The organism is Psychrobacillus sp. Z3-81 (genome assembly GCF_056620325.1).
In genome coordinates, this window is sequence record NZ_JBWQPU010000004.1 from 57672 (window position 1) to 288357 (window position 230686).

A 230686-nucleotide genomic window follows, 5' to 3' on the forward strand; every position below is an offset into this window, starting at 1 on the left:
TCTGCTTATAATTACGAAGAGAGTACCTCTTCTTTTATTTCTTTCTTATTTTACTGGTACGACAGAGCCGCCCCATTCATTTAAGATAAACTCTTGAATTTCTTCCGACGTCAACGCTTCCACTAAAGCTTTGATACGCTCATCCTCTTCATCACCAGCATTAACTGCAATCAGGTTCACATATGGTGAATCTGTTTCTTCAATTGCAATGGAATCCTCTAATGGATTTAATCCTGCATCGATTGCATAGTTTGAATTGATTAGAACAGCGTCTCCTTCTTCATTTTCATAAAGCTGAACCATTAAGGCTGATTCGTAGTTCGGATCAAACTCAAGGTTTTTCGGATTATCAACGATGTCGGAGATAGTTGCTGCAGTGCGGTCCACTTCTTCTGCTAGAGTGATTAGCCCAGCGTCCTCAAGCATTGCAAGAATTCGTCCATGGTCTGCAACAGAATTACTCATTAAAATAGTTGCACCTTCTGGAAGCTCTTCGATTGAATCATATTTTTTAGAATAAAGACCGATTGGCTCGATATGAATCCCACCCGCATTGACGAAATCATATCCATGATCTACAATCTGTGATTTTAGATAAGGCTCATGCTGGAAGTAGTTTGCATCTATCTCTCCAGATTCTAAGTCTTTGTTTGGAAGTACATAATCTTGGTATGTTTCAATTTGAAGCTCGATGCCCTGTTCTTCTAGCAATGGTTTAGCTTCCTCTAAGATAATTGCATGCGGTACGTTAGAAGCTCCTACCACTAACTTGTTGCTGTCATCGTCTCCACAAGCTGCTAATCCCACTGTACTTGCTGTTAAGAATAACCCTGCTAATAACTTTTTCATTTGACTATCTCCCTTATCGTTTATCGATTTTTGCAGTTATTGTATCTCCAGCCCACTGGATAATAAATACCAATATTAGAATAAGAATGGTTGCTACGAAGGTTACATCATCTTTACTTCTTTGAAAACCATCTTGGAAAGCAAGCGTTCCGAGTCCGCCCGCTCCGATAATTCCAGCCATAGCAGTGTATCCAACTAACGCCACCGCTGTAACTGTAATCCCAGATACTAAAGCCGGCATGGATTCCGGTAGAAGCACCTTCCAGATAATTGTGGAAGTTTTTGCTCCCATTGCCTTGGCAGCTTCTAGCACGCCTTTATCGATTTCCCTTAATGCAATTAATACTAGTCTCGCATAGAAGGGTGCTGCACCAATCACCAATGCAGGAAATGCTGCATTTGGTCCTCTCATCGTACCGATTAAAAACGTTGTGAACGGGATTAACAGGATTATTAGAATTATAAATGGTATGGATCGGAATATATTTACCACCGCTCCAGTTAGCCAGTTAGCTAGCTTGTTTGCCCATGCTTGATGGGGGCTTGTTAAAAACAAGAGAAGTCCTAAGGCTAATCCTAAGATAGCCGTAAGCAGAGTAGAAACTCCTGTCATATATACTGTTTCCCATGTTGCTTCCCACATTTTAGGCCAATCCACATTCGGAAGTAATGTTTCAAGCATGAGGAATCACCTCCGTATGAATCTTTTGAGCATGGATAAAGTCAATCGCTTGCTTAATAGCCTTTTCTTTTCCTTCTAGGTGAAGGAACAGTGTACCAAAGGCCCCTCCTTGTGTATGAGAGATATTCCCTTGAACAATATTGACCTCTAAATCCATTTGTTTAATTAATCTAGATAGAATTGGTTGCTCCGTTTGTTCTCCTACAAAAACTAGCTTTACCAGCTTACCATTTGGATAGAGCTCCCTTAGATTGCGAATGGTTTGAGTAGGCTGATTGGAATCAGATATCTGTGAAACAAATCGTTTCGTAATAGGTGCCTGTGGCTTTTGGAAAACCTGCAGGACATCTCCTAGCTCTACAATTTTTCCTTTTTCCATAACCGCAACTCGATTACAGATTTTTTGGATAACCTGCATTTCGTGAGTAATTAACACAATAGTAAGCCCGAGCTTTTCATTAATATCTACTAGTAAATCTAAAATAGAGTCTGTTGTTTCTGGGTCAAGCGCAGAAGTAGCTTCGTCACATAGCAATACCTCTGGACCATTGGCAAGAGCCCTCGCTATCCCAACGCGCTGTTTCTGGCCTCCTGAAAGCTGTGAAGGGTAAGAATCTCCTCTTCCCTCTAACCCAACTAATTCTAGAAGCTCCTTGACACGTGCTGCTCGCTTTTCTTTAGATACCCCTGCAATTTCTAGTGGGAATTCAATATTCTCTGCAACCGTTCTAGACCAAAGAAGGTTGAAATGCTGGAAGATCATGCTTACCTTTTGTCTGAAGTGTCTGAGCTTATCCTCACTGATTGCTGTTATTTCTTGATTGTTTACGATAATTTGCCCTTCTGATGGTTTTTCTAGACCATTCAACAAACGAATCATTGTGCTTTTTCCCGCACCACTGTACCCTATTATCCCGAAAATCTCTCCAGATTTAATTTCAAGATTTACATTATCTACTGCCACGATTTCTCCGTTTTTTGTAGCAAACTTTTTCGAGACTCCCTTTAAACTTATCATGTAAACCTGTCCGCCTTTCTATCAAAAAAACCCTTCTGCAAAAGAGCAGAAGGGGTGTAGGTAACAATAAATACCATTCATCCATTCTCTCATTTTTCAAAGCTTCTGCTTTGTGTGATTTGGCACCATTTCATTTTCATGACGGTTGCCGAGGCTTCATCGGGCACTTCCCTCTGCCTCTCTTAATAAGAGTTAGTTTTATTTAATTCACATATAGTATACTGCATATTATCATTATTATTAATCTACGTCAATACTTTTAATAGTTTCTATTAAATAGGGAACAGATTGAAAAGCATAAATTTTTCGAACAACCGCTCCATCTTTCGTGATTAAAAGACAAGGAACGCTTTCAATTTGATAGTCTTTGGCCACTTCTTGGATAAAATTAATGTTAGCCTGGCCTATAGGAACATCCACAAGTTCTTGGACAACCTCCATCATTTTATGGGCCACCTGGCAGGTCCCACACATGGGTGTATATAAATAAAACAAAGTCATGTTTGATTGGTTTTTATTCGCTTCCCATTCCTTGCGTGTCCATTCATTCATAAAGGCATCTTCCTATACTAAGAATTCTTTTTTCACCTTTATATTAACACGTTTCAAAATAGATGCCAAAACCTTCATCGGTGTATTTGCCACTTCTCCATACATTGGGTTTGTATAGAGATGTATAGCCTCGGGATATTCTTTTCTTACGATCGATCTAATTTGTTCTCCAGACTTATCGGCATCCAGAAATGCATAAATCGGAAGTCCATCATAAGGACTAAGAAGCTCCTCTAATTTCACATTGGATATCGTACCGTTTGTACATATAATTTCGGTTGGTTCATCTAGAAGTGTTAAAAGCTGAAGCTTATCTGACCTTCCTTCAACAAGAATAACTTGGTTACTAAAAATAGTAGTCATAGCTGCTTCTCTCCTTACTTCTTCCCTTTACCTTTATTATATGAAAAAAGCACCGATATTAACCGGCGCTTTGATTATTACTCTGCTATTAGTTCATCGTATTTTTCAGGGCTAAGTAAACTTTCAACTTCTTCCAAATCTGCTGGCTCGATTACAATCATCCATGCATTTTCGTAAGGTGATTCGTTTACAAATTCGGGGCTATCCTCTAACTCAGTATTCACCTCAACCACTTTTCCGCTGATAGGTGCATATAGCTCAGAAACCGTTTTTACAGATTCTACGCTTCCGAAAGGATCTCCAGCTTTGATTTCGTCGCCAACCTGTGGAAGCTCAACGAAAACGATATCTCCAAGCTCGGATTGTGCAAAATGAGTAATTCCGATTTTAGCTTTTCCATCCTCTACTTTTACCCATTCATGATCCGCTGAGTACTTTAAATCTTTAGGTGTGCTCATTTATATACCCCTCTCCAAAAATTATACATTCTACTATTATATTCACATACTTTTATAGTAAAAACAAGGTGATTTACTTGTTTTTCCACGTTTTCTCAAACTCGTCTTCCTTGAAACCGAGCGTTACATTTTTCCCGTCATACACAAGCGGACGTTTAATGAGCATGCCATCTGATGCAAGCAATGTAAGCTGTTCATTCTTAGCCATATTCGGAAGCTTGTCCTTCAGCTGAAGCTCTCTATATTTCATTCCACTTGTATTAAAAAATTTCTTTAATTCTATGTTACTTTTATCTACGATTTCTTCTAATAAATCCTTTGAAGGTGGATTGTCGACAATATGGTGATTCTCAAAATCAACATTATTATCTTTTAACCATTTACTCGCTTTGTTGCATGTACTGCACTTTGGGTAACCATAGTATTGTATCTTCATTTGATCTCACCCTTTTTCTTTTTATCATACTCATTCTCTCCTTCTTGAGCAAGCCATATAAAGGTAGAGGGGTAAATTACGGTGAGAATGGCCGGTTTTTAACCTTTTATAATGGTGGATTAGTTTGGCAAGTTTCTGCCATTATTTGCGGTTCGCCTGTGGTTTCTTGCGATGCTGTGTATGTTACTAGCGCAGGCTTATTGGTTACTTGCGGTTATGGGTCTGTTACTTGCGTCAGTGCTTGATTTACTTGGGTTGTCAGGGGGCGCATCACTATAAATTGTGGATGACATATAAGAAAAAGTTGATTGAAGTGTCGGCTGGCGACTCCCAGGGGATAAGCGCGTGCGGAAAATCCAATTGTTTCGGAAGCATCCGAAACAAGATGGAAAACTAAGAACGGCACATCGTGTGCCAACGTTTTCCTGAACAACATCCTGTTGTCCCGAAGCCGCGCCCCCAGGAAAGCGTCCAGCTAGAACGGAAATCAACCGCTTCATGTAAAAAGAAGGTCTCCATTGAGAGACCTTCCCCATAACTAATGATTAAACAACGAATTTTTCTGCTTCGATTAGCTTCACGGAAGCTTGGCGTTTTTTCTCGATTACGTTGTAAGGAGTGTAGCGTGTCAACTTGCGAAGTGCAGAAAGCATCATACGCAGGTTGTCGCCTTCAACAGAAGCGATTAGTGTTTCTTTTGCAGCTTTTTCGATTTCATCAAATGCTTCTTGGCAGAAGATTTCTGTGTAAAGAAGCTTTTGAGAAGCTTTTTCTGCTCCACTGCGGTTGATTGCTTTTTCTGTACGAAGCACTGCTGACTCCATTGCAAATACGTTGTTTGCGATGTTTGCAATGTTTACAAGTACCTCTTGCTCAGCCTCTAGTTTAGCGCCAAAACGTTGTGCAGCCATACCAGCAGCTAATAGTCCGATTTTCTTCGCGTTTGCTACTAATACTTTTTCTTGTGCTAGTGGCTCATCGCTGATTTCTTCCGGCATCATCATCAGAAGCTCTTCTTGAAGACCTTGTGCTTTTTGAAGTAATGGAAGCTCGCCCTTCATTGCTTTCTTCAAGAATGTACCTGGAACGATTAAACGGTTGATCTCGTTAGTACCTTCGAAGATACGGTTAATACGAGAGTCACGGTAAATGCGCTCTACCTCATACTCTTGCATGAAGCCATATCCACCATGTAACTGAACAGCTTCGTCCGCGATATAATCTAGAACCTCAGAGCCTACTACTTTGTTAATAGAGCATTCGATTGCATATTCAGCAATTGCTGCTGCAATTTTGCTTCCGTCTTTTTGCTCTTCTTCACTTAATTGACTCATACGGTCCTCGAAATATCCAACTGTACGGTATATCAAGCTTTCTGTTGCATATAGCTTAGAAGCCATCGTAGCTAATTTTTGCTTTGTTAAATTAAATGAAGAGATTGGCGTCTTAAACTGTTGACGTTGGTTAGAATAAGAGATTGCTAGTTCTAACGCACGCTTAGATCCACCAATTGTTCCTACACCTAATTTATAGCGTCCGATATTTAAGATGTTGAATGCGATGATATGACCGCGTCCAATTTCACCTAATAGGTTTTCTACTGGTACTTCTGCATCTTCAAGGATTAATGTACGAGTAGAAGAGGATTTAATCCCCATTTTCTTTTCTTCTGCACCAACAGATACGCCTGGGAAGTTTCTTTCTACGATAAATGCAGTGAATTTATCTCCATCTACTTTAGCGTATACAACGAATACATCTGCAAAACCTGCGTTTGTGATCCATTGCTTTTCTCCGTTTAGGACGTAGTGAGTACCTGCCTCATTTAATTTCGCAGTTGTTTTCGCACCTAGTGCATCTGAACCTGAACCTGGCTCTGTTAATGCATAAGCAGAGATTTTAGCTCCTGAAGCAGAGTTTGGTAAGTATTTTTTCTTTTGCTCTTCGTTACCGAAAAGGACGATTGGTAGTGTACCGATTCCTACGTGAGCGCCATGTGTAATGGAGAATCCACCAGCTACAGACATTTTTTCTGCAATTAAAGCAGAAGAAATTTTGTCTAAGCCAAGCCCGTCATATGCTTCTGGAATATCTGCTGCAAGAAGACCAAGGTCCCCAGCAGATTTTAATAGACGTACAGAGTGCTCAAATTCATGGTGCTCTAAGTTTTCCACTACAGGAAGCACTTCATTTGCAACGAATTCCTCTGTTGTTTTTGCTATCATCTTTTGTTCTTCTGTAAAATCCTCTGGTGTGAATACACGTTCTGCTTCGATATCTTCTATTAAGAAGCTTCCACCCTTTACTACGTCTTGAACTTGTGTCATTTTCTCTTCCTCCTATTGTATAAAAAGATTTTTGATGATAATTGTCCAGCTCCAGCGCCTTGCCCCTCGAGGGACAACAGGATGTTGGTCAGGAAAACGTTGTCACACGATGTGACGTTCTTAGTTTTCCTTCCATCCTCACCAATCCCCATTTGCTTGTCGGGGCAGACATAGGCGCTTGCGCTTTTCTTCTTAATTAAAGAAGCTCGAACACTCCTGCTGCACCCATTCCGCCGCCGATACACATTGTAACGACACCGAATTGCTTCCCTTGGCGCTTCAATTCACTCATCATTTTTAGCGTTAGAATTGTTCCTGTTGCCCCTAGTGGATGACCTAAAGCGATTGCTCCGCCGTTTACATTCACCTTATCTATATCGATTCCTAAATGACGAACTACTTGGATAGATTGGGAAGCGAATGCTTCGTTTATTTCCCAAATATCGATATCCTCAATCGATAATCCAGCAAGCTTCAATGCCTTTGGTACGGCTACAATCGGTCCGATTCCCATCACATCTGGTGCAACTCCACCAGTAGCAAAGGAACGGAACTTAGCGATTGGCTTTAGGCCTTGCGCTTCTGCTACTTCACGGTCCATAACTAGCACCGCTCCGGCACCGTCAGACGTTTGAGAGGCATTACCTGCTGTTACCGATCCACGGACGTTAAATGCAGGACGTAGCTTCGCTAATGTTTCTAAGGACGTTCCTGGACGTACACCCTCATCCATCTCGAACATCACTTTTTTCGTTTGCTGTTTGTTATTTGCATCTACAAAATGCTTGATTACTTCTACAGGCACGATTTCATCCTTGAATTTGCCAGATGCGATTGCCGCAGCTGCAAGCTCATGGGAGCGAACCGCAAATGCGTCTTGGTCCTCACGGCTTACGTTATACTTATTTGCCACTTGCTCAGCAGTGTGGCCCATTCCCATATAGTATTGAGGAGCTGTTTCTGCTAGCTTCGGATTTGGACGAATGGTATTCCCCATCATAGGTACCATACTCATTGACTCAACCCCGCCTGCAATAATCGCTTCTGCTGCTCCAAGCATGATACGCTCAGAAGCATATGCGATGGATTGTAAGCCAGAGGAGCAGAAACGGTTTACTGTAATTGCTGATGTTGTATCCGGAAGACCAGCTAGCGCGCCGATATTACGAGCTACGTTCATCCCTTGCTCCGCCTCAGGCATTGCACATCCTAAAATCAAGTCATCTATTGGGCCGTCATAACCGCCCGCTCTATTTAATGTTTCCTTTATTACTAACGCTCCAAAATCATCTGGTCGTACAGTTGCCAAGGATCCTTTTTTCGCTTTTCCAACCGGTGTTCTAGCACCTGCTACGATAACTGCCTCACGCATGAGTTCTCCTCCTTCTCCTTCACGCTAGTTGCGTAATGGTTTTCCTTTTACTAACATGTGCTGCATTCTTGCTTGTGATTTTGGATCCGCCACCAGACTTAAGAATGCTTCGCGCTCTAAGTTTAATAAGTATTGCTCATCCACTAGCGTCCCGTATGGTACCTCTCCACCAGCGATCACATATGCAAGCTTCTTCGCAATCTTTAAATCATGCTCACTAATATAGCCTGATAAGAACATGCCTTCCGCTCCTAGCATTAATGCTGCATAGCCAGGCGCCCCTGATACAGGAACCTTCTCACGAATTGGTGCTTTATAGCCGGCTTCAGCTAACGCAAGTGCCGCTTGCTTTGCATCATATAGCTGGTGATCTGGGTTTACACTTATTCCATCCGCAAAGCTTAGGAAGTTATTTTCACGCGCCTCTTCACCAGACGTTGAAACCTTTGCCATTGCAATTGTTTCAAATACTTTGGTTGCTACGTTTAAGTAATCTACTTGAACACCATTTGGTAAGCCTTTCAAGTGCTTCATGTAAAGCTCTTTATTACCGCCTCCACCTGGGATCAAGCCAACTCCTGCTTCCACAAGACCCATGTAAGTTTCAGTCGTTGCTTGAATGTGTGCTGCTGGTAAGCAAACCTCTGCTCCTCCACCTAGCGTCATTCCAAACGGTGCTGCAACTACTGGCTTAGAGGAATATTTAATATTCATCATCGCATTTTGGAAGCTGCGAATAACAAAGTCTAATTCAAAGATATTATCGTCTTGCGCTTCCATCAGAATCATTCCAAGGTTGGCACCAACGCTGAAGTTTTTCCCTTGGTTACCGATGACAAGCCCCTTGAAGTTTTTCTCCACTTCATCAATTGCAAAGTTGATCATTTGAATGATATCTAAGCCGATCGCATTTGATTTCGAATGGAATTCTAGTAGGGCGATTCCATCTCCTAAATCTATTAGGCTAGCACCTGAGTTTGATTTAATTACTCCGTGCTTTTTCTTGTAGCTTTTTAGGTTGATTGCCTTTTCACTAACCGGTACTTCTTTGTAGTCGTTGCCATCAAAGAAGTAAAGCACGCCATCTTCTTCTTTATAGAAGGAAGTAAAGCCTTTTTCTAATAAAGAAAGAACGAATGCCGGGATTTCCTTGCCTTCTTCTTTCATTTTTTCTACAGACGCTTGAACGCCAATAGCATCCCACACTTCAAATGGTCCCTGTTGCCAGCCGAAGCCCCATTTCATCGCATCGTCGATTGACACGATATCGTCTGCAATCTCTCCATGAAGCTGAGCGGAGTAAATTAATGTTGGACTAAGGATGCTCCATAATAGTTCACCAGTGCGGTCCTTTGCATACGTTAACGTTTTCACCTTTGCCGATAGACCTTTTTGCTGCTTCGCCATTTCCATAGAGGCTGTTTTCAGCTTTTTCATTGGCTCGTATTCCATTGTTTCTGGATTTAGCTCTTTAATTTCTTTTCCTTCTTTTAAGAAGAAGCCTTGACCTGACTTAGCACCAAGCCATTTATTTTCAAGCATTTTTTGCATGAATGCTGGAATTTCAAATACCTTTTGCTCTTCACCAGATGTTTGATCGTAGACGTTTTTTGCAACATGTGCAAAAGTATCTAGACCTACTACGTCTAGTGTCCGGAAGGTAGCTGATTTCGGACGACCGATTAATGGACCAGTTACAGAGTCCACCTCACCTACGGAATAGCCTCTTGCTTGCATTTCACGCAATGTCACTAGCAGACCATAAGTACCGATACGGTTAGCAATAAAGTTTGGTGTGTCTTTTGCAATTACGACACCCTTCCCTAAAACTTCCTCACTGAATTTCTTCATGAAATCCACTACTTCTAGAGCAGTAGTAGCTGCAGGAATTACTTCTAGTAGCTTCAAATAACGTGGCGGGTTAAAGAAATGTGTACCTAGGAAATGCTTTCCGAAGTCCTCAGAACGCCCTTCTACCATTGCGTTGATGCTAATACCTGAAGTGTTAGAAGTTACAATCGTACCTTGCTTGCGAACAGCATCTATCTTTTCATATAAGCTCTTTTTAATAGCTAGATTCTCGACTACAACCTCAATAATCCAGTCGACATCTTTTAATTTTTCTAAATCATCCTCAAAGTTACCAGGCGTGATTAACGAAAGATTTTTCTTCGAAGTTAGCGGTGCCGGTTTTTGTTTTAATAGCTTTTGCAGAGCTGACTCAGCAAATCGATTGCGAACGGTTGGATGCTCTAGAGTAAGCCCCTTCGCCTCTTCCTCTTTACTGATTTCCTTTGGAACAATATCTAATAATAATGTCGGAATACCGATGTTTGCTAAATGAGCTGCGATTCCAGATCCCATGACCCCTGATCCAAGTACAGCTGCTTTTTTAATTTGATATGTCACCTACAAAGCCTCCCCTTCATCTTGAATGAACGCTCATTCATTTTGTTTGCAAAAAAAATAGAAGCAATTTCTATATCTATTATTCTAGTTCAATATTTAAATTTTCGCAATAATAAAATGAATATTTGGAGACATTTTTCTTCCTCCCTACTGGGAAACAGTGTACACTGTAAATATCATTTACCGGAGGTATATACTATGAAAAAAATTACAACCGCAGAACAATTTAATGAAATTATTTCTAGTGATCAAGAGGTAATCGTAAAATTTGAGGCTGGATGGTGTCCAGACTGCAGACGTATGGAAATGTTTATCGATCCTATTATCGAAAAATATAACCAGTACGCTTGGTATGAATTAAATAGAGATGAACTGCCTGAAATAGCAGAAAAGTATGAGGTAATGGGAATCCCTAGCCTACTTATTTATCAAAATGGTGAAAAGAAAGCACATTTACATAGTGCAAATGCAAAAAGTCCTGAACAAGTAACAGAATTTCTAGATGCACAGCAATAAAACATGTAACCGCTAACGCCAATGGAAGAGAATGAAAAAACATGAGGTGTAGAAATGTCCCAAGAAAAAGAAGTTCTTGAGCTGAAAGAACAAATTGCTCGGTATGAGAAAATTATCATGACTATGTCCACTCCTATTATTCCTTCTATTGTCCCGAAGACTATACTAATTCCCATTGTAGGATATATGTATAAGGAGCGATTTGACAACATCGAAACCAAAACATTGGCTTATATTGGTGAGCATAAAGAAGTAGAGAATGTTGTTTTTGATTTTACTGGAGTAACATTGGAGCATATTCAAACATTTGACTATAATGATTTAGCTTTATCCATCAATCGTTTAAATAGTTCCCTCAAGTTAATGGGAATCCGACCGATTTATGTTGGTTTTAATCCAAGCTTCATTCGTGAAATTGTCTATGCAAGTCTACATGTAGACATTGAAACCTACAAGGACTTCCGCATCGCTCTAAGCAAGCTGTTAGGGGAGAAAAACACAACGTTACATTCTGTTTAATAGATTGTAAGTTAGATAAGACAAATAAAAGCCCTTTCGATTCTACCAATAGATTCGAAAGGGCTTTATTAGTTTGGCTATAAGTTAAATGAAGGGATAGTTTCCTGAAGTGCTTTCTTAGTTTATGAGACATAGGTTCTCCGCTGCGTCGGACGCTTTTCCGGAGGCCAACAGGATGTTGGTCAGGAAAACGTTGTCACACGATGTGACGTTCTTAGTTTTCCCTCCACAAGGTAAGCCAGCACCCATCACTGACGCGCGTGGCTGTGCTGTCTTACCTACCACCTTGCTCCCACAGGAGTCGCCGACGCTGCTCCGAACCAATAATTTTTCCTACTAAATTTAAACAATAAATTCCTAAAAAAATGTAACCCATGGAGATTCAACGAACTTTCATTTAGAAGCAAATTTACATTGCTATAAACGGTTAAACTTAAAAGTTCGTCAAGCAAATAGGTGATTTTCTTGGTTTAAACCAGCTGTCCAATTGAATAGCCATTTGTGTTTCCAACTCGACTATACCGTACTTGGAAAGCTCCTCTAAAGAGGTGCAGCCCATCCACCAAGCACTTAACTCTTGGATGGCAATGGATAGGTCCACTTTTTCCACGGTTTCTTCTATTTTCTTCGCACTCCAGCTATCGCCATCGAAGGTCATTTCATATATCCCAGCCTGTTCTGGTATAAAAGTGTCCTCCACTTGCATAAGGAACCGTTCTGTTGAAGCAGGCCTTGACAACGTACTCTGTAAAGTATCTAAAAATACAGGAATATTGACGATGCGGTACATTAAGCCAGACCCCACAGTGGCTGCTTCATGATACACACTCGGAATAAGTCGGTTCGAGCCATTAGAAGGATTCGTTAATGTGTAAATAAAGGAAGTATCAAATGTCCGTAGAACGATGCGATCCACCTGATCCTGCTGAGAATGTAACCAAGCAGCTAGCTGCTTATATCCTTCCACATTGCTCCAAACCCATTCATGGACATACATGCGCTGGTGCAAGAAATTGTCATCACTTATTTTCTTTAAAGAGAAGGCTAAAACGCCTACTAACTCTCCCTCTATTTTCACTCCAACATAATTAGCGGCTCCGTTTTTGATATGCTGTCTTTCACTCCATGTTCGCTGTAGCATCCCGTGGTTGTTGCTTGCATACTTGTTATAAAGCTTCACCATTTCTTCTTCGTCCGCCGCATCCAAATATCGAAGGTTTTCTTTTTTCCCATTAGTCACGATAGTATCTGGCTTGATTGAATATTCATATTTAAGAGGCCCATATCCATAGCCCATCTTTCGATAGAAGGTAGGATTAAAAGGATAAAGAGCAACTAGCCCCACCCCTTCTTGTCTTGCCTTCTCATGAAAATCAGAAAGGAGCTTTAAGGCTATCTTCTCTTTTTTATGTAATAAATGAACAGCGACCATACCAATGCCAAGCATCCGCTCTAGCCTGCCGTTCAAATTTATAGTGAAATCGCCTATTCTGTACATCCCCTTGAGCGTCTCTTCTTCATCAAAATAACCATAAAAGCGTATATGATTTTCTGTTTCCTGCTCTCGCTTTAGCCTTTCAGCTAGCTCTTCTCTTTTTGCAGGAGTTTGACTATCCATCCCAGGATACGCTAGAGCTGCTACATGAGCAGCTTGGCTATAATCCTTGTCCTCTAATAGTTTAATCATGTTTTTCTTCCCCTTTGTAACGCCTTAATAGGCTTTCTCCCTCAGATTTAGTAAAATAAAGACAATCCCCTCTAAAGGAGGAAACAACCTTGAAGGTAATACTTCCTGTCAAAGGAATGTCCCAATATGATTCATCCATACAACCAAAGCTGCAGTCTTCTGCTTGTGGACCTGTGACAGCCTATGTGCTGTTAAATTATATAAAACCAGACACTTACTCTTATCAGGTGAATCAACTGTATAAGCTGCTAGGCGGAACTAGAATCGGCCTTTTCACGCATCGATTTATTAGAAAAATGAAAAGGCTACTGGGACCAGCATGGAAAATCTCTAAGTGCAATGTCCATGATGCAATGCAGCAAATAGAAGCAGGTCGACCAGTTGCCTTAAAGTTTGATCGGTATTTTGCCTTCCGACGCAAAGGCATATTTACTTTTTCCTATCATTGGGTTCCTTGCATAGGCTATGAAAAGATAGAAGATGAAATCTTTCTATTCATACATGACAATGGAGGACGAAACCGAGAAAGTAAAATTCGACGGGTAAGCTTCCAGGACAATGCCCCTATCCTTACTTTTGTTAAATTTGTTCCGCCAGTAAATTAGCTTGCAACTGTCTCGCTAAAATCGTATATCCCTGATCATATAAGAAATCCATTTTAGAGGAATCAATCTGGTTTATTAATAAATGCTCCAGCTCTGCATCAATTGGCACGTCTCTTCGAATAGTTGCCAGCTGTTTAGAGAGCTTGAGCATTTCCATATCCGTTTCAATTTTCGTGCGTTGTCCTGCCTTTAATAGATGCAATGATTCTAATACACTTTCCACTGATCCATAGGTTTGAATTAATTGCAGAGCGGTCTTCGGTCCTATTCCCCTTACACCTGTATAGCCATCACTGGAATCTCCCATAAAAGCCTTCACATCTGGGAATAAAAGTGGAGAAATGCCATACTCTTCTATAAATCTAGCTTCATTATACATATCATAAATAGTAAATCCTTTTTTCGTAAAAGCGATCTCTGTAGATGGATGCAATAATTGAAGTAAGTCCTTATCTCCACTTACAATCGTAAATCTAGCATCGTCCTTCCATTTGTGCGTGATCGATGCAATCGTATCATCCGCCTCCATACCGACAACACCGAAGTTTTTCCAGCCTAGATGCTCAGAAAGCTCTTGCGCCATATCAAATTGTGGTACAAGCTCGTCCGCCGGCTTAGGGCGATGTGCTTTATAGCCTTCATATAATTCTGTACGGAAGGTATTCATCCCTTTATCCCAACAGATTGCCATATGGGTAGGCTTCATAATTTCTTGTGCAGCCAATACATGCCGTGCAAAGCCCTGAACAGCATTAGTCGGAATGCCTTTTTCATTTTTAAAGTAGTTTCCGCTCATCGCCGTTGCAAAGAAGGAACGAAATAGCAAAGCCATTCCATCAACTACTAGTACATGTGGTTTATCCTGTTGCATTTTTAACATCCTTTTCTATCTATTTCATACTAGTATAGCATGATATTGACCAGCTAAAGGGAAAGAAAAAAAGGAAAGAGCACATGCTATCTCTTTCCATCTTTCCTCTATCTCACTCAAATTGAAAACCAAATAGCTTTAATTTTTTCTTGTTTTCCTTGTCTTTCGCATTGATAGAAAGATAGATATTCTTTGGCTTGTAGTGGTCTTGGACAAAAGCAAGCACTTTTTCCAAGTCCTCGCCCTCCCAATCGACAACATAGATTGATTGCTCATCTAAAGCCTTCCTTGTTGTCGCATTTACAATGTGAGAGGGATTCACCCAAAAGCACCATTCTGGTTGCTTACTATAAAACCCTTCAAAGCCCTCTGCTATTTTTTGAAGTGTGTATTTCTTGCTAGATGTTAGTGACAAAAACTCTTCTTTCTCTAATCTTTTATAAGTTTTCTGTGCTCGCAGCTTATTATTGGAGAGCCTAGCCAAAAGTAATTTTGGAGAGGAGGTTACTGAAATGCTATCTTTTAAAGGCTCACAGTTTGGAAGTGAGGAAGGAAGCCAAGAAAAAAGCTTCTTGGAAGAAAAACAAATGGTATGTATAGAATTTTGCCCATAGTTACTAACTACGAAAGGTAAATTGCTATCCTCTACCGTTAAGTAGGTTGCTTCCGAAGCAAGAAGCTGGAGACATTCAGACAACAGGACTCTCTCTGGGTTAAAGAGCTTATACTCCTCCTTCCAAAAGCTTCTGTGTCCAACAAACCTTCCGCGACAGCTAAAGCCTAAATAGCAAGCAATCTCCTCCTTCCCATGCGATAAAGTCCAAAGATGAACATGAAGCTCGTCCGAACGCTCCTCGATAACTCTTCTATAAAAAGAAAGTTCCTCACTTGGCAGAAAGGGAATAACCCCGTCTAGGTCTACTTTCTTTATCTCTATCTCGCCTATACTTTCTAAATACACTTTTTCCTTTAAAGGAATATAGGTGAGATAAGGCAATGTAGAGGAGGATATTTCAGGGATATCCAACCTTCTTTCCTCCAATTTACTATTCCGTGCCTGTAAGTAATCTGACAAAGCAGAAACCTGCTCCTTGTCAATAAACCCATCGAGCTGGAAGATACACTTTTTTTCTCTCTTCATTAATTCATCAAAGAAATACATAAACACTCTTGCCATATCCTTTTTACCGATGACAAACCCTTTGTATAACTGAGTAGGATCTTCTAGAAACCGAAAAGTGGTCAAGCTTGCGGACCGTTCAACTTGAAAAGGAAAGAACGCGATTACTCTCTTAAGCTCCTTTACAGCATAAACCACCATGTTTTGAGTCCTGCCAAAGGTATCCCACCAGCTTGAGAAAATAGGATACTCAAAAAAAGGATATCTATTGTCCGCTTCTCGTAAAATAGCATCCCATTCCTCTTTGTACGTACGTAAATGCTTCGTTGATTGGATAACAATTAACTCCACTTCATCCTCCGTCCGTTTGGAAAACTGTCTTAGAAAATTATATTCGGTGAGATGGACAAAACAGAACTTAACCAAAAAATGCACCACTCTTTTTAATAAAGAAGTAGTGCATTTGAGAAAGCTTGTTATTCGTTGTACATGATGCTGTTCTACATCTAAGACAATCGAGTATGTAAGTTTGTGACATTTTTACAAAACAAAGCTATTCATAATAAAAACACCAGCATTACACTGGTGTCCTCTGTTAGCGCATGGTATGTATATTATTCTCCATCACTATCGCTATCATCTGCTCCCTTGCTTCTTGGCAGTATGCCTATTTTTTCTACAACCTTAGGCAAATTCATAGCGATGAACATTAGAAATACAGTAATAATCGCTAGATCATAAGCTCCATAGCCAATGGTTAAACCGACACAAGCCGTTATCCATAGGTTTGCAGCGGTTGTAAGTCCACGCTTCACATTATCCTTATCAAGCCAGATAACACCTGCTCCTAAGAACCCGATTCCGCTGATTACCTGAGCTGCCAAGCGCATTGGATCCATATAAGGTCCTTGGTTTAAAGTAGAAAGACTCATCGCAAGCGTAGATCCCAAGCAGACCAAAATGTGCGTCCGAATACCAGCGGGCTTATGCTTGATAGCCCTCTCCAAGCCTATTAAAAAACCTATAAATGTTCCAACTACCAATCGGATATAGAGGTCATAATGTGAGGTAAACATAGAAGTAATTATATCCATATATACTCGCTCCATTTCCATGATTCTTCTCTAACTATTCGCCGCCGATTTAAAATTTCCTCTTAAAATCGAGAAGGAATTAAAGAGAGTTATATAGAATAGAAATTTATTACAGAAGAGAGGTTGGAATTCGATGATTGAAATTGCCACTGAGGAAGATATCGAATTTATTTTCTCGCATGCTGGTCAATCTGCAAGCGAAGGCGCACAAATGAAAATCACGCAAGAACAGGCTTTAGAGCTTTTAACTCCTATAGTAAACCGAGGAGCCACATATTTATTGACAAAGGAAGAAGGCTCTATTACTGGGTGGATTCTTCTCGCTCAAAATATGGATTACTTTTCAGCAAAGGAATATGGCTTTATCTATGAGATTTTCGTCCTTCCGGAGCACCGAGGCAAAGGACTTTCAAGCAAGCTAATAAATGAAGGGAAGGCTTTTTTGAAGAATAAAGGATTCGATGAGGTGCGCTTAAACGTCTTTTCCACCAATTTTGCCAAAAAGATATATGAAAAAATGGGATTTACAGAGGTCAACTGCATTATGAAATCTAGCTTATAAAATAAAGGTAGAGCACAGCAATTTCACAAGGAAATTGACTGTGCTTTTTTACTTTCCCCTTCCTCTAGGTGCAAGTAACAAGTGAATTCGCAAGTATTCTCCTGAGTACCGCAAGTAAAATCAGCAGAGGCGCAAGTAACCTACCGAGAACTGCAAGTAAATCTTTGATTACCGCACGTATTACCATGTCATTTCCATCTCCAATGGAATTAATAATCCCCGTTATAGGGTGGCCCTACCCCCTTCTCAGCCTCCAGTCTTACATCAAATTCAAGCTTCGGCTCCATGTGGAAAACTTTTCTAATAATTATGATAAAGAAGAATCTTTGTCACACCAATTAGGAGGAGTAATGAACATGTCGAGCTTTACAAGATGGGCCTTCGGAAACAAGGCCGCTATTAGTGTGTTAACCGTACTTATTTTAGTAATGGGGATCATCAGTTATTTTCGACTGCCTATGGAATTTTTACCTTCTGCAGATAATCCCCAAGTAACGATCATTACAATGGGTCATGGAACGGATTCCAAAACAATGGAACTGGAGGCAACTACCCCTATAGAGAAAGCTGTCTCTGGCTTGAACGGAAAATCATCTATTTATTCGCGAACGGGTGATGGCTATTCTTTAGTCGATATCGTATATGAAGCAGGCTATGATATGAAGCAGGCAAAGCAGGAGGTTCAAGAGGCAATTGCAAATCTCTCCTTCCCTTCCAATATTGGAAAGCCTACTGTTTCCCAGCTGCATACCTCGATGATTCCAATTATTAATATCGCCGTAACATTTGAAGACGGCTTGACAGAAGAGAACCTTGCATTTGCTAGCAATGAAATCAAGGCAAAGTACCAAGCAGTTAAGGGCGTTTCGATTGTAGACGTTTATGGAATAACAGAATCCATTATCTCCGTGGATGTAGACGAAGAGAAGCTGGCCGGATATGGAATTCCTATCACCTCCATCATGACCATGTTACAAGGTCAAAATGCCACCATTTCCATTGCAGAGCAGAATATGGAGAATAAATTAAGCAACATCAAAGTAATAGGAGATTTAACGAGCCTTGAAAAACTAAAGGGGCTATCCCTATCACCAAAAGATGCATTAGATATCAGCATCATGAAGGATGCAGAGTCGAATGCCGTGACAATCAGTAAGGAAGTAGAAAAGGTAACAAAGGAGCTAAATGAGCAGTTTCCACATCAAGAGGCTGTCATTTACGTTTCTTCCTCTGACATCGTACAAAATTCTGTTCATACGATGATGAAGGAGCTTCTACTTGGAGCTTTATTTGCAACAATCGTCATACTATTATTTTTACGAAATATCCGCTCCACGCTTATCACGATTATCTCCATCCCACTTTCTCTATGCCTTACCCTATTCCTACTCTGGTGCTCAGGGGTGACCTTGAATATCCTAACCCTAGGTGGAGTGGCAGTAGCAGTAGGACGATTAGTGGATGATAGTATTGTGGTTATTGAGAATATTTTCAGGAAAATGCAAACAGAGAAGTTTTCTATTCAAATGGTAATCGATGCTACGAAGCAAGTAGGAGTAGCGATCACTGCATCTACCTTGGCAACTGTTGCAGTGTTTTTACCAATGAGCTTACTAGAAGGCTCTCTACAATCCTTTTTATTACCATTTGCTCTAACAGTCACTTATTCCTTACTCGCTTCTTTACTCGTAGCTTTAACTGTTGTTCCAGTATTGGGCGGCACGCTGTTAAAGAATTCGAAGCTGCCAGAGCACAAGCCTGCAATTCGTTTTCCGAAAGTAGTTGCTTGGTCCCTTAAACACAAATGGATCGTCTTCAGCATTTCTGGACTCCTCTTTGTCGGTTCCATCGGCGCATACTTCCTCCTTCCAAAAGGAGCGGTCGATTATTCATCTGCCGACTATGTATACGCAACGGTAAGTTTCCCAGCGGAAACGCCGATTCCAGAGGTGAAAGAGAAGGCAATAGAATTAGAGGAATTTATCCGTACACTTGATGAAACGGAATTTGTCTTTATGCAAGTGGGATCAGCTCCTGAATCTGCGCAATATGGATATGTCGGCTCCTCTACGGAAGCCACCTTCAGTATTTTATTGCATGACAAAAAAGATATTGAAGAGGTAATAAAGGCACTAGAAACAAAAAGAAATAACTATGCAAACGCAGATTTCGAAGTGGTTGCCTCCTCTTTCATGATGGGAGGATCTAGCACGAGTATCAGGATCGACATTGTTGGGAATGACAAGGAAGCTTTAGAGGGCGTAGCAACGAGAATCGTACCGATAATAAAACAAATAGACGGGGTAGAAAAGGTCACGAGCAATCAAGACGAAAAGAAAACCGTCTATTCCCTTGTTGTGAATCCTTCTAAGGGGAATACAGAGCAAGTAGCGCAGCAACTTGGTGTCATGCTGAACAAAACACCAATTGGAACGATCAGCTTAGATAATAAAACTAAAGCTGTTTACCTAGAGCCGCTGATTGAAGTAGAAAAATCTGCGGACTTGTCAGGGATAGAAATTATGACAAATGAAGGACCTGCCCCGGTGTCATCCGTTGCTTCCTTACAAAAAGAAGAACGCTCTACCGTACAGCTGCATAAGGATGGAAACACCTATTTACGTGTAACTGCTTCTGTAGACCCTAATAAGCTATCGGAGATTGCAAGCGAGATGAATACAGCTATTTTTGGAAATGAAGAGAAGGACGGGATAGACATCCCAGCTGGTACAGACGTCTTTATTGGAGGTTCCAGCAGTCAGCAGGCTGACGAATTTGCAGACCTTTTCTTGATGATGCTTGTCTCAATCGGAATCGTTTTCCTCATCATGGTGATAACATTTAAATCCATTCGGACACCGATTGCGATTCTGTTTTCTCTTCCTCTAGCAGCTATCGGAGCAATTCTAGGGATTATAATCAGTGGAATCTCCATTGACATAACTGCCCTCCTTGGTGCATTAATGCTGATAGGAATCGTCGTAACGAACGCAATCGTGCTACTAGACCGCGTGAAGCAAAACGAAAAGGTCATGAGCATTCGGGAAGCTATCCTTGAAGCAACCGCGACTAGAATGCGTCCCATCTTCATGACAGCAGTTGCCACCATTTCCGCTATGCTCCCTCTGTTATGGAAGCAAGCAGAAGCAGGCAGCCTTGTATCGCAAAGCCTGGCAGTAGTCGTAATCGGCGGTCTGGCAATGGCGACGCTTCTAACACTAATCGTCGTGCCTTGCATTTATGAATTACTTTATTTTAGAAAGGCGAAGAAACAAAGAATAGCAGCATAATATACAACCTCCTAGTCAGCAACTAGGAGGTTTTCTCATATAGACTTTCGCAAGTAAATCAAACAAAACCGTAAGTATTCTCTTGGCTACCACACGTAACTTCGACCAGTAAGCAAGTAATCTATCCGGCGCCGCAAGTAAATTAGAGGTCACCGCACGTATTTCCTTTTTGAATCTAATTACTAATAGGGAAAAAGAAAAAACAGGTGGAAGTGATCCACCTGTTTCTCTTATCGATTCTTTGCAATTTCCGCTGTCGCTGTAAACAATACATCAGAGGATGAATTCAATGCTGTCTCACATGAATCTTGTACAACTCCAATGATGAAGCCAATTGCCACTACTTGCATTGCGATATCATCTGAGATACCGAACAGGCTACAAGCTAGTGGAATTAATAGTAGAGAACCTCCCGCAACTCCAGAAGCACCTGCTGCAGATACTGCGGATAACACCATGAGGATGACCGCCGTTCCAAAATCCACATCAATCCCAAGCGTATGTACAGTTGCTAATGTCAACACGGAAATAGTGACTGCCGCACCTGCCATGTTAATAGTCGCCCCTAGTGGAATAGATACGGAATAAGTATCCTTGTTTAATCCTAATTTTTCTGCAAGTCGAATATTCACTGGGATGTTAGCAGCAGAGCTTCGTGTGAAGAATGCTGTAATCCCACTTTCCTTCAGACACGTAAACACCAACGGATATGGATTCTTTCTTGTATAAATAAATACAATGATTGGGTTAATAATTAATGCAATGATTAACATGGAACCAACTAGCACTAGTAGTAAGCGTCCATAATCTAGGAGTGTGGAAAGGCCATTTGTTGCAACAGCGTCGAAAATTAAACCTAAAATCCCTAGTGGTGCTAGATTAATAACCCACTGTACTACCTTCGAAATAGCATCCGATATATTCTCTAAAACTACTTTTGTCGTTTCATTTGCATGCTTCAGTGTAATACCAAGCACGACAGCCCAAGCTAAAATTCCTATGTAATTAGCACTCATTAAAGCGTCTACTGGATTCGTTACAATATTAAATACCAACGTTTCTAATACTTCTCCTACTCCACCAGGAGGTGCTAGATCCTGTGCAGCATTTTCTAATGTTAACTTTGTCGGGAAAAGGAAGCTCATAACGACGCCAACTACTCCAGCCAAAAGTGTACCAATCGCATATAGGACAAGAATGGAGAAAACATTGCTTTTTGCTCCTAGTTTTTGTTTGGCAATTGCAGTAATAACCAGGAAGAAAACCAGGATAGGTGCAACCGCCTTTAATGCACTGACAAATAACGAACCGAGAATCGTAACCCCGCTTGCTGCTTCAGGTGCCGTAAGGGCTAAAATCAAACCAATGACAATCCCTACTACTATTCTTGTTACGAGACTTAGCTTGTTCCATTTCGATAATAAATTTCTCATGTTTTCCCCTCCTGTTGTATTCTCTAAGAAGATATTTGTATTTCTATAAAATACATAATAACATATTTGAGAGAGGATTTTTATGATGAATTTATTAAAAATCAAATATTTTTATACGTTTAGATAGCATAAATAAGTAAAGACCTCCAATAAGTGCTAAGGATTGCACGAAAGGAGGTCATTCAATCTATTCCTTAAAATCATGATATTTACATTCACTTACCTCACGCTTTGCTGTAAGTGCAAGTGGGATCATTGTTTCAAATAGCAAATCCTCTTCATCAAAGATTAACTTTTTAAGCTCAATATTAAAATAATCACGCATACGAGACTCCGTCATTACCTCCTGTACCGTTCCGGTTATCGCTTTTTTCTTTTTCGCTATCATCAATACCTGATCTGCCAAGTAAAAAGCGTGATTTGGATAATGTGTGTTGATAATACAAGAAATATCGTGATTTCGAGCTAGTTTTTTTAAAGTTTCCAGAATTACTACTTGCTTTTGGATATCTAAATGAGATTCAGGCTCATCTAAAATAAGTACTTCTGGGTCTGATACCAATGTTCTAGCAATAAGTGCTAGCTGCAACTCGCCACCACTGACTTCATTACAGGATTTTTGGGCTAAATGCAGGATACCTACTTCATTTAACGCTTGATGCGCTCGCTCATAATCCTTCTTACGAGGCTTGGACAAAGAGCTTATATATGGAGCGCGACCCATTACCACTAAATCCTCTATAGAAAATCCAAATACCATTTTGTGCGCCTGTGGCACATAGCCTACTCTTTTCCATAGCTCCTTTTGTGCCACATTAGTCAGAGGGACATCATCTATGAGCGTTTCCCCGGTTTTCCATTCATATAAACCAGTTATACATTTTAAGAGTGTCGTTTTTCCAGCACCATTAGGACCAAGAATAGCCATGATTTGCCCGCGCTCTAACGTAAAATTTATGTTCGATTCATAAATAAAGGACTTCTTCTGCTCCCGCTTTTTTTCATAGAAGAAGTTACCTTCACGTACTTCAATTTTCATGACCAGCTACCTCCCGTTTTGCGCAATAAATAAGCAAAGAATGGCGCACCGATAATAGCAGTTAATATGGACAATGGAATTTCTGCAGCTGTAATGGAACGCGCAAGTGTATCGATTACTAAGAGATAAGATCCCCCGAGTGCAAGCGACAGCGGTAAAACCCTCTCGTTATTGTTGCCGACTAGCATTCTAGCAATATGAGGAATAATAAGTCCTACCCATCAAACGATTCCTGCAATGGATACCGCTGCTGCTGTACAGAGGGTCGCCCCTGCAATCACAATCCATTTAAGGCCAGCAACAGAAATACCCAGTGACTTTGCCTCATCATCAGGCAGTGTTAAAATGATTATCAGTGCAACTTTAAATGAGAATATGTATCATTTAAAGTTATATTGATATAGTTAGTTATTAGTATTATTTATAAAAAGGAGATTTTACATGTCAAAATTAAATATTTTGAAGCTAGACGGGGGACATGCATTTGGCTTAGATGGTCGTGCAATGGCTGCCTCCAATGAACCGATGGGCCATGTTACAAACCTTGATCAATATGAGCTTGGGACAACTGATCTTTCTCCCTACAATGTGTTGGTGATTACAGATTTCATTGACCAGGAGTACCTATATGAGAATAGAGAAATCATACAACAGTTTTTAAATGCCGGGAAAATAGTTGTCGCTTGCACCCATATTTTTCGGAGCTGGCTGCCTAGGGTAAATCCTTTCATGCCAAAGAAAATCACAAAGCATGTAGATTACGAAATGGAAATCAGAAAGGCTGATTCTGTCTTCCGTGGAGTAGATATGCAGGAGCTTGCTTATCGCAAAGGAGTTTCCGGATTTTACGCACGTGGATATCATCCTGTTACAAACCCAGAGGTTGAAGTATGGCTTGCTTTCAAAAGTGGTGAACCAATCACATTTGTAGATAGAACCTCTACAAAAGGAACAATACTAGCACATTCCGCACGTGACCTCCTATCTTACGCGACTGGTCAGAACACAACTCAGCTGATAGCTCCTCAAACACTTGAATGGTTAGAGGAAGAAATTGAGAGATTAGAAGAGAGGCAACAAGCATGAGAAAAATAGCTGTTTTATATAGTGGACATGCTCCACACTACCGTACATTCCATGAACCAAGAATAAATCAGTACATAGAAAAGATCATTTACCTTCCTCGCTTTCAAGAAAGCGAACTAGAAGATATGGACGTATTAATCGTTCCCTCTCAGTTACATGGCAAGCTTCTATTAGAGGCCGCGCCAGCGATTATCCGTTTTGCTGACCGAGGTGGTATTGTAGTTGCATTTGGTCCTCAGCCGTGGGAATGGATTCCGAATCAGCAGTGGGAAAAGCGTCCAACAAACTTCTGGTGGTGGCTAGAGCCAGGCGCAGACAGCGGCCTACGTTTAGTAGCCCCTGAATACCCTTTATTCCGCGATGGCCATTTAAATTTACAAGCCTGTACATGGCACCAGCATGGCGTTTTCCATCTAAAGGATGGCATGCAATCTCTTATCGACATGAAGGATGGCGGGTCCTTGTTGTATGTAGACAAAGTGAGCACGAAAGGTACGTGGATTGTGACTACTTTAGATCCAGACTTCCATTTTGGCTCCTACTTCATGCCAGCAACAGAGCTTTTTTTAATGGGCTTTATTCCATGGTTAGCTGCTGGAGAAATATAATATTCGCTAAACAACCTTTAGTTCTTTGAGAGCTAAAGGTTGTTTTTTCTGAAAAAAAACTTCTATATACAACTCCGTTTTGGTCCCTCTATCTCTACCTCCTTCGACTAATCTATCTATTCATATAATCGAACAAGTAACACCTGAAAATTCCCATCTATAACAGACTCTAGTTTCTTTTAATATTTCTTCAATTTTTACTTTAAAATTCTCTAATATTTGTCAAAATACTTCTTGATTACCATTTTAGAGGCGACTCATTAGAAAGTTACCACCCTTATTTACCAGTTTTCCCTCCACAATTTTGTCATAAATTCAATCTTGTTACGGAAAGTTCAAATCTTCCTGAACAAATTGTGAAGTCCGATTTATTTATTAGTTTTTTAAGACAAATGGGAATAAGATAAAAGCACGAGAGGAATTACTCGATAATTATTATTAGATACTACTTACTATTAATTGAGTAGAAAGGGGTACAATGATGAAAAGAAAATTAAAGTGGTCTCTTTTGTTAATGGTTTTCACTATTGCAACAGTGTTAACCGGTTGTGAGCCGCTGCTTGTTTTAGATCCGAAGGGTCCAATGGCCGAAAGACAGGCAAGTGATATTATGTTCTCCATCTGGCTAATGGGTGGAATCGTAATTGTAGTTTTAGCTATCTTAGCTTTTGTTTTATTTAAATACAGAGCTTCTAAGCAAAGCGAGGATTATGAACCACCTCATATAGAAGGAAATAAATATGTAGAAGCACTTTGTATCGGGATTCCTATCATTATAGTTATTGTTCTATCTGTCGTTTCTGTGAAAAGTAACTATATAGTAGAATCTACACCACAAGGCTATGAGGATCAGGAGCCATTAACTATTTACGCTTCTTCTTCAAACTGGAAGTGGCATTTTAGCTACCCAGAGCAGGGTATTGAAACAGTGAACTACTTATATATTCCTGCTAACCGAGCAATTGAGTTTAAGCTTTATTCACACGGACCAATCACTAGCTTCTGGATTCCACAACTTGGAGGTCAAAAGTATGCGATGGCCGACATGGTTACTACTCTTCACTTAGCTGCTGATGTAGAGGGTGAATTCATGGGAAGAAATGCAAACTTTAGTGGTTCTGGATTTGCTGAAAATGTTTTTGATGTAACTGCTATGTCACAGGCTGACTTTGATGAGTGGGTTGAAGAAGTTCATGAGACAGCACCAGAATTAACAGAAGAAAAGTTTGAAGAACTACTTGAGCCAGGCCATCTTGGACGTTCAACTTATGTGGGGACACACTTAGAATTCTCTCCACCACCAAGTCATGACCACGGATCTGATTCATCAGATTCCGAAGATGAAAATGCAGATGATCACTCTCATCATTAAAATGAAAGTTTACTAGATACCTATAGTACAAGCTATAGATTCTGAAAGGAGTACAATAGAATGGATTTCTTTGAGCGTTTTGCCGTTCCACATCCAAGCTTTTTGATATACGCATCTATGGTAGGAATCGGTCTTACAATGGTTGCGATTGTCATTGGAATCACTTACTTTAAAAAATGGGGCTATTTGTGGCGAGAATGGATCACAACGGTAGACCATAAACGTATCGGTATTATGTACTTGCTTGTAGCGTTACTAATGTTATTCCGCGGTGGCGTGGATGCCATCATGATGCGCTACCAGCTTTCTATGCCTGATAATACGTTTTTAGATTCACAGCATTATAATGAGGTCTTCTCTACTCACGGGGTAGTCATGATCTTGTTTATGGCGATGCCATTTATCACCTTTTTCTTTAACTATGTCGTGCCTCTTCAAATCGGTGCACGTGACGTAGCATTCCCTAGACTAAATGCTCTAAGCTTTTGGCTGTTCTTCATGGGGATGGGACTATTCAATATCTCCTTCATTGTCGGGGGATCACCAGATGCAGGTTGGACTTCTTACTTCCCACTTGCAGGTAACGAATTCAGTCAATCAGTAGGAACAAACTATTACTTGCTTGCGATTCAAATAGCTGGTCTTGGTACCTTAATGACCGGTATTAACTTTATCGTAACAATCTTAAAGATGAGAGCACCAGGTATGACATTAATGAAAATGCCGATGTTCACATGGTCAGCGTTAATTGCCAATATTATTGTTGTCTTTGCATTCCCAGTATTAACTGTACTGCTTGCAATGGGAACATTGGATAGATTGTTTGGGACTAACTTCTTTACTACTGATAACGGTGGTATGGATATGCTTTGGGCAAACCTGTTCTGGGTTTGGGGACATCCAGAGGTTTACATTCTGATTCTTCCTGCCTTCGGTATATTCAGTGAAATCATCCCTACCTTTGCAAGACGTAACCTGTATGGTTATAAATCAATGGTATTCTCGATGGTTATTATTTCCCTACTGTCCTTTGTCGTATGGGCGCATCACTTCTTTACGATGGGTCAAGGACCAATGTCAAACAGTATCTTCTCTATCACGACAATGGCAATTGCCATTCCAACCGGTGTGAAGATCTTTAACTGGCTGTTCACCCTTTGGAAAGGGAAAATTGAATTTACGACACCAATGCTTTACTCCATGATGTTTATCCCACTATTCACATTGGGTGGAGTTACAGGGGTAATGCTTGCGATGTCAGCAGCAGACTATCAATATCATAATACAATGTTCTTAGTTGCCCACTTCCACAATGTAATCATTCCGGGTGTGGTTTACGCGATGCTAGCTGGTTTAACTTACTACTGGCCGAAAATTTTCGGATTTATGTTGAATGAAAAGCTAGGAAAATGGACTGCATGGTTAATGACAATCGGTTTCGTACTAGCGTTTATTCCAATGTATATCACAGGATTAGACGGTCAAGCACGTCGTATGTACACTTACTCTGAAGCTACTGGATTCAGTATGTGGAACATGATTTCCTTTGTAGGTGCAGGAGTTATGGCTGTATCCTTTATATTACTTGTATATAACATTTACTATAGTATCCGTTACTCTCCAAGAGATATCGGAGACGATCCTTGGGATGCACGTTCATTGGAATGGGCTACTCATACACCAGTGCCTGAATACAACTTTGCTACGCTACCACAGGTTTCTTCAACACAAGCATTTTGGGATTCTAAGAAAAATGGACATAAACTTTTCCCTAACAAAGTGGAAAAGATTCATATGCCAAACAACAGTGGCTTGCCATTTATCATGAGCTGTTTCTTCTTCGTCTTCGGATTTGCGATGGTGTTCAGTATCTGGCCGCTGGCGATTGCTTCCCTACTTGGAATTTTAGGATGTCTAGCATATCGTTGCTTTGAGCAAGACCACGGAAGATATATTTCAGTTGAAGAAGTCGAAGAAACGGAAAGAAAACTGCGAGGTGCTAAAAAATGAAGGTAGATAAGTCACTTCCACTTGAATACAGCACAGAAGAAAACAGATTAAAAATCTTAGGCTTTTGGATTTTCATTGGCGCAGAGGTTATGCTATTTGCTACCCTCTTCGCCTCCTACTTCACCTTGGAGAACCGCATAGGTAACGGTCCTGCAGGTGCAGATATTTTCGAGCTAACACCAGTTTTGATTGAAACAATCTTACTTTTAACTAGTAGTTTTACTATTGGTCTAGCAATACATGCCATGCGAATGAACAATAAAAAAGCAACAATGGGTTTCATTATCGCTACCCTTCTTCTCGGAGCTGGATTCCTAAGCGTTGAGATTTATGAATTTGTTCACTACGTACATGTCGGAGCTGGATTAACGGTAAGTGCATTTACAGCAGCACTTTTAACGACACTTGGAACACACGGATTGCACGTAACATTTGGGTTGTTCTGGGGATTATTCATCCTCTTGCAAATTAGAAAACGCGGATTAATACCAGAGACAGCGAATAAGTCCTTTATTTTCTCTCTATATTGGCACTTCCTAGATGTCGTTTGGATTTTCATCTTCAGCTTCATCTACTTGAAAGGAATGATGTAATATGAAAGAATTATTTCCTCTTAAACAAGTAATGGGCTTTGTGTTTTCCCTAGTGTTGACTGCTATAGCATTGCTGGTGTATTTCACTGATATGTCCTTTGCAGTTGGAATGACCATATTGCTAGTTACAGCATTTGTTCAGGCCGGTTTACAGGTAGTAGTATTCATGCATGCTGGTGAGTCAGAAGACAAGGCAGCAATTTACACGAATGTTTACTATGGCCTGCTAATAGCCCTTTTCACGATCTTTGGTACATTACTTGTAATGGTTTGGGATATGTAAGAGGCTGTAAAATATAATAAATTAAACAAGAAGCACTAATGATTCTATCTTTTGATAAGATCATTAGTGCTTTCTTATTTTGCGCGGGTATAGGTTCTCCGCTGCGTCGGACGCTTTCCGGGGGCCAACAGGATGTTGGTCAGGAAAACGTTGTCACAGGATGTGACGTTCTTAGTTTTCCCTCCCCCAGGCAAGCCAGCACCCAACGCTAACACGTGCGGTTGCGCTGTCTTGCCTGACACCTTGCTCCCACTGGAGTCGCCGACGCTGCTCCGAACCTACAGTGCTTACTGCTAAATATAAATGATTTCCAAATGGTTTTGACTTCGCTTCCCTTCTATTATAAAAAAGTAGCGCAAACCATGACCTTGGCTTGTGCTACTCATGGTAGTATTTTTAATGTAATCTATTAAAGGATCCTTTAAGTAAAAGCAGAGAAACCTGTCCAAACTATCTCCAACAAGTCCTAGCAAAATGAAGCCATGATTACTGCAAAATCTCATAGAGCGGCCTTCACTTTATTTTCAAACTCGTGTACATCCATCTTGGTCGCATGCTGAAAGCCCTTTTGAAAATCACCTGTCTTTTCTGTTTCGGTAAGGATTTCATCGAAGATTGTACTACCAAACTCTTCTGCAAGTGATTGGATATAATAAGAGGATTGATAATAAATATCATAAGTGGGATTGGTTCTATATTCATTCCAACCTTCCCTTGTTGATAAGCGTGCCAAAGGGATAATTTCAGTATCTATAGTAGGCTGAGCATGACCATCACTTCCAAAATAATCGGCTATCCCCTCCGAAAACCATTTTGGAATATCTGTGTCGTCAAGCCCTAACTCTGATAATCGCTGAGTTAATACATAATGCGTATACTCATGTATTACATTTTTATTGTAAAGCGAAATGGTTGGTCCTACTTCGTTCAAAATACCTTCTCGGTTTTCCGGTAATATACCCAACATATTTTGTTGTGCTGAATGAAATCCAATGGCATAGGCTAGTCCTGAAAAGCTTTCTATTTGCTCATTAGTAGAAAAAAGCACAACATCAAGCGGTTTACTATAAGACCCTAAAAGCTTCTCATTTATATTCATTCCTTTGGTTAGAGCTTCTTTCGTAGCGGGTATGAGCTCTTTATCAAAATCACTAAAATAAATCGTGACATGCTGAAAATCTTCCTTATTATAGTCTTTTAAGAGTTCTTGCTTTCTTTCCGTTTCAACCTTTTCAGCAACATAGGCAACTGCTAATTTTGGGATCTCTTCAATTTTTATTATAAATAAGACCAACCCCATAATGACAGCCGTCATCACCACTACGATAGCCGTTATGTAGAGTACTTTTTTTGACATGATGCAAATCAGTCCTTTATTTCAAAATAAAAGGTATTTAGAGATTGCTCCCTAAATACCTTTTACGAAAGCTTTAGATGCTCTCATTTCTATATTTTTTGCCGTTTAAAACCATTTCTTCTGACGCTACTAGGATCATCCCAATAATGAATGTGAACGACGCTGCCATTACTAAGCCAATGCCGATTCCCATGACAGTTCCTTGCCCACTAGTCATTATTCCATAGAAGAAAACTGCTACCCCAATCGTTAATAAAACTGCACCAAATAGCTTTGTAGCGTGTAGCATTTTAACGTATGTTTCCATTTCAAACACCCCTCTTGTTTCTTATTATCAAACTCGTTCACAATTTTGTCAATAATTTTTGTCTATTATATGAACGAATTTGAATGAAAACTAAGGCTGTCTTATCAGTCAGTGAAATTTAAACTTAGCTTTTGAAAAAACCTAGCCTCTATACATGGAGATACATGTCTCCAACTATATATACGCATCATGAAGGAAAAGCAGTACATTTAACTTCTACAGGAAACCAAGCGCTTAAGTAATGCAGCTTTGCAAATACTTAATTTAGTGGGTCTTAACATTAATATTCCTTGAATAGCATCTCTTTAAACATAAAAAACCTCATGCTAGCTATTTGCTAACATGAGGTGTGTGGTGATTTATTTCATTACATTGCAGTTAATCCACCATCGATAACGAATTCAGAACCTGTAGAGTAGCTGGATTCATCAGATGCTAAGTATAGAACAAGGTTAGAAACTTCTTCTGATTGTGCTACACGTTTTAATGGAATATGCTTAGCGAATTCTTTGATTGCTTCAACAGCATCTCCTTGGCTAACCATTGGCGTTTCAATAACACCTGGATGTACAGAGTTAACACGAATGCCAAAGTGAGCTAATTGAAGTGCAGCAGCTTTCGTCATACCGCGTACAGCGAACTTTGTATCTGTATAACCAACTGCTCCTCCTACAAGACCGTTCATAGAGGAAATATTTACGATAGAGCCGCTTCCAGCTTTTTGCATAGAAGGAACAACCGCTTTCGTTCCAAGGAATACAGAAACTTGGTTGATCTCCACGATTTTACGATATTCTGCTTCCGTCATTTCCATTAATGTTTTATTCATGCTGATTCCAGCATTGTTTACCAAAATATTCGCTGGACCAAAAGCCTTTTCCGTTTCTTCGATAACTTTTTGCCAGTCAGCTTCTTTTGTCACGTCTTGTTTCACAAATAATACGTTTTCACCTAACTCTTTCGCAAGGGCTTGTCCGCCTTCTTCGTTTAAGTCTGTAAAAACTACCTTTGCTCCCTCACGAACAAATGCTCGGACATGTGATTCACCCATACCGCGTGCTGCACCTGTCACGATTGCTACTTTATTTTCTAAACGTCCCATTGTGATGACCTCCGTTAAACAACTTATTATATATAATCGATTACAACTCTATTATACAGTAAATTTTTCATAAAATAAATAAAATATATAATAATTATATATTTGGAATAGGTAAAATGTTTTATATTTTTTAAAATTCTCTTAAACAAATAGTTTCATTTATTAACAAAAAATACCTATTAAGAAATTAGCGCATCTATCTTTTTGTTTCAATGCTTGGTAACGGAATAATCAAGCATTGGATGGGAAAAATAAAGGGGAACTTTCTTTTCTAAGTTCTTTTCTTGTTACGCTTACCTTCTTCCTCGTGATGATACGGAGAAGAAAAATTATCCTTTGGGAGGAATGCTATAATGACGCAAAACCAACAAAACCTTAGCAATAAACATGCCTATATCCGCTTCATGGTGGGCTCTATTATGACGGCTTATGGCACAATCCAACTGATCCGTGATCCCAAAAGTACAAAGGGACAATTGGCTATTCTTTTCGGAGCAATGAAAGCAGCGGAAGGAGTAACAAATTACTGTCCTAGAAAAGCGATGACTTCCAGTATGATGGATGGTAGCTTTAAGCAAAGCATGATGAACAACAGTATTACGCAGTCTTTATTTGGAGGCTCTGATAGTAACACTCAACAACAGAGTGGAGATAATGCTGCTAGTTCAAACCATGATAGCAGCAATATAATGCAAACCGTAGGAAATATTGCAAAATCAATGTCCGATGAGAATAGCACACAAAAGAATCAATCACAAAGCTCTGGGAAACAAAGCAATCATAATACTAGTGGGCAGAACGCGCAAAATAATAGCACCGGTGAAGAGGTTATCCAAGCAGTAGGTACGATAGCAAAAACTATCTCCCCACAAGCAGGGACTATCATTGACAGCGTGGCTAAGATGGCTGAAACCCAAGCAGACTCTTCAAATGCCCAAAACAGTAATACGGGGAATTCCAATGAACAAAAGAATGCGTCCTCTGGTTCTAATGCTGGATCTAGCGAAAAAAATACAAATAAGCAAACATCATCCCCTAAAAAACAAAAAAATGACCAACAGGCCGACACAGGAACCACTGCCCTTAACGCAGACTCCCAAGATCAAGACACCTCTAAATACTTGCATTGATTTATCCCAGTGTAAGCATGCCCCTGCTTTGACGCAGGGGTATTTTTTGTATTGTTTCTGTCCCTGTGTAAGAAACAAATATGAAATTCACGTTTGTTTAAACTAACACGTATGTTTCTAACCCAGGGAGACCGGTCGCCATTCTCCTAAGAAGCCGTTTTGAATGGCATAGTCATACATATGTACAAGCTTTCTCTCGCTATACGTCTCCATTTGCTCGTAGGCGATCCATGTATTGTTGCGTTTCACTAACTCTTCAAGATATTGCTCGTGTGCCAAGCGGTTGCTTTTACTTGTATTACAAGAAGGGCAAGCAAGGACAAAATTCCACAGGACATCATTTTGTACGTAGCTCCAAGGTACGAAGTGATCCACATGAGACCGTTTCAGTGGCTTGTTGCAATAAAAACAGTGCTCTTCCCCATATTGCTTCAACAACAACTGGAATTCTGCAAGCGACTGTCTAGCAGAGACAAACTCGACCTTCGTCAAAATGTGCTCCATCGCTTCCTTTGTATTGTATTTCTCTAAAAATAGTGCTAGCTGATAATTCGTTACATTCATCAGGATTTTCTTATACTTTTCAAAGAAAACGATATAAGGAGGGGCAAGCTGAAGCCAGCCTTCTCTTTTATGAAAAGAATAAATAGTACCATTAAAGGACTTATAAAAGGAGCCATAGACATTTTTCTTGTAGATAACAGAAACATCTTTAATTAACTGCTCCTGCTGGGTCTCTGGTATTCTCTCAAAATTCCATTCACTCGGTATATTGTGCTTTCGCTGAAAATCTAAAATAACCTGCTCTACCCCACTCCGCTTATCCTTGGAGTTCATCTGCCCCAGCTGGTAGGTAATCGCTAGATTCCAATAGATTTTCGTCACATGTCTCGTCACCTGCAAAAAACTCAGTCGACCACTATCACTGATTTCCGGCAAGCTCTCCAGTAAAGCTTTCATTAACACATGCTTATAGGTAGTCGTATGATGGGCGTGCATCAAAAAATGCTGGGTATACCTCCACATATCACTTTCCGTAAGGTACACTTCCTTCGCTTCAGCTACGTTTAATTCCCAGCTCATCATTATCACTCCTTCGGCTGTCCACATAAAAAAAAGACCATTCAACTTGCTAATTAAACACTTATATCTATTCCTTATTTAACCAGGTAAAGAGTGTCACAGCAAGGCCGTATAAAAAACAAATATACTTTTGTATAAACTTGGCTATTCATTTGGTATATAATAAATTTATCTGATAAATCTATTAATTTAGCGTGAGTAGGGTCCTGCACCTGATGACTTTATTATTAAATAAATAGAAAAAATATATATTTAGGAGGTAGAAATGAGCTTATTAAAAGAATCTAATACACTATTCGGCTTTATCATCTCATTCATACTAAGTGTAATCGCAATTTATCTTGCAGCAATCGACAATAGCTACTGGGTGGCTTTTCTAGTCGTTTCACAAATCTTATTATGGTTAATGGTTTATAGAGCCGACAAATTTTATAAGGGAAGATAAACTAGTTTAGCTTCCTACACTTCTTAGATAGATGGATTAATATTGTTGTTTCACCCCTTTTCTTTTAAAAGGATGGATATTTTTAAACTTAACATACCATACATAAGTCTCTCATTATTTGTTACGTTGGCTCTTTGTTTTATTCCGCTAGAGGGAAGCACTACCAAAAGAGCAACCAATCCCCTGATAGAATACTCCTAAAATCCTTTATACTTAATATTGTTGAATTAAAAACGGAAAGAGTAGCTTTCTCAGGATATTTATATGTGTCATTGCCTACCTGAAAGGTTCTACTCTTTTTGGTGCCATACAAATACAAGAATCGTCCGGTCATAGACTTGGGCGATTTAATAGATTTTGTTGCTCTAAATCAATATTTTATAAAGTTTTCGGGAGGTACTATTATGTATTGCACACATTGTTCTGAGACTATTTCAGAGTTAGCAGAAATCTGTCCAAAATGTGGAGTAAGACAGAATACAGTCAAGAACTATTGCTACAACTGCGGAGAATCTGTAAGTGACGTTCAAGAAATATGTACAGCTTGCGGAGTGAACGTAAAGAAAAGTAAATCTACAAACGGAGAAGGAATGCATCCAGCAATCCCTGCATTATTATCTTTCCTACTTACAGGGCTAGGCCAAATCGTGAATGGCCAAGTAGCAAAAGGAATTTTGTTCTTCGTTCTTTCTATCATCTTCAGTATCATTACTTTAGGATTTTCCGTATATATTACAATGCCAGTAGTCATCATCGATGCCTATTTAATCGCTAAAAAACGAAAAGAAGGCAAAAAAGTAGAGAACTTTGAATTCTTCTAGTTGTGTCTGTCCCTGGGTCACAAACAATCATGAAAATTAAAACAATCACGTTTGTTTAAACAAACGTGATTGTTTTTTACATAGGGACAACCTTTAGGGTAAACTGAACATATCCTAAATTAAATGAGGGGGCTAATTATGAACACTTTTTTTCAAAAAGTTATGCCCAATGTGTTATCGACTGACCAGGTTTTGCGCGATTTTTGGTTAGCTCAATTACAGGAGTATCCGAAGGTTCCAGTTTCCTTAACAAATGAAATAGTCGCTTTTTGCGGTGAGCATGAGGAAGCAAGAAAGACACTATTGTTACATGGTGATGATTTTCCAAAAGATGAAAAGACAATCGAATTATTATTGCAATGGCTTCCTGAATGGCCATTTAATAAAATTCACTTAGTTCGTGGATTTCTTGAAAACACACCTCCCCATATTTTATTGAAGTACGAGGAACAGTTAACCTTTTATATGTCTAAAATCTATATGAATGCGAGAAAACGCTTCTTAGCTTTTGAAGACAAAACAGAAGAGGACTTAGAGCCATTATGGGAGCTCTATGGAGAATTTACCTCTGATTTAAATCGTAACTTTGATAAGGGCGCATTTGGGAGCGCTAAATTCGTGCAGGATATTCTCATTCAGACAGGTGAATATGATGAAAATGAAGCACGCCAAGTTATTCGTGACGAGCTAGAAGAAGAGTCATTTAGTCCAAACGGTATTTTAGCCGTTCGTGCAGCTGGCATCTTTCAACTGCACGACTTGATACCAGAGATGGTACAGTTGCTTCCACGCTATGAGGATGTATTGATAGAAGAAGTTTGCAAAGCACTTATTTCATTGCAATCTGACAAGGTAGTCAGTGCAGTTGCTCCCCTTATAGCAGAAGAAGATACATTTATAGTTGCAATTTCCATTTTAAAAGAAATAAAAACTCCTTTAGCAGAGAAAGCTTTGGTCGAGGCCTATTCTCAAACAAATGATGTGACAAAACAAGAGCTACTCATTGAAGCGTTAGCAACTCATTTTTCTGAGCATACCTTTCTATTGATAGAGCAATATATTGCCAATGGTAAAACTGCTGGAATGTGTGATATGGAAGAAATATTTTATGCGTTTTATAAAGCAATGAATCGTGAACATCCAAAGTTAGAAGCTTGGCGTAATGAAGTTGTCGAACGGAATGTGCAGTTTGAAAAAGATATGAAAACAATCGATATGAAAACCATCATGCGAGATACATATGGGAAAATTGGTCGCAATGATCCTTGCATTTGTGGTAGTGGAAAGAAATACAAAAAATGCTGTGGGAAATAAACATTATAGAAAAAGGTCATCTTCCTATTATTTTAGAAGATGACCTTTTTTATACGATATGCAATTCAGCTCGCTCAATTAGACTGAATTTGAAAGATCCTTACGCAAACCTACTCTTATTTTCAAATATCATTTTTCAATCAATTCTAAAAAATCGCTAGTCAATTTACCATCCTCATCTTTATATACAACTTCTTCACATAAGATACAATAACCAGCCCCATCTTCCATAGGAAAAAAACAAACGGGACAATTCACTTCATTTCCCATATGGCACACTCCAGTTTTAGATAGTCTGAACAATCACGTTCTGTTGATTCCTATAGCATTTCTGTTAGACCGGAGGCATTTGCTTCATCATATCTTTTAATTTTTGTATCTTTGGTAGTTCACTAATGACTAATTCTACTCCTACTAATTTGGCAAGTGGTTGTAGAATATCTATCATTTCTCTTTTCATATAAATCTTCTTTGGACGGATGGGTAGTTCTAGTAACATTGTCCAAAAAACTTGCTGTTGAAAAATTGGGATTTTTGGGAAGGGCATCATTTCATTAACGTAAACCTGGCCATTCATACGATCCATCACGATGTATAAAAGAGGATAGATTGTACGTTCTTCTTTTTCAGAAATTCCAAAAGGCAAATAAAACATATCATATTCCAGCTCTAAGCTACTTTTCTTATTTCTCTTAATCCTCGCTATTTCGATATCATTGACTTCAATTTCTAACTTGTTCTTTTGAAGTGGGACATTAATCAGTCCTTCAAATTTCACCTGTCCATCATCATATACATGGAATGCAGGAAACTCATGGGTAGCAACTTGCGGATATTGCCAACCCTCTTTTCGCATTAGCGTTACCTGAATCATTCCACGTATGATTATTTTCATAATCTCTACGTCTGAATATAACGGTATGATTGGCTCAAGTCCCTGCTCATAGGAACGAAAAGAAATCCATTTTTTTTTGCCTCTGAAGCTTAAACCATTATCCTTTATCAGCTCATAATCTTGTTTTTCTAGTTCAGCACGGTCGAGATAATTTACCGTTAAGGCACTAAGATCAAAGTGAAAATCATCAGGCAGATACCCTCCATCAAGAATAGCAGCAAGTGATCTATACCCATGTTCCTGGTCATATATCATAACGCCATACTCTTCCCCACCAGCACCCATAACAGAAACAAAGTAAGTAGCACCTTTTAAATGAAGGGCAATGATGTCTTCATTCCCAAAATATTGCCACGGCTTTAGCTTCTTTAGTTCATCCGCATACTCAAGCAGGGTCAAATAATCGGGCTCTAATAATTGCTCCATATAGGGCATCTCATCCAGGAAGCGAAGGTTATCATTAATGGACTCTATATCTACCTCTTTGTTACTGTCGTATAAATTCCCAGCTCCAGCAACACATTGATATGGCTTTTCTGTATCTTCCATAACTTTCTCTAACATAACGCTTAGTTCTTCTTTATCGTCCAAGATTACAAGCATTTCGTCTCCTTCTTTTATAAACCACTTTCCAATTAGCTCTTCCTCACTATCCAAAACTTCTTCCTCGTCGTAAAATGCAAATGCTTCTTCAGCAGGCATACCATTTCGGCGTATGATTTGATAGACAGGCTCTACCATTTCTTCTATTTCAAAAGCCGCACTAATGACTAACTCGATATCATATAGTGTTTGATCAGATTTTATTTGGATAACTCGATATATATCTGGATTTTTTTCTACTCTTATTTGTAGCATCGCTTTGCTCCCTTCCATACTTACATAACCCCCGCTCGTAAAGGTGCATTATCTTCCCACATTCTCAATTAATTTTACAAAACTATACGCCATGTGACTACCAAATGATATGATCATAATCTCCATATCTCAGTTCTCCTGGTGAAACACCATGGCGATTTGCTTCTTCATCCACATAAGCTTTAAAGCGCTCGTAATCCGTTGTGTCTCTGATACTCGTTTTGCAAAAACTCTTAGGGTGTCCTTGGGTCACAAACAAACATGAAAATAAAAACAATCACGTTTGTTTAAACAAACGTGATTGTTTCTTACCCAGGGACAGACACAACTTGTCGAAGCTGTAACTCTAGTTCTGCCCACATTCGCTCTTTTGTTTCATTGTCCCAGTTCAATACTTGCGCCATATATTCGGTAACCTCTAGCTTCCACTTTTGTGCAAAGGAGATGTTGAACAAGATGCTTCCTGTTCTTCTTAGTAGATAGTCTACAGGAGTCAGGGCCATCTCGTGCTCGATTGCATAATGGAGTGTTAATTTTATAATTAGTGGCAGGGTAATTTCAGTCTGTATCCGATCTGCCAGTTCCAAAATTTTATCTGTGTTCTTTCCATACATTGTCGCTAAAGCAATAGCTTCTTTATTGGTTAGACCAAGTTCCATTAAATCCTCTGCTTTTTTGGCTGTGTAACTTGCATAGTCTGTCGGGCTATCAAATTCTCCTCCAGAAAGTCTTAATGTTTTGGTGCTGCAGGGACCGGCTGCAATACCTTCATTTTGCAAGTCCTTACATAAGATGTCTGTAATCGTTTCTGCCATTTTTCGATATCCTGTCAGCTTGCCACCTGCAATCGTTAGGAGGCCAGTTTCTGATGTCCATATTTCATCTTTTCTTGATATTTCAGAAGGTCCCTTACCTTCCTCTCTAATTAAAGGCCTTACCCCTGCCCAGCTAGATTCAATATCCTCTACTGTTACATTAGTGTGTGGAAACATAAAATGTATACATTGAATTAAATAATCTTTGTCCTCCTGCTCTATTGTAGGGTTAACTAAATTCCCTTCGAATACGGTATCCGTTGTTCCTACATAGGTTTTACCATCTCTTGGAATGGCAAATACCATTCTTCCATCTGGTGTATCAAAGTATACCGCTTGTCTTAATGGGAACCTTTGTTGATCTATGACAATATGAACTCCCTTTGTATGCAATAAACTTTTGCCTTGGATTTTCTTGTCTAAACCAATTACATTTTCTACCCACGGCCCTGAAGCATTCACTACTTTCTTCCCCAACACATTATAGTGACTACCAGAAAACATATCCTGTACGGTCATTCCACAAACCCGTCCATCATCTGTGTAAAGTAGCTTCTCTGCTTTCACGTAATTCAAGAGATCTGCCCCTTTTTCAGACGCTTTCTTGGCAACTTCTATCGTTAATCTTGCATCATCCGTTCTATATTCGACATAGTAGCCACCGCCTATCAAATCTTCCTGCTTCAATAGAGGCTCTCTCTGTATCGTTTCATCCTTCGTTAACATTTTCCTTCTTTCATGCCTTTTCACGCCTGCTAAAAAATCATATACCTTCAGCCCTAAGGAAGTAGAGTATTTTCCGAAGGTTCCCTTTTTATAAATAGGCAAGAGCATCCACTCTGGATGAGTCACATGTGGGGCGTTTAAATAAACAATTTCCCTCTCTTTCCCAACGTCTGCTACCATTTTAATTTCAAACTGCTTTAAATATCGAAGACCTCCATGAACAAGCTTCGTGGATCTACTGGAGGTGCCCGCTGCAAAATCCTGCATTTCTACTACTAACACCTTCAAGCCTCTCGTTGCACAATCTAATGCTATTCCCGTCCCTGTGATACCCCCTCCAATAACTAGGACATCATAATTCGTTTCTTCAAGATTGGATAAGATGTTGCTTCGCGCTTCATACGAAAAATTCCTCATTTTTTTCTCCTTTCCATAGAAAAAAGACCATTACAAGAAACTCGCAGCTAGGCAAGTATTGTAACGGTCTTCTCATCAATTCTCTGACCAAAATTATTTATTTCAAAAAATGTAAATATGCTATAATAACAACCAAAAGATAGAAGAGGTGCGCGTATGAGTTTAGTTGATATGGTTGAATCACAAATAATAGCTTCTGTTACGAACGAACAAGATTTGCAACAGGCGATTGCCAGCAAATCCAATATTGTCTTTCTACTTACCGGAAACATCATGACTACAGGCGAGCATATACAGAAGATCAAACAGGCAAATAAATACGTCTTTATTCACCTAGATTTCATCGATGGTATTTCAAGCTCGAAAACTGCCTTAACTTTCGTAGCAGACAAATGGAAACCAACCGGGATTATCACTACGAAGAGCAATGTAGTGAAGCTTGCTAAAGAAGTTGGCCTCATGACTATCCAAAGAATATTTTTGCTAGATCGGAATGCTGTCATGAAAGGGATTGAAATGGCTAACTCCTGTCGCCCTGATGCTGTAGAAGTAATGCCTGGTATTATGCCAAAGGTCATTGATCAGCTTTCTACAAGTCTACCATTTCCTATAATAGCTGGAGGTCTGATAGATAATATATCAGAGGTACATCTAGCCTTAGAAAACGGTGCTCTAGCGATATCCGCTGGGATTCCAGAGATGTGGAGTTTTAATCTATAACGAAAGTATGTCCCTTACGCTGTCTAATACATATTCCGGCTTATGTACAGGATTTTCTAGCATATTCGTTGTCGTGATTCCTGTCAGTACTAAAACAGATTGCATGCCAGCATCATTTCCCATTTTTATATCGGTCTCTAATCTGTCCCCAACCATGTAACAATTACTTGCTTCCATCTGCAGTACATTGTTTAATACATAATTCGCCATAAGAGAGGATGGCTTCCCAGTAATAATTTTGACAGACTCACCTGTCGCCCCTTCTAGAGCTCCAATCATGGCCCCACAGTCTGGTATTTCGCCTCCACTGACCGGGCAGGTACGATCAGGGTTTGTAGCAATTATTTCCGCTCCATTTCTCCAAGCTTGATAGGCGTGGTTTAACTTCTCGTAGTTAAACTCCCTGTCCCATCCAATAACGACGTGTGAAGCTTCAGAGGAGGAGTCCGTCAATTTTATTTGATTCTCCCTAAGCTCCTCGAAAAGGGGTTCCTCTCCAATGACATAGACGGAGTCCTCCGGCTTCATGACACTCTTTAAATATAATGCGGTAATATAATTGGAATTAATTACTTCCTCCAGCTTCACTTCTATATCTAGCATCTTTAATTTTTCTACATACTCTTTTCTACTAGCGATCGATTTGTTTGTTAGAAATACAACCCTATCTCCTCTTTCCTTCAAGCCCCTAATCGCTTCCGGTACCCCTGGAATAATCTCCGAATCAATATAGATTGTTCCGTCTAAATCAAATATATATCCGTTCAACGTTTTCACCCCAATAGACTATAACTGTTGTTTTCTTGACAAGAAATTAGCCAATCCTTGTAACACGAGCACAAGTACCACTAGAACGACTGACATAGCGGCAGCGGTGTAATATTCAGCACGTAAGATATTTTGGAAAATAACTAAGCTCATTGGTGCCCATTCTGCAGGTGCAAGTAAGATAGATACGCTGGCCTCTTTAATAACGGTTATAAACACCAAGACAGAGCCAGCCGCTATACCTGGTAGCATCAGTGGTCCAACGATTGTAATAGCTGCAGTTAAAGGAGTTGCCCCAAGATTGATTGCCGCCTCCTCAATATCCTGTTTTATTGCTCTCATTGCTCCCATTGTAGACCTAACCATATATGGCAGTCGTCGAATGGTATAGGCAATGATTAAGAGAACAGCAGTCCCAGTTAACTGTAAAGGTGCTGTATTAAACGTTTGAATCAAAGCGATACCGAATGCGATTCCAGGAACTACTAAAGGCATAGAAGCCATGAAATCCAGCTTCGATGAATTTTGTCTTACGACAAAGTAAGAGACAAATGTTGCTAGAACAACACTTAAAACGAGCGCACCAGCGGCAAGCATAATACTATTTTGTATATTCCCCATAGACGTGGAGAAGATTGTTTTATAGTGATCTAGTGTATATCCGTTCGGAAGTAAATCCTTTCCCCAAGTTGTAGCGACAGATTGTAGAGCTACTGATAACATCGCTAAAAGTGGGATTAGCACCACTAAGAAAGAGTAGCCTGACAAAACTCTTGTTAACAACTTGTTCTCTATTAGTTTTTGTTTTTTAGGCTTACCAGAAACAGATCCATAGTTTCTGCTTTTCGTAAATAAATGCTGAAGCCAGAAAAAGAATGCAGCTACAACCAGCATAACTACGGTTAATATCGCAGCACCGCCCCAGTTAAAGAAGCCTGCCATTTCACGATATGCTTCTACTACCAAGAGGTTTAATTCTTTAGGTGCAAGAACAATCGGAGTTCCAAAGTCAGAGAAGCTTACCGTAAATATTAATAGCGCACTCGAGATAATACCTGGAAGTGCAAGCGGAAACGTGACAAAGATAAAAGTGAACCAGCTCTTTGCCCCTAAATTATGTGAGGCTTCTTCTAAGCTAATATCACTTATTTTAAATGCCGCAACTAACGGCCAAAGTGCATATGGGAAGAAGAAAAATACTTGTACTGTAACAACTCCCGCCATAGAGTAAGGATCGAGAAGCATCCCTTCTCCGCCTAACATGTTATAAATTTCCGTCACCCATCCTGCTCTTCCGAACATAATAATAAATGCATAGGAGGAGATAAAAGTCGGAACGATAAGCGGAATGGTACATAATGCTGAGATGATCTTTTTAAAGGGCATTTTTGTTCTAGCAATCCCGTATGCCATTGGGATACAGAGCGTAATAACAATTACAGTTACTAAAAAGCCCAAGTATAAACTGTTTTTTAAGGCATCTAAATAGCCTGAGTTTGTAAAGATTTTTTTATAGTTGTCTAAGGATACACCCTTCAACTTTTCCATAGTAGAGCTAAAAATAGACGGATCAGTGATTGAACCTAAAATATTGATTGGCTGCCCCGTGAAGCTAACGAGAAACACTGAAAAAAGCGGGAGTATCATGAAAAGGCCAAAAAATACGTAGATAAATATTTTTACTACTGATAATCCGCTGAAGTTCTTGAATGATCTCTTCATATCAATAGCACCCTTTCAAACTCTATCGTCAGTTTCACCTTTTTCCCTTCTTCAAATATATTTGCCCCTGTAGAGTATGTGGTGTCCACAATTAGTTGATATTCTCCAACCTGAACATCATAGCGAACAATCGAACCTAAATAGGTAGACATGAGCACTGTACCCTCTATCACGTTTGTAGTAGAAGCATCTACTATACTATCAACAGGCTCAACTCTCACATGCTCTGGTCGTATAATAATATCAACTTCTTTTTTCGTCGTATGATTCGAGGACTTCAAATGAAAACCATCTCCGCTAACAAGGAGTAAACCATTTTCCTCCCCTACCACGTTACCTTTCAAAATATTCGAGGTTCCAACAAAGTCTGCAATAAAAGGAGTTTGTGGATTACTATATAAGTCTGTCGGGGTACCAATTTGCACGATTTCCCCTTTATCCATTACTGCTATACGATCCGCCATACTCATGGCTTCTTCTTGGTCATGCGTAACAAAAATAGTAGTAATCCCTAAATCCTGTTGGATTGATCTAATCGTATTTCTCATAGAGTGTCGAAGCTTTTGATCAAGATTTGAAAGTGGCTCATCCATCAATAGAACAGCTGGCTCCATCACCAAGGCTCTAGCTAGTGCAACCCTTTGCTGCTGTCCACCAGAAAGCTCGCTAGTTAGACGATCCGCATATTGGTCCAGCTCAACGTATCGAAGTATTTCCATCACTTTCTCTTGAGTGGCTTTTGGTGTTTTGCCTAATCTTTTATTCAGCAAACGTGCGTAAATGCCTAATTGTTTAAATGGATTACTAGAGTTTAACTCTTTGATATTCAGACTGTACGCGACATTTTCAAATACATTCATATGAGGAAATAGTGCATAGCTTTGAAAAACCATGCCACAGTTACGCTTGTTTGCGGGAATGTTTTCTACCTCATTGTCTCCTATGTAAATTTCTCCAGAAGTAGGGTTCTCAAATCCAGCAATACATCTCATCGTGGTTGTTTTTCCACATCCCGAAGGACCAAGAAGAGCGAAAAATTCGCCCTCCTTGATATCAAGGTTAATATCATGTAGCGCAGTAACGTCCCCGAACTTTTTTGTGATGTTACTTAATTTTACTGATCCCATTTATATTCACCCTTATTTATTGAAATTTATCTTTCCATTCGTTTCGAACTCGGTCATAGTTTTCATTCACCCAATCGATATCCAAATCAACTGCAATCTCTTTCACCTTCTCTAAGTTCAATGGTGTCTTAGATTCTACGTTTGGATTAATCGGGATATGATACCAGTCAGCCATGATTTGTTGTGCGTCCTCAGATAGAAGGAAATCTATAAATTTCTTTCCGCCTTCTGCATTTGGACCACCCTCGATTAAGGATACTGGGTTTACAAGAACTGGTGTTTTATCTGGTACGATAAAGTCTACGCTTTCACCCTTAGCCTTTTGTTCATATGCCATAAAGTCAAATCCAACTCCAATATGAGCCTCACCCATTGCTACTGCTTTTGTTGGCGCTGAACCTGAGTCTGGCATAGAGTTAGACTGCTTCACTAATTGCTCGAAGTATTTCCAAGCCTCGTCTTCCCCTTTTCTCATCATCTGGTCCATTACCATTAAAGTTGCTGTCCCAGAAGCTGCTGGATTAGGGAATTGGATTTTCCCTGCCCATTTAGGATCTAGCAGGTCTTCCCATGTTTTTGGCGCTTCTTCCTCAGACACTAATTCCGGATTGTAAGAAAAACCCAAAACGAAGATTTCTACCCCAACATATTTTCCGTCTTCATGCTTCATTTTGATGCCATCTTCTACGATGTCCCAATCTGCTGCAAAATCTGGAATATACTCTGCCAAAATGCCTTTATCCACAGCAGCTTCAAAAGGAAGGATTCCCCCTCCGCCATACCATACATCAGCCTTTGGATTATCCTTTTCAGCTAGCATTTGATTCACCAGGACATTCGTTCCAGCGTAATGTACATCTACTTTTCCGCCGTGCACTTCTTCATATTTAGCTGCTAATTCTTTAGCAAAGTCAGGTGTTTCAGGAGAATAAAGCGTGATTCGGTCTCCTCCACTTCCCCCACCAGATTCGCCACCAGCACAGCCCGCTAGAATACTCCCCGCAAGCATTACACTTGCAACTAACCCTGTCATCTTCTTCACTGTAAATCCCCCTTTGTTTGAGTTAACGGCAAAAAAGAAAGATGAACGCCAAATGTAAGCCTTTTCAAAAAGACTCACATTTAGGCTTTCATCTCATCGTCTCTGCCTATTTATTAACTTATGTTAAATTATACAATAAATTCTGATTATTACAACAGGAAGTTAGGAAATATTTTCTTTCGCTGCACATAAAACAACCAGGAAAATAGAAATTTTCCTGGTTGTTTTATTGTGCGGAATTTTGTCTGTCCCTGGGTCACAAACTAACATGAATTTCACGTTTATTTGAATAAACGTGAATGTTTGGGACCCAGGGAACCATCCTACTTTTCAACAACTTTCCCTATAATGTCTTCCTTAGCGGTAGGACCATCTATTCTACTATCCTTGCTTGTTAGCGGTTTAAGATTATCTCCAATTAGAAAATACTCGTCACTCTTTAATTGAATACCTTCTGCAGGCATATCACCCTCCCACACATCGACGAAATCATATTCACTTTCAAGTGGCTTGCTATCAATATAAATAGCTCCATCACTAATCTGAACGAGCTCGTTAGGTAAGCCGATCACTCTTTTAATATGTTCGCTTTCCTCCATATTAAAAAGCACAAGATCATCACGTTTAATATCATTGTCCCCATAATAGTCTTTATCAACAATCACCTTATCCCCATGTTCTATTGTGGGAGACATGGAGACTCCTTCCATGTAAACAACATGTTTCTCGTCTTTGTTACATCCAGCTAAGATTGCAAGTAAGAATATATACACAAGTGTTTTCTTCATTCAATTCCTTCCTTTGCTCTCACATATCTATATTTTGTTTTAGATTATATTGTAATCAGTTTTTTGGCTGTTGTTTCTCCTTCAACTGTTCAAACAACTTTTCCACAGTACCTACACCAACATTTTCATATTTCGCTAAAATAACCAATTCCTTTGGTAATTGCTCGACGGTATTCATTTGGTCTTCATTTAATTGCCTTAGAAGGTTTGGCATTCCAGTAAATTCATCGGAAGTTAAAGGTATCTTGGATAGCTCTTCCGTCACAACTATATAATCATCTTTAAAAAAGAAGAATAATTCTCCTTGACGTTCGATAATAAGCTTTCTACGTGTTTTCTCTTCTTCGATATACGTTTTTAACTCTTCGAACAAATTTTCATTATTTTTTTCGGTATAACGCTTTACATGATGGTGTAATCCTTCAAGATTGTTGGGTAGCTCACTCATTATCCGGGCTTGTTGTTCTGCTCCAAGTCTAATAAGGAATGTCTCTGATATAGCAAATCTTTGAGGCAGCAAGAAAGCATCCCGCAAAAAATAAGGAATTTCAAGCTTTTGATCCTTATATGTAATTGTACGAATGGTTGTGAAACCTGGTTGGTCAAATTTTATTGGTAAATCTAAAGTGGTTGCTGCTACCTCTGATTCAAGTTTATCTGTATCTACAGAGGTCTTTTGCATAGATGATATAAGTAGAGTTTCTAAAGACTTGAGACGCTCTTCAATTTCTGTGATTTCATATGATTGTTGCACTTTTAGAGTAGGATCCTGATATGGAGGAACATTAAAGTCAACGGGGCCATAAACTTCCACATACCACTTGACTATTTGATAGACAGACTCCCATGACAATAATGCTTCTGAATAACGAAACATTCTTGTATCGTGAGCAGCTTTGTTTCCAGTCTGACGAACAAAATGTAAAGCATCTCTGATTTCAGTCGTCAGGTAACCATTTTGATTCAACAAGTCAATTCTATCTTTCAAGTTCGCCCATTGCTCTTCAGGCAACTTTTCCTCTCGAATTACTTGTTGCAGGATGTTCTCAACAAATATTCTTGCATGAGTGAGCATTGTTCTAGGGCTTGTGAAAATACTATGTTCAAGTTCACGTGCAACAAATGCTAATTCTTTAGAGATTGGTTCAAGAAAATGATAAAAATAAGTTGATTCTTCCATTATAAAATCTCCTGTCTGGTATTTCTTTACTAACTAAATAGTATTCTTCAAAGCTCTTCAATAGATTAACTACGAAACTTCCCAACTTCATTCATAACTGAATAGATTCAGTCTTATATCCCACATCTCTCCATGAATGAGCCTGTGTATGAGAACCAATATTATTACTCCACCAAGCAGAATATTTATAAGCCGAATCAGGGAGATTAAATCCTAATATCATCTCTATATTCTCAAAAGAAAGAGTAATCCTATCCGCCCCATTTGATTTTAAAAAATGTTGTAGTTGCAGATACTTTTCTCAACGCAATTTTTTCAACTCGGCATTCTTTTAATGATTAATTAGATTTTCATACTGTTCTTTAAATATAAGATTTAAACCTTTTCCAGAATTAATTGATTTTTCATAAACACTATCAAATCCATACATATGCTCTAAATCGAAACCAATAGATTTCCCTTGGAATAGCTGAACATCTTTATAACGATTAGTTTTTGCTCCGATTGTGTAATTTGGAGTACTTATTACAACTGCAATTCGATTTTCAATAACTCTCAGCTTTGCAAAAGCTACTGCTATATCATAATCAATATCTTTATCACAGTTATATATAAAAACTTCATGATCTTTTTCAAAACGTGGTTGTTGAAATACAAATTTCCGATCATACAGATTATCTTCTATACAAGCATGAACATGAATAATATCCTTACTCTTTTTTAAACGAATAGAAGATTTCAGTTTCTCTATTTCAGGTAAATTCGAAATCAAGGATCCATTTTCAGAAATAATGACATCTTCGTCCTGATATCCTACTGTAAAGTGTTTATATTGCTTATCACTATAATATGGTTCTGCCTGAGGCATTGTTTGTTCTTGATTCAAATCAAAGATTGAATATGCATTTTGTTTTTTGCCATCTCCCTTTTCATAAATTGACTTTAATAAGTTTCCGTTATTATAAATAATACGATCGGATTTTTGCCCCATTGAATCTCCATACCCCATAGTACACATTACCGGTCCTTGAATTTCTAATGACCTACCTTTTAAAATACTACCCCATTTAGACATCTTAACGTTACCACCAGTTAAATTAATAAGCATATCCATGCCTTCTAGTTCTAGACGTTCCATTAAAAGTGGATAAAACATGTCATGGCAAATACAAATTTGAATTTTCTTTCCTTTTAAGATGAACGGACTGTACACTAGATCAATAAAATCATCCTCATAGTGATCGTCGAAAAACACCCGCGGTGAGGTTGAATGCTTTATATATACAGAGTCCACTGTTTCTCCTTGAGTGTTATTTAGGGCCGCATTCGGATTATAGTAATAGGCTTCTTCTGTACCAAATGATGTTGAAACCCCCATTAAAACTGGTGTATTTAAATCATTAGCTACATCAATAACTTTATTCCAACATTCATCAACATTTTTTGCATATTCATATCCCTCTGGAAAGACAACTAAATCTATAGATAGTTCTGCTTCCTTTAAAAATGATTTTATTTCCTTATAAATAATCTTATAATTATATGAACAATTATCTCCAAATGGTTGTACTAATAAAACCTTCATGTTGACACCCCATTTAATTGGTTAATAGAAATATAGTGTGTGTTTCGTAATCCTAAATAATATTGATATGTGTCAACACTACTTTCCATTGAATCAGTACCCACAATCCACCCAACTTGATGTAAACGTCCCGCATTAATGAGCCCACCAATCGCATGCTTAGATTCGCCTGTCTCTATTTCTATACCAAGTAAAGGGTAATATATCTCTTTTATCCTTTTTTCATTTACATATTGAAGTAGCGGATACAAGTGTTTATCCTCACGTAGATTTTCTCCGATTTGCACCAAAAAATCTAAAAATCCACCTGTAATAAAGAAGCCTGCTGAAATATCTACCTTTGGACAATAATAGTATTGTGAGACCCCTAAAATTTTTTTACGTTCAAGTGAGATTGGATCATAGGTAAAATCATTTAATATTAAGTTTTGCTTCTTATTTTGAAATTGAATTTTAAAAAAGTCCGCAGCATAATCAAGATGAACAGTTAGATTTGTTTCAGAGAGTCTTTTTAGTACTTTTGCAGCAATAGGTAAAGAAATAGTTTCTCCACCTGAGCCTTTGACACGCTTTTGATGTTCAGGTTTAGTTAAAAGATTTGTCTTATTTGAAAGTTGCAACGGCAGCATGGATACGTCTAAAAAAATAATGTTTTTATTCCCAATTAGCTCTTGCATCGTTCTTACAATTTTGACACCTCTACGATATGTATCATTTTCTTTTCCTGCTTCTTGATTAGCTACAATCATAAAATGATACTGACATGGAGAAATAAATAAATTCCCTATATTTCCAACTTGATTTTTAGATGAAGTAGTTGCCCCTTCCACTTCAAAAGTAGCAAAAGGCAGCCATTTATCATCTATTATTTCTACACCCATTATGTTAGCAATATTAAGACTTTCTACATCTAAAAACCAAATGACATCATAACGAGGATTGTATCCATTAGTTCTAGGAAAAGAATATTCTTTTTCGGCTCGTAATCCTATACTTTCCCCCAATTCAATTAAACGGTCTTGAATTGATACAGTAGATAATTTGCTCATTACATTTCCCCCATAGAATGTTCTCTTTAACTCAATTAAAATCTACTCATATCAATTTTCTTTCCTTTTTAGTCTTCATTTGGAGGCTATCTATAAGATTATTTCCATTCCCAGTTAGCAGTTCATTTCTCTTACGACCACCATCAGCGCTCCGAATCCAACTGAATCTATTGTAATCAGATTCTTTTTTAGAGCATTTTGATTCAGCAAAGCTTTATTGTTCCAGCTTTCTATTATCAACTCTCTGCTGGAGTATAAGGCTAAATCATATAAAAATGGTTTCCATCTTGTCGCTTAGAGGTTTGTCAGATTTGGAATAGTTTAATAGATATTAATTTGTAGCTTTTTATAATATTACAAAATCTTACTAGAATAAAATTATATTAATATCCTATATTTTACAACATATCTCCACTCGGTACAAATCGATGTAAAATTTACAAATTATGTTTTTTTAAACAGACCATTTGTTTTTTTATATAAATAAAAAAACAACACTATCTATTAATAGTGCTGCCAAATAAAATAAATTATGTAAGTTCCACTCTCAAAATCATTTACTACTTCGCTTGTTACTGAAAAGAAATCAAAATGCGCTTTTTCTCTTGTCCTGGAATATATTAAAGGAATAGAAGGTATCTCGATCTTCCTGGGTTATATTCGCAAGTGAGAAGACTCTTGGGTATTAATTTTCCCCTAAAATCTATAACATCTTCCTCACATATCCCACAATATCCAGCGGAGTTACCCCATAATTTGATAGCTCTTTTCCAGCTTGCTCTGCTGCAGTCGCATGATAGTAGCTTGCTGCAATTAATGCATCTGTCGTACTTGTACCCTGTGAGAGAAACGAAGCGATTAACCCTGTTAATACATCCCCACTTCCGCCTTTTCCTAGAGCATCATTTCCAAATGGATTGATAAATTGCTGTCCATCAGGTGACGTAATGATAGGTCGATGCCCCTTTAATAAGAGATAAACACCGTACTCTTGCGCAAACTGTTTTGCAGTCTCCAAACGATTCTTCTCGACCTCAGCCACTGTAAGACCTGTTAAATGAGCCATTTCTCCAGGATGCGGTGTCAAAATGACATCCCCTTCATATGTGTGAAGCTCTTCTAACATATCTCGTGCAAAGAATAGCCCATCTGCATCAATAATAAGCGGTTGTCCCGACAGATTAGCAAGCAGTTGACGTAAAAGAGCTGCTCCATCTGTTTGGCGTCCGAGCCCCGGTCCAAAGGCAATTGTTCTATAAGTTGAAAAATCAATCTCACTGGTTGCAAAGGATGGCGATGCAATTGCTCCATTCTCGTCCTGCAACGGCAATAGCAAGCTCTCTGGACACTGAGAAGCTACAATTGGATAAATGGTCTCTGGAACAGCTAATGTGACCAGTCCAGCCCCTGAGTGAAATGCCGCCTTTGCTGTGTACACAGTGGCACCGACATAGCTTTTGCATCCTCCCAAGACGAGCACATGCCCAAACGTCCCCTTATGACCTTGCGCTTTCCGCTTAGGTACCGCTCCTTTTCCTAACTCATGCATTAATCTCGGTAAATCTAACCCTAGAGTCTGTACAAGCGATGCAGGCACCGAAATATCCGCACATACAATCTCCCCAACATACTCAGGGCCTTGCTGCAAATAAAACCCCTTTTTCGGCAGCACAAATGTAATCGTCTTATCTGCAAAAACAGCCACATTCGCTACTTCCCCTGTATTGGCATTCACACCTGAAGGAACATCCACTGCATACACAAATGCTGCCGATTCATTTACCTCTTGAATCAAGGAATAAAACGGCTCACGAACCTCCCCTTGAACACCCGTACCAAGAAGAGCATCGACGATGACATGGGCTTTCTTCAAATCAGTTGCTTCTACCACTGGAAACTGCCGGTTTTTATACACTTCATAATGTAGCTTAGCATCACCTTTCAAGTTCTGTTCCTCAACTGCGAGTAGCAACCTAACATCATAGCCAAAATCAATCAGTCTGCGAGCAATAACAAAGCCATCCCCCCCATTATTACCACCACCTGCAAGTACAATAATATTCGTTGCCCGATCAGGAAAATCCTTCATCACTTCATTCACAACTGCCGCTCCTGCATTCTCCATCAATACGATGCCTGGCAAACCAAGGTTTTCCATCGTATATCGATCCAGCAATTGCATTTCTTTTTGTCCAGCAATATACATTCTATAAACATCTCCTTTTCATGAGATACCCAATGATAAAGAAAAGAGCTCCCTTCTTCCTCTCAGCAGAAAACAAGGAACTCTTATCGTATGTGTCCAAACAGTATTCAAGTTCCCAATAAGTACATCGGCTACTAGATTATGTACTTATTATAACATCATTGTGTGGCTCCCTGGGTGACAAACAAACATGAATTTCACGTTTGTTCAAACTATCATGAATGTTTCTGACCCAGGGACACAAACCAAAACTTTCCTTTCATAAATCTCATTGATAATCATTATCATTTATGATAATATTACTCCGGGTTAATTAATCTTGAATCGCTTTCTGATTAGAAAGGAGAAGAAAGTGCAAAAATATATCTGGTTAAATCCTGTTGTTTTAAAAATGTACAATCAGGAAGAATTGAATTCTACTTTAGTAAGCCTAGGTTTTCAGATTGTTTCTTGTGAAGAAAATCACATAGAAACCGTAAAAAATAAGTACAAAGAGAGTTATGAAGGCTGTAATCGGACTCTCTGTGATAATAGATGCCCTAAAGCTATGGCCTATGTGAAAGAGAAATATCACCATACTAGTTTGGAGTACTCAACCATCGATCCAATTTTAATTCACAGTGCTAAGGAACTGGCAAATAGATATAACGATGATGCAGCAGAATTATATATTATAACTCCTTGCACGGATTTAAGAGATTTAGGTAATAAACTAGCATTGAAAAATACGATATTTCAAACATGGACTGAATTTTGTAGAAATCATCGTATCATACTAAGTGCTAAACCAACTGAATCAAGCCCAATTCCGCCAGGTTTTTTTGACAATGTCCCGCGTGTCATCAGCCTTTCATCTAAGGAGGATATAGACGCTTATTTCCAGGGTGGTCCGAAGCAAGAGAAACAATTAGTGGAAATGTTGTATTGTCAAGATGGTTGCCATAATGGAGATGGGGTTAGAATAACAAATGAATAATACAATAAAGAAATTAATACCAATTGCGATTATCCTGATTGCCTGGTATTTGTTCAGTTATTTCGAAGTTTGGAGTGCCTATCTGCTGCCTAGTCCCATGAAGGTGTGGGATACCTTTCTAGTAATGGTGCAAAGCGGAGAACTGTTTATTCATATCCTTGCAAGTTTGAAAAGAGTATTAGTCGGTTTTTTAATCGCCTTTGTATTCGCCTTTATACTTGGTATTATTGCAGGTTTAAAGCCCTCTCTTTCTCCTTATTACAATCATATTGTGGAGTTCTTCCGGAATGTTCCTCCTCTAAGCTTGATTCCCTTACTCATTTTGTGGATTGGTATCGGAGAAGAATCCAAGATTATCATCATCTTTTTAGCTTCCTTCTTCCCGATGTTCTTGAATATAAAAAAAGGCTTTGGGTCGTGTGATTATAAGCTTCTAGAGGTCGGAAGGGTGTTAGGACTAACCACTAGACAAAGGTTTATGAAAATCATACTCCCAGCTGCTATTCCAGATATTCTGTTGGGCATGAAGATTGGTCTCGGATATAGCTGGAGAGCAATTATTGGTGCAGAAATGATTGCCGCTGCAAGTGGGTTAGGATACTTCATATTAGATGCACAGATGATGTCACGCTCTGACAAGGTGATTGTAGGAATTCTTGTAATCGGCTTACTTGGGGTCATCTGCGATAAATTGTTTACTATCATCAGTAAGAAATTCACTCGTTTAGGAGGAATCACAAATAGCTGGGATTAAAATAAACCAACTGCATAAAAGTTATATGGTGGATGGGAAAAAACATGATGTATTGCAAAATATTGATGTTGATTTCCCGGAGAATAGCATCAGTGTCATCCTAGGAAAAAGTGGATGTGGGAAGACAACGCTTCTACGCATACTTGCTAATCTGGAGCAATCCGATCAAGGAGAAGTACTCATTGATAGGGATGAAAAAATAAGCTTCGTTTTTCAAGAACCGCGTCTGATGCCATGGTTAACCGTATACAAGAACATTACATTCGGGTTGGATAAACAAAAGATTCATGAGGAAGAAATAGAAGAATTAATGGACTTGATAGGTTTGAAAAAGTTTGAAAAGGCCTATCCACACCAATTATCTGGTGGCATGCAACAACGAGTTGCATTAGCAAGAGCCTTAGCCTATGACCCGTCCATCATTTTAATGGATGAACCTTTTGCTGCACTGGATTACTTCACACGTGAAGCCATGCAGAAGGAATTAATAAGAATTTACCAACTAAAAAAGAAAACCATCCTCTTCGTGACACATAGTATCGAAGAAGCAATGGCTATAGGGCAAAATATATATGTATTGAACGAAGGAAGAGTTCATGCTCACTTTCAGTTAGAGGCTTATGACTATCCTAGAGATGTATTCTCCCCTTCTCTTATAGAAATAAAAAGAAAGATCATCCAGAAATTAGCAGAAAAGAGTGAATGATAAATGAAAAAATGGTTATTAGCTTTACTTGTTGTACTTAGTATGTCCGTAATCGCTGCATGTGGACAAGACAGCGCGGATAAGGAGGAGAATACTTCTACAGTAGAAAAAGTACAGACAACTTATGTGCTATCTCCTTTAAATGTACCCTCTATTGTAGAGAAAGAAAAAGGATTGTTAAATGAGGCTTTTGCAGAAGAAGGAATCGAATTCGGATATTCTAATTTAACAACTGGTCCAGAACAGACACAAGCTTTAGCTTCTGGAGATATTCAATTTCTGAACGCAGTTGGTGCCACATCTGTTATTTTATCGGCTTCAAATGGAGCAGATATCAAAATTATGAGTATGTATAGTCGTTCTCCTGAAGCCTTTATGTTATTCACAAATAAAGCAGATATCACTTCACCTAAAGATTTGGTAGGCAAAAAAGTCGCAGGGCCAAAAGGAACTGTTTTACATGAGTTACTGATCAATTATCTAGCAACGGAAGGCTTAACAGAAAAGGACATTGTATTGGTACAACTAGATATTCCTTCTGCCCAAGCTGCGCTAGTAGCAGGAGAAGTAGATTTTGCGTTATCAGCTGGCCCAACTGCCTATAATATGATTCAAGACGGTTACCATGTAGTAACGAACGGCAAAGGCCTAGTTGACGGAACAATTGTAGTCGCAACTAGTGAAGATTTCTATTCCAAGAATCCAGACTTAGTGAAAAAGTTTTTACAAGTACAAAAAGAAACATTGCAATACATGGATCAAAATTATGAGGAAATCATGGAAATCACCGCAAAAGAAACGGATCTCCCTCTAGAGGGTGTAAAAGAAATGTATGAAATGTATGATTTCGATATGGAAATTAAACCTTCAGATATCGAAAGCATGAAAAAAACAGTCGAATTCATGAAAGAAAATAAAATGATTGAAAATGATGTAGACATCCAGTCACTTATTTTAGATATAGAATAATCGAAAACAGACTAGCACTAGTAGCACAAACTAAGTTCAGGGTTTGTGCTACTTTTTTGTGGTCAAGTTTTTTCTATTGGAAGCAATATTTATCTCCCAAACAGTGAAACCATTACGAAAGTTATTCTCTATAGCGAACAAGCTGGTATATAACTTTAAAAAAAAAACTAGTTGACCATTCTTTTAGTCAACTAGGTTTTAAGACGTTTGAATTAAATTAAGCCTTTTCTTTTCAACTCTTCAATCATCTTTACTTCTTCAGGAGTTGGAACTGGCGGATGTTCTTTTTGAACAGGAAATTCGGGTTCGTTTAATCCCCATTCCTTCAATAACATTAATAACTCATCAGAAATTCGAATATCTCTTTCTCGAATTTCCTCTAACCCCCAGTCCTTATGCTGATTGGAAAGATCAAGTACTAACTGTACCTTTGATTTCTTGTAACTGTCTTGCTTCTTTTTAAAGTAGCCATTACTTGCAATGATGTTTAGCTTCTTCTCAAATGGAATCTTATTTCCAATATGTTCCACCAGCTCTTTTACTTCACTCTCCGTATTGTTTGGAAAATAACTTGATTGCCACTTTTGAGGGAGGATATGCTCGATTTCCCATTTCTCAGGGAGTAGTTCTTCTTGACACTGGTAAGCAAGAATCTTCAATATCATACGGACAGTATAACGATGAGCCACTTTAATTTTCTGTTTAAGCTCTTGTTCATCCACTGTTGCAAAATCAAATCTTGGTGTTGAGGATTTAATAATTTCCGAGTTTAAATTCAATATCCCTCTTTTTACAGCATTAATCGTTGGCGTAACAATATACCTTCCTGCAAGAACAGAAAGTAACTTTTTCAGAAACTTGAGGAATAGTTCTTCAAAATCTGGTGAACGATGATATTTAAGATAATAAATCACCACCGGATACTTCCAGAATTCATTTGGAAACGATGTTAATCCATCTAACACTTGTTTAATCTCTATATTTTTCGACCAATTCTCTTCTTCAATTTCAACATGATTATTAACAACAAGCCATAAGTTAAGCACCGTATTCAAGTTTTCCATTACGTCGCTCTTATATAATTGCTCATAATTATTTCTTGAATAGTATTTTCGAATACCTGGTGTTGTAGTAGCTCTATCATTTTCTAATGCTCTCAGATAGAACATATAATAATAAAACAATTTTTGAATACTTTCATTCGCATTTGTAGCTGCCTCATCAAGCTGCTTCCACTGTTCAATGAAAATCGCTTTCCCTTCAGCATCCAAATGATTATAAATCTTTGCTTTAAAAATATCTGCATCAGATAAAGCTAATCCTCTATCATTTAGAGTCGAGAAGATAGTTAACGCTGTATCTTGGGAATCTGCAGTAATCGGAAGTAATATCGCTTTATTCAAGACATTCCGTATGAACCAGAAAAATAGCTCTGGCTCATTAGAAGCGAAAGTTTCAATTAGCTCCGTAAATAATTTGTAGTTTAAGGAATAGTTATCTCTTGCTCCTTCTTCAACAGTCCCAGTAATCAGGATTTTGGCAAAAACATCGTTTCCTCCCTCTCTTATCACTCTGGATTCAATAAGCGTTTTTTCAAAATCAACCTCAGCTGTTAATTCATCCTGTTCCCATAATGCCGTCTCGATTTGTGCCTTAAAATTCTTTACTTCTTTTGTTTCTGTCATTGTATTTAGCTTTGAGTAAAGTGCACGAAGTAATAAAAATAGGGATGTAATCCGTTGCTGACCATCTATTATTTCCTGTTCACCATTATTTTCGTATGAAACAATCGCTCCTAAAAAATAGGTGCTTTCATTATTATTTTTGGTGTACTCGACCAAATCTTCGAATAATGTTTCAATCTGTTCATCCGTCCATGCATAGGGACGTTGGTACTCAGGGATAATGAATTTATGAACTTTCCCTGTCTCTAATAATTGTTTGACACTCTGTTTGTTCACTTCGATTGTTGTAACCAATATGAATGCTCCATTCTGTATGTTGTTATTACACATAATCATTTGCAGATTTACTTAGGATAAATTCTAGTTATACACTAGGTCCTTAAGAGATTACACTCACTATAAACTATAGTCTAATATAGAATATATTAGTTTTAAATAAATAAATGAATCATACCAATAGTTGTAAAATACTTCTTTTATAAAATGATAACTCAATAATAGACTATCCTTATAGTTCTCGTTCCTTTTTATATTGAATGGAGTCATGAAAAATAGAAATTTTCGCTCTTAACAAAAATGCATTTGGCTCAAACTCTTCGATTACTTTTTCAAGCCTTTCATTCCTCGTGTTATTTCAAGATCACTTCACCCTTGGATCCATCGCAGTATAACTCATATGCTGTTGTCCCTACCTTCTTTCTAGGAGATAAATCACAAGATAATTTTTACAAGTTTTTAATTTTTGTGAATTGTATGATAAAATAAAATGAAATTTATTCCAATATAAAGGTATAAAGGATTACTTTTTATTTCCCAAATGTACTGTATTAACTATTAAAGTTTAAAAGGGGTAATGAAGTTGATAACAGAAATGAGAGAACAAACGATATTTGATCATAGTGGGAATAAAATCATGACAGATCGAGAGATTAACATAGTCGCTAGATTAGATGAACCACTAGTAGTGGTTTTAGGGAATGTGTTAAGTGAGGAAAAGTGTGATGAGCTGATTAAGCTGTCCAAAGACAGAATGAAGCGCTCCAAAATTGGAACGGAACGAGTAGAAAACGAACAGAGGACGAGCAGTGGCTCGTTTATTGAAGAAAGCGAAAATGATGTGGTGGCTAGAATCGAACAAAGGATATCTTCTATTATGAATATCCCTATTGAACATGGCGAAGGCCTTCAAATCCTTCAATATACACCAGGTCAAGAATACAAAGCCTATTATGATTACTTTTCTTCTGCTAGTAGAATCATAAGCAATAATCGAATCAGCACGCTCGTAATGTACTTAAATGATGTGGAAGAAGGCGGGGAAACTTACTTCCCTAAACTGAATCTTACGGTATCTCCCAAAAAAGGGATGGCAATTTACTTCGAATACTTCTATAACAATCAAACATTAAATGAACTAACTTTACACGGTGGAGCACCAGTGATAACTGGTGAAAAGTGGGTTGCAACACAATGGATGCGGAAGCAAAAAGTTAGATAAGCAATAATTAGCAGTTAATTCGGGTCCCTATCTAGGCAATAAAACCAAGGATATAAAAAGACATCTTCCTATAATCAGTAAGATGTCTTTTACTTGTTTATAATTGAATCATTTTAAGAAGAAGTGACTTAGAGAATTTTTTAATAAGCATATTAGGTAAAAATTTAGAACTAAATTAATTATATTCTATTATTCATATTAGCTAACATTTCCAACATTTTTTTATCAAATACCTAACTAAACTAATTGTGTATACTTGTCTCAAAGAGGGGCACAAGCTTAGCAATTTGCTTTTACTTACTAATTTATGAAAAATGCTTCTAAATCCTTGTCATCCTTTAAAATTTTCTTTTCATCAACACCGAATTCTCTCGCTAACTCCACAGAAGAGGCTGCAAGCGTATCAACGTTAGCGTTAACATCAAATGCCGCTTCAATTAATGAGTCAAACTGAGCATATTTTTGCGTAATTACACGGACAAGTTCATTATAAGCTTGATCAATCTTTGCAATTAGTGATTCTGAATAATCATTTAGAAAAAGCTTTAGCTCTTCCTCTTTTTTACCTAATTTCCCCTTGGACAGTTCCCAGAGCAGATTCGTAGTTACTAATCCAATGATTGAACCAAGGACAGGTACGGGTATTAATGTTTGGCCAACTGCTCCACCGATTGCAGCGATTCCCGCCTCTATACATAGTATTTGACCTTGTCTAACAAACTCATCCATTTCAATTTGACCGCTTCTTTGATCTGCTATAAGTGAGGTAATGCCCATAGCAGCAGCCGTAACGGCTCCTGCAAATGGTGCGGAGAGGGAAGTTAAATTTGTTAATGCATAGATGCTTGCCGCGGCAAATCCAGATTTACCGCCTGCCTTGGTGGCATCTAATCCAATCTCTTTCCAGTCATCATTATTGAAATCTTCTATTTTCTTCCCTGACTTCACTTTAGAATAAACCCCACTAATTGAGCTTATTGCAGCTCCCACTAAAGCTACTGTCCCTGCTACTTTTAATCCTTCACCAATAGAGGGTCCTTTCTTGGCCTCTATAATTTTCAGCTTTTCTTCTTCCTCATTTTCAATCTTATCTTGTAATTTTTGATTTTCATAAACAATCTCTTCTTGATGCTTTGACACCGTTTCGGGTATTTCCCCTAGCTGTACGTCCTCGTAACTAGAAATCGATGGTTCTACCATTTCTGAAAATGAACGTCCAGATTCTCTTTCGATTTGCTCCACTTTGCTTATTATTGCTCTTACTGATTTGTCATTAAGCGTGTCTGGTATATGACCATTTCGAATTGATTCAATCATTTGATACTGATCTTTTGGTATAGAATAATTCATAGTTTTGTCATGATACTTTTCGAAGTGTTCTATTATATGAGAAAGGGTATTGTTCGTGCCATTTATGAATTTTGATTGATACTTAATTCCATTAAGAATGAAATCTTCTGGAGCTGTTCTGCCTACTCCATTAAATGTAGCAACTTCCGTCTGTCCATTTAAGATAGACCAAGCATTACGTACATTGACATCTAAATGCTCTGCAATTTCACCATGCTTTGTTTGTTCCGAGCCTAGAATATTGTTAGGCGCAGATAAAAACTGGCGCATTTTCATCATATGTCCTAATGCTGCTTCAAAGTTATTATCTTGTAATGCTTGCTGCTGTAGTTTTTCATGAATGATAGAATCAATCTGCTTGGCAACCGTTGTTTTTTTCCACTCATTAAATCCGCCAACTCCTGCCGCAATCACTTGCTTTTTCCAAACATTACCCATATTATTTACCAATCTCTTTCATAAACAGAGCAGATAGACTCTCTGTATTGTTAATGATTGCACGAATTTGGTCACGCTGCTCTTGAGTGAAATCTAAGAATGATTTTATATTCTTTGTGGTACTTACAAATTGTAGGATAGATTGGTGTAATTCTGTTGAAAGCTTTTTAGTAGTTTCATTCAATTTCGAAATCTCTTTTGCCACCGCCTCTAGTTTACGGCATTCTTTTATAATTTCTATGCGTTCTTTGTCAGCTTTAATGGAAGCGTCTTTATTCTTCTTGCTAGCAAATATGCCGCCTCCCAATAAACTTGCTGCTCCAATTCCCCAACCGATTGGACCTGCTAAAGCTAAAAATGCATTTCCTAATGCCATACCACCGCCTCCTGCAGCTAAAGCACCGCCACCTAACCAAGCAAGTGCCGCGTTTGTTGCGGCTGCTCCTGACAAACTAGAAATAGCAACACCTGTTGAGGCCGTACCAAATGTGGTAGCAATCGCCAGCGCAGCAGTTGGTGCAAATGCTGCCGTCGCTACTCCTGCTGTTACACCTGCTGCTGTACCACCACCTACAAGCTTCATCATTGTTTTTTCGTCATAAGTTATTTCGCTTAGTACTTGAAAACTTGCTATATTAACGTTAATTTTCTTAAAATCCTGAGCAAATTCTTTTGGAGTATTCGCTAGTGTATTTACATAGTCTTCAACACTCTTAATAATATCAACGGCTAATGTTCTTGAATTATGTAAATCAATTGCACAATTTTGGGTTCTCTTAGATAACTGCTCATAATACTTTATTTCACTTTCTAATTTTGCAATTGATTCCTTTTTTAATGAACTATTTAACATCTAAATCGCCCCTCATCACATGTTCACTATTTATGATATCCAACTTTTTTAATTAAACAATCCTATCCAATTAAAATACTTTCTTTTGTAATAAAATAGACATCTTCCAGGTTTGTTTAAGTAAGATGTCTATTTTTCATATTCAAGATAACTTGTAGCTTGGGGTGTTTCAAAGAGAAAAAGCCTTTCGTATGCATACTAAGTTCTAAACTTTCTACTTTCCTAAGAAAAACCAATTACTATGTTTGAATAGTAATTGGCTCTAATATTTATAAAGTGATATCTTTCGATTTCGAAAAGTCAATTTCGGATGGGATTTCGTTGGACTCCATTAAGTCTTTAAGCAATAGCAACTTTAGTGATGTGTCTGAACCATAACAACGATTATTTCTATCGCCTTCATATACTTTTACAGGAACATTGTAAATGACATATACCTGTTGGTCGATATCCCAGGTGACATCTTTTAACATTTCATGTTCTTCTGGCACTGATTGACCTCCTCGAACTTTTTGAGGTATTAATACTGTCATTATACTCACTCTTCCATATAAAACCCAATTTAACCCAAGTAGTAAAAATAGGAGCATTTATGTTAAGTTGCTACGTCCTCCTATTTTGCAAAATTTAAACTAGAATATAACCTGTTCCTTATTATTTATTTTTCCATACACCTTTTTCCTCATCATATATAAACCATTTTTTAAATAGACTAATAAAGCTCTTGTACTTATCCGCTAATAAATTTAAAATTTGTTTATTAATAACCATATCTAAAACACCATAATCATATAATTGTTGTGAAGTAGCCATACCATCTAGCTTACTTATTATTTCTTCCGAAACTTCTTTTACATATTTTTCCGCATCGAGTAAACTAACTTCTTTCTCTTCAAATTTTAAATTATCATTTTTTCTAAAAATAACCAATGCGCTGCCTGAAAGAGTTTTATTTGCTGTCCATACAGATTTTAAAGACTTCTGCTTGCTACCTATGTGACATTGAATTACATATTCTAGGCCAGCTTTATTTGCTGCATTAATTATAGACCTCCAATAGACCAATGAAAAATCATGATAAAAGAAACAACAATATTTTTGATTTTTTAAAATTCTCCCCATCTCAAGTATTGATTTTTCCATATCCAAATTAAAATTAGCCATATCTTTATTTCTAGACGGCGCTTTAGATACAACAATTTCTTTTTCTAATTGTTGCTCACTTAAATTATTTAATTTGAGTACTTTATCCCACAAACCCGTATATTCTAAATAAGGTACTTGATCGCTATAAGGTGGGTCAGTAATGATAAGTGATACTGACTCATCTTCAATAATCCTCCTTTTCTGACCTATTATAGAATCATGTATTAGAAATGCCTTATTCGAAGATTCTTTAAAATCATTGAAATCACTTGTTAATCTAGACTTAATGCCCATTTTTTCCGCATACACTAACCCGTTTAATATATCCTCAAACTTTTCTTCTAAGAATATAAATGGATTCCTACTTACAATATTTAATTTAGGTTTCCAATATGGCACTTGAGAAGAGGCTTTATGGTCAGAAAGTTTAAAAAAATGTAAAGCCGAGCTTAAAACAAATTTCACCAATTCTTTTGATTTTGACTCTGACAACTTATTTAGAGAATTTAACAACTCAAATAATGCAATTTTATTTCTTGCGCAAAAATAATCACCGATTGTTGCATTTTCTTGAATTGCAATATGTTTATTTTCTAATAATGGTTGAGAGAAAAATGTATCTAACCCCTTAATTTCAAATACCTTCCATTGGTCATATAATTTTTGATCTATTTCCCTTCCAATTATAAATTTCCCACTCTTTATCTTTGGATCACAGTTACGACAAATATATTTTACCTTTTTAATTTTAAGTGTATCATTAAAATTATCAAAAAATATCCTATCAATAGTTGCATCCAAATTACATTTAGGACATGGAATAATATATAATTCTTTAATCTTATCTAGTACATCTGAAATTAAAACTTTATATGTTTCCTTAAATTTCTCAATATTATAATCCTCAGTTACAGATTTAAAATAATTATGCGCCATTATATTAATATCTACACCGATAAACTTTCTATTAGCTTTTATCGCTTCATAGCCTGTTGTCCCTGAACCCATAAATCCATCATAAACAACATCATTTTCATTAGAAAGAGCTTTTATAATAGCTTCAATAACGTTATAAGGTTTTTTTGCTAAGTAATTATGCATTACAGAAATAGGATTGCTAACTTCGGGTTCCAAATTTGTGATAACTTGGACTAATTTATTGATTTCCGAGTTATTACTAGTTTGCTGAATCCCTTTGAATTTCTTAGAGGGATGTTTACAAACTAGTAATACTTCTTTTACTTCCGTTTTTTCTAATCTCCCTTGATTAGAATGGGTATAATCTTTATAATACACTTCAATATCTTTATAGTGGTACTCACATACTTTAACTAATTCATCTAACTTAACAATAGAATTATCTGAGTAACTAATACATAAGTTTGAATTTAATTTATAGCTTTTAGATACCAATTTATCAAAAGCAGCTAACGCCATACTCTTCTTACCAAAGTCTGAAGTTTTTCTGTTTTTAGGATATCTACCAACTGTTACATCTTTTATAATCGAATTATATGTTAGTTCTTGGTAATCATAATCAATTAAAGTTTCTAATACATGATAATACCTCGAATAATGCTCTTTAAAGTAAGGCGGATCTGCATATATAGTGGTTATAGGCTTATTTATCAATTCATCTAATGCTTGTTCGTAATCAAGCGTAAATACTTCATTTTCTTCGTGAAATTTTGCTTCCAAAATACTTTCTTCAAGAATATTCAACTTCTCTTTGAATGCTTTATAAATAGACACCTTTCTTTTTGCTGTTAAATCTTTATAGTTTTTAATTGTTTTAACCTTTAAAGGTTGTGCAAAATGACTAGTTGCTGATACATAGTTGCTCATGACCGACATCAGAGCTGTTAAATATAAATTTTTCAAATTTAACGAAACATTTATTTTTTTTATCGCATATCTGATTGAATCGATTTCAATACATTGTAGTGTACTAAAATAGCTATTGCTAAAATAAACGGTGAATAGAAGGTTGTGTTGGTTTTTATATTTTTCAACATTATCTATTAATTCTTCTAACCCCTTGAATAATTCATTGTTAGCAACCTTCCCATATCGATAAGGAGTGTTCTCACAAAATAAAGCATATGCTTTATACTCTGATTCATCTTGCATAAGGGCACTCTCTCGCATCAATTGCTCTTTTATTTTTTTATATAAGAAATTAAAATTTTCATCATATAATTTATTGAACTCATTTTCATATCCCTTAACATTGCTGGGTAATCTTTTTAAAAGAGTCTGGTTTATTACACTACTATATTTTTGTATATCATTAGATATTATTTTATGCGAATCTGACAAAGCATATCCAACACTTCCGGTTCCTGCAAATAAATCAACAATAGTATCTCCATCAGGTGTTATGTTTTTAATAAGCGGAATAATCCAATTTAACAATTCCTTTTTGCTTCCTAAATACTGAATAGTATTTATATTCTTAATGCTATCTGAAAAAAAACTCATTTGCATAGCTTTCATCCTTTACCTCTTTTGCGAATGTACGTTCTTCTTTTATTATACCAAAATTAAAAGAAGTAGTCTAAGACTACTTCATAAAACTTATATTATATACTTCTACTTAAGTGAATTATTATTTAAATGCCCCTGGGTATTTCTTTTCCAATAAATTTCTTATAGCTTTACCATCAATTAATTCTACCCCTGTCAATCTTGCCTCTGCTATAGCACTTGGAGTAAAATAAGAAGTTGTAATAACCCAGGCTTTTTGCAACTTTCTTGAATTTTTGAAACTATCTACTCGTTGAATTGGGGTAGCAGATACAGGAGAAGTGTTTTTCCACCTCTTACATTGAATTACATATCTTTCTGAATCTTTCTCTGCTAGAAGGTCTACTCCCCTATCATCAGTCGCCTTAGTTGTTCTGACATTTGAAAAACCAATTTTCATTAGGTACTCTTGCATAAGCTCTTCAAATTCCACCCCAGATAAATTGTTTAAATCTTTTCTCGTACAGTCTTCTGAAAAACTTGAAAAATTAACAGGCGGTTTTCTAATTAGTTTTGAACCACTCTCAATCACATAAGCCCCTAATTCACTTTTAATTTTATTGTCACTACCAGCTGCTTCTAAAATTTTTATTACTTCTTTTTCTCCATTATCTAAATAGAGACTTAATCTTAACAAAAAATCTGGATAAGAAAAACCTGAAGGATTCTCATCTAATAGTTCTTCTACCACTACAGGCGTGTAGTCAAAAATCCTTAATTCAACATCAACTTGTCTTATTAAGTCTCTGAACGGAGGTAATATGTCCTCTTTTATAATGCCTTTGTCTCCTCTTATAATACTATATCTCTTTAAATGACTTAATAATCTACTATTATACTGAACTTTATAAGTAATTCCAACCTCTTTTAATTCTTTATAAAATGCTTCTTGAAATGCTTTTAATTCAAACGAGCCATCTCCCAAATCAATAACGCTATTCATAGACTTAAATATTAATTTATCTATATTATTATCATCAATAAACCAATATCTTTCTTGTTCATCTAATTTTATGAATACTAATAGTATCTCTTTTGAAAATGACCATGTTGCAGATGCTATTTTTCGCTTAGAAGGATCATCTTTCTGCACCAAATCAAATGTTTGTAATGGCTCTAAACCATTTTTTCTTGCAATTAATTTCAAATTATTCAAATCTTCTAACCATTTAGCTCCACCTGAAGGTTGGAAATATAACGCCATATACTTGTGTGTTTTCATTTTTTTATACATAATACCAAAAAACTCATCAATATCCTTCCAATAATTATGTACTTTTTTATTTTTTCTTTCCGGAGAATCTGATATTACAATTTCTTTCTCTAATAGTTCTTTTGTTAAAGGATTGTTAATCCATGGATAATACAATTGAGATCGCTCTAAATAAGGCACTTGATCCTTATAAGGTGGATCAGTTAAAACTAAATCTAATACGTTATCAGGAATACTTAGAATATTTCTGTAATCTCCCTCTAAATAAAAAACACCTTTTTCTTTAGACTCTAAAACATCATTAATATTATTAAACACATTAAACAACTTATAACTTTTATTATTTTCAATATTAAATACACCTTTGTTTCTATATAGAATCTCCATATATCCTTTTTTGAAATCTCTATATTTCTGATTAAATTGGTACCAAATATTTTGTTCTTTATTTTTCAATGGAGGTATGTAATATAAGTCCTGGCTCTGCGTTCTATAATCAGAAGTTTTAGATAAATTTAAATTCGCTAAAAATACCATCATAAAAAAGTTAATATGTCTACCATTTGATAATTTTTTAATTGAATTATAAATAGTTATCAATGCAACTTTTTGTCTATCCGTGAAAAAATAATCATACTTATCTGATTTATTCAGAGTGATATTAATTCTACTATTAATAATTAACTTATGCTTAGGAAATTTATTTATCAAAGATTTATATTTAGACGGTATTAAATTAATTTTACTCAAATCATTTATATCCAGTTTTTTTCTGCTTTTTTTACAATCTTTGTTAGAACATTTATTTATGAAGACCAAGTTTTTATTATCTTTATTTCGTTCGTGTCGAGTTGGATTTATGTACACTTTGCTCTTAAAATCAAAATATACAGCTTTTATAGTATTTTTAGTACCACAATCACAACTTGTTGAATATAAATCTTCCATAACTGACTTTATGTCAGCTTCAATTGCATTCAACACTCTATCAAGTTCTTTAAAATTAAATTCTTGTGTGAAAATATTACGATGCATAAAGTTCATATATGGATCTAACTCAGTTCCAACAAACTTTCGTTTACTATACTGACTTGAAATTAAAAAAGATCCGGACCCCAAAAATGGATCAAAAACCACCTCATTTTCTTTAGATAAGGAATCTATAATCCCCTGCCCTACTTTAAAGCATTTACGACCAGAGAAAGTAAAAATAGATTCTTTATAATGTTGCGGGTTGGAAGTGATACTTAAAAGCGTATTAAATAAATTGTTCATATCATTTCTAACTCTCGAGCTTTCTTCATCACTAAATAACCAGTACATACACTCACTCCAATATACACAAAGTTCATTATTTATATTATTTCATTTCATTCTAAAAAGTTTTAACATTTATATGAATTATCTTTTACATGTCACTTCTACTGAATTAATCAAAAACAACTTCCAATTACTCTTGAAGCGTTTTAGTCTGTAAAACTCAAACTATATTCTATTTTCTTAAACATCTTAATCCCCTTTTAACGAAACAACACATCCTCTTCTATCATCCTAAAATATATTTCTTGTTTAATAGTTCTTCTGCTACAGCTACATTTAATTTAGCATTTCGAATATTAATGGAACAATTATTATTTTAACATAAAATACATTTTATACCACTTGAAAAATATATGTTTTTTAATCGGTAATAAAAAAACACCCTTAAAAGAGTGTAAAGTTTTTCTTAGTGTCATCTAGAAAGAATACATCTGCATTTTCTTCAAATTTATCAACATCTAATTTTAATCCATAAACTTTCTGAAATTCATTTAGAATAAGTTCACCAGATAAATCAATTTCCTGCAATCGAACTTCGTACCGATATACATCGATAGCTGACATACGATAGTATTTCCCTTTTATAAGATATTTTTTTTCAGAGCAATGGAATATAAAATCATTAATATAATTGTGAATATCCTTTATACTGTTAAAGCCATACTTTTCTATTCGATCTAACACATATTTATCATATAATACCTTCTGATTGTTAACTAAATCCATTACTAATCTCCTTAATAAATCGTTATTTATTTAATATGTATCCTATCAGTATAATTCACTTTTATGGAGGTTAACGTTATGAAAGTACTAATAAAGACTTAGTTGATGTATAAACCCGAACCCCATTTACACTCTTAAAAAGAATAAAATGAGGTTCAACATTTATATATCTATTTAATTTAAACAAGTAAATTAAAAAAAACAAGTTTTAACTATTAACTTCCCCATATACCTCGTTCATCATATCTTCCATAATGTATGACTTAAACTCATCGTTCTCTAAAATCTTCATAAAGAAATCCTGGTTGCTGCTCATACGGTCGATAACGAAATCTATGAATGTTTTTTCGAAAGCAAATTTAAAGTTTTCTTTTGTGTTGTTTAATGCTTTTTGACGGATGTCTTCATCATTCAGCATATCCTCTTTCACCTGTTCACGAGCAAGGAAATCTGACTCTGTAAACTGGGTACCGAAGCGTTCATTAAGCTTTTCTAATATACTTGATAGACGAACTTTTTCATCTTCTCCGGGCCCACCTGCACCGTACTTTTGCGGATTGAGCTCTTCGCCACCTTTTACCTCTAACTTAATACTGCCATCAAATACCTTTTGGTTTCGATAGTATTCTAAAGCCACATCGTCTGCTAAGTAAACGCCCTTATCGCCTGCTAATCGTGGAAGTTTACGCAGTAAATACGTTAAGTAAATATACTGTTTATGCAAGTCTAAATCAATAAATGTTACGACTTGTAGTACAAATCCATAAGTACGAGTGAACTTTGTAGCTGCTTGTTTAAAGGCATCTTGCTCCTCGCCAGACAGTTTTTTAAAACGTTCAACACCTTTATCGAGAACCGCATTTAACTCTGTCTGAGCCTTCGTAGATTTCTTCACACCGCCTGTTACTTCAAGCTCATTGACCTTTTGTACTTCCTCTTCCGTAAACACCTGATATGGCTCGATTTCAGTTTGCATATCGTACAGGATATTCGGGTTTGTAATTTCAGATAAGCTTGTTGATTCATAGTACGGCTGGAATGAGTTTTTGATATCCTCTGGGTCGTTGATGAAATCGAGTACGAATGTATCTTCTTTACCAGGACATGTACGGTTTAAGCGAGATAATGTTTGCACCGCTTTAATACCGCTTAATGGCTTGTCTACATACATTGTGTGTAGTAGCGGCTCATCAAAGCCTGTTTGATATTTCTCAGCTACAAGTAACACTTTGTATTCATCTGAATGGAACTTTTCAGGTAGCTCTTTATCTGAGAATTTGTTCATGTCTGGCTCTGTATAGCTGATTTCACCGTCTTTCACCGTACCTGAGAAGGCTACAACCGTTTTTAAATCATCATAGCCCATTTCATTAATGTACTTATCAAAGGCGATTTTATAACGAACTGCGTGTAAACGGCTCGCTGTGACAACCATAGCTTTTGCACGACCACCAATTTTACGTTTTACGAAATTACGATAATGCTCAATAATGATTTCTGTTTTTTGTGCAATGCTATGCGGATGCAGTGATACGTATTGAGCGAGCTTTTTTGTTGCTTGCTTTTGTGATACTTCTGGGTCATCGTCTACTGTTTTGGCAATTTTCCAGAACGTTTTATATGTAGTGTAGTTTTCAAGAACATCTAAAATAAAACCTTCTTCAATCGCTTGGCGCATTGTATACTCATGGAATGCTACCGGTTTGCCGTCCACACCAACTGTACCGAACTTCTCTAACGTCTTCGGCTTCGGTGTAGCTGTAAATGCAAAGAACGAAACATTATCCTGCTTACCACTTTTCATGATTGCTTCTACGATTTTCTCGTCTACATCATCTAAGTTTTCTTCGGCAATACGATCTTCCTCATAAGCTGCCTCTAACGTCTTATCTGATAAAACATTCGTTAATGCAGTAGAAGCTTTACCACCTTGTGACGAGTGCGCTTCGTCAATAATAACTGCATACTTTTTACGCTCTAAGCCCGCTACTTTTTCTAAAATGAACGGGAACTTTTGAAGCGTTGTAATAATGATACGTGTTTCATTATTAATAGCACGTGCTAATTGCTCTGAATCTTTATCAATAGGCTCTACCATACCTGCTTTATGCTCCAGTTGATACACCGCATCTTGTAACTGCTTGTCTAACACTCGTCGGTCGGTAATAACGATAACACTACTAAAAATTGATTCATTGTTCTCGTTATGTAGCTTTGCTAAACGGTGAGCAAGCCATGAAATCGAATTTGTTTTGCCCGATCCAGCTGAATGCTGAATTAAATAGTTATGACCGACTAGCTTTTGTGCTACATCTGCTTCTAATTTACGTACTACATCAAGCTGGTGGAAACGAGGGAAAATAAGCATTTGACGCTCACCAATCGTTTCACCATTTGAATCTTTAATGTCGTCTTTCTTAATAAAGATGAAACGGTATAAAATATCGAGCAAACTATCTGGCACTAAAATCTCGTCCCATAAATAATGCGTACGATAATTGCTACCGTAAGCTAAAGGATTCCCCTTCCCACCATTATTACCTTTGTTAAATGGTAAGAAGTACGTTTTCCCTTTATCCAACTTTGTCGTCATAAATACTTCATCTGGATCAACCGCAAAGTAAACCGCAACACGCTCGTTAAATTTAAACAACTGCTCACGTGGGTCACGGTCAAACTTTAGCTGCTTCATCGCATGCTCTACCGTTTGATTCGTTAATGGATTTTTCAGTTCCATTACAACAAGTGGTAAACCGTTTAAAAACAGCACCATATCTAAGCTATTATTATGCTTGTCGCTGTAATACACTTGGCGAGCAACATTAAATCGATTTTTTGCATACTGCTCATTTAACGTCTTATTCATATCCGTAGGTGGCTTATTATACGCAAGCTGTAACGTCACACCACGATCTTTAATACCTCTACGTAAACATTCAACTAATCCTTGTTTATGCAGTTGGTCTTTAATACGCTTTAACACTTCTTCTTTATAAGAAGGACCATACGATTTTTCTAACGTACGCATACGCTTTTCCTGCGTATCCTCTAAAAATACAAATAACTCCTCAACGTCAATGGCATGTTGCTTGAAAGAAGAACTAGCATCACCTTCTAGCACATGCTTTTTATAACCATTTCCAATTAATGCCGATTCAATATTCGTTTCAAAACCTTTTTCAGATGTATCCACTGCCATGAACAACTCACCTCACTTAATCAAGTTCCATATCACGTACATCAATTTTTCCTGTAACCGCTTCGTAAATAAGAGATTGACGGTATTCTTTTAGTTTTTCGATTTGTTTTTTTTGATTACAAATAATTCCATTGTAGTCTTTTAAGATATTTTCAATATAAATTAGTAGTTCTTGTTGTTCATATTTAGAAGGTAAAACAATTGAAAGATTCTTTAAAGTTTCTGAGTAAATAACTTCAATTGTTGTTGCATTACTCAATAACTCTATTTGTTTCTTTATAAAATTTGTCTCATTAAAAATAATTTGAACCAATTTAAGTTCAATTAAATTAGAGCAAAGTTGCATTCTTATCAAACAAGGATGCAATATACCACATTCGATATTATTTGGAACGATAGCTGCTTTACCAATCGTCCCTCGTGTAGTAATTAATATATCTCGTGAATACACTTCAAATGATTTTAGTTCTTCATATTTTTCCTTCGAAATATAATAGTCACCTTTAACAAAATCATTATCCAATACAGTTCGTTGATTATATATCTTTACATCGTTTCCGTTCATGTCGTTATTAGTTAACTGACTTCCAAAAGGTCCAGTTTTAATAGCACCTTTTTTTGAAACTAATAAATGCTTTATTTTAACTAACTTCCAATGCTCGGGAATCTGACCAATCCAATCAACACCTGAATATTTCATTTTCACCTTTGGATTTAAACCTTTTATAACAGCTTCTGTAATGATTGATTGGCGCTGATTATTTAATAAAAGAATTAGTTTTTCTTTCATATCAATTAAATTATCAATCCTAGCTAATTGAACCTCTAAATAATTAGCTATTTTAATTTGCTCGCTTAATGGTGGATATGGAAGTTCCATATCTGAAAAATCTTTATAAGCAATTGGTTTACCATCTCGTAGACTTTGTGTTGTTGATGCAATAGCATCAATGAAACTTTGGGTATAGAATAAGAACTTATAATATTTAGGAGCTAAATTACTTCTGCAGGAAAATACCGTATACGCCGGACTAACAATTCCTTTATTGGTAGACAATTCAAAACCACTTTGGAAGCTTCTTAAGTGAATAACAAAATCTTCAGGTACAACTAATTTAAAGTTTTCTAAATCTTTAAATGCCATCACTGTTTTATTTTCTAATTTATCCCTCGGTATAACACCTTTACCCTTTGATACAGATAAAAGAGTCTCTTCTGGATAGCCTTTTATAGATTTCTCTTGGAAACCCCATTTAGCTCTCTTTAGTTCCCAATGCAATGGTATTTCGCCTAACCATTCATACCTAGAATCTTTATAATCTAAATATCTATTATTCTTCACACTAACACCTTCTTCAGCTGCTCAGTAATTTCCATTTCTAACGCACGAATCTCGTCCAGAATTTCTGATGAACTGCGTAATGCTGTGTATTTATAGAACTGACGAGTGAATGGTATTTCGTAGCCGATTTTTGTTTTTGTTTCGTCAATCCATGCATCTGGTACGTGTGGTAAAACTTCACGTGCAAAGTAGTCATGGATGCTTTCTTTTAACGGAACGTTTTCTGTATCACGTAAATCTGTATCTGGTTCGATGTCTGTTTTATTTTTCATGCATACATCAGCTGTTTCATCTTTTTCAGAAAGACCAGTTAAAATTGCTTTTAATACTGGTGCACCGATTGTAATACCAGCTTGTTTTAACGTATCCTTTACTAATTTCGTGAAGTCTTCACGATTTTTATATACTTTGTCGCTCTCTAACATGCGTAACACATATAAAATTTGCGTTTGTATCTTTTTACCTTCTTCAATTTCAAAATGACCCTCATCGCCTTTTTTCTTCGAGGTTGCTAAGTTGGCAAATCCTTTTTCACCTACAACACGTGCAAGACGCTCTTCATTTACTTGGAAGTTTAAACGTAATGGACGTTCAACCGTAATTTTTGCGTAACCGAAGTCTTCATTATTAAAAATTTTCACATACTCATTTGGCTGTGCATCACCATATAAACGTACAATTTCGTTAATCTGCTCCTCTGTAATTTCGTTACGTTTATTTCCCATGCCTCTTTTCATTTTTTGAGAGAAACTTACTGCATTAACTAAACGCACCTTTCCTTTATGAAGAGGTGCTTTATTGTTCGTTAAAATCCAAATGTACGTTGCAATACCCGTGTTGTAGAATAGGTCGTTTGGTAATGCCACGATGCCTTCTAATAAGTCCTTTTCTAGCACATACTTACGAATTTCGCTTTCACCAGAACCTGCATCGCCTGTAAATAATGGTGAGCCATTCATAATGATTGCCAAACGTGAGCCTTGTGGATTTTCTGCTGTTACCGGCTTCATTTTTGATAGTAAATGCATTAAGAATAATAGTTGTCCGTCACTTGTACGAGGTGTACCTGGACCGAAACGCCCATTAAAGCCTTGTTTCTCATGCTCTTCTTTAATCGGCTTCTCATATGATTTCCAGTCCACTCCGTATGGAGGATTCGATATTAAGTAGTCAAAGTGTTCACGTTTGAATTGATCATTCGATAACGTATTTCCTAAACGAATATTACGTGCATCCTCACCTTTAATGAGCAAGTCCGCTTTACAGATAGCATAAGATTCAGGGTTAATTTCTTGGCCAAAAAATTCTAAATGCGCTGTTGGGTTTAGACTCAGTAAGTATTCCTGTGCAACAGAACCCATACCACCTGTTCCAGCTGCACAGTCATATAATGTTTGCGTTAAGCCAGGTTTCGTTAAAATGTTCGCTTCGTCATGAAGGAATAATAAATGTGTCATCAAACCAATAACTTCACGTGGTGTGTAATGATCCCCTGCTTCTGCATTTTCATTGAAACGACGGATTAATTCTTCAAACACATATCCCATTTCGACATTGGAAACCGTTTCTGGATGTAAATCAATTTCGCTAAAGCGTTTAATAGTTAAGTATAATAAGTTATTCTGATCCAACTTATCGATCTGGCGGTCGAAGTCAAAGTGTTCCATAATATCACGAGCCACTTTTGAGAAACCATTTATATAATCACGTAAGTTATCAGCAATATTATCTGAATCTGTTAACAACTTGTTGAAATCATATTTACTTATATTATGAAAGTTTTGCTTCGATATACGATTTAAAATAGGCTCACGTGCTTCCTCAGTCATTGAAGCAAACTGCTCTGCCTTCGCTAATACTTCTTCTTTTGTACTTTCTAATACGCAGTCGAAACGGCGTAAAACGGCTAACGGTAAAACAATCTTGCCGTAATCTTCTGGCTTATATGGTCCACGCAAAATCTCTGCAATTGACCAGATGAAACTTACTTTATCTTGAAAATTGTTCATTGATATTCTCCTTAAATGTTTAAATCTATTTAAATAGTTTTTAGTAAAAAAATGCATAGGATAGAGTTTTTAATTTCACTACAGGATTCAATTATAATTGACATTGCAATAGAATAAAAGGTGACATCCTTTGCTAACATCTCTATCTGTAATCTTTAGATTGATTTTCCCAGAGCGAAAAATAAAAAACCCTTGAATAGCAAGGATTTGATATAACAAAATATTCATATATCAGATTTTGGATAGTCTTGGAATGCTGGTATATCAAAGATTGCGGTAGAATATATTATTTTAAAATTGACTGACTATTTCTATATTTCTATCTAACTTCAGTAAGTAGATATAGGTTATTTAATAATCTGAGTCTTTTAAACTGCTTGTTATTAAATTCTGTACTTTTTGTTATAATCATTTTTTAATAACGATTGATTATTTTCATTCCATTTCATATCAACACGCATAACTTTATTATCAGAAAAAATTAACAATTGACATGCTATAATATAATCTATATTGGCTAATAATAAGAAAAATCACTCCAAAACATATAAACAAGTTCAATATTTTTGAAAAGTCGACTGTAATTAATGGCAAAATTAATGTCAGAACAAAAAACGTGTAATCGTTCAATCCTAATTTGGAATATTTAGATATACTATATATCTTATTTAGATTATTTATTTTCTTCTCTGCAGCCTTAAAAATAAGTTTCGGAGAATATTTATATATGAAGAATGCAAGTGTAAATATTTATTAACTTCTTCAAATTTATATCTATAAATACCTATAAAATAGACGGGTGTATATGATATAATCCACATGATTATTTTTGTCCTTTTCCCCCACATCGTATACACCTCCAAATATATTTATTTATGCAATGACAGTGCGAACTCTATTAGTTAAAAAAGATTTCATAATTTTATCTTGGAAAAAGTGTAAAAGTATTGTTGGAGAATGATCTTCATTAAAAACAATTTTTCTTTCTGTAAAGTTAAAATGCTGAATCAAGTCATTTAAATCGCCAATTTCATTTAACAATTCTTCTCTTGCGTCACCAACCAGCCTAGTTAATTCAGTTGATATTTCTTCTAATTCTTGTATACGTTCAAGATAGTAAACTTGTATATTTCCATGAGTTTCAACAGACATATTTGCCAATCCACGTAAATGGAATGTATTAGATGCTCTTTGACAAAAACTTTCTTTTGCCTCGTCATCTATAAAGATATCTAAACTAGAAACGTATTGTAAGTTTTCGGAACTTTTTTGGGTTATATGATCTGTATAATTTAATGCATATTCAAACTCTTTTACTCTTATTATATATATATTTGCCGCATCAAAGAAAAAGGCAAGTGGTCCTCCAATCTCTAGAATTTTTTCTTGAATCTCAATTAGCTCATTAGGGTTAAAAAGTGTTAATTTTCTTTTTCTACTGTTTTTCCTAATACCTTTATAAAAACAAAAATACAAGGTATTACCTTCACTATTTAATTTAACAATTTGAAACTTACAATTTGTGGCTTCGTCTAAACCATCTTCAATTATTGCTTCTATTAATTCTTGTAACCTATTCTTTATAGTGTCGTATGAACTTGATTAGAATAATTGTAATAGCTCACTGTATCATTAATTTGTAATTCGTTATTATATTCAGACAAAATATAGTTTTCATCGATTTTCAACTCTTCCAATTCGCTAAGAATATGATTAGCTAAAAACTCTTCTAAATCATCACTTATAACCATTTCCTTGGAAGAGTATATTTTTTCAGCATTCATATCCTTCATTACAACATTTAAACTTAAATCAATATTATTTATATCAATATGATTTATAAAATGACTTGCTTCATCTATTTTCACCAATCTTATACACCCTTGTTTTAATAAATCAAAATTCATCTGCACTATTAATTCCGATAAGCGCTATGCCATTTTTAATAATTTTTCTCAAAACGTCTTATTATAACCTAATTGGCACTAATATGCCATTTATTTTTATATATGGTATATTCTATTTATACTAAATATTATATAGCAAAAAGATATTAACCGGAAAAGTAGGTGACTTAATTGAATCATGAACAATTCGAGCAATTATTAGCATTAGCAGAAGGAGAAATAATCGATTTTAAGAGTAGTTTTTATCATTCAAATAATTACGGCGACCTTCTAAAAGATGTCCTTAGCTTTGCAAATGGCCATTTAAAAAAGAATAAGTATATTGTATTCGGTGTAAAGGATCGCGAAAATATTAAAGAACTTGTCGGATTAGAAACATGTGTTGATCAATCAATCATTGATCAACTTCTGTTCGAGAATATCGAGCCTCATCTAGAAATCCAACTTCACTCTGTTATATATAACGATAAAAAGTTTCAAATTTTAGAAATCAAACCTAATAACAGACCTTACATATTAAAAAAGAAATATAAGGATAAAATAAATAAAGGTACAATGTGGATTCGAAGAGGAGCTACTAATGATTTTGTCACAAAATCAGATTTAGATAAAATGTATGAGATAGATAACGTTGAAATAAAAATAATGGATGGCCATCTCTTTGCTACCAGACCTAAAACTGGATGCGCTGATTTACGTTGTAAAATCAGCAATTACTTAAACAAGCCGATTACAATTACTTGGGGCTTCTTAGAAATTTATGAAGACGACAAACTCTTAACTTCTCATCGCTTATTTGGAACAAAAGATAATATTATAGGCGCAGATTATCAACTTAAATTAGCTCCTAAAGATGAATTAGTCGCTTACTTTGAATTTGGTTTCACATCTACGCAATGTTTGCCTTTAGGAATCGATCAAGATGGTGTGACTGAGAAAAAACTTACTTTAAGAGTTACATTTATTGATGCAGACGATAATGAATATGTGGCGACTTATGCTGATGGATTCATATTTGTTAAAGGGGATTATTTGTGGAAGGTAAGGTTAAAGAAATAAAAAGGCAAATAAGGAACCATAAATATTTCTATAAAGAATAAAACTTATCGTAGAATGTGTGTTAAATGCCTCTACCGATGAGTGAACAACATATTTTTAAAGATTCTTTATCAAATGTGGTGGTGTCGAAATCCAACCAAAATAGTTACTCTCAAGGAGTGAGTGTGTAAGTATGATTTGTATTTATTATAGCCCTTTTTATAAGACTTCCAATGAAACTCATTGAGTTTAAAAAAGTGTCAAAAACCCTTATTATCAAGGATTTTAACACTTTATAAAATCAGTTGATTTCGTAATATGGAGACGGCGGGATTTGAACCCGCGTCCAGAAACTCTATAACACTTAAGCTTCTACGCGTGTAGCTTACCTATTAGGGTTTCGCGTAACATTATGCCGACACTTAGAACCACAAGGGATTACACGCTTTAAAGCCGCGCTCATTTCAACGATTTTATCCACTAGGGAGTATTACATATTTACGAACTTGGTTCAAAGATCTGTAGTATAATTCACCATATCATAAAGCAGATATAAAGTTTTTAATACAATCTTCTTTTTCTTCGATTATTTCTTCTTACTTGCATTGTACTTTTAGAAACATTAACTTTCACTGGGACTACTTGTTCCTTGGCATCATAAAAACTAATATTCTTCTCAAATAAGTACTTAAAGAATTTATCCTCTAACAAAAAATTCTCCCCGTTTTCTGGTTGAAGCCATCCTTTAAGTATAGATTCATAAACCAGTAGCCAATTACTCTTGTATAGGTTTTCTTTTATCAACATGCTTGTCCATTTAGAAACATCTAAACTAGATATTTTTTTCTTAGAATACAAATCAAGTAACATTAACGAAATAATACAATCATCAATTTTCACCAATTCTTTTACTAACTTTACAGGTACTTTAAAATTAAATGTTTTACATAACCATAATGCCCAACTAATTTCATGTGTATGTCCAGATGGAATATGATAGTAAATAATTTCAAATAGGGTTTCCTTAAGCATGTTTTCATTAATATTATATTTGGCGTTTTTATACCCCAATAAAATTTCAGTAGCTGTAGACAAAATACTCGGTTCAACTACCATTGCATTATATAAAAGTGATTCGTAAATTTCCCATGAACTTGCTTTAACTTGTAAATCTGCAATTTCAGAAATTGCATATTTTAAAACTGATTCATTTGGATACTCTTTTGAAAGTTCAAATGCTCTACTAAAATATGTTAGGATTTCATCATCTGAAAAATCATTAGTTTCCAATTTTTTTTGGAAACTTCTTAACTCAATTGTCCATTTCGGCTCTACTACATAAGGTAATTCAATAATATGTGTTTTTTCTGGGCTTAACTCTAATTCTAAATCCTTAGCTATCTGATGCAATGTAGAGAGCGCTACTTGAGCTTCATTGTATGTTTTAAAGTATAAATAAAAATCATCAACAAAACGAAAGCCCTTAAGTCGAATTTTCTTTTCTTTCAACTCAGTCTGAAGTCTCTTGTCAATCGCTCCTCCAATGATTTCAGAAATCACCAATGATGTATCAGGTCCAATAGGAATACCAATAGTTTGGTTTTCTTGAGTAGCCCTTACAAACTTATCAATATCATTTCCAAATAAAGTTTTAAACAAACTCTTATCATTCAAACTCGCTTTTGACAACTCTTTACTATGTAACGCCCACGGAATAATATGTGTATAAATCGTAGGATAAAATCTAGAAATATCAGCTTTCAGCAAATATCTAGAATCAGTAGAACTTAAAATACTATGTTTAGATATCTCAGATAGGTTTATTTCCCTCGAGAATGTTCTCACTTCTCTTAAATTATTCGTTACTGATAATTTATTCACTTTAGGTTTACTTAACGAAATAGGCGATGATTGAACGAAACCATTAACGCCTTCCCAGTTTTCTACAATTTTTTGTGATAATTTTAATTGATGATATGGGTTAGGTATCCCTAAAGTCCTTCTAACATGTTTTACTTTAGGAATACTATAACTATAATATTTACTCGATTGTTCACCTTTAAAGCTCTTAATATAATTTGATATTTGTTCTGCTTTTTTTCCGAAATCTTTCGTTGTAATAGCTGGTATTATCTCGTATGGTAAATAACCTTTTGAGATTAAATTTTCTAAGGTTAAATTCTCCCCTCCTCCTTCAAGTAAATCTTTAAAATCATCCATAATATTTTCCCCTTTTCACCTATAAGTAATCTAATTCTCCATAAGATTTCTCTAGTTTAAATTACATACAGTACAATTATATCCGTAATGTTTCAAACACTCTTGTCGTGCTTTTGTATTCCTTTCATATTTGTTAACTGAAAACAGTTTTAGTTATTATGCCATTTAATAAGTTTTTTTAGGTCTTCCACACTCAATACATCATCTTTTCTCCTATGTATCATTCGATGACAATTAGCGCATAACGGCACTAAATCCGTTTCTGGGTTAATTTCAGTTGCTTTTTCTAATGTACTTAATGGTTTAATATGATGAACTTCAATAAAGTCTTTTCCACGCTCACCATACACTTTTTCAAAATTAAAGCCACAAGCAAAGCATGTTACACCATGAATTTCAATTGCTTTTTTTCTATTCTTAGGGTCACGTTCGTATGTGTTCACATAGTATGTTTTCTTCGTTCCCTCTACTCTATTACCTTCTTCTACTTCTTGAGCATCAATATCAGATTTAACCTTCTCGTATAATTCTTTTGATTTACCATAAATACTCAAGAGTCGAACAATGTCTTTATAATCTTCTCCCTTAGTCAGAAGAATCTCTATTAATTCTTCTAGTGACTTCCCTTCAAAAATACCTCTATAATCTGCTCTCATACCCAGATAATAGAGAATATTAGCTGAATCACGACCATTTGTATTCCCATCACGCCCAAGAATATTAATATCCATCCATCGATGTGTTTTATTATTTATTAAGTGTTCAAATATAACCTGGCCTTTCAGTTCATCTGGATAGTAGTTGTACTCTCTAACACGACCGTTAGAATCTAAAACTGGTAAATCATATGTATCACCTAAAGTTACATTATTGCTGGAGCTTAACTCTTTCCAAGCAATACTTAAGCTTAATCCTAAGTTATCGTCTAAAAGGTAATTAGTATTTTGTTTCAATTTTAATATAGGAAGTTCCTTCAAAATATCATCTTTAAGCAATACTGTACGCTTTAATAAATTTTCTACTTCTACCTCTAGAACCTTAAGTTCAACAGCCAAATATGTATCTCCACTCACATCCTCATACCAGTATCGAGAAGACCCATCATCGTTTGTATAATCCCGGGGTAGACTTATAACCTCTGTTCTAGCAATAATTCCCCCACTCCCCTTATTTGTACCGTCAGATCGCCAAATAAATACCACATCACCTAATTGAATTCGTTCAGCTAAATGATGTTGGCGAATAGACCACCAAATACTTTCATTCTCTAACAAATAATCATCAACATTGAATCTTTTTGGATTACCTTGAAATATCCATGTACTCATCTAAACCCTCTTCTCAATCGTTGCGTTCTGTAGATAAAAAAGGAGCAGTTAAATTATATGACTGCTCCTTTTAAAGTGAGATTCTAACTTCACACGCATAATTAATTAACCACCCATTATTATACAATGAGTTATATAAAATCTCATTAATGACATCATTAATTCCTAGTGAATATGAATTAGCATCTGCATATGGTATTGCTTCGACAGATGAACCAAAATGCCAACTCATTTAAATCTCCCTTTATATTCTATGAATTCTAAATAACTTAATAATAAGAAACCTTTTAATCTATTATACCGTAACCAGGAAATAAAACTATCTATAGTCAGCTACATTAATGTTAATCTAATCCAACCTTTTAAAAAATAGTTGGATTAGATGTTAAATAAAGAAAGCAATACTGTTTTTTTTACTCCTATATTTGCCTTTGCGAGTAAAGAAATAAATCCATCTATAAAGTAAAGTTTTCTTGCTCTATTCAATTAACCATAACATTTATGGTGTATTATTCCAATAATGTGAATGATATAATTAACAATATAAGAGGGAAGGGAGAAGGTTATGAAAAAAGCAACTTTAAGTCAAACTAAGTCTTTTCGAATAGTAGCTACAGAGACTCCATTCGAGCACGAACAAAAGGAGAAGATTTTTAATACTTTTTTTGCAATATCGGATTATTATAAAAAACATCCTAATCCAGGTGCATGCCATTTAATCTCCAGCATTTTTCATGTTTTATTAAGAGAACAAAAAATTGATAACGAGTTATGTATTGGAGAAGTAAAAGTAGAGACACAGTATTTTGACCACTCATGGGTTGAAATTAAAGGAAAGGTTTTCGATATTGCTATACAACTTACATTAGATAAGGCTATAAATGCTCCAGTATACGGAGGATATGATTTATCTACGTTAGACGTGCCTAATAGAGTTTACGGTACTCAGTCCCCTAGCGGATTTGATACTGATGCCAAACAAGTATTTAATTCTCCGTTCGTTAAATACATGGACGCATATCCGAATTTTCAAGAAGGTGCATGGAAGATTGTTAAGTTAATAGGTAAGGAGCTTCGCCTAAAATTAGAAAGAAATGAACTCAGACAGAAATACGCCGAAACAAGACGTATCTTAAAAAAATAAATTTTACGTCTGTAAAATAAGAACATCATTCCTTTGCTGTTATATGCCTAACATTAAGAAGGATAAAGTTCACTTACCATATGAACTTGTTGCGTATTCAGAATATACAATCTATATCTCTTTTCTTCAAAAGACCAAATTATATAGGTTCTAAGTCTAATGTTGGGGTGAAATAATTTCCGCATGAATTTCATCCCACATGAACACCCATATTTTTATACTTTAAATTTAATAAGATCTTCGCCTTGAAGTGATTGAAACGTCTGAATCCATACGTATTCCGTTTCATCACTTTTGTTTTTTTGTTAATGCCCTCCAAGAAGCCATTAGAATAGCCGAATGTAAAGCTATTCAAGATTTCAGTCTGCCAGTTTTTGAAGGTCTGAACCGCTCGCTTAAATGCAGGGATTCCCGACTCATCCACTAGTTTATAAAATTCAAAGAGTCCTTCTTTGATCTTCGCTAGATTCTTTTCTTTTTTGGAGCAATCAAACCATTCGCAGTATGCCTGTTTTAATTCATATGCAGCTTTTAGGACGGGCGACATTTCTGTATATCACGCTAAGTAGAATCGTTCCTTCTCTTTCAGCTTTACAGGACGTTTATAGAGCACATGACGCATTCGCTTGCACTGACTTCTCGACGAACCGAGTCCAATGCCCAATAAATATAACGACAAAAATGAAAGCGGTCTGCTACAATGACCGTCTTCCTAAAGACTGACGGACAGCTGATTTAAAGCATATGCTCATATCCATCACAACGACTTTCACTTCACTACCATAGCGTCTTAAATAATCTTTAATCGTTTCTTTGCGACTGTTTGGCAAGATATCGATCGGTTCTCTGGTTTCGGCATCCGCAATAATTAGTTGGTATTTTCCTGCATCTGTATCGCCCTTGTATTCATCAATCGCAATGGCCTTCGGCAATTGAACACCTTTGACCATCTCTTTGTGTGCGACTTTCTTAAAGCGGCGGATTACTTGTCGTGCTGGAGATTCCCGTCACTTCCTCCGCCTCTTTAAATGTCTTTGCTTTAATCGATTGAATACTTAAAGCTTGATTCGCTTCTTTGCTAAAACGTTGATAACGCTCGATAAAGTCTGTTTTTTAAGCGAAGCGCTTCCTACAAGTACACACATAACGACGACGCTTGTAGAAAATAACGGTCATACGCTTGACGTGGTAGTTCAACCGAAATCGCCACGCCCATCTCCAGCTCTTCTATTTTTTTAATTTCTACACCTTAGAATCCTGGGATATTCATGTTAAAATTCAAACAGCACAAATCACCTTTCTATTGCTTGTTTCTCGTCAATTCAAGTATATAAAAAAGTGTGATTTTGTGCTTTTTTTTATTGTGAAGTTGTTTGGATACCCCAACAAATATTATAGAACCAAAAGAAAAAACCCTTGATAACAAGGGTTTTGACACTGTATGAAATCATATGATTTCGTTATAAGAATTATTTCTAATTCGATGTAGTTCGGTGGCAATGTGGAGTTTCTACTATAGAATAAACTTGAAATGAATAATCCGATTCAACTCTTTATTTTTCAAAGACTTATCGACACCTATTCAGGTTGCTCATAATCAACAAGAATATATTTAGTTGTATGCTGATCCTCAATATAATCATTAATCGTTTCTATCTTCAGAGTGGCTTTGATTTTACTTGGAACTTTAAATTGTAGTTGCCCATCCTCTTTTAACTTTTTAAACATTTCTTTAGACATCTTACCGCTTATATCTCCAAATATTTCAGAAAGAATTCTAAACTTGTTATTTATGGTATTTATAGATGTTAACATCCCTTCAATTTCAGTTACACTTTCTGTAATTTCACTTTTTTCCCTCAAAATATCTGTTAATACATTAAGTTTATCGTAGGAATTTACTTCAAACTTTACAGCTTTTCTAGTTCTAGACTGTGTATCGGCTTCTAATATTAATGTAAATCTTTTATCTGCCACATCTTTCAGCAAATTATTTACATTTTTTATAGTGGCGAGAGAATACACTTCATCAATTTCTACCTGTTCTTTAATTACTTCAGATTTTTTGACTGGTATATCCCCTATGATATCGAATAAATAATTTAATGACTTTTCCTGTATTTCGAATAAATCCCTCTCGAGAGGTTCTGTTTTTAATATTACTCCAAAAGAAGAGGGTTGAAGTGAATCGATTCTTAAATTGATTTCTGAGTTAGTCTCTGCACCCAATAATTTAGTTCCAATATCACTTGCAATTTGATTCAAAGATTTCTTTAAATTATTTAGGACACCAATGAAAACATCTAGTCCAATATCATGACTATTTCTAGAATCTTTTAATACTAATTTAACCATAGATGTATCAATAAGATCTTCTGCTACTTCTACCAATTCGTTATCAGTATGATAATCATATTCTACAAAATAATCCACTTCCGGGAAGCTATTCGGGAGTAAGTTTTCTTGGGTTACTGGTATTATCTCTATATATTCATCATCATTTTGTATATTTGAGTCGATTGTTAAATAAGTCAATCTAGATTTTTCTTTAAGATTATTTAATAAAGCTAATACTGATGTTCTTTTATATATCAAATTTTGTAACTCTTTATTTGAAATCCTACTGAAAAACCATTGATCCATATTATCTTCTAACTTTTTTATATAATAATTTAAATACAATTCATCTTGTTTATTTTTAGATATAAAAAATAAAGGAAAATCAAAGTATTCAAAGACATGGATAAGTTCGGTACTAGCTAACTCACGGTATGTAATTTTACTCTTCTTCACCATTCTTCTCCTCTCTTGTAAACACTCTTACCATATCTACCCCCTTATAAAGCCATAAATTTATATGACCATTCTTTGTGAAGAGTTTTCCGCAACTGGATGTTATCTTACCCGAAGCAACTTTTTTATCCCTAAAAAACGGAAATCTTTGAAGAGCTTTCTCAACTGCCTCCTCTGAAGTATAAAAGGAAATGGCTAGTCTACCGCATTCCTGATAAGATGGGTACTTCATTTCTCTTTCCTTATGTGATTTAAAATCAATTGGTTCCACTTTTTCATTTTCAATAAACCTGTATACAGGGTCAACGTCTTTAGAAATGGCCTTTTCTGGAGGACAAGTCTTTGGCAATAAAGCGTCCATATCTTCTTTGTGAATAAAAACCATCGTTATATCTTTCTCCTTCTTATTTTATTCTTATACCTGTGAGTTATGTACATAAAGAAACATTTTACTTACAATGTAAAATATAACAATTAAGATAGAATAAAGAAAGTAGTATAAAGAAAAGGATTATAATTTGTAATATACATATCAAATTATTATTGATAAAGTAAAATATCAATCTTTTTAAGATTAATATATACCTAGTAGGTAATAAATATAAAGTTAAAAGGTCTTACCTACAATCCATTTTGATTCAATCAACATACCGTGAGCTTGTATTAACGTCCTAAATACCGTTGCATTGCCTGTTTGCTGGATGTTATCTATCATGGAATCGAATACGTCTGGTAGTCTGTCTTTTGTAACCCTTACGATTTCTCTAGATAACGCTTCTTTTGCTTATCTCCATTTGCCGAAATACGATACGTAGCGCTTGAATGATTTCTAATCCTACGTTTCTTATAGACGTTCTGTTTATCGTAATATTATCAAAGCGCTTATCTACTGCAAATACGCCATGCTTACGATTATTTTTAGACAACAAAAAACCCTCCAATCCGTTAAAGATTAGAAGGTCGATTGTTAAGCGAAATATGCTTGCGACTAGCAAACGTAAAACGCCCCGATGTAGTTATAACCGTTGATATACCGCCACAAGTGACGGTTACCAATGTATGGAGACGGCGGGATTTGAACCCGCGTCCAGAAACTCTAACACTTAAGCTTCTACGCGTGTAGCTTACCTATTTGGGTTTCGCGTGACATTATGCCGATAAGCGGGCGTCCTGTACGCTAACTTGGAAATCTCTTGCTGGCAGCTCAAGTGGCACTGACAGCCGTATCCCACTAAGAGTGAGCTCTACCTAGCCACATGGGCGATGGATAGTTAGAGCAGATCCGAGCTTACGCTGCGAATGCTAAGTTGTTGTTTGTTTTGCCTGTTATTATAAGGTCCGTTTTTACAGAGCCGAGCCTCTGACGCGCAACTCAAGCTTAGATCATCCCTGTCGAATCCATAACGTCCCCGTTTATGGAATAATGTAAGCTTCGTTACAGTGATAATGATACATCAAAGTTGGTCAAAATTCAAGGGAAAGGCTTGTTCCAATGCTAGCAGGTTCTTCCTTGCCAGCTGCTTGGTTTAGAGTTCTGGCTTGTTTGCGGTCCGGCTCTTTATTGATTCCGTGCCTTAAACGCACGCTCCATCTCGCGTTTTGCTTCCTTCTGCTTCAGGACGTCGCGCTTGTCGTAGTCCTTCTTCCCTTTTCCTAGTCCGATTAATACCTTGGCGTAGCCATTTTTAATATACATCTTCAAAGGGACGATGGTGTAACCCTCGCGCTTTGTTTCTCCGATTAACGTGTTGATCTGCTTTTTGTGCAGCAGCAGCTTACGTGAGCGAAGTGGGTCGTGGTTGAAGCGATTCCCTTGCTCGTATGGGCTGATGTGCATGTTGGAGATCCATGCCTCGTTGTTTCGGATTCGGACGAAGGAGTCCTTTAGCTGTACCTTCCCGTTTCGGATGGATTTGATCTCGGTTCCCTGCAAGACGATCCCCGCCTCGAAGGTGTCCTCGATGAAATAGTCATGGCTCGCCTTTTTGTTTTGGGCAAGCACCTTGTCGTCGTGTTTCTTTGCCAATGGATTCACCCCTACACAGCGTTGAGGAGCGCGCTGTTACGCTCCTCTATTTTTTCTTTGGTCTCTTTCTGCGCTGCGATTTTTTCGCAACGGATTCGTAGAATTTCTTTTTCTGTTTTGGTCCTTTTTTCGGTCCTGGCTGAGATTTGTCCTTACGATCCTTGCCGCTGCCTCTTTTGGAGGCATGGATGACCTTAGGAGTCTCCTTGCGAGTTCGGCCGAAGGATTTCTTCATTCCCACTACCTCGAAGTCGATAGCAGCCTCCTCTGGATTAACAGAAGCCACTCGAACAGTCACTTCGTCTCCAATTCGGAACTGCTTACCAGAGCGCTCGCCGATCATCATCATTTGACGGTCATCGAAGCGATAGTAGTCATCTGTCATGTTCGTTACGTGGACAAGCCCCTCAATCGTGTTAGGAAGCTCGATAAACATCCCGAAGTTTGTGACAGAGCTTACGATACCTTCAAACTCTTCGCCGATCTTATCGGCCATATATTGCGCTTTTTTCAGTGCATCCGTGTCACGCTCTGCATCTACTGCTCGGCGCTCACGCTTCGACGTATGCTCCGCGATATCGTCCATGATTGCTCCCCAGTGGTTAATCGTTGCAGAGGATACATCTCCGTTCACCAGATACGTACGGATCAATCGGTGCACGATCAAGTCCGGGTAACGACGAATCGGTGAAGTGAAATGCGTATAGAACTCAGTCGATAAACCGAAGTGTCCTAGACATTCCGCGTAATATTTCGCCTGCTGTAGTGAGCGAAGCAGCATAGTCGAGATTACCGGCTCCTCTGGCATTCCTTCAATACTTTCGATGATTTCTTGAAGTGCCTTCGGATGAATATCGTTTCCTGAACCCTTCACGACTAAGCCGAAGTTTGTCAGGAATTCGAAGAAGCGTTGTAGCTTCTCTGGCTTTGGATCCTCATGGATACGATAGATGAACGGTACATCCATCCATTTGAAATGCTCTGCTACTGTTTCATTGGCAGCAAGCATGAACTCTTCAATTAGACGCTCTGCTACTGTACGCTCACGAATGGATACGCCAGTTGGCCAGCCGTCTTCATCTATCGAAATTTTTGCCTCTGGGAAGTCGAAATCGATTGCCCCACGACGCTCTCTTTTATTGCGCAGAATCTCTGCAAGCTCTGCCATTAATTCGAACATCGGCACGAGGTCTTTATAGCGCTCGATGAGAGCCTCGTCCTTTTCCTCTAGTATCTTGTAAACATCGGAATACGTCATACGCTCCTTTGTCTTGATGACACTTTGGAAGATTTCATGCGATAATACCATACCAGAGCCGTCGATGATCATCTCACAGGATAGCGTCAAACGGTCCACCTGTGGATTCAAGGAACAGATTCCGTTCGACAGACGATGTGGAATCATCGGGATTACACGATCTGCCAAGTAAACGCTCGTTCCTCTGTCATACGCTTCACGGTCAATCGGCGAGCCCTCCGTCACATAATGGCTAACGTCTGCAATGTGGACACCCAGCTTATACGTACCATCTGGAAGCTTCTGCACTGTTACAGCATCATCCAGGTCCTTCGCATCTGCTCCGTCAATCGTTACGATCACTTCATTACGAAGGTCACGACGATTTTCTAGATCCTCTTCAGCGATTTGGTCTGGCACGGATTCCGCTTGGTCGATTACGTCTTGCGGGAAGTCGATCGTAATACCGTGCTTATAGATAATAGACAGGATATCGACACCTGGGTCATTTTTATGCCCAAGAATCTTCGTAACAATCCCTGTAGCCGAGCGTCTTTCACTTGGCCATTCGGTGATTTCCACTACTACCTTATGCCCTTCAATGGCACCTAGCGTGTCACCCTTTGCGATGAATACATCCATCGGAACTTTCTTATCATCCGGGATGACGAAGCCGAAGCCTTTATTATCCTGGAACGTTCCTACTACCTGTGTAGTACCGCGTTGGGTAATTTTGATGATTGACCCTTCACGACGGTCTCCAGAGGATTCCTTCGATACGCGGATGAGCACCTTGTCTCCGTTCATCGCACCATTCGTTTCCGTTGGTGGAATAAAGATATCGTCCATGCCATCTTCTTCTGGGGCAACGAATCCGAAGCCCTTTGCATGCCCGATAAATGTTCCTGCGATTAAATTCATGCGAGCTGGGACACCATAACGATTAGAGCGTGAGCGAACTACCTGCCCAGCGTCCTCCATTTGGACAAGTGTTTTGACGAGTGTTTTAAAATCGTCTGCATCCTCTAATTGTAAATGCTCCTCGATTTCCTTTGTGGTCATCGGCTTATATGCTTCATCGTTCATTAATTCCAATAATGTTTCCTTTAAATTGTCCATCCTAAAACATCCCTCCTTTTTCAGCGTGTGCGCAATCGGCCTGTTTTACACATTCCAGTCCAGTGATTCTAAAAAGTTTAGTATATCAGCGTGTAGCTGCTCCTTTTCGGAATCTAGCGTAATAACATGACCCGAGTTTTCATACCATTTGATATCTTTGTCGAGTGATTCTGCCTGCTCGTATATGTAGTTGGCAGAGTTAATGTCGATCACGGTATCCTTCTTCCCTTGCGTCACTAGTAACGGTGCATAGATATGATCCACTTTTTCGCGGACGTTGTAGACGAATTCACGCAGCTCACCAAGTGTTTGCATTGGTCGCTGGCGGATTGCCTCTACTTCTTCTTCTATCTGCTCCGCCGACTTTCCTTCATATCGTTTATAATCTCTTGCGTATTTTAACACTCCCTCAAACATGAGGTCCGTTGTTCTCATCGTCATCGGCGAGCACATCGTGACAATTCCTTTTACAGGGACTGTATACCCCAATTTTAATGAAAAAATGCCTCCGAGTGAAAGTCCAGCAACCGCTATCTCATCATAGCCCTCAGCCTTTAAGCGGTCATATGCACGGATCACATCCTTCCACCAGTCTTGTGGTCCTGTCTCCAGCAGCTCCTCTGGCGGCACCCCATGTCCCTTGTAATGTGGCGCAAGGGATGTATAGCCGTTCTTCTCTAGAAATCTCCCAAGCATTCGGACATCTGAGGAGTTCCCCGTGAAACCATGCAGCAGTAGGACAGCACGTTTTCCAGCCTGGAAAAAGAATGGCTTCGGTGTCGTAATTCTCATTCAATAAAACCTCCGTTCACACCTATTGCTTTTATTTTAGCTTATGTATAAAAAAATAGAAAAGAAAACGCCTAACCAATCGACTGTTGGCCAGGCGTACGCATGCTTATTAGAATTTCATAACAGCAATTGTCAAAATAAAGAACAATACTGAAAGAACAATCGTCACTCTATGTAACACAAGGTCCATACCTCGAGCTTTTTGTTTGCCAAATAGTTGCTCAGCTCCACCGGAGATCGCTCCTGACAGTCCAGCACTCTTTCCTGATTGCAATAATACAACAACAATCAAAGCAAGTGACACGATTACTAATAATACCATTAAAAATGTACTCATTGTTACACCTCCTGATAGAAACTTTCACAACAACTCTTATCATAACAAAGATATTAGAAAGTTACAATAGTATGAACAAAGATATAGAGTTAATTCCATCTGCTAAAAAGAGGAAATTCATATTATAATAGACTTATAAAGTGAAACTTTGATTGGTGGGGGTTTTCTTTATCCCCCACCAATCATTAGTTGAACCAATCGGGCTTTTAGGGACAGTTGATCTCCCACTTAGCTGTCTTATTTCTTTTGCCATCTTGAAGTGGGAGTCTTACTGTCCCTTAATGCGGGATAAAGTGAAACTTTGATTGGTGGGGGTTTTCTTTCATCCCACACCAATCATTAGTTGAACCAATCGGGCTATAGGACAGTTGATCTCCCACTTAGCTGTCTCCCATCTTGATGTGGGAGTCTTACTGTCCCTTAATGCGGGGCACAAATATTTAGGAAAAGAGATAATCATCATGAAAAACAGACTATGGATTTTCGCCATCCTTATTGCCTTAGGCTTAATCGGCCTAAACTATTGGTTTACCTTAAACGAGCAAACTTCGCTTCCATCTGAAAAATGGACTAGAGCCTTCTCGGTGGATGCCCCAGAAAGTAGATTCTCTGTCATTCAAGTTGTCGAAGAGGATGCTGGTTACACAATCAGTTTAAGAGATTTTGATAATCAATACGTGCTGGGCTGTGATAGGGAGCTAGATTGTGAGCATTTGCATACATATGAGATTTTCACTACCACGAAGAATACGTGGAGTGACCGGGACAAATTTTATTATTACCGCAATGAAGCACTGATTCGCAAAGACGCTTCTGGTGAAGAGATTATCGCTAAAGGCGTTGATAACTTTGTTGTGAATAAAGAGCAGCTAGTCTATTGGACGAAGGAGCAAGAGGTGGTAGTAGGTGATCAAGTGACTCCTTTTGTTGAGCCTATCTATGACGTGCAGCTGGTGAGTGATGTCGTGTTCGTGGTAACGAAGAGTAAGACAGAGAACCAGTTTGTCGTTTATCAGCTAGCTGATGGAGTGAGGGAACTTTTTGCGTTTAAGCTTGGTACAATGGATATCGTCAATTCATTGGACTTTATGGAAATGAAGGACGGCTATGGAGTGCTTGCAGAAACAACACTGATTGCTGGCGGCTCGAAATCCAAAACGATTCAGCTTGCAGCATTTGATTTGTCTGAAAACCAACAGGTCGCATTTGAGACAGTGACTTTTATGAGTGAAGAGACAGGCCGCAAGCTATCCGGTGTAGGAACGCCAAGCATACTTACTGCGGGTGATGCCACCTATGTAGCCTTCTCTGCGTCCAACCAATTATACGCTGGCAAGCTTGAGGGTTTGGTTGTGACTGCTTCGGCATTTAGCAAAGCCGGTGAGCATAACGACCGTCCGACCATGCTGAACGAGGATACGGTGCTCTTTTTTGATATCGAGGGCACGAAGAAGCATTTACAGTTTGCATCCTCTGATGCGGAATTAATTGAAGAAAGTAAACAGCTTCAAGATGGAGACTTGAAGGAAGCTTTGTACTCGTTGATTTCTAAGGTGTTTACTGGGTTTATACTTATCATCTTCTCTTTCACTTGGATCGTCGCTACTTTGGTGATTGTCTATGGATTGCTGGTGGGATTGCAAAAGAAGCATATTGTGAACTTGCATAGCAAAATCTTTGGCTTATTTGTTTTAGTGCTTTTCATTTCCCAGGCAATCTTCTTCACGCAGATGATATCGATTGAAACTCTCCTTAGTACATTGCCTTTCGTGGAGAGTAGTCTGCAATTGGTGGGCTTGTTACTGGGAGGGGTTCTTTTATCTGTCGTGCCGCTTGTGATTAGCAAGCTGCGGGTCACAGACGAGTCATTTAATTTTGCGGTCATGTTTACGACGTTGTTTAACTTGGTGGTCGTTTGTTTACTGATTGGCCCTTATATGTATGGATAAGATGGAATGGGAAAGCTGCTTCTGGGGAAGCAGCTTTTTTGTTTTGTGAGGGGTTTTTTCTTTTAGGTGGTCGAGGTGGCGGAATTACAACATTGGCCGTGGTTTTTACAACATTATGGTCTGTTTTTACAACATTGGAGGCTATTTTTACAACATTCTTTTTCCGCGGAAGAAGAATTACAACATTACCGCTCATTTTTACAACATTAGGGTCAATTTTTACAACATTCTTTTTCTCTATGAATGTCCTGAGAGAAAAAGTGCTACAATCAAGTCCATTTCTGCTACAATGACCCCCATTTTTGCTACAATCCCTAGAGTTTTTGCTACAATGGATCCCCGCAGAAGAAAAACTGCTACAATCAAGGCCATTTTTGCTACAATGACCTCTATTTTTGCTACAATCCCCATGGTTTTTGCTACAATGAGTCTCCCAGCCGCACTAATTTCCCACACCAAACAAAAAAACCGCCCACAAACATGTGGGCGGCCCATTATATCTCACTTATCGTAGGTTGTAGAAAGTGTTCTTTCCTAGGTATTGAGATGTTCCGAAGAGTTGGTCTTCGATGCGTAGTAATTGGTTGTATTTTGCTACGCGGTCAGAGCGTGATGGTGCTCCTGTTTTGATTTGGCCAGCGTTTGTTGCTACTGCGATGTCTGCGATTGTTACATCTTCAGATTCACCAGAGCGGTGAGAGATTACTGCAGTGTAGCCAGCGCGTTTTGCCATTTCAATTGCGTCGAATGTTTCAGTAAGTGTACCGATTTGGTTTACTTTGATTAGGATAGAGTTTCCTACGCCTTGCTCAATTCCTTGTGCAAGTTTTTTCGTGTTTGTTACGAATAGGTCGTCTCCTACTAATTGAACGCGGTTTCCGATACGCTCTGTTAATAGCTTGTGGCCATTCCAGTCGTTTTCGTCTAAACCGTCTTCGATAGAGATGATTGGGTATTTGTTGCAAAGCTCTTCGTACCAATCAACCATTTCTTCAGAAGTTCTTACAACGCCTTCTCCTGATAAGTGGTACTTGCCATCTTCTTTGTTGAATAGCTCAGAAGAAGCTACGTCCATTGCAAGTAATACTTCTTCGCCAGGCTTGTAGCCAGCTTTTTCGATTGCAGTCATGATAGTTGCAAGTGCTTCTTCGTTAGATTTCAAGTTTGGAGCGAATCCACCCTCGTCACCAACAGCTGTGTTTAATCCTTTTTCTTTCAATACGCCTTTTAAGCTGTGGAAAATTTCAGCGCCCATGCGAAGTGCTTGGCGGAAAGATTCTGCTCCTACTGGCATGATCATGAATTCTTGGATGTCCACGTTGTTGTCGGCATGCTCACCGCCGTTTAAGATGTTCATCATTGGAACAGGAAGCTGTTTAGAGTTAAAGCCACCTAGATATTGATATAAAGGAACATCTAAGTAGTCAGCAGCTGCGTGTGCTACCGCCATAGATACACCTAGAATAGCGTTTGCGCCTAGGTTTCCTTTATTTTCTGTACCGTCTAATTCGATCATTGCACGGTCGATAGATACTTGGTCAAGAACAGAGAAGTTTTCCTCTAATTCATTAGCAATTATGTTGTTTACGTTCTCAACTGCTTTTAGAACTCCTTTTCCAAGATATCTTGATTTATCGCCATCGCGTAGCTCTACTGCCTCATATTCACCAGTAGACGCACCAGATGGAACGATTGCACGACCAAAAGCTCCACTCTCTGTAAATACTTCTACCTCTACTGTTGGATTTCCACGTGAATCTAATACCTCACGTGCTTGAACTTGTGTAATAATTGGCATTTTCAACTCTCCGTTTCCATTAATGTTTTACCTGTCATTTCAGGCGGTGTTTCTATTCCTAATAAATGTAACATGGTCGGTGCCAAATCGGCTAAAATCCCTTCGTCGCGAAGCGTTACTCCCTTTTTCGTTACGATAACAGGGACTGGATTTGTTGTATGAGCCGTCATTGGCTTTCCTTCCATCGTAGTTACCTCGTCTGAGTTTCCGTGGTCTGCTGTAATAATCGCAGCGCCACCTTTTGCTAAAATAGCATCTACTACTCTGCCTAGACATTCGTCTACAGCCTCGATTGCCTTCACAGTTGGCTCAAGCATTCCGCTGTGTCCTACCATATCTGGGTTCGCGAAGTTTAGGATGATTGCATCAAATTTATCTGCTGTGATTTGTGCAACCAATGCTTCCGTAACTTCATACGCACTCATTTCCGGCTTCAAATCATAAGTAGCAACTTTAGGAGAATCAATAAGGATACGCTCTTCTCCTGGGAAGGTTGCTTCACGACCACCACTCATGAAGAATGTAACATGCGGATACTTTTCCGTTTCCGCAATGCGTAGCTGTGTTTTATTCTCATGTGCCAGCACTTCACCTAATGTGTTGTGAAGGTCCATCGTTTTAAATACGACATTTGCCACGACATCTTCGCTGTAGTGTGTGAATGTCACAAGCTTCAAGTTTTCTGGATGTTTATCGCTTCGAACAAAACCATCAAAGCCTGGCGTTTTAAGTGCCATGGATAGCTGGCTTGCTCTATCTGGTCGGAAATTAAAGAAGATAATCGCATCTCCAGAGTCGATTGTTGCAACTGGCTTGCCATCCTCTTCAATTACGAAAGGCATGACAAACTCGTCAACGATATCTGCGTCATAAGAGGACTCAATGCCCTCCCTCGGAGACTTGCTAGTTCCACCAGTGCCATCGACCATTGCCTTGTAAGCTAGCATCACACGATCCCAGCGTTTGTCACGGTCCATTGCATAGTAGCGTCCGCTAACTGTTGCAAACTTACCGATTCCGATTTCTGCGATTTTTTCTTCTGTTTCCTCTACAAAGCCTAATGCTGTTCTCGGGCCAACGTCACGACCGTCTAGGAAAGCATGGATGTAGGCTTGGTCTAAGCCCTGCTCCTTTGCTAGTCGTAGCAATGCAAATAGATGGGAGTAGTGACTGTGCACGCCTCCATCAGATAGAAGGCCAAGCAGGTGAAGCTTTCCTCCTGTCTTCTTTACATGGTCGATTGCAGCAATGAGCTCAGGCTCTTTAAAGAATTCTCCATCTCGGATGGATTTATTAATACGTGTTAGGTTTTGATAAACAATTCTCCCAGCACCTATATTTAAATGGCCAACCTCTGAATTCCCCATTTGTCCCTCTGGAAGACCAACTGCTTCACCTGAAGCAATCAGGTGAGAAGTCGGGTATTCATTCCAGTAACGATCGAAATTGGGTTTATTCGCTTGGGCAACTGCGTTTCCGAAAGTCTCTTCACGCATTCCAAAGCCATCTAAAATAATTAGTGCCACAGGACTTTTAGACATTTGCTCCAGCCTCCAAAAGCTTCACAAAAGAATCCACCTGGAGACTTGCTCCACCAACTAAAGCCCCGTCAATATCTTCTTTTGAAAGCAACTCTTCGATATTTTCCGGCTTTACGCTACCTCCGTATTGAATACGGACTGCAGCAGCTACTTCTTCACCGTAGCTATCCAGGATTGTTTCGCGAATTGCACGGCATACTTCATTCGCATCATCCGCTGTAGCAGTTTTACCTGTACCGATTGCCCAAATAGGCTCGTATGCGATGATGGATGCTTTTACCTGCTCCTCGGAAAGTCCCTCTAGCGCAGCAGATACTTGACCGGATACAATCTGCTCGGTTTGATTTTGCTCGCGTTGCTCTAAGGACTCTCCTACACAAATGATAGGAGTGAGTTCATAGCTGAACGCAGCCTTTACTTTTTTATTCACAGACTCGTCTGTTTCGTTAAAGTATTGGCGTCTTTCGGAATGTCCGATTACTACGTAGCGAACGCCAATTTCTTGGAGTTGATGCCCACTAACTTCCCCAGTGAATGCGCCTTCCTTTTCCTCGTGCATTGTTTGAGCCCCGATAGAAAGATAGGAATCCTTCGTTTCCCTCACAAGTCGGTCTAAATACAATGCTGGGGCGCAGATAACTGCTTCTACCTTTTCAGAGGAGATGTTCTCCTCACGTAACCCTCTTACAAAGTTTGTAGCCTCTTGTAACGTTTTATACATTTTCCAGTTTCCCGCAATCACTCGTTTACGCAATGTTCATCGCCTCCATTAATTACTTATCGTTTAATGCTGATACTCCTGGAAGTTCTTTACCTTCCATGAACTCAAGCGAAGCTCCTCCTCCAGTGGATATATGATCCATTTTATCTGCTACATGGAATTTTTCAACCGCTGCAGCTGAATCTCCACCGCCGATTACTGTGTAACCTTGAGTTTCTGCCATTGCTTGCGCCACACCTTTTGTGCCGTTTGCAAATGACTCCATCTCGAACACACCCATTGGCCCGTTCCAGATAATAAGCTTGCTAGCTTTAATAATATCACCATATAGCTTCACTGTGTCAGGTCCAATATCAAGACCTTCCCAGTCTGAAGGAATTTGATCAATACGTACTACTTTTGTATTTGCATCATTAGAGAAATCGTCTGCTACTACCGCATCAACAGGTAGGTGGAAGGAAACGCCTTTTTCCTTTGCTTTGTCAATAAAGGACTTCGCTAGATCTAGCTTATCATCCTCTACAAGGGATTTCCCGATATCATAGCCTTGAGATTTTAAGAAAGTGTAAGATAATCCACCACCAATGATGATGTTATCTACCTTGTCCAATAAGTTTTCAATGACACCGATTTTATCCTTAACTTTCGCTCCACCGATGATTGCTGTGAATGGACGGTCTGGCTGAGATAATGCTTTTCCAAGCACATCTAACTCTTTCTCCATTAGTAATCCAGAAACAGCAGGCAATAGCTTTGCAATTCCTTCTGTCGTCGCGTGTGCACGGTGTGCTGCTCCGAATGCATCGTTTACATAGATATCTGCAAGTGATGCGAAGGCTTTTGCTAATTCTGGATCATTCTTTTCTTCCCCTGCATGGAAGCGCACGTTTTCTAATAAAACGACGTCTCCCTCAGACATTTCACTAATCGCTTGCTCAACCTGTGCACCGATAGATTCATCAAGCTTTTTAACAGGCTTTTCAAGAAGAGAAGATAGACGCTCTCCAACCTTCGTTAAACGAAGCTCTTCCTTCACTTCTCCCTTTGGACGACCCATATGACTTGCAAGAATAACCTTTGCACCTTCACCGATTAAGTACTGGATAGTTGGAAGTGCTGCACGGATACGAGTGTCATCTGTGATTTCTCCATTCTCCATTGGTACGTTGAAATCTACACGACAGAATACTCGTTTCCCTTTTACATCTACGTCACGCATCGTTTGTTTATTCATGAAATAGCCTCCTTTAATATGCAGAGAATTAGTGTTACCAAAAGTACATTTCTTTACTAACAAGAAAGGAGCAAAGGGTATCCCTTGCTCCTCTCAACCCTCTTTTATTATAGAGGGTCTGTTGCTTAAACGCTATTCAAAATAAATCAGAATATGGAGCGCTATGCAAATTATAGTCCTTTTTCCATCATTAGCACAGCAAGGTCTACACAGCGTTTAGAGTAGCCTGACTCGTTGTCATACCAAGCTAATACTTTTACCATGTTGTCCCCTAGTACCATTGTAGATAATCCATCTACTGTTGAGGAAGCAGTGTTTCCATTGTAATCGATAGATACTAATGGAAGTTCGTTGAAATCTAGGATACCTTTTAATTCGTTTTCAGATGCATCTCTTAAAGCTTTATTCAATTCTTCAGCTGTTACGTTTTTCTCTAGCTCTGCAACAAAGTCTACTAGTGAAACGTTTGGTGTTGGAACACGTACAGCTAATCCATCTAATTTTCCTTTTAACTCAGGAAGAACTTTTGCTACTGCAGCAGCTGCTCCTGTAGTTGTTGGAATCATAGATTCTCCTGCTGCACGAGCACGACGGTAGTCGCTGTGTGGCAGGTCAAGAATACGTTGGTCGTTTGTGTAAGAGTGAACAGTTGTCATCATTCCACGTTTGATACCAAAGTTGTTTTGTAAAACTTTTGCGATTGGTGATAAGCAGTTTGTTGTACAAGAAGCATTTGATACAACATGGTCTGTTTCTGGGTTGTACTTGTCATCGTTAACACCCATTACGAATGTTGGCATACCGCCTTGTCCTGGTGCAGAAACGATAACCTTTTTAGCTCCTGCTTCTAAGTGTTTACCAGCTGTTTCAGTAGAACGGAAGATACCTGTACTTTCGATTACGATGTCTACTCCAAGCTCGCCCCATGGTAATGCAGCTGGGTCTTTTTCAGCGTAAACATGAATGTTTTTCCCGTTTACAATCAGGTAGTTTCCTTCGGATGTGATGTCTGCATCAGAAATTCCGTGAACAGAATCATACTTTAAAAGATGTGCAAGCATTGCAGCATCTGTTAAGTCGTTGATTGCAACGATTTCTACTTTTTCATTGTTGATTGCCTCACGAAATACTTTACGTCCGATACGTCCAAATCCATTAATCGCTAATTTAACTGGCATGTAATATTCCTCCTAATTTGTTGGTATAATCTTCATCATTTCTTTTGCGGCACTCTCGTCAGTCACAAGGACCGTTTGTGGAGGTGCTTGTTTAAAGTAGGATAGCAGGGCATTGGCTTTCTTTGCTCCACCGGCAACCGCCAGCAGGTGCTCTATGTTTCTCAACTGCTCTAGTTGTACACCAATCGTCGGGATTCTATGCACCGCTTTCCCTTGGTCATTATAATAATATCCAAAGGCTTCGCTTATCGCTCCTAGTTCCCGAAGACGAGCTAACTCTTCTTCTCCCGAATTCCTTCTTCTAGCCATCTCAAGCGCATCACCAATTCCATGGATGATGATGTTCGTTTGGTTGTACAACTCCATCATTTCCTGGATAAACGGTTCGTTTTTCGTTGCCTGATAGGCTTCTTCGCTTAAACTATCTGGCATATATAAAGTTCGGTAAGAACCGTTCAGTTTATTGGCAAATAAGGAGGCTATCGTATTTGCTTGTAGCCTTACGTCCTTCCCTACCCCGCCTCTTGCCGCAATAAACAATAGATCCTTCCATTTGTTTGTTTCCGGCAACGCGGTCGAGATGGATGCAATGGTTTCGCCACCTGTCACTGCAATGATATTGCCATTCCCCAAGATACCCTCCAAATACTTCGCTGCTTCCTGAGATAAAAGCATAGATGTATTATTATTAGTATCTGCATTTCCTGGAACAATAATCACTTTTTTTATACTTAAATATTTTTGCAGTGCTTCCTCTAGCTGAGATCGACCAGACCACTCTTGGACAATTTGCTTTAATTCCAGAAGAATTTTAGTTCCTTCACTCGTGATAGAAGCTCCATCCCTTGAAATCTCAATTAGTCCTTGGTTTCTTAGCGTGTCCATTTCCTTCCGGGCATCTCTTTCGGAGAGACCTAAATGTTCCCCTAATTGTCGTCTGCCCATACCTTTGGCAAGCTGAACTGTTTGAAGAATCCGATACCGCTTTTGCAGCAATTCCTTCATCTCTGGCAACAGGGTCACCTGCGCTTCAAGAAAAGAATTCATCCGTCACTTCCTCTTCCGTTGTGACATTTTTGTCCCACTGGACACAAAAGTGTCCCATATACATAAAAAAATATATACATCCGTATCGAATTATACCGTAATATGTATTGAACCGCAACCGAGACCCATTGAGGCATTATTTTTCCAATGCCTCTAAGATCGTCACATAATCCACCTGTCCATACTGAACAATCTTTCCTTGCAGCGCGATGACAGGAATCATCAGCATATACTTCTCATGCAGCTCATCATCTTCTTCTATGTTCACTTCATTTATTTCAAATGAAACATCCTCCTGCACCAGCTTCAGCATCAACCGAGCATCATCACAAAGATGACAGCCAGGCCTCGTGTAAAAATCCACTACCATGCTACTCCCTCCCATCTTTCCTCTAGTGTATCACTAATTGGAGAGATTCGTGGGTTAGTAGAAGCTGCTGCTGGGTAGGTATCGGAATGTGGAAACGGTTAGCATCACCATGCGACGGGATTCCCTACCGAGAATACTTTTAGATTATCCGAGAGATCTCTGAGTATGCCCGTATATTAGAATAACCTAAACTAATGAAGAATCGAGAGTTAATTGTAACCGCCAATGGATGGAATTTCCTGTACAAGCAAAATGGGAGAAGTAAGTTGAGCTTTTCCTGAAAGTTGTCTTCATTAAGGGCGGGCTGGTGAGTGTGCGGGAGCCGGGTGAGAGTAAATGGGGCTTATGTGAGAGTAATCGCCCACCGAACGAGAATAACGGGGCTGAATGAGAGTAAAGGGACCTTATCCGAGAGTAAATTTACCCTGAGCGAGAATAAAGCATCTATGAATGAGAGTAAACCGTCGCTATCCGAGAGTAAGCTGAAAATCGGAGCTCGTTTTAGGAGAAGATTTTCATCGACTGGTGCCGACCGAGAGTAAGTTTACCCTGAGCGAGAATAAAGTATCTATGAATGAGAATAAACCGCCGCTATCCGAGAGTAAGCTGAAAATCGGAGCTCACTTTCGGAGAAGGGCTTCATCGGCTGGCGCCGACCGAGAGTAAATGGTGGCCATGTGAGAGTAATCGCCCGCCGAACGAGAATAAATGGGCTGAATGAGAGTAAAGGGACCTTATCCGAGAGTAATTTTGCCCTAAGTGAGAATAAAGTATCTGTGAATGAGAGTAAACCTCGGCTATCCGAGAGTAAGCCGAAATTGAATCTCGCTTTCGGAGGATAGATTCGTCAGCTGTGCTGAATGAGAGTAAATGATGACCATGTGAGAGTAATCTCTAGCCGAACGAGAGTAAATAGGCTGAATGAGAATAAAGGGGCCTTATCCGAGAGTAAGTTTCCCCTGAGCGAGAATAAAGTATCTATGAATGAGAATAAACCACCGCTATCCGAGAGTAAGCTGAAAATCGGAGCTCATTTTAGGAGAAGATTTTCATCGGCTGGTGCCGACCGAGAGTAAATGGCGGCCAAGCGAGAGTAAGCTCCTGCCGAACGAAAGTAACGGGGCTGAATGAGAGTAAAGGAATCTTATCCGAGAGTAAGCTTAGCCTATGTGAGAATAAAGTATCTGTGAATGAGAGTAAGCCGAAAATCAGGCGAATCACCTTCCTCACCAGTAGCTATTCCCCCTAGTAGCATCTCCTACTCATCAGCATCTTAGCCAATGCCCTTCAACCATTTAATCCCTAACCTGTCTAACAAAAAAACTGCAGGTAAACAGGATGTTCACCTACAGTCTCATTATTATTTCATTTCACTCACTAGCTTACCGTTAGCATCTAATAGTTTCGCAGCGTCTCCGCTGTTATTCCAGATCGAAGAGCCAGTCCATTTAATGTAGCCTGTGCCCGTTTTGGCTTTAGGTCCACTTGTTACGTAAACCGTTTTACCTGCTCCTAACGTGTAATCCGGGAAGGTAAACTTTTGGTTACCCTCTACCGAAACTAGTGTCCACCCTTTCAGGTTCACACTTTTCGTGCCAGTGTTTTTAATTCCAACGATTTCTGCACTTAGATCCTTACTTACAATCTTCACAGCTGTTGAAGTGGAAGGTGTTGTTGTTCCACCCGTGCCGGAACCACTTCCTGTTCCTGTGCCACTTCCCGATCCAGTACCAGTCCAAGCTTTCGCTGAGACGCCATGAGTTGTTCCATTTGTTGTAACCGTAATGTTTCCAGATGCAGCCGTAGAATAAATTTTAGAGCCGACATTCTTTAATCTCGTAACTACATCTGCATGAGGATGCCCATAAGTGTTCTCCTTCCCATAACTTAGAATCGTAGAGATAGGTTTCACATTGCTTATAAATTTCGCAGAGCTGCTACCGTTAGAACCGTGGTGACCTGCCTTAAGAACGGTCGCTTTCACATTATAATTAGCCATAATGGAAGCTTCTATATTAGTGTCAGCGTCTCCCATTAACAGGAAGGATACCCCATTATACGTAACCTTTAATACGATGGAAGCATCATTGGGTTCAGATGCATTTCTATTTGCATGAAGCACCTGGACAGTTATAGAGGAATCTAGGTTAATTTTCTGGCCAGTTGTTGCAATCGTGTACGGGATATTTTTCGTATCCACTAATTGTAATAAATTGTAGTAAGTCTGTGTAGTATGCGCTTTTCCGGAATCAATAAAATTAGAAACCTTGAAGTTATCTAATACAGGGATCAATCCACCTATATGGTCCGCATCTGGATGAGTAGCTACCACATAGTCAAGCTTTGTAATGCCTCTTGAATTTAGAAAGCTGACAACCTTATCGCCACCCGCTTTTGTACCACCGTCAATTAGCATGGTTTTATTATTTGGTGTTTGAAGAAGAATAGAATCACCTTGCCCAACATCAATAAAATGAGCATACATATTTGGCATAGGCTTGAAGCTATCATCTAATAGTCGGGCCATAAAGACAGCGAAATGCTGACGAGTAATTTTCCCATTTGGCTTAAAGGTGCCATCTAAATACCCTGTTGTAATATTTTCGCTAGCTAGTGTACTAATAAAGCTTTTAAAACCATTATCAGTAGTCACATCTGTAAAAGAATAGGAGTTATTAGAAGGAAGATCATATCCTAAAACTAGGATTTTCGCCATTTGTCCTCTTGTTAGAGTCCCTTGCGGATCAAAATACTTCGTTCCGTTTGCAGCAGTTTTACCTGAAATAAAACCAAGCTGCACTGCTTTCGCTACCTCTTGATATCCTTTCATGCCAGGCTTTATATCCGTAAAACCAGGGTCTGGTGCTGTAAAATCTGTGATTCCCTTTTCTCGTAAAATCATTGTTACAGCATGCATTCTTGTTAATTTATTGGTTGGCTTAAACGTTCCATCCGGATAGCCAGTAATAACCTTTTTCGAAACTAAGTAGTTGATCTCATCCTGGTAGTTTGTCACGTCAGTAAAGGACGCAGCAAAAGCCTGTTCTTTTGGGAATAACCCCAGAACAAGCAGGATAGATAAAAGCATCATTACTATTCTTTTCACTTTCTTAAACCACCCTATCTGTATATTCTAGTTGCAGTTAATCATTATACCTGACAAAGCAGAAAACTATGGACGCATTATTTTACCAAAATAATTAAAAGAAAGGGATAAAAATTGGCAAGGAATGGGTAGTATAGTAGGGTAAGTAAAAAACACGCTAACCAAATTTTGGCTAACGTGTTGTTTTTATTAATCTGGCAATAAAATAAAAAACACCTTCAAAGCTAGTAAGCTTGAAAGGTGGCTAATCTGTTTCAAATAAACGCCCTCGGAGGGAATCGAACCCCCATCCCAAGAACCGGAATCTTGTGTCATATCCATTAAACTACGAGGGCAAGCGACTTTACTATTATACAAATGTATAGGAATTAATTCAAGTGAACTTTTTGAAGCGTAATATTTGACCTTCCTTGACCATAATGTGTATGATAAAGTTACAGCTGAGGAATAACTTAGCAAGAAAATCTCAAAACCACCTTTAAGGAGGCAATACAGAATGAATTTAATACCAACAGTTATCGAGCAAACGAATCGTGGAGAACGTGCATATGACATCTACTCTCGATTATTAAAAGACCGTATTATCCTATTAGGAAGCGCAATCGATGACAACGTGGCTAACTCCATTGTTGCTCAGTTATTATTCCTAGAAGCAGAGGATCCAGAAAAAGACATCTCCCTTTATATCAATAGCCCTGGCGGAAGCATTACTGCTGGTATGGCAATTTACGATACGATGCAATTCATCAAGCCTGACGTACAAACAATTTGTATAGGAATGGCCGCTTCCATGGGAGCTTTCCTATTAACTGCTGGTGCTAAAGGAAAACGTTACGCTCTTCCAAACGCAGAGGTAATGATTCACCAACCACTTGGCGGCGCTCAAGGTCAAGCTACAGAAATCGAGATTGCGGCTAAACGTATCTTGTTCTTACGCGATAAATTAAACCAAATCATGTCCGACCGCACTGGTCAACCAATGGAGGTCGTTTCTAGAGACACAGACCGCGACAATTTCATGACTGCAGAGCGTGCAAAAGAATACGGTATCATCGACCAAATTCTAGAGCGCAGCGACTTAAAAAAATAATCTATTCAGATCCAAGGGATGAGATACTCCCTTGGATTTTTTTATTGTGTGGTGCGTTTGTGGATGTCGGGTATGTGGGGGGTGTGATTTGATGGTGGATTTTTGCGATTATACTCTCGTATCTTGCGATGAAGTAAGCGGTCACTGGAATCTTTGCGATTTGCCTGGTCGATCGGAGGAGTCTTTGCGATTACGAGGTCTGTCTTTGCGATTATTATAAGGGTCTTTACGATTTGGAGGCCGATCTTAACGATTAAGCGATTGGTCTTTGCGATGATAGGAGCGGACACTTGAATCTTCGCGATTTCAGGAGAAGTCTTGACGATTCTAAGCAGGGTCTTTACGATTTGGAAGCCAATCTTCACGATTTAGCGATCGGTCTTTGCGATGATAGGAGCGGACACTTGAATCCTTGCAATGAAAGAAGCGGATACTTCGGACTACTATTCCCCATCAAAAAAGCTGCCCTAGTCTTAGGGCAGCAAGGTTATTCTTCGTTTGAGATGAATTTTGCAAGTGTTGCTACAGCTTCTTGTTCGTCGGAGCCTTCTGCGCTTAGGGTGATGATTGCGCCTTTTCCGATTGCAAGGCTCATGATGCCCATGATGCTTTTCGCGTTCACTTTTTTGTCGTCTTTTTCAAGGTAGACGTCTGCGATGTGACGGTTAGCCTCCTGTACGAATAATGCTGCTTGTCTTGCTTGTAAACCAGATTGTAATTTTACTTCGACTTGTTGCTCTGTCATTATTTTATCAGCCTCTTTCTCTAAATGGTTTCTCCTCTTCGAAGAGCATCTGCAATTTCATCTAGCTTTCTTAAACGATGGTTGATACCAGATTTACTGACACTTCCGGTAGATACCATGTCTCCCAGCTCTTTGAGGGTGACGTCTTGGTATTCCACTCGGAGGCGGGCAATTTCCCTTAATTTCTCAGGTAATTGGTCAAGCCCAATGGTATTTTCGATGAATCGAATATTTTCTACTTGGCGAATAGCGGCACTGATGGTTTTATTCAAATTGGCTGTTTCGCAATTGACCAATCGATTTACACTGTTTCGCATATCTCGAATTATACGAACATCCTCGAATTTTAACAAGGCTTGGTGGGCACCTGCTATGCTTAAAAAGTCAGATATTTTCTCCGCTTCCTTTAAATATGCCACAAAACCCTTTTTACGTTCAATGGTCTTTGCATTTAAATCGAATTTATTCATTAATTCTACTAATGCATCACTGTGTGTTTTATAAAGGGAGTATATTTCCAAGTGGTAGGAGGAAGTTTCCGGGTTATTTACGGAGCCTCCTGCTAGGAAGGCTCCTCTTAGATATGCACGCTTACAACAATTTTTTTTTACTAGTCCAGGGTCAATCGAATATTCAAATTGAAAGCCTTCCTTTAGGATTTTCAAGTCCTCTAGTAAGTGCTTGGCACCTTCACGAATACGACAGATGTATACATTATTTTTCTTTAGACGCATTTTTTTACGAACTAACAGCTCTACGTCATATTTATATATATCTTTGATCAATGTGTATAATCTTCTTGCAATAGCAGCATTCTCTGTTTGTACGTCTAAGCTTAACATTTTATTACTAAAAGATAAGGAACCATTCATCCGTATGAGAGCGGATAGCTCTGATTTTGCACAGCAAGGCTTCGAATCCTCCTGTGTCATTTCTTTCTTTGTCTCAGAAGCAAACGACATGTTCCGTTTCCCCCTTTCTCCTTGGCGTTACACGAGATTCCTGTTAATCGGACTTGTGTGAGCCTGTGTATTTGCGTATTCCATTAGCCACTTAGCTACCTCTGCGGCATTATGGCGGACTGCACCATTATAAACAAGCGAGATATCTTTTTTGACAATCTCTAAATTAAGCCTCTCTAGCCTCTCGATATCAATCTTCACAGGAGAGGCCTTTTCTTGCTTATATAAGAATTGTACGTTCTCCGGTACCTCTTCATTACTAATAAGAATGGTATCTAAGAAATTGTGGTCTACATGCTGTATCAGTGCTTCGACATGATCATAGGCAGTGTAATTATTCGTTTCACCAGCCTGTGTCATTAAGTTGCAGATATATACCTTTTTGGCCTTTGATTGCTTGATTGCTTGGCGGATGCCATCTACTAATAGATTTGGCAATATACTAGTATATAGACTTCCTGGCCCAATTGCGATTATATCAGCTTGACGAATACTAGCAATTGTTTCCGGTAATGGCTTTACATCATTTGGGGTGATAAACACCCTTTCTATTCTCTTTCCATAGGTCGGTATTTTAGATTCCCCACTAATGACCGTTTTATCCTCAAATTGTGCGTTTAAGGTTACTAGCTGATTAGCTGCAGGCAATACTTTCCCATGGATTTTGAGCACCTTACTCATTTCGGTGATAGCATGGGAGAAATCGCCAGTAATAGAGGTTAGTGCTGTTATCATTAAATTTCCTAAAGTATGGCCTTCTAATTCTGTTGAATTAGAAAAACGAAATTGGAACATTTCCTCTACAAGCGGTTCCACATCTGAAAGTGCTGCAAGGACATTTCGAACGTCTCCAGGAGGTGGAATTTCATAGTCATCACGTAATCGCCCAGAGCTTCCTCCATCATCTGCTACCGTCACAATGGCAGTGATATCAATAGGATGCTTTTTTAAGCCGCGAAGCAAGGTGGAAAGGCCAGTTCCACCTCCAATGATTACTATTTTCTTACGCTTTTTTGAACGCTCCATCTTGTAAATCCTTCCTAATTGTGACGTCTCGATGGGTGATAACAGCTTTGTCCTCATTATTAAATAATTTGCCAAAATACTCAGCTAGGGTGACGGAACGATGTTGACCACCTGTACAGCCAAATGCAATAACTAGCTGTGTTTTACCTTCTCGTTTATATTGGGGAATCATAAATTGTAATAAATCAGTGAGCTTTTCAATTAATGTTTTTGTATCTGCCCATTTTAACACGTAGCCAGAAACCTCTTCATCTAGACCTGATTTTAGTCGAAGCTCTTCAATGTAATAGGGATTCGGCAAAAAGCGCACGTCAAAAACAAGGTCAGCATCTATCGGAATACCATGCTTAAAGCCAAAGGACATGACATTCACGGTAAACACCTTTTTACCTTGTGTTCGAAACTCCTCATGAATTTTATCACGCAGCTCTCGCGGTTTCATCTTGGAGGTGTTATAAATAAACTGGGCTCTTCCCTTTAATTCTGATAGCAGCTCACGTTCCTTTTTAATCCCATCTAAAGGAAGACCAGAATTTGCGAGAGGATGGGATCTCCTAGTTTCCTTATATCTTCTCACAAGAACTTCATCTTGTGCATCTAAAAATAGTACCTTCGGATTTACAGCGCTTTCTTCTTGTAGCTGATTAATAGAATCAACCAAGGAATGGAACATTTCTCCTCCACGCAAATCCATTACAGCGGCAATATTTCTCGGCTGTTTGTTTGAATCAATCATTAGTTTAATAAACACACTCAAAAGCTCCGGAGGCAGATTGTCAATGCAATAGTAGCCTAAATCCTCAAAGCTCTGGATTGCAACGGTTTTCCCTGCCCCAGACATGCCAGTGATAATGACAACCTCCGTATCAAGCTTTTGTTGAATTTCCACTTTTCACATCTCCTTCCCAAGATTGTTGTATCGTTTCTTCAATTAAATCAAAATCAGGTGTATATACAAATGTACCGTATTGCATTCCTAAATCCTTCACTGCAAACAGCAAATTTGTTCTATCTCCTTCTGCCATTGGGAGTGTTTCAAGTGCTTCCACCGGGTGCCACTCAAGTACACCCTCTCTATTCTCTTCGTAAGGAACACCATCTAAATCTCTGGCTACAAACGTAAACAGCATCCACTCGTCGAGCTTCTTGCCGTCCTCTTGAATTACCATCGTATAAATTCCTTTTAAATGAGGATCTATGGGAATTGCATTTGTTTCTTCTGTAAATTCACGAATTGCCGACACCAGGATGGACTCTCCCTCTTCCATCTTTCCACCTGGAGCAACGTACCAATTTCTTCTCGGCTTTTTCAGTAAAAGAACTTTATTATCCTTACATACAAGCAAATTAGCGATTCTTTGCACTAGTTGTCCTCCAACTTTCTTCTATTCTTACTATATATTATACAATAAAATACACAAAAAGAGGCTGTTCAGGATTATTATCCGTGAAACAGCCTGTTAAAAATGTTCCTATATAAAAAGGGGGTCAATTTATATACTCTTACTATACACTTAATATGTTGCAAGACAGTTACATAAAAATTAAGAGATTATTAAATTGACGCAAGCTAAATAATTCTTAGGAGGGGATGTCTCACAAATCGAAAGTGAGCGTAAAGTAGTTGTTTTTTATTGCTAATAAACCAATGTTACTTGGATAATAATTCCAATAAGATCATTAACCGCACCTATTTCCCCTTTCAGCGCAAGTAATACTCCCAACCCCGCAAGTAAACTCCCTAACATCGCAAGTATCCTTCATTAAAGCGCAAATAAACTCACAGCAACCGCATGTAATGGATTTCATTTCCAATGCGCCATCATTAATTGCATAATAATCCCAAACACTCAATCGCACCTATTCCCCATTTCCTACAGTCACGGCACTTTCTTGTCAATCCAAGCCTTCTCTCACCAAAAAGAAAAGCTGCAGGAGAATCTCCCGCAGCCTTTTTATTACTTCATCGTATCTCTTAAGTTTTCGATATAGTGCTGAGCAGCTTGAGCAGCAATGCTGCCGTCGCCAGTTGCTGTAACGATTTGACGGAGCATTTTTTCGCGTACATCTCCAGCTCCAAAGATACCAGGGATGGTTGTTTCCATCTTATCGTTTGTCACGATATAGCCGTTTTCGTTTAGGATGCCTAGGTTAGCGAAAGGCTTTGTTAGTGGCAGCATGCCGATATAAATGAAGACACCTTGAGTTGGGAATTCACGTTCAGAGCCGTCTACAGTGCTAACAAGTGTTACGCTGCTTACTTTTCCGTCTGTTCCGTGGATTTCCTTTAACGTAGTGTTCCAGATGAAGTCAATTTTTTCATTTGCAAAGGCACGATCTTGAAGGATTTTTTGCGCTCTTAGCTTATCGCGGCGGTGAACGATTGTCACTTTGTTCGCGAATTTTGTTAAGAATGCACCTTCCTCAACAGCAGAGTCTCCTCCACCTACTACGACAAGATCTTTTCCTTTGAAGAATGCACCGTCGCATACCGCACAATAGCTGACACCACGGCCACCAAGCTCCAGCTCGCCAGGGATGCCCATTTTTTTGTACTCTGCTCCAGAGGAAATGATTACAGCCAAGGCTTTATATTCCTTGCCTCCTGCTTTCACAATTCGGTAGTCACCGTCTACTACGATTTCTGACACATCGCCATACGCATATTCTGCGCCAAACTTTTTCGCGTGGTCAAACATTTTCGTTGATAGCTCAGGTCCCAAAATAGTTTCAAATCCAGGGTAGTTTTCTACTTCCTCTGTATTGGCCATTTGTCCACCTGGTATACCGCGTTCAATCATCAAGGTTGATAGATTTGCACGAGATGTATATACTGCTGCCGTCATTCCAGCAGGTCCAGCTCCAATTATTATAACGTCATAGATTTTTTCTTCTGTCATCCGTAATTCCTCCTACATAACACATATCTACAATCTATCTAATTTCAAACCATTCATCAACATATTTGCCTAGTTGTCGAATAATGGTAGAAACTGAATGAGCTCATTTACATACTTCGTAAGGGTAGAGGGTGTTATGCCATACTTCTCTGCAAACTGCTTCTTCGTCGCATTTTTTGTCCTCGAGGAAGCAAACATATACTCGGTTGCCGCAGCAAGTGCCTTCGGATTTTTAAAGCCATAGCCCTTTGTTAAAGCACGCTCTAATAAAACAAACCACATTTGGAATAAATAATAGGCAGAATTCTCTAATGGCTTGTTCTCGCTGTAAAGCAAATCGGTCGTAGCGATTGCACGGAGAAACGCCTTTTCAGCAGGCTCCTTTTCATTGAATTTATGTCCCAAGGAATTTGCAAGAAACAGCTTCTCCATGGTTGTAAGCTCATCTACTACGATCCATTTAGGATGTGCAATGATTTCTTGGCGGTGCTTTGACTTTCCTAGCAAATAAAAGCCGAAAATTCGCTCACTCACATGCTTATCCTGTATCTTTTCCAGGATGAGCTCCTTCTGGTTGTCAGGCTCCTTCTCATCTAGCTCCTTCATATGCGGTAGCCACGGCTCAAATCCAGCTTTCTCCGGATCTAGTTTCAGTAGCTGGTTCCAAGCATTTTTTGCTATTTCTTCATGCCCTGCAAAATAAGCAGAGTGTGATAGCCAGAAATAAAACCCTGGATCCGCTTCAAATCCTTTTCGCTGTAGACTTCTTAGCCATTTAAACGCCTGCTCATATTTCCCGATTAATGCGAAGGTCGCCCCAAGCTTATAGCGTTGCTCAATAAAATATGGATTCACTTTTTCAAGAAATGCCGTTATTTGCTCTAGCTCCTCCGTATTTTTCTCATAGTAATGAATAACTGCCAGGTTACATAGCGCATGAATATTCGCTTTATTTTCTCTTAAGACCTGGTGCAGAAGAGCCTTCGCCTGTTCCTCTTCGCCTACATAGAAATAAGCAAGCGCAAGGTTATTAAAGGCAGCCCAGAAGTCGGGATGATCCGTAATTAGGTTTTCCAAGAGCTCTATTGCCTCTGAAAATTTACCTGTCTCCATTAGCCTTCTCGCTTTTTCTTGCATAAAGAGCGCATCGCTAGACGGAGTATCCATTTGAAGAGAGAGTAGTTCCTCTGATTCGGTAAAATCGATGATTTCCATCGCTTCCTCGATGTATTCGCCGTTGATATCCTTTTCTATATACAATTTTGCATATTTGTTAGCTTCCACAAAATTACCGAGGTGTGCATTTACCTCCGCCAAGAAGAAGATTATATCTCCTTCATTTGGATCAAGGGCATGTGCACTTCTTAGCAGCTCATAAGCAAAATCGAATTTCTCCATTTCCATTTGAAGTATGGCATATTGCAGCAAAATTAGTGGGTCATCTGGACTTAAATCAGATGCACGCTTTAAATATTTATTTGCCTTCTCGTATTCTTCTTTTTGTAGCTCATCTAACGCTTTTTTATAATAGTACTCGCCTGTTGGCAAGAATGAAATGATGTTTTCCTTCGTTTGCTTTATCTTCTTTTTATTCAAAATATTCCTCCGAAATATAATAAGGAACGTCTATACAACGCTCCTTATTAGTATACTCTTCAGTATATCACAATCTATTCAGTTTTACGGGATTTCGTTTCATGTCTTTTTTGAAGCACTTGTAACAGGTCGTAAAAGCTGATTTCTTGTTCTTCTAATAAAACCAGCAAGTGATACAGAAGGTCTGATGCTTCCCATTTCAGCTCCTCGGAATCCTTATTCTTCGCAGCGATGATAACCTCTGCAGCCTCTTCTCCAACCTTCTTACAGATTTTATCTACGCCTTTATCGAAAAGATAGGTCGTATAGGCACCTTCTGGCATTTCTTTTTTCCTGTTGGCAATGGTTTCGATCAACGTAGAAATCACATTATAGCCGAAGCTCTCTTCGAATTTCTCTAGCTGCTGATAGAAGCAGCTTTCCTCTCCGGTGTGACAGGCAGGACCTGCAGGAAGCACCTCTAGGACAAGTGCATCTGAATCACAATCGGTTTTTATCCCAATTACACGCTGCGTATTGCCAGACGTTTCTCCTTTATGCCAAAGCTCCTGTCTGCTTCTACTATAAAACCATGCCTCTCTTGTTTCGACTGTTTTTTGATAGGCCTCCTCGTTCATATATGCCAGAGTAAGAACCTCTCTTGTAATGGCGTGCTGCACAATTACTGGGATTAGTCCCTTTTCGTCAAATTGTAAGTTGGTCATCGGTTTCTGCTTCCTTTCAAGTCCTCTTCCCTTTTCCAATGCTTCTGCTAGCGTAAAGCGATTGTTGTATAGCGCTTTCCCCGTGATTACTCCGCTAATAGATGTTTCTTTTGCAAGCTCTGCTACTTTCTCAATATCTTGCAATGTGCTGATTCCACCAGAAACAATAATAGACAGCCCCGTTTCCACTGCTAGCTCTTTATTAGCCTCCAGATTTGGACCTTGTAATGTACCATCGGTCGCAATGTCGGTAAAAACAACATGCTTCGCACCCTTGGCTGCAAAGTATTTTCCCACTTCCACAGCAGATTTACTAGAGGTTTCCAGCCAACCATGTGTTGCTACCATTCCGTCCTTCGCATCGAGACCGATCACTATGCGGTCTCCTCCATACTCCTTCAGAAGCTCTGCGACAAGCTCTGGCTTGGAGATAGCGAGACTGCCAATAATAACGCGATTTACACCGTTGGTTAAATAAAAATCTACATCCTCCTTAGAGCGGATGCCTCCTCCTATTTGCACCTGAACAGGCAGCTCTTTGGCAATACGAATCACTTCATTGCCGTGGATTTTCTCTCCGTCCTTGGCTCCATCCAGGTCTACTAGATGAATCCAATCGGCTCCCTCATCCACAAATTTTTTCGCCATTTCGAAAGGAGAATCTCCGTAAACTGTCTCCTGGTCATAATCGCCTTGATAGAGTCGGACACATTTTCCGCCCTTCATATCAATTGCGGGATATATTTGAATGGACATCCTTCTGTCCCCTTCCTAATTAAGTAAGTAGCCCCTTCGTAGAAGGAACTCCTTTTACTCTAGCATCAATTGTAATCGCATCGTCTATCGCTCGTGCCAACGCCTTGAAAATCGCTTCGATGATATGGTGAGTATTTGCTCCATAATGCACAATCACATGGACATTCATACGAGCCTCTAATGCGAATTTCCATAAGAATTCATGGACAAGCTCCGTATCAAAGGTTCCTACCTTTTGTGCAGGAAACTGAGCTCGAAACTCTAGATGCGGGCGGTTCGAAATATCAATGACCACCTGAGCCAGCGCATCATCCATTGGGACGAAGGCATTACCATAGCGCTTAATGCTCTTTTTGTTGCCCAATGCCTCCTTCACTGCCTGCCCTAAAACGATGCCAACATCCTCAGTCGTATGATGATCATCTATATGAGTATCGCCGTTTGCCTGAATCGTTGCATTAAATAGACCATGCTTGGTAAAAAGGTCTAACATATGATCCAAAAAAGGAACGCCTGTGTTAATGACCGCTTTTCCTTCTCCATCTAAATCGATTTCAACCGATACCTTCGTTTCATTTGTCATTCGTTCAATTTTTGCTATTCTTTTATTCAAGATGATCTCTCCTTTTCCCAGCTACGTGACTCTACGGATCTTGCGTGCCCCTCTAGTTGCTCCAAACGAGCTAACCGAGCAATTTTCGGATATTGCTCCTGCCACATTTCCTCTGAATAGTAGACAACACTCGTCTTTTTAACAAAATCATCTACGCCTAATCCACTTGAAAAACGAGCAGTGCTATTGGTAGGAAGCACGTGGTTTGTTCCTGCAAAGTAGTCTCCCACTGGCTCACTGCTATATCTTCCGAGGAAAATAGCACCTGCGTGGCGAATTTCCTTCGCTATGTCCTCCGGATTCTCTGTCATGATTTCTAAATGCTCGGGAGCAATTTCATTAATTGCTTCGATAGCCTTTTCCATTGTTTCTGCCAAATAAATTCGTCCATAGCTTTCTATAGAGGCTCTTGCAATCTTTTCGCGAGGTAGCTCGCTCAATTGCCTTTCTACCTCTACCGACACCTCTTTAGCCAAACGGTCACTAGTTGTTATAAGCACTGCACTTGCAAATGCATCATGCTCTGCTTGTGCTAATAAATCAGCAGCTACCTCATCGGCATAGGCAGTGTCATCGGCAATAATCGCGATTTCGCTAGGCCCTGCAATCATATCAATCGCCACCTGGCCAAATACCTCTCTCTTTGCTAAAGCGACAAAGCTATTTCCAGGCCCCGTTATTTTATCTACTGCTTTGATTGTTTCTGTGCCATAAGCAAGTGCCGCAATGGCTTGTGCCCCACCGACCTTGTATATTTCCTTCACCCCTGCGATTTTTGCTGCCACTAATACAGAAGCAGGGAGCTGTCCATTCTGATCAGGAGGAGAAACGATCACGATGCGTTCTACTCCAGCCACCTTTGCAGGAATGGCATTCATCAGAACCGAGGATGGATAAGCGGCTGTCCCGCCTGGTACATATAACCCTACTGCATCGAGGGGGGTGACTCTATATTGGATATAGGAGTTCTTCTGTAAAGGAAAATGTATCTGCTCTCTTACCTGCTCCTTATGGAAGGCGGCAATATTTTCAGCTGCCTCCTCGAGGTCGGAAATTAACTGAGCATCGAATGATTGATAGGCATCCTCTATCTCCTGTTCAGTAACTAGAAGATTGGTCAGCTTAACACCGTCCCATTTCTCTGTGTAAGCTAGCAGGGCATGCTCTCCCTTTTCTCTTACCTCACGGATAACCTCTCTAACAGTTTCTAGCTGCTGTTTATTCACTCCTTCAACTGTACGCTGAAGAGATTGGATTTCTGTAAGCGTCTCAATCTTCATATGCGTCCCTGCCCTTCAATTCTTCCTTTAATTGGCCAACGAATTCTCTTACTCTTTTACTCTTCATTCGATAGCTAGCAGGGTTAACGATTAATCGGGATGATATATCTACAATCCTCTCATACTCTACTAGTCCGTTCTCTTTTAGCGTCTGTCCAGTGGACACAATATCCACGATTCGATCTGCCAACCCAATCATGGGTGCCAATTCGATAGAACCATTCAGTTCAATAATTTCTACCTGCTCTCCCTTTTCCTTGTAGAAGTTCGTCGCAATGGTAGGATATTTTGTTGCTACTCGCGGGGCTACTTCGTTCATTTTTGTGTTCGGAAGACCCGCAGTGGCAATATAGCAATTACTTATGTGAAGATCTAATAGCTCATGGACGTCACGTACTTGCTCCAGCAGGACATCCTTGCCCGCTATACCGATATCGGCAACTCCATGCTCTACATAGACTGGTACATCCATTGGCTTTGCGAGAATGAATTTAATGTTTTCCTTGGGAGCCTCCACAATCAATCTACGTGAATCAATTATTTCGCTTGGAAGCTCGAACCCGGCAGCCATAAAGAGCTTATATGCTTCTTCAAATATACGACCCTTTGGCATTGCAATTGTTAACTCATTCATCGTTAGAACCACCCTCTGCCACTATGATTACCTCATGGAAATTCTGTGTGAATACCTCTACGTCATGCACACTACCGATAAATTGAAGGGTTACTCGTTCTCCATTTGCCCTTCTTCCTTCTGCTAGCACATTTGCCTTTAAAAAAGATTGTTCGTCAAATAAAACAAGCGTATGCTGTTCTTCATTGACCTGGTTATTTAACACTTCCACTAACCGATCGACTCGGATTCCAAAGCCAGTTGCTCCGACCTTCACTCCAAACTGTTCAAAGAGCTCGTCATATCGACCACCGTTACCGATTGGAAATCCACTGCCTTCTGCATAAATTTCAAACAGCATCCCTGTGTAATAGCTCATATGACTTGCTAGGGAAAAATCAAACGAAATATGCTCCAATCCATTCACTTGCATCTCTAATAAACTTTTCAGTTGCTTCATTTGCCCTAAAACCTGCTGATCAAACGCCGGAAAATCCTCTAAGGTAGCTGTCTCATTTTCTATTAAGCTAAGAAGATTTTCTTTAGCAGCCTGCTCCAAGCTAAGCTCTTCTATTTTCTGGACATACCCAACCACATTCTTTTCGACCAGTAGGTGTCTCAGCTCGCTAGATTCCTTCTTATTTCGAGTGTTGGCTGTCAGGATACTCTCTAAAAGACCCGCATGTCCAATGGTAATGTGAAAATTTTCTAAACCAATAGCCTTTAACAGTTCTATCGCTGTATAGATTACCTCGCAATCTCCGTAAGCACTGAAATCTCCGATTAGCTCCATTCCAAGCTGTTCAAATTCCGCCGGACGACCTCCCTCTCTCTGTTGCGCTCGAAAAACATTTGCATAATACGCTAAACGAAGAGGGTTCTTTTCTTTTAATAGCTTTGATGCAGCAATTCTCGCTATAGGAGTCGTCATATCTGGTCTAAGTACAAGCATTTTCCCTTGGTTATCTACGAGCTTAAATAATGCTGATTCTTCAATAGCTGATACTCTTCCGATTGTTTCTAAATATTCGAGAGAGGGGGTTTTGATAAAATCATATCCCTTTTCTCTTAATACACTTCTAGCCATAGATCTAACATATTCCTTTTGCTCGTTAACCTGTGGAAAGGAGTCACGCATTCCTAAGGGCTTTTCAAACATTTGAATCTTACTCACCGAATCACCTCTTTTTACTTTAGTGCACTAGAGAATTAGAGAACTAATATAATAAATTATTTAAATTTTAACGCATTTATAGTGTTACGTCAATCCATCCATTTTTGGGAAATAAAATACACTCTAGATTAAATTTTTGGGGAGTATCCTACTGATTCTTTAATTGTCACAATTTTTTATCCCTTCGAATAAAGGTCGTTGATCTCCATTGCTGGCGGACGCTTTCCGCGGAGGCCAACAGGATGTTGGTCAGGAAAACGTTGTCACACGATGTGACGACCTTAGTTTTCCTTCCTTAATTCCTTCACTCCGCCCGGTGCTCCTGTCACTACGCTTTCGTCGCAAATGAATTTTGCTGTTCCCACAGGAGTCTGCCGCCATCCATTCCAATCAACTCTCTATTGACCAAGGTGAATCCTTACATTTTAAATACACAATTCAGTAATATCTTTGCTTTATAGAGCTAAAACCATCTTTGTATTGCTTGTTATTAGTTATTATAAATAAAGTGAATTAATCCTTTTTTATATGAATTTGTATCGATATTCCCGACAAATAATGTATGTAATAAAATAAGGCACTTACTGTTCAAGTCGAATAGTAAGTGCCTTCATCATGTAAGATGCTATTAAAAAGCTACCGTTTTTACAGTGCCCTTTATTTTTTCAGTCTAAGTTCTTCTGCAGTATATTTCGTTCCTGCATTTCTTCTTTCGTATAAATAATTCTCATGGGGTTACCTCCTACAAAGGCACCCTCCGGAACGTCTGCATTTACTAGCGTTGCGGCTGAAACGATAGCATCATTACCGATAGTAACTCCCGGTAGAATAGTGGAATTGGCACCAATCATTACCCGATCACCGATAATAACATCCCCAATGCGATATTCATCTATTAGATATTCATGCGCCAAGATGGTCGTATTATAGCCGATAATTGAATTCGAGCCGACCTTTATTCTTTCAGGAAACATGATATCCATCATCACCATTAAAGCAAATGAGGTTTCCTTACCGACTTCCATCTTCAAAAATTTCTTATAGAAAAAGTTCTTCCAGCTTAAAAAAGGTGAATATCTGGCAGCTTGAATGAAAATAAAATTTTTCATTACCTTCCAAAAAGGGACTGTGTCATAGACATGCCAAAGGGAATTTGCACCCTTTATCGGATACCTTTCTGTCCTTCTCATGCCGGCTGTCCTGCCGCGATATCTATAACTTCACTAATATGCTGGATTATATAGGTTGGATTGAAAGTAGCTAAAAATGCTTCTCCCTTAATGGACCAAGCTACAGCCGCAGTGTCTGTGCCCGCACGTTGACCTCCCTCGATGTCATGATAATTATCACCAATCATCAAGGCATCCTCCGCTTTCACATTGAGCTGCTCTAAAGCAAGTAAAAGTGGCTCTGGGTCTGGTTTGGGATTGGTAACATCATCAAGTCCAACTATTGTGTCAAACATATCTTCACAATTGATTAACCGAAGTCCTCTATCAATCATTTCTCTTCGCTTAGTGGAAACAATCGCTAATTTATAGCCTCTTTCCTTTAATAGCTGCAACGTTTCGACAACCCCATCAAAAGGAGTAACCATTTCATCATGATTTTGGATATTCCACTCTCGATAGGTTGAGATTAACATCTCTGTCATAGTAGGATCTATGCTGTCGAAAGTCTCCCTTAAAGGAGGACCAAGAAACGGAATAACCGACTCTCTTGTATATTTCCCAGGAAATTTATCCCCCAAAACATATAAGAAAGACTGAATAATTAGCTCATTTGTATTTAATAAAGTACCATCTAAATCGAATAATAGCGCTTTATATCTCATCCTGTTAACACTTCCTCTTGTTTACGTTGTTCTGCTTTCCTCCACAGATAGGCTACCAATATGGTTAATACAAAAGCAGTCGAAATTCGAATGATTAATAGTGGCAGTACTGGTATCCCTAACGGTACAAATATTAGAGTATCCTCCACTACGGCATGACATGCTACGAGAAATATGAATACCAGAGTGGCATCCTTCTTGCTTACCCCTTCCTCTTGCACTGCCTGAATCATCACTCCTGCTCCGTAAGCCAAGCCTATTACTAAACCAGCCACCAATGTGGAGGAAGCATTTGGCTGTACACCGATTAACTTAGTAAAAGGTGCAAGTTTTTCAGAGAACTTCTGCATGTAATTTTTATCCTTTAAATATTGAATAATAATCATCAGTGGGATAACAATGACAGCTAGCTGTAAAACTCCTAGGGCAGCCTTTTGCAATCCAAGCAGCCCAATCTCCATCCAGCCTTCTGGCACCTGCTGAGTAGCGGATACAACCCCGTACTTCGCAATTTCTCCTCCACCTTGCCAAACGAGATTGATTACGACAGCTGAAAGTATCGCTAGCCCAAAGCGAACTAGCAATACGACCCATAGCTTCACACCAACCCTTAAGGCAACACTCGTTTCAATAAAAATATTATGAGAAAAGGATAACATCGTCGCTAGAATAAAAACCTCTTTAACCGTTAGCTCTAAAGAAAGGATCCCTGCTATTCCAGCATATAAATTTAATGCATTTCCCAAAACTAAAGGGATAGCCGCCTCACCACGAAGTCCAATAAGCCCCATAAATGGCTCAATCAGCTTGATGATCCATGGGAGGACAGGTGTATATTGTAAAATAACCACAAGCATGGTGATTGGGAATATCACCTTACTTAAGGTCCAAGTTGTTCGTAAACCAGCATTTATCCCTCTCTTGATTGTCCCCATTTCTTCCCCATCCCTCTTTACTTGTCTTGATAACGAACTACAGGCTTCATCGTCTTTCTACGATATACAAGCAATGCGATTGCCACCACAATCGTTAATATGGACACTACCTGAGCCGTTCTTAAACCTAAGCTTTCCACTAAATACAAGCTATCGGTACGTAATCCTTCAATAAAGAAACGACCAAATGAATACCAGATAAGATAGAAGAGGAAGCTCTCCCCACGTCGTAAATTTGCTTTACGAAGAAGCAGTAATATAATAACCCCGATTAAATTCCACAAGGATTCATATAAGAAAGTTGGGTGATAATAATTTCCCTCTATGTACATCTGTTCAATAATCCAGTTTGGCAGCATTAAATTCTCCAGAAAGCTTCTCGTTACTTCTCCACCGTGGGCTTCCTGGTTCATAAAGTTACCCCAACGACCGATCGTTTGACCAATTAAAATACTAGGAGCAAGTATATCTGCGAGCTTCCAGAAAGATTTGTTCTTCTTTTTAGTATAAATATACGCAGTTAAGAAAGCCCCTATAAGAGCTCCATGGATGGCTATTCCCCCCTCCCATATTTGGATGATTCTTTCTGGATGTTCAGAATAATAATCCCATTTAAAAATAACGTAGTAAATTCGAGCACTAATGATAGAAATCGGAACTGCCCAAATTAATAAATCGGTTAAAAAGTCCGGATGAAATCCTCTTTTTACCATTTCACGTTGGCCCACTATATAAGCTAAGATGATGCCAAACGCGATAATAATGCCATACCAACGGACTTCAATCGGTCCTAACTCGAATGCCACTGGATTAATTGCCAATAAAATATCCATAAACTACTCCCTTCCAACCATTCTTAAAATTCGCCATTCTGGCTTATTACATCGTCTAAACGTTTAGCAAAATCCTCTGCAGCATTTACACCCATACGCTTTAATCGGTGATTCATCGCTGCTACTTCGATAATGACTGCAAGGTTTCGTCCTGGTCGGACTGGAACAGTCAACTTCGTTACAGAAGTATCAATGATGACCATTTTTTCTTCTTCAAGCCCTAATCGATCGTACGTCTTTTTCTCATCCCAAATCTCTAGCTCAATGACTAATGTTATGCGTTTATAGCTTCGTATCGCACTTGCACCAAATAATGTCATGATATCTATTATACCTAAGCCCCTTATTTCTAAAAGGTGTTCAATTAGCTTTGGTGCACTACCTACGAGGGTGTCTTCTCCCTCTTGCCGTATTTCCACACAGTCATCTGCTACCAGGCGATGTCCCCTCTTCACTAGCTCGAGTGCTGTTTCACTTTTTCCGACCCCGCTTTTTCCCGTAATCAATACACCTACTCCATAAATATCCACCAATACACCATGAAGTGCAGTAGTAGGAGCCAATTTGCTCTCTAAGAAGTTGGTAAGCATACTGGAGAACCTGGTAGTAGGCATGGTAGTCGTTAAAACCGGAACTGATTTTTTATTGGAAGCCTCCATTAATTCTTCTGGCACTTCCATTCCATGCGCTACAATAATCACAGGTGTATCTTGTGCACAAAGCTTCAGCATGCGCTCTCTTCTTTCCTTCTGACCGAGCATTTCAAAGAAAGAAAGCTCCGTCTTTCCAAGCAACTGGACACGATCAGAGGAATAGTGAATAAAGTATCCCGCTATCTCTATCCCAGGTCTTGAGATATCACTAACCGCTATATGTCTTCCTATCCCCTCTTCACCACTTACTAGGGTCAGGTTAAACTTTTCTTTAACATCCTTCGTTGTAACATGAGGCATCCTGATACCGCTCCTTCCAAACCTCTTTATTCATAATCTTTATTTTATCACGACAGATAGAATAATTAGTACCTATTTCACTTTTCTGTGCGATTCCATTTGGTAACATAAAAAAATCATTGATTAGGGTGAAAACACTGGATATCCCTAGATACCAATCCGATGAGAATTGAAAATAAAAATGCCATGAGTACGGAGCGAGGGAACTGAAAAATTATATTCTTTTTTATAACTTATTAAGGCTTTAAAAAAATAGGGTACTTTTTGTTCAGGTTTGAACAGAAATTGCCCTATTTTCATATGTATTTCTTACTCTTTTTCGCTTAGAAGCTTCAATATACGCTTGAGGTTGACCGCAAATATAGTGGTCGCACCTTGTATTTCCATGCCAAATAAACCCGCTGACTTGGCTGTTTTATAGCCATGCGGATTTTAGATCTCACTATTTTTCGCCTCTATTTTATATCGTTTCTTCGCTATAAGCTTGAATTCCTCTGTCTCTTGAAATTCCACTTGATCCTTATGCACCGTGGACTTGATGGGAACCGAATATGATTTGCTTTTGGCACCTTCTGTATAACAAACTTCTCGCATAGGGTAAACCGTTTGGAACGTTCTACAAGGTCGGCATCTGATAGGTCGTGAATCGCTTTTAGTAATAGGTATTTAAACATTCGAATTGGTGGGATTACATTTCGACTATTGTCTAAGCAGTACTTTGTCTTTAGCTCGTCCAGTATAAAGGAAAAATCAACTAGCTCGTTGATTTGGCGAAGCATATTATCTTTGGGGATGATTAAATCGTATAATTCCAGATAAGGGCTTAGGTTAAGCGTTTGTTGTTTGGAAATTATGGTCGCACCACCTTTTAGGAATACACTTATTATATAAAGAATCTGGGAGGCCTTGTTGAATGAAGGGATATCCTTATCGGGAGGGGGAAGAGTTGAATGGAATGGAGGCGGCGACTTCTGCGGGAACAGCAAATGTTATTTGCGACGAAAGCGTAGCGACAGGAGCACCGAGCGGAAGCACCCGGACTGAGCGTAGCGAGGGAGAAGGCTGGAGCCGTGCCCGCGAAAAGCGTCCGCCGAAATGGGAATCAACGATATAAAAAAGTGAGTATGTAACCAGATTTCATTTCACATACTCACTGTTAATATTTAATGAACTTTTTTAAGTGCCCTCGTACGGAGCTCATGGCATAAAATCTCTGCTATTGAATAAAAGGCACCTCATTAGAGGCGCCTTTCAAATTATTTATTCACCATCAATCGTGTAACGAACTAAGACAGCACCTGTTTTAGCATCGCCATAAACTCTTAATGGTTCTGCTTCAGAATCAGTCACTTTAGTGAAGCCAACTTTACGGTATAGAAGTTGCTCTGATTCATTCCATTTCGTTACGTCAGCAAGCTGTACATCAATTTTCCCTAGCTGTGTCGTAACTTCTCCTTTAATGGAAACGTTCTTCGGTACATAAATCTCTACAGTACCAGCAATTGCCGTACCTTCTATTTTTCTTGCATCCTTATCCTTTGTTGTAAGGATTACTTGACCGCTAATGGAAGAGCCTTCAATTTCTTTTAGCTTTCCATCTACATAGATGCGACCATTCATTGTTTCAACTTCAAGAGAGTCACCAGTCACTCGTTGTACTTGGACTGTACCATTTCCTGTTTCGATATCTCCACGGTTGAATGTAAGCTCGTCTAAATCAACTTTTCCATTTGTTGTTCTAATCTTTAATGTGTTTAATTCCAGATTTTTCGCTGTAAAGTCTCCATTAAATAATCTAGCAGAAATATGGTTATATGATTTTTTTGGAACATATAGAACAACATGCGTAGCAATAGTTTTCATATCACTGAATACACGTAGCTTGTTTGCTTCCGTTGTAAAAATAAACTCCTCTGCAAAGCGAGCTTTAACCTCTTCTTCATTTGAGCCGCGATAACATTTAGCTTTTACAACAGCCGAAACGTTTGCCTCTTCGGTAGGTATTATTTCAACCTTTCCGTTAGCTATGTTAATGCTGATATCGTCAAATTCAATACCCTCTTTTACTAACTTTTCTTCAAAAACGATAGGATCTGTGATTTTTACATCAAATTCGAAATCCTTTAGCTTATCCACTGTTCCTTGCATTAAGTGCATGAACTTTTCGCCCATAACTGTGAAATCACGTTTGATATCATCCAAAAAGTCAGGGTTTTGTTGTTTAGATGATGTTTTGCTGTTAGTAGATTGTTTGTACTGCATTTCTTCATTTACTGTTGGAGTTGCTGTTGTAGTTGTTTTCCCAAGAGCCTCTAGTAATTCTAGTGCTTCTTGTGCAGTGATAGTACCGTTCTCAACCATGTCCAGTATTCTTTTGCGTTCCTCTTGCATAATGAAAGGCCTCCTCCTAAATTGAAAATATAATACAATTTGATATCCCTCTATTTAGTACGGTTTATCTTCTAAAAAGTTTCAAACAAAACTTTATTTTGAGGAAGCTTCTGAAATAGCAGCACCCATACGCTCACGGTCTCTATCCAAAATAGTCTTCAAGTATTTCCCTGTATAAGATTTTTTATTGTTTGCTATATCCTCTGGTGTTCCCACACCAACAATCGTTCCGCCTCTATCTCCACCTTCAGGACCTAAATCAATTAGATAGTCCGCTGTCTTAATGACATCTAGGTTATGCTCAATGACCAGCACGGTATCGCCATTATCCACTAAACGTTGAAGTACCTCTAATAGGCGTGCGATATCATGAACATGGAGACCGGTAGTCGGTTCATCCAGGATATAAAATGACTTCCCATTGGAGCGTTTATGCAATTCAGAGGCCAGCTTTACCCGTTGTGCTTCTCCACCAGAAAGCGTTGTAGCAGGCTGACCCAATTCCATGTATCCCAATCCAACATCGTACATCGTTTGGATCTTCCGACTTATTTTCGGATGATTCTCAAAGAAAGCTAAACCATCCTCTATTGTCATCTTTAGAATGTCTGCTATATTTTTTCCTTTATAGCGAACCTCTAAAGTTTCTCTATTATATCGTTTGCCATGGCAAACTTCACAAGGAACGTATACATCAGGTAGAAAATGCATCTCAATCTTAATAATTCCGTCTCCTCGACACGCTTCACAGCGTCCGCCTTTTACGTTAAAGCTAAATCTTCCTTTTTTGTAGCCGCGTATCTTCGCTTCATTCGTATTGGCAAACAAGTCACGAATATCATCGAAAACACCTGTGTAAGTAGCTGGATTGGATCTTGGAGTCCGTCCAATTGGAGATTGATCAATATCAATTATTTTCTCCAGCTGCTCAATTCCTTCTACTCCTTTGTTCGCTCCAGGCTTTGTTTTAGCCCGGTTAATTTTTTGCGCTAGCGTTTTATATAGGATTTCATTTACTAAAGTACTTTTCCCAGAGCCTGAAACTCCTGTCACTGCTGTAAATACGCCTAGTGGAATCTCTACGGTGACATTTTTTAAATTATTCTCTGTAGCACCTTTTATTTTAATGAATCTACCGTCTGACTTTCTTCTTTCTAATGGAAGTGGAATAAATTTTTCACCGCTTAGATATTTCCCAGTAAGAGACTGATCATTTTTCATCACTTCTTCCGGCGTGCCCGCAGCTACTACCTGCCCACCATGGACACCTGCCCCTGGACCAATATCAATTAAGTAATCGGCAGCCATCATCGTGTCTTCATCATGCTCTACGACAATTAATGTATTTCCAATATCCCGCATATTTTTCAGCGTTTCTATCAATCGGTCATTGTCTCGTTGATGCAATCCAATAGATGGCTCGTCCAAGATATAAAGGACGCCAGATAAGCGAGAGCCTATTTGTGTGGCTAAGCGAATTCGTTGTGCTTCTCCACCTGACAGGGTTCCTGATGCTCGGTTAAGCGTTAAGTAGTCGAGCCCCACATTATCTAAGAAGCCAAGTCTTTCATTAATTTCCCTTAATATTAGTCGGGCTATTTGAAAATCCTTCTCCGAAAGCTTCAACTCCTTGAAGAATTGATATGCCTCCACAATAGAGAATTCCGTCACCTGTCCGATATGAAGAGATGCGACCTTGACCGCTAATGTTTCATCCTTCAAGCGGTATCCTTTACATGATGGACAATCATGAACACCCATGTATTTTTCCATTTGTTCTCTTGTCCAGTCAGAAGAGGTTTCCTTAAATCGACGTTCTATATTACCAAGTACACCTTCAAAATAGATGTGGTTATCTCTTACTTGACCGTATTCATTTTTATAACGAAATCTAATTTTGTCGTTTCCAGAGCCATATAAAATCTTCTTCCATTGGTCTGCTGGTAAATCCTTGACCGGCACATCCATCGGAATCCCATAATGGTTGCAAACGGCCGCTAGTAGATTAGGGTAATACTGGGAGCTTGTAGGCTGCCATGCAACGATTGCCCCTTCTTCTAGCGTTAGATTTTTATCCGGCACAACTAAATCCGGATCAACCTCTTGCTTGGTTCCCAAGCCATCACAATCTGGACATGCACCGAATGGGCTGTTGAAAGAGAACATGCGTGGCTCTAATTCGCCAATAGAGAAGCCACAGATTGGACATGCGTGATGCTCGCTAAACAAAAGCTCCTCATGCTCCATGACATCTATTATTACCCTACCATCACCAAGGCGTAGAGCTGTCTCAATAGAATCACTGAGGCGAGCAGCGATGCCTTCTTTCATTACAATTCGGTCGATCACTACTTCGATGTTGTGTTTTTTATTTTTATCTAGATTGATATCATCATCTAAATCTATAAGGTCTCCGTTAACCCTCACACGAACATACCCCTGCTTTTTCATGTCCTCTAGCAGCTTTACATGAGTTCCTTTTCTACCTGAAACGATTGGTGCAAGTATCTGCATTCTAGTCTTTTCAGGATAGTCGTTTAAGCGATCCACCATCTGCTCAACCGTTTGAGAGGAAATCTCTATGCCATGCTTTGGACAAATTGGTTTGCCTACTCGTGCAAATAACAGACGCAGATAATCATAGATTTCCGTCACTGTTGCTACGGTTGAGCGAGGATTTTTACTTGTCGTCTTTTGATCAATAGAAATAGCTGGGGATAGCCCTTCAATGACATCTACATCTGGCTTGTCCATTTGTCCTAAGAACTGTCTTGCATAGGCAGACAGTGATTCTACATAACGTCGCTGACCTTCGGCATAAATCGTGTCAAATGCTAAAGATGACTTCCCAGATCCAGATAATCCTGTCATTACGACAAGCTTATCTCTAGGTATGGTCAGGCTTACATTTTTTAAGTTATGGGCGCGTGCACCCTCTATTCTAATTTCTTGGTTTTTCAAAAACCTCACCCTTCCAGCTTGAGTTCCAGAATCGCATCGCGCAGCTCTGCAGCTCGTTCAAAGTTAAGCGCTTTTGCTGCGTCCTTCATTTCTTTTTCTAGATTTTCTAATAGTTTACCCTTTTCTTCTTTAGTTAAGACTTTTCCACTTGTTAATTGCTGCGCATAAGTAGTTTCTTCTTCTGCAACCTTTGTTGCACGTATAGCCTCTCCGACTTTTTTCTGGATGGTTTTCGGAGTAATACCATGCTTTTCATTGTACTCCATCTGAATTGTTCGACGACGCTTCGTTTCGTCTATTGCCTTGCGCATGGAATCAGTCATTTTATCCGCATACATAATTACCTGACCATTCGCATTCCTCGCAGCACGGCCGATTATTTGGATTAACGATCTCTCCGATCTTAGGAAGCCTTCCTTATCTGCATCTAATATTGCTACTAAGGATACCTCTGGAATATCCAGACCCTCTCTTAAGAGGTTAATCCCGATAAGAACGTCATAGGTACCTAATCTCAGTTCTCGAATTATTTCGATACGTTCTAGTGTTTTTATCTCTGAATGCAAGTATTGCACCTTTATCCCAATTTCCTTTAAGTAGTCAGTCAGATCCTCAGACATTTTTTTCGTAAGAGTCGTGATTAGTACTCGTTCATTCTTTTTCGTACGCTCATATATTTCATTTATTAAATCATCGATTTGGCCTTCTATCGGCTTCACGGTAATTACAGGATCAAGCAACCCTGTCGGACGAATAATCTGCTCTACCATTTCAGGAGTATGCTCTAGCTCATATGGACCTGGAGTAGCAGACACATAGACTGCTTGGTGAATATGACGTTCAAACTCTTCAAATGTCAATGGGCGGTTATCAAGCGCCGATGGCAAACGGAAGCCATGGTTTACTAACACAGACTTTCTCGCCTGGTCACCATTATACATTCCTCTTACCTGCGGCAGCGAAACGTGACTCTCATCGACAACGAGTAAAAAGTCCTCTGGAAAGTAATCCAGCAGTGTATATGGGGTAGCCCCTGCTTCTCTCAGCGTTAAATGTCTAGAATAGTTTTCAATTCCAGAGCAAAAACCCATCTCTTGCATCATTTCCAAGTCGTATCTTGTCCGCTGTTCTAATCGCTGAGCCTCTAAAAGCTTATCTTCACTTCTTAAGTAAGCCAGCTGTTCCTCCAGCTCTTTTTCGATATTTTGAATAGCGATTTTCATCTTATCTTCTCTTGTCACGAAGTGAGATGCAGGGAAAATAGCCACATGATCTCTTTCTCCTATAATTTCTCCGGTTAAGGCATCCACTTCTCGAATCCGGTCGATTTCATCTCCAAAGAACTCTACTCGAAGACACCTCTCGTCTCTCGAAGCTGGAAAAATTTCCACTACATCGCCTCTAACACGGAAGGTACCACGAGTAAAATTAATATCGTTTCGTTCATATTGAATGTCTACCAGCTTACGTAACAGCTGGTTTCGCTCAATTTCCATACCTGTTCTAAGAGAAACAAGCATTTCTCTATATTCCTCTGGATTCCCTAAACCATAGATACAGGACACAGACGCTATGATGATAACGTCCTTTCTTTCAAATAAAGAAGAAGTTGCCGAATGTCGCAGCTTATCAATTTCTTCATTCACGCTAGAATCCTTTTCTATATATGTATCGGTTTGTGGAACATAGGCCTCTGGTTGAAAGTAGTCATAGTAGCTGACAAAATATTCAACTGCGTTATTCGGAAAAAATTCTTTAAACTCGCTATAAAGCTGTCCTGCAAGTGTTTTATTGTGAGCCATCACAAGTGTTGGCTTATTTATTTGTTGAATCACATTAGAAATCGTAAAGGTTTTACCAGTACCTGTAGCACCAAGTAGGGTCTGATGCTTCTTCCCTTCCTCTATACCTGCTACTAGCTGTTTAATCGCCTCTATTTGATCTCCCGCCGGTTTATACGGAGCCTGTAAATCGAATAGTTGATCCATAAGTTAGCCTCCCATATCTGAATATTTTTAGTGTATCATATTCCCTTTTTGAAGACGAATAAAACGAACGTATGTTTTAAAATAATTATTTTGAGTATTTTGGAGAGCTTGGCGGGGTGTTGGAGTTACGTGCGAAGCTGGTTCGGTTTGAGTGGAGCTTTTGATTTGAGGTTGGATTTTGCAATTGGAAGATTGCTTCTTGCTGTTTGGATAGGGGATCTTGCGATTTGGAGAGGATATTTTGCGATTACCAGTTGGATCTTGCGATTAAGAGAGGGTATTTTGCGATTAACCCGTTGGAGCTTGCGATTGCACAATTGGACATTCTATAGCTGTTAATTCCAAGTGAACCGCCAATAATTATCCTAATATTTCCAGAGTTCTTCCATTACGTGCGATTGGCTCCGAGTTACTTGCGGTCGCCAGCGTGTTACTTGCGGAGCGAAATTGGTTTCTTGCGGTATTGGCAGCAATACTTGCGATATTGAACCGTTTACTTGCGATTGGCAAGTTTTTTCTATTCTCAGCATGCTTCCATTCAAAAAAAGACTGCAGCATCCGTGCTGCAGTCTTTTCTATAAATCTATCTTGTTGTTGCTTCTTTGGCTAAAAATAATCCAATCGATTTGTTTTGCTTCCAGATCGCATCCCACCTGAATAATGGTACCGGTCTTTCTCCCACTGCCGGCGAGATTTCTAAAGTAATCCCTGGATTTTTTGTTTCTTGAATAAACCAATCTGCCGATGAGCCAGAGCCCGGTAAATTTTGTGGTGGAAGTACTCGGTAGCCTGTAATGTTGGATAGCTTTGTTGCAAGTCCTCTATCCCTTTTTAAGCGTGTGGAATTCTGATAGTTGAACCAATACATAACCTGACCTGAGGAATGGTAGGAGATATATGTTTTAAAGTTATGTTTTTTGACAAAGTCTCTTAGTGCTCTAGATTCAGGCTCGCTAAATACTCGGAAGCCCTTATACGCCATGTAAGCCGGCTTTTTATTTCCACCTCGAATGGTCTCCCATTTGGATGCAAAGTTATCGTTTAAATCTACGCCACGGATATTTGCCTTCCATCTATTAAAGTTCGTGCTTCCATTTATTTGAGTGGCTAGCTTTCCAAACCTTAATGATTTAGGACCACTTTGTACCAGGGTAACTCCATCTGGATTCATCATAGGCACAAACCAGATAGATGTTTGATTTAATACACTATGAACATTGTAGCCACTGTAGTTCGATTTTTTCTTGTAATGAAGGGTATAGGTATCAATCATTTCTGCTAATAGATTGGTAGTCATGTGTTCCCTAGCATGCATAGCGCCGTCTATCAATACTTCTCTTTTTCCATTTCCCACTCGTAGAGCGTGTATTTCTTTCCCTTCAATGGATTTCCCAATAACCTCTAACTTTGTAAAGTTTGGATACAAAGCGGCTATCACTTGAAGAAAATAGGACAGTTCGTCATGCTTTAATACTTTTTTCGGCTGGAGTAAGTTGCTGTGTACTAGTTGACCCATCGGAATACGCGCATCCTTCCCTAGAAAAGATATGATTCCCTTCCCTTTACTAAGACCTAAGAGCTTAATAGACGAGTTTGCCTTTAGACTCCCTATTTGTCTATTATTCTTGTCAAATATCGCTACTTCTTTAGGATTAGTTAAGCTCATCGGATATTTTGCTTTTCTCTGTTGGGAAGCTATGGGCGCTTGAGAAGTAGGTGCCGTTCCTTTAGTAGGGACGTAAAACACTCCTTTTCCTTCCTCGACTATGTGATAGCCTGTCATGGACTTGGTCCTATTCATAACAGCTCCTTGATGAAGAGTACCCCTTTGAATAAATTCTCCTTTATGTACAACGTAGTATGGAACAGAGTTATCTATTACCTTGAATGTTTTCGCTTGCTTGTCGAAAATGCTTGTTGCTTCCTGTGTATGTATGTAGCCCGTTGTCCCATTAGATGTCACTTCGTAAAATCCTTGTTTCATTCCTGTAGTCTTGTAAAGTTGCTTTCCTGTGCCTTCTAATAGAATGGTAGAATTTTTGTTTGGCTCCGAGTAAACGACATACCCATCTGCAGTTTCAATATCCCATGTACTTTCTGCTTGTACCACCATTGGCAGCAACCAAATAAACATGATGAAGGATAACTTAGTCAAGTACTTCACTGAATCTCCCCTTTTCCATTGTTTGGATAAACAATAAATTTAAATCCAATTAATTACAATTTGGTAGTCAAAAAAAATTGCCGCTGGTTAAGCGGCTGGTTAACTCTTTAAATGGATCAACAAATTTGTAAAATGAGTAAATGCTTCCTTGTCCTTTCGATCCAACGCCTCATCGATCAGCTTAAGTAACCTGCTACTGCTTTGTTCTCGGTGGACAATGTTCAAAAACATATCAAGATAAATTTCATTTAACAATTTTTCTGAAGAATTTGCTTTACCAGTTTGCCCAACTGCTTTCATAAAATCTGTATATGAATAATGTTTGTCCATTTCCATCACCCCGATGCCTTTTTTCCATTATATAAAAGGAGAAAGAAGGTTGCAATCATTTTAAGAAAATTTAGATTATATAGTAAATGCGAAACTTTTAGAATAATAGATATTTTTTATTGATTTATTTCCATAATTAACTATAATTAAATTATAAAATTACTAAGGGGGAAAATAATTGACAAATATGATGGAAAATAAATCCTTTCTAGTTACTTTTGAAACAGCAGTATTAGAACCGAAAATAATAAATAACAAGGTTTTTACACAAGTCACTAATTTTTCAGGGGATTCCTTCCATGTAGGGAAAAAGCCTTATGACGTGGTTCGTCATTCTTGTGCGTTTTATGGCACACCTTTTACAAACTCTGTTCAATTATCAAAAGACATTATCGGAAACTTCTTAAAGCTACCAATCGTAATCGCCCATGATTATGGCTATCCTTGCATTTTTATACCTATGCTATCTCCTAAATCAGATTTAAACTTTTGGTTTTCCCTGAACGCAATTGAATCCTACACTTCTACTGAAAAAGGTTGTATGATTACTTTGCCTAACGGTAATACGGTGCAAGTGCCGGTATCTGTGAACACAGTAAGCAGACAGGTCGCTTATGCAAACATGTTGAATAACCACTTTCTTAAACGAATGAGCCATCTATTAAATACCCACTATATAACACCTAGAAACCCTCACCATCCAAGATTTATTCGTTAACTGGCTGTAGTTAAATAAATGCTCAAAAGCTCTTCTACACGGTTGCGGAGCCGCACATTTAAATAACGACGATGTTCTTCATAACCTCCATGAAAAAAAACATACTCAGTGAACATATCATCTCCCTCTCCGCGTAACACTTTCATACTATGTCTATTCATGTATAAATGTGTTTCTTTCAATTCCTTTTGTACAAGTTTAACTGCTCTTTCTACTAATGTTATGTACGGCTTCTTCAGTTTAAAGGGAGCCTGATCAAAGATCATACGATCTTTTTCTAAAATGGTCATGACCATAGGAAGATATATCATATTTTCAAAATAGTGCATTGCTTCCTCTGGAATTAATGGCATATATCTCACCTTCCTGAAACAGAACATTTGTTCTTACAATTGTACACTTTTTTATAAAAAATGCAATAAACATAAGATGAGAATATTTGAGTTAAATATACACATATTCGTTGTATTGTTTAGGGAGTTAGATTGCATATGGCACGAGGAATGACTTATTAGATACAAGAGGAAATAAGAAAGCAATTATGATTCTTATCAAGATGAAGAATCATAATTGCTTTTCACTTGTTTTGTCCCGGCCTCCTAGTTAGGAATGAATTTTAAAACTCCGCGACAATATCGGCCGACCACTTTCGTGCTTCAATGTAGTAACGATTTAGGGTAGAGAAATCGATATCTAATGTATTTATCCCTTTCCCTATTTCCTCCCATTTAACCTCATCATAAGCAATAGCAAGGTTCAGATAATCTGTCATTTCTGTTGCGACTCCAGATAATGTGGCAGTTACTTCATCCGAAAGTGGTAGTTCCTTAAGCAATTGATGAATATTACGTTGAAGAAGCGTATCAATTAAAGAGAACATACCAAGCAAAAAGTATTCTGATGGGTTAGGGCATCTGTTCCTTTTGGCTAATTGCTCACAGAATTTTGCACGGAACAGGGAAGCTTCAATAATCGCATCATTTTCTTTATGTGCTCGAGCCTCTCGTAGCAGGAGAACGTGAATCCAATGGTTTAACTCCTCTAGGCCAAGCAATAATACACCATGTTTAATCGACCTGACCTTCGATTTGGTACGTACTGCAGGGGAGTTGATCATTTTTAATACTTTAAATGTCAGCGATAAATCCCGTTCAATTTCTTGCACAATATCATCAATATGGACACTTTCATCTCGAAGCATACTTATTAGCCGCACATATATCATCATATTGTGAGGAATTTCCGCAGCCTTAACTATTTCCGGCTTTGCAAAAAAGTAGCCTTGAAACAGGCTATAGCCAGATGTCTTCGCCTCATAAAATTGTGCACGGGTTTCGACTTTTTCTGCTAGTAAGATGACATGGGGATACTCCCTTTTTATCAGATATTCTAACTCTCTTCGTTCTAGTGTTGGAGTGGAGAGAAAATCTACCTTTATAAAATTTACTAGCTTAAATAGCTCATGATAGTTTTCTTTGTTCTGTGTAAACATAAAGTCATCAAGCGCGATTAAAAAACCAAGTGCTTTGATTTGACGTATTTTTTCTAACAAAACTGGGGTGAACTTAATACTTTCTAGTATTTCTACGACAATCCTCTTAGGTGGGAGCTTCTTTAATACTTCTTTTTCTAGAAGGTTCTCTGTAAAATTTATAAAACAGAGCTTGTCTCCTGCGAGCTCATTAATTCCTATGGTTAAAAAAGAATGAGTTAGCACATCTAAAGTAGCAGTATCTCCGTCTATATTGGGAAATGTGTTGTCTATATTGTTTCGATATAGTAGCTCAAAGCCAAAAACAGATTCAACTTTTGTAAAAATTGGCTGTCGAGCAATAAAAATTTCCATACTAAGACCTCTTATCAAAAGATTTATTATACTGATTGTACCAAATCAGATAACGAAAATCGACCTAATTTTACCTCAGATGACAGAATAATCATGAAATGATATGGTTATTCATATAAAACGTACAAGGGGGATGTATGTATGGAGACAATTAAATATGAGCAACAGGGAAATATGGCTTATGTTACCTTAAACAGACCAAACGCTTTAAATGCCTTTAACTACGACATGTTAAAGGAGCTGGATGAAATCACAGAATCAATCCGTATTAACCCAGACATTCGAGTGGTAATCTTCACGGGGGCTGGTGACAAGTCCTTCAGTGTTGGCGCAGATCTGAAGGAAAGAAAAACGCTAACTGAACAGCGAGTAAAGCGCAATATTTATAAAATAGGGGAAGTTTTCTCCAAAATAGAAAATTTACCTCAGCCTACTATTGCCATGTTAAACGGCTATGCATTTGGTGGAGGAACAGAGCTTGCATTGGCATGTGACTTTCGCATAGCTGCTGACGACATATTTTTAGGTCTAACCGAGACAAGCCTAGCCATCATACCTGGCGCTGGAGGTACACAAAGACTACCACGGCTGATTGGGGAAGCAAAGGCTTTGGAGCTCATCTTAACAGCTAAAAGAATAAAAGCAGATGAGGCTCTCGCATATGGGCTAGTAACCAAGGTTGCAAGCCGCGAAAATCTTCAAGAAGAGACGGAAAGCTTCGCTGCCCTGATGCTGGCAAATGGGCCAATAGCACTTCAACAAGCAAAATTCGCTGTAAAGCACGGCATGAACGTAGATTTACAAACTGGACTAAGCATTGAAAGAAAAGCTTACGAAATAACTATCCCAACCGAGGATAGAGTAGAGGCTCTGAACGCATTTGCAGAAAAAAGGAAGCCGATTTTTAAAGGGAAATAAATAATTTTACTTAAAAGCATCTAGTAATCTAGATGCTTTTTTACATTTTAAGGAAACCTTTTCCCCGTAAAAGAGGTCAAATATAAAAAGATTGGAAAGGAGAAAATATATGAAAAAGTCTCTATGGCCCATTTCTATCATCTATCTTCTTCTATTTACACTTTCCCTTTCTATTTTTCAAAAACAGCACGCTACAATGGCTGTGGAGGATCATGCACATCTCTTACCAGTTAAAATGAAGACAATTAAATCAAGCCAACAGGAAGATGATTTAAAAGAAATTATACTAGATGCAAATAAAGAGAATGAAAAGATCTCTATTGCTGGAATGCAATATAGCCAAGGCGGTCAGACCCTCTATCCGAACGGAATTTTATTAGATATGAAACCTTATAATAAAATCTTAAATTTGGACGAAAAAAATAAAACAATCACTGTGCAAAGTGGAGTGACTTGGGAGGATATCCAATCTTATATTAATCCGTATGGTCTCTCCCTTCGTGTCAGCCAGTCTCAAAATATTTTTACCGTAGGAGGTTCGTTAAGCGTGAATGTACACGGAAGGAATATCGCTTACACTTCTTTAATTGAAACGGTAGAATCCTTTCGTTTGTTAAACGCACACGGGGAAATCATAAACGTCAGCAGAGAAGAAAATGCCGAGCTTTTTTCTCTAGTAATTGGTGGTTATGGTCTCTTTGGCGCCATTTTAGATGTCACGCTCCATCTGACTGACGACGAACTCTATCAAATTCGAACGACTACCCTAACCTCCGATCAATATAGTGACTTTTTTAAAGAAGAGGTATTGGCTAATGGGCAGGTACAAATGCATTTAGCACGTCTATCCGTGGCACCAGATACTTTTTTGAAAGAAATGTATACAACAGATTATTTGATAGCCAAAGATCAGACAGCGCTTTCCAAACACAGCAAGCTAAAAAGAGAATCATATGTTGCGATTCCTAAATTCTTTTTGGGACTTTCTCGATTGAACGGTTGGGGGAAGAATTTCATGTGGGATACACAAGAGGCTTATAACAAGGAACTGGACGGTTCTTATATTTCACGTAATAATGTCATGCGCTCTGAATCTGATTTTATGAATTATGAGCATGGACAAAAAACAGAAGTGTTACAGGAATATTTTGTACCAGTAGATGAGTTTGCTTCTTACGTTGATGATTTAAGGGTGCTTTTAGAGGAAGAAGAACTAAATCTAGTAAACATAACGGTTAGATATGTAAAAAAGGATGAGGAAGCTGTAATGGCTTATGCCAAGGAAGATATGTTTGCACTTGTTCTATTAATCAATCAAAAGATGACGGATAAGGATTTGGCAAACACCGAAAAAGTCATTCAGCAAATGGTAGACATCACTTTAGCGCATAATGGCAGCTACTATTTACCCTATTATCATTTTCCAACAAGAGAACAATTAGAGAAGGCCTATCCTCGTACGGATGAGTTCTTTAAGATGAAGGATAAATATGACCCAGAGCATCGCTTTTTAAATCTATTTTATGAGGAGTATCATAAATGACTTATCGCAAATTTATTGTCTATCAGGGTGTTGTAGGAATGGCCTCTAGCATGATTTTCCCATTTTATGTTCTACTTTTAAATAATGTAGGAAGAAGCTATGCACAGTTTGGCTGGGCATATGGCTTGTTTGCCTTGACGGCAGCACTAAGCTATCCGCTTATCGGAAAGTACGCAGACCTGGTCGGCGATCGAACGCTACTTGTCATTTACTCTTGGGGAATGACTTTACTCCTCCTTCTGTTCCCCCTCGCTTATGAGGTGTGGCACGTCTATATCCTACAGGTAGCCATGGGTCTTTTGGGAGCTGTACAAAAAAATTCAGAAAAAACGGTTTTAGCTCGAAGCGTACAAAAGGAATCGGCAGGTAGAGAAATCGGAAACTATCATATATGGACTTCCATCGCTGCGGCTGTTGCCGTAATTGGAACTGGATACTTGGTTGATTTCTTAACGATTGGGAGTATCTTTTATATAGCCTCCATTGCATATGCCTGGAGCGGAATTTATATGATGAAACAAAAGAAATGGGAAAAGGCACCTGGTTAGTGCCTTTTTTTGTATGGAGTAAATTTAATCTCCATTCTTTAAAAAAATGAAACGAAAGGAAACGTCCTTACGTCTATTGGTTAACTGGGAAGGGAGATGTTGCATTGAGTGATTCAGCTAAATCGGTTGTCGCACTAGAACAAGTGATGGATGAGCATGGGGAGTATTTACTTCGTCTTGCCTATTTATATATTAAAGATTTAGGAGCCGCTGAGGATATTGTCCAAGAAGTATTTTGGAAATACTATCGTAGTTCCTACCAATTTGAACATCGTTCTTCGATAAAAACATATTTATGCAAGATGACAATCAATCGTTGCCATGATTACTTGCGTAGCTGGAAGAATCGGAAATCAAATTTTACACATGCCTTCCTTGAACTGTTAGCATCTAACAAAACTCCGGAATGCGACTTATTAGTAGCTGATGAGAGAAGCAGCCTTATGAATGAAATACTTTCTTTATCAATTAAATATCGCGAAGTGCTATTGCTTTATTATTATGAAGAACTTTCTGTAATAGAAATAAGTACACTCTTAGATATAAGTGAAAATACCATCAAAACAAGATTATTCCGAGCCAGAAACCTCTTAAAGAAACGACTTAGTTTGCGAGAATGGGAGGCTGCGAATATTGAGTGATATAAAGAAAGAAGTGGAACAGTTCCTGGGCAACCAACCTCTCTTTACGAGAGATATGAAAAAAAGAATGGTACAAGAGATTACATCGAAAGAAAAGAAGAAAAACTTAAATCTTCTTTTACCTAGTCTTACCCTACTCTTTGTATGTATAACAGCTATTTTAACATTCACTATTATCAAGCCAAGTGATTCATCTCCTAGTACATCTACTCCTGAGCCGACTCCAACAATAGACGAACCTGTTGTTATGCCTAGTGAAACATATGAGGAGGAAGAAATCTTTTCATTAATACAAGATGAAGAAGCTGAGATGCTAAAGCAAGAGCTGGAACGGTTAAGCCATCGTTATTTTCTTTGCTCTAACTGTCATAGTGTAGAAGAAAACTTTATCTCCAATACTACTATCGATTGGGATTCACACCGTAACTTGTATATAGAATTTCCAGATGGCTATCGATACGAAGAAAATAAATGGAACTATATATTCAATGTTTATTTTTCTGAATTAATCAACTATGGATTTACGGATAAGGGAAAAGAAACATATCAATTAGTTTTCCATGCTATTACAAAAGAGAACGACGCATTTAATATCCAGCTTCAATTTCAAAAAGAAAAAGACAAATGGCTGATTTCTCATTTAAAGGATCAAAAAATAAAACCCAAGGTAATTTTAGAGGAAACAGAAAGAAATCAAAGAATAGATTATTCTCGCACCGCTGGAATGTATTTTATCTTAGAGCAGCATGGAGAGAGAATGCCTAAGCTAGAAAATGATTTAAACGAATTGTTAGAAGGAAAAATAGCTTACTTTGGTTTTGAAAATATGCTAAAGGGTGCAGCTATTAATGAGGATGGAGTAGTTGTAGTTGAATTTGAGGATTTGCGAGGTATTGTTGGTGCCATGACAACAAATGAAAGTAGGCTCTTTTATGATGCTCTGGGAGAAGTTATTCGCAAGTATCCTGAAATCAAAGAAGTGTATTTCACACTAAATGGTAGCTTTACGGCTTGGACATATTGGCTTGAAGGTACATTTGAACCTATTAGAATAGAAGGTCATAACTAATCGTAAGGAGTTCTTCCAAAAGAAGAGCTCCTTCAACATTTTTACAACTTTATATCACAATATTGTATGTGACCCAGGGACACATACAACTCCACAGAATTGTGTCTGACCCAGGGTCACACACAATCTCACACAGGGACAGACACAATTCTTTTTCCCATGATGACATATTCTTTTTCGCCAAATGGGATGAATGGTTCTTTTATGATTTCCCAGCCCATTTTTGTGTATAGGTGACGGGCGGGAATATTGTCAGTTTGGGTAGTTAGGATGGCTGTTTTATAATCGCCTTCTTGAAGCAATTGTTGCATCAGCTTTTCTCCGAGCCCTGCTCTCCTCTGTGCTGGATGTACTACAAGCTCCACCACCTCGAAACAATGCTCCAACCATGCCTCTATTTCGACAGTATTAAGAGCCTTTTCTATTAATCCACGGTAGAATTGACCCTTTGTAGAGATATAGCCATATACAAAGCCAACTAACTTTCCGCTATTATCAAGCTCTGTTATTAATCGAAAGCCATCATAGGTCGCATGCTTCTTTATTCTTTCTTCGATATCTTGATCCCATATTAATTTATATAAATCCGTTATCTCTTCTATTAAAGCAGCCTTCATGTCTATTTCTCCTTTACGCATTGCATGACTGTGTCGCCAAAGCTACGGATGCTCGCTAAAAAGTCAAAGTCCTCTGGTGAGCCGAAGCTATTAAACATACGAACGGCTACGATATTTTCCTCTGGGATGACTAGAACTGCTGGACCCGTGAAGCCAAGAATTTGAAAGGAGCCTCTTGGAACTAACTCTCCTATTTCATTTTTCTTAGCAGGAAGATCCTTTACAAACCATAGAAAGCCGTGCTGTGGAAGATTTAGATCAATCATTGAAGGACTCTGGAGTGTTCTGGCTAGCTCTAAGATGTCTTTATTCACAAGCTGTTTCCCGTTTAGATAACCTTCCTTCAAGTAAATGTAGCCCCAAAACGCTAACTCTCTTGCAGAGACATACATATTCACCTGATCCCCCTCTGCGCTTGTAGAGGAAAACCTATTGGACTCTCCATCCTCCTTGATTACGTCTGCTAATCTTTCATTTGATTCTATATACCAGCCACTTTGCTTAAAGCCTAATGGTTTGAAGACCTCTTCTTCCAAAATCTCAGCTACACTTTTCCCGGTTGTTTGCTTCACTAACTGAGTTAGAAGCTTAATATTGATTTGCCTATACGCCCAGCTCGTCCCTGGTGCGAATTCTCTTACTACCACTCCCTCCCTCTCTGTTAATCCATGCGAATGTGTAAGAAGATGGCGAATGGTTGTGCCTTTAAAGATCTCCTGATTTAGTCCAGCTATATACTTTGTTATCTCGTCATCAATCGATTCTATGTGGTGATAATATACTGCATAGGCTACAGCGAAACCGATATAGCTTTTTCTCACGGATGCAACGTGGAATTGCGTATCCTCTTGGACCGCCCTGGCGTCTATATGGGTAGACTGCTTTCCCCAATATGTTTCGGTGACAATTTCATCATTATGTATAATAACCACCGCTGCTCCTGTTCCATAAAGAGATTGATACGTTTGAAAGACGTGATCTTCTACTGGTTTAAAACAATTCTGTAGTTTTTTAGAAATCAACCGAATTACCCCTTTCTATCCTATAGTATTCTTCATTTTCATTAATTTTCCTTTTAAATATGATAAGCTAAATGACGAGGTGACAAATATGAAAACTAATCCCATTTATGTAGAAATTAACATAGAAGCACCGATGGATGAACTATGGGAAGCCACACAAAATCCCTCCTTACATGAGCAATGGGATATTCGGTTTTCCTCCATTACCTACTTACCGAAAAAAGAAAATGAAGCCCAATTATTTGAATATAGAACTGATGTGATCCCTGGATATAGTGTTGCGGGATGGGGGAAAAGTGTAGGCTCCCTCCATGCAAAGGACGGCTCTCGGACAAGCTCTCTACATTTTGGGACGAATCAAAAGCTATCTCCTATGCGAGAAGGAAAAGGATATTGGAAGTACATCCCCAAAGAAGACAGCATACAATTTCTAACTCAATACGATTATCAGTCTAACTTTGGAACTCTTGGAAGAATAGTAGACAAGCTCCTATTTCGGTCTGGAATCGGATGGGGAACGGCTCTCAGCTTTGATGTGCTCAAAAGGTGGCTCGAAAAAAAGGAATCGCCCAAAGCCCAATTCACTCGCTTTTTTCTCTATTGGAGCATTGTCGCCCTATTTTCTATTGTCTGGGTATACCATGGTCTTATCCCTAAAATCATTTGGAATCATCCAGAAGAGTTGCGGATGCTCAGCAACGTCATTCCTAGCGAAAACGCAATGACTCTTCTAACAATCATGGGTGCGCTTGAAATATTATTTGGTCTTGTTTGGCTATTTTATCAGAAGAAGAAGCATCTCTTCCTTCTGCAGCTGCTCCTCTTTCCTTTATTAACCTTATCAGCAATCCTTGCAGACCCTAATACATTCACGCATCCATTCAATCCATTTACCTTTAATCTTGCCTTGTTTGTGCTATCGATCATTGGGTACTCCATAGGTGATGATATCCCGACTGCCAAAAGCTGTAAGAGAAAGAGATAAGGAGTTATCGCTATGTCTATTTATGAAGAAATCTTAGGGGAAGCTTACGATCAATTACATCCAAAACTACAAAAAAGATACGCCGGTCCTGTATTTAAAGGGAAAGGAACGATGTCTTATATAGGAGGCCGTCCCGCTATACTTAGACCGCTCTTTTCCTTAGGTACAAGGTGGAAATTTTTGTTTCCCGAGCAAGGAAGAGATATTCCTTTCCAGATTATCACTACAAATGTTCTTGGGCCTAATAAAGAAAAGCAGGTCTACTGGGAACGTGCCTTCTATTTCCCTAAAAAGACGAGATTTTTTAACGCTCTCATGAGTCTGGATATCAAGAGGGGGATTGTGAAGGACTATTTAGGCGATCCTAGTCTGTTTTATTCAGATTTGGTTTTTACAGTGACAGATAGTGGCGAGATGCTAATAAAATCTGATAAGCAACGCTTTCTGTTAGGTCGTCTTGAAATCCCGTTACCGAAACTATTAAGAGGAAACGTAACGGTAAAAGAAGCCTATTTGGAGAATAAAGACAGATATTCGATTCATGTCCTCATTACCAATCCTTTGTTTGGAAAAATGTTTGAATACAAAGGAGAGTTTGTCGCAGATGAATAATACCTATAAAATTTTCCTGCTTTCTGCGTTATTTATAGCTAGCGCTGCTTTCACAGTTCATCCCTGGTACTATTTAATGCTGACCATTGCGCAGCTTATTTATGTCCCTCTTGCCCTGCAGTTGGTTTGGAAGGAGAAAACAATCTATTTTATTAGCATTCCAGCATATCTATCTGTCTTTGTACTACAAGTAATAGAGACTACTAGCTTCGACTGGCTGTTAGCAGGAATTTATTTGTTGTTTACCCTCACTGTCGCTTGGAAAGGTATACAGCGTTTCCTATCTAGAGGATTTTCCCATTTAGAAGAGTTTTCAATTGATATGGGAATGGTTTATTTAGCTATCGGCGGAATGTGGTTTTTTGCACATATTACTGAAATAGATACTGGTTTTTCGGCAATTCTCACTTGGCTAACTGCTATTCATTTTCATTATTCTTCGTTTTTATTGCCTATCTTTGTGGGGCTGCTGGGACGTATAGAGAAGCCAAGGGGCTATCGCACGATTACTGTCATTCTCTTGATCGCACCAATTTTTGTTGCTTTAGGAATTACCTTTTCCCCTTGGTTAGAGCTGCTGTCAGTCCTTTTGTATATTGTCGGCATGTATGGGTTGATTGCAATTTGCTGGAGAATCAATTTCTCTAATAGGTGGGCCAAGGCGTTTGTGATGCTTTCCTTTCTAGCGATTGGCGTAACTATTCTCTTCTCACTGCTTTATGCACTTGGAAATGTATTTGGTTATTTCGGAGTTAGTATAGATTTTATGCTAAAGTTTCACGGATTTTTTAACTGTGTTATCTTCGGTCTTGTCGGCTTAGTTGGCTGGATGTTGTGGACCCCTGAACCTAGAAAAAGAAAAAGCTTTCCTATTAGTCATATTCGCGGTAAATGGACGATTGGTGAGAGGATATTAGGGGCTCATAAAGCTGATGGTCAATACAGCGGACTAGTAGATGATATGAATATGTATATTGATAAGAAGAAACTCGCTCAAACAATAAGTGATTTCTATGAGAACACAAGTAATTATCGTCTTTTCTCAAGCGTGCACTGGCATACCTGGTTCAAGCCGCTGGCAGCTATTTATCATCTTTTTAGCAAACGATTTCAGCAGTTGAATCTTCCTTTAACTAATGATGAATCAGAGATGACTGGGAGTATCGTGAGCGTAGAGGACGGTCGTGAGAAAACGAGAGCATGGGTGCGGAAAATAAAAGAAGATATCATCTTTGTTGCTCTGTATTCTTTTCACCGGACGGAAGAAAGGGTTTTTATGAATATTGCGCTTCCACTACCGCAAAGCACTATGATCGGTATATTAGAAGTAAGGACTGAGAAAGAGACGCTAATACTGACAAGTCAAGGGAAAGAGAATAGTGACGCTGGAATCTATCTGGCTTTTGGCAATAACCTATTTAAGCTCCCAATCCACGAACGATTTGAGGTAAAGGAAATAAGCACAGGCAAGCTATCAGCCTTGCATCGCATGTGGATTTTCGGTATACCGTTTCTCACAATCACCTATCGGATCCAACAGAAGGAGCAATCAAAATTACATTAAAGATTAACTTATACCATATATCATTTATATAAGCTATAACAGTGATGGGAGCGAAGGGGGCGACTCCAGTGGGATGAGTGAGTCAGATGAGACAGTGCACCGGTACGCGTTAGCGTTCGGCACTGGCTTATCGCTCACCCCACGGAAAGCGTCCACCGAAGCGGAGATCAATTTATAGGATTTCCTCACACCCTGTTGGCCTAAAGCGAACATCAACGGAATTCTTCATTTAATAATTATATGAAGTCAAACAAAAAATAGGTCCCGAGAACGATGTACTACCATCGTTCAAGGGACTCTTATCGTCTACATACCTTTTTTTCTACATACATAAACCATTTCATGGCTATTTGGGTGAATAGGAGTACTTTTCCAATCTCCATATGCCCCGACCACTTCAAACAAATTGCTCTCTAAAAGGCGTTCCATCTCCTGGGGATATGTATACCGCAAACTAATATGTGTTCTACTCTCTTCATTGGTATTCTTGGTTCTTCTTATCGTTGTATAATGTTGAATTTGCTGGAGAGCATCATATTCACTAATTGTATAGACATCGATTTCCTTCACTTGCGCCCTATCAACATAAGTCTTCCAATACTCCTCGACTGGTGGCTGCAAAAGCTCTTCTGCGTGAGGGAACCGAATTCCGAAAATGAAGATCCCTCCTTCCTCTAAATGTCGCCATACCGACGATAACACTTGGTTTTGTGCTAGATTCGTATGAAAGTGCTGAAAGGAGTTTCCAACCATATACATAAGCGAGCTTTTAAACGGTACGTCTAATTCGGTGCAGTCCTGCTCCACCCATTCAATTTCCAGTCCCATTGCCTCTGCCTTCATCTTTGCATGTGCAAGCATCCCACGATGTATGTCGACTCCTATGATTTTGTGGCCTGCAGCAGCCAACGGGATTGTCAGCCGACCTGTTCCACAGGCAAGGTCTACTATAGTACCTTTCTTTTTACTTGCCCAATTCAGTAATAAAGGCAACTCTCCTAAATAATGATTATTTTCCTCATCGTATGAAAGTGGATTATCATATTCTTCTAAGTTATTCATATAACCATCCTTTCACCTTTTCTTCAAAACCCGGCTGCATCCATGCTAAAATGGCTTCTTTTTCTCCGTGCTTTTCTATATAATCTTCAACAAATTGTGTACCAAGGAGATAAGCTAATCTACTATGACCGAATGTTTTCCCACCATTTATCGAAAACCATTCAAAAAAGAGTTTCGACCTATCTAATCTCTCGTAATCTCTTAGAAAAGCTTGTTTAAATTGTCCTAGATGGTCTTCATTAAATTCCTTAGACCACTCTAAGTCTTTATTGCCATAACTTAAATAAATAGACGGGTCTAACCCTGGAACAATCTGCTTGGACAAATAAGTCGCTACACCTTCTCTATATAACCAAATAAGTGGCTCTGTCCATTTCGCAGTACTCCAGTCCATGCCCGCCCGGTCACTCAAAATATTTTGAGCACAATGTCCAAATTCATGTGCTACGATCAATCGTAAATGATTAGGCACGGGAGAAAGCTTTTCAAGTGCAAACGTGATATTCGGTATAATCTGCTTATATGTGTATGCGTTCGAGCCGAAGCCTCCAACGATATAGTTCACCTCAATCGGAAAAGAAATGTCATACTGCCGCTCATAGGACGTGACTATTTCTTCTAAAATAGGCTTTATATGATGATGTACTTGCTTGATAGACTCGAACGCGCCTGGGTATCTCTCAATAGATTGTAGATGTCTCTCCTCAGTATCCTTACAATGCCCAGAAAAATATTCGTTAAAAATATCTGGATACTTACCGTAATACTCACGTAGAAATGAAATGGAAGGCTTATAATTATGTAAAAAGTATGGAACTGTGTCGATTATTTTCATAATCCTTCTCCCTTTATGTATGCCATAACCTCCGAAAAATAGCCTTCTAAAGGCTTACTCGAATCCACTGTTAGATAGGTATGGTTCATCGGTTTTTTACTTTGCCTCAAGGCTTGCTGAAAGGCCTCCTCTGAAGTGACTTCCTCTATTTGACTAATCATTCTTTCTCTTGTGCGAAGCCTGTGGTTTATTTCCATTCGATCCTTTAAATTAACTTCTATGTATTTGTAAGAAACTCCATATTTAGAGGATAGAAAAGTCCCCTTGTCTATCATTTCCTCATACAGACAGGGAGCATCGAAGATCACCGAATGACCCTGTGCCAAATAAAAATCAATGAACGCCCAATCGAGGTCATAAGCTATGGGACCTGTCTTCTCGATGTGTTCTCCATGCCTTTCCAATGAATGGAGTATAGCTGATTTACCAATATCATGATCCACTATCACTGCCTTTGTTTCTTTTGCTATGTGTTTCGCTAGTGTCGACTTTCCTGAACCAGGAAACCCAGACATTTGTAAAAAAAACATCATTCACCATCCTCCCCCTTCTATACTTCTCCTATAGATGAATTATTTCCTGCAAAAAAAAACTGACGAACCTAAGGAACGTCAGTTTTTTATCTTTACCGCTGAGAGGAATTACTTTTTCTTCTTTTTAGAGTTTGTTCCTTTATTGTCTGATGCCTTTGTAGCAGAATCCTCTACAATGATAATTTCATCCTCTTCAGCAAACTCGGTTTGATAATTATATCCTCGAGCTTGGCGACCTTTTTTGCTATCGTAGCTAGAGCTTTCTTGCTCATCCTCATCTGGCAGAAACAATAGAGGAATAGAAACAAGACCACCGATCCCCACAAGAGCGTACACCACTCTTGCAAATGCGGAAGTTTGCCCACCAAAAATAGCAGCAACTAAGTCAAATCTAAAGAATCCAATAAGTCCCCAGTTAATCGCACCGATGATTACTAGAGCTAGAGCAATCCTAGTTATTACTCCCATGGATATACACCTCCTTCGTTTTTCTTTGCATAGCAAGTGGAAAATGCTTTCCTTGAATCCTTAGCTACGATGTTCTACTAAGTCAATCGCTCCTAACACGATGTGCGCTAGACCAAATCCTATAATAGAGCTCGTGATTAATGGTGAAATGTTCCGATTGCTTCTTAACACAACTCCAGTAGTTGTAACTGCAGTACCTAGTACCGTTGGAATCAATCCTTCACGTACCTTTTCCATGAAGCCACCCCTCTCATTAATTTACTAAGATTCTCCCTTATCTTTTGCAATAAAGAGGTGTTTATACTTACAGATGATTCCCTTTAAAATATTCACTTTTTGACTTTTTACTTCATGCTATAATGTAACTGGTAAGAAAGGGGATTGGGAAATGTTCGCTGTTATTGCTTTATTCGACAATAATACCGAGGAAAATATTCAAAATATTTGGAGGAAACTGAGAGATCAATCAATTTCAGCATACGCCTTTGAGGTAGAAAATCGTAAGCCTCATCTAACATTAGCCAGTTATTCAAGCTTAGATTTAGATGAATTTATTAAAGAGGTTGATCATTTTTATGATAATAAAGCAACGATTCCAATAACGTATCAATCCATCGGAACATTCTTAGGTACGGGAATTCTGTATCTTGCTCCAACTATGACAGAGGAGCTTTTCGCCTTACATCGTTCGCATCACCAACATTTCGGCTTATTATCAGATTCAGTTTCCTTATATGCTCCTGGGCAATGGATTCCTCATTGCACCATCGCTAATAGACTTTCTAACAAACAGTTGCTAGCTGCTTACTCCTATTGTCTTCAACAGACTAAGATTGAGGGCAGAATTGAGGCTATCTCCGTTATTGAGATACTGGGTAACGGAAAGGTAAACACTATTTTTACGAAGGAGCTTCGTTAAATGTTTATATAACCTTCCCTTTTTTAAAGCCCAATTTTGTCTCTGAAATAAGAATTGCCCCCGCCGCAGTCAGCCTTCCAGTTATCAGCTCGTTTAGTAGTAATACAGAAAACACGGTTCCCCATAGAGATTCTGCAGACAAAATGATTGCCGCTTTTCTGTTATATATTTCTGTGCGATTATCTGCATGAAATAAACCAGGGTTGTTGAAAATACTTATAAAGAATCTTTCTTTATCTTTTTCGTATTTTTTATAAAAAATACGTTCGAAATATTTTTCCTATTAAGAATCTCCCCGCTAGTATTTGATAAGGGGTGAAGTGCTCTAAAGCTATCGTAATATCTACCAAATAATAGCAGTAGTAACTGTAAAAGCTCTCCTACTTATTTTGGCATGATACACCCGCCCCTATTAAAAAAGAGAACAAACCAGTTAGGTTTGTCCTCTTTTCTTTAAAGTACTTTTTCTAAAAATGCTTTGGCTCTATCTGATTTTGGTTTTACAAAGAATTCACTTGGTGGTGTATCCTCTACAAGTATTCCTTCATCTAGAAAAAGAATACGGTCTGCAACTTCTTTCGCAAAGTTCATCTCGTGTGTCACGATTATCATCGTCATTCCAGATTCAGCTAAATCCTTCATTACATCTAGTACCTCTTTTACCATCTCAGGGTCTAGTGCAGAGGTTGGCTCATCAAATAGCATAACGCTAGGATTCATTGCAAGCGCACGAGCAATTGCTACACGTTGCTTTTGACCTCCTGATAAACGGTTCGGATATTCATTTCGCTTTTCATAAAGTCCAACCTTACGGAGTAGCTGATCAGCCGTTTGAATTGCTTCTGCCTTTGAAACTCCAAGCACTTTTATAGGAGAATAAGTAAGATTTTCTAAAACAGTCTTATGAGGAAATAAATGAAAATGTTGAAACACCATTCCTACCTTTTCTCTGACCTTCATAATGTTTGTTTTAGAGTCAGTAATTACGTCACTACCGATAGAGATTCTCCCACTAGTTGGCTCCTCTAAAAGATTTAAGCAACGTAAGAAAGTAGATTTTCCCGATCCAGAAGGACCGATTATGGCAATTACTTCTTTTTCTTTAATTTCCGTGGAAATATTTTTTAACACTTCATTTTTTCCAAAGGATTTATATAATTGTTCAACTTTAATCACTTCTACTCATCCTCTTTTCTAGCATTTTTCCAAGGAACGTTAAAATGATTGTCATGATGTAATAAATAACTCCCGCAATCATTAGAGATTCAAGATATCGATAGCTGTCCCCTGCTACGATATATGCACGTCGCATAATATCAAGAGCTCCAATAACTGTTACAATAGCTGATTCTTTATTCAACGTTATGAATTCATTCATTAGCGCAGGCAAAATATTTTTCATGGCCTGTGGTAAAATGATATCCTTCATCATCTTGCTGTAAGGAATCCCTAATGCAAGAGAAGCTTCCATTTGTCCCTTATCCACTGCGTTTATGCCACCACGAATAATCTCGGATATATACGCTCCAGAGTTCAAACCGAACGCAATAATAGCAGCTGGCATAGGTTCGATGTTTATCTCGAACATCTGTGGAAATGCGTAATAAATAATTAACAGCTGAAGAACTAGTGGTGTTCCTCGGAAAATAGAAGTATAAAAATCTGCAAGTACTTTTAAAAATGTTATTTTCCCTATTTTACACAATGCTAGCAAAATACCGAGAATCAACCCGATAACTGTAGCACCTAAAACTATTTGAACTGTAATACCTATTCCTTTTAAAATATAAGGAATAGAGGGTACGACTGCAGTAAAATCAAACAAATCGTGACCCTCCTTTCTATCAAACTATATTATTCTGCTGCATCTACGAACCATTTTTGTCTAAGCTCTTCAATTTTTCCTTCATCGACTAGTTCTTGAATTGCTCGGTCAAACTCAATCTTTAGATCACTGCCTTCTGGGAAAACAGCAGATTTGTAATCAATTTCATCCTCAGCAACCGGGAAGAAAGTTAAATCTTTATTACGTTTCACATAATTTTCTGCTACGATATCCTCAATAATTGCAGCATCAAAACGTTTTGTCATTAATTCTTGCACAACCTCAGGAATTAAGTTACGACTTTCTACGGTAACATCTATTTCTTTCGCTAATTCATCAGCCATATCCTCTTGAATGGAAGAAACCTGTGCTCCAAGTGTTTTCCCTGCTAAATCCTCTACGCTTTCAATTCCGCTGTCTTTTCTTGTAACGATCATTTGCACTGTTTCGTTATAAGGCTCGGAGAAATCTACTACTTTATCACGGTCTTTAGTAGGAGTCATACCTGCTAAAACAAAATCAACCTTTCCTGCTTGAATAGCAGGGATTAAACCGTTGAAGTCAATGTTCTTAATCTCAACATCAAAACCTAGTTTTTCCCCAATTAAATTTGCAAGATCAATATCGAATCCAATAATTTCTTCGCCTTTTGCTGTATCAATGTACTCGAATGGTGGATAGTCTGCTGAAGTACCCATTACTAATACTTTTTTGTCTTCATTAGAATCTGGCGATACATCGCTTCCAGATGTTTGTTCCTTATCACTAGTACCACAAGCAGCTATTAATAAAGCTACAAGTGCTAGCATCATTAAGAATAATTTGTTTTTCATTTTCTCTAACTCCTTTTTATTTAGTTTCATTCATATAGCGTACAATTGCTTTTTCTAGCATCTCTAACCCATCATCAATTTGTTCCTTCGTAACTGTTAATGGAGGAATCATTCGAATTACTTCTCCTGCATTTCCACAGAAGTAGAAAAGAACTCCTTCTTCGAGTGCATAATCAAGTATCTTCATGCAAGCTGCTCCGTCCGGTTCACCAGTTTCTACATGAGAGATTTCAATCCCAATCATCAGACCCGCTGAACGAACATCACTGATTATCGGATATTTCTTTTGAAGAGCCTTTAGCTTACTCGTTGCATATGCCCCAACTTCTTTAGAGTTTTCAACCAATCGCTCTTCTTTCAAAATATCTAAGGTTGTTAATGCTACCGAACAGGCAATTGGGTTACCTCCAAAGGTTGTTCCATGCATCCCTAACGGCCATTTTTGCATTAATTCCTTTGATGCTACTGTAGCACTTAAAGGCAGGCCAGAAGCAATTCCTTTTGCAATTGCCATAATGTCTGGTGTTACGTCGAAATATTGTGCGGCAAACCATTCACCAGTTCTACCAAAGCCAGTCTGCACTTCGTCAAAAATCAACAAGATATTATGCTGATCGCAGATTTCTCGAACCTTCTTTATCCAGGCCTTCGGTGGGATAATATAGCCGCCTTCTCCTAAGATAGGCTCCAATATCACGCATGCAACCTCTTCGGGTGTCACTTGATGCTTAAATAGTCTTTGAAAATCTTTTTCTAGCTGCTCTACACAATAAACCTCTGGGTCCATTCCTTCTGGACATCCTTTTACATCCGCGTAAGGAATTTGATAAGAAAGATGGGATGGCTGAAGAAACTTTCTATATTTACTCTTCGAGGTAGTCACCCCTAAAGCTCCCAATGAACGTCCGTGGAAGCAACCGGTAAAGGATATAACGTATGGCCGCTGAGTAACAAATTTCGCTAGTTTTATAGCTCCCTCAATGGCCTCTGTTCCACTATTAGCAAAAAAGAAGCAGTCTAGTTTTCCTGGAAGCACCTCTCCGAGATTTTTTGCTAGCTGTAAAATGGAGTCATACATGATGACACCTGAAGGACCGTGTACCAGTTGATCCGCAGCATCCTTGATGCTTTGGACAATCCTAGGATGTCGATGCCCTGTATTTGTTACAGCAATGCCGGAGGTAAAATCGAGATATTTTTTACCATCGACTCCGTAATAGTAGCAGCCCTCTTCCTTTACTATCGGGATGTTGGGATGATCTTTTGCCATACTCGGCGCAAGGTAATCTCCCATATTTTCATATAATGCTAGCCAGTCACTCATTTCAACACACCTTAGCTTTCTATCTCTTAATGAATTTCATATGATTAATTGTTTTCTAATATTTATATATATTATGCCTTTATGTATAAATATACAAGAGGGATATTGAAATTAAATTAAAGTCTAAATATGTAAAATTTTCAAATAAAGAAGAAGCTGGGGCAAAAGAACAAATGAAAGCGTAGTTGCTTTCTTACTTTTTACACCTTCGGTTCTTCGCTCTGCTGACGCTTTCCGCTGGCCAACTCAAGAAAACACTACTACTAGCTATGACGTTCTCCTATTTCACCCTTAAATAAGCCAGCACTCAACACTTATAAGTGTGGCTGTGCTGGCTCACTTTTCTTCTTTTGTAGATTGGTACTAACTACCTCTTAGAAATTTTGATAAGTATCTAGGGATTGCCTTAGTATGTACAGCCAATCCTTTATTCCTTTATTGAGTCACTTAAATATGTTCTGATATTTCTCGGACTAATTGCCAAGTACCATTTATATTCTTCCAATCTTCGATTGTGAAGAATCTAGCAATTTCCTTAAGATCATTTTCAATAACCAATTCGTAGAACACAACATAAGCGTCTTGGCTTCTTTGACGAATGACACGATTTTCAAATCTCTTATTGGCTCCCTTGAGCTCCTTTACTGATTCTCTCATTCCCATAATTGCTTCTTTACAATCATAGAACTCCGGTTTTTCGGAAAATCCGTTGAAAGAAGTGACATAATATTCACTTGCCATTATTTCAAGCTTGGATGTATCAGCTGTTTGCATTGCTTGCTCCCAGTTTTCAATAAACTCATCATGTGTCTTGGTGAATTGAGTTAGTGATTCTTGCAATAGTTGCTCCATCTTTGTTCATCCCTCTCCATTCGTAGTCTAAAATACTGTAGAGAAGTGAATCTCTCCAGCCAGTCTTTAACAACATATTGTTACGCTTCTTTCCCTCTCACGTCATTCCTATTCTTTCTAATATTTTCGCAGAACCTATGTTTCTAGCATCACAAGTGGCATGTATGCGATGTAAATGAAAATTTGCAAATCCTATTTCTAGTAGCTTGCGTGCTACTAGAGTTCCAATTCCCATCCTCCAGTAATCTGGATGGACCACATAGCCAATTTCGGCACTTAGATTGATTGGATTGATATGAAACAGCTCTGCAGCTCCAATTACTTTATCGCTACTTGTTTCTTTAATAGCATAAACGTAACGAGAGGGCTGGTCTATTTTGGCATGCTCTATTATCTGCTTTATGTAGGTTAAGGTATCCTCTTCTGTATTTGTTCCCCATTGCTGATATCTACTAACTTCTGGCAAAGAGGCATAGGAGTGAATGTCTCTCCAGTACTTCATCTCCATTTTTACTAACCTAACGTCATTACTATCAATAGATTTATTCAAGTCGGACACCCTCCCCTAACTCTCTATTATTCTTCATACGACTGGGGATTTCCTCCCTGTCTCCCTACTATTTCTGCATATCCTAGAGATATGGGAGGGATAGAATGACAAACAAGTATTTAGATTTACTTGCTTACTTTGGTATCGGAGGAGCGCATCCTGGAGGTTTTCCTTTAACGCAGACTTTATTGCATGATACCTTGCTCCAACCAACTGATCATGTATTGGAACTTGGCTGTGGTACTGGACAAACCGCTGAATTTATTTCGAAAAATTACCATTGCCAAGTCATAGGGGTAGATAATCATCCAGTTATGGTGGAAAAGGCACAAGAACGTTTAAAGGACAGTATATATCCTGTACAAATTTTGTTAGGTGATGCTGAACAAATGCCTTTCCCTGATGAAAGTTTTGATTTTATTCTAGCTGAGTCTGTTCTCTCCTTTACGAATATACCTGTTACGATACAGGAGGCTGCCAGAGTGCTAAAGCCAGGTGGAAGATTGCTCATCATAGAAATGACTGCTGAGCAACCCCCTACAGAGGAATTACAAGAGGAAACAAAAAAACTTTATGGTATTACTAAGCTATTAGTAGAAAGCGAGTGGGAGAACTACCTACAAAAAGCAGGGCTTACTTTGTTACCAATAAAGAAGTCTACCGATATGGAGCCAACGGACTTGGAGGACATCAGACCTTCCGATAATCTGGATCTATCACTTTATGATGTTTGGAATCAACATAACGATTTTTTAGCGAGGAATGGAAACTTGGTAGGTTATAGAATCTTTTTCAGCAAAAAGCTTTAATACGTGTAATCCGATCCTAAAATTATTTCATTTGCAGATTTTGTGTACAGTTCTTGTGACTTGAAGGGACCCTTATTTTTTACAAAGGAGTCTACAATTTGATACCCCAGATGATAGCCAATCCAACGTGGATACGGAGTACGAGGCTGACCAAAGAGATAAAGGCGATGATTTTGTAGGCCTTTTCTTTTTAAGGCTGGAACAAAGTGCTCCTTCCATATTGGAAGCGCTTGATCTTTTGTATAAAGATTGGCCCATGGTCCTAAAAAATCTTCTCCACAAGTTTCTTTTACAGCGAACTCTCCCATTCCTTCAATGATAAGCGAATCGCGTAATTTTATCTCTTTGGGGGCCAGATTTAAAAATTGGAGTCTACAAGCATGGTTGTACTCATGAGCAAGTAATGCAATTATTTCTTTCTCTTTGATTTCTTCCGCAAAGAATAAAAACAGAGCATTTTTATAAGCAATGCCATTTCTGTTTACTTGTTCCTCAGAAGGCATCTTCGTCTGCTGTAATGGAAAAATATAAATAGGAATATCTGGACCATTCCATGTGTTTTTTAGCTTTTGATACTCAGTTTCTACTAGCTTCCAAACCCGCTGCTCTTCCATTTTCTCTATTTTTCCTTTCAACGTGCTCCATTCCTCTGGCAAAAACATCCCCTGACTAATTAACTCGTGTTGAAGGGCTTCGACTGGGATATTAGGAAATAATTCAGCTAGAGGCTCACAAAAAATTTCGCGATGGAACTTTCTTGCTCCTCTTCCAGATTGTTGCTCGCACTTACTTACAAACTCCTTCAACGACTTTTTTGTAGAGTTCACTGACATGCATCCATTCCTTTCGATTGAATAGGTAGTATTCATAAATCTTAGTATCATGTCATCTACAAGTAGTGGACGATTGTCCATTACCTTGGTCTAAGTGGTTGCATATGTTACTACACATACTTGTATGTAATTTTGGAAGAGGGGAGGAGAAATTTAAATGACTCATTCACAAGCTTATAATATTTGTTGCCAACATCATGGAAAAAGAGTTCGGATTACTTGTAAAGATGGAAAAGTTCATGTTGGACATATAACAAGAGTCGATGATCGCATGGTATGGATTCGACCTGACAATCACGGTGGCTACAGCTGGGGCTGGGGCTGGGGTGGACCTGGCTTTGGTTATGGAATTGCTTTAGGAGCTATTGCAGGTGTCGCACTTGCTGGTGCTTTTTTCTGGTAAAACCTCTTCACTCAAGACCCTGGAACAAAACAATAGAACAGCACTTGCGATTTTATATTTTTGATGAAGCGTAAGTACTTTCTTACTTTTAAAATGTTTGGTTCTTCACTGCGTCGGATGCTTTCCGCGGGCACGGCTCGAGCCTGTAGTCTCTCCCTCGTGCTGTTCCCGCAGGAGTCACCGACGCTGTTCCGAACCATTAGTAGTAACTTCTAATAAATAAATCTTGATAAGAAACTGGTAAAAAGAATGTATAACAAATCTCAAAAAATTATTTTGTACCATTCTCTTTCACTTAAGAATTCGGTTCTGGCCCAGCCTCTTTCTCCTGTATCATCCTGATTCAAGGATAAATTTCAGGCTGTATTATTGAATTTTCCCTTCTTCTTACCTTATTCAAATTGGGGAAGAATGTTTACAAAAATCTAACCCAATTGATGGTGACACTAGATGATAAAAGTTAACGGTGTTAACTTGGTACGCATACTCTGGTTCATTTAAATTTTTCTATTTGCTGTTCAATATCCTGCATAACATCATATGCACCGTCCGATTTGTTCGAACAGACTACAACCTGGACAGAAGAATTTGGATAAAAAGCAGAGTGGAAACTGACACCTGGATCATACCCCATGATATGATATTTAAAAATTCCCTTTTCTTTTTTCTTTATCCATACTCCATAACCGTAATAGCTATCCGCATTACCCGAAGGAACATGTGGCTTTAAGAGTATGTTCGTATATTCTTCTTGAAGTAATCTGTTATCGATTAGTGCATCCCATAGCTTCCCCATATCCTCTATTGTTACAAAGGCTCCTCCATCGGAACCGCCCTTTACAGGTAAGGAGTATATATTCGTTTTCCATTGCCCGTTTGGAAAATCAATGTAACCTAATGCCGTGCTTTGCGGTAGCGCATCCAGTTCAAAGTAGCCAGAACTGTTCATGTTTGCTTTTTGAAAGATACGTTCTTCTACAAAATCTGAAAATGACATCCCACTTGCTCTCTCTACTATTAGACCAAGAATTATGTATCCTGCATTGTTATAGTGGAATTTTTCTCCTACCTTTGACTTCATCTGGTGTTCTTGAAATAAAGGTAAGAAATCCTTTAAATTTCTTAAAAGATACATAGGATTCTCTATCCATAACTCTTCAAAATCATCCATTACTTCTTCATCAAAATAATCAGGAATACCCGCTGTGTGTGTTAGCAAGTGGTGAATCGTTATCCCTTTATCAAAGCTCGGGAAGTCAACATCTAAACAATCTTCAAGCCTCGTTTCGAAGGCTAGACTTCCTTCTTGCACTAGCTGGCAGATTGCTATGGCAGTAAAAAGCTTACATCCAGAAGCAATGCCATATCTTGTAGCAGAACTGTTCTCTATCCGTTCAGAGCGATTTGCATAACCCTCACTTAACTCTATGAATGTTTCTTTTTCTTTCTTAATCAAAATACCCCCTGAGAATTCTACCTCTCTACAGGTATCCTTTAATTCATTTAACATAATTAAACCCCCTCTCTATGAATATTCCATTAATAAGGGCATTAATCCTTTATCGAATTAATGCCCTTATTATAGAAATTGTCATCCAGTAGATTAAATTGCACTAAATCCTCCGTCGATTGGTATGACAGTTCCATTAATATATTTTGCTTCCCCTGTTAAAAGAAAGGCTACTAGCTCTGCAACCTCTTCAGGCTGTCCTAAGCGTCCCTGTGGAATAGTTGAATTAATGGCTTCAAACATTTCTGGATTTGCTGCTCTATATTCCTTAACCATAGGAGTTTCAGTGGATCCAGGCGCAATTGCATTGATTTGGATTCCTTGAGGAGCATATTCTGCTGCCAACGATTTTGTCACTCCTACGAGACCATGTTTAGTAGCTGAGTAAGAAACTACTCCACTTTGCCCAACAACACCCGCCGTTGACGAAGTATTAACGATTCTCCCTCCCCCATTTGCTATCATTTCAGGAAGTACATAATATAAGCCATATAAGGCTCCTTTTAGATTAATATCAAGAACGAGCTCTATTTGCTGCAGTGAATTATCCAAGAACTTTTTCCCTGGACCTGAAATTCCTGCATTATTAAAGAACATATCGATTGAGCCAAAGGTTTGCTTTGTTTCCTCGACATATTTCTTTACCTCTTCCGCTTTGGTTACGTCCGCTTTAATAAAGAGACCTTTAGCGCCTTTCTCCTCTATTAAACGGATTGTCTCATTTCCTTGTTCCTCCGAAACGTCTACAATTGTAATATTTACACCAGCTTCCGCTAGTTTTAGGGCAGTTGCTCGTCCTAACCCTCCGCCACCGCCAGTAATGATTGCTGTTTTAGTCATATGTAACCCACTCCCTTTCAATAGTTTTCTAATATAATTCCCTCGTTCTCCTTGATGAAACATAAAGTATTGAATGGAAAGGATTGATATGTATCCCAAATAAAAAAGGTATTCAAAAAGGAAGCCTCTTTGAATACCCTGTTTTATTATGCCAATGCTTGACTTAAATCCTCGATTAGATCTTCTACATCCTCAATGCCTACTGAAATTCGTACGAGACCATCTGTGATACCAAGCTCTGCACGACGCTCTGCAGGAATAGAGGCGTGAGTCATTCTAGCAGGCACAGAGATTAAGCTCTCCACAGCACCTAGACTTTCTGCTAGTGTAAAATAGTGAAGCTTTGCTAATAGCTCATCTGCTTTTTCAGCGCTTCCTACATCAAAGGAAATCATTCCACCAAAGCCTGAAGTTTGTTTCTTCATTAATTCATGACCTGGGTGTGTTGGAAGTCCTGGATAGAATACCTTGGAAACTGCAGCATGGTTATTTAAAAACTCTGCTATCTGCTGCGCATTGCTGTTATGCTCCTCCATACGAACACCTAGCGTTTTAATTCCTCTCATTAATAGCCAAGAATCCTGAGGTCCTAGAACTGCTCCTACAGAGTTCTGAACGAAATGAAGATCCGCAGCAAGCTGCTCGGAATTAACAACAACTAATCCTGCCACTACATCGCTATGACCACCTAAATATTTCGTTGCGCTGTGCACCACGATATCAGCTCCAAGTGCAATCGGCTGCTGTAAATAAGGAGTCATAAATGTATTGTCCACTATAGTTAATAGACCTTTTTCTTTTGCAAACTTTGCAATCTCCTCTATGTCTGTTACCTTCAATAAAGGATTAGTAGGCGTTTCTAAGAAAATGGCTTTTGTATTTTCTTTGATTGCTGCCTCTACGTTTGCAAGATCTCCAGTATCAACAAATGTAGAATCGATTCCAAAGCGGTTTAAAACCTTTGAAATGACACGGAATGTTCCTCCATACACATCATCTGTAAGAATGACATGGTCACCCTTGCTAAACATCATCATGATGGAGCTAGTTGCTGCCATGCCTGATGCAAAGGCAAATCCTGCTATCCCGCCCTCTAAATCACTGATTAATACTTCTAAAGCATGACGCGTCGGATTTCCTGTACGAGAATATTCATAGCCTTTAAATTTACCTACTGCCTCTTGCTTGTAAGTGCTCACCTGATAAATTGGTGTAGATACTGCTCCTGTTGCTTCATCGCCAAATATCCCAGCATGAATTAGCTTTGTTTTTGCACGCATGTATTTATTCCTCCTTGAATAGCTCATATACCTTCTGACTTAAATAACGCTCGCTGGAATCCGGAAAAATCGTTACGATATGACTTCCTTCCTTTGCACTCTCCGCTTCCTTTAAAGCGGCATAGAAAGCAGCCCCTGATGAGCTACCAACAAGAAGTCCCTCTTCCTTCGAAAGCCTTCTTAACTGATGAAAAGCATTTCTATCGCTTACTGTATGAATAGCATCAAAATAAGCCGTATCCATAAAGGTCGGTAGAAATTCCATGCCAATTCCTTCTGTCGCATGGGAGCCAGCCTCTCCGCCATTTAAGATGGAGCCCTCTGGTTCCACAATCACTGTTTTTATTTTAGGGTTTTGTGCCTTTAGATAAGTGGATGTTCCCATAAACGTACCACCCGATCCTGCACCAGCGACAAAAATATCAATGGTTCCATCTAAATCGTTCCATAGCTCGGGACCTAATGTCTTTATATAAGTATCTGGATTCGCTTGATTCGAAAACTGAGAGGGGGAAAAGGCATTCGAGATTTCTTCCACTAACTCTTTTGCCTTGTCGATAGCACCCTTCATCCCTAGTCTCGTTTCTGTATTGATTACCTTTGCACCCAATGCGCGCATAAGGGTTTGTTTTTCCAAGCTAAATTTTTCAGGAACAACAAAAATAACCTGATAACCCTTCCCGATTGCTGCTAGCGCAACACCAATCCCGGTATTACCAGCTGTGGGTTCAATAATAGTACCGTCTGGGAGAAGCTTTCCAGTTCTTTCTGCATCCTCAATTAAAGAAAGACCTAATCGGTCCTTCACACTTCCTCCTGGATTCATATACTCCAGCTTCGCAAAAATGCTGCATTTATTAGGTATCTCTATATGTGAAATCTCTATAACTGGAGTATTTCCTACTAACTCCTGCACGCTTTTTACAATTTTCATTTATGCTTCCTCGTTATAAATGACATGCCATTCATCTTTCTTTGCAAGCATTTGAGAAGCAATTTCCTTAGCCCCCTCTAAACTATGGCTTGCCGCCCAGCCACATTGCACTTCATTACAAGCTGGCACTTCTGTTGCTTGTAATACATCCTCTAATGTCTTCTCTAAAATCTCTAAGATTTCCTCATAGCTTTCATGATTAATAACGGATAGGTAGAAGCCTGTTTGGCAGCCCATTGGACTTAAGTCTACTACTTGGTCCGTATGGTTACGTATATTTTCAGCCATTAAATGTTCTAAGGAGTGTAAGCCTGGCATCTCCATATGCTCTTTGTTTGGTTGCTTGAAGCGGATGTCATATTTATATATCTCGTCTCCATGAATACCTTTCTTTTTACCAGCTAAGCGTACAAATGGTGCTACCACTTTTGTGTGATCAAGATTAAAGCTTTCTACATTCATTTTTTTCATGGTTTGTCGCTCCTTATTTTTTAGTTGCATCCATAATCCATACATAATCATTCATTTTCGAGAAGCTTGCTTGAAATCCTGCTTCTTCAAACAATTCTGTAAGAGTGGGAATCGTCGTGTAGTATTCACGCTCTAAATCATCCGCAACATTGTGAAAGCTACGGTCTCTTTCCTTCTTAATTTGCGCTTGCTTTGCATCCTCCGTAATAAAAGCAGTGTCTGCAAATACAACTTTTCCACCAGCCGGTAAAAGGCTAGCGTATACCTTTAATGCCTCTCCTTTTTCTTCATCCGTCAAATGGTGAAAAACAAAGGAGCTTGCAAAAGCGGTGATTTCTTTGTTTTGTATATCAAATTGGAGTAAATCTCCATCTATTATTTCATGGTTTGGAAACCTTTTTGCTGTCATTTCTCTCATCTTTTCGTTCGGCTCGATTCCGATCACGTCATTCCCAGCAGCTATAAGCTTAGCAGTTAAGTTGCCAGTTCCAGTGCCAAATTCCACGACGATTCCTGAAGCTCTTTTCACAACCTCGTCTAAGATAGCCTCATATCCTTCAAAAACATCTTTGTATTCCGGGTCATTACCGGTCACAGAAGCATCATAAGAGTCTGCCCATTCATCAAAAATGTTTACAAATTCTCTGCCCATTGTTTAACCTCTTTCATTAAGGGTATTATTCCTAGTTGTTTACTATGAATTAAAAGCAACTATTAATAGTTATATCATATTCATCACCTGAATAAAAGAATTATAGTTTTCTATTCCCGTTTTTGGTTACATTAACCAAAAACAGCGATAAAAAAGCCAAGGATTAGAATCCTTGGCTTTGATTTTTCTATTTATATAGTTCTTTCCACTTTTATTTCGAATTCAGGGGATGTCACATATTCTTTGTAAGTGATGGATATCCCTCGTTTTTGTAAAAAGCTTCGAGGCGAGTACGGATGGCTGGTGCTGTAACCATCTGCAATACCTCTTCTTTTGGTACCCATCTCACCTCAGAGGTTTCTTCTGAGGTGGTGAGGACACCACCTATTGGGGTGCAAATAAAGTCCATCATCAGTTTAGTCGGAACATCTGTAACACCATCGTACCATTTATAGATCGCTGTATTCGAATAGACACCAATTAGTTTATCTACTGTTACATCAATTCCGCTTTCCTCTTTTACCTCTCGAATTAGTCCATCTATTATGTTTTCTCCAACCTCTATTTGTCCTCCTGGATAGACCCAGCCCCCATGCTCTGTCTTCACTAGGAGTAAATGTCCCTTTTCATTTACTACTATTGCCCCTGCAGCAACTATATGCGTTGGCATAATCATTTCTCTACCCCCTTTTTATTTAGATTGGGAAAAATATTGGAATTATTAGCAGCATGACAATCATCATGACAATTTGTAATGGAATACCTGCTCTCACAAAATCCATAAATTTATATCCTCCTGCTGTCATCACTAACGCATTCGTAGGTGACGCCACTGGAGTTGCAAAAGCCATACTCGAAGAAACGGCAATCGCAATTAAAAACGTATATGGGTTTGCTCCTATACTTATTGCAGCATTCATTGCAATAGGTGCGAATAAAACCGCAGTAGCCGTATTACTAATAAATTGTCCAAATACCATAGTGATTAAGTAAATACCTACTAGAACACCATATGGCCCAAAGCCACCTAAAATATCAATCATACCTTCGGAGAGAATGACCATTCCCCCTGTTTTTTCAAGTGCGGTTGCCATTGGTAGCATCGCAGCAATGAGAATCAAGCTTTCCCAGTTCATTTTCCCATATGCATCATCCATATTCCGCAAGCAGCCCGTGATGACCATTAGAACAGCTGCGATTAAAACAGAGATCACGGCTGGGAAGATCTCTAACACCATGAGGACGATCATTAAAAGCATGATGCCACCAGCAATAGGGGCCTTTCCACTTGCAGCGGCCATACCCGCATGCTCCTTTGGCTGCCCTACAACTACGACGTCTTGAACAGATTTGGATAAAAGCTCTATCTCATCCCATTCCCCTTGGACAAGAATGGCATCCCCAAACCGCAGCTTTACGTCACCCATATCATAGAGGATATATTCCCCTTTGCGGTTGATTCCCAAAATATTTAAGTTATATTTTTCACGGAAGCCAATCCCTGCTACCGTTTCATTAATGAGGCTCGAATGAGGAGTTAATAAAACCTCCGCTATTCCTAGTTGCTTAGATACAAGTGCATCGGCTACTGGATTTTCTTCTTCCGATCTTTCCAGCTGATAGTCATTGATGAACCTAGCTACTTCTTCTGCAGGCCCCTGAATATAAAGTTTATCTTTTTCGTGCACAGTGCTTGATGGTCCAGCCATTTGTTCATAAGTGATTGGAAGAATATTCAGCCCTTCCTTTGAACATCTTTCGATTTTTAATATAGCTAGATGATATTTGGCAGGAAGCTTCATATCAGCTAGTCTCTTCCCAATCATTAAAGATCCAGAAGGAACAGTGGCTAGGTGTAGGCTTCCCTTTAACTTATATTCGTTTGCTAGCTGTTGAGGAGATAGCTTGTTACCTACCTTAACTGTATTTTTGTTTTTCGTTTTTGGCAAAACCCATTTCCGAGCAATTGCAAAATATAAAATACCTGTCAGGATTGCAATTATTCCTACAGGTGTGATTTCAAAAAATCCAAGTTTTTCATAACCATTATCTACAAGCACCTGACTAACAATTAGGTTTGCTGGTGTGGCAATCAAGGTTAATAGACCTGATAAGCTACTTATGTATGAAAGTGGTATTAAATAATTGGAGGGACTACTTTTAATACTTAGTGCAACACTTATTACGATCGGCAGCATAAGGGCAACAGTCCCCGTATTACTCATGAACGCACCAACACTACCAGTAATAACAAGTAACAGGATAAAAAGCTTTCCTTCACTATCTCCAGACCATTTAAGTAGTAGATTACCTGCTGATTTCGCAAGCCCGGTTCTCACAATACCGGCACCCACCACAAATAGCCCAGCTATCATAATCACTACGGAGTTAGAAAAACCCGCTAAAGCTTCCTCGGTCTCCAAAATCCCGGAGATAACAAAGGCTAAAAGTGCGCCAAGTGCAACAAGGTCAGCCCTCACTTTATTCGTGATAAATAAGATGATACTAATGATGAGAATTGTAAATGTTAAAACAAGTTGCATAAATAGATTCCTTTCTTCCTTTACTACTACTTATTATATAGGAAGAAGCGGTATCTACTCTATTGTAAACCCATTTCCTTTTCTTTCCTCTTTCTTCTGGTTTCCAGCATTTCATAATCCTTTGTTCTATTTATCTTCACATCGTTATCCAACCCAAACTGGTATAAGTGTGAATATATATTCTCTGGCTTAAAGTAATAAAGCTTAATGTCCATTCCCTTATGTAGCTTTAAAATAGCTGCTTGGTCCATCCAGCCCGCTCTCATAAATTTCAGTTCTTTTATATCCTCCAAAGAATATCTACGAGAATAGATCACAATATTGAATAGCTCTAGCTCGTATATAATGTGGTCCTCGTCAATTTCTAAGTATCTAGTAACCATCCACAATATAATAATTAACAAAGCTAAAGATAATAGTGGTCTATAGAAAGCTGAGCTAATAAAAGCTATAACATAGACGGCAACATATCGTGGATATCCTCCTCTGTACCAATTGGTTCTATCTATCCCTTTCTGTCTTACTACTAAAATTAGAGCAGAAATACATATAACAAAGAAAGATATCAAATTTAAAAGGTTTGATGCTGTCGGTTTAAAAGTCAGAGATAATAAGGGAAATAACATAGTTAGTAGATAAAAAACACCTAATACAGCCGTTCTAAACCCATTTTTCTTACAATATAGAAGCGCAGTCAGGAAGAATAAAATGCTTAGCCCATTAAGTACTGATAGCAAAACAATGCTATTTGGGATTGTTCCCAAGAAACCTAAGTTAAACAACCAGGCGGCAATAAGAAATATTGTCCCTAACGAGGTAAATAGTATAGTAAGCTTTTTCTCCATTATTAGCCTCCTTTTATATGTATATCATAAACCATTTTTGTTATAATTGTAAATAATCGGAAAAATCAAAGGAGGAAGGTTTTATTCGAAACCTGGAAAAGGAGTATCCTATTTTAAAGGAAGATCGACGGAGAAAAGAGCGAAAAACACAAACGATTAAAATGTGGATGTATTTAGGGATTGGACTTATAGCGATATTTATTAGGCTTTTACTTTTATAGGCAGTAGAGGTTAAACCAAACGGAAAGCGCTTATGATTTCATTTGATAAGAATCATAAACGCTTTCGTTTTTTGGTCTCCTAAGGTTCTCTTCTACGTCGGACGCTTTCCACGAGGATACCGGAGCACCGTGCGGAAAATCACATTGTTTCGGAAGCATCCGAAACAAGATGGAAAACTAAAAACGGCACATCGTGTGCCAACGTCATGATTTTGGCAAGCCTTTTTTATAGCTTTATTCTACAAAAAGAGACTTAATTCTTGGAGATGCTCTAAATACTCCTAAGACTTTTATAGAGTTAATCGTCTGCTTAGCTAGCTCCTCATCTATATCCTCACTTAAAACAAGCATTCCAATTACTTTAATAGATACTTTTTTATTGGATGCAGCTAATTTTTCAAGGTCACTTTTTGAGAACACACTTACTCCCATAACAAAGGATTTTAAATTAACAACCTGCTCTATCACCTGACTATGCGTAGAAAGCTGACTCCTAATAGAAGCCTTTATAAAGTCTGTTCGATTGGAGTAAAACCCTTGTTCCACTAATAAATCTACTTTTCCTAGCTCTACCACATTCATGTTTATCGTAATCTTTTCTGTTTCTGCCATCCGCATACCATCCCCTTACCATCTTTTTATTCATTATATTTGTCTTACACAAATTTCCATATAGTGCATTTTTACTATTTTCAGAATTTTATAATATTAAGATAATTACATTCCTAGTTGGAGAGCGGGAACAATAAAGAGGTTTCTGTGGTAATAATGGAATTGTAGAAAAAGGACTGGCAGGGGCAGATGCCTCTTGGAGAATCAAACTTAAAGAAACAAGATACTAATAGGAAAGGGTCCGTCTGGAAAGTCAATTTCAGACGGACCCTTTAGTCAGTACTTCGGAGCTTAAAAATTTACAGACTTGTTGATGATCGCAAGTAAACAGGCAAGTATCGCAAGTAATGCCATTGAAATAGCAAGTAACCTATCTAGCTTCGCACGTAACACTACACCTTGCGCAAGTATTCTATAAGAAACCGCACGTATTGGTAAACTTTTGTAAACACATTCTTCCATGCTACCACTTTTTCAATATCATATCCTTAGTAAATAGCTTTTTATAGCATAATAGACTTAATATCATGCTGGTAATGGCCGACGAGCTGGTAAACGTAAACATGATGAGGATTTGATAACGAACTGCTTCAATAGGATCCGCGCCGGCAATAATCATCCCCGTCATCATTCCCGGTAACTGGACTAGTCCCACTGTTTTCATAGCATCTATTGTTGGAATCATACTGAATTTCACGGAACGCTTTAGTACCTCTTGCACAGCCTGCCTTTCTGTTGCCCCCAACGAAAGAAGAGTCTCGATTTCTCCTCGTGCTGTTTCAGACTCTCTCTTAAGCTGTGTTAAGTACAGACCACAGGCAACCATGGCATTCCCTATCGTCATCCCACTTAACGGAATAATATATTGTGGAGTAGGTTCAATAATTTGAAGACCTAACAGTAGACCCATCATTAGAATTTCCATCGTAGCAATAGAAAGAACTATTCTCCAAAATATCCCCTCCATGCCTTTTGCACGTTTAGCAGCATTCTGTGCTGCTACGAGTATCATAATAGAAATAATACCAATGATAAAAAGTGTATTCTGTGATTCAAATATGAAATGCAGGATATATCCCACCGCCAGAAGCTGAACAGCCGATCGAACTGTGCCAACTGCTATGTCTTTTTCTAAGCCAAGCTTCTGCCAGACAGAGACTAGCATAGTTATAAGAACAAATAATAAAGTAAAGTTTAAGGCTAAGAAACTCACTCCGTCACCTTCATTTCACGAAAAAATGCATCTGTACTGATATCCTTCATTAGCATTCCATTTTCCATATACCATACTCGGTTACTTATTCTTATAGCCTGCTCCCAATCATGAGTGACCCAGATATAAGTAACTCCTTCTTCCTTATTTAATTTTAATAAAAGCTTTTCCACTTGATCCCTACTTTGTTGGTCAAGTGATGCTGTTACCTCGTCTAGTAATAATATACGAGGCCGTAAGAGCAAGGAACGAATCAATGCAAGCCTTTGCTTTTCTCCACCGGATAATAAACTAGCATCCTTGTTCCAACCTAACTCATCCAATCCCAGCTCGTTCATCCACTCTTTAGCCAGTTCTTCTTCAAAAGGGCGATTATGTATTCTACTAACTGTTTTTAGATTATCTTCAATGGTACCTGGAAGCATGGTACTTTGCTGAGCCACATATACAATGCTTGTCCTCCATTCCTGAGGAGGCACTTGTTTATATGAAGATCCATCCAAAATTACACTTCCATCATCAAACATATCCAAAATAGATAAGCAACGTAAAAAAGTGCTCTTTCCTTGCCCCGATTTACCCAATAGAGCAATTCGATCTTTTGAGCACACGTCCGAAGTTATATTTTTGAACAAGTAAGGTCTCGAAGCTTCCTTAGTTTCCCACCCTTTTTTCCCCACTTGTTTTATCTCTAATATTGCTGTCATAAAATCTGGTACCCACTCTTTCTCTTAACAAAATAAGATAGACAAACCATCATTCTCTGTCCAGAATATGCATATAATTTTATCATAATATACTTCAAATGTAGCTACTCCCCCCTTCATTCATATGTTAAAGTGGGAACTAGTGAAAAATTCTATAATAAAGGAGAGCAAAATGAATGGGTGGAAATCAGCAGCTACAACGAGGTCTTGAGCAGCGACATATCACATTAATGTCATTAGGAGCTGCAATTGGAGTAGGATTATTTTTAGGTTCTGCTACAGCCATCCAGTTAGCAGGTCCTGCAATCCTCATCTCTTATATTATTGGGGGGTTAGCAATATTTATCATTATGCGTGCCCTAGGTGAAATGGCTGTACATAATCCTGTTTCAGGCTCATTCAGTAGATATGCTAGAGACTATTTAGGTCCTCTTGCTGGATACATAACCGGATGGAATTATTGGTTTCTTTGGGTAGTCACTTGTATGGCGGAAATCACTGCCGTAGGAGTCTATATGAAAATGTGGTTCCCGGATACAGCTCCTTGGATTTGGGCATTGGCTGCATTAATTATTATGACATTAGTCAATTTAATTGCCGTTAAGGCATATGGTGAATTTGAGTTTTGGTTTGCTCTCATTAAGATTGTTGCAATAATCGCAATGATTGTTGTTGGATTAGGCGTCATTCTTTTCGGTATAGGAAACGGTGGTATCCCTGTTGGGATCAGCAATTTATGGAGCAATGGAGGGTTTGCCCCTAACGGCTTAACTGGTGTTCTCATGTCGCTTCAAATGGTTATGTTTGCTTATTTAGGTGTTGAAATGATTGGTGTGACAGCTGGAGAAGCGAAAAACCCTAAAAAAGTCATTCCACGCGCAATAGATACCGTGTTCTGGCGTATTCTTTTGTTTTATGTGGGAGCACTATTTGTCATCATGTCCATCTATCCATGGAACGAAATTGGAAGTAATGGAAGTCCCTTTGTATTAATGTTTGAAAAAATCGGCATCGGACCAGCTGCTGGAATTATTAATTTTGTTGTACTTACCGCTGCTTTATCAAGCTGTAATAGTGGTATTTTCAGTACTGGCAGAATGTTATTTAATTTAGCCGATCAAAAGCAGGCACCTGCTTCCTTTCGGAAAATTAGCCGTACAGGCGTTCCATCAAAAGCAATTGTCTTTTCCGCTTTGCTGCTTCTTATAGGAGTAGTTTTAAACTATTTAGTCCCTGAAAAAGTGTTTATATGGGTAACGAGTATTTCTACATTTGGAGCAGTGTGGACCTGGGGTATTATCTTAATATCTCATTTGAAATTCCGAAAAAGCTTGACTAAAGGAGAAGTATCAAGGCTTTCCTACAAGGCATTATTTTTCCCATTAGGATCATATCTAGCGCTTGCCTTTTTAGTATTAGTACTTGGATTAATGGCTTACTTTCCAGATACCAGAATAGCTTTAATTGTGGGACCTATTTGGATAATAGGGTTAGTATTCTTTTATTATCGAAACGGTTATCATAAGAGAAAATAGTAAAAAAGCCCTTCCGATTCGTAAATAAATCGGAGGGGCTTATTATGTTAGTAGCTTTATAGAAATTTTTCAAACCAACCTGTTATCTGCTCCAAACGGGTTTGGCGAAGATTTGGTAATCCTACTCGTGAGAGATTGTGATCTGCTTGAGGAAATCTTACAAAGCCAACCTCTTTCCCCATTGCCTTTAACGTAATATATAACTGCTGTGCTTGTTCGATTGGACAGCGGTAGTCGTTTTCGCTGTGTAGAATCAATAAAGGCGTTTCTACATTTGCAGCATATTTTAAGGGTGAAGCATCCCATAGTGCGTCGATGTCTGTCATATCGGTTCCTATTTGCCATGGTGTGAAGTAATAGCCAATATCTGAAACTCCATAGAAGCTTATCCAGTTTGAAATGGAGCGTTGTGTAACTGCTGCTTTAAAACGGTTCGTATGACCAACAATCCAGTTCGTCATAAAGCCTCCATAGCTTCCACCAGTAACTCCTAAGCGTCCTTGGTCAATCCAATCATAGGTAGAAAGAGCATAATCTACTCCTGCCATAATATCCTCATAATCTCCACCACCATAATCTCCGCGAACAGCATCTACAAACTCTTGGCTATAAGAATGACTTCCTCTTGGGTTTACATAGAGGACTCCATAGCCTTGTGCTGCAAGCAGCTGCAATTCATGGAAGAAAGTATTCCCATACATCGCATGGGGACCGCCATGTATTTCTACCACTAGTGGATACTTTTCTCCTTCTACAAAACCTGCAGGCTTCATTAACCAGCCATGGACATCCCATTCTTTTACTCCTTTAAAGACAATTGCTTCTGGTTCTACAAGCTCTACCTCTTTCAAATAATCTTCATTAAAAGTAGTTAACTGTTTGCGCTCACCAGTCGACAAATTTAGCTGAAATAATTCCCCGGGAAATATTGGGGTGCTTATTGTTGCAATTGAGAATTTCCCCGCTGGATCTATGTCATACCCATATACATGCTCATTTTCCGGAGAAGCTGGATATATTTCTCCTTCTAATGTTGCGAAGTATAAACGAACGTCTCCCATTGTGGACAATTGAAAATATAAATGATTGTCCTTGGTCCAAATTACGCTCGGTGCACTTGCCCCTTGCTGGAGGTCACTTGCTGTATAATCTCCTACCGGAGCATCTAGTCCTTCTGTCAGCTTAATCGTTGTTGAATTTTTCGTATCAAACACATAAACCCCTGTATGTGTCGCATTTTGGAAAGCTCTATTCGCCCCAGCGAATGCTATATATTGATCATCAAAGGAAAACGCTGCATCTCCAAAATAGCCTTCCTCGTCCTTTATCGTAATTTCCTCTTTTGTATGAATATCTACTAGCAATAAAAGCTGTTTAAAAGAAAAATCTTGATTTTCTTCACGATTAACACCCATCACTAGTTTTTTTCCATCGTGGGAAATTACTTGGAGACTGTATTGGAAATCTCCTTCTGTAAATTGCGTAATTTCCTTGCTTTCTATTTCTACATAGCCTATCTGTCTATAGCTGTCCTGAGGAAGCAATCCTACTCCATCTGCATGATATTTCATTTTATCTACCACATATGCCTCAGGCTGCTTTTTTTCGTCTTTTTCCGGTTCATCAGACCAGCTTTTCCCTTTCTTTAAAGGAGCATTAAACCATATCTTTTTATTACATGGAGACCATTGAAAGCTAGAAACCCCTTCTTCTAATTCAGTCAGCTGCCTTGCCTCTCCTCCAGCTGCAGGTATTAAAAAGAGCTGATTCTTTTCCTTTCGATTAGATAAAAACGCTATGTAGGATCCATCCTTAGACCATTTCGGAGAAGAAACTCGCTCTTTGTTGTGGGTCCATTTTGAAACTGTGTTAGTCTGTAAATCAATATAGTATAAATAGGAATAATACTTATTATCCTCTTCGTTCATTTCGGTTCTAATAAAAACTGCCTTTTCCCCATCAGGTGAAAATACTGGATTGGTAACTGATTGAAGGTTAAATAAATCCCTTGCTTCTAACTTACGTTTAGACATTCTCGTTCCCTCTCTTTTCTCTATAGTGTACTAACTATTTCGACACACGAAATCTATTTCCTTTTTTCTGAGAAAAATAGTTGATAACTTCTTATTTGTTTTCTGAGGATATGAGGCTGGGACAAAACAAAAAAGCACTTATAATTCTTTAATAAGAATCGTAAGTACTTTCTTACTCTTTACTTTTAGGTTCTCCGCTGCGTCGGACGCTTTCCGTGAGCACGGCTCGAGCCATTGTCTCTCCCTCGGTGCTCCTGTCGCTCCGCTTTCGTCGCAAATAAATTTGCTGTTCCCACTGGAGTCGCCGACGCTGCTCCGAACCAATAGTAATTCCTACCTATAAGTAAATTTGATCAATAAATTCCAGTAAGAATCAAACTTATCAAGAAAATGAATGCAGTTTGTACAAACGCCTTCTTCCGTTAAAATTTTGATCCACTAGGTTCTCCGCTGCGTCGGAGGCCAACAGGATGTTGGTCAGGAAAACGTTGTCACACGATGTCACGTTTTTAGTTTTCCTTCCTTAAAGTAAGCCATAGCCGAACGCTACGCGTGCCGTTGCCATGTCTTACCTGTCTCCTTCATCCTGTTGGAGTCGCCGACGCTGCTACGAACCAATCATTGTTACCTACTAAAAATAAAATTTTATCAATAAATTTCAAAAAGAATAGAACCTATCAAGAAAGGAACAGTTTTGTCCCAGCATCATTCGGCTGTTCCTAAACCATCTATTCCTTTAGCCTTGGATCTCTTTATACATGCTGTGCTTTTAAAGAACGACGGAGGATTTTTCCTGTCGTATTTTTTGGAAGCTCCTCTAAAAATTCAAAGCTCTTAGGCACTTTATATTTTGCTAGCTTTTCAGCGCAAAATTCCTTTAATTGTTCTTCTGTTAGGCTAGCATCTTTTTTCACAATAAACGCTAGAACTTCTTCTCCAAAGTTTGGGTCAGGTACTCCGATTACTGCGGCCTCAACGATACCTGGATGTGCAAATAATACTTCTTCCACTTCACGTGGATACACATTATAGCCTCCAACGATAATCATATCCTTCTTGCGGTCTACAATATAGAAATATCCCTCTTCATCCTTTCGAGCAAGGTCTCCTGTATAAAGCCAGCCGTCACGAATTGTATGCTGTGTTTCTTCAGGCATGTTGTAGTAACCCTTCATCACATTCGGCCCTCTTACGATAAGCTCTCCTACTTCCCCTACTGGCACTTCTTCCCCTAGCTCATTTACAACCTTATTTTCCACGTTCACAATCGACATCCCGATAGAGCCAGGTTTTCTTTCTCGGTCAATTGGATTAAAGCATGTAACAGGGGAAGCTTCTGAAAGACCATACCCTTCAGAAATGCGCACATTAAATTTATCTTCGAAGTTATGAAGCAAAGCAATCGGTAGAGATGACCCACCAGAGATTGCTAATCGAATATTTGCAAAGTCTTCCACATTCCCATCTGGGTATTGGTATAGGAAATTAAACATGGTTGGAACTCCTGCGAAAACAGTCGCCTTATGTTCTTTCGCAACTCTAAATACGTCCTGTGGACTAAACTTTGGAACCAGCAGGATAGTAGCTCCAGTAAGAAGAGGAGCATTTACCACAACCGTTAAAGCGAAAACATGGAATACAGGTAGAGTAGCAATAATCCTATCCTCAGTATCGAACTGTAAATACTCTGCAACATCTCTCGCATTGGAATAGATATTTTGAAAAGTGAGCATTGCACCTTTTGGGTGTCCGGTTGTACCAGAAGTATATAAAATTACAGCAGTATCATCTGGAAGAATTTCTACTTCCGATACATTCGCCATTGTAGTGCTTAGAAGATAGGTAAAGGATTTTACCTTTGCTTTTATTTCATTAGGCAATGCAGCTAGCTTTTCTGGTGTTGAAGGGTCCGTTTCACAGATTATATAGCTTTCAACCGACGTAAACATACCTGCTGCCTTTTGGACAAGCGGAATAAAAGCATCTAGAGCAATTATTGCCTTTGCCTCACTATTTTTCACAATATAGCTGATTTCATCTGGCGCATAGATTGGATTAATTGGTACAGCGGTTGCCCCAATACGCATAGTTGCGTAGAGTGAAATTAAGAAATGTGGTGAATTTCCTAACAAGAATGCTACATTATCTCCTTTTTTAATCCCCTGAGAAGAAAGAGCTGTTGCAAATTGCTCGACTGACTGATTGAACTCTGCATATGTAGTATCTTTTCCCATAAAATGATAAGCAATCTTATCAGGATTTATGGAAGCCCTTTGTTGAACTTTTGTCGCTAACATAATAATAACTCCCCTCTAAATTTGAATGAATGGTCATTCATTTTATCCCCAATATAATTATATAGGAAAAGTTTTGACAATTCAATAAAAATTGGGTATAGGGGCCGGCTGAAGAACGCGCCTAGAAATGGAAGTTGCCGGGATAAATAAAATGAAAACCCTTATGATTCTATAAGATGCTCTGAATCATAAGGGCTTCCTATTTAATCTCTCATGGTTCTCCGCTGCGTCGGACGCTTTCCGTGGGCACGGATTGAGGCCAACAGGATGTTGGTCAGGAAAACGTTGTCACAGGATGTGACGCTTTTAGTTTTCCTTCCTTAATTAGCCAGTCGGTGCTCCTGGCGCTCCGCTTTCGTCGCAAATAAATTTGCTGTTCCCACAGGAGTCGCCGACGTTGCTCCGAACCAATAGTGATTCCTACTAATAGTAAATTTGGATCAATAAATTCCAAAAAGAATCAAACTTATCAAGAAAGGAATGGGGTTTGTCCAATCTTGCTTCTGTCTATTTTTTTGCCTCAGAGTTCTCCACTGTGCCGTTCACTTTCCATAGAAATCAACAGGATGTCGATCTGGAAGACGTTGTCACACGAAGTGACGTTTTTAGTTTTTCCTCCCTAGAACAAGCCGGCATCCTAGTATAGTAAGAGGAAATTTTATAACCAATGAATCAGTTATGTCCCAGTCACATGGCAGATTACTCCTGACAACTAATGTCAGCCTTGTAAACAGAGTTATTGAATATGCGCTAGATATCTCCAACGTATTAAAAAGAAATATACTAGCTCTATGATGGTAAAGGCTACTAATACAAGGAGCATTTCAGTCACAATCGACACTGCAGCTAGATCCACCCAAAACGCTTGTAGGAAGATAAAGGAGAAGGTGCTGTGCAGTGTTGCCAAGCCCCAAGGTAAAAAGAATTGAGGGACAAGCTGACGATTGACAATCTTTTTTAACTCTTTATTCGTAATACCCATTCTTTTGAGCACATCGTATTGCCGTTTGTCTCGTTCTAAGTCTGTATATAGCTTGAAGTAAACAAAGCTTCCTGCTGCTAGGATTAATACAGCCGCTACGAGGAGCCCAGTGAATAGCAGCAAGGAAAAGGTTGCTCGGATAATGGAATAATTTAAACCAGGGTTAGAAAAATAAAAGGAGTTATTGTTCTTACCAGACACAATACTCTCACTCATTACTTGGTCTAGCTCTACCCCAATATCCCTCGTTCGTAGCCACTCAGACACATGGAACGCATAGAATTTCGTCATGGACGATTCCATTCTTAAACCTTCTAGCGGCTCCGTTATAAGTGCATAGTCCTCATCGCTTATAATAAAGGCACCCTCCTCTAGAGCTATTGCAGGGAAGATGGCCTCATCATAGGTTCCAATGACTTGCAAAGGGATGTTGCTCTCTTCTAAAACTGTTTGCTGACCTTCTTCATAACGAAAGTCAGTCTCGTCTTCATCTATTGGGATGGAAAGAGCCTCACCAGGTATTAGATTAATCATCGGTAAGTTTAATGCCACGGCTAAGCTGTTTATCTCTGATTCCTTCACAATATTTTTCACTTCATTCGAGTTAGATGATGTCTGCTTTAATACCTGAAACGTGATAAGGTCATATGAAAGTCCCTCTGCCTGTAGCTCTTGGGAAAGTTTTGTAATATGCTCCTCCTCATAAGGATTGTCCCATTCACTTGCATAAAATATACTAATAGGATTCATTTCTCGATACTGAGCAGTAAAAGAAGTAAAGGATGTCACCACTCCCACTGATAAGAATGCAACTGTCGAAACGATGGTTACAACAAAAAACATTTGTGCATTGTCTTTTACTTTTATTGGGGTTTCGGCAAAGGCGATCAGTCGGAAGGGCTTCCAATAATGCTTCTTACTGTTTCGAAGACGAGATAACAAGAAAAGGATACTGTCTGTATAAAAGAAATAGGTACCAATCAATGCCAGGAAAATAATGATGAAAGTAACATACCAATGCATAGAAAAGGTTGAATAAATAACTAATGCATAGGCGCTCACGATGAGAAGCAGACCTAACGCTGCCCTCCACTTTTTATAATCAGCTCGGTCATTATTTTTTCCATAGCCTCTTATCAACCGAATGATATCTGTTTTTCCAAGGAACATAACACTACTAAAGGATATAGTTATAAATAAAAACAAGAACACGATAATGGTGAGAGTAAAGGGCTTCCACGAAAAATAGAGAGGGAGACTATCTAGTAGGAACATTTCTCGGATAATCATAAAAAAGAATTTAGAAAATGCATAACCAAAAAAGATTCCTACCGCAATAGATATAAACCCTAACAACATCGTTTCTAAAAAAATGAGACGATATAGCTGTCTTTTCTCCATCCCTAAGTTAAGCAATATCCCAAATTCTTGTGATCTGGCTTGTATAAATGCGTTCATGGAATAAAACAAAAAGAAAAGTGTAAATATACCAAGGACAATTTCTGCCATTAGCATCCCACCGAAGGCGATATCTCGTAAAAATTGGTCCTCTATCTTCGGGTGAAACATCAGCATGGAATACACAAAAAACACCATCACCGAGAAACTACTTGCAAGGAAAAATGCAAAATACACACGGCTATTTCTTATGACATTGTTATAAGCGAATTGTTGAAAGGTCATTTACATTTCCACCTAAGAGAGATAACACATTTAAAATTCGTTGAAAAAAGGTTTGTCTGCGGTCATCCTTATATATTTCATTAAAATACTGACCATCCTTGATAAAAAGGACACGATCACAATAACTAGCTGCTATCGGATCATGAGTTACCATAATAATAGTCGTCTTCTCTTCTTTATTAATTTTACTTAATAGCTCCAATACATCCCTTGAAGATTTTGAATCCAAGTTACCAGTAGGCTCATCTGCAAGAATGATTGCTGGTCGATGAATCAAGGCTCGTCCAATCGCTGTTCTCTGAGCTTGGCCTCCAGAAATTTCAGAGGGTCTATTCTCTAAAATGCCTTGTAAGTTTAATCGTTCTGCAACCATTTGTACTTCTTTCTTCATTTCTTCCACAGGTCTTCTATCTAGTGTTAAGGGAAGTATCATATTTTCTTCCACCGTAAGTGCTGGAAGCAAATTAAAATCCTGAAATACAAAACCAAGCTGTCTTCTTCGAAAAATGGACAGCTCGTCTTTACCTAGCTTCAATGGATTTGTGCCATTGATTAGAATATCTCCAGAGGTAGGTCGGTCGATGGTAGAAATAATATTCAGGAGCGTTGTTTTTCCACTTCCGGAAGGACCCATAACCGCTATAAACTCTCCCTTTTCTACTTCAAAGCTAAGCTGATCTAATCCTAGATGCGCCACTTTTCCTTCATAAACTCTTGTTATATCCTCAAGCATCAGTATCGACATCTTGATCACCTCTCTTGTTTGATTCTTGTTGCTGAAAGCGTATCGAGATAGTTGTACCCTTTCCAACAGTGGATACAATTGTCAGCTCATGACCCAATCGACTACATACCTCTTGCGCAAGATATAGTCCTATTCCAGTGGACTCTCCTACTTTTCTTCCGTTCTCACCGGTAAAAAAGGCTTTTGTCACACGCTTTATATCCGCAGCAGGGATTCCCATCCCTTCATCTCTTACGGAGAATAAGATAGAATCTTCCTCTCTTTCTGCATGGAAATAAATTCTTTTATTTTCCTCTAAGGTATACTTGACCGCATTCGTAATAAATTGAGTAATGATCAAACTCATCCATTTGGCATCGGTTGTAATCATACTTCCCTCTTCTATCGTGATAGAGGGATATATACGATTCCCAATAAACAATCGCTTATTCTTTGATACGGTTTCTGTAACCAATTCTTTTAAATCTACCTGATCTATTTGCATATCTTCTTCAAAGGTATCTAATCTTGCGTTCATCAAAACCGCATCAAGCCCTCTCTTCAAGCGATCTGTTTCCTCCAAGAGGCTTTTAGCGTCTACCTGCTCATTATTTTGAGCCATTAGCTCTAGTACAGATATTGGTGTTTTCATTTGATGGACCCAGTTATTCATGAATTGAAGATGTCTGTTTTGACTAGCATATAAAAGCTGGAGCTCTTTTTGATACAGTCTGTACAGATGCTCTAGATATACTTCGATTTGTCTTATTTCTGGCGAATGTGCCTCTCTTTGTAGAATTCCTTCCACTTTGGTCGGAACAGAAAGGATTTTTTTATAAAATGCTGCTTTCTTTAAAAATAAAGTAGTCAGGAACGTCAATGTTAAAATTAAGCTGATGACAATTGAATATATTGCTGTATCAAGATTTCGGAATCCATCCAGCCAATACAGTAGCATTACAAACAAGACGACAAACAATTGGAACACAATAAAAATTACATGCTCCTTTAAAAATAAACGTATCATTACGCATCCTCCGAGCTTAGGTTTAAACGATAGCCTGCTCCTCTAACGGTTTCAATCGTCGATGTCACTTTATAATCCGCTAGCTTTTTACGAACACGCGTCATATTCACATTCAAGGTATTTTCATCAACAAAGGATTGGTCATCCCAAAGCTCCTCCAAAAGTTGCTCCCTTGTGACCACCTTAGGGTAATTTCTTAATAATAGCTCTAATATCGTATTTTCTTTCTTTTGCAAGGGAATTTGAATTTCTCTTATATGTAGTTCCATTCTTTCTAAAAATAATTCCAGCTTTCCAGTCCTAACAACTCTTTCCTCATGTTTAGCGGCATACTCTCCATAGCTTCTTCGTAGATGACTTTTAATCTTAGCTAACACAATTTCATAGTGAAAAGGCTTAGTGATAAAGTCATCGCCACCATTTTCGAGCGCAAATACTTGATCCATCTCACCGGACCTAGCAGAAACAAAGATAATTGGGCAAGTCGTATATTGTCTCAGCTGACGACACCAATAGTAACCGTCATAGGAAGGTAAATTTACATCTAATAACACAATGTGCGGATCATATTCTTTAAATTCTTCAATGATATTGTCAAAATCTTTTATTGTACAAACGTCGTAATGATATTTACGCAAGGTTTCTGCTAAGAGTGATGCTATTTTACGATCATCTTCTACTACTAATACTTTATGTGTAGTCACCGTTATCCTCCTAAAAAAGCATTCGTTCTATTTCATCATAACAAAAAATGATTCTTTCATGCTTATTTCTCCATTATGTTCTTATATTATTTTACCTTTATCTACCTAAATGATATAGGTAAATAATAGCATTATATTTTTTCCAGCTAAATTCATCTTTAATATATTTTAAACATTTTTTGTTTTGGTTTTTAGACATGCGAATAGACAGCGTGGTTGTAATAAGCATTACCACCTTAGGCAGCATTCTATATGCCTTCTTCTTTAACGCCATGGGTGGTCAGCAGGTTCGTATAGACTCTGCTGCTGTCGTATTATCTGTCATCGCACAGATCCTCATGTTGAAACGTTTTGCGGAGCAATGGAATTTATTGATAGCTGTGAACGTTTATCGATGATTCTGTTATGGTTTATAACACTTATCCAATCTGTCGGAAACGATTGGTCCATGATGGTCATGTAGACTTATTCTTGATTAATTCCATCAATGGCTATGTTAACTGGGTGAGAATGCATAAGGGGCAAAAAGCGGGAATTGGTGAAATGAATAAGGAAAACGCTAAAGCCTATAAACTGCCCAACAAGCAAGTAACAGGACACTAATGGTACCCTGCTTGTTTGAACTATCGAAAACTCTAAGGTATAGAAAATCTAACACCGAAAGCAGAAAAGCACTTGTGATTCAAATAAGAATTTTGAATCACAAGTGCTTCATCTAATTTGTTTTGAATCTTAGTAAATTAATCCGATAAGCTCTTCTTTAGATATTCCTCCAAAGTATTTAGGAACGTCTACTGTTTCCAAAGCTTGTTCAATCGCATTTCTGCTATAGTTCTTACCTACAAGCAATACTTCGACTTCCTCAACCTCACCAACTCCAAAGAAATCACCAAAGAATTTTACTTCTTCAATTACTCCCTTGTTCACTTCTAAGCGAACATCTACTGATCCAGTGGGGAAGCGATGAGAATGACGGATATTAAATCTTGGTGATTTCCCAAAATTCCATTCCCAAGTCTGATAACGTTCTTCTGAGAGCTTATGAATGTTCTTCCAATCTTCCTCTGTCAGCTCCCAATACTTCACGTTTTCTGCTCCACCAAAAATGGAGTTTAAGATTTCTTGACGGAACTCTTCAATCGTCATTGGCTCCTCAAGAAAATCAACAATGTTTGCTACACGGCTTCGAATAGATTTAATACCCTTCGACTCAATCTTTTCTTTACTTACCTTTAAAGCAGATACAACTGCGTCAATTTCAGTATCAAACATTAATGTTCCGTGACTAAACATTCTTCCCTTTGTTGTGAATTGTGCATTCCCGGATATTTTCTTCCCTTCAGCTAAAATATCATTTCTCCCGGAAAGCTCAGCTTTAACACCCAACTTTGCTAAGGCATCTACTACAGGCTGGGTGAATTTCTTGAAGTTTCGGAAGCTATCTCCATCATCCTTTGTTATGAAACTAAAATTTAAGTTTCCTAAATCGTGATATACTGCTCCACCGCCTGAAAGTCTCCGCACGGGAATTATTCCATTTTTCTCTACGTAATCTGTGTTGATTTCTTCAATCGTATTTTGATTTCGACCAATGATGATAGACGGCTGGTTTATGTAGAAAAGTAAGAAAGAGTCCTTTTCAATATCCATTGTATTGAGAGCATATTCCTCAATTGCCAAGTTAATACGCGGGTCAGTTATTCCTTTATTATTTATAAAATACATGTACTTCACTCCTTTATGACCATTTTAACAAAAAATGTGAAAATGTGTTGACAAAATAATCTGTGTTATAATACAATACAAATAACAAATACAGTTATATAACAGATGGAGGTGGCCTATTATGTTAGAAAACGTACTAGAATTTTTCCGAAACCTGCCTGAAAAGAAATGTGCTAAATGTGGAGAAAAGATCGAAGAGCAGCACGAATGCTATGGTAATCACTGCGATACATGCAATTCCCTATAATCGTTTAACACGCCAACTAGTTAATTCCCCTTCCTAGTTGGCTTTTTTCATTTGCGCGTACATCCCCTAACAAGATCGGTGAATCTGTATTAGTTAATGTAAGGCTCGGTCCACTCCTTCCCTTCTTTTTACTTTGGTTCATAAGTTAACCACATTATCTTCAGTAGGATAGGCGACCTATCTATTTTTATACTTTTTAAAAGTTGCAGATTTTATTTTTTAGCGGTTTACTCTCGTTCGGGGGAGATTTACTCTCAGTTGGATCATGGTTACTCTCACTCAGAGGGAAGTTACTCTTGGATAGGAACCGTTTACTCTCGTTGGGCCGATTTACTCTCGTTCGAAGGGGAATTATTCTCGGTTAGCCCTGGTTTATTCTCGGTTAGAATGGTGGGAGGGGCATGGCCTTTGTCGGCATGGAAGCGGTTGGGCATTACTCTCGGATAGCACTACTTTATTCTCGATGAGGAGATGGTTACTCTCACTCAGAGGGAAGTTACTCTCGGATAGGAACCGTTTACTCTCGTTGGGCCGCTTTACTCTCGTTCGGAGGGGATTTATTCTCGGTTAGCCCTGGTTTATTCTCGGTTAGAATGGTGGGAAGGGCATGGCCTTTATCGGCATGGAAGCGGTTGGGCGTTACTCTCGGATAGCACTACTTTATTCTCATTGAGTCATGGTTACTCTCAGTCAGGTGGCAGAAGCAATGATAGGGAACAAAAAAATGACTAGATTACCAATAAGGTTAGCTAGTCATTTTTATGCCGGATTATTTCCCGTGGTTTTTCATGGAGTTGTCACTATCGTCTGGTAGAACCTTTTCCATATCGGGGTTTCCTACTATTAACTCTTGCTTTGGCATTACGTGAAGGTCCCTAGCAGTTGTGTGAGCGAACATATAGTAAACTCCATCATGCTCGAAAGTAAAAGGGGCTTCATATACGCCGTCCTCTGTGAGAACCCCATCAATCTTTACACTGTCATCTCTTAGACCTGATTCCCATACCTCAAATTCTACATGGTCAGCGTCATTAACGGCTTCTTCTCCTTGTGTCACTCTTGCAGAAAGAATTACTTCTTCTCCTACCGGTAATTCCTTAGCTGTTTGTATTTCCACTATAACTTCTTGCATCATTTCATTTTGATGGTCGGAATGGGTTTCCTCTTCTTCGGTACCACATGCTCCCATTATTAGTCCTGTTATTGTCAATGTCGCTAATAACTTTGCCTTCATTTGTTCCCTTCCTCCTAACTCTAATGTCTTCTTCATGTATTTTTCTTTTATTCCAGATTCAAGCTTTAAATCAATCATATACTAAATACCATTCGAAAACCGACGTAGTTGCCTATTTTTTCAACTATTTTGTGAAAAGTTATTTTGTAAAAATCATAATAAAAGCACCTACGATTTTATAAATAAAATCATAAGTGCTTAAAAGTTTATCCTTTTAGATGTTTCATCACTACATCTGCCATCGCATCTATGAACTGAGGCTGTGCATTTGGCATTTCCGGACGAACATAGGTAGCGCCTATTTCGTCACAAACAACCTTACACTCATAGTCATTGTCGTAAAGAACCTCTAAGTGTTCTGCAACAAAGCCAACTGGTGTATAAACAAAAGTTGTATAGCCTTTTTCTTCATGCAACTCTTTTGTTAAGTCTTGTACATCTGGACCAATCCAAGGCTCTGGAGTTTGCCCAGCACTTTGCCAGCCTACTGCGTAGTTTTTAACACCTGCAGCTTGCGCAATTAAATCAGCCGTTTCTTTTAACTGATTTTCATAAGGATCTCCCATTGTATTAATCTTTTCTGGAAGCGAATGCGCAGAAACAATGAGACATGCTTTCTCACGTTGTTCGTCCGTCATGTTAGCGAATGCTTCTTTTACTTTATCGCTCCAATATTGGATGAACTTCGGCTCTGTGTACCAGCTTTCAACAGAAGTTATTTTTAGATTTCCAAGCTTCTCCGCTTCCTCTTTTATACGGCCGTTATATGACTTAATAGAGAAAGTGGAGAAATGAGGTGCTAGAACGATAGAAACAGCTTCTGTGATTCCATCCTTATGCATAGCAGCTACCGCATCCTCTAAGAAAGGCTCGATATGCTTTAAGCCAATATACAATTTAAAGTCGATTACATCCTGCACTTCATTTAAACGATCACATAGACCTTTCGCTTGATCTTCCGTGATTTTTGCTAATGGAGAAATTCCTCCGATTGCTCTATAACGGCTAGTTAGATCCTCTAGCTGTTCTTCACTTGGCTTGCGTCCGTGTCTGATATGTGTGTAATAGCGTTCGATATCTGCTTCCTCGTACGGCGTACCATAGGCCATTACTAATAAACCCATTGTCTTTTTCATTATTGTCACCTCAAAAAAGTTAGTTAGATTTTTTACTGATAAGTTCTCTACTATATTCATGAATAAATGTGGTTAATCGTTTCAATACGTCAGGGTCAACCTCTGGGAACACTCCATGACCCAAATTGAAAATATGACCAGGCTGCTCCACACCTTGTTCAATGATTGACTTCACACGTTTTTCAATGGCAGACCAATCTCCAATTAAGTAGGATGGGTCAAGGTTCCCCATTAGTGTTTTCGTCAACCCTTTGCTACGAGCTTCTTTGATGGATAATCTCCAGTCCAATCCCACAACGTCTACAGGAAGGTCATGCCACTCGTTAGCTAGATGGCTTGCTCCAACTCCAAATGTAATAAGAGGGACGTTCGTTTCTCTTAGCTCGGAGAAAATTCGAGTCATCACTGGTTTAATGAAGATTCGATAATCTTCTACATTTAGTGCACCAACCCATGAATCGAAAATCTGGATCGCTTTCGCCCCCGCCTTTACTTGGGCTTTTATATAAACAACGATCATATCTGCAAGCTTGTCCATTAAAGCGAACCAAGCCTCTGGTTCCGATACCATAAATGCTTTTGTTTTGTTATAGCTTCTAGATGGGCCACCTTCAATCATATAGCTTGCAAGCGTGAATGGCGCTCCAGCAAAACCGATTAAAGGCACGTTCAATTGTTCAGTTGTTAAGAGTTTAATTGTTTCCAATACAAAAGGTACATCATCCTCAGGAGATAGATCTCCTAGATTATGAACGTCTTGAACAGTTCTAATCGGGTTGGAAATAACAGGCCCAACACCTGACTTGATTTTTACATCTACTCCGATACCTGGAAGTGGAGTTACGATGTCTTTATAAAGAATTGCCGCATCTACATTATAGTTTTCTACTGGCAGTCTAGTGACATAAGCACATAGCTCTGGCTCGTGTGTAATTTGCTCAAGCGAATATTTTTCTTTAATTTTTCTGTATTCTGGCTGAGATCTTCCTGCCTGTCTCATATACCAAACTGGTGTATGCTCCACCTTTTCTCCTCTTGCAGCACGCAAAAGAGTATCGTTAAAAGTAGCCATAAAAAAAGTTCCTACCTTTCTTCTATCATCCCGTACTTGTTTCCATACGATTAAACTATAGATGTTCTCATACATATTGTATAGTTATATAGGGTAATTGTCATAAAATTGTCTCTGTTTCTCTTAATTCCATCAGAATAAAGAGTTTTTAAATTTGCATTTTTGGGGAAAATAGTATTAATACAATCAGTAGGAGGGAAAGCATATGAATTTTTATATTACATCTGGTACACCTGAATTTATGTATAAAATCAAAGAAAAGTATCCTAAAGAACAAATATATTTACTACATGGCATCGGAAATACTGTACTCTTACATGAATCAAACGGCAAATCTTTGTTTCAGATGCCTCGTACTTTCGAAATTTTAGATGCGAGAGGAAACTTTAAAGAAAATGGCTATTTTGTCCTCTATCATATTCCCCTATCTGATGAGGGAAAACCAATTTTCGAATTTAAGTATGCCAATCTTTCCTCCACTGTAGATAATGAACCAGGCTTTTATGCACTGAGGGTTCTTAAACCAGTAAAATCAGACACCTATATCATTTTAACGGAATGGTCTAGTGCAAATAGTTATGAGGTTTGGGAAAAAACTCAAGATTTCGATTTTACACATATGGAGGATAAACAAAAGATCTTCACAAGCGCTCCCTATAAGACTATTTATCGTTCTAAGCCGAACGAAGAGGAAGAATAATAGGGTAACAGCTTCCATGCAAAGTGGGCCGTCTGATTCGGAGACGGTCCTTTTCGGTGAAGATTGTTGCATTTTGAGGCAACTACTACAGGAATTTCTCCAATAAGAAAGAGGCGTCCCATAAGTTTTTAACTTACGAAACACCCCCTATCGTTAGGTAGATTCAGTTTGATTCGACTTTACTTCCCCGAATGGTGATTTCAGAGATAACAAATGCCACTACAGGAATCAAGAAATTTAAAGCCATTAATTCTCCTTGTATAAGTACTCCGATTAAAATTACAACAGCTTGTATCAGTTGAATGATACGAATTAGTTTGTCTACTGCTTTCAGCCGTGCTTCCTTTCCAATCGGATATAACAAGTCCATACGGAACTCGTGGCCAGATAGGAGCGCATGCTTTAATTGGATGACTGTCGCAAATGCCAAGGCACCCAAAAATATCATTGATACGATTGGAAAAGGAATAAACACTACGCCAATCAGTGATAATCCAGTTAGCCTCACCCACAAATAAAAGTAATCATCTGTCCGAATAAAGGTACGTAGAATCAAATATAGCTGAGCATTTGCAGGTCCATAGGGAGCAAATCGATAGAAGAATGAAAGCCAGCCTCTTCTCTTCGTGGCACCTCTTATATATGGTACGTCTGTAAAATAATTTGCAAATCTGTAGAAACGCATCATTCTAGACTGTTCTACAGCAATGAAATGATCAAATGGAAAAGGAACTTCCCATCTTTTTTTATTCCATATAATGAAATAAACGACCAAAATTACTACGATTAACAAAAGGAACAGGTAGCTATTTACCATAGTAAAATAAAGGGCGGCTCCAATTAATAGAAAACGAACAAATCGATCAATCCATATTCCCGTACCGTTCGATGCCCATCTTACATGAAACTCCGTTTGAATACTCCAATATTTTAAAACTAACACTAGAATAAAAAGAGAAATCAATTCTTCCTTACTGCTTCCCCCTATTTGCGTCAATAAAGGGATAGCAACAATGAATATGGCTAAAGACAGAATAAGTGAAGAAAAATAGGTCCACTTTAAAGCCAGCTTCGTATACTCCCCTAGCTTAGTCTCTAGTGGTAAGAAATACACACTATCAGCATTCTTGAGGAGTGTAACTGGGGTACTCATAGTAAGCGCTAGTCCTAGCAAGAAAGACACAAGTAAATAGGCAGGAAAGTCCTTCGGTGCCGTGTTCAGCCATTCACTGTAAGCATAGCCCGCTGCCCCAATCGCAAACACAAGCACAATCGCCAAATGTCCAGAAACGATAAAGCGCAAGTATTTTTGTAGCTCATTTATATAGAATACAAAGCGCTTACTCCAAATATCATGCAAATTTTTCATTGTCTTGTTCCTTTGTCATCTCAATATATAAATCATCTAATGTGGCGAATGGCATGTTAAAGGCAGCGCGTAAATCAGTCATCGTGCCTTGAGCACGTATTTTCCCATTATGTAGGAGCAAGATGCGATCACAATATTTTTCTGCCGTTGAAAGAATATGCGTAGACATGAGAATAGAAGCGCCTGCTTCCTTTCTATCTTTCATTTGATCTAACAAGGATTGAATTCCCAGAGGATCTAGTCCGACAAATGGTTCATCAATTATATATAAGGAAGGATTCACTAAGAAAGCACACATAATCATTACCTTCTGGCGCATTCCCTTAGAAAAGTGTGCAGGAAACCAATTCAATCTTTTCTCCATACGAAATTCTTTTAAAAGGCTTTCTTTTCTTCTCTCGAATGTTTCTCTGTCTAAGTTATACGCCATTGCAGTCAGTTCTAAGTGCTCGTTAAGCGTGAGCTCATCATATAGTACAGGAGTTTCTGGAATATAAGAAAAAGATGAACGGTAAAGCGCCACATCCTCTTTTATCGTTTTTCCGTTAAGAAGAATATCACCTTTTACAGGATTCATTGTACCGATAATATGCTTAATCGTTGTACTTTTACCTGCTCCGTTTAATCCTATTAGTCCAACAAGCTCTCCCTTCTTAATGGAAAAATTTAAGTCATGAAGCACGGGCTTTCTTGTATAGCCACCTGTTACGTTTTTTACTTCTAATATAGACATCTCTACACCTCTCTTTATATGATAAGTTTACCAAAGCATGAAAGAAAAATCCTCTCCTATTCTTGAATTAGAAGGAACATTTCTTCAACCAACCTGTCCCATTGTATGTTAAACTTTTGCTAATAATGAATAGGAGGTCTTTTTCATGAGTGACTGTATTTTTTGTAAAATAATCGACGGAAGTATACCTAGCGCAAAGATTTATGAGGATGAGCATGTATACGCATTTATGGATATCATGCCTCTCACAAAGGGACATGCACTAATTATCCCGAAGAACCACAAAGAAAATGTATATGAGCTTTCGGAAGAAGAAGCAGCTAATTTATTTAAGGTAGTACCAAAAATTGCAACAGCTTTAAAGGAAACATTTGGTCCAGTGGGAATGAACCTAATTAATAATAACGGAGCCCCAGCAGGGCAAAGTGTTTATCACTTCCATCTGCATTTTGTTCCACGCTATGATCAAACGGATGGTCTTAAGGTGACTTGGCACACGAAAGAAAAAACAATTAGTACAGAAACCATTCAAGCATCGGCAAAAGAACTCGAAGAAAAACTAAAGAACTAGCAATTGCTTTTAAGGAGTAAAAGATTTACAATCATAAGTAAGTTTTCCTGCTGCCGATCATGAGGATACGTCAGAGGAGTAAAAATAAGCTGAGAAAAGCTGAGGAGAGATGAGAATTGAATACGAAAAATCTTGTGTTAATGGCTCTATTAATTGGGATAGGAGCAGTGCTTTACATTATTACCCCTGGAATTATAGGTGGAATGAAGCCAGACTTCCTTTTAGTGATGATGTTTATATCCATCCTTTTATTCCCGCAAGCGAAAAATGTCTTCTTATTGGGAGTAACAACTGGTATTATTTCTGGTCTATTTTCTACGTTTCCAGGAGGCTTTGTCCCAAATATTATAGACAAGTTTGTGACTGCATTTATTTTCTTTGCACTGGCTACTTTGTTACAGAAGTCAGTTAATAAACTAGCTGTCGGTGTATTGCTGACTTGCATTGGAACGCTTATTTCAGGAACAATCTTTTTATCCACTGCCATATTTGTATTTGGAGCTGAAGCATTGTTTACTGAACTATTCTTAGTAGTCGTTTTACCAGCTACAGCCCTTAATGCAGCATTTTTGATTATTATATACCCAATTATTACTCGTCTAATAAAACGGTCCAATTTTAAAACAGCCTTATCCATCTAACATAAAATCAGAGGGTGCCCGAAAAAATTCGGGTACCCTTTTTCTTATAAGAAATCATTTGCTAGGCTGAAGAAGAAGAAAGGTTTCATATCTCATGAATTACTTAATCTGCTCGTGGATTTCTATAGATTCAAGGGTCATTTTACTTGGGTAATGACCTCCTTTTTTATTGGTGAAATAAAACTTTTCTATAATTATTTTTTTCTCAATCTTTTTTGAAGATAGTAAATATGTTTTAATAATACTTAGAGAAGGAATAATACATACTAAAGGCAAGTACAAGTCGAACCAATTTTCTTAATTCGAAATAATATATAGATAAAGGAGTGTGTATGGTGAAAGCTTTACAATTATTTTATGGACTCACTTTAGGCGCGCTAACAGGTGCAGCCACCGTTCTACTATCGACCCCTAAAACTGGCGAAGAGGTCCGCCACTCTATAAAGGCAAAGTCTACGGACTATCAAGAAAAGCTGGCTGATATTAAGAAAGAGCTTCAAAATGTGAAGGTTTCTATTAAAAGCCTAACTGCTGAATCCAAATCCGTTGTGCCTGCTACTGTTAACGATATCAAAGCAAGTGTAGAAACATGGAAAGAAGAAACAGGTCCACTACAAGAACACCTTCAAGAGGAAATTGCTTCTATTCAATTAGCTATCACTGAATTAGAACAACAATTGCCTAAAAAGAATAAAAAAGAAGCAGAAACACTGTAAAAAAAAGTATGCATTTAGTCTAAGGATTAAACGCATACTTTTTTTATTTTTAATTAAATATTATAATTAAAATAATATTTCTAAATATTCATTTCAACTTAATACCTTTATTGTTATAATGTGTTAAAAATAAAAAATATGGAAAGAAGGCTACTACGATGAATGAGCAGTTTTATACTTTAAAAGAAGCAATGCTATACAGCCAACGAATCGCTCAGCTATCAAAAGCACTTTGGAAAGCTGTAGAGAAGGACTGGCAAACATGGATCAAGCCTTATGACTTGAATATTAATGAGCACCATATACTCTGGATCTCTTATCACTTAAAGGGAGCTACTATTTCCGATATTGCCAAATTTGGTGTTATGCATGTTTCTACTGCCTTTAATTTTTCCAAAAAGCTAGAAGAGCGTGGTTTATTAGCCTTCTCCAAGCGCGATTCCGACAAAAGGAACACTTATGTAGACGTCACAGAAAAAGGTAAGGAACTGTTGGAAGAAATGTATGAAAACTATCATGACACGCACCATTCTGTGATAGAGGGCTCTTTACCGATGAAAGAAATATACGGAAAGTTTCCTGAGTTTATGGACGTAATGGCTGTCATTCGCAATATATATGGGGACGATTTTATGGAAATATTTGAACGTTCCATCCAAAACATTGACGAAACGTACTCAAAATCCCATAGTCACTAAAATTGAAAGCGCTATATAAATTTTAATAATCTTAGCCCTTGTTTTTTTCAGCAAAACATCGTATCGTATGTATCTGTAATAGACCTTCAACTAGGAGATGCTATAAACTTGAATTGCTGGAAAACAATTAATATCAAAAAACAATACGGTTTAGAAAGAGTATTTCTACTTTCATCCATTTTAGTATTATTGGTTTTTTCGTTTACTTATGTTTTACAAGAGATGGTAAACAAAACACATAAATCGGATGATTATTTTTGGCTATTCGTCATAGGATTGATCAGTATCTATCCTATTCACAAAACAATTCACTACCTACCTTTCATTAGGCATAGAAATAATGTAAAACTATTAGTTAATAGAAAATATAAATGTATACCTAGTATTACTATACGTGTATGTGAGCCTATCAATAAAAACAGATTCCTATGTTCATTGCTAGCTCCTTTCTTTTCTCTGAATATAGTCATTCTAATCGGGGCTATTTTAGCGCCAAATTTCGCTCATTATTTCACCATACTTTTTGCTTATCATTGTGGGCTATGCTTGATGGATTTAATTTACGTTAAAAATCTAAGCAACTCACCAAAGAAAGCCTATATCGAGGAAACAGAGAATGGCTATCAAATCTTGATTAAACAAAACAGTTAGTAATATGTAATACTTGTATAATTCGCCCCTAATTTGATATGCTTATGGTACATGAAGGGAGTTTAGACATGATCATATTTACTTTAGTTCTATTCTCAGCATTTTATTTGCTACAAATTAATAGAATGACATACGCGCTCGTTATGTCAAAAGAAATTCCGGAAGAAAAGCATCCGAAGATTTTTCGCACCATAAATATTCTAATAACCATACTTCTCGTAACCTTTTATGTGGAATTGGTATACGTAGTTTAAGAGAACCGTCATATGAAACCTAAAAAATTGACCCAAATCATCCAGAATGATTTAGGGTCATTTCTTTTAGGAGAAGAAGAAACCAAGATCGCGTTACACGATCTTAGTTCCTGATATCGTTAGATTAGTAGATAAACGCCGCGCCAACGATAATCAACAGAATAAACAGAACTACAAGTAATGCAAAGCCAGAACCTGCACCATAGTTACCACCATATTGTCCACCCATTCTTAACACCTCCTTTTTCTAATTTATCGTATGCAGAAGGTGAAAATGGTGGTGGGCAAATTAACGGGAACTATTTTTGTTTTTATATCGTTTATGTTATAGTTACAATTGTGCATGAAGAAGTTAGGAGAGATAAGATGAAAAAAACAGTTTTAACATTTACATTAGCGGCCTCACTACTTGCTCTTAGTGCCTGCAATGATGACACTAAAGATAACAGCGAGGTTTTAGCTACTTCTAAAGTTGGAGATATTACACAACAGGACCTTTATAAAGAAATGAAAGCTTCTATTGGTGAACAAGCGTTCCAACTTCTAGTAATCGAAAAAGTATTGGAAGATAAGTACGATGTATCAAAGGAAGAAATTGAAGCACAATTAGCTACTGACAAGGAACAAATGGGTGAAAGCTTCGAATCCATTATTGCACAAAATGGTTATAACGAAGAAACGTACAAGCAATATATCAAGCTAAACCTTCTACAAGAGAAAGCATTAATTGAAGATGTAGAGGTATCGGAAGATGATGTTAAGGCTGAATACGATCGAATTAAAACAGAAATCAATGCACGCCATATAGTAGTGGAAGATGAGGAAACTGCAAAGAAAGTAAAAGCTGAGCTTGAATCTGGCAAGGACTTTGCAGAAGTTGCGAAAGAATACTCCACAGAGCCTGCTGCTCAAGATACAGGTGGCAACTTAGATTGGATTAGCAGACTTGATAATATGGATCCTGCTTTCTTAGATGCAGCTTTTGCTCTAGAAACAAATGTAATTAGTGATCCAGTTCAATCAAGCTTTGGTTACCATATTATTGAGGTAACAGAAAAACGTGAAATTGAAGAATCTTATGAAGATAAAAAAGCGGAAATTGAAAAACAATTAAAGCTTGAAAAAGCGGATCCTTCTGCCCTACTTTCAAAGGTAGCAAAAATGATGAAGGATGCAGATATTAAAATTAAAGATGAAGATTTAAAATCTTCTCTAGAACAGTTCTTATCTGCTGCAGATCAACCAGTTGAAGAATCCACAGAAGAGGAAACTACTGAGGAAGAAACAACTGAAGAAGGAACTACTGAAAAAGAAACTACTGAAGAAACAGAGAAGTAAATACGGCGAGGAAACAATTCCTCCGCTTATAAAAAAATCGTAAGAGCTTATTGCTCTTACGATTTTTTGTATTAATCGAACGTAGGCTTGTAGAATGATCGGTTTTCAAGCGGAAATAATCGTTCTGTAAATTCTCCAGGATTTGTCTTCTCAAGTGCACGATTCAGCATATTCATCTTGGCATCTATATTATCAATATAATGCAAGATTTCGGCTTCTCTAAGCATTGGGCGTTTAGGGCTTCCCCACTCTTCTTTCCCATGGTGGGAAAGAACCATATGCTGAAGCAGCATTACTTCTTCTCCTTCGATGTCTAACTCCTCTGCTGCTTTCGATATTTCATTTACCATAATGGTGATGTGACCCAAAAGATTGCCTTCTACCGTATAGGTCGTTGCAATTGGTCCAGAAAGCTCTACTACTTTCCCAATATCGTGTAAAATAATCCCGGCATATAGCAAATCCTTATTTAACGTCGGATAAAGATCGCACAATGCCTTACCAAGCTTTAACATAGACACCACATGGTCAATTAGACCGGAAGCATAGTCATGGTGATTCTTAGTTGCAGCAGGATAGGTCATAAAAGCGGTCTGATGCTTTTTCATTAGATGGCGAGTTATTCGTTGTATTAAAGGGTTTTTCATTTCAAAGAAGAATTGAAGCAGTTCTTCCATGAGTTCTTCCTTCGACTTCTCTGCAGAAGGAACTAAATCATGAATAGAGATCTGCTCGTCAGCCTTTACAGGACGTATACTCTTTACACGGAGCTGAAACTTTCCACGGTAATCTTGTATTTCTCCACCGACACGCACTATCTGGCTAGCAGCGTATTGCTTTTCATGCTCCTCATTCGTATCCCAAAGCTTCGCCTCAATATCACCACTTTTATCTTGAAGGATCAAGGACATAAAAGGCTTTCCAACCGTTGTTATCCCCTTGGTCGATTGTTTAATAAGTAAGAAATGATCTACCGGGTCTCCTACTCGAAGCTGTGTAATTCCTTTCATCTGCAATCCCTCCACTTAAACTCTTAATCCCGCTACGTGTATCATATGTGTATCTCTCCACCTATTTGCCATGTGCTCATGACAGGTAAAATAAAGTATCTGATGGTCTAATTGTAGCTCTTCAACTAATTGTACCACTTGTTTTAGACGGTTTCGATCGAAATGTACAAAAGGGTCGTCCATAATAATAGGAAATCCCGTAATATCTCTTTGCGACATCGCAAGTGAGAATCGAAGAGCTAGGTAGGCCTGTTCCTTCGTTGCCTGGCTTAGCTCCGACACGTCAAAACGATCCCCATTCGCTTTCACCGCTTCAAAGCCTTTCTCGCTGACTAATTCTAAGCCTTCATAGGAACTATTGGTTAGCCTGCAAAACAGGTGTTTCGCTTCTTCTAGTACAGTTGGAAGCCTTTCCTCCCTTAACTGGGTCATCATTTGTTTAATGGAGGTGACTGCAGCTTTATAGACAGCCCACTTCTTTACTAGCTCTTGAAGCTCGGACTTTTCCTCTTCTATCCGTTGTAATAGCATGCCTTGTCCTTCGTCACTTAATAATTGCTCTGTTTTGACTTGTAGTGCACTCTTCTCCTCTATATAAGCATTCCTCTGTTTTTCAAACGTTTGTATGCCCTCTTTAAGCTCCTTTTCTGTTGCATCTGTAAATGGCTCAGAAAACGGTTTTTCCTTCTGGAGCTGTAACTGAATTTGACCAAGCTCCTGCTCCAGGTTATTTTTTTGCTGGAACCTTTTGCTTGCCGCATAGTAGTTATTTTCTGTGTCAGCCCCTGCCTCTTGCCAAAGCTCTTGTACTTGCAGCTCATAAGAAGCTAGAATGCCCTTTAGTTCTAAGATTTTTTCCTTGTTATCTAACTGTTTTTGAAGGTTACTATCCTGCTCTTCTCGTTGCTTTTTTGCCAGCAGATAATACTCTCGTAGCTGATGAAATAGCATGTCCTCCATCAAAGGAATAGGCACTAAGGACGCTGCTTTTGTAGACAGCTTTTGTAGCTCTTTCATGGCATGCTCTAACTGTCCTTCCAGAAAATCTAGTTGAAGCTGCTGCTCTTGGATAGAACGTAGTCTCGTAAAGATATCTGGCAATAAGCTAGGAGATATATCGGTCGGCATTTGATAGGACACAAGGAATTGATTGAGCTGTTTTTTCCCTTTCTCTATCCTTTGCTGCATCCTCTGGATTGTTCCTTCTAGCTGTTGCAACTGTTCCTGTATGGTTTTGATTTCCTTTTTAATCAATTCTTCATAATTGTCTAGGTCATTTCCCTTTCCAATAAATTTCGAACTTCCTAGCAATAAGGCAGCTAAGATAATAGAGAACACTAGAACTATCCAACTTTCTATCAAATAACTAAAGAGGAAACCTGTTAATAATACAACTGTCACCATGAAGTAAAAAACTTTAGAAGTTTGCTTGCCTGACGACTTGGAAGTAGCTTGCTTTGTATCTTGTAGAAGTTTTTCTTTTTCTACAAGCTCTTTTTCTTTCATTTCATAGATTCTTTTTTCTTGTAATAATGCTGCCTCCTGGTCCTCTAATTCCTTCAGGATGGACGCAAGGATATCTTCTTGCTTGATAGAAACATCTGCATTTAAAATAAACTCTAAACTATTTTCCCAATCTATCCCGATTAGTGCGAGCTGCTTCATTTGCTGCTGTAACAGCTTGTGATGCTCCTCTTCTAGCTGCATACGGCGTGCACGAAGCTGATGCCATTCTGATTCAAAGTTTAGAAAAGCATGTAGCTCCTCCAAATTTTCTGCTGACATTGTCCCTTGATTGTGCTGCAATATATCTAGCTCACGTTCAAGCTGTTTTAAGCTCGCTTCGCAGCTCGTTTTTTTGTCCTTTATAAGTTCATATCTTCTGATTCCCTCTATTGGGAAGCATTGATCTTGTAATGGTTTAAGCTCCTCCGTAATGTACGCTTCTTTTTCTATGAGTGGCTGGAGCTGTCGCCAGCGATAAAATTGCTGAAGCTTTTCTTGAAGCTCTTCCTGTTCCTTTGTAATGGTAGCTAGCATTTCCTCTAGCTGCTGGAGTCTTTCGATAGAAGGGCCAAATTCATTGCTGCGAACAAGATACTCCTGCCATTCTTGCTCTAGCTCTCGAATTCTCTCTAGCTTTTGATTAATAGCAGGTTTCTTTCCAGAAGGTTTAAATAGCGTCCCCATTTCCTTTGCAAAAATTGTTTCCACATTAGCCAAGGTATCGACCCCGGTAGTACCTGAAGAAATAAGCGTGCGTGTAAGCTCTTCCTCTGTCATTTTTTCCAATCCCTGCAACTGAAATAAAGTAAAGGAGTAAATAGCCTCCATATCCTGACGAGAATAGCCATTCAATAATTGTTGAAGCTCTCTTTCCCCGCCCCGTGTCCCATTTGGATAGTACAGCGTGACATCTCCACTTGCCTTTCCCCTTACCCGTTCTACCTCGACTATTTGTCCATCTGCATCTAGAAGGGTGATTTTTCCACCGTATGTAGCACCGCTTCTCGGCTCATAGCGTAACAGCTGTGAATTTCGTTGAGGAAATCCAAATAAAATATGAAGAATAAATTGCTGTATAGTAGATTTACCGGCCTCATTGTCCCCCAAAAATACATTCATCCCATCATGAAGTTCAATTTGCAGATTTTCATGCTTTCCAAAGCCATAAATATGGAGCTTTTGTAACTTCATACTCTTATATTCTCCTTTCTAATGTCTTGGATAAAGCTTCCTCTGCTTCTGTTATTATTTCCTCTATGAATGTATCATCTGCTTTTGGTAAATACCTACTTCCCTTAGGATGCTGGTATAATTCCTTCAGCACTTGCTTCCAATCCTCCACATCCCACTCTTCCATAATGGATAAGATTATCGACGTTTCCTTGTTGTTAGCAAACGAGTTTTGGATATGCAAGTCAGTTATAATTAAAAAGCCGTTCTCCAGATTTGTTCCCTCTTGTATAATTTGAAGCCATTCCTCTTTTGACGATCCTTGTATAAGTTCAAATGTCTCCTCATCTATATTTGTTAGTTTTATTTCTACAATAGCGCTTCCATATTGTTTTCCATACGATTGGAGCGATTGATCAATTTTCTCCAACAGCTCGTTTGCATGGATAATACCCTTGCATGAAACCTCTACTTCATCATATAGAAATGCAGAAGAAGGAAGAAATTCTAAGGTAGCCTTTTGCTTGGAGAGTGTTACCTGATAAAATCCCTTGAGCCCTTTTTCCTTTCGATGCCTGCTTTGTAGATTGCCAGGATAGACAATCGGCGGGTCAGCATGTAAGAGCTGGCGCTTATGTATATGACCTAACGCCCAATAATGATATTGTTTTTCTAGCAAGTCACTCACTCGAAAAGGAGCATATACATCATGCTCTTGATCGCCTTCCACACTGCCATGCAGCATTCCGATATAAATATCTTCCCCTTGTGCTGTCGGATACTGAAGATGCATCGATTCCTTCATATGCCTTTCTTTATAGCTAAAGCTAGAAACATGTACTTTCTGCCCTCTTACAGTAATTGTTTTTGTCTCCACCTGTTCCGGAAACACATGAACATTTCCAGGCAATTGAAAACGAACCCAGCTGCCACTAAGGTGATCATGGTTACCGTGACATAGAAAGACAGGAATATCTTCCTTATGGAGCTTCTCCATCCCTTGCTGAAAAATATGCTGGGCACGTAGACTGCGGTTTTCCCCATCGTAGATATCTCCCGCTATTAATACAAAGTCAGGCTTACTTTTTACCGCATAGTCGATCAAACGCTGAAAAGCCTGAAAGGTGCTTTCTCTCACTTCTATCCATCTTTCCTTTGGAATCGAAGAAATGCCCTTAAACGGACTATCTAGGTGTAAATCTGCTGCATGAAGAAATCGTATTTCTTCCATTCCAAGCACCTCTCTAAAACAGAATATTTGTTCTTATTTTATCATAGAAAAAAGACTATAGACAACTGTCTACAGTCTTAAGCATGCCCTTGCTCTTTTTTTATTTGCTTCAAGCTTACAAGTAAGCCAAATGTTCCAGCTGTCATGGTAGGTGGTAAGCTAAAAATTAAGAATTTCCAATTTCCCGTCACGTAGGACACTCCGACGAAAAAAAGTGGGGTACCTATTAATACGATAAGGGAAACAATTAATCCTATTTTATTATTGTTGCTTACAACTATCTCTTCCCTTTGTGCGAGAATTGAGCCAATCAGATAAGACACCATATGAATCACCCACAGCCCCGTCATCAAGAAGAAGGCAAGACCCGGTCCCTCCATAAAAATAATAACCAACCATACAAGCAGCATCGCAACCGTAGTTACAAGCCAGGAAAACGATCTTGCTTTGCTTTGTATTTCTTGATATCGCTCATCAAACCATCTCTTTTTCTTCCCTATCCTATGATTTATAATAGCTACGATTGAAATAATCACAATTGCTAATGGCAACCCAATTAAAAATGATAACCAATCAAACCCCTCATGCATCCCCTTCATCCTCCTCGTAAACGAATAAGTCTTCTATCGTACAACCAAACAATCTAGACAGCTTGAAGGCCAATGTAATCGACGGATTATACTTCCCTCTCTCCAAAGAGATAATCGTTTGTCTAGACACGTTTAATTTCTCCGAAAGCTCATCCTGCGTCATCCCCATTTCCGTACGCTTCTCTCGGACGAAATTTTCCACTACTTCCCCTCCTTTAATTGTAAAGCTAACTTTACGTAAAGTTTACTTTACTTTCAGTATAATTGTCAAGCAAACTTTACATTTTGTTTTTTAAATTTTTTATGTATAATGAATTTAAGAACATTAAAGGGGTGTTTGTAGAATGAAAGCATACAAGTTCACAGCGTTTGAACCAACAGGGGAGTTAATCATCGAAGAAACTTGGAACTTCGAAAATGATGAGGAAGCAAAAAGAAAAGGCGAGGATGTTATAGCAGAAAAGGGCTTTTCTAATAAAACCCATCGCTTAGTAAACAGTTCTGGCAAACTAGTATTATTCCACGTATAAGAGAGTAGGGACCGCCTGATTTGGGCGGTTTTTTTAATTGATGTGAAAGATGGAGAGAAGTTTTGGGAATAGTAAGGATTGTAGCAAAAACGGAGGCCATTGTAGCAAAAATGAGCTTGATTGTAGCACTTTTTTTCAGCGGGCGATTCATTGTCGTAAAAACTTCGGGGATTGTAGCAAAAATGGAGACCATTGTAGCAAAAACGAGCTTGATTGTAGCACTTTTTTCAGTGAGCGATTCATTGTCGCAAAAACTTCGGGGATTGTCGCAAAAATGGAGGTCATTGTAGCAAAAACGAGCTTGATTGTAGCACTTTTTTCAGCGGGCGATTCATTGTCGCAAAAACTTCGGGGATTGTAGCAAAAATGGAGGTCATTGTAGCAAAAATGAGCTTGATTGTAGCACTTTTTTCAGCGAGCGATTCATTGTCGTAAAAACAAGCTACAATATCGTAAAAATAGAGGGTTAAGTCGTAAAAACAAGCTACTATGTTGTAAAAATCACTTACTATGTTGTAATTTTGGACAATAATGTTGTAATAAAGATTGGTTGCCATAAACCATATAAAAAGAGAGCAACCAAACCTGTGCTCCCTTCACACGTCTTATTCCACCCAATTCCAGTAATCTATGTCCCCGAGCTGTTCTTCGTGGATTTCCTCCACTTCTCTCAGCTTCAATAGCTCCTTGACTGGTCCTGTCACCACAGCTCCGTATACTTGGAAGCCTTCATTCTTTAGATATTCGTATCTTTCCTGTAATAAATCAGTCTGTAGGAATGTTTCTGCTAATCCTTTTCTATCTGCAAGCATACGTTCCATATTATCTAGCATTGCTTGTTCGCTTTCCTCTATTGTATGTTTAGAAAGTATGGTAGCCATAGAACCTGAACGAAACTTTTCATTGGTGTTTCGAGCCCCTGCAAGCCCCCATGGTTTTCTCAGCGATACAATCGTATCAGAAGCAGAGAGTCCTTCATTAGCGTTTCCAACCTCCCCCATGTATAGTGGCATCCAAAGAATATCTAAATCATAAGGCTCCAAAAGAGTTACCACTTCTTCAGGCGTATAATAATCATTTAAAGAGAATGCTAGCTGAGCAACATTTCCTTCATGAATCATCTCGAGTCTTTCCCACACTTGCTCTCTTGAGATCACATCCGACTTTACACCAGTCTCAGGATTATACGGCAAATAAAAAGACAGCTGTTCCTCTGTAACATTAGGATCCTCTTCCATACTAGTCAAAGAGCTTAATAAAGGTTTCCTTACATGCATCGTGGATACGTGCTGCTCCTCCTTACCAATTCTCTTTAATAAAGGCATGTCAATTTTTTGAGTAAGCAGGGGAGATATATTATTAGCGGCCATAGAGCTAAGATTAGTTGTGACACCAGGCATTGTCCAATCAATAGCCAGCTGCAAGTAATGTTCTGTCTGATCTTTTACTTTTGTCTCATGATATATAATCGATACCGCTATCATATAAACTGCATACACTAAAAATATCCCTAGGAGCACTCTTACAACCTGCAGTGATAGCTTCCAAGAAAATCTCTTTTTATGCTTTTGTACTATTTGCCGTGCTTTTTCTTCATTCATTTCCATCATTTCCACCTCATTTAAAATCTTTCCCATGTCTTTCTGCTAACTGTTTGAATCTTCGTCTTGCTCGATGTATAGATATCTTTACTTGATCTATCGATAAATCTAACGTTTCTGCTATTTCTTCATAAGAAAACATCTCGTATTCTCGTAAATGAAGGATGCTTCGATAGTTTTCTGGAAGCAGAGTAGCAACGTCCTGAATGTCTTCGGCAACTTCCTGCTTATCAAGCTGGTCCTCCGGTACTCCATAAGGACTCACCATTCCTTCTACCAAGTGATTAGAAAAGGGAACCCACTTCCACCTTTTCCTTTTTCGCCATTCGTCCAAATATGTATTTCTTGCTACCTTGTATAACCAGCTTTTCACCTGTCCCCCCTCATACACATCCAAGGAAAGGGTCGCCCGGTAAAATGTTTCCTGCATAAGCTCTTCGGCTAACGATTCTGAGCCAGAGAGCTTCCAAAGATAAAAGTAGAGAGGCTTGGCATAGGCTAGATAGATTTCTTCTAGCTCATCTTGTCTCTTTTTCTTCAATTCCTTGCCTCCCTTCCTACCTAAAACGTCCGACTTCCTATTTTGTTACAGTATAAATGAAAAACTTTTTCGAAAAAATAAAAAAGAGCTTGAACAAACAACTCAAGCTCCAAACATTCTAATGTGCTAATCCATATAAACCTTCTCACTAGGCTCCTTTAATTCCTTAAAGACCCACCTAATTTGAGAAAGCGTGTTTCGTTCCTCTGACAATACGGGCAGCTCGTCCTCTGCAAAGAAAGCAACTTCAGCTGTTTCTATTCCAGTAATAGCCTGTCCCCCAATTATCTCGCAGTGAATGAACATTTTGTATACGTGATAAGGGGAAGGGGGATGAGGATGGCATTTCTTATCCATTATGCCAAGCAATTTGACAACTTGGACATCAAAGCCAGATTCCTCCTTTACCTCCTTAATTGCTACCTCGCTTGGTGTACATCCAATATCTGCCCAGCCACCTGGTAGCGCCCAAGCTCCATCGGCATTTTCCTTTACCAACAATAGTTTGTTTTCTTGTAGCACTGCTACTCTGATATCCACTTTTGGTGTGGCATATCCTGTTTCATTCGCAAAAAGGTCCCGTACTATCTGTTTATCCATAGAGGATTGCAACGCCATCATTTCTACACTTATGTCACGTATCATTTCAAATCTTTCTAAATCATAGACATCCTTGGAATAGGTTAAACCAGCCTGCGCTATTGCTTGGAGCTGCTTCGCCCACTCTAGCCATTTTTCATCCATTTTATTTACCTTTAAATTCAGGCTTTCGCTTTTCCACAAATGCCTTAATACCTTCTAAATGGTCCTCCGTCTGTCTCATTGCTGTTTGCATCTTTGCTTCTTGCTCCAATACTAGGTCTAATTCTTTTAGCTTCGTCGTATGTAATATTTCCTTAGAAGCAAGCATTGCAGCAACTGGTGAGTCGATTAGCTTATGAGCGTATGACTGCGCCATCGCATAGCCAAGTCCCTCGGACGCAACTTCATCTACTAAGCCCATTTTTTGTGCTTCTTTCCCCGTAAATTTCTGACCACTCCACATAAGCTGCTTTGCCTTCGGGATACCTACTCTCTCCTTCAAGAAAAAGTGGCCTCCTCCATCTGGTACTAGTCCTATTCCAATAAAGTTCATCGCCAGCTTACTTGTTTCCTCTGCAATGATGATATCGCATCCTAGAACCATACTAAATCCTAAACCTGCAGCTGCTCCATGGACCGAGGCAATAGTAATTTGAGGAAGTGTATAAAGAGTTTTAGCAATCCTAGTCAAATAAGTCATAGCAAACTCCATATCTAACGGATTTTCCGGATCAAGCATTGCTTTTATATCTCCTCCAGCAGAAAATGCCCTGCCTTCCCCTTTGATAATTAAGACCTGGATCCCCTTATCCTCCTTAAAGGCTTCTAAACAATCAGCCAGCTCCTCCATCATTACTCCGTTCATCGCATTCATCGCTTCCGGTCTATTCAATGTAAGGGTTGCAATGCGGCCCTTTTTCTCCACTAGTAAACTTTGATACATCTCGTTCTCCCCTTTAGTCAATCTTTAATGATCTGTCCATTCTCAGAACAAAATATGAATAGTCATTCATTTTACTATTCGCCAAAAATATTCATAATCCTCTTTAAAATAGAATTTCCACTAGAGAAACTTAGCGAGAGATTGATAGATGGGTTTGGAGAGCGATAGCAACTTGACCGAGCAATAGAGGTCACTTTTCGAGCAGTAGCCACGCCGTTTCGCGCAGTAGACCCATTCTTTCGAGCACTAAACACCTTCTACCGAGCAGTAGAGGCCACTTTTCGAGCAATAAACGCAGTAGCTCGGTTTTACGACTTGGATTCCACGAAGCTAGCTGGTTAGATGTTTTACGACTTAGCCTTCCATTTTTACGACATTCTCTTTCTGGCCGATCATTATTACCACATTATTCCCCAAAATTACAACATAGGGAGTGTTTTTTACAACGCAGTAGCACTCTGTCGTCGAGCACTAGATACCTTCTACCGAGCGATAGCAAACCTACCGAGCAATAGATACCTAAAATCGAGCAGTAGCCCCCTCTTTCCGAGCATTAGATACCTTTTACCGAGCAATAGCCCTAATTTACCGCGCGATAGCTACCTTCTACCGAACGATAGGCCCGCCGTCCCACAGTAGTCTCCTCTTCCTAGCCTCACTTCCATTTCAAGCATCAAAAAAACCGCCAGATGAACACCTGGCGGTCATGAAACAACTTTATTAGATTCCTTCGTATAGCTCTTGAACTGGTTTGATTAACACTCGGTTAACCTCTTCAATTAATTGGCTTAGCGCCATTTCAGCTTGAAGCATCCCAAAGATTTTTTCGTTTCCTTGTGCTAGCTGGGCAGTCTTTTGAGCATATTCAAGCTCTTCTCCGCTAATTTCTTCGCCTTGCATTTGTTTTTCTTGCAAGGACAATTGGATTTTACGGAAGCTTTGGAATAATGCTAGAGCATCTGGGTCTTCCTTAACAGCTGCAACAGCTGCCTTTACATTTGCAAACTCCGTAGTTTGTCGTAGGCTACTTTCTAATTTGTTAATGTCGTCGTAAATATTAATCATGAACGTTATCTCCTTTTGCAGCCATGCTAAATCAACATAACTTTATTTTTAAGTCGTTAAAATAACGATTATTCCTTGGATGATCCCTATTAATCCCCCAAGCACTCCACCTAATACCGTGATCATTTTAAATTCACGTTTAGAAATTCCTAACACGATTTCTTCTAATCTCGCAACAGGGAAGGAATCCACTTGTTCTTTTACCATGTCCTCAATCTTCATTCGTCGTAGAACTTCTTCGAGCTTGCTCTCCGCTTCTTTAAAAGCAAGATCAGTCAAGGTAGGAACAAATTTCGTTTCAGACCAAACACTTGCAGACGGGAAGTAGTGAGAAATTGTGTAATTCATTCTCTCCTCTACCGCAAGCTGGTCACGTAAGTATACCTTAACATTTTGTACGACAGGTTCAAAGTCAAAGCCATCCACCATTTCTGAAATAGGGCGATCCTTCAGCTTTTCCCACTCGTCATGGACAATGCGTTCTAGCATTTCTTTTGTTCCTGGTGCCTTTATAAATTTGATAATCTCAGGTTGTAGCTTTCCAACGAGTGAATGGGAATCTCCCATAAACATTTGAATCATGTTACCAATTGTACCTTTCGTGGAAAGGAAATCATCAATTAGTCTCTTTGCTGTTCTTGTCCCTTCTTCCGAGCGGAAAAAATCCTCGCCCTTTTGCAGGATATACACCACAATATCTTCTATCTTTTGATCTGCCTTCTCCTGCCAGCTTAATGGAGTTATTTGACGAATAGTTTCATTCTCTAATTTTCTCTTTAATTTATGAAACTGACTGTCAACCTGCTCGTCTAGCTTTTCATTTACCATCAAGGAAACCGACTCTATATTACTAGCCTTTAACCAATCAGTAATCGTTTTATCTGATTCCCAAATCTTTTCTTTTAATTGATTGGAAATAAAGGAATTGGCCTTATTTCTCATTTCATCATTAAAATATTTTTTTCGAAATATCTCTGGGGTTAATAAATGATTGATGACTGTTTTCCCTAATTGTGTGGCAAGCTCATCTCTTCTTTTGGGAATTAAACCTGGTGTGAAGGGAACTCTCCAGTTTCCTATATATTTTGCCTCGTGAGGGCGGAATAGCATTTGGATTGCAAAGTGGTTGGTCACCGCTCCTATCGCTGCTCCTACTAAAGCCATAAATGTGATTGTCCATATATATTGCATAATTTCACCTTTTTCCTCTAGCTTATAGCTTATTATAGCAGAGGTGATGAAAACACTAAAATAATTTAGAGCGCATTATACATCATGGAAAATCGTATGGCATGCTCTGTCTCGTCGTGCATTGCCAAAAATAAAGGCGCATAGGCCTGTTGAATCGGTATTTGAAGTAGCATTTCCTTATAAAGCTCGGACGCATCCAGCTCATCCTTAACGGCTTGCTTTGCATAAGCTTTTAAATCTGGACAAGGAGGTCCTTTTTTTACATTTTGAACATAGCTGCCAGTTAACATATAATGGAGTTGTTGGAACATTTCATAATGACTTTTTTCATCCTCTAAGGCATGTTCAATGAATCCCTTCCAAAAAGGATCGTCCGTCATCTTAGACATTTCCTGATAAAAGTAATAAGATGCGTACTCATCCTGTATTGCTTGTTCCAATTTTTTGATAAACAAATAGATGCTCCTTCACTAGTCATTTATCCTAGTGTATGCTTGCAAATTCTGTCACATGAAAGGTTGTTTACAATGCTTCAACACTTTAGCTTTAAATCTCTCTATGATAATGGACAACTGCCGGGCTGGTCTGTCTCCTTTTTTTATAAGCATGTTAGATATTCTGCTGAATATGAGCCTGATGGCACCATTAACTGGATTGGTGAAACACCGCCAGACGAGGAAGCTGTTAAAAAGATGATCCATGAATTAATGCTTTTCCATGTATATGATTAAGAAAAATTGAAAAAGAAAGAGGCTGGGACATAACGAAAAAAGCGCTTATAATTCTTAATATTAATAAGAATCGTAAGTGCTTACTTACTTTTTTTACGTTTAGGTTCTTCGCTGTGTCGGACGCTTTCCGTGGGCACGGCTCGAGCCTTTAGTCTCTCCCTCGCGCTGTTCCCACAGGAGTCGCCGACGCTGCTCAGAACCTATTAATGTTTACTTCTAAATTTCAAATTTGATCAATAAATTTCAAAAAGAATAGTACCTATCAAGGAAAGAATAGTTTTGTCTCAGACTCTTTCTCACTTTAAGTTATTGCTATCACTAAGCAACCTCTTTATAGCTTTTTGTTTCAATCCATGATTCTGGTGGGCGACCTCCATACGATAACTCCGTAAATTGAAACCCAGTGAAAAATAAAGAAGCGACAAACAAAATGGTTAACGACATTTTAAACTTTTCCCTTATCCAGTACACCCCTAGTTTCTTCATGTAGTTTTTTTCTTTTTTCCATAAGTTTACTCATTACTTCCATCATTTTTTCCGTTTGATTTGTCTTTAAGTAGTACTTCCAAAGCTGGTAGCTATAATAGGTATATATAAGGAGGGAAAAATTATCTATTTATTTACTAGGAACTTTACCCTAATTTCCATGCTAATCTATCTTTTTTCGAACAAATAAGAAATAAAAATAGGTCGAAGCTATGATGTATAATATTCCAGTTATTGTAAAAGTATAAGCGTATCCCCAATAATATCCAAACGCCACTACAAGTCCTGTAGAAATTCCGCCTGTACTTGCCCAACCAATATTGAAAACCATCTGATTAATGGAATTTGCAAGTCCTTTGTATTTATTGTGTACGATATCCATCGCAATTGCACTTTGGATAGGATTTCCTGCATTCATGAGTGCCTGACGAAGTAAAAAGGCGATAGATGCAATAAGCAATGAGTTTGTGTAACCAGTAATAAAGAGAAAAGGAATGGATAATAGCTGAAAGGTTACTAGCGCCCTTACTTTTCCAATACGCTTCACTAGGGCAGGACCTAAAAGCATGGCAACAGCTGTCATAGCAGATCCAAGAGAAAGTATAAGTCCTATATAGGCATTCGTAGCATCAAATCGATTAGAAAAATACAAGTTAAGATAGGGAATAACGAGTCCGGAACCAGTTCCTATTAATAAGTTAGCAATTCCGAAAAGAATTATAATCTTAATATTACTTTTAAATGAAACAGGGTTTCTCTCTAAATTTTGTCCACCTGGATCTGTTATCTCCTCCACAAGAGGAGCTCGATTAATTTTAGTTAAAGGAAATAATCCTGCTGTGAATATCATTGCCCCAATAATTAGGACCAGTTTAATTGCCAATACCGGCTCTAGACCACCGATTAGCTGAAAGGCATCCGCAAGCACTCCACCTCCCAAGCTACCAACCACTCCGGCGATTGTAATCATGGAAAAGTGAATACTGAACAGATTCATCCGTTCATTTGGCTTCGAATTCTCTGCTAAAAATGGGACACCAGATACTTGCACTAAGGCCATAAAAAGTCCTGTAAAAAACGCAGCCCCAACCAAAGAACCCTCCCCCACTACTAGACTTCTGATATATAAAGTCCCAGCAGTAAGGATGGTGCCAATGATGATAATCTCTCTCCTACCAAGCCGGTCACTAAGATATCCTGCCGGCACCAGCATAATGGCGGATGCTAAAGAGGTCATGGAAATGATGTTTCCATTCATTGTTTCTGGGAAACCAAGCTCTTTAATATATAAATTGTACATAACTGAAAAAACACCCATCCCAATTTGAATGAGTATATTTGCAAGCATAAACATCTGTATATTTCGTGGGAAAGCAATTATTTTTCTCTTCCAATCAGTAAGCCAATTAAACATCATCAACCATCCCTATATTTCGATAATCTAAATATACGATTTTCGTTACAAAAAGAGAAGTACTATTTACACGATGTGCTTAAATAGGGAAAACCCCACAGGCTTATATAGCGTGTGGGGTAACTCCTGCTTGCAACTTATACATTTGTTCATATCGACCCTTAAGCTCTAACAGCTCCTCGTGCGATCCACTCTCGACAATTTCTCCGCGATCAAGCACTAATATGCGATCTGCATTTTTAATCGTAGATAATCGGTGGGCGATGATAAAGGTCGTTCTTCCCTTCTTTAATACATCCATTGCATGCTGAATGATTTCCTCTGTTTCCGTATCAATATTGGAAGTAGCCTCATCTAAAATAAGAATTGCTGGATCAAAGGCTAATGCTCTTGCAAAAGATATCAGCTGCCTTTGTCCAGATGATAGCGTACTTCCCTTTTCAATAACAGGCTCATCCAGACCCTTTTCCAAGTTCTTCAGCACCCTGTCACCTCCGACAGCTGCTAATGATTCCTCTACTTTCTCACGCGTAATTCGAGGGTCATTTAAGCTGACGTTAGAGGCAATGGTGCCAGAAAATAAATACGGATCTTGTAAAACAATCCCCATGTGCTCTCGGATAGTCTGTCTCGGAAGACTAGTAATATCTATCCCATCAATTAATATCTTACCTTTCGTAGGATCATAAAAACGAAATAGCAAATTCATAATAGAGCTTTTCCCTGAACCAGTGTGACCAACAAGTGCGATTGTCTCGCCTTTATTGGCTTGAAAGGATAAGTTTTTTAATACGTATTCATCCTTTTTATATGCAAAGGAAACATTTTGAAATGCTACATTTCCTTCGTATCGTGGCATTCTTTGATCTGATACGTTTTCTCCTTCTTCATCCAACAGCTCAAAAACTCGTTTACCCGCTACCAATGATCTCTCTAATTGAGAGAATTGGCTAACGATCCCGTTAATCGGATTGAAAAGCCGAGTTATATAATCAACAAAGGCATAAAGTAAGCCTGCAGATATAATCGTACCTGGCTCCATGGACTGGCTTCCAAAAAAGAAGATAAATACAGCAAAGGTCATGGAGCGCAATACTTGCACTAAGTTAAAGGAGGTTGCCGAATCTAAGGTTAATAGCTTTCTTTGATACGTATAATGCTCATGATTCATTTCTTCGAATTCACGATCCATCTGCTTTTCACGTTTGAATGCTTGAATGATAGACATCCCTTGAATAGATTCATTTAACATTGCATTCATATCCGCAATTTTTGTACGAACTATATGGTTATACTTAGATGCATACTTTCGGTAGCCAATCATCCAAATATAGACGATTGGTAGAACGAATAACGCCAAAGCAGCCATTCTAACATCTAAGATGAATAAAGCAATATACACTCCAATGATGGAAATGATGCTGGTTGCAAATTGAGACAGAACCTGAACATACAGATTTCGAATAGCTTCTGTATCGTTTGTAACCCTTGCCACTACCTTTCCCGCTGGGAGATTATCAAAATATTGAATAGATAACCGTTGGATATGCTCGAATACATCATTTCGCAATCTCTGGACCACACGATTGGCACCAACTTGCAGGTTAATGAACATGAAATATCGAAACACCGCTGTGACAATAGATAGGCCAAAAAATACACTGAGCAGTATAATGATTGGACGAATTTGAATTGCTCCATCTGTAATATAGTTATCAATAATATACATAGCAATAAAAGGTCCAGTTAAATCTGCAATTACTGCAATCGTTAAAAATAGTAGTCCAAGCAATATTGGCTTTTTATAAATTAATGCGTAATGGGTAAGTCTTTTTCCTGTACTCATTACGACACCCCCTCAAGCTGTTGACGATCGTATTGTTCCTTGTACCAGCCTTGCTTCTGCAATAACTCTTCGTGGGTACCTTCTTCTATAATTACCCCTTCATCTAGTACAATGATGTGGTCTGCATGCTGTATAGCAGATAAACGATGCGTCGTGATAATAGTTGTTTTTCCTTGTCGTTCATTTTGAATATTTTCTATAATTTTTGCCTCTGTCTTTGCATCAACAGCTGACAAGGAATCATCGAGCATCAATATTTCTGGATCCTTTATTAAAGCCCTAGCAATAGAAACACGCTGCTTTTGACCACCTGATAAAGAAACTCCCTTTTCACCAACAAGCGTTTCCAAGCCCATCGGCAAATTTTCTAAATCCTTTTCAAAATAAGCAAGTCGTATAGCCTCTTGGAGATCTTCTTCCGTAGCATGATCTTTACCAAAAAGGATATTTTGTCGAATTGTTCTAGAAAATAAAACATGATCCTGTGGGACATATCCTATCCACTCTAAAACCTGTTCCTTGCTTTGTTCTGTTATTTCAGTTCCTCCAATAGTCAGCTTCCCAGTACCCATCGGATACTCTTTCAATAGCTGCTTCATAAAGGTTGTTTTTCCTGCTCCTGTTTTCCCAACAATTCCAAGCGTCTGCCCTTTTTCTAATTGAACACGTATATTTTCAAGATTCTTCACTTGAGATAGCGGATACTGGAATCCTACTTGTTCAAAGCCAATACCCTGAACCTCTTCCAAAACTACCGGTCTTCCTGGATCCTTTACATCTGCTTCGTAATGGAGTGTTTCTTGTACACGGTCAAGAGAAGCATTTCCTCTTTGCATAACATTGATTAGCTCCCCTATCGCAAACATCGGCCAGATAGCCATTCCTAAGTAAACATTAAATGTGATTAAGTTTCCTACAGTCATCTCACCTTTAGAAACTAGATAAGCACCATATCCTAATGCCACTACATAACTGATTCCGGTGCCGACTTTGGTAATTGGTCCAAAAAGTGCATCAATCCGTTCTACTACCATGTTCTTCTGATAGACCTCTTCACTCATATCAGAAAACTTCTTTTCATCCGCTCTTTCCTGGACATATGCTCTAATGACCCGTACGCCAGCCACTGACTCCAGCACCCTGTCATTTAAATCACCGAATGCATCTTGAGCAACCATATACTTTTCATGAATAATCTTTCCTAAATACTGCATGATAATAGCAAGAATAGGTATCGGTAATAATGCAAAAAAAGTTAGCTTCCATGAAATGAGAAATCCCATCGCTAAGATGAGCGCTGCCATATACATCGTAGAGTCAATTAGTGTCATGATTCCGAATCCAGCTGTAGTAGATACAGCGTTTAAGTCATTCGTTGCGCGTGCCATCAAATCGCCTGTACGATTTTTTTCATAAAAGGTTGGTGTCATACTAAGAAATTTACGGTTCAATCTTGTTCGTAAAATCTTCTCAATCTCAATGGAACCACCGAAAAGCTGATATTGCCAAATAAAATTCAATACATAGCCAATCAAAATAAGCCCGATAAAATAGAGAACATATTGCGTCAATTGTTCTCCAGTCATACTTCCAGAAGTGATGACATCTATTGCTCCCCCAACGAGCCAAGGAGGTATAATTTCGATTGCACTCGCCACAATAAGAAACATAATCGCTACTGTATAGCGTATCCAATGCTCTTTAAAAAACCATTTCAACTTAAATAAAACCGAAAACATATAAATTCCCTCATTTCTTTTTAACCATGTTCAGTAGATAGCTATCCACCTTCAAGCGATTCCTTTATTAATAGCTGTTTTGTACGTTGAACAATCATTATCCAACTCCCCTTTCTTTTATCACTGACAAATGGAAAAGAAAACACAAAAAAAAGCGCATACCTATCACGGTAATGCACTTAAAAATAGACACAAATATAAAAAGTCTTTTTAAAGTGATTGTACGCTATAGGGAGGATATGAAAAATTTATTCTGTTTACTGAAACTTTCGATACACGAATCATTTTACATACCTCCCTTTCCATTTGTTTAGTGTCATTCAACTTTAGCACACATGAAAAATAAGTGTCAACACTTTTTAGAATTTTTAAAACCTTAAATTTTTTCTGCGAAACGTTTCTGGAAACAGCAGAGTTAATAACGTATAGCATTGACGCATTAAATAATAAATTCCTTTTATCCTTCATAATGCTACAAAAAGGAAAATTTTTTACCGTAGCTTTCCACTTGTCCTAAAAATGAGTACCTAATACATCCTCGAAGAATGATTTGTATTTTTTATTTAGATAATTTATTATTAAAAACAGAAACTATTTTTTAGAAAACAGGAGGTGTACACTTTGTTCTACCCCTCATTTGGGTTAGGGACAAAGTAATTAGTTGGACATAGCCATACGGTTGACAGCTTTTGCTGTCTTAATCGCACTCACTGCATTTTTCGTTGCAAGTGAGTTCGCAATAGTGAAAGTAAGGACTACAAGAATAGATCAGCTTGTAGCGGAAGGTAACAGGAGAGCAATAACTGCCAAAAGAGTTGTTTCTAACTTAGATGAGTACCTGTCAGCCTGCCAGTTAGGTATTACTATAACTGCTTTAGGATTAGGGTGGTTAGGAGAGCCTACTGTAGAAGCAATACTACATCCAGCATTCGAATATTTTGAGCTTCCTGAAACTGTAGCTTCATTCCTATCCTTTATTATTGCGTTCTCCATTGTAACGTATATCCATGTAGTAGTTGGAGAATTAACCCCTAAAACATTTGCTATACAACGATCTGAACAAATTACTTTGGCTGTTGCCAAGCCTCTAGTCATCTTTGATAAGATAATGTATCCAGTGATCCATGGAATGAATGGATCTGCAAGGTTCTTAGCTACCAAAGTGTTTGGATTAGAAGCTGTTTCAGAATCCGATGTAGCCCATTCAGAGGAAGAATTACGAATGATTCTTTCCGATAGTTTAAAAGGTGGAGAAATCAATCAAGCAGAGTACAAGTATGTGAATAAAATTTTCGAATTTGATGATAGGATAGCCAAAGAAATAATGGTCCCAAGAACTGAAATTACTTCTATTGATAAGGACTTAACACTTAGTGAAGTTTTTGAAGTAGTAGGCGTAGAGCAATACACAAGGTACCCTGTAACTGATGGAGACAAGGATCATATTATCGGTCTTGTTAATATGAAGAACTTACTTACAGCCTTCATTAGAGACCCTGCAAATGCATCTACTCCCGTCAGTGACTACATGCAACCAATCATTCGAGTAATTGAAAACATGCCGATTGCTGATTTATTACTTAAAATCCAACGTGAACGTATTCATATGGCCATTTTGATGGACGAATACGGCGGTACATCTGGATTAGTCACAATTGAAGATATTATCGAAGAAATTGTTGGTGATATCCGAGATGAATTTGATACAGATGAACTGCCTGAGGTTCAAAAAATAGAAGAAAACCATTATATCATTGATGCGAAGATGCTAATTGAAAATGTTAACGATTTACTTGGCATCCACATCGACGAAGAGGATATCGATACCATCGGCGGATGGTTTATGACAAGAAGCTTTGATGTAGTAAACGGTGAAAAGCTAGAAGAGCAAGGATATGAATTTGTTGTCAAAGAGATCGATGGCCATCATATTCAATACCTAGAAATCACCAAGATTCCTACCGTTGAGGAAGAAGAAACGGACCAAATAGAAGAATAGCACATTTTTCTGCCCCATAAATGTTAGGGTTACCTAATATTTATGGGGTTTTTGTATATTTCCTATGATAAACTGACCCTATACCATATTATGTATTGTGTGGTAATGGTTTTCTATATTAGAGGAGAGATTAGCAATGCTGAAAGTTAGACCTTTAGAGGAAAGAGACTATGAATTGATTACGGAGGCTGAAAGGGTAATAGAAAAAAATTATAGGTTTGAGCGCCATCATATTGGAGCAGCAGTTAGGACGACATCTGGCCAAATTTTTTCAGCAGTTCATGTGGAAGCAAATGTAGGAAGAATCACTGTTTGTGGAGAAGCAATGGCGATTGGCAAGTCAATTTCTGAAGGGGAACATGAATTTGAAACTATCGTAGCAGTTGCACACCCTCATCCACATGAGAATATCGATAAATGCTGGGTGGTTGCTCCTTGTGGCATGTGTCGGGAGTTAATTAGCGATTATGGTGCAGAAACACAGGTCATCATACCGTATCAGGGTGAATTAGTGAAGTGTAATATTCTAGAGCTATTACCTGAAAAGTATACGAGTGATTTAGAATAAAAACCAAAAGAATGTGGGACAAAACAAGTGAAAAGTACTCATGATTATTCATAATCATAAGTGCTTTGGTTCTCCGCTGTCTCGGACGCTTTCCGCTAGCAACAGGATGTAGATCAGGAAAATTTGTTACACCATGTGACCTTCTCCGTGTTCCCTACTTTTAAAAAGCCAGCTCCCATCGCTAACGCACGTGGCCGGCTTACCTTACCCCCTGCTCCAAACCAGTAGTGTTCCCTACTAAAAATAATGTTTTTAGTAGGGAACAGTTTTGTCACAGCTTCTTTTGCTTTTCCCGTCTATTCAATCTACATTACAGTCCACTAGGCTCTGTTAAGCCATGCTTTACTGCATATAATGCCGCTTGGGTGCGATCTTGTACCTCTAGCTTAGTAAAGATATTCGATATATGGGTCTTAACCGTTTTTTCTGTTACAAATAAAGAAGAAGCAATCTCCTTATTGCTTTTTCCCTTCGTCAATTCTGAAAGGACATCTTGTTCCCTTGGAGTCAAAGGAGATTTATCATGTGGAAGCATTTCACCCGGACCCAGCTCTATTTGTGTAGTTGCTTCTGGATGTAATGTATTTTCTCCCCGCATTAGCTTACGGATAGCTTCCGCTAGTTCATCAGGCTCGATATCCTTCAGCTGATAGCCTGCTGCTCCTGCCTTTAAAGCAGGAATAACATGATCCCTATCTGAAAAGCTGGTAAGCATAAGTATATGAATTCCTGGATACTTGCTTTTAATTTTCTTGGTCGCTTGAATACCATCCATCTCCGGCATGATTAAATCCATTAAAATAACATCCGGCTTCAGCTTTTCTGTCATGTCGATGGCTTCTTTTCCATTAACTGCTTCTCCTACGATATCCATATCCTTTTGTGTCTTTAGAAAAAACATTAACCCACGTCTTACTACATGATGATCATCTACTATCAGAATACGAATCATTTATATGCCTCCCTAATAAGGTAAACGTACCAGTATTTCTGTTCCTTTATTATCACCTGTCACCCAATCTACCGTTCCACCGACTGCAGTACCCCTGTCTCTCATGCTCTGTAGACCAATGGAGGGTAGAATTTCCACGTCATGAAAATGAAAGCCGCAGCCTTCATCTTTTATTACGAGTAGTACATCCGTAGAGGTGACAGTTAAATACACCTTCGCTTCTAGGACACCTGCATGCTTACGAATATTATTTAAGGCCTCCTGTGCAATCCGGAAAATTGTTTCCTCAATACTAGCTGGAAGATTGATAACCCCTTTCACCTGTATGTGAAGCTTTAAGCCTAACATCTCTCCATAGCCCTTCAAGCCTTCGATAATCCCAGACTCCAAGCCTCTAGGACGTAGCTGCCAAATGAGCGCTCGCATCTCCGTTAAAGCCTCTTGTGTTAAGTGCTGGATTTCTTGAAAGGTTTCTTTCACTTCTTGTTTCTCAGTCATTTCCACTCCGCCCCTAGCAGTAAGGGTTACAGAGAATAAAAGCTGATTGACCGAATCATGCAAGTCTTTTGCAAGCCTATTTCTTTCTTGCACTAATAGGACCTGCTGCTCTCGTTTGGTTAAATAAATTCTCTTAATGGCAGACCCAATTTGAAAGGCAACCGATTCTAAAAGTGCCAGCTCTCCTTCTGAAAAACGAGTTGTGTTCGGGGTAGCAACATTCAAAAGTCCAAAACGCTCCTGTCCTGACTGTAAAGGCACGGTCGCATGATGGGTAATGCCCTCCTTATGAGAGGCGTTCATTTTTCTAGCACCTTCAATCCGCTGACATTCTATAATATTGGAGGCTTTGTTCAACTCTCCATTTTGGAAGCGAGATACGCACCAGCAGCCACCCTTTTGTAAATGCCTGCAATCATTCTCTGCTAAAGCCTTAGGTAGACTTTCATGGGCAATTAAGTGCTGCTTTCCTTTTTCATCAATAAAAAAAATCCAGCCTGTCTCAAAAATAGTACCTTCTAATAATTTTCGAAGAGCCCCTTGAAGCATCTGCTCCATTTCCGTCTCTTCATTTAAAAACTCGGCTATCTCTTTTAATAGTTTTATATTTGAAATCTCATTTGATTGCATATAGGTTCCTCCAGCTACTTTCCATATCCTTATTTTAGCATGTCTGAGATAGCAGAAATACTACAAGCGAGTCATACTTTTGGCTGATTCTGATGAGGGGGGGTGATGTACGAGAGGAACGCGTGGCTGTATAAGAGTAAACGGACAAAGGCCATGCTACCATTCTAAGCGAGAGTAAATCTTGGCTAACCGAGAATAAATTACCGCCGAACGAGAGTAACCCTTCTGAATGAGAGTAAACTTCCGCTAAGCGAGAGTATATCTTGTCCGAACGAGAGTAACCATCACCTGACTGAGAATAAATTGTTGCTATCCGAGAGTAAAGCCCAACAGGTCAAGGCGGACAAAGGCCATGCCCTTCTACCATTCCAACCGAGAGTAAATCTTGGCCAACCGAGAATAAATTGCCGCCGAACGAGAGTAAACCTTCTGAATGAGAGTAAACTGTGGCTATCCGAGAGTAAATCATCCCCGGGTGAGAGTAACCATCACCTGACTGAGAATAAATTACTAACAAACGAGAGTAATGGCTCGCTATCCCTATTGACCTGCTACCCGCTAGTCACGGCTGGCCAATCCCCGTCTATCCAAGTGCACCCATATAATGAATAAGCCAGACCTTTCATCCTCACATAAAAAAAGATCAAGAAGAATTGCTCCTTCTTGATCCACGAACCAATAGCTATGCAAGGTATTTATCCATTTTTATACTAAAATCACTTTTTAGGGCCTCTAGCTTAGCAATGCTTTCTTCTTCAGACTGTCCGATGACAGCGAAATAATACTTAATCTTTGGCTCCGTGCCGCTTGGTCTTACACAAACCCATGAGCCATCTGCCAAGAAATATTTGATTACGTTGGATTTAGGCAAGAAGATTTCCTCTGGGTCTCTTCCATCTACAAATGTTCTGGTAGAAGTCAAGTAATCCTCTTGGGATAATACGTTGATTCCTGCAATTTCTGTTAGAGGCTCCACTCGAATTTGTCCGAGCAGGTACTGGATAGCCTTTGCACCTGCAACTCCCTTTTTCGTAACAGAAACAAGGTCTTCTAGATAGTAGCCATGTCTTTCATAGAGACCTTGCAGCACGTCTACCAAGGATAGACCTTGTTTTTTATAGTAGGCAGCCGCCTCTACAAGAGCCAGCACGCTTTGTACAGCATCCTTATCTCTTGCGAAGTCCTTTATCAGATAGCCGTAGCTTTCTTCATATCCAAATAGAAATGCAAACTCCTTTGTTGCTTCATATTGGTTGATTTTTTCTCCAATAAATTTGAAGCCTGTAAGCACATCCTCTGTACTTGCCCCATGATACTCTGCAATTACGCGGCCTAAATCAGAGGTAACAATCGTTTTAAATACTCGTCCATTTGCAGGCATTGCACCTTTTTCTTTCAAATTCGTCAAGAGATACTCTATTAAAATAGCACCGGTTTGATTGCCAGTCAGTAGACGATAGTCATCCTGTGTACGTATAGCTGCACCCACACGGTCCCCGTCTGGATCGACGGCTATCAATAAGTCTGCTTCATGCTGCTCGCCATATTTGATGGCATATTCAAAGGCACTTTTTTCTTCCGGATTTGGCGAAACAACTGTTGGGAACTCTCCATCCGGTTCCATCTGCTCTTCCACAAAATGAATATGCTTGTACCCCGTGTCTTTTAATAAGCGTTTTACAGATGAACCGGAAGCACCGTGTAATGGAGTAAAGACTACCACTAAATTAAATGAGTTTCCTATGCCCTCATTTGCCTGTACCGTTTTCAATGCTTCTTGGTAAGCATGGTCCATCTCTTCCCCAAGGTATTCCATTAGACCGTCATTACTTATTTCATTGACAAGCGAAATAGGGTCTCCCACTTTGTTTACATAGCGGATCACCATATCTGCATCCTCTAAATTCAACTGTGCTCCATCACTGCCATATACCTTAAATCCATTATATTCTGGAGGATTGTGGCTTGCGGTTATAACAATTCCCATGAAAGCCTGTAGATAGCGAACAGAGAAGGATAGCTGAGGAGTTGTCCTAGGCTCCTGGTAAAGATAAGCCTTCACTCCGTTCGCTGCCAATGTTTCTGCAGCCTCTCTCGCAAACTCGGGAGAAAATCTTCTGCTATCATAGGCAATCACAACTCCCTGTTCCATTGCTCTTTTTCCTTGCTCATGTATGTAATTGGCTAGACCCTGGGATGCCTTACGAATCGTATAAGTGTTTATACGATTCGTTCCAGCACCAATTTCCCCCCTCATGCCTCCAGTCCCAAATTCTAAGTCACGGTAGAAGGCATCCTCCATTCTTGCCTCGTCGTTCGCAAGTAGCGCTAAATCCTTCTTCCATACTGGCTCTAAATGCTGCGCGCTATCCCATTCTTCAAATAATTGCTTATATCCCATACACCAATTCCCCATTTACTCTTTTTTATAATCGATACTATAGATATCATGACGGCGATCTTTTAGCTGCTTCACCGTACCGTCTTGTCTTTGTCGTCTAAGTATCTCCAGGTCCACATCTCCAATTAAAACCATTTCGACATTTGGCTCTGTTTCTCCTACTATCCCGTCTCGTGCAAATTCAAAGTCAGATGGAGCAAAAATAGCTGACTGTGCATATTGAATATCCATATTTTCCGTTTGTGGAAGATTTCCAATTGTCCCGGATATTACTGTATATATTTGATTTTCTACCGCTCTTGCCTGGGCACAATATCTTACACGTAAGTAGCTTTGTCGGTCCTCTGTACAGAAAGGAGAAAAGATAATATTGGCTCCCTTGTCTGTAGCAATTCGAGCAAGCTCCGGAAATTCCATGTCGTAGCAAATCTGTATTGCTACTTTTCCGCAATCTGTATCGAATACATTCACTGTATCACCAGCGCTGATTCCCCACCATCTTCGCTCATTTGGAGTAATATGAATTTTATATTGTTTATCTATTTTACCATCTCTATGGAAAAGATAGGCAATATTATAAATTTCCTCGTTTTCCTCCTTCACAAAATGAGAACCAGCTACAATATTAATATTATAGCGAACTGCCAAATCCGAAAATAACTCCATGTATTGCGGAGTAAACTCTGTCAGTCTGCGAACTGCCTGACTTGGTGAAGGTTCATCGAGGAAAGACATCAGCTGGGTTGTGAAGATTTCCGGAAAAACCACAAAGTCAGATTGCGCATCCGAAGCCACATCCACGAAATATTCCACTTGGTTTGCAAACTCATCAAAGGAATTAATTTTTCTCATCATATACTGCACCGCACAAATACGGACCGGATAGCTAGTTTTAAAATGACGCTTAGATAATGGAATATAATCAATGTTATTCCATTCCATCAATGTCGCATATTTAGCAGAAGCCACGTCATCTGGTAAGTAATTAGGATTTATACGCATTAATGTAAATCCGTTCATTAGCTGAAACGTAAGTACTGGATCATAGATTTTATGTCGTGAAACTGCTGTTACGTAATCTCTTGGCGACATCTCATTCGCATATTTATGATAATTAGGAATACGACCTCCAATAATAATCGATTTTAAATTAAATTGCCTTGCTATATCCTTACGTCCCTCATAAAGTCGCTGACCAACCTTCATTCTTCTGAATTCTGGGTGTACCATTACTTCAATGCCATATAAGTTATAGCCATCAGGATTATGATTTGTTATGTAACCTGAGTCGGTAACATCCGACCAGGAATGTCGATCATCGTATTCATCGAAATTAATTATCAAACTGGAACAGGATCCAATTATTTTTCCATCCAGTTCAGCAACTAGCTGTCCTTCCGGGAAAATAGACAGATGACTCTGTAGATGCTCTACCTTCCAAGGCTCCATCCCAGGAAAGCACAAACGAGAAATCTCCAGAATATGTTCAATATCTTCATGCTTCATTTGTCTAATGACCATACTTTTTTCAAACTTAGATAAATCAAACTCTTTTGACATGAGAACTCTCCTCTGTTGTTAAGTTATAATTATTTATTATATCTTTCTATTCCCTCAGTTAAAACAATTTACACGTTGTTTGATAAGCCTTATACTTTGAAAGAGATAAGTTATAGAAAAGGGGCTACTTATGACAAAAAAAATAGAGAATATGCTATTGTTCATGTGGTCTGTTTCACTTACCGCCACTTTAGGTTCCTTGTATTTTTCCGAAATTCGCCAGTACGAGCCCTGTGAGCTATGCTGGTATCAACGAATTTTGATGTATCCGATTGTTCTTATTCTTACTGTCGCATATATTCAAAAAAATGCTAGAATAGCAGTCACCACTCTTACCTTCTCGGTTATCGGACTATGTATTTCGCTTTACCACTATAGTCTGCAGAAGCTAGACTTTTTGGCAGATAATGCTCCCGCTTGTGGAAGGGTTGCGTGTACAGGAGAATATATTAATTATTTCGGCTTTGTTACCATTCCCTTTCTAGCACTAGTAGCATTTATACTAATTGCGATTACAAGTATCTTGGTTTTAAAGAGTATCAAGGAGGACAAATAAAATGAAAAAACTAGCCATATTTGGTGGGGTTATTATCGCAGTATTTGCATTGCTTCTCGTATTAAACAATATGAAAAATGACGATGCACTAAAGGACAATCCCTACGATAAAGATAACTTACAACAATCGACGATTGACTTACTCGACGACCCAAATTATCAAAACATCGTTTTACCTGATGAACTGGACAAAAAGATTAAAAGTGGGGAACCAGTTACCGCATACTTTTTTAGTCCAGAATGTGTGCACTGTAAAGAATTCACACCACGCCTAACACCTTTGGCAGAAGAAAATGAAATTGATATTGTGCAATACAATGTTTTAGAATATGAGCAAGGCTGGGATGACTATTCTCTAAGATCAACTCCAACTCTTGTCTATTATGAAGACGGAAAAGAAGTAAACCGAATCGAAGGTGCAGTTCCAGGTGCTACTGTTCAAGCATTCTTTGACCAAGTTGTATTAAAATAAGTAAAGATGGTCATGTCTAATGGGGACATGACCTTTTTTAAAGGAGAAATATCATGATTCATAAACTAACCTACCAAGTACAAGAAGATGGACTAACGATTGACACACTTTTACAAGAAAAATGGAATCTTGGAAAGAAGCTTATCCATGAGCTGCGTATGCAAAAGGCGGTTTCCAATGAAAAAGGAGAGCTGCTTCAGTGGAAGCTTCCAAATAAGCAAGGCGACAAATTAGTTTTCACTTGGGAGGGAGACCAGTCTCACTATATTCCTTCTGACCACCTTCCACTTTACGTCGCTTACGAGGACGAGTACTTACTAGTAGTATCCAAGCCACGCAATATAGCGACTCATCCAAACGAAGCGAGACAAACGAATACACTGATGAATATAGTCATGAATTATTTATCCGCAAAAGGACACCACTATGCTGAGCATATTCACAGAATAGATGAAGGAACAAAAGGACTTATCGTGATTGCTAAAAATCCAATCGTAAAAGGCCAGCTTGACCGCATGATTGAAAAGAAACAAATTATCCGCACCTATGAAGCGATTGTGGAAGGAAAATTAAAAAATAATCATGGAACCATCCGTGCTTCCATCGGAAATGATCGTCATCATCCAACTCGCAAAATTGTGTCTCCATCCGGGCAAATGGCTATTACTCATTATGAGGTAGTTGGAAGACATGACCTATTTACAAAGGTACACGCTATTTTGGAAACAGGAAGAACTCACCAAATACGTGTTCACTTTGCACATCTTGGTCATCCAATTGTAGGGGATACCTTATATGGAGCTAAAAAAACACCTACTCACACGTATGAGCTACACGCCTTTAAAGTTCAATTCAATCACCCAATCACGGGAGAAATGATTACAGTGGAGGATAAAAGATAAAGTGAAACTTTAATTGGTGGGGGTTTTCTTTCATCCCCACCAATCATTAGTTGAACCAATCGGGCTTTTAGGGACAGTTGATCTCCCACTTAGCTGTCTCATTTCTTTTGCCATCTTGAGTGGGAGTCTTACTGTCCCTTAATGCGGGATAAAAAAGAATGGTTGGGTCCAAACCTATTCCTTCCTTAAAGAATTTTTTTCGGTTTGAATTTTAATGATCAAAATTAATTTTAAGTAAGAAACTTGAGACAGCACAGCACACGCAACCGTGTGGGTGCTGTCTTGTTTTAGGAAGGAGAAACTAAGAACGTCACATCGTGTGACAACGTTTTCCTGACCAACATCCTGTTGGCCTCCGGAAAGCGTCCGACGCAGCGGAGAACCTAAGGTTCAAAAATTAACATAAGTGCTTCCCAATCGATTTGTCCCAACCTCTTTCATTAAAAAAACATATAAAAGCCTATTAAGATAATCGCAAGGTCCGCACTAGCATGAACGACCCAAGAACCTGTGAAAGAGGATACTCGCTGACAAAGATAGTTAAAGATGAAACCAACTAGGAACAGTGCAACAAGTATTAATAGCATGATTGGCAAGCTGAACCACGATTGAAAAATAGCTATATGATATAAGGCAAACAAGCCCGACGAAAATATGTAAGCTGTCTTCTTATAATGAGCACGATAAAGATTTAAGAAAATAAACCCTCTGAAAAAGAATTCCTCTAGAAACGCATTCCCAACTATAATATATATTCCTCTTAACAAAAGCTCCTGCTTGCTGAGCTGCAGCTGATTGTTAATTTCCTGAAAGTCCACCAAGTCCTTTAATAAGAAAAAAGCACCCCATATTACACCAAACGTAGCAATCGACAACACCACACTTAGCGAAAGGTTGCCCAGCCTTTTTTCTTTATTTCGCACTGATGCAAAGAACTTCCAATAGATAAATGGCAGCAAGGTAAACAAAAGAATTTTAGCTATTGTTTTTCCTTCATAGCTTACTAGCAATACTCTTTCTAAAAAATACAACACAAAACAAGCTATGATAGATGTCGAGACAATAAAAAGCACATGCTTATTCATGCTATATCAGCTCCCTTCTATAAGAAAAGGCTGACAATATATCTGCCAGCCTCTCTTATTAAAAGTTAAAATTATCAGGATCCGCTCCTGTTCTTGCGTTCATATTAAGTTCATCAATATTATTCATATCCTCAAAGGATAGCTCAAAGTCATAAATATTAATATTCTCCGCTATTCTAGATGGAGTTACTGACTTTGGTATCACGATCAAATCATGCTGTAGATGCCATCTGATGATTACTTGTGCAGGAGTTTTTCCATATTTCGAGCTAATTCTAGCTAAAGATGGTTCGTCTAATAAGCCACCTCTAGCAAGTGGTGACCATGATGTCACAGCGATATTATGCTCTGCACAGTACTCTCGTAAATCTAATTGCGTTAACCGTGGATGACATTCCACTTGGTTTACCATTGGTTGAATGTTTGCCTTTGCAGCAATTGCCTCTAAATGATGGATATTATGATTGGACACGCCAGTGGCTCTGATTAATTTTTCTTCATACAATCTTTCAATTGCTCTATATGTATCTATGAATTTCTCTTTTACTGGCCAATGTGTTAAATATAAATCCAAGTAGTCCATTCCAAGTAAATCAAGTGATTTTTCAAATGCCTTTAACGTTTCATCATAGCCTTGATCCGTATTCCACACCTTGGTGGTAATAAAAATATCTTCTCTTTTAAGCCCAGAAGCTCTAACTGCTTCCCCAACCTGTTTTTCATTACCATATAAAGAAGCTGTATCGATGTGGCGATAGCCTGCATCTAAGGCACTAACCATTGCCTGAAAAGCTTCCTCTGGCTCTGTCATTTTATAAACACCTAGCCCAATACGAGGCATTTCCACACCATTTGCTAATCGCTTGGTTGAATTCATATGTAACTCCATTTGTGTCATCCTTTCTTGATAAGTAGAGGAACAACTGAAAAAATCAGTTGTCCTCTCTCTTTTTTAAAGGGGTAGCATCATCTGTTTGTGCAGGATCTGCTACTCGGTTGTTCTCTTCTAGCCCTTTGTTGTCGCGCATTCTTTCCATTTGCTTGCCTAAAGTCTTCACTTCATCCATATTATTTGCCATTGAACCGTTTTCTGGACCGTTTCTTAAATCAGCCATGGAAAAGATCACTCCTTTTATTATATCCTAGTAGAATTGCAAGACAGTTGCAACTTTGAGTCTTATCTGAAGCATTCTCCAAATTTACTCCTTCTAACCAACTTCGACTTCATAAATATAAGGTGTATAAATTATTTTCCCTCTATGACTGCCAACTTTGAATAGAGCGAAAACTGACACATTTAAAATGTCCATTTTATTTCATTTTTTCAGAAAGTAAGTTATACTAAAATTTAGAACATATTAAGGAGGCACTCACATGAAATTAGTACTTATTCTCGGTGTTTGTGTTGCGTTCCTAACTGCTATCTTTACTGCAGGTTATGACGACAAACCAGGTGCATCTGAAAAATAATACCAAAAACGGACGAGTCAGATGACTTCGTCCGTTTTTTTGATTTTCGTATATTCATAAGGATTATATAAGAGATAGTATCTAATTAATTAGATACTACTTCCTGGCTTTTTCTAATCTAAATTCGGATAATTTTGCTGTCTCAATGCCTCATAAATAAGAATAGCGGCAGTGTTGGATAGGTTTAGAGAGCGAATATTATCATTCATAGGGATACGAAGTGCTCGGTCAGGATGAGCCTCTATGAATTCCTTTGGAAGTCCCTTTGTTTCTCTCCCAAATATGAAGAAATGATCCTTCTCCGCATCACTGAAATCGAAAGTAGAATGAGTCTTTGCTCCAAACTTCGTAATTAGGTAATACTCAGCATTTGGATGCTTTTCAAAAAAATCATCTAGTGAATCATAATAAGTGATGTCCACATGCTCCCAATAGTCAAGACCTGCTCTTTTTAACATTTTATCATCGGTAGAAAAGCCTAATGGTCTAATTAAGTGTAACTTGGTTCCCGTCCCTGCACAGGTTCTTGCAATATTACCTGTATTTGCAGGAATCTCCGGCTGATATAATACTACATTGATACTCACGATTATCCACTTCCTAGATTTATTTTATGGCTGAATAGAATTCCAGCCCTTTCTTAATTTCCACTAAAACAAGTTCCTCTTGTTCCGTCTCTTCTGCCTGCTGTAATGCAAGCAATCCTTCAGGGGTATTAATCTTCCCGATTGCCCATGCTGCTGTTCCTCGAATAACTGGTCTCGGGTCTTCCTTCATCAGTTTAATAAGCAGCGGAACCGCAGCTTCCTCTTTAAAATGTGCTAATGCAATAATAGCATTCCTTTGAATTGGATTTTTCCCTCTCCAAGCGCCTGACATATGACCGAATCGTTCCTTGAAGGTACGGTTATTCATTTCGAGTATTGGCAGCAGTAAAGGCTTGACTAGCTCGGGATCAGGTTTAAATGCCTCCTGGTGCATATTCGCTTTTCCTTTATTTTTTGGGCAAACGGTTTGGCAAGTATCACAGCCATAGATTCGATTGCCTATCTTTGCTCGAAACTCGTCAGGAACAATCGTTTTCGTTTGTGTAATAAAGGCTATACAGCGCTGGGCATTTAACTGCCCACCTTCTACTAAAGCACCGGTTGGACAAACATCAAGACAAAGACGACAATCTCCGCATTGGTCTTCCATCTGCTCGCTTGGCGCGAAAGGAATGGAGGTAATCATCTCTCCTAAATACACGTAAGAACCAAATTCAGGAGTAATAATAGAGCAATTTTTTGCACTCCAACCTATCCCTGCACGCTCTGCAACAGCACGATCGACCAGTTCTCCGGTATCCACCATAGAGCGGATCCTTGCATCTGGTATGTGAGTCAATATATATAATTCTAGAAGCGCTAGCTTTTCTCTTAGGACGGTATGGTAATCCATTCCCCAAGAAGCACGTGCAAAAATGCCTCTTCGTGCACCTTTTTTACTTTGTGGAGCGTCCTTCATTTTAGAGGGGTACGCAACAGCAATAGAGATGATACTTTGTGCTTCCTCTAATAGAAGTGTTGGTGTTGTTCTCTTATCAACATCCGGCTCTTCAAATCCTGATGCATATCCAAGCTCTTGCTGACGGATTAATCTATTTTTTAACTCTGCGAACGGAGAAACAGTCGTAAAACCAATTTTATCAATTCCAATGGACGTGGCGTATTCAATAAGATTCTGTTGAAACTGATTGATATTCACAGTGGTTCTCCCTTCTTTATGGTACACTAATATAAATTCCAACTTGAGGTGATTCTCATGATTGTAAAGCTAGATGAAGCTATCCTTCAAAAGGAGTCCAATTTTCAAATCGGCCTTCTTTATTATAACAAAATAGCGGTTTCCTCTTCCCCTCAAATGCTTAAAGGTCGCCTCCAATTATTTCAAGAACAGCTTTTCTTTGAACTAGAGGACAAGCCTGTAAACTCCTTTGAAGGAATTCAGGAATGGAGAGCTCTTTGGAAAAAGCTCGGAGCAGATCCAAACAGATACAGACCTTCTATGGAAGCAATGTACCGTAGGATTGCAAAACAAAATTATATCACACCTCTGCATTCCGCAGTAGATTTAAATAATTTTTTCTCCCTGCGCTATGAAATCCCATTAGGTATCTATGATCTCGAGCAAATAAAAGGAAATATTATCATCACCCTCGGCAATGCAGAAACAGCTTATCTTGGATTGAACGGTAGAGAAAATAATCTAAACGGGATTGTGACATTACAAGATGAAGAAGGTCCATTCGGCAGTCCATTTGTCGATTCTAAGCGGACTGTAGTCACGGAAGATACAACGTCTGCTCTCCAAGTGGTTTTTCTTAGACCTTCTATGCAAAAGGAAGCAGCTACTAAACTAGTAGAATCCATGGGTCAAATGTTTACCCAAGTTCATGGCGGAGAGGCCGAAAGTATTCTTTTAGATCATAATCAAATAGAATGGAGGATATAAATTTATGGCACCTATACTTCTTGCAGAGGCTGTGAAGCTAAAGAGTATTTTATTGAAGAGAGTACAAGAACTAGAAATAGAAATTATGCGAGTAGGCTTCACTGTTATTGAAAAAGGGACTACACCTGCTCCCCAAATAAGATCGGTAGAAGCAATAGACGTAGAAATGAATGATATTCGCTATGATATTAGAAAGCTTGATAGACTTATATATGAGGCCAACTTGCAAAACACTATTACATATAAAAAAGAGACCCTTACGATAGTGGAGGCCATTGAACTAGCCACTCAACTACGTGCTCAGGCTAGAGTGTATAAACAGCTGGGAAGCCACGACAAGGAAAAAATTCAATTCGGCTATGGAGATGGGGCTACTTATGTAGAGGTTGCTCTCTTTGAACCGGAGGAATATCGAAAAAAGGCTCTGGAGTTTGAAAAAGATGCGAATAAATTATCCGGACTGATTAACGCTAAAAACTATTCCATTACCATCGCTTTTGATGAAGAAAAATATGCTTAAACCTTGGTAAGGTGAGACTCCTTGCCAAGGCATAGTAGGAGGTCATTACAATTTAAATGATGGCAAACCAATGACCATTCACCATTTACTTTGTGACTAATAACTAATGACTGACCATTGCGATGGCAATTGACAAAACCTTAGTGATTACTGAACCTTCTGCTATGAAAAACGCTCCTTTCCTTTATTGGAGGGAGCGTTTTTATATGGTTAATTCTCAAATACCTGTGTTTCTTCCCCATTAATCATAAGTTTCCAAGCACCTTTTTTAGGGAATGTTATTTGCCCATCATAATGAAATAATCTTTGACCATTCTTAGCATTAATTAAAGGGTATCCATCATATTGAAAGCTGCTCTTCTGCAAAATTTCCTCTTCATCTGAGCTTACTAAGAGCACCTCGATATCATTCTTCTCCCGTATAGTGCTTTCTATCACTATATCTACAGATTCACCAATCGGAATTTCTTTTGGTGCATCCAACATTGTATAATGTTCTGTCTTTGGGAAAGGGGGAAGGACTTCTATTCGAAACTGTTCGAACAAATTATCCTCTACATAAAAGGAAAGCTGCCAGAACCCTTCTCTCGTAAAAGCAGGAAAGCTTGTCACAACATGCGCATCCTCACTATATAAAGCAGCAGCTAATACTCCCTTCGATAATTGAAGGGTTTCCCCATCCCCATGGACAGCCTCTACCCTGTATTCCTTCCCTACTAGTGAATCAGATTCTCCCCAATAGTTGAGCATGAGCTTTGCTCCTCGCCGCTGGTCCTCTGCCACAAAATGCTCTGGGCCTAGTATTCCTATTTTCCCCTCTATCCCTATTACATGTTGATTTCCGTCAGATAAAGGAAAAGTAGTGGCTAATGGAGCATCCAATGTGACAGCTTCTTGGGAGCGGTTTTCCAAAGTAAACAGAGTACCATTGTATTCCACCGTGAATCGAATATTTTCTATCTCATCAAATAAATTCTCCAATTCCTTCTGCGAATAATTTGCATACATACTTTCAAAGGCTATTGTATAATTATATCCCGCCTCATTAGCTGTTGTATTATAGCTTACTTTTTTTCCTTTACCATAGCTGTCCTTCGAGAAAAGATATGGGTTATCAGCTCGAAACTCTATGTTATTCCACACTTCCATTGGTACAAGCTCTTTAGAGGCTAATGATACCTCTATTCTTATTCCACGTAACTTTTCTCCTGACGTATCCATGCTTTTTTCAGAAGCTGTAACGTTAGTAATCTCCATGCTTTTTAGATTATCCTGTTCCGTTACTGAGCTTAGCCCTAATTCTGTCTCTTTCTTTAATATAGAACTGTACATAGGACTTGCTAAATAAGCAATCATTAATAGACAAGCAGCTATAACACCTATAGACAGAGGCTTTAAGAAGCTTAAACGTGTTGGCTTTGGCGCACTGCGAATACTTTGAATAACTTTTCTTTTGTCCTTCTGATTAAGAGAATGCTTTGGAAGATCTCGAAGCTGCTCCTCTAAATCATCGTGTTCTCGTTTCATATCCAAACCCCTCCGTATCCAAAATACTTCTTAGTTTTTTGAGCGAGCGATGGTACAGAACATTTACATGGTTTTCATTCGAATCTACTATTTCAGCTACTTGTTTTGAGGGTAATTCAAGGATTGCTTTTAATATAATTACCTCTTTATTTTTAGCTGGTAATCTATTAATTGCTACATATAATTCTTTATTCGACTCTACCATTAAAATTGTTTGGTCAAGACCTTCCGTATATGTTTCTTCTAACAAAGAATATTTTATTCTGCTCCAAATATTTTTCTTTCTAGACCGATCAATGACGATATTTTTAGCAATGGTTATCAACCAGGTTTTCGGATGGGCACCTTGTTTAAAGTAAGAAATCTTTTTTAGTGCACGGAGAAAAGTTTCCTGCACAAGGTCCTGAACATCCATTTTTCCCGTATAGTATACGAGGAAGCTCGTTACATCTCGCTCATATAGCTCAAACCATTCCTCTATTATCTGCCTTTCCAAGTGACCCCTCCTATCTACCTACTACTTCATTAGACGTTTTACTTCCCTTAATCTTACAAGAATTGAAGAAATAAAAAAATCAGCCATTGGATAACCAATGACTGATTAAATCTTATAATTAGTATGCTCTTCCAAACCAAACTGTGTGCTTCGATTCTTTTCCACAGTTGATGCATGTTTCTTTATGAGCAGGTGGATTGAAAGGAATGTTACGTGTTGTAAACTTCGTTTCTTCCTTCACATGCTCCTCACAAGCATCATCTCCACACCAGCCAGCTAAAATCCATCCTGGGATTTCCCCTTTTTCAGTAGAGCCTTCAATATGAGCCTTTAACTCATCTAAAGAATTTACATGTGTATGAGAATTTTCATCACGGAATGCGCGAGCTCTGTCAAGTAGACGAGTTTGCATAACAGTTAGTTCTTCTTCAATTCTACTCACAACATTTGCAATCTCTACTGATTCTTTTTCAGATAAATCGCGAGCTTTTAAAAGAACTTGATTGTTTTCTAAATCACGTGGTCCAAGTTCAATACGAACAGGTACGCCTTTTAGCTCCCACTCATTAAATTTATAGCCTGGTGATTGATCAGAGTCATCTAGCTTCACTCGAATGCCCTTTGCTTTTAGCTCTGCATAGATTTCATCTAATTTTTCAACGATTGCCGGGTTTTTCTTCCATGGACCAACTGGTACCAAGACTACTTGAGTTGGAGCAACACGTGGTGGCAGCACTAGGCCTTGCTCATCACCGTGGACCATAATTACCGACCCGATTAAGCGTGTAGAAGTTCCCCATGAGGTTGTATGCACATACTCATGCTTGTTTTCTTTATTTAAGTATTTAATATCAAATGCCTCAGCAAACTTTGTTCCAAGGTAATGAGACGTACCAGCTTGAACTGCTTTTCCATCTCTCATCATCGCCTCAATAGAATACGTATCTACCGCTCCTGCAAAGCGCTCAGAAGGTGTTTTTTGCCCATCATAGACTGGGATAGCTAAAAGACCCTCTACTACTTCTTTATAGATGTTTAGCATTTGCATCGTTTCTTTGCGAGCATCCTCTTCGTCTACGTGAGCAGTATGTCCTTCCTGCCATAGGAATTCTGATGTACGAATAAAAGGAAGTGTCTTCTTCTCCCAACGGAAAACGTTTGCCCATTGGTTGATTAATACTGGAAGATCACGATAGCTTTTAATCCAGTCAGAATATAAATGCCCGATCATCGTTTCAGAGGTTGGACGTAGTGCTAGCCTTTCTTCTAATTGCTCCCCTGCAGCCTCTGTCACCCATGGAAGCTCTGGAGAGAATCCTTCAATATGGTCCTTTTCCTTTTGAAAGAATGACTCTGGAATAAGCATTGGGAAATAGGCATTGCGGTGTCCAGTTTCTTTAAAGCGCTTGTTCATTTCCTCTTGGATATGCTCCCAGATTTCATATCCGTCTGGTTTGAAGGCAATACATCCACGTACTGGCGTATAATCCATCAAGTCTGCTTTTTGAATCGTGTCGATATACCATTTGGTAAAATCGTTCTGCTGTTGATTTGTCATATAAATACCCTCCTAAAAATATAAAAAGCGTAAAGCTGTCCTTATGAAAAGGACGTCTTTACGCTGAATAGACGTGGTACCACCTTAGTTTAGCTTAACATGTTAAGCCCTCTAATCGTTTGGTAACGAAAACGAATCGGTTATGTTTGCATAACATCTCCGTGATAGGTTTCAACAAGAAGCGGTGATATAGCTCTCAGCAAATGCTATATTTTCTGTTTCACAATTCTTATCTACTTGGTCACATCAAAGACTTTTATATTATTTATAATATACCAAAACAGTTTCATTAATACAATGGGAGAGTTATTTTGAGAAAATGCTGATAATCCTACTCTCTTTCCCTTATACTTGAGAAATAATAAAGGGAGGGTTACATATGAGTAGTTCAGAATTATTAAGAAATTCTTTTTATACACCTACCTATACGTTTGCAGGTAATGGTTCACGCAATGTAGATGTATTAAAAAAAGCATTGGAACAAATAGATGGCAACCAAGTGAGTGATATTTACGGTTCTGGGGAAATTATTGAACAATTTCAGGATAAGATGGCAAAGCTTCTAGGTAAAGAGGCAGCTGTCTTCTTTCCAAGCGGTACAATGGCTCAACAAATTGCTTTACGTGTCTGGTGTGACGACAAAGGCATTAAAAAAGTAGCTTACCACCCTCTAAGCCATTTAGAGCTTCACGAACAGAATGGTTTAAAAGAGCTACATCATATTGAAACGGTGTTGTTAGCAGAGAAAAACAGCGTCATTGAGCTTGCCGATATTGAAGCCCTTACAGATGAAGTCTCCTGTATCCTGCTAGAGCTTCCGCAGAGAGAAATTGGTGGCCAGCTCCCTAGCCTGCAAACCCTACAAGATATCTCAGCTTATTGTATGCAAAAAGGAATCAAGCTTCACTTAGATGGAGCTAGATTATTGGAAACGCTGCCTTACTATCAAAAGACTGCTAAGGAGATTTGCGACCTATTTGATAGCGTGTATGTTTCTTTCTATAAGGGTATCGGTGGAATTGCTGGTGCTATTCTAGCTGGTGATAAGGAATTCTTGGAGAAAACAAAAGTATGGAAACAGAGATACGGCGGCAACCTAATCAGCCTTTATCCTTATATTATCGCTGCCGACTATTATTTTAATAAGCGTGCCCATAAAATGGACCAATACTACGAACATGCCAAAGAGCTTGCTGCCTATTTTAATGCTTGTCCAGATATAAAGACGTTACCAGAGATTCCTGTTTCTAATATGTTTCATGTACATATTAATCGATCAAAGGAGGAGGCAGAACAACTGCTTGCTGCTTATCAGGAAACCTCTTCCATTGCAATTACTCCTTATGTAAATGAGGTAGATGACACTACATGTTACTTTGAGCTAAGTATCGGAGATGTTTATGAGGCTCTTCCTAAGGAGGAAATTAAAAAAGCTTTTGAATTACTGAGTGAGCAAATGAAAAAAGTAGAAAGTCAAATGTTCAGGTAGATCCTATTGATTCTTGAATTTGGCGTTCTCTTTTTGTCCGCGGAGGCCAACAG

Annotated in this window: 214 protein-coding genes, 2 tRNA genes, 1 other RNA gene, 5 pseudogenes, 1 riboswitch and 1 other annotated feature; of the genes and pseudogenes, 59 read left to right on the top strand and 163 right to left on the bottom strand. The window is 38.6% G+C overall.

What is annotated here, in order from left to right:
- Positions 1–45: 45 nt before the first annotated feature.
- The 10 genes from AC1ECF_RS05880 to AC1ECF_RS05925 form a co-directional block, all read right to left on the bottom strand.
- Positions 46–849 (bottom strand): MetQ/NlpA family ABC transporter substrate-binding protein, encoded by an 804-nt coding sequence (locus tag AC1ECF_RS05880; protein WP_480388480.1) that lies wholly within the window; start codon positions 847–849, stop codon positions 46–48.
- A gap of 13 nt (positions 850–862) precedes the next feature.
- Positions 863–1531, bottom strand: a complete 669-nt coding sequence (locus AC1ECF_RS05885; RefSeq protein WP_480388481.1) for a methionine ABC transporter permease — start codon at positions 1529–1531, stop codon at positions 863–865.
- Positions 1524–2549 carry a methionine ABC transporter ATP-binding protein gene (locus AC1ECF_RS05890; RefSeq protein ID WP_480388482.1) on the bottom strand — a complete coding sequence of 342 codons (1026 nt, stop codon included), beginning with the start codon at positions 2547–2549 and terminating at the stop codon, positions 1524–1526. Before AC1ECF_RS05890 ends, AC1ECF_RS05885 begins: the two co-directional genes overlap by 8 nt.
- 86 nt (positions 2550–2635) lie before the next feature.
- Positions 2636–2741: riboswitch (SAM riboswitch) on the bottom strand.
- Positions 2742–2789: 48 nt separating this feature from the next.
- Entirely contained in the window at positions 2790–3101 is a 312-nt protein-coding gene (locus AC1ECF_RS05895) for a thioredoxin family protein (protein WP_480388483.1), read from the bottom strand.
- A 12-nt stretch (positions 3102–3113) separates the two neighbouring features.
- Positions 3114–3464, bottom strand: a complete 351-nt coding sequence (locus tag AC1ECF_RS05900; protein WP_480388484.1) for a toprim domain-containing protein — start codon at positions 3462–3464, stop codon at positions 3114–3116.
- Between the two features lie 77 nt (positions 3465–3541).
- Positions 3542–3922: a glycine cleavage system protein GcvH gene (gene gcvH / locus AC1ECF_RS05905; RefSeq protein ID WP_480388485.1), complete on the bottom strand. Its 381-nt coding sequence runs from the start codon at positions 3920–3922 to the stop codon at positions 3542–3544.
- Between the two features lie 73 nt (positions 3923–3995).
- Complete coding sequence (locus AC1ECF_RS05910; protein ID WP_480388486.1) at positions 3996–4358, bottom strand: arsenate reductase family protein; 363 nt, start codon at positions 4356–4358, stop codon at positions 3996–3998.
- 545 nt (positions 4359–4903) lie between these two features.
- The gene (locus AC1ECF_RS05915) at positions 4904–6685 is read right to left on the bottom strand and encodes an acyl-CoA dehydrogenase family protein (protein ID WP_480388487.1); all 1782 of its coding nucleotides are present in this window, start codon (positions 6683–6685) and stop codon (positions 4904–4906) included.
- 196 nt (positions 6686–6881) lie between these two features.
- A complete protein-coding gene (locus AC1ECF_RS05920) occupies positions 6882–8057 on the bottom strand; it encodes an acetyl-CoA C-acetyltransferase (RefSeq protein ID WP_480388488.1) in 1176 nt (391 codons plus the stop codon).
- 24 nt (positions 8058–8081) lie between these two features.
- On the bottom strand, positions 8082–10466 hold the full coding sequence (locus tag AC1ECF_RS05925) for a 3-hydroxyacyl-CoA dehydrogenase/enoyl-CoA hydratase family protein (protein WP_480388489.1): 2385 nt from the start codon (positions 10464–10466) through the stop codon (positions 8082–8084).
- A gap of 198 nt (positions 10467–10664) precedes the next feature.
- On the opposite strand from AC1ECF_RS05925, the gene AC1ECF_RS05930 reads away from it, so the two are divergent.
- Together AC1ECF_RS05930 and AC1ECF_RS05935 are read left to right on the top strand one after the other, a co-directional pair.
- Complete coding sequence (locus AC1ECF_RS05930) at positions 10665–10982, top strand: thioredoxin family protein (protein WP_480388490.1); 318 nt, start codon at positions 10665–10667, stop codon at positions 10980–10982.
- Positions 10983–11036: 54 nt separating this feature from the next.
- Positions 11037–11501 (top strand): STAS domain-containing protein, encoded by a 465-nt coding sequence (locus AC1ECF_RS05935; RefSeq protein WP_480388491.1) that lies wholly within the window; start codon positions 11037–11039, stop codon positions 11499–11501.
- A gap of 433 nt (positions 11502–11934) precedes the next feature.
- Here the strand turns inward: AC1ECF_RS05935 and AC1ECF_RS05940 are convergent, their stop codons facing one another.
- Positions 11935–13188: a GNAT family N-acetyltransferase gene (locus AC1ECF_RS05940; RefSeq protein WP_480388492.1), complete on the bottom strand. Its 1254-nt coding sequence runs from the start codon at positions 13186–13188 to the stop codon at positions 11935–11937.
- A gap of 89 nt (positions 13189–13277) precedes the next feature.
- Between AC1ECF_RS05940 and AC1ECF_RS05945 the strand changes: the two genes are divergently transcribed.
- The gene (locus AC1ECF_RS05945; RefSeq protein WP_480388493.1) at positions 13278–13793 is read left to right on the top strand and encodes a C39 family peptidase; all 516 of its coding nucleotides are present in this window, start codon (positions 13278–13280) and stop codon (positions 13791–13793) included.
- Here the strand turns inward: AC1ECF_RS05945 and AC1ECF_RS05950 are convergent.
- The 3 genes from AC1ECF_RS05950 to AC1ECF_RS05960 form a co-directional block, all read right to left on the bottom strand.
- Complete coding sequence (locus AC1ECF_RS05950) at positions 13768–14664, bottom strand: 5'-3' exonuclease (protein WP_480388494.1); 897 nt, start codon at positions 14662–14664, stop codon at positions 13768–13770. The genes AC1ECF_RS05945 and AC1ECF_RS05950 overlap by 26 nt on opposite strands.
- 112 nt (positions 14665–14776) lie before the next feature.
- The gene (locus AC1ECF_RS05955) at positions 14777–16135 is read right to left on the bottom strand and encodes a GNAT family N-acetyltransferase (protein ID WP_480388495.1); all 1359 of its coding nucleotides are present in this window, start codon (positions 16133–16135) and stop codon (positions 14777–14779) included.
- A gap of 263 nt (positions 16136–16398) precedes the next feature.
- Positions 16399–16878 (bottom strand): MgtC/SapB family protein, encoded by a 480-nt coding sequence (locus AC1ECF_RS05960; protein ID WP_480388496.1) that lies wholly within the window; start codon positions 16876–16878, stop codon positions 16399–16401.
- Positions 16879–17011: 133 nt separating this feature from the next.
- On the opposite strand from AC1ECF_RS05960, the gene AC1ECF_RS05965 reads away from it, so the two are divergent.
- A complete protein-coding gene (locus AC1ECF_RS05965) occupies positions 17012–17440 on the top strand; it encodes an N-acetyltransferase family protein (RefSeq protein WP_480388497.1) in 429 nt (142 codons plus the stop codon).
- Positions 17441–17796: 356 nt separating this feature from the next.
- Positions 17797–20730: an efflux RND transporter permease subunit gene (locus tag AC1ECF_RS05970; protein WP_480388498.1), complete on the top strand. Its 2934-nt coding sequence runs from the start codon at positions 17797–17799 to the stop codon at positions 20728–20730.
- Between the two features lie 230 nt (positions 20731–20960).
- Here AC1ECF_RS05970 and sstT read toward each other — a convergent pair whose 3' ends face one another.
- The 3 genes and pseudogenes from sstT to AC1ECF_RS05985 all read right to left on the bottom strand — a co-directional run.
- Entirely contained in the window at positions 20961–22163 is a 1203-nt protein-coding gene (gene sstT / locus AC1ECF_RS05975; RefSeq protein WP_480388499.1) for a serine/threonine transporter SstT, read from the bottom strand.
- Positions 22164–22350: 187 nt separating this feature from the next.
- Positions 22351–23202 carry an ABC transporter ATP-binding protein gene (locus AC1ECF_RS05980; RefSeq protein ID WP_480388500.1) on the bottom strand — a complete coding sequence of 284 codons (852 nt, stop codon included), beginning with the start codon at positions 23200–23202 and terminating at the stop codon, positions 22351–22353.
- Positions 23199–23549 (bottom strand): annotated as a pseudogene (locus tag AC1ECF_RS05985) (FecCD family ABC transporter permease); the annotation flags it as partial. The gene AC1ECF_RS05980 and the pseudogene AC1ECF_RS05985, both read right to left, overlap by 4 nt.
- Positions 23550–23643: 94 nt before the next feature.
- Between AC1ECF_RS05985 and AC1ECF_RS05990 the strand changes: the two are divergent.
- The 6 genes from AC1ECF_RS05990 to qoxD all read left to right on the top strand — a co-directional run bounded on the left by AC1ECF_RS05990 (position 23644) and on the right by qoxD (position 29154).
- Positions 23644–24288 (top strand): phosphate starvation-inducible protein PhoH, encoded by a 645-nt coding sequence (locus AC1ECF_RS05990; protein WP_480388501.1) that lies wholly within the window; start codon positions 23644–23646, stop codon positions 24286–24288.
- The gene (locus AC1ECF_RS05995; protein WP_480388502.1) at positions 24285–24896 is read left to right on the top strand and encodes a hypothetical protein; all 612 of its coding nucleotides are present in this window, start codon (positions 24285–24287) and stop codon (positions 24894–24896) included. Before AC1ECF_RS05990 ends, AC1ECF_RS05995 begins: the two co-directional genes overlap by 4 nt.
- 481 nt (positions 24897–25377) lie before the next feature.
- Positions 25378–26268 carry a cytochrome aa3 quinol oxidase subunit II gene (qoxA, locus tag AC1ECF_RS06000; protein ID WP_480388503.1) on the top strand — a complete coding sequence of 297 codons (891 nt, stop codon included), beginning with the start codon at positions 25378–25380 and terminating at the stop codon, positions 26266–26268.
- A gap of 60 nt (positions 26269–26328) precedes the next feature.
- Complete coding sequence (gene qoxB, locus AC1ECF_RS06005; RefSeq protein WP_480388504.1) at positions 26329–28278, top strand: cytochrome aa3 quinol oxidase subunit I; 1950 nt, start codon at positions 26329–26331, stop codon at positions 28276–28278.
- Positions 28275–28871 carry a cytochrome aa3 quinol oxidase subunit III gene (gene qoxC, locus AC1ECF_RS06010; protein ID WP_480388505.1) on the top strand — a complete coding sequence of 199 codons (597 nt, stop codon included), beginning with the start codon at positions 28275–28277 and terminating at the stop codon, positions 28869–28871. The genes qoxB and qoxC overlap by 4 nt, the downstream gene beginning before the upstream one ends.
- Position 28872: 1 nt before the next feature.
- Positions 28873–29154 carry a cytochrome aa3 quinol oxidase subunit IV gene (gene qoxD, locus AC1ECF_RS06015; RefSeq protein ID WP_480388506.1) on the top strand — a complete coding sequence of 94 codons (282 nt, stop codon included), beginning with the start codon at positions 28873–28875 and terminating at the stop codon, positions 29152–29154.
- Between the two features lie 499 nt (positions 29155–29653).
- Here the strand turns inward: qoxD and AC1ECF_RS06020 are convergent, their stop codons facing one another.
- The 3 genes from AC1ECF_RS06020 to AC1ECF_RS06030 all read right to left on the bottom strand — a co-directional run bounded on the left by AC1ECF_RS06020 (position 29654) and on the right by AC1ECF_RS06030 (position 31920).
- Positions 29654–30511, bottom strand: coding sequence for a hypothetical protein (locus AC1ECF_RS06020; protein ID WP_480388507.1), 858 nt, complete (start codon positions 30509–30511; stop codon positions 29654–29656).
- Positions 30512–30584: 73 nt separating this feature from the next.
- On the bottom strand, positions 30585–30818 hold the full coding sequence (locus AC1ECF_RS06025) for a hypothetical protein (protein ID WP_480388508.1): 234 nt from the start codon (positions 30816–30818) through the stop codon (positions 30585–30587).
- A gap of 367 nt (positions 30819–31185) precedes the next feature.
- Positions 31186–31920 (bottom strand): glucose 1-dehydrogenase, encoded by a 735-nt coding sequence (locus AC1ECF_RS06030; RefSeq protein ID WP_480388509.1) that lies wholly within the window; start codon positions 31918–31920, stop codon positions 31186–31188.
- 353 nt (positions 31921–32273) lie between these two features.
- Between AC1ECF_RS06030 and AC1ECF_RS06035 the strand changes: the two genes are divergently transcribed.
- The gene (locus AC1ECF_RS06035; RefSeq protein ID WP_480388510.1) at positions 32274–33050 is read left to right on the top strand and encodes a YgaP family membrane protein; all 777 of its coding nucleotides are present in this window, start codon (positions 32274–32276) and stop codon (positions 33048–33050) included.
- Positions 33051–33167: 117 nt separating this feature from the next.
- Here AC1ECF_RS06035 and AC1ECF_RS06040 read toward each other — a convergent pair whose 3' ends face one another.
- The gene (locus tag AC1ECF_RS06040) at positions 33168–34133 is read right to left on the bottom strand and encodes an HNH endonuclease (protein ID WP_480388511.1); all 966 of its coding nucleotides are present in this window, start codon (positions 34131–34133) and stop codon (positions 33168–33170) included.
- A 265-nt stretch (positions 34134–34398) separates the two neighbouring features.
- Between AC1ECF_RS06040 and AC1ECF_RS06045 the strand changes: the two genes are divergently transcribed.
- The 3 genes from AC1ECF_RS06045 to AC1ECF_RS06055 all read left to right on the top strand — a co-directional run bounded on the left by AC1ECF_RS06045 (position 34399) and on the right by AC1ECF_RS06055 (position 36713).
- A complete protein-coding gene (locus AC1ECF_RS06045; protein ID WP_480388512.1) occupies positions 34399–34578 on the top strand; it encodes a hypothetical protein in 180 nt (59 codons plus the stop codon).
- 404 nt (positions 34579–34982) lie between these two features.
- Positions 34983–35399, top strand: a complete 417-nt coding sequence (locus tag AC1ECF_RS06050) for a double zinc ribbon domain-containing protein (RefSeq protein WP_480388513.1) — start codon at positions 34983–34985, stop codon at positions 35397–35399.
- Positions 35400–35537: 138 nt separating this feature from the next.
- Positions 35538–36713 (top strand): SEC-C metal-binding domain-containing protein, encoded by a 1176-nt coding sequence (locus AC1ECF_RS06055; RefSeq protein ID WP_480388514.1) that lies wholly within the window; start codon positions 35538–35540, stop codon positions 36711–36713.
- A gap of 129 nt (positions 36714–36842) precedes the next feature.
- Here the strand turns inward: AC1ECF_RS06055 and AC1ECF_RS06060 are convergent, their stop codons facing one another.
- From AC1ECF_RS06060 to AC1ECF_RS06070, 3 genes are all read right to left on the bottom strand, one after another.
- Positions 36843–36983: a hypothetical protein gene (locus AC1ECF_RS06060; RefSeq protein WP_480388515.1), complete on the bottom strand. Its 141-nt coding sequence runs from the start codon at positions 36981–36983 to the stop codon at positions 36843–36845.
- 64 nt (positions 36984–37047) lie between these two features.
- Complete coding sequence (locus tag AC1ECF_RS06065) at positions 37048–38484, bottom strand: DUF7309 domain-containing protein (protein WP_480388516.1); 1437 nt, start codon at positions 38482–38484, stop codon at positions 37048–37050.
- 290 nt (positions 38485–38774) lie between these two features.
- On the bottom strand, positions 38775–40424 hold the full coding sequence (locus tag AC1ECF_RS06070; protein ID WP_480388517.1) for a glycerol-3-phosphate dehydrogenase/oxidase: 1650 nt from the start codon (positions 40422–40424) through the stop codon (positions 38775–38777).
- A 156-nt stretch (positions 40425–40580) separates the two neighbouring features.
- Between AC1ECF_RS06070 and AC1ECF_RS06075 the strand changes: the two genes are divergently transcribed.
- Positions 40581–41144, top strand: a complete 564-nt coding sequence (locus AC1ECF_RS06075) for a glycerol-3-phosphate responsive antiterminator (protein WP_480388518.1) — start codon at positions 40581–40583, stop codon at positions 41142–41144.
- Here the strand turns inward: AC1ECF_RS06075 and AC1ECF_RS06080 are convergent.
- From AC1ECF_RS06080 to AC1ECF_RS06125, 10 genes are all read right to left on the bottom strand, one after another.
- A complete protein-coding gene (locus AC1ECF_RS06080) occupies positions 41139–41921 on the bottom strand; it encodes an HAD-IIA family hydrolase (protein WP_480388519.1) in 783 nt (260 codons plus the stop codon). The genes AC1ECF_RS06075 and AC1ECF_RS06080 overlap by 6 nt on opposite strands.
- Positions 41922–41930: 9 nt before the next feature.
- On the bottom strand, positions 41931–43634 hold the full coding sequence (locus tag AC1ECF_RS06085; RefSeq protein WP_480388520.1) for an ABC transporter permease: 1704 nt from the start codon (positions 43632–43634) through the stop codon (positions 41931–41933).
- The gene (locus AC1ECF_RS06090; RefSeq protein ID WP_480388521.1) at positions 43631–44761 is read right to left on the bottom strand and encodes an ABC transporter ATP-binding protein; all 1131 of its coding nucleotides are present in this window, start codon (positions 44759–44761) and stop codon (positions 43631–43633) included. The genes AC1ECF_RS06085 and AC1ECF_RS06090 overlap by 4 nt, the downstream gene beginning before the upstream one ends.
- Before the next feature lie 16 nt (positions 44762–44777).
- Positions 44778–45794, bottom strand: coding sequence for an ABC transporter substrate-binding protein (locus AC1ECF_RS06095; protein WP_480388691.1), 1017 nt, complete (start codon positions 45792–45794; stop codon positions 44778–44780).
- Positions 45795–46126: 332 nt separating this feature from the next.
- Positions 46127–46591: a signal peptidase I gene (gene lepB, locus AC1ECF_RS06100; protein WP_480388522.1), complete on the bottom strand. Its 465-nt coding sequence runs from the start codon at positions 46589–46591 to the stop codon at positions 46127–46129.
- 55 nt (positions 46592–46646) lie between these two features.
- Positions 46647–47771 (bottom strand): DUF4145 domain-containing protein, encoded by a 1125-nt coding sequence (locus AC1ECF_RS06105; protein ID WP_480388523.1) that lies wholly within the window; start codon positions 47769–47771, stop codon positions 46647–46649.
- 91 nt (positions 47772–47862) lie between these two features.
- Positions 47863–48063: a DUF7662 domain-containing protein gene (locus AC1ECF_RS06110; RefSeq protein ID WP_480388692.1), complete on the bottom strand. Its 201-nt coding sequence runs from the start codon at positions 48061–48063 to the stop codon at positions 47863–47865.
- 39 nt (positions 48064–48102) lie between these two features.
- Entirely contained in the window at positions 48103–49356 is a 1254-nt protein-coding gene (locus tag AC1ECF_RS06115; protein ID WP_480388524.1) for a nitrilase-related carbon-nitrogen hydrolase, read from the bottom strand.
- Positions 49353–50405 carry a hypothetical protein gene (locus AC1ECF_RS06120; protein ID WP_480388525.1) on the bottom strand — a complete coding sequence of 351 codons (1053 nt, stop codon included), beginning with the start codon at positions 50403–50405 and terminating at the stop codon, positions 49353–49355. The genes AC1ECF_RS06115 and AC1ECF_RS06120 overlap by 4 nt, the downstream gene beginning before the upstream one ends.
- A gap of 703 nt (positions 50406–51108) precedes the next feature.
- On the bottom strand, positions 51109–52611 hold the full coding sequence (locus AC1ECF_RS06125; protein WP_480388526.1) for an NAD(P)H-hydrate dehydratase: 1503 nt from the start codon (positions 52609–52611) through the stop codon (positions 51109–51111).
- Positions 52612–52963: 352 nt separating this feature from the next.
- Between AC1ECF_RS06125 and AC1ECF_RS06130 the strand changes: the two genes are divergently transcribed.
- From AC1ECF_RS06130 to AC1ECF_RS06145, 4 genes are read left to right on the top strand one after another with little or no spacing between them, the layout of a single operon-like run.
- Positions 52964–53587 (top strand): hypothetical protein, encoded by a 624-nt coding sequence (locus AC1ECF_RS06130; RefSeq protein ID WP_480388527.1) that lies wholly within the window; start codon positions 52964–52966, stop codon positions 53585–53587.
- A complete protein-coding gene (locus AC1ECF_RS06135; RefSeq protein ID WP_480388528.1) occupies positions 53580–54341 on the top strand; it encodes an ABC transporter permease in 762 nt (253 codons plus the stop codon). The genes AC1ECF_RS06130 and AC1ECF_RS06135 overlap by 8 nt, the downstream gene beginning before the upstream one ends.
- Before the next feature lie 28 nt (positions 54342–54369).
- Entirely contained in the window at positions 54370–55047 is a 678-nt protein-coding gene (locus AC1ECF_RS06140) for an ABC transporter ATP-binding protein (protein WP_480388529.1), read from the top strand.
- 3 nt (positions 55048–55050) lie between these two features.
- Positions 55051–56016, top strand: coding sequence for an ABC transporter substrate-binding protein (locus AC1ECF_RS06145; protein WP_480388530.1), 966 nt, complete (start codon positions 55051–55053; stop codon positions 56014–56016).
- Between the two features lie 212 nt (positions 56017–56228).
- On the opposite strand, the gene AC1ECF_RS06150 is transcribed toward AC1ECF_RS06145, so the two are convergent.
- Entirely contained in the window at positions 56229–57995 is a 1767-nt protein-coding gene (locus tag AC1ECF_RS06150; protein WP_480388531.1) for a DUF262 domain-containing protein, read from the bottom strand.
- Positions 57996–58554: 559 nt separating this feature from the next.
- Here AC1ECF_RS06150 and AC1ECF_RS06155 point away from each other — a divergent pair.
- Positions 58555–59199, top strand: a complete 645-nt coding sequence (locus AC1ECF_RS06155) for a 2OG-Fe(II) oxygenase (protein WP_480388532.1) — start codon at positions 58555–58557, stop codon at positions 59197–59199.
- Positions 59200–59499: 300 nt separating this feature from the next.
- Here the strand turns inward: AC1ECF_RS06155 and AC1ECF_RS06160 are convergent, their stop codons facing one another.
- From AC1ECF_RS06160 to AC1ECF_RS06210, 11 genes are all read right to left on the bottom strand, one after another.
- A complete protein-coding gene (locus tag AC1ECF_RS06160) occupies positions 59500–60987 on the bottom strand; it encodes a hypothetical protein (protein ID WP_480388533.1) in 1488 nt (495 codons plus the stop codon).
- A 1-nt stretch (position 60988) separates the two neighbouring features.
- Entirely contained in the window at positions 60989–61840 is an 852-nt protein-coding gene (locus AC1ECF_RS06165) for a hypothetical protein (RefSeq protein WP_480388534.1), read from the bottom strand.
- Between the two features lie 269 nt (positions 61841–62109).
- Entirely contained in the window at positions 62110–62331 is a 222-nt protein-coding gene (locus tag AC1ECF_RS06170) for a hypothetical protein (protein WP_480388535.1), read from the bottom strand.
- A 163-nt stretch (positions 62332–62494) separates the two neighbouring features.
- On the bottom strand, positions 62495–65482 hold the full coding sequence (locus AC1ECF_RS06175; RefSeq protein ID WP_480388536.1) for a DNA methyltransferase: 2988 nt from the start codon (positions 65480–65482) through the stop codon (positions 62495–62497).
- A 112-nt stretch (positions 65483–65594) separates the two neighbouring features.
- Positions 65595–68048, bottom strand: coding sequence for a restriction endonuclease (locus tag AC1ECF_RS06180; RefSeq protein ID WP_480388537.1), 2454 nt, complete (start codon positions 68046–68048; stop codon positions 65595–65597).
- Between the two features lie 381 nt (positions 68049–68429).
- Entirely contained in the window at positions 68430–68771 is a 342-nt protein-coding gene (locus tag AC1ECF_RS06185) for a hypothetical protein (protein WP_480388538.1), read from the bottom strand.
- A gap of 208 nt (positions 68772–68979) precedes the next feature.
- Complete coding sequence (locus tag AC1ECF_RS06190; protein WP_480388539.1) at positions 68980–71970, bottom strand: type I restriction endonuclease subunit R; 2991 nt, start codon at positions 71968–71970, stop codon at positions 68980–68982.
- 16 nt (positions 71971–71986) lie between these two features.
- Positions 71987–73312, bottom strand: a complete 1326-nt coding sequence (locus AC1ECF_RS06195) for a restriction endonuclease subunit S (RefSeq protein WP_480388540.1) — start codon at positions 73310–73312, stop codon at positions 71987–71989.
- On the bottom strand, positions 73309–75321 hold the full coding sequence (locus tag AC1ECF_RS06200) for a type I restriction-modification system subunit M (protein ID WP_480388541.1): 2013 nt from the start codon (positions 75319–75321) through the stop codon (positions 73309–73311). Before AC1ECF_RS06200 ends, AC1ECF_RS06195 begins: the two co-directional genes overlap by 4 nt.
- An 873-nt stretch (positions 75322–76194) precedes the next feature.
- Positions 76195–76905: a hypothetical protein gene (locus tag AC1ECF_RS06205; protein WP_480388693.1), complete on the bottom strand. Its 711-nt coding sequence runs from the start codon at positions 76903–76905 to the stop codon at positions 76195–76197.
- The gene (locus tag AC1ECF_RS06210; protein ID WP_480388542.1) at positions 76902–77192 is read right to left on the bottom strand and encodes a hypothetical protein; all 291 of its coding nucleotides are present in this window, start codon (positions 77190–77192) and stop codon (positions 76902–76904) included. Before AC1ECF_RS06210 ends, AC1ECF_RS06205 begins: the two co-directional genes overlap by 4 nt.
- A 207-nt stretch (positions 77193–77399) precedes the next feature.
- Between AC1ECF_RS06210 and AC1ECF_RS06215 the strand changes: the two genes are divergently transcribed.
- Positions 77400–78287 (top strand): AlbA family DNA-binding domain-containing protein, encoded by an 888-nt coding sequence (locus AC1ECF_RS06215; protein WP_480388543.1) that lies wholly within the window; start codon positions 77400–77402, stop codon positions 78285–78287.
- Between the two features lie 298 nt (positions 78288–78585).
- Here AC1ECF_RS06215 and AC1ECF_RS06220 read toward each other — a convergent pair.
- The 3 genes from AC1ECF_RS06220 to AC1ECF_RS06230 all read right to left on the bottom strand — a co-directional run bounded on the left by AC1ECF_RS06220 (position 78586) and on the right by AC1ECF_RS06230 (position 81814).
- Positions 78586–78675: transfer RNA gene (locus tag AC1ECF_RS06220), tRNA-OTHER, on the bottom strand.
- Positions 78676–78827: 152 nt separating this feature from the next.
- Positions 78828–80486: an RNA-directed DNA polymerase gene (locus AC1ECF_RS06225; RefSeq protein ID WP_480388544.1), complete on the bottom strand. Its 1659-nt coding sequence runs from the start codon at positions 80484–80486 to the stop codon at positions 78828–78830.
- Between the two features lie 149 nt (positions 80487–80635).
- Positions 80636–81814: an EVE domain-containing protein gene (locus tag AC1ECF_RS06230; RefSeq protein ID WP_480388545.1), complete on the bottom strand. Its 1179-nt coding sequence runs from the start codon at positions 81812–81814 to the stop codon at positions 80636–80638.
- A gap of 565 nt (positions 81815–82379) precedes the next feature.
- On the opposite strand from AC1ECF_RS06230, the gene AC1ECF_RS06235 reads away from it, so the two are divergent.
- Positions 82380–82958, top strand: coding sequence for a lasso peptide biosynthesis protein (locus tag AC1ECF_RS06235; protein WP_480388546.1), 579 nt, complete (start codon positions 82380–82382; stop codon positions 82956–82958).
- Positions 82959–83148: 190 nt separating this feature from the next.
- Here the strand turns inward: AC1ECF_RS06235 and AC1ECF_RS06240 are convergent.
- The 9 genes and pseudogenes from AC1ECF_RS06240 to secG form a co-directional block, all read right to left on the bottom strand.
- Positions 83149–84140, bottom strand: a pseudogene (locus tag AC1ECF_RS06240) (ISL3 family transposase); the annotation flags it as partial.
- 396 nt (positions 84141–84536) lie between these two features.
- Positions 84537–85751: a DUF6575 domain-containing protein gene (locus tag AC1ECF_RS06245; protein ID WP_480388547.1), complete on the bottom strand. Its 1215-nt coding sequence runs from the start codon at positions 85749–85751 to the stop codon at positions 84537–84539.
- Positions 85738–86136, bottom strand: coding sequence for a hypothetical protein (locus AC1ECF_RS06250; protein ID WP_480388548.1), 399 nt, complete (start codon positions 86134–86136; stop codon positions 85738–85740). Before AC1ECF_RS06250 ends, AC1ECF_RS06245 begins: the two co-directional genes overlap by 14 nt.
- A gap of 379 nt (positions 86137–86515) precedes the next feature.
- A complete protein-coding gene (locus AC1ECF_RS06255) occupies positions 86516–86677 on the bottom strand; it encodes a hypothetical protein (RefSeq protein ID WP_480388549.1) in 162 nt (53 codons plus the stop codon).
- A gap of 131 nt (positions 86678–86808) precedes the next feature.
- Positions 86809–87162, bottom strand: a transfer-messenger RNA (tmRNA) gene (ssrA, locus tag AC1ECF_RS06260).
- Positions 87163–87309: 147 nt separating this feature from the next.
- The gene (gene smpB / locus AC1ECF_RS06265; protein ID WP_480388550.1) at positions 87310–87777 is read right to left on the bottom strand and encodes an SsrA-binding protein SmpB; all 468 of its coding nucleotides are present in this window, start codon (positions 87775–87777) and stop codon (positions 87310–87312) included.
- Positions 87778–87823: 46 nt separating this feature from the next.
- Entirely contained in the window at positions 87824–90133 is a 2310-nt protein-coding gene (gene rnr, locus AC1ECF_RS06270) for a ribonuclease R (protein WP_480388551.1), read from the bottom strand.
- A gap of 45 nt (positions 90134–90178) precedes the next feature.
- Positions 90179–90925 (bottom strand): alpha/beta hydrolase, encoded by a 747-nt coding sequence (locus AC1ECF_RS06275; RefSeq protein WP_480388552.1) that lies wholly within the window; start codon positions 90923–90925, stop codon positions 90179–90181.
- Positions 90926–91034: 109 nt separating this feature from the next.
- Entirely contained in the window at positions 91035–91262 is a 228-nt protein-coding gene (secG, locus tag AC1ECF_RS06280; RefSeq protein WP_480388553.1) for a preprotein translocase subunit SecG, read from the bottom strand.
- 461 nt (positions 91263–91723) lie between these two features.
- Between secG and AC1ECF_RS06285 the strand changes: the two genes are divergently transcribed.
- On the top strand, positions 91724–93211 hold the full coding sequence (locus AC1ECF_RS06285) for a hypothetical protein (RefSeq protein WP_480388554.1): 1488 nt from the start codon (positions 91724–91726) through the stop codon (positions 93209–93211).
- Between the two features lie 237 nt (positions 93212–93448).
- Here the strand turns inward: AC1ECF_RS06285 and AC1ECF_RS06290 are convergent, their stop codons facing one another.
- The 10 genes from AC1ECF_RS06290 to AC1ECF_RS06335 form a co-directional block, all read right to left on the bottom strand.
- Positions 93449–93670 carry a hypothetical protein gene (locus tag AC1ECF_RS06290; RefSeq protein ID WP_480388555.1) on the bottom strand — a complete coding sequence of 74 codons (222 nt, stop codon included), beginning with the start codon at positions 93668–93670 and terminating at the stop codon, positions 93449–93451.
- 46 nt (positions 93671–93716) lie between these two features.
- Positions 93717–95009 carry a phosphopyruvate hydratase gene (gene eno / locus AC1ECF_RS06295; RefSeq protein ID WP_480388556.1) on the bottom strand — a complete coding sequence of 431 codons (1293 nt, stop codon included), beginning with the start codon at positions 95007–95009 and terminating at the stop codon, positions 93717–93719.
- A 2-nt stretch (positions 95010–95011) separates the two neighbouring features.
- Entirely contained in the window at positions 95012–96550 is a 1539-nt protein-coding gene (gene gpmI / locus AC1ECF_RS06300) for a 2,3-bisphosphoglycerate-independent phosphoglycerate mutase (protein ID WP_480388557.1), read from the bottom strand.
- A complete protein-coding gene (gene tpiA, locus AC1ECF_RS06305; protein WP_480388558.1) occupies positions 96543–97304 on the bottom strand; it encodes a triose-phosphate isomerase in 762 nt (253 codons plus the stop codon). The genes gpmI and tpiA overlap by 8 nt, the downstream gene beginning before the upstream one ends.
- A 19-nt stretch (positions 97305–97323) precedes the next feature.
- The gene (locus AC1ECF_RS06310; protein ID WP_480388559.1) at positions 97324–98505 is read right to left on the bottom strand and encodes a phosphoglycerate kinase; all 1182 of its coding nucleotides are present in this window, start codon (positions 98503–98505) and stop codon (positions 97324–97326) included.
- Between the two features lie 170 nt (positions 98506–98675).
- Entirely contained in the window at positions 98676–99683 is a 1008-nt protein-coding gene (gene gap / locus AC1ECF_RS06315) for a type I glyceraldehyde-3-phosphate dehydrogenase (RefSeq protein WP_480388560.1), read from the bottom strand.
- A gap of 12 nt (positions 99684–99695) precedes the next feature.
- Positions 99696–100730 carry a sugar-binding transcriptional regulator gene (locus AC1ECF_RS06320; RefSeq protein WP_480388561.1) on the bottom strand — a complete coding sequence of 345 codons (1035 nt, stop codon included), beginning with the start codon at positions 100728–100730 and terminating at the stop codon, positions 99696–99698.
- A gap of 136 nt (positions 100731–100866) precedes the next feature.
- A complete protein-coding gene (locus AC1ECF_RS06325; protein ID WP_480388562.1) occupies positions 100867–101100 on the bottom strand; it encodes a glutaredoxin family protein in 234 nt (77 codons plus the stop codon).
- 1360 nt (positions 101101–102460) lie between these two features.
- Complete coding sequence (locus AC1ECF_RS06330) at positions 102461–104206, bottom strand: S-layer homology domain-containing protein (RefSeq protein ID WP_480388563.1); 1746 nt, start codon at positions 104204–104206, stop codon at positions 102461–102463.
- A 263-nt stretch (positions 104207–104469) separates the two neighbouring features.
- Positions 104470–104541, bottom strand: a tRNA-Arg gene (locus AC1ECF_RS06335).
- A 161-nt stretch (positions 104542–104702) separates the two neighbouring features.
- Here AC1ECF_RS06335 and clpP point away from each other — a divergent pair.
- Positions 104703–105296 (top strand): ATP-dependent Clp endopeptidase proteolytic subunit ClpP, encoded by a 594-nt coding sequence (gene clpP, locus AC1ECF_RS06340; protein ID WP_480388564.1) that lies wholly within the window; start codon positions 104703–104705, stop codon positions 105294–105296.
- 487 nt (positions 105297–105783) lie between these two features.
- Here clpP and AC1ECF_RS06345 read toward each other — a convergent pair whose 3' ends face one another.
- The 26 genes and pseudogenes from AC1ECF_RS06345 to AC1ECF_RS06470 form a co-directional block, all read right to left on the bottom strand.
- A complete protein-coding gene (locus AC1ECF_RS06345; protein ID WP_480388565.1) occupies positions 105784–106041 on the bottom strand; it encodes an HPr family phosphocarrier protein in 258 nt (85 codons plus the stop codon).
- Between the two features lie 20 nt (positions 106042–106061).
- Positions 106062–107003: a DNA-binding protein WhiA gene (whiA, locus tag AC1ECF_RS06350; protein WP_480388566.1), complete on the bottom strand. Its 942-nt coding sequence runs from the start codon at positions 107001–107003 to the stop codon at positions 106062–106064.
- 27 nt (positions 107004–107030) lie between these two features.
- Positions 107031–108029: a gluconeogenesis factor YvcK family protein gene (locus tag AC1ECF_RS06355; RefSeq protein WP_480388567.1), complete on the bottom strand. Its 999-nt coding sequence runs from the start codon at positions 108027–108029 to the stop codon at positions 107031–107033.
- Entirely contained in the window at positions 108007–108918 is a 912-nt protein-coding gene (gene rapZ, locus AC1ECF_RS06360; protein WP_480388568.1) for an RNase adapter RapZ, read from the bottom strand. The genes AC1ECF_RS06355 and rapZ overlap by 23 nt, the downstream gene beginning before the upstream one ends.
- Positions 108896–109393 carry an NUDIX hydrolase gene (locus AC1ECF_RS06365; protein WP_480388569.1) on the bottom strand — a complete coding sequence of 166 codons (498 nt, stop codon included), beginning with the start codon at positions 109391–109393 and terminating at the stop codon, positions 108896–108898. The genes rapZ and AC1ECF_RS06365 overlap by 23 nt, the downstream gene beginning before the upstream one ends.
- Before the next feature lie 594 nt (positions 109394–109987).
- Positions 109988–110929: a thioredoxin-disulfide reductase gene (trxB, locus tag AC1ECF_RS06370; protein WP_480388570.1), complete on the bottom strand. Its 942-nt coding sequence runs from the start codon at positions 110927–110929 to the stop codon at positions 109988–109990.
- Positions 110930–110998: 69 nt separating this feature from the next.
- Complete coding sequence (locus tag AC1ECF_RS06375) at positions 110999–112525, bottom strand: tetratricopeptide repeat protein (RefSeq protein ID WP_480388571.1); 1527 nt, start codon at positions 112523–112525, stop codon at positions 110999–111001.
- Between the two features lie 74 nt (positions 112526–112599).
- Positions 112600–113229, bottom strand: a complete 630-nt coding sequence (gene hisIE, locus AC1ECF_RS06380; RefSeq protein ID WP_480388694.1) for a bifunctional phosphoribosyl-AMP cyclohydrolase/phosphoribosyl-ATP diphosphatase HisIE — start codon at positions 113227–113229, stop codon at positions 112600–112602.
- 30 nt (positions 113230–113259) lie between these two features.
- Positions 113260–113985 (bottom strand): annotated as a pseudogene (gene hisA, locus AC1ECF_RS06385) (1-(5-phosphoribosyl)-5-[(5-phosphoribosylamino)methylideneamino]imidazole-4-carboxamide isomerase); the annotation flags it as partial.
- A 19-nt stretch (positions 113986–114004) separates the two neighbouring features.
- Positions 114005–114598, bottom strand: a complete 594-nt coding sequence (gene hisB, locus AC1ECF_RS06390) for an imidazoleglycerol-phosphate dehydratase HisB (RefSeq protein WP_480388572.1) — start codon at positions 114596–114598, stop codon at positions 114005–114007.
- Positions 114595–115878: a histidinol dehydrogenase gene (gene hisD, locus AC1ECF_RS06395; protein WP_480388573.1), complete on the bottom strand. Its 1284-nt coding sequence runs from the start codon at positions 115876–115878 to the stop codon at positions 114595–114597. The genes hisB and hisD overlap by 4 nt, the downstream gene beginning before the upstream one ends.
- Positions 115868–116512: an ATP phosphoribosyltransferase gene (gene hisG / locus AC1ECF_RS06400; protein ID WP_480388574.1), complete on the bottom strand. Its 645-nt coding sequence runs from the start codon at positions 116510–116512 to the stop codon at positions 115868–115870. Before hisG ends, hisD begins: the two co-directional genes overlap by 11 nt.
- Positions 116505–117665, bottom strand: coding sequence for an ATP phosphoribosyltransferase regulatory subunit (locus AC1ECF_RS06405; RefSeq protein ID WP_480388575.1), 1161 nt, complete (start codon positions 117663–117665; stop codon positions 116505–116507). Before AC1ECF_RS06405 ends, hisG begins: the two co-directional genes overlap by 8 nt.
- Positions 117666–118330: 665 nt before the next feature.
- Positions 118331–118855 carry an acyltransferase gene (locus tag AC1ECF_RS06410; protein WP_480388576.1) on the bottom strand — a complete coding sequence of 175 codons (525 nt, stop codon included), beginning with the start codon at positions 118853–118855 and terminating at the stop codon, positions 118331–118333.
- Positions 118852–119499, bottom strand: coding sequence for a pyrophosphatase PpaX (gene ppaX / locus AC1ECF_RS06415; protein ID WP_480388577.1), 648 nt, complete (start codon positions 119497–119499; stop codon positions 118852–118854). Before ppaX ends, AC1ECF_RS06410 begins: the two co-directional genes overlap by 4 nt.
- Complete coding sequence (locus AC1ECF_RS06420; RefSeq protein ID WP_480388578.1) at positions 119496–120434, bottom strand: nucleoside recognition domain-containing protein; 939 nt, start codon at positions 120432–120434, stop codon at positions 119496–119498. Before AC1ECF_RS06420 ends, ppaX begins: the two co-directional genes overlap by 4 nt.
- A 17-nt stretch (positions 120435–120451) precedes the next feature.
- On the bottom strand, positions 120452–121267 hold the full coding sequence (gene lgt / locus AC1ECF_RS06425; protein ID WP_480388579.1) for a prolipoprotein diacylglyceryl transferase: 816 nt from the start codon (positions 121265–121267) through the stop codon (positions 120452–120454).
- A gap of 23 nt (positions 121268–121290) precedes the next feature.
- Positions 121291–122220, bottom strand: a complete 930-nt coding sequence (gene hprK, locus AC1ECF_RS06430; protein ID WP_480388580.1) for an HPr(Ser) kinase/phosphatase — start codon at positions 122218–122220, stop codon at positions 121291–121293.
- A 309-nt stretch (positions 122221–122529) separates the two neighbouring features.
- Positions 122530–122823, bottom strand: a pseudogene (locus AC1ECF_RS06435) (transposase); the annotation flags it as partial.
- Positions 122781–123074: pseudogene (locus AC1ECF_RS06440) on the bottom strand (transposase); the annotation flags it as partial. The pseudogenes AC1ECF_RS06440 and AC1ECF_RS06435, both read right to left, overlap by 43 nt.
- A gap of 406 nt (positions 123075–123480) precedes the next feature.
- Positions 123481–124611, bottom strand: coding sequence for a DUF4097 family beta strand repeat-containing protein (locus tag AC1ECF_RS06445; protein ID WP_480388581.1), 1131 nt, complete (start codon positions 124609–124611; stop codon positions 123481–123483).
- Positions 124612–124704: 93 nt separating this feature from the next.
- On the bottom strand, positions 124705–127572 hold the full coding sequence (gene uvrA, locus AC1ECF_RS06450; RefSeq protein ID WP_480388582.1) for an excinuclease ABC subunit UvrA: 2868 nt from the start codon (positions 127570–127572) through the stop codon (positions 124705–124707).
- A gap of 5 nt (positions 127573–127577) precedes the next feature.
- Entirely contained in the window at positions 127578–129560 is a 1983-nt protein-coding gene (gene uvrB / locus AC1ECF_RS06455; RefSeq protein WP_480388583.1) for an excinuclease ABC subunit UvrB, read from the bottom strand.
- Between the two features lie 360 nt (positions 129561–129920).
- Positions 129921–130118, bottom strand: coding sequence for a hypothetical protein (locus tag AC1ECF_RS06460; RefSeq protein ID WP_480388584.1), 198 nt, complete (start codon positions 130116–130118; stop codon positions 129921–129923).
- A 25-nt stretch (positions 130119–130143) separates the two neighbouring features.
- Positions 130144–131724, bottom strand: coding sequence for a M14 family zinc carboxypeptidase (locus AC1ECF_RS06465; RefSeq protein ID WP_480388585.1), 1581 nt, complete (start codon positions 131722–131724; stop codon positions 130144–130146).
- 99 nt (positions 131725–131823) lie between these two features.
- Positions 131824–132054, bottom strand: coding sequence for an IDEAL domain-containing protein (locus AC1ECF_RS06470; protein ID WP_480388586.1), 231 nt, complete (start codon positions 132052–132054; stop codon positions 131824–131826).
- Positions 132055–132241: 187 nt separating this feature from the next.
- On the opposite strand from AC1ECF_RS06470, the gene AC1ECF_RS06475 reads away from it, so the two are divergent.
- Complete coding sequence (locus AC1ECF_RS06475) at positions 132242–132772, top strand: competence protein ComK (RefSeq protein WP_480388695.1); 531 nt, start codon at positions 132242–132244, stop codon at positions 132770–132772.
- Here the strand turns inward: AC1ECF_RS06475 and AC1ECF_RS06480 are convergent.
- On the bottom strand, positions 132769–133125 hold the full coding sequence (locus AC1ECF_RS06480) for a YhjD family protein (RefSeq protein WP_480388587.1): 357 nt from the start codon (positions 133123–133125) through the stop codon (positions 132769–132771). The two genes, AC1ECF_RS06475 and AC1ECF_RS06480, sit on opposite strands and share 4 nt — an antisense overlap.
- A 263-nt stretch (positions 133126–133388) precedes the next feature.
- The gene (locus AC1ECF_RS06485) at positions 133389–134618 is read right to left on the bottom strand and encodes an EAL and HDOD domain-containing protein (RefSeq protein ID WP_480388588.1); all 1230 of its coding nucleotides are present in this window, start codon (positions 134616–134618) and stop codon (positions 133389–133391) included.
- A 141-nt stretch (positions 134619–134759) separates the two neighbouring features.
- Here AC1ECF_RS06485 and AC1ECF_RS06490 point away from each other — a divergent pair, with 141 nt between their 5' ends.
- The 5 genes from AC1ECF_RS06490 to AC1ECF_RS06510 all read left to right on the top strand — a co-directional run bounded on the left by AC1ECF_RS06490 (position 134760) and on the right by AC1ECF_RS06510 (position 139337).
- The gene (locus AC1ECF_RS06490; RefSeq protein WP_480388589.1) at positions 134760–135536 is read left to right on the top strand and encodes an enoyl-CoA hydratase-related protein; all 777 of its coding nucleotides are present in this window, start codon (positions 134760–134762) and stop codon (positions 135534–135536) included.
- A 109-nt stretch (positions 135537–135645) separates the two neighbouring features.
- Positions 135646–137079, top strand: a complete 1434-nt coding sequence (locus AC1ECF_RS06495) for an FAD-binding protein (RefSeq protein ID WP_480388590.1) — start codon at positions 135646–135648, stop codon at positions 137077–137079.
- Positions 137076–137627: an MFS transporter gene (locus AC1ECF_RS06500; RefSeq protein ID WP_480388591.1), complete on the top strand. Its 552-nt coding sequence runs from the start codon at positions 137076–137078 to the stop codon at positions 137625–137627. The genes AC1ECF_RS06495 and AC1ECF_RS06500 overlap by 4 nt, the downstream gene beginning before the upstream one ends.
- A gap of 104 nt (positions 137628–137731) precedes the next feature.
- Positions 137732–138268 carry a sigma-70 family RNA polymerase sigma factor gene (locus AC1ECF_RS06505; RefSeq protein WP_480388592.1) on the top strand — a complete coding sequence of 179 codons (537 nt, stop codon included), beginning with the start codon at positions 137732–137734 and terminating at the stop codon, positions 138266–138268.
- A complete protein-coding gene (locus AC1ECF_RS06510; RefSeq protein ID WP_480388593.1) occupies positions 138261–139337 on the top strand; it encodes a hypothetical protein in 1077 nt (358 codons plus the stop codon). The genes AC1ECF_RS06505 and AC1ECF_RS06510 overlap by 8 nt, the downstream gene beginning before the upstream one ends.
- 128 nt (positions 139338–139465) lie before the next feature.
- Here the strand turns inward: AC1ECF_RS06510 and AC1ECF_RS06515 are convergent, their stop codons facing one another.
- Positions 139466–139954 carry a GNAT family N-acetyltransferase gene (locus tag AC1ECF_RS06515; protein ID WP_480388594.1) on the bottom strand — a complete coding sequence of 163 codons (489 nt, stop codon included), beginning with the start codon at positions 139952–139954 and terminating at the stop codon, positions 139466–139468.
- Positions 139955–139956: 2 nt separating this feature from the next.
- Positions 139957–140976, bottom strand: coding sequence for a serine hydrolase domain-containing protein (locus AC1ECF_RS06520; protein ID WP_480388595.1), 1020 nt, complete (start codon positions 140974–140976; stop codon positions 139957–139959).
- A gap of 88 nt (positions 140977–141064) precedes the next feature.
- Between AC1ECF_RS06520 and AC1ECF_RS06525 the strand changes: the two genes are divergently transcribed.
- From AC1ECF_RS06525 to AC1ECF_RS06535, 3 genes are read left to right on the top strand one after another with little or no spacing between them, the layout of a single operon-like run.
- Positions 141065–141961, top strand: coding sequence for a DoxX-like family protein (locus AC1ECF_RS06525; protein WP_480388596.1), 897 nt, complete (start codon positions 141065–141067; stop codon positions 141959–141961).
- A 12-nt stretch (positions 141962–141973) separates the two neighbouring features.
- Complete coding sequence (locus AC1ECF_RS06530) at positions 141974–142573, top strand: DUF4166 domain-containing protein (RefSeq protein WP_480388597.1); 600 nt, start codon at positions 141974–141976, stop codon at positions 142571–142573.
- On the top strand, positions 142566–144137 hold the full coding sequence (locus tag AC1ECF_RS06535) for a YndJ family protein (RefSeq protein ID WP_480388598.1): 1572 nt from the start codon (positions 142566–142568) through the stop codon (positions 144135–144137). Before AC1ECF_RS06530 ends, AC1ECF_RS06535 begins: the two co-directional genes overlap by 8 nt.
- A 306-nt stretch (positions 144138–144443) precedes the next feature.
- Here AC1ECF_RS06535 and AC1ECF_RS06540 read toward each other — a convergent pair whose 3' ends face one another.
- From AC1ECF_RS06540 to AC1ECF_RS06560, 5 genes are all read right to left on the bottom strand, one after another.
- On the bottom strand, positions 144444–145199 hold the full coding sequence (locus AC1ECF_RS06540) for a class I SAM-dependent methyltransferase (protein WP_480388599.1): 756 nt from the start codon (positions 145197–145199) through the stop codon (positions 144444–144446).
- Positions 145192–146034 carry a DUF2268 domain-containing putative Zn-dependent protease gene (locus AC1ECF_RS06545; RefSeq protein ID WP_480388600.1) on the bottom strand — a complete coding sequence of 281 codons (843 nt, stop codon included), beginning with the start codon at positions 146032–146034 and terminating at the stop codon, positions 145192–145194. Before AC1ECF_RS06545 ends, AC1ECF_RS06540 begins: the two co-directional genes overlap by 8 nt.
- Positions 146031–146564 (bottom strand): P-loop nucleotide/nucleoside kinase family protein, encoded by a 534-nt coding sequence (locus AC1ECF_RS06550; RefSeq protein WP_480388696.1) that lies wholly within the window; start codon positions 146562–146564, stop codon positions 146031–146033. Before AC1ECF_RS06550 ends, AC1ECF_RS06545 begins: the two co-directional genes overlap by 4 nt.
- A 111-nt stretch (positions 146565–146675) precedes the next feature.
- Entirely contained in the window at positions 146676–147035 is a 360-nt protein-coding gene (locus tag AC1ECF_RS06555; protein WP_480388601.1) for a DUF378 domain-containing protein, read from the bottom strand.
- 60 nt (positions 147036–147095) lie between these two features.
- The gene (locus AC1ECF_RS06560; protein WP_480388602.1) at positions 147096–147272 is read right to left on the bottom strand and encodes an asparagine synthase; all 177 of its coding nucleotides are present in this window, start codon (positions 147270–147272) and stop codon (positions 147096–147098) included.
- 151 nt (positions 147273–147423) lie between these two features.
- On the opposite strand from AC1ECF_RS06560, the gene AC1ECF_RS06565 reads away from it, so the two are divergent.
- Complete coding sequence (locus AC1ECF_RS06565; RefSeq protein ID WP_480388603.1) at positions 147424–147954, top strand: 2'-5' RNA ligase family protein; 531 nt, start codon at positions 147424–147426, stop codon at positions 147952–147954.
- A 453-nt stretch (positions 147955–148407) separates the two neighbouring features.
- On the opposite strand, the gene AC1ECF_RS06570 is transcribed toward AC1ECF_RS06565, so the two are convergent.
- The 6 genes from AC1ECF_RS06570 to AC1ECF_RS06595 form a co-directional block, all read right to left on the bottom strand.
- Positions 148408–149130 (bottom strand): amino acid ABC transporter ATP-binding protein, encoded by a 723-nt coding sequence (locus tag AC1ECF_RS06570; RefSeq protein WP_480388604.1) that lies wholly within the window; start codon positions 149128–149130, stop codon positions 148408–148410.
- Positions 149123–149779: an amino acid ABC transporter permease gene (locus AC1ECF_RS06575; protein WP_480388605.1), complete on the bottom strand. Its 657-nt coding sequence runs from the start codon at positions 149777–149779 to the stop codon at positions 149123–149125. The genes AC1ECF_RS06570 and AC1ECF_RS06575 overlap by 8 nt, the downstream gene beginning before the upstream one ends.
- A 29-nt stretch (positions 149780–149808) precedes the next feature.
- Positions 149809–150612 (bottom strand): transporter substrate-binding domain-containing protein, encoded by an 804-nt coding sequence (locus tag AC1ECF_RS06580; protein WP_480388606.1) that lies wholly within the window; start codon positions 150610–150612, stop codon positions 149809–149811.
- 16 nt (positions 150613–150628) lie between these two features.
- Complete coding sequence (locus AC1ECF_RS06585) at positions 150629–151936, bottom strand: aspartate aminotransferase family protein (protein ID WP_480388607.1); 1308 nt, start codon at positions 151934–151936, stop codon at positions 150629–150631.
- Positions 151937–152383: 447 nt separating this feature from the next.
- Positions 152384–152788, bottom strand: a complete 405-nt coding sequence (locus AC1ECF_RS06590) for a hypothetical protein (protein ID WP_480388608.1) — start codon at positions 152786–152788, stop codon at positions 152384–152386.
- Between the two features lie 97 nt (positions 152789–152885).
- On the bottom strand, positions 152886–153338 hold the full coding sequence (locus tag AC1ECF_RS06595; RefSeq protein WP_480388609.1) for a GNAT family N-acetyltransferase: 453 nt from the start codon (positions 153336–153338) through the stop codon (positions 152886–152888).
- A gap of 104 nt (positions 153339–153442) precedes the next feature.
- Here AC1ECF_RS06595 and AC1ECF_RS06600 point away from each other — a divergent pair, with 104 nt between their 5' ends.
- A complete protein-coding gene (locus AC1ECF_RS06600; protein ID WP_480388610.1) occupies positions 153443–154147 on the top strand; it encodes a class I SAM-dependent methyltransferase in 705 nt (234 codons plus the stop codon).
- Here AC1ECF_RS06600 and AC1ECF_RS06605 read toward each other — a convergent pair.
- Positions 154144–154974, bottom strand: coding sequence for a DUF2268 domain-containing putative Zn-dependent protease (locus tag AC1ECF_RS06605; RefSeq protein WP_480388611.1), 831 nt, complete (start codon positions 154972–154974; stop codon positions 154144–154146). The genes AC1ECF_RS06600 and AC1ECF_RS06605 overlap by 4 nt on opposite strands.
- A 163-nt stretch (positions 154975–155137) precedes the next feature.
- Between AC1ECF_RS06605 and AC1ECF_RS06610 the strand changes: the two genes are divergently transcribed.
- Positions 155138–155383 (top strand): hypothetical protein, encoded by a 246-nt coding sequence (locus AC1ECF_RS06610; RefSeq protein WP_480388612.1) that lies wholly within the window; start codon positions 155138–155140, stop codon positions 155381–155383.
- 493 nt (positions 155384–155876) lie between these two features.
- Here the strand turns inward: AC1ECF_RS06610 and AC1ECF_RS06615 are convergent, their stop codons facing one another.
- The 12 genes from AC1ECF_RS06615 to AC1ECF_RS06670 form a co-directional block, all read right to left on the bottom strand.
- Complete coding sequence (locus tag AC1ECF_RS06615; RefSeq protein ID WP_480388613.1) at positions 155877–156893, bottom strand: serine hydrolase domain-containing protein; 1017 nt, start codon at positions 156891–156893, stop codon at positions 155877–155879.
- A gap of 93 nt (positions 156894–156986) precedes the next feature.
- The gene (locus tag AC1ECF_RS06620) at positions 156987–157733 is read right to left on the bottom strand and encodes an SDR family NAD(P)-dependent oxidoreductase (RefSeq protein WP_480388614.1); all 747 of its coding nucleotides are present in this window, start codon (positions 157731–157733) and stop codon (positions 156987–156989) included.
- A gap of 146 nt (positions 157734–157879) precedes the next feature.
- Positions 157880–159013 (bottom strand): bifunctional cystathionine gamma-lyase/homocysteine desulfhydrase, encoded by a 1134-nt coding sequence (locus AC1ECF_RS06625; protein ID WP_480388615.1) that lies wholly within the window; start codon positions 159011–159013, stop codon positions 157880–157882.
- 4 nt (positions 159014–159017) lie between these two features.
- Positions 159018–159947 carry a PLP-dependent cysteine synthase family protein gene (locus AC1ECF_RS06630; protein WP_480388616.1) on the bottom strand — a complete coding sequence of 310 codons (930 nt, stop codon included), beginning with the start codon at positions 159945–159947 and terminating at the stop codon, positions 159018–159020.
- On the bottom strand, positions 159948–160418 hold the full coding sequence (locus AC1ECF_RS06635) for an S-ribosylhomocysteine lyase (RefSeq protein WP_480388617.1): 471 nt from the start codon (positions 160416–160418) through the stop codon (positions 159948–159950).
- 13 nt (positions 160419–160431) lie between these two features.
- Positions 160432–161070 carry a class I SAM-dependent methyltransferase gene (locus AC1ECF_RS06640; RefSeq protein ID WP_480388618.1) on the bottom strand — a complete coding sequence of 213 codons (639 nt, stop codon included), beginning with the start codon at positions 161068–161070 and terminating at the stop codon, positions 160432–160434.
- A 232-nt stretch (positions 161071–161302) separates the two neighbouring features.
- Positions 161303–161746, bottom strand: a complete 444-nt coding sequence (locus tag AC1ECF_RS06645; RefSeq protein WP_480388619.1) for an NUDIX hydrolase — start codon at positions 161744–161746, stop codon at positions 161303–161305.
- A gap of 19 nt (positions 161747–161765) precedes the next feature.
- Positions 161766–163613, bottom strand: a complete 1848-nt coding sequence (locus tag AC1ECF_RS06650; protein ID WP_480388620.1) for an SLC13 family permease — start codon at positions 163611–163613, stop codon at positions 161766–161768.
- A gap of 59 nt (positions 163614–163672) precedes the next feature.
- Positions 163673–164458 (bottom strand): hypothetical protein, encoded by a 786-nt coding sequence (locus AC1ECF_RS06655; protein ID WP_480388621.1) that lies wholly within the window; start codon positions 164456–164458, stop codon positions 163673–163675.
- Between the two features lie 455 nt (positions 164459–164913).
- Complete coding sequence (locus tag AC1ECF_RS06660; RefSeq protein WP_480388622.1) at positions 164914–165291, bottom strand: CopG family transcriptional regulator; 378 nt, start codon at positions 165289–165291, stop codon at positions 164914–164916.
- Between the two features lie 463 nt (positions 165292–165754).
- The gene (locus AC1ECF_RS06665; protein ID WP_480388623.1) at positions 165755–166504 is read right to left on the bottom strand and encodes an ABC transporter permease; all 750 of its coding nucleotides are present in this window, start codon (positions 166502–166504) and stop codon (positions 165755–165757) included.
- A complete protein-coding gene (locus tag AC1ECF_RS06670) occupies positions 166501–167211 on the bottom strand; it encodes an ABC transporter ATP-binding protein (protein WP_480388624.1) in 711 nt (236 codons plus the stop codon). Before AC1ECF_RS06670 ends, AC1ECF_RS06665 begins: the two co-directional genes overlap by 4 nt.
- A 176-nt stretch (positions 167212–167387) precedes the next feature.
- Between AC1ECF_RS06670 and AC1ECF_RS06675 the strand changes: the two genes are divergently transcribed.
- Positions 167388–168746: an amino acid permease gene (locus tag AC1ECF_RS06675; protein WP_480388625.1), complete on the top strand. Its 1359-nt coding sequence runs from the start codon at positions 167388–167390 to the stop codon at positions 168744–168746.
- Between the two features lie 56 nt (positions 168747–168802).
- On the opposite strand, the gene AC1ECF_RS06680 is transcribed toward AC1ECF_RS06675, so the two are convergent.
- The 6 genes from AC1ECF_RS06680 to AC1ECF_RS06705 form a co-directional block, all read right to left on the bottom strand.
- Positions 168803–170779 (bottom strand): prolyl oligopeptidase family serine peptidase, encoded by a 1977-nt coding sequence (locus AC1ECF_RS06680; RefSeq protein WP_480388626.1) that lies wholly within the window; start codon positions 170777–170779, stop codon positions 168803–168805.
- 752 nt (positions 170780–171531) lie between these two features.
- On the bottom strand, positions 171532–173079 hold the full coding sequence (locus AC1ECF_RS06685) for a fatty acid--CoA ligase family protein (RefSeq protein WP_480388697.1): 1548 nt from the start codon (positions 173077–173079) through the stop codon (positions 171532–171534).
- 733 nt (positions 173080–173812) lie between these two features.
- Positions 173813–175741, bottom strand: a complete 1929-nt coding sequence (locus tag AC1ECF_RS06690; RefSeq protein ID WP_480388627.1) for an ABC transporter permease — start codon at positions 175739–175741, stop codon at positions 173813–173815.
- The gene (locus AC1ECF_RS06695) at positions 175716–176486 is read right to left on the bottom strand and encodes an ABC transporter ATP-binding protein (RefSeq protein ID WP_480388628.1); all 771 of its coding nucleotides are present in this window, start codon (positions 176484–176486) and stop codon (positions 175716–175718) included. The genes AC1ECF_RS06690 and AC1ECF_RS06695 overlap by 26 nt, the downstream gene beginning before the upstream one ends.
- Complete coding sequence (locus AC1ECF_RS06700) at positions 176467–177492, bottom strand: sensor histidine kinase (RefSeq protein ID WP_480388629.1); 1026 nt, start codon at positions 177490–177492, stop codon at positions 176467–176469. Before AC1ECF_RS06700 ends, AC1ECF_RS06695 begins: the two co-directional genes overlap by 20 nt.
- On the bottom strand, positions 177492–178196 hold the full coding sequence (locus AC1ECF_RS06705) for a response regulator transcription factor (protein WP_480388630.1): 705 nt from the start codon (positions 178194–178196) through the stop codon (positions 177492–177494). Before AC1ECF_RS06705 ends, AC1ECF_RS06700 begins: the two co-directional genes overlap by 1 nt.
- Positions 178197–178393: 197 nt before the next feature.
- Here AC1ECF_RS06705 and AC1ECF_RS06710 point away from each other — a divergent pair, with 197 nt between their 5' ends.
- Together AC1ECF_RS06710 and AC1ECF_RS06715 are read left to right on the top strand one after the other, a co-directional pair.
- Complete coding sequence (locus AC1ECF_RS06710) at positions 178394–178594, top strand: nicotinamide mononucleotide transporter (protein ID WP_480388631.1); 201 nt, start codon at positions 178394–178396, stop codon at positions 178592–178594.
- A gap of 7 nt (positions 178595–178601) precedes the next feature.
- Positions 178602–178799: a hypothetical protein gene (locus tag AC1ECF_RS06715; RefSeq protein ID WP_480388632.1), complete on the top strand. Its 198-nt coding sequence runs from the start codon at positions 178602–178604 to the stop codon at positions 178797–178799.
- Between the two features lie 129 nt (positions 178800–178928).
- Here the strand turns inward: AC1ECF_RS06715 and lplA are convergent, their stop codons facing one another.
- Positions 178929–179921 (bottom strand): lipoate--protein ligase, encoded by a 993-nt coding sequence (lplA, locus tag AC1ECF_RS06720; RefSeq protein ID WP_480388633.1) that lies wholly within the window; start codon positions 179919–179921, stop codon positions 178929–178931.
- 121 nt (positions 179922–180042) lie between these two features.
- Between lplA and yhfH the strand changes: the two genes are divergently transcribed.
- The gene (gene yhfH, locus AC1ECF_RS06725) at positions 180043–180168 is read left to right on the top strand and encodes a protein YhfH (RefSeq protein ID WP_480388634.1); all 126 of its coding nucleotides are present in this window, start codon (positions 180043–180045) and stop codon (positions 180166–180168) included.
- Positions 180169–180937: 769 nt separating this feature from the next.
- On the opposite strand, the gene AC1ECF_RS06730 is transcribed toward yhfH, so the two are convergent.
- The 3 genes from AC1ECF_RS06730 to hemE form a co-directional block, all read right to left on the bottom strand.
- Positions 180938–181402: a FixH family protein gene (locus AC1ECF_RS06730; RefSeq protein ID WP_480388635.1), complete on the bottom strand. Its 465-nt coding sequence runs from the start codon at positions 181400–181402 to the stop codon at positions 180938–180940.
- Between the two features lie 206 nt (positions 181403–181608).
- Positions 181609–182541 carry a ferrochelatase gene (gene hemH, locus AC1ECF_RS06735; RefSeq protein WP_480388698.1) on the bottom strand — a complete coding sequence of 311 codons (933 nt, stop codon included), beginning with the start codon at positions 182539–182541 and terminating at the stop codon, positions 181609–181611.
- A 16-nt stretch (positions 182542–182557) separates the two neighbouring features.
- Complete coding sequence (gene hemE, locus AC1ECF_RS06740) at positions 182558–183610, bottom strand: uroporphyrinogen decarboxylase (RefSeq protein ID WP_480388636.1); 1053 nt, start codon at positions 183608–183610, stop codon at positions 182558–182560.
- 205 nt (positions 183611–183815) lie between these two features.
- Between hemE and AC1ECF_RS06745 the strand changes: the two genes are divergently transcribed.
- The gene (locus AC1ECF_RS06745) at positions 183816–184310 is read left to right on the top strand and encodes an antibiotic biosynthesis monooxygenase family protein (RefSeq protein WP_480388637.1); all 495 of its coding nucleotides are present in this window, start codon (positions 183816–183818) and stop codon (positions 184308–184310) included.
- Positions 184311–184473: 163 nt separating this feature from the next.
- Here AC1ECF_RS06745 and AC1ECF_RS06750 read toward each other — a convergent pair whose 3' ends face one another.
- On the bottom strand, positions 184474–185679 hold the full coding sequence (locus tag AC1ECF_RS06750) for an ABC transporter permease (RefSeq protein ID WP_480388638.1): 1206 nt from the start codon (positions 185677–185679) through the stop codon (positions 184474–184476).
- The gene (locus AC1ECF_RS06755) at positions 185663–186412 is read right to left on the bottom strand and encodes an ABC transporter ATP-binding protein (protein WP_480388639.1); all 750 of its coding nucleotides are present in this window, start codon (positions 186410–186412) and stop codon (positions 185663–185665) included. The genes AC1ECF_RS06750 and AC1ECF_RS06755 overlap by 17 nt, the downstream gene beginning before the upstream one ends.
- 145 nt (positions 186413–186557) lie before the next feature.
- Between AC1ECF_RS06755 and AC1ECF_RS06760 the strand changes: the two genes are divergently transcribed.
- From AC1ECF_RS06760 to AC1ECF_RS06785, 6 genes are all read left to right on the top strand, one after another.
- Positions 186558–186983: an HIT family protein gene (locus AC1ECF_RS06760; protein ID WP_480388640.1), complete on the top strand. Its 426-nt coding sequence runs from the start codon at positions 186558–186560 to the stop codon at positions 186981–186983.
- 116 nt (positions 186984–187099) lie between these two features.
- Positions 187100–187624, top strand: coding sequence for a tryptophan transporter (locus AC1ECF_RS06765; protein ID WP_480388641.1), 525 nt, complete (start codon positions 187100–187102; stop codon positions 187622–187624).
- Positions 187625–187959: 335 nt separating this feature from the next.
- The gene (locus tag AC1ECF_RS06770) at positions 187960–188340 is read left to right on the top strand and encodes a YtxH domain-containing protein (RefSeq protein ID WP_480388642.1); all 381 of its coding nucleotides are present in this window, start codon (positions 187960–187962) and stop codon (positions 188338–188340) included.
- Positions 188341–188498: 158 nt separating this feature from the next.
- On the top strand, positions 188499–189038 hold the full coding sequence (locus AC1ECF_RS06775; RefSeq protein ID WP_480388643.1) for an HTH-type transcriptional regulator Hpr: 540 nt from the start codon (positions 188499–188501) through the stop codon (positions 189036–189038).
- A gap of 108 nt (positions 189039–189146) precedes the next feature.
- The gene (locus AC1ECF_RS06780; RefSeq protein ID WP_480388644.1) at positions 189147–189689 is read left to right on the top strand and encodes a DUF3267 domain-containing protein; all 543 of its coding nucleotides are present in this window, start codon (positions 189147–189149) and stop codon (positions 189687–189689) included.
- 68 nt (positions 189690–189757) lie between these two features.
- The gene (locus tag AC1ECF_RS06785) at positions 189758–189943 is read left to right on the top strand and encodes a hypothetical protein (protein ID WP_480388645.1); all 186 of its coding nucleotides are present in this window, start codon (positions 189758–189760) and stop codon (positions 189941–189943) included.
- 124 nt (positions 189944–190067) lie between these two features.
- Here AC1ECF_RS06785 and AC1ECF_RS06790 read toward each other — a convergent pair whose 3' ends face one another.
- Positions 190068–190172 (bottom strand): YjcZ family sporulation protein, encoded by a 105-nt coding sequence (locus AC1ECF_RS06790; RefSeq protein WP_480388646.1) that lies wholly within the window; start codon positions 190170–190172, stop codon positions 190068–190070.
- Between the two features lie 137 nt (positions 190173–190309).
- Here AC1ECF_RS06790 and AC1ECF_RS06795 point away from each other — a divergent pair, with 137 nt between their 5' ends.
- Entirely contained in the window at positions 190310–191281 is a 972-nt protein-coding gene (locus AC1ECF_RS06795; protein WP_480388647.1) for a peptidylprolyl isomerase, read from the top strand.
- A 71-nt stretch (positions 191282–191352) separates the two neighbouring features.
- Here AC1ECF_RS06795 and yhaM read toward each other — a convergent pair whose 3' ends face one another.
- The 5 genes from yhaM to AC1ECF_RS06820 form a co-directional block, all read right to left on the bottom strand.
- Positions 191353–192291 (bottom strand): 3'-5' exoribonuclease YhaM, encoded by a 939-nt coding sequence (yhaM, locus tag AC1ECF_RS06800; protein ID WP_480388648.1) that lies wholly within the window; start codon positions 192289–192291, stop codon positions 191353–191355.
- Positions 192292–192306: 15 nt separating this feature from the next.
- A complete protein-coding gene (locus AC1ECF_RS06805) occupies positions 192307–194988 on the bottom strand; it encodes an ATP-binding protein (RefSeq protein ID WP_480388649.1) in 2682 nt (893 codons plus the stop codon).
- 4 nt (positions 194989–194992) lie between these two features.
- Positions 194993–196198, bottom strand: a complete 1206-nt coding sequence (locus tag AC1ECF_RS06810; RefSeq protein ID WP_480388650.1) for a metallophosphoesterase family protein — start codon at positions 196196–196198, stop codon at positions 194993–194995.
- A 77-nt stretch (positions 196199–196275) separates the two neighbouring features.
- Positions 196276–196788, bottom strand: a complete 513-nt coding sequence (locus AC1ECF_RS06815) for a DUF2178 domain-containing protein (protein WP_480388651.1) — start codon at positions 196786–196788, stop codon at positions 196276–196278.
- Positions 196781–196990, bottom strand: coding sequence for a helix-turn-helix transcriptional regulator (locus AC1ECF_RS06820; RefSeq protein ID WP_480388652.1), 210 nt, complete (start codon positions 196988–196990; stop codon positions 196781–196783). Before AC1ECF_RS06820 ends, AC1ECF_RS06815 begins: the two co-directional genes overlap by 8 nt.
- 142 nt (positions 196991–197132) lie before the next feature.
- On the opposite strand from AC1ECF_RS06820, the gene AC1ECF_RS06825 reads away from it, so the two are divergent.
- Positions 197133–197318, top strand: a complete 186-nt coding sequence (locus AC1ECF_RS06825) for a YhzD family protein (protein WP_480388653.1) — start codon at positions 197133–197135, stop codon at positions 197316–197318.
- Positions 197319–197923: 605 nt separating this feature from the next.
- Here AC1ECF_RS06825 and AC1ECF_RS06830 read toward each other — a convergent pair.
- The 7 genes from AC1ECF_RS06830 to AC1ECF_RS06860 form a co-directional block, all read right to left on the bottom strand.
- Positions 197924–198955: an anti-sigma factor gene (locus AC1ECF_RS06830; RefSeq protein ID WP_480388654.1), complete on the bottom strand. Its 1032-nt coding sequence runs from the start codon at positions 198953–198955 to the stop codon at positions 197924–197926.
- On the bottom strand, positions 198936–199460 hold the full coding sequence (locus AC1ECF_RS06835) for a sigma-70 family RNA polymerase sigma factor (protein WP_480388655.1): 525 nt from the start codon (positions 199458–199460) through the stop codon (positions 198936–198938). The genes AC1ECF_RS06830 and AC1ECF_RS06835 overlap by 20 nt, the downstream gene beginning before the upstream one ends.
- Positions 199461–199586: 126 nt before the next feature.
- Positions 199587–200204, bottom strand: coding sequence for an NUDIX hydrolase (locus AC1ECF_RS06840; RefSeq protein ID WP_480388656.1), 618 nt, complete (start codon positions 200202–200204; stop codon positions 199587–199589).
- 1 nt (position 200205) lies between these two features.
- The gene (locus AC1ECF_RS06845) at positions 200206–200985 is read right to left on the bottom strand and encodes an enoyl-CoA hydratase (protein ID WP_480388657.1); all 780 of its coding nucleotides are present in this window, start codon (positions 200983–200985) and stop codon (positions 200206–200208) included.
- A 720-nt stretch (positions 200986–201705) separates the two neighbouring features.
- Positions 201706–202050: a YlbF family regulator gene (locus AC1ECF_RS06850; protein WP_480388658.1), complete on the bottom strand. Its 345-nt coding sequence runs from the start codon at positions 202048–202050 to the stop codon at positions 201706–201708.
- Between the two features lie 48 nt (positions 202051–202098).
- A complete protein-coding gene (locus AC1ECF_RS06855) occupies positions 202099–203241 on the bottom strand; it encodes a DUF445 domain-containing protein (protein WP_480388659.1) in 1143 nt (380 codons plus the stop codon).
- A gap of 65 nt (positions 203242–203306) precedes the next feature.
- Positions 203307–203696 carry a ferritin-like domain-containing protein gene (locus AC1ECF_RS06860; protein WP_480388660.1) on the bottom strand — a complete coding sequence of 130 codons (390 nt, stop codon included), beginning with the start codon at positions 203694–203696 and terminating at the stop codon, positions 203307–203309.
- Between the two features lie 72 nt (positions 203697–203768).
- On the opposite strand from AC1ECF_RS06860, the gene AC1ECF_RS06865 reads away from it, so the two are divergent.
- Positions 203769–203972, top strand: a complete 204-nt coding sequence (locus AC1ECF_RS06865) for a YheE family protein (RefSeq protein ID WP_480388661.1) — start codon at positions 203769–203771, stop codon at positions 203970–203972.
- Between the two features lie 318 nt (positions 203973–204290).
- Here the strand turns inward: AC1ECF_RS06865 and AC1ECF_RS06870 are convergent, their stop codons facing one another.
- From AC1ECF_RS06870 to AC1ECF_RS06885, 4 genes are all read right to left on the bottom strand, one after another.
- Positions 204291–204416: a hypothetical protein gene (locus AC1ECF_RS06870; RefSeq protein ID WP_480388662.1), complete on the bottom strand. Its 126-nt coding sequence runs from the start codon at positions 204414–204416 to the stop codon at positions 204291–204293.
- Between the two features lie 205 nt (positions 204417–204621).
- Complete coding sequence (locus AC1ECF_RS06875; RefSeq protein ID WP_480388663.1) at positions 204622–205872, bottom strand: MFS transporter; 1251 nt, start codon at positions 205870–205872, stop codon at positions 204622–204624.
- Positions 205873–205975: 103 nt separating this feature from the next.
- Positions 205976–207718 (bottom strand): ABC transporter ATP-binding protein, encoded by a 1743-nt coding sequence (locus AC1ECF_RS06880; RefSeq protein ID WP_480388664.1) that lies wholly within the window; start codon positions 207716–207718, stop codon positions 205976–205978.
- Positions 207718–209457 (bottom strand): ABC transporter ATP-binding protein, encoded by a 1740-nt coding sequence (locus AC1ECF_RS06885; RefSeq protein WP_480388665.1) that lies wholly within the window; start codon positions 209455–209457, stop codon positions 207718–207720. Before AC1ECF_RS06885 ends, AC1ECF_RS06880 begins: the two co-directional genes overlap by 1 nt.
- Before the next feature lie 661 nt (positions 209458–210118).
- Here AC1ECF_RS06885 and AC1ECF_RS06890 point away from each other — a divergent pair.
- Both AC1ECF_RS06890 and AC1ECF_RS06895 read left to right on the top strand, forming a co-directional pair.
- The gene (locus tag AC1ECF_RS06890) at positions 210119–211456 is read left to right on the top strand and encodes a hemolysin family protein (RefSeq protein ID WP_480388666.1); all 1338 of its coding nucleotides are present in this window, start codon (positions 210119–210121) and stop codon (positions 211454–211456) included.
- Between the two features lie 136 nt (positions 211457–211592).
- Positions 211593–212024, top strand: a complete 432-nt coding sequence (locus AC1ECF_RS06895; RefSeq protein ID WP_480388667.1) for a cytidine deaminase — start codon at positions 211593–211595, stop codon at positions 212022–212024.
- Positions 212025–212334: 310 nt separating this feature from the next.
- Here the strand turns inward: AC1ECF_RS06895 and AC1ECF_RS06900 are convergent, their stop codons facing one another.
- The 4 genes from AC1ECF_RS06900 to AC1ECF_RS06915 all read right to left on the bottom strand — a co-directional run bounded on the left by AC1ECF_RS06900 (position 212335) and on the right by AC1ECF_RS06915 (position 218065).
- Positions 212335–212976: a response regulator gene (locus tag AC1ECF_RS06900; RefSeq protein WP_480388668.1), complete on the bottom strand. Its 642-nt coding sequence runs from the start codon at positions 212974–212976 to the stop codon at positions 212335–212337.
- Between the two features lie 12 nt (positions 212977–212988).
- Positions 212989–214104 (bottom strand): GAF domain-containing sensor histidine kinase, encoded by a 1116-nt coding sequence (locus AC1ECF_RS06905; RefSeq protein ID WP_480388669.1) that lies wholly within the window; start codon positions 214102–214104, stop codon positions 212989–212991.
- A 682-nt stretch (positions 214105–214786) separates the two neighbouring features.
- A complete protein-coding gene (locus tag AC1ECF_RS06910; protein ID WP_480388670.1) occupies positions 214787–216505 on the bottom strand; it encodes a phospho-sugar mutase in 1719 nt (572 codons plus the stop codon).
- A gap of 15 nt (positions 216506–216520) precedes the next feature.
- Positions 216521–218065 (bottom strand): GNAT family N-acetyltransferase, encoded by a 1545-nt coding sequence (locus AC1ECF_RS06915; protein WP_480388671.1) that lies wholly within the window; start codon positions 218063–218065, stop codon positions 216521–216523.
- Positions 218066–218195: 130 nt separating this feature from the next.
- On the opposite strand from AC1ECF_RS06915, the gene AC1ECF_RS06920 reads away from it, so the two are divergent.
- Genes AC1ECF_RS06920 through AC1ECF_RS06930 form a run of 3 tightly spaced genes read left to right on the top strand, consistent with a single transcriptional unit; the run spans position 218196 to position 219995 of the window.
- Entirely contained in the window at positions 218196–218621 is a 426-nt protein-coding gene (locus AC1ECF_RS06920) for a disulfide oxidoreductase (protein WP_480388672.1), read from the top strand.
- Between the two features lies 1 nt (position 218622).
- Positions 218623–219093 carry a thioredoxin family protein gene (locus tag AC1ECF_RS06925; protein ID WP_480388673.1) on the top strand — a complete coding sequence of 157 codons (471 nt, stop codon included), beginning with the start codon at positions 218623–218625 and terminating at the stop codon, positions 219091–219093.
- Between the two features lie 53 nt (positions 219094–219146).
- Entirely contained in the window at positions 219147–219995 is an 849-nt protein-coding gene (locus tag AC1ECF_RS06930) for an RluA family pseudouridine synthase (protein WP_480388674.1), read from the top strand.
- A 440-nt stretch (positions 219996–220435) separates the two neighbouring features.
- On the opposite strand, the gene AC1ECF_RS06935 is transcribed toward AC1ECF_RS06930, so the two are convergent.
- From AC1ECF_RS06935 to queG, 5 genes are all read right to left on the bottom strand, one after another.
- Complete coding sequence (locus AC1ECF_RS06935) at positions 220436–221080, bottom strand: CPBP family intramembrane glutamic endopeptidase (RefSeq protein WP_480388675.1); 645 nt, start codon at positions 221078–221080, stop codon at positions 220436–220438.
- A gap of 58 nt (positions 221081–221138) precedes the next feature.
- The gene (locus AC1ECF_RS06940; RefSeq protein ID WP_480388676.1) at positions 221139–221969 is read right to left on the bottom strand and encodes an aldo/keto reductase; all 831 of its coding nucleotides are present in this window, start codon (positions 221967–221969) and stop codon (positions 221139–221141) included.
- 43 nt (positions 221970–222012) lie between these two features.
- On the bottom strand, positions 222013–222195 hold the full coding sequence (locus AC1ECF_RS06945) for a multidrug ABC transporter ATPase (protein ID WP_480388677.1): 183 nt from the start codon (positions 222193–222195) through the stop codon (positions 222013–222015).
- Between the two features lie 468 nt (positions 222196–222663).
- Positions 222664–223137, bottom strand: a complete 474-nt coding sequence (gene trmL / locus AC1ECF_RS06950; RefSeq protein ID WP_480388678.1) for a tRNA (uridine(34)/cytosine(34)/5-carboxymethylaminomethyluridine(34)-2'-O)-methyltransferase TrmL — start codon at positions 223135–223137, stop codon at positions 222664–222666.
- A gap of 19 nt (positions 223138–223156) precedes the next feature.
- Complete coding sequence (gene queG, locus AC1ECF_RS06955) at positions 223157–224296, bottom strand: tRNA epoxyqueuosine(34) reductase QueG (protein ID WP_480388679.1); 1140 nt, start codon at positions 224294–224296, stop codon at positions 223157–223159.
- A 57-nt stretch (positions 224297–224353) separates the two neighbouring features.
- Between queG and AC1ECF_RS06960 the strand changes: the two genes are divergently transcribed.
- Both AC1ECF_RS06960 and AC1ECF_RS06965 read left to right on the top strand, forming a co-directional pair.
- A complete protein-coding gene (locus AC1ECF_RS06960) occupies positions 224354–225043 on the top strand; it encodes a B3/B4 domain-containing protein (RefSeq protein ID WP_480388680.1) in 690 nt (229 codons plus the stop codon).
- A 4-nt stretch (positions 225044–225047) separates the two neighbouring features.
- Positions 225048–225563 carry a hypothetical protein gene (locus tag AC1ECF_RS06965; RefSeq protein ID WP_480388681.1) on the top strand — a complete coding sequence of 172 codons (516 nt, stop codon included), beginning with the start codon at positions 225048–225050 and terminating at the stop codon, positions 225561–225563.
- Positions 225564–225773: 210 nt separating this feature from the next.
- Here the strand turns inward: AC1ECF_RS06965 and AC1ECF_RS06970 are convergent, their stop codons facing one another.
- From AC1ECF_RS06970 to proS, 3 genes are all read right to left on the bottom strand, one after another.
- Positions 225774–227090, bottom strand: a complete 1317-nt coding sequence (locus AC1ECF_RS06970; RefSeq protein ID WP_480388682.1) for a hypothetical protein — start codon at positions 227088–227090, stop codon at positions 225774–225776.
- Positions 227071–227586 (bottom strand): RNA polymerase sigma factor, encoded by a 516-nt coding sequence (locus tag AC1ECF_RS06975; protein ID WP_480388683.1) that lies wholly within the window; start codon positions 227584–227586, stop codon positions 227071–227073. The genes AC1ECF_RS06970 and AC1ECF_RS06975 overlap by 20 nt, the downstream gene beginning before the upstream one ends.
- A 118-nt stretch (positions 227587–227704) precedes the next feature.
- A complete protein-coding gene (proS, locus tag AC1ECF_RS06980; RefSeq protein WP_480388684.1) occupies positions 227705–229144 on the bottom strand; it encodes a proline--tRNA ligase in 1440 nt (479 codons plus the stop codon).
- A 45-nt stretch (positions 229145–229189) separates the two neighbouring features.
- Positions 229190–229403 (bottom strand) — a binding site (T-box leader).
- A gap of 120 nt (positions 229404–229523) precedes the next feature.
- On the opposite strand from proS, the gene AC1ECF_RS06985 reads away from it, so the two are divergent.
- Entirely contained in the window at positions 229524–230633 is a 1110-nt protein-coding gene (locus tag AC1ECF_RS06985; RefSeq protein ID WP_480388685.1) for a threonine aldolase family protein, read from the top strand.
- Positions 230634–230686: the final 53 nt, after the last annotated feature.

Coding starts and splice junctions, on each gene's coding strand:
- AC1ECF_RS06565 (WP_480388603.1), top strand. CDS start 147,424: ATGTTCGCTGTTATTGCTTTATTCGACAATAATACCGAGGAAAATATT.
- AC1ECF_RS06095 (WP_480388691.1), bottom strand. CDS start 45,794: ATGACAGGGTTAGTTGCAAGTGTAATGCTTGCGGGGAGTATTCTAGCG.
- AC1ECF_RS06275 (WP_480388552.1), bottom strand. CDS start 90,925: ATGAGAATTACGACACCGAAGCCATTCTTTTTCCAGGCTGGAAAACGT.
- AC1ECF_RS06905 (WP_480388669.1), bottom strand. CDS start 214,104: ATGCAATCAAATGAGATTTCAAATATAAAACTATTAAAAGAGATAGCC.
- AC1ECF_RS06640 (WP_480388618.1), bottom strand. CDS start 161,070: ATGGGCAGAGAATTTGTAAACATTTTTGATGAATGGGCAGACTCTTAT.
- AC1ECF_RS06500 (WP_480388591.1), top strand. CDS start 137,076: ATGACTTATCGCAAATTTATTGTCTATCAGGGTGTTGTAGGAATGGCC.
- AC1ECF_RS06795 (WP_480388647.1), top strand. CDS start 190,310: ATGAAAAAAACAGTTTTAACATTTACATTAGCGGCCTCACTACTTGCT.
- eno (WP_480388556.1), bottom strand. CDS start 95,009: ATGCCAATTATTACACAAGTTCAAGCACGTGAGGTATTAGATTCACGT.
- AC1ECF_RS06480 (WP_480388587.1), bottom strand. CDS start 133,125: ATGCCATTAATTCCAGAGGAAGCAATGCACTATTTTGAAAATATGATA.
- AC1ECF_RS06600 (WP_480388610.1), top strand. CDS start 153,443: ATGACAAACAAGTATTTAGATTTACTTGCTTACTTTGGTATCGGAGGA.
- gcvH (WP_480388485.1), bottom strand. CDS start 3,922: ATGAGCACACCTAAAGATTTAAAGTACTCAGCGGATCATGAATGGGTA.
- AC1ECF_RS06025 (WP_480388508.1), bottom strand. CDS start 30,818: ATGGAAACATACGTTAAAATGCTACACGCTACAAAGCTATTTGGTGCA.
- AC1ECF_RS06055 (WP_480388514.1), top strand. CDS start 35,538: ATGAACACTTTTTTTCAAAAAGTTATGCCCAATGTGTTATCGACTGAC.
- trxB (WP_480388570.1), bottom strand. CDS start 110,929: ATGACAGAAGAAAAAATCTATGACGTTATAATAATTGGAGCTGGACCT.
- AC1ECF_RS06935 (WP_480388675.1), bottom strand. CDS start 221,080: ATGAATAAGCATGTGCTTTTTATTGTCTCGACATCTATCATAGCTTGT.
- AC1ECF_RS06875 (WP_480388663.1), bottom strand. CDS start 205,872: ATGTTTAATTGGCTTACTGATTGGAAGAGAAAAATAATTGCTTTCCCA.
- AC1ECF_RS06460 (WP_480388584.1), bottom strand. CDS start 130,118: ATGCTGCAGTCTTTTTTTGAATGGAAGCATGCTGAGAATAGAAAAAAC.
- AC1ECF_RS06625 (WP_480388615.1), bottom strand. CDS start 159,013: ATGCGTGCAAAAACAAAGCTAATTCATGCTGGGATATTTGGCGATGAA.
- AC1ECF_RS06200 (WP_480388541.1), bottom strand. CDS start 75,321: ATGAACAATTTTCAAGATAAAGTAAGTTTCATCTGGTCAATTGCAGAG.
- AC1ECF_RS06060 (WP_480388515.1), bottom strand. CDS start 36,983: ATGGGAAATGAAGTGAATTGTCCCGTTTGTTTTTTTCCTATGGAAGAT.
- AC1ECF_RS06645 (WP_480388619.1), bottom strand. CDS start 161,746: ATGATTATGCCAACGCATATAGTTGCTGCAGGGGCAATAGTAGTAAAT.
- AC1ECF_RS05910 (WP_480388486.1), bottom strand. CDS start 4,358: ATGAAGATACAATACTATGGTTACCCAAAGTGCAGTACATGCAACAAA.
- AC1ECF_RS06635 (WP_480388617.1), bottom strand. CDS start 160,418: ATGAAAAAAATGAATGTAGAAAGCTTTAATCTTGATCACACAAAAGTG.
- AC1ECF_RS06910 (WP_480388670.1), bottom strand. CDS start 216,505: ATGGGATATAAGCAATTATTTGAAGAATGGGATAGCGCGCAGCATTTA.
- rnr (WP_480388551.1), bottom strand. CDS start 90,133: ATGGACAATTTAAAGGAAACATTATTGGAATTAATGAACGATGAAGCA.
- AC1ECF_RS06585 (WP_480388607.1), bottom strand. CDS start 151,936: ATGAGTGACTGGCTAGCATTATATGAAAATATGGGAGATTACCTTGCG.
- AC1ECF_RS06550 (WP_480388696.1), bottom strand. CDS start 146,564: ATGTTTTTTTTACAAATGTCTGGGTTTCCTGGTTCAGGAAAGTCGACA.
- AC1ECF_RS06915 (WP_480388671.1), bottom strand. CDS start 218,065: ATGTCAAAAGAGTTTGATTTATCTAAGTTTGAAAAAAGTATGGTCATT.
- AC1ECF_RS06925 (WP_480388673.1), top strand. CDS start 218,623: ATGAAAAAACTAGCCATATTTGGTGGGGTTATTATCGCAGTATTTGCA.
- AC1ECF_RS06690 (WP_480388627.1), bottom strand. CDS start 175,741: ATGACCTTTCAACAATTCGCTTATAACAATGTCATAAGAAATAGCCGT.
- AC1ECF_RS06615 (WP_480388613.1), bottom strand. CDS start 156,893: ATGTTAAATGAATTAAAGGATACCTGTAGAGAGGTAGAATTCTCAGGG.
- AC1ECF_RS05995 (WP_480388502.1), top strand. CDS start 24,285: ATGAGAAAAATAGCTGTTTTATATAGTGGACATGCTCCACACTACCGT.
- AC1ECF_RS06755 (WP_480388639.1), bottom strand. CDS start 186,412: ATGTCTATATTAGAAGTAAAAAACGTAACAGGTGGCTATACAAGAAAG.
- AC1ECF_RS06945 (WP_480388677.1), bottom strand. CDS start 222,195: ATGGCTGATTTAAGAAACGGTCCAGAAAACGGTTCAATGGCAAATAAT.
- AC1ECF_RS06345 (WP_480388565.1), bottom strand. CDS start 106,041: ATGACAGAGCAACAAGTCGAAGTAAAATTACAATCTGGTTTACAAGCA.
- AC1ECF_RS06490 (WP_480388589.1), top strand. CDS start 134,760: ATGGAGACAATTAAATATGAGCAACAGGGAAATATGGCTTATGTTACC.
- hisIE (WP_480388694.1), bottom strand. CDS start 113,229: ATGACCAACTTACAATTTGACGAAAAGGGACTAATCCCAGTAATTGTG.
- AC1ECF_RS06155 (WP_480388532.1), top strand. CDS start 58,555: ATGAAGTTGATAACAGAAATGAGAGAACAAACGATATTTGATCATAGT.
- yhfH (WP_480388634.1), top strand. CDS start 180,043: ATGTTAGAAAACGTACTAGAATTTTTCCGAAACCTGCCTGAAAAGAAA.
- AC1ECF_RS06085 (WP_480388520.1), bottom strand. CDS start 43,634: ATGAAGAGATCATTCAAGAACTTCAGCGGATTATCAGTAGTAAAAATA.
- AC1ECF_RS06715 (WP_480388632.1), top strand. CDS start 178,602: ATGGTTTATAACACTTATCCAATCTGTCGGAAACGATTGGTCCATGAT.
- AC1ECF_RS06065 (WP_480388516.1), bottom strand. CDS start 38,484: ATGGAAGGGAGCAAAGCGATGCTACAAATAAGAGTAGAAAAAAATCCA.
- AC1ECF_RS06805 (WP_480388649.1), bottom strand. CDS start 194,988: ATGAAGTTACAAAAGCTCCATATTTATGGCTTTGGAAAGCATGAAAAT.
- AC1ECF_RS05980 (WP_480388500.1), bottom strand. CDS start 23,202: ATGAAAATTGAAGTACGTGAAGGTAACTTCTTCTATGAAAAAAAGCGG.
- AC1ECF_RS06840 (WP_480388656.1), bottom strand. CDS start 200,204: ATGGATGAAAAATGGCTAGAGTGGGCGAAGCAGCTCCAAGCAATAGCG.
- AC1ECF_RS05880 (WP_480388480.1), bottom strand. CDS start 849: ATGAAAAAGTTATTAGCAGGGTTATTCTTAACAGCAAGTACAGTGGGA.
- AC1ECF_RS06030 (WP_480388509.1), bottom strand. CDS start 31,920: ATGGGACGTTTAGAAAATAAAGTAGCAATCGTGACAGGTGCAGCACGC.
- AC1ECF_RS06580 (WP_480388606.1), bottom strand. CDS start 150,612: ATGAAAAACAAATTATTCTTAATGATGCTAGCACTTGTAGCTTTATTA.
- qoxD (WP_480388506.1), top strand. CDS start 28,873: ATGAAAGAATTATTTCCTCTTAAACAAGTAATGGGCTTTGTGTTTTCC.
- AC1ECF_RS06250 (WP_480388548.1), bottom strand. CDS start 86,136: ATGGTTTTTATTCACAAAGAAGATATGGACGCTTTATTGCCAAAGACT.
- AC1ECF_RS06660 (WP_480388622.1), bottom strand. CDS start 165,291: ATGGCAGAAACAGAAAAGATTACGATAAACATGAATGTGGTAGAGCTA.
- AC1ECF_RS06790 (WP_480388646.1), bottom strand. CDS start 190,172: ATGGGTGGACAATATGGTGGTAACTATGGTGCAGGTTCTGGCTTTGCA.
- AC1ECF_RS06700 (WP_480388629.1), bottom strand. CDS start 177,492: ATGATACGTTTATTTTTAAAGGAGCATGTAATTTTTATTGTGTTCCAA.
- AC1ECF_RS05950 (WP_480388494.1), bottom strand. CDS start 14,664: ATGCAACAGGATAAACCACATGTACTAGTAGTTGATGGAATGGCTTTG.
- AC1ECF_RS06070 (WP_480388517.1), bottom strand. CDS start 40,424: ATGAGGAATTTTTCGTATGAAGCGCGAAGCAACATCTTATCCAATCTT.
- AC1ECF_RS06540 (WP_480388599.1), bottom strand. CDS start 145,199: ATGAATAACTTAGAAGAATATGATAATCCACTTTCATACGATGAGGAA.
- yhaM (WP_480388648.1), bottom strand. CDS start 192,291: ATGAAAGGAATTACACAGCTTCGAGTAGGAGACCCGGTAGATCATTTC.
- AC1ECF_RS06485 (WP_480388588.1), bottom strand. CDS start 134,618: ATGGAAATTTTTATTGCTCGACAGCCAATTTTTACAAAAGTTGAATCT.
- AC1ECF_RS06810 (WP_480388650.1), bottom strand. CDS start 196,198: ATGGAAGAAATACGATTTCTTCATGCAGCAGATTTACACCTAGATAGT.
- AC1ECF_RS06165 (WP_480388534.1), bottom strand. CDS start 61,840: ATGTTAAATAGTTCATTAAAAAAGGAATCAATTGCAAAATTAGAAAGT.
- AC1ECF_RS06970 (WP_480388682.1), bottom strand. CDS start 227,090: ATGAAACGAGAACACGATGATTTAGAGGAGCAGCTTCGAGATCTTCCA.
- lgt (WP_480388579.1), bottom strand. CDS start 121,267: ATGGATATTTTATTGGCAATTAATCCAGTGGCATTCGAGTTAGGACCG.
- AC1ECF_RS06285 (WP_480388554.1), top strand. CDS start 91,724: ATGAAAAACAGACTATGGATTTTCGCCATCCTTATTGCCTTAGGCTTA.
- AC1ECF_RS06750 (WP_480388638.1), bottom strand. CDS start 185,679: ATGAAAAATTTGCATGATATTTGGAGTAAGCGCTTTGTATTCTATATA.
- AC1ECF_RS06730 (WP_480388635.1), bottom strand. CDS start 181,402: ATGAAGGCAAAGTTATTAGCGACATTGACAATAACAGGACTAATAATG.
- AC1ECF_RS05935 (WP_480388491.1), top strand. CDS start 11,037: ATGTCCCAAGAAAAAGAAGTTCTTGAGCTGAAAGAACAAATTGCTCGG.
- AC1ECF_RS06125 (WP_480388526.1), bottom strand. CDS start 52,611: ATGTATATTGCTGGACAAAAAGAAATGCAATTGCTGGATCGATATACG.
- AC1ECF_RS06775 (WP_480388643.1), top strand. CDS start 188,499: ATGAATGAGCAGTTTTATACTTTAAAAGAAGCAATGCTATACAGCCAA.
- AC1ECF_RS06420 (WP_480388578.1), bottom strand. CDS start 120,434: ATGGGGACAATCAAGAGAGGGATAAATGCTGGTTTACGAACAACTTGG.
- AC1ECF_RS06675 (WP_480388625.1), top strand. CDS start 167,388: ATGGGTGGAAATCAGCAGCTACAACGAGGTCTTGAGCAGCGACATATC.
- AC1ECF_RS05900 (WP_480388484.1), bottom strand. CDS start 3,464: ATGACTACTATTTTTAGTAACCAAGTTATTCTTGTTGAAGGAAGGTCA.
- AC1ECF_RS06960 (WP_480388680.1), top strand. CDS start 224,354: ATGATTGTAAAGCTAGATGAAGCTATCCTTCAAAAGGAGTCCAATTTT.
- hisG (WP_480388574.1), bottom strand. CDS start 116,512: ATGAATGAGTTAACAATTGCAATGCCAAAGGGTCGTATATTTGAAGAA.
- AC1ECF_RS06525 (WP_480388596.1), top strand. CDS start 141,065: ATGAAAACTAATCCCATTTATGTAGAAATTAACATAGAAGCACCGATG.
- AC1ECF_RS06650 (WP_480388620.1), bottom strand. CDS start 163,613: ATGCAACTTGTTTTAACATTTACAATTCTCATCATTAGTATCATCTTA.
- AC1ECF_RS05960 (WP_480388496.1), bottom strand. CDS start 16,878: ATGGATATAATTACTTCTATGTTTACCTCACATTATGACCTCTATATC.
- ppaX (WP_480388577.1), bottom strand. CDS start 119,499: ATGAGATATAAAGCGCTATTATTCGATTTAGATGGTACTTTATTAAAT.
- AC1ECF_RS06590 (WP_480388608.1), bottom strand. CDS start 152,788: ATGGAGCAACTATTGCAAGAATCACTAACTCAATTCACCAAGACACAT.
- AC1ECF_RS06160 (WP_480388533.1), bottom strand. CDS start 60,987: ATGGGTAATGTTTGGAAAAAGCAAGTGATTGCGGCAGGAGTTGGCGGA.
- AC1ECF_RS06855 (WP_480388659.1), bottom strand. CDS start 203,241: ATGCAATATATATGGACAATCACATTTATGGCTTTAGTAGGAGCAGCG.
- AC1ECF_RS06920 (WP_480388672.1), top strand. CDS start 218,196: ATGACAAAAAAAATAGAGAATATGCTATTGTTCATGTGGTCTGTTTCA.
- AC1ECF_RS06880 (WP_480388664.1), bottom strand. CDS start 207,718: ATGAGTACAGGAAAAAGACTTACCCATTACGCATTAATTTATAAAAAG.
- AC1ECF_RS06695 (WP_480388628.1), bottom strand. CDS start 176,486: ATGTCGATACTGATGCTTGAGGATATAACAAGAGTTTATGAAGGAAAA.
- AC1ECF_RS06850 (WP_480388658.1), bottom strand. CDS start 202,050: ATGATTAATATTTACGACGACATTAACAAATTAGAAAGTAGCCTACGA.
- AC1ECF_RS06560 (WP_480388602.1), bottom strand. CDS start 147,272: ATGGAAAAGGTACGTGAAGGATTGATTCCAACGGTACTAGGTACTGCA.
- AC1ECF_RS06555 (WP_480388601.1), bottom strand. CDS start 147,035: ATGGGAGTAATAACTAGGATTGCTCTAGCTCTAGTAATCATCGGTGCG.
- AC1ECF_RS06145 (WP_480388530.1), top strand. CDS start 55,051: ATGAAAAAATGGTTATTAGCTTTACTTGTTGTACTTAGTATGTCCGTA.
- AC1ECF_RS06135 (WP_480388528.1), top strand. CDS start 53,580: ATGAATAATACAATAAAGAAATTAATACCAATTGCGATTATCCTGATT.
- AC1ECF_RS05930 (WP_480388490.1), top strand. CDS start 10,665: ATGAAAAAAATTACAACCGCAGAACAATTTAATGAAATTATTTCTAGT.
- lplA (WP_480388633.1), bottom strand. CDS start 179,921: ATGTATTTTATAAATAATAAAGGAATAACTGACCCGCGTATTAACTTG.
- clpP (WP_480388564.1), top strand. CDS start 104,703: ATGAATTTAATACCAACAGTTATCGAGCAAACGAATCGTGGAGAACGT.
- AC1ECF_RS06745 (WP_480388637.1), top strand. CDS start 183,816: ATGAATTTTTATATTACATCTGGTACACCTGAATTTATGTATAAAATC.
- AC1ECF_RS06545 (WP_480388600.1), bottom strand. CDS start 146,034: ATGAAAATAATCGACACAGTTCCATACTTTTTACATAATTATAAGCCT.
- AC1ECF_RS06885 (WP_480388665.1), bottom strand. CDS start 209,457: ATGTTTTCGGTTTTATTTAAGTTGAAATGGTTTTTTAAAGAGCATTGG.
- proS (WP_480388684.1), bottom strand. CDS start 229,144: ATGACAAATCAACAGCAGAACGATTTTACCAAATGGTATATCGACACG.
- AC1ECF_RS06965 (WP_480388681.1), top strand. CDS start 225,048: ATGGCACCTATACTTCTTGCAGAGGCTGTGAAGCTAAAGAGTATTTTA.
- AC1ECF_RS06470 (WP_480388586.1), bottom strand. CDS start 132,054: ATGGACAAACATTATTCATATACAGATTTTATGAAAGCAGTTGGGCAA.
- AC1ECF_RS06445 (WP_480388581.1), bottom strand. CDS start 124,611: ATGCAAGAGGAACGCAAAAGAATACTGGACATGGTTGAGAACGGTACT.
- uvrB (WP_480388583.1), bottom strand. CDS start 129,560: ATGGATCAACTATTCGATTTACAGGCTCCGTATAAACCGGCGGGAGAT.
- AC1ECF_RS06045 (WP_480388512.1), top strand. CDS start 34,399: ATGAGCTTATTAAAAGAATCTAATACACTATTCGGCTTTATCATCTCA.
- qoxB (WP_480388504.1), top strand. CDS start 26,329: ATGGATTTCTTTGAGCGTTTTGCCGTTCCACATCCAAGCTTTTTGATA.
- AC1ECF_RS06865 (WP_480388661.1), top strand. CDS start 203,769: ATGCTTCAACACTTTAGCTTTAAATCTCTCTATGATAATGGACAACTG.
- AC1ECF_RS05885 (WP_480388481.1), bottom strand. CDS start 1,531: ATGCTTGAAACATTACTTCCGAATGTGGATTGGCCTAAAATGTGGGAA.
- gap (WP_480388560.1), bottom strand. CDS start 99,683: ATGCCAGTTAAATTAGCGATTAATGGATTTGGACGTATCGGACGTAAA.
- AC1ECF_RS06760 (WP_480388640.1), top strand. CDS start 186,558: ATGAGTGACTGTATTTTTTGTAAAATAATCGACGGAAGTATACCTAGC.
- AC1ECF_RS06610 (WP_480388612.1), top strand. CDS start 155,138: ATGACTCATTCACAAGCTTATAATATTTGTTGCCAACATCATGGAAAA.
- AC1ECF_RS06710 (WP_480388631.1), top strand. CDS start 178,394: ATGCGAATAGACAGCGTGGTTGTAATAAGCATTACCACCTTAGGCAGC.
- AC1ECF_RS06930 (WP_480388674.1), top strand. CDS start 219,147: ATGATTCATAAACTAACCTACCAAGTACAAGAAGATGGACTAACGATT.
- AC1ECF_RS06180 (WP_480388537.1), bottom strand. CDS start 68,048: ATGTACTGGTTATTTAGTGATGAAGAAAGCTCGAGAGTTAGAAATGAT.
- AC1ECF_RS06830 (WP_480388654.1), bottom strand. CDS start 198,955: ATGGGAAAGATTTTAAATGAGGTGGAAATGATGGAAATGAATGAAGAA.
- AC1ECF_RS06620 (WP_480388614.1), bottom strand. CDS start 157,733: ATGACTAAAACAGCAATCATTACTGGCGGTGGCGGAGGGTTAGGACGA.
- AC1ECF_RS06185 (WP_480388538.1), bottom strand. CDS start 68,771: ATGGATTTAGTTAACAATCAGAAGGTATTATATGATAAATATGTGTTA.
- AC1ECF_RS06815 (WP_480388651.1), bottom strand. CDS start 196,788: ATGCATGAGGGGTTTGATTGGTTATCATTTTTAATTGGGTTGCCATTA.
- AC1ECF_RS06320 (WP_480388561.1), bottom strand. CDS start 100,730: ATGAATTCTTTTCTTGAAGCGCAGGTGACCCTGTTGCCAGAGATGAAG.
- AC1ECF_RS06495 (WP_480388590.1), top strand. CDS start 135,646: ATGAAAAAGTCTCTATGGCCCATTTCTATCATCTATCTTCTTCTATTT.
- AC1ECF_RS06230 (WP_480388545.1), bottom strand. CDS start 81,814: ATGAGTACATGGATATTTCAAGGTAATCCAAAAAGATTCAATGTTGAT.
- AC1ECF_RS06310 (WP_480388559.1), bottom strand. CDS start 98,505: ATGAATAAACAAACGATGCGTGACGTAGATGTAAAAGGGAAACGAGTA.
- AC1ECF_RS06895 (WP_480388667.1), top strand. CDS start 211,593: ATGCTGAAAGTTAGACCTTTAGAGGAAAGAGACTATGAATTGATTACG.
- AC1ECF_RS05915 (WP_480388487.1), bottom strand. CDS start 6,685: ATGACACAAGTTCAAGACGTAGTAAAGGGTGGAAGCTTCTTAATAGAA.
- AC1ECF_RS06845 (WP_480388657.1), bottom strand. CDS start 200,985: ATGTATCAAAGTTTACTAGTGGAGAAAAAGGGCCGCATTGCAACCCTT.
- AC1ECF_RS06985 (WP_480388685.1), top strand. CDS start 229,524: ATGAGTAGTTCAGAATTATTAAGAAATTCTTTTTATACACCTACCTAT.
- AC1ECF_RS05895 (WP_480388483.1), bottom strand. CDS start 3,101: ATGAATGAATGGACACGCAAGGAATGGGAAGCGAATAAAAACCAATCA.
- AC1ECF_RS06225 (WP_480388544.1), bottom strand. CDS start 80,486: ATGGATGATTTTAAAGATTTACTTGAAGGAGGAGGGGAGAATTTAACC.
- AC1ECF_RS06120 (WP_480388525.1), bottom strand. CDS start 50,405: ATGAGCAAATTATCTACTGTATCAATTCAAGACCGTTTAATTGAATTG.
- AC1ECF_RS06870 (WP_480388662.1), bottom strand. CDS start 204,416: ATGTCGTTAACCATTTTGTTTGTCGCTTCTTTATTTTTCACTGGGTTT.
- AC1ECF_RS06785 (WP_480388645.1), top strand. CDS start 189,758: ATGATCATATTTACTTTAGTTCTATTCTCAGCATTTTATTTGCTACAA.
- AC1ECF_RS06515 (WP_480388594.1), bottom strand. CDS start 139,954: ATGAAGGCTGCTTTAATAGAAGAGATAACGGATTTATATAAATTAATA.
- AC1ECF_RS06680 (WP_480388626.1), bottom strand. CDS start 170,779: ATGTCTAAACGTAAGTTAGAAGCAAGGGATTTATTTAACCTTCAATCA.
- AC1ECF_RS06410 (WP_480388576.1), bottom strand. CDS start 118,855: ATGAGAAGGACAGAAAGGTATCCGATAAAGGGTGCAAATTCCCTTTGG.
- hemE (WP_480388636.1), bottom strand. CDS start 183,610: ATGGCTACTTTTAACGATACTCTTTTGCGTGCTGCAAGAGGAGAAAAG.
- qoxC (WP_480388505.1), top strand. CDS start 28,275: ATGAAGGTAGATAAGTCACTTCCACTTGAATACAGCACAGAAGAAAAC.
- AC1ECF_RS06190 (WP_480388539.1), bottom strand. CDS start 71,970: ATGGCAGTGGATACATCTGAAAAAGGTTTTGAAACGAATATTGAATCG.
- AC1ECF_RS05920 (WP_480388488.1), bottom strand. CDS start 8,057: ATGCGTGAGGCAGTTATCGTAGCAGGTGCTAGAACACCGGTTGGAAAA.
- AC1ECF_RS06050 (WP_480388513.1), top strand. CDS start 34,983: ATGTATTGCACACATTGTTCTGAGACTATTTCAGAGTTAGCAGAAATC.
- secG (WP_480388553.1), bottom strand. CDS start 91,262: ATGAGTACATTTTTAATGGTATTATTAGTAATCGTGTCACTTGCTTTG.
- AC1ECF_RS06090 (WP_480388521.1), bottom strand. CDS start 44,761: ATGGGATCAGTAAAATTAAGTAACATCACAAAAAAGTTCGGGGACGTT.
- AC1ECF_RS06535 (WP_480388598.1), top strand. CDS start 142,566: ATGAATAATACCTATAAAATTTTCCTGCTTTCTGCGTTATTTATAGCT.
- hprK (WP_480388580.1), bottom strand. CDS start 122,220: ATGCCTCATGTTACAACGAAGGATGTTAAAGAAAAGTTTAACCTGACC.
- gpmI (WP_480388557.1), bottom strand. CDS start 96,550: ATGTCTAAAAGTCCTGTGGCACTAATTATTTTAGATGGCTTTGGAATG.
- AC1ECF_RS06475 (WP_480388695.1), top strand. CDS start 132,242: ATGATGGAAAATAAATCCTTTCTAGTTACTTTTGAAACAGCAGTATTA.
- AC1ECF_RS05965 (WP_480388497.1), top strand. CDS start 17,012: ATGATTGAAATTGCCACTGAGGAAGATATCGAATTTATTTTCTCGCAT.
- AC1ECF_RS06235 (WP_480388546.1), top strand. CDS start 82,380: ATGAAAAAAGCAACTTTAAGTCAAACTAAGTCTTTTCGAATAGTAGCT.
- AC1ECF_RS06940 (WP_480388676.1), bottom strand. CDS start 221,969: ATGGAGTTACATATGAATTCAACCAAGCGATTAGCAAATGGTGTGGAA.
- AC1ECF_RS06035 (WP_480388510.1), top strand. CDS start 32,274: ATGACGCAAAACCAACAAAACCTTAGCAATAAACATGCCTATATCCGC.
- AC1ECF_RS06670 (WP_480388624.1), bottom strand. CDS start 167,211: ATGACAGCAATATTAGAGATAAAACAAGTGGGGAAAAAAGGGTGGGAA.
- AC1ECF_RS06105 (WP_480388523.1), bottom strand. CDS start 47,771: ATGGAAGAATCAACTTATTTTTATCATTTTCTTGAACCAATCTCTAAA.
- AC1ECF_RS06040 (WP_480388511.1), bottom strand. CDS start 34,133: ATGAGCTGGGAATTAAACGTAGCTGAAGCGAAGGAAGTGTACCTTACG.
- AC1ECF_RS06900 (WP_480388668.1), bottom strand. CDS start 212,976: ATGATTCGTATTCTGATAGTAGATGATCATCATGTAGTAAGACGTGGG.
- AC1ECF_RS06325 (WP_480388562.1), bottom strand. CDS start 101,100: ATGGTAGTGGATTTTTACACGAGGCCTGGCTGTCATCTTTGTGATGAT.
- AC1ECF_RS06355 (WP_480388567.1), bottom strand. CDS start 108,029: ATGGAGCGTTCAAAAAAGCGTAAGAAAATAGTAATCATTGGAGGTGGA.
- AC1ECF_RS05970 (WP_480388498.1), top strand. CDS start 17,797: ATGTCGAGCTTTACAAGATGGGCCTTCGGAAACAAGGCCGCTATTAGT.
- lepB (WP_480388522.1), bottom strand. CDS start 46,591: ATGAAGAAAACACTTGTGTATATATTCTTACTTGCAATCTTAGCTGGA.
- AC1ECF_RS06630 (WP_480388616.1), bottom strand. CDS start 159,947: ATGAAAATTGTAAAAAGCGTGCAGGAGTTAGTAGGAAATACTCCAGTT.
- AC1ECF_RS05990 (WP_480388501.1), top strand. CDS start 23,644: ATGTCAAAATTAAATATTTTGAAGCTAGACGGGGGACATGCATTTGGC.
- AC1ECF_RS05940 (WP_480388492.1), bottom strand. CDS start 13,188: ATGATTAAACTATTAGAGGACAAGGATTATAGCCAAGCTGCTCATGTA.
- AC1ECF_RS06175 (WP_480388536.1), bottom strand. CDS start 65,482: ATGAAAGCTATGCAAATGAGTTTTTTTTCAGATAGCATTAAGAATATA.
- AC1ECF_RS06075 (WP_480388518.1), top strand. CDS start 40,581: ATGAGTTTAGTTGATATGGTTGAATCACAAATAATAGCTTCTGTTACG.
- AC1ECF_RS05890 (WP_480388482.1), bottom strand. CDS start 2,549: ATGATAAGTTTAAAGGGAGTCTCGAAAAAGTTTGCTACAAAAAACGGA.
- hisD (WP_480388573.1), bottom strand. CDS start 115,878: ATGAAGATTGAGACGCTTACAGAAATCCAATCTCTTCAGCGTACAGTT.
- sstT (WP_480388499.1), bottom strand. CDS start 22,163: ATGAGAAATTTATTATCGAAATGGAACAAGCTAAGTCTCGTAACAAGA.
- AC1ECF_RS06825 (WP_480388653.1), top strand. CDS start 197,133: ATGAAAGCATACAAGTTCACAGCGTTTGAACCAACAGGGGAGTTAATC.
- AC1ECF_RS06115 (WP_480388524.1), bottom strand. CDS start 49,356: ATGAAGGTTTTATTAGTACAACCATTTGGAGATAATTGTTCATATAAT.
- whiA (WP_480388566.1), bottom strand. CDS start 107,003: ATGTCGTTTGCTTCTGAGACAAAGAAAGAAATGACACAGGAGGATTCG.
- AC1ECF_RS06530 (WP_480388597.1), top strand. CDS start 141,974: ATGTCTATTTATGAAGAAATCTTAGGGGAAGCTTACGATCAATTACAT.
- AC1ECF_RS06020 (WP_480388507.1), bottom strand. CDS start 30,511: ATGTCAAAAAAAGTACTCTACATAACGGCTATCGTAGTGGTGATGACG.
- qoxA (WP_480388503.1), top strand. CDS start 25,378: ATGAAAAGAAAATTAAAGTGGTCTCTTTTGTTAATGGTTTTCACTATT.
- AC1ECF_RS06655 (WP_480388621.1), bottom strand. CDS start 164,458: ATGGAGAAAAAGCTTACTATACTATTTACCTCGTTAGGGACAATATTT.